The organism is Spirochaetota bacterium (genome assembly GCA_017999915.1).
Taxonomy (GTDB): Bacteria; Spirochaetota; UBA4802; order UBA4802; family UBA5550; genus RBG-16-49-21.
On record JAGNKX010000007.1, the window covers coordinates 57,672 to 272,960 of the forward strand.

General features: G+C 53.8%; 181 protein-coding genes, 1 tRNA gene and 2 pseudogenes (1 of these 184 cut by a window edge). 109 read left to right on the forward strand and 75 right to left on the reverse strand.

Going from position 1 to position 215,289, the window contains the following annotated elements:
- Window positions 1-1,212, reverse strand: the 5' portion of a protein-coding gene (locus KA369_11545; GenBank protein ID MBP7736599.1) for a hypothetical protein. Its footprint begins 24 nt before the window's first position; the window shows 1,212 of its 1,236 coding nt (coding positions 1-1,212); the start codon lies at window positions 1,210-1,212; its stop codon lies off the left edge, out of view.
- Window positions 1,213-2,257: 1,045 nt separating this feature from the next.
- Between KA369_11545 and KA369_11550 the strand changes: the two genes are divergently transcribed.
- Entirely contained in the window at window positions 2,258-3,574 is a 1,317-nt protein-coding gene (locus tag KA369_11550) for an oligosaccharide flippase family protein (protein ID MBP7736600.1), read from the forward strand.
- 139 nt (window positions 3,575-3,713) lie between these two features.
- Here the strand turns inward: KA369_11550 and KA369_11555 are convergent, their stop codons facing one another.
- From KA369_11555 to KA369_11565, 3 genes are all read right to left on the reverse strand, one after another.
- Complete coding sequence (locus tag KA369_11555; protein ID MBP7736601.1) at window positions 3,714-4,454, reverse strand: hypothetical protein; 741 nt, start codon at window positions 4,452-4,454, stop codon at window positions 3,714-3,716.
- A 24-nt stretch (window positions 4,455-4,478) separates the two neighbouring features.
- A complete protein-coding gene (locus KA369_11560) occupies window positions 4,479-5,489 on the reverse strand; it encodes an acyltransferase (protein MBP7736602.1) in 1,011 nt (336 codons plus the stop codon).
- A 206-nt stretch (window positions 5,490-5,695) separates the two neighbouring features.
- On the reverse strand, window positions 5,696-7,051 hold the full coding sequence (locus tag KA369_11565) for a hypothetical protein (GenBank protein MBP7736603.1): 1,356 nt from the start codon (window positions 7,049-7,051) through the stop codon (window positions 5,696-5,698).
- Between the two features lie 402 nt (window positions 7,052-7,453).
- Here KA369_11565 and KA369_11570 point away from each other — a divergent pair, with 402 nt between their 5' ends.
- The 3 genes from KA369_11570 to KA369_11580 are packed head-to-tail and all read left to right on the forward strand — an operon-like array spanning window position 7,454 to window position 9,991.
- Window positions 7,454-8,200 carry a WecB/TagA/CpsF family glycosyltransferase gene (locus tag KA369_11570; protein ID MBP7736604.1) on the forward strand — a complete coding sequence of 249 codons (747 nt, stop codon included), beginning with the start codon at window positions 7,454-7,456 and terminating at the stop codon, window positions 8,198-8,200.
- Complete coding sequence (locus KA369_11575; protein MBP7736605.1) at window positions 8,197-9,057, forward strand: polysaccharide deacetylase family protein; 861 nt, start codon at window positions 8,197-8,199, stop codon at window positions 9,055-9,057. Before KA369_11570 ends, KA369_11575 begins: the two co-directional genes overlap by 4 nt.
- Window positions 9,058-9,103: 46 nt before the next feature.
- A complete protein-coding gene (locus tag KA369_11580; GenBank protein ID MBP7736606.1) occupies window positions 9,104-9,991 on the forward strand; it encodes a glycosyltransferase in 888 nt (295 codons plus the stop codon).
- Window positions 9,992-9,996: 5 nt separating this feature from the next.
- Here KA369_11580 and KA369_11585 read toward each other — a convergent pair whose 3' ends face one another.
- From KA369_11585 to KA369_11610, 6 genes are all read right to left on the reverse strand, one after another.
- Window positions 9,997-11,241 carry a type III PLP-dependent enzyme gene (locus tag KA369_11585; protein MBP7736607.1) on the reverse strand — a complete coding sequence of 415 codons (1,245 nt, stop codon included), beginning with the start codon at window positions 11,239-11,241 and terminating at the stop codon, window positions 9,997-9,999.
- Window positions 11,238-12,776 carry an AMP-binding protein gene (locus tag KA369_11590; protein MBP7736608.1) on the reverse strand — a complete coding sequence of 513 codons (1,539 nt, stop codon included), beginning with the start codon at window positions 12,774-12,776 and terminating at the stop codon, window positions 11,238-11,240. Before KA369_11590 ends, KA369_11585 begins: the two co-directional genes overlap by 4 nt.
- 12 nt (window positions 12,777-12,788) lie before the next feature.
- The gene (locus KA369_11595; GenBank protein ID MBP7736609.1) at window positions 12,789-13,043 is read right to left on the reverse strand and encodes an acyl carrier protein; all 255 of its coding nucleotides are present in this window, start codon (window positions 13,041-13,043) and stop codon (window positions 12,789-12,791) included.
- 208 nt (window positions 13,044-13,251) lie between these two features.
- Window positions 13,252-13,929 carry a CatB-related O-acetyltransferase gene (locus tag KA369_11600; GenBank protein ID MBP7736610.1) on the reverse strand — a complete coding sequence of 226 codons (678 nt, stop codon included), beginning with the start codon at window positions 13,927-13,929 and terminating at the stop codon, window positions 13,252-13,254.
- 65 nt (window positions 13,930-13,994) lie between these two features.
- On the reverse strand, window positions 13,995-14,984 hold the full coding sequence (locus KA369_11605; protein MBP7736611.1) for a glycosyltransferase family 2 protein: 990 nt from the start codon (window positions 14,982-14,984) through the stop codon (window positions 13,995-13,997).
- 71 nt (window positions 14,985-15,055) lie between these two features.
- Window positions 15,056-16,222: a Coenzyme F420 hydrogenase/dehydrogenase, beta subunit C-terminal domain gene (locus KA369_11610; protein MBP7736612.1), complete on the reverse strand. Its 1,167-nt coding sequence runs from the start codon at window positions 16,220-16,222 to the stop codon at window positions 15,056-15,058.
- Between the two features lie 468 nt (window positions 16,223-16,690).
- Here KA369_11610 and KA369_11615 point away from each other — a divergent pair, with 468 nt between their 5' ends.
- Window positions 16,691-17,602: a glycosyltransferase family 2 protein gene (locus KA369_11615; protein ID MBP7736613.1), complete on the forward strand. Its 912-nt coding sequence runs from the start codon at window positions 16,691-16,693 to the stop codon at window positions 17,600-17,602.
- 59 nt (window positions 17,603-17,661) lie between these two features.
- On the opposite strand, the gene KA369_11620 is transcribed toward KA369_11615, so the two are convergent.
- The 3 genes from KA369_11620 to KA369_11630 form a co-directional block, all read right to left on the reverse strand.
- Complete coding sequence (locus KA369_11620; GenBank protein ID MBP7736614.1) at window positions 17,662-19,131, reverse strand: fibronectin type III domain-containing protein; 1,470 nt, start codon at window positions 19,129-19,131, stop codon at window positions 17,662-17,664.
- A 311-nt stretch (window positions 19,132-19,442) separates the two neighbouring features.
- On the reverse strand, window positions 19,443-20,051 hold the full coding sequence (locus KA369_11625) for a serine acetyltransferase (GenBank protein ID MBP7736615.1): 609 nt from the start codon (window positions 20,049-20,051) through the stop codon (window positions 19,443-19,445).
- A gap of 508 nt (window positions 20,052-20,559) precedes the next feature.
- Window positions 20,560-22,506 carry a fibronectin type III domain-containing protein gene (locus KA369_11630; protein MBP7736616.1) on the reverse strand — a complete coding sequence of 649 codons (1,947 nt, stop codon included), beginning with the start codon at window positions 22,504-22,506 and terminating at the stop codon, window positions 20,560-20,562.
- A 477-nt stretch (window positions 22,507-22,983) separates the two neighbouring features.
- Between KA369_11630 and asnB the strand changes: the two genes are divergently transcribed.
- Both asnB and KA369_11640 read left to right on the forward strand, forming a co-directional pair.
- Window positions 22,984-24,924: an asparagine synthase (glutamine-hydrolyzing) gene (asnB, locus tag KA369_11635; GenBank protein MBP7736617.1), complete on the forward strand. Its 1,941-nt coding sequence runs from the start codon at window positions 22,984-22,986 to the stop codon at window positions 24,922-24,924.
- Between the two features lie 131 nt (window positions 24,925-25,055).
- Window positions 25,056-25,319 (forward strand): acyl carrier protein, encoded by a 264-nt coding sequence (locus KA369_11640; protein ID MBP7736618.1) that lies wholly within the window; start codon window positions 25,056-25,058, stop codon window positions 25,317-25,319.
- A 51-nt stretch (window positions 25,320-25,370) separates the two neighbouring features.
- Here the strand turns inward: KA369_11640 and KA369_11645 are convergent, their stop codons facing one another.
- Window positions 25,371-26,135 carry a hypothetical protein gene (locus KA369_11645; protein MBP7736619.1) on the reverse strand — a complete coding sequence of 255 codons (765 nt, stop codon included), beginning with the start codon at window positions 26,133-26,135 and terminating at the stop codon, window positions 25,371-25,373.
- A gap of 394 nt (window positions 26,136-26,529) precedes the next feature.
- Between KA369_11645 and KA369_11650 the strand changes: the two genes are divergently transcribed.
- From KA369_11650 to KA369_11665, 4 genes are all read left to right on the forward strand, one after another.
- On the forward strand, window positions 26,530-27,525 hold the full coding sequence (locus KA369_11650; GenBank protein MBP7736620.1) for a hypothetical protein: 996 nt from the start codon (window positions 26,530-26,532) through the stop codon (window positions 27,523-27,525).
- Between the two features lie 17 nt (window positions 27,526-27,542).
- Window positions 27,543-29,096 (forward strand): acyl--CoA ligase, encoded by a 1,554-nt coding sequence (locus KA369_11655; protein ID MBP7736621.1) that lies wholly within the window; start codon window positions 27,543-27,545, stop codon window positions 29,094-29,096.
- A 276-nt stretch (window positions 29,097-29,372) separates the two neighbouring features.
- Window positions 29,373-32,588, forward strand: a complete 3,216-nt coding sequence (locus KA369_11660; GenBank protein MBP7736622.1) for a hypothetical protein — start codon at window positions 29,373-29,375, stop codon at window positions 32,586-32,588.
- A gap of 17 nt (window positions 32,589-32,605) precedes the next feature.
- The gene (locus tag KA369_11665) at window positions 32,606-32,791 is read left to right on the forward strand and encodes a hypothetical protein (GenBank protein ID MBP7736623.1); all 186 of its coding nucleotides are present in this window, start codon (window positions 32,606-32,608) and stop codon (window positions 32,789-32,791) included.
- A gap of 2 nt (window positions 32,792-32,793) precedes the next feature.
- Here KA369_11665 and KA369_11670 read toward each other — a convergent pair whose 3' ends face one another.
- Window positions 32,794-34,506, reverse strand: coding sequence for a hypothetical protein (locus KA369_11670; protein MBP7736624.1), 1,713 nt, complete (start codon window positions 34,504-34,506; stop codon window positions 32,794-32,796).
- A gap of 378 nt (window positions 34,507-34,884) precedes the next feature.
- On the opposite strand from KA369_11670, the gene KA369_11675 reads away from it, so the two are divergent.
- Window positions 34,885-35,100, forward strand: a complete 216-nt coding sequence (locus KA369_11675; protein ID MBP7736625.1) for a DUF1858 domain-containing protein — start codon at window positions 34,885-34,887, stop codon at window positions 35,098-35,100.
- Window positions 35,101-35,253: 153 nt separating this feature from the next.
- Entirely contained in the window at window positions 35,254-35,568 is a 315-nt protein-coding gene (locus KA369_11680; protein MBP7736626.1) for a pyrimidine/purine nucleoside phosphorylase, read from the forward strand.
- 31 nt (window positions 35,569-35,599) lie between these two features.
- Here the strand turns inward: KA369_11680 and glgX are convergent, their stop codons facing one another.
- Genes glgX through KA369_11695 form a run of 3 tightly spaced genes read right to left on the reverse strand, consistent with a single transcriptional unit; the run spans window position 35,600 to window position 38,117 of the window.
- Window positions 35,600-37,738, reverse strand: coding sequence for a glycogen debranching protein GlgX (glgX, locus tag KA369_11685; GenBank protein MBP7736627.1), 2,139 nt, complete (start codon window positions 37,736-37,738; stop codon window positions 35,600-35,602).
- Window positions 37,739-37,751: 13 nt separating this feature from the next.
- Complete coding sequence (locus KA369_11690) at window positions 37,752-37,895, reverse strand: DUF1573 domain-containing protein (protein ID MBP7736628.1); 144 nt, start codon at window positions 37,893-37,895, stop codon at window positions 37,752-37,754.
- 33 nt (window positions 37,896-37,928) lie between these two features.
- The gene (locus tag KA369_11695) at window positions 37,929-38,117 is read right to left on the reverse strand and encodes a DUF1573 domain-containing protein (GenBank protein ID MBP7736629.1); all 189 of its coding nucleotides are present in this window, start codon (window positions 38,115-38,117) and stop codon (window positions 37,929-37,931) included.
- Between the two features lie 810 nt (window positions 38,118-38,927).
- Between KA369_11695 and KA369_11700 the strand changes: the two genes are divergently transcribed.
- Window positions 38,928-39,533, forward strand: a complete 606-nt coding sequence (locus tag KA369_11700) for a threonylcarbamoyl-AMP synthase (protein ID MBP7736630.1) — start codon at window positions 38,928-38,930, stop codon at window positions 39,531-39,533.
- Between the two features lie 171 nt (window positions 39,534-39,704).
- A complete protein-coding gene (locus tag KA369_11705) occupies window positions 39,705-40,028 on the forward strand; it encodes a hypothetical protein (protein MBP7736631.1) in 324 nt (107 codons plus the stop codon).
- A gap of 101 nt (window positions 40,029-40,129) precedes the next feature.
- Here KA369_11705 and KA369_11710 read toward each other — a convergent pair.
- The 5 genes and pseudogenes from KA369_11710 to KA369_11730 form a co-directional block, all read right to left on the reverse strand.
- Window positions 40,130-40,630, reverse strand: a pseudogene (locus tag KA369_11710) (LruC domain-containing protein).
- Window positions 40,631-40,633: 3 nt separating this feature from the next.
- Window positions 40,634-41,587, reverse strand: coding sequence for an LruC domain-containing protein (locus KA369_11715; GenBank protein ID MBP7736632.1), 954 nt, complete (start codon window positions 41,585-41,587; stop codon window positions 40,634-40,636).
- Window positions 41,588-41,924: 337 nt separating this feature from the next.
- Window positions 41,925-43,562, reverse strand: coding sequence for a radical SAM protein (locus KA369_11720; GenBank protein MBP7736633.1), 1,638 nt, complete (start codon window positions 43,560-43,562; stop codon window positions 41,925-41,927).
- Window positions 43,556-44,110 carry an HDIG domain-containing protein gene (locus KA369_11725; protein ID MBP7736634.1) on the reverse strand — a complete coding sequence of 185 codons (555 nt, stop codon included), beginning with the start codon at window positions 44,108-44,110 and terminating at the stop codon, window positions 43,556-43,558. The genes KA369_11720 and KA369_11725 overlap by 7 nt, the downstream gene beginning before the upstream one ends.
- 201 nt (window positions 44,111-44,311) lie before the next feature.
- A complete protein-coding gene (locus tag KA369_11730) occupies window positions 44,312-45,103 on the reverse strand; it encodes an SAM-dependent chlorinase/fluorinase (protein MBP7736635.1) in 792 nt (263 codons plus the stop codon).
- Window positions 45,104-45,378: 275 nt separating this feature from the next.
- Between KA369_11730 and KA369_11735 the strand changes: the two genes are divergently transcribed.
- Complete coding sequence (locus KA369_11735) at window positions 45,379-45,822, forward strand: hypothetical protein (protein MBP7736636.1); 444 nt, start codon at window positions 45,379-45,381, stop codon at window positions 45,820-45,822.
- 41 nt (window positions 45,823-45,863) lie between these two features.
- On the opposite strand, the gene KA369_11740 is transcribed toward KA369_11735, so the two are convergent.
- Complete coding sequence (locus KA369_11740) at window positions 45,864-46,562, reverse strand: hypothetical protein (GenBank protein MBP7736637.1); 699 nt, start codon at window positions 46,560-46,562, stop codon at window positions 45,864-45,866.
- 236 nt (window positions 46,563-46,798) lie between these two features.
- Between KA369_11740 and KA369_11745 the strand changes: the two genes are divergently transcribed.
- The 3 genes from KA369_11745 to KA369_11755 all read left to right on the forward strand — a co-directional run bounded on the left by KA369_11745 (window position 46,799) and on the right by KA369_11755 (window position 50,492).
- Window positions 46,799-48,496, forward strand: a complete 1,698-nt coding sequence (locus KA369_11745) for a proline--tRNA ligase (protein ID MBP7736638.1) — start codon at window positions 46,799-46,801, stop codon at window positions 48,494-48,496.
- 261 nt (window positions 48,497-48,757) lie between these two features.
- Window positions 48,758-49,528 carry an electron transfer flavoprotein subunit beta/FixA family protein gene (locus KA369_11750; GenBank protein MBP7736639.1) on the forward strand — a complete coding sequence of 257 codons (771 nt, stop codon included), beginning with the start codon at window positions 48,758-48,760 and terminating at the stop codon, window positions 49,526-49,528.
- Window positions 49,529-49,541: 13 nt separating this feature from the next.
- Window positions 49,542-50,492 (forward strand): electron transfer flavoprotein subunit alpha/FixB family protein, encoded by a 951-nt coding sequence (locus KA369_11755; protein MBP7736640.1) that lies wholly within the window; start codon window positions 49,542-49,544, stop codon window positions 50,490-50,492.
- A gap of 701 nt (window positions 50,493-51,193) precedes the next feature.
- Here the strand turns inward: KA369_11755 and KA369_11760 are convergent.
- Together KA369_11760 and KA369_11765 are read right to left on the reverse strand one after the other, a co-directional pair.
- Window positions 51,194-51,940 carry a hypothetical protein gene (locus tag KA369_11760; protein MBP7736641.1) on the reverse strand — a complete coding sequence of 249 codons (747 nt, stop codon included), beginning with the start codon at window positions 51,938-51,940 and terminating at the stop codon, window positions 51,194-51,196.
- Between the two features lie 14 nt (window positions 51,941-51,954).
- Window positions 51,955-52,311 (reverse strand): polymer-forming cytoskeletal protein, encoded by a 357-nt coding sequence (locus KA369_11765; GenBank protein MBP7736642.1) that lies wholly within the window; start codon window positions 52,309-52,311, stop codon window positions 51,955-51,957.
- Between the two features lie 211 nt (window positions 52,312-52,522).
- Here KA369_11765 and KA369_11770 point away from each other — a divergent pair, with 211 nt between their 5' ends.
- The 9 genes from KA369_11770 (at window position 52,523) to KA369_11810 (ending at window position 59,845) form a co-directional block, all read left to right on the forward strand.
- Complete coding sequence (locus tag KA369_11770; protein ID MBP7736643.1) at window positions 52,523-52,870, forward strand: YlbF family regulator; 348 nt, start codon at window positions 52,523-52,525, stop codon at window positions 52,868-52,870.
- 282 nt (window positions 52,871-53,152) lie between these two features.
- Window positions 53,153-53,680: a hypothetical protein gene (locus KA369_11775; protein ID MBP7736644.1), complete on the forward strand. Its 528-nt coding sequence runs from the start codon at window positions 53,153-53,155 to the stop codon at window positions 53,678-53,680.
- Window positions 53,681-54,808, forward strand: coding sequence for an SPFH domain-containing protein (locus tag KA369_11780; GenBank protein MBP7736645.1), 1,128 nt, complete (start codon window positions 53,681-53,683; stop codon window positions 54,806-54,808).
- A gap of 11 nt (window positions 54,809-54,819) precedes the next feature.
- Window positions 54,820-55,419: a DUF4178 domain-containing protein gene (locus tag KA369_11785; protein MBP7736646.1), complete on the forward strand. Its 600-nt coding sequence runs from the start codon at window positions 54,820-54,822 to the stop codon at window positions 55,417-55,419.
- 25 nt (window positions 55,420-55,444) lie between these two features.
- The gene (locus KA369_11790) at window positions 55,445-56,845 is read left to right on the forward strand and encodes a DUF4178 domain-containing protein (protein ID MBP7736647.1); all 1,401 of its coding nucleotides are present in this window, start codon (window positions 55,445-55,447) and stop codon (window positions 56,843-56,845) included.
- An 18-nt stretch (window positions 56,846-56,863) separates the two neighbouring features.
- Window positions 56,864-57,049 (forward strand): hypothetical protein, encoded by a 186-nt coding sequence (locus tag KA369_11795; protein ID MBP7736648.1) that lies wholly within the window; start codon window positions 56,864-56,866, stop codon window positions 57,047-57,049.
- 48 nt (window positions 57,050-57,097) lie between these two features.
- Window positions 57,098-57,388 (forward strand): DUF350 domain-containing protein, encoded by a 291-nt coding sequence (locus tag KA369_11800; protein MBP7736649.1) that lies wholly within the window; start codon window positions 57,098-57,100, stop codon window positions 57,386-57,388.
- A 9-nt stretch (window positions 57,389-57,397) separates the two neighbouring features.
- Window positions 57,398-58,927, forward strand: coding sequence for a polyamine aminopropyltransferase (locus KA369_11805; protein MBP7736650.1), 1,530 nt, complete (start codon window positions 57,398-57,400; stop codon window positions 58,925-58,927).
- A gap of 6 nt (window positions 58,928-58,933) precedes the next feature.
- Window positions 58,934-59,845, forward strand: coding sequence for a LysR family transcriptional regulator (locus KA369_11810; GenBank protein MBP7736651.1), 912 nt, complete (start codon window positions 58,934-58,936; stop codon window positions 59,843-59,845).
- A 37-nt stretch (window positions 59,846-59,882) separates the two neighbouring features.
- Here KA369_11810 and KA369_11815 read toward each other — a convergent pair whose 3' ends face one another.
- From KA369_11815 to KA369_11845, 7 genes are all read right to left on the reverse strand, one after another.
- Window positions 59,883-60,071, reverse strand: a complete 189-nt coding sequence (locus tag KA369_11815) for a 50S ribosomal protein L28 (GenBank protein ID MBP7736652.1) — start codon at window positions 60,069-60,071, stop codon at window positions 59,883-59,885.
- Between the two features lie 139 nt (window positions 60,072-60,210).
- Window positions 60,211-61,317, reverse strand: coding sequence for an AraC family transcriptional regulator (locus KA369_11820; protein ID MBP7736653.1), 1,107 nt, complete (start codon window positions 61,315-61,317; stop codon window positions 60,211-60,213).
- A 222-nt stretch (window positions 61,318-61,539) separates the two neighbouring features.
- A complete protein-coding gene (locus KA369_11825; protein MBP7736654.1) occupies window positions 61,540-63,174 on the reverse strand; it encodes a long-chain fatty acid--CoA ligase in 1,635 nt (544 codons plus the stop codon).
- 80 nt (window positions 63,175-63,254) lie between these two features.
- Complete coding sequence (locus KA369_11830) at window positions 63,255-64,325, reverse strand: NAD(P)-dependent oxidoreductase (GenBank protein ID MBP7736655.1); 1,071 nt, start codon at window positions 64,323-64,325, stop codon at window positions 63,255-63,257.
- Window positions 64,326-64,402: 77 nt separating this feature from the next.
- Complete coding sequence (locus KA369_11835) at window positions 64,403-65,014, reverse strand: hypothetical protein (protein MBP7736656.1); 612 nt, start codon at window positions 65,012-65,014, stop codon at window positions 64,403-64,405.
- A 58-nt stretch (window positions 65,015-65,072) separates the two neighbouring features.
- Window positions 65,073-65,786 carry a hypothetical protein gene (locus tag KA369_11840; GenBank protein MBP7736657.1) on the reverse strand — a complete coding sequence of 238 codons (714 nt, stop codon included), beginning with the start codon at window positions 65,784-65,786 and terminating at the stop codon, window positions 65,073-65,075.
- A gap of 229 nt (window positions 65,787-66,015) precedes the next feature.
- A complete protein-coding gene (locus KA369_11845; protein MBP7736658.1) occupies window positions 66,016-70,407 on the reverse strand; it encodes a hypothetical protein in 4,392 nt (1,463 codons plus the stop codon).
- Between the two features lie 1,134 nt (window positions 70,408-71,541).
- On the opposite strand from KA369_11845, the gene KA369_11850 reads away from it, so the two are divergent.
- Entirely contained in the window at window positions 71,542-71,736 is a 195-nt protein-coding gene (locus KA369_11850; protein ID MBP7736659.1) for a hypothetical protein, read from the forward strand.
- Between the two features lies 1 nt (window position 71,737).
- Window positions 71,738-72,319, forward strand: a complete 582-nt coding sequence (locus tag KA369_11855) for an RsmD family RNA methyltransferase (protein MBP7736660.1) — start codon at window positions 71,738-71,740, stop codon at window positions 72,317-72,319.
- Here KA369_11855 and KA369_11860 read toward each other — a convergent pair whose 3' ends face one another.
- The gene (locus tag KA369_11860) at window positions 72,320-72,592 is read right to left on the reverse strand and encodes a hypothetical protein (protein ID MBP7736661.1); all 273 of its coding nucleotides are present in this window, start codon (window positions 72,590-72,592) and stop codon (window positions 72,320-72,322) included. It lies immediately after the preceding gene.
- 386 nt (window positions 72,593-72,978) lie between these two features.
- On the opposite strand from KA369_11860, the gene KA369_11865 reads away from it, so the two are divergent.
- On the forward strand, window positions 72,979-76,323 hold the full coding sequence (locus KA369_11865; GenBank protein ID MBP7736662.1) for a radical SAM protein: 3,345 nt from the start codon (window positions 72,979-72,981) through the stop codon (window positions 76,321-76,323).
- 377 nt (window positions 76,324-76,700) lie between these two features.
- Window positions 76,701-78,386: a glutamine--tRNA ligase/YqeY domain fusion protein gene (locus tag KA369_11870; protein MBP7736663.1), complete on the forward strand. Its 1,686-nt coding sequence runs from the start codon at window positions 76,701-76,703 to the stop codon at window positions 78,384-78,386.
- Window positions 78,387-78,511: 125 nt separating this feature from the next.
- Here the strand turns inward: KA369_11870 and KA369_11875 are convergent, their stop codons facing one another.
- The 4 genes from KA369_11875 to KA369_11890 are packed head-to-tail and all read right to left on the reverse strand — an operon-like array spanning window position 78,512 to window position 81,870.
- Complete coding sequence (locus KA369_11875; protein MBP7736664.1) at window positions 78,512-79,366, reverse strand: transglutaminase domain-containing protein; 855 nt, start codon at window positions 79,364-79,366, stop codon at window positions 78,512-78,514.
- Between the two features lie 41 nt (window positions 79,367-79,407).
- On the reverse strand, window positions 79,408-80,154 hold the full coding sequence (locus KA369_11880; protein MBP7736665.1) for a hypothetical protein: 747 nt from the start codon (window positions 80,152-80,154) through the stop codon (window positions 79,408-79,410).
- The gene (locus KA369_11885) at window positions 80,135-81,577 is read right to left on the reverse strand and encodes a glutamate--tRNA ligase (GenBank protein MBP7736666.1); all 1,443 of its coding nucleotides are present in this window, start codon (window positions 81,575-81,577) and stop codon (window positions 80,135-80,137) included. The genes KA369_11880 and KA369_11885 overlap by 20 nt, the downstream gene beginning before the upstream one ends.
- Window positions 81,578-81,636: 59 nt before the next feature.
- On the reverse strand, window positions 81,637-81,870 hold the full coding sequence (locus KA369_11890) for a YgiT-type zinc finger protein (GenBank protein MBP7736667.1): 234 nt from the start codon (window positions 81,868-81,870) through the stop codon (window positions 81,637-81,639).
- A gap of 215 nt (window positions 81,871-82,085) precedes the next feature.
- On the opposite strand from KA369_11890, the gene KA369_11895 reads away from it, so the two are divergent.
- The 6 genes from KA369_11895 to KA369_11920 all read left to right on the forward strand — a co-directional run bounded on the left by KA369_11895 (window position 82,086) and on the right by KA369_11920 (window position 86,998).
- Window positions 82,086-82,844 (forward strand): NAD-dependent deacylase, encoded by a 759-nt coding sequence (locus tag KA369_11895; GenBank protein MBP7736668.1) that lies wholly within the window; start codon window positions 82,086-82,088, stop codon window positions 82,842-82,844.
- Window positions 82,845-82,855: 11 nt separating this feature from the next.
- Window positions 82,856-84,640 carry a DNA mismatch repair endonuclease MutL gene (gene mutL, locus KA369_11900; GenBank protein ID MBP7736669.1) on the forward strand — a complete coding sequence of 595 codons (1,785 nt, stop codon included), beginning with the start codon at window positions 82,856-82,858 and terminating at the stop codon, window positions 84,638-84,640.
- Window positions 84,637-85,167, forward strand: coding sequence for a phosphopantothenoylcysteine decarboxylase (locus KA369_11905; GenBank protein ID MBP7736670.1), 531 nt, complete (start codon window positions 84,637-84,639; stop codon window positions 85,165-85,167). Before mutL ends, KA369_11905 begins: the two co-directional genes overlap by 4 nt.
- Entirely contained in the window at window positions 85,154-85,840 is a 687-nt protein-coding gene (locus KA369_11910) for a phosphopantothenoylcysteine decarboxylase (GenBank protein MBP7736671.1), read from the forward strand. The genes KA369_11905 and KA369_11910 overlap by 14 nt, the downstream gene beginning before the upstream one ends.
- A 13-nt stretch (window positions 85,841-85,853) precedes the next feature.
- Window positions 85,854-86,672 (forward strand): AmmeMemoRadiSam system protein B, encoded by an 819-nt coding sequence (amrB, locus tag KA369_11915; GenBank protein MBP7736672.1) that lies wholly within the window; start codon window positions 85,854-85,856, stop codon window positions 86,670-86,672.
- Window positions 86,673-86,782: 110 nt separating this feature from the next.
- The gene (locus KA369_11920; protein MBP7736673.1) at window positions 86,783-86,998 is read left to right on the forward strand and encodes a hypothetical protein; all 216 of its coding nucleotides are present in this window, start codon (window positions 86,783-86,785) and stop codon (window positions 86,996-86,998) included.
- A gap of 21 nt (window positions 86,999-87,019) precedes the next feature.
- Here the strand turns inward: KA369_11920 and KA369_11925 are convergent, their stop codons facing one another.
- Window positions 87,020-87,886, reverse strand: a complete 867-nt coding sequence (locus tag KA369_11925) for a hypothetical protein (GenBank protein MBP7736674.1) — start codon at window positions 87,884-87,886, stop codon at window positions 87,020-87,022.
- 305 nt (window positions 87,887-88,191) lie between these two features.
- Here KA369_11925 and amrA point away from each other — a divergent pair, with 305 nt between their 5' ends.
- The 6 genes from amrA to KA369_11955 all read left to right on the forward strand — a co-directional run bounded on the left by amrA (window position 88,192) and on the right by KA369_11955 (window position 93,213).
- Entirely contained in the window at window positions 88,192-88,770 is a 579-nt protein-coding gene (gene amrA, locus KA369_11930; GenBank protein MBP7736675.1) for an AmmeMemoRadiSam system protein A, read from the forward strand.
- Between the two features lie 8 nt (window positions 88,771-88,778).
- The gene (locus tag KA369_11935) at window positions 88,779-89,423 is read left to right on the forward strand and encodes a hypothetical protein (protein MBP7736676.1); all 645 of its coding nucleotides are present in this window, start codon (window positions 88,779-88,781) and stop codon (window positions 89,421-89,423) included.
- Window positions 89,424-89,495: 72 nt separating this feature from the next.
- Complete coding sequence (locus KA369_11940) at window positions 89,496-89,945, forward strand: hypothetical protein (protein ID MBP7736677.1); 450 nt, start codon at window positions 89,496-89,498, stop codon at window positions 89,943-89,945.
- A 16-nt stretch (window positions 89,946-89,961) separates the two neighbouring features.
- The gene (locus KA369_11945) at window positions 89,962-91,314 is read left to right on the forward strand and encodes an ABC transporter permease (GenBank protein ID MBP7736678.1); all 1,353 of its coding nucleotides are present in this window, start codon (window positions 89,962-89,964) and stop codon (window positions 91,312-91,314) included.
- A 58-nt stretch (window positions 91,315-91,372) separates the two neighbouring features.
- The gene (locus KA369_11950) at window positions 91,373-92,035 is read left to right on the forward strand and encodes an ABC transporter ATP-binding protein (GenBank protein MBP7736679.1); all 663 of its coding nucleotides are present in this window, start codon (window positions 91,373-91,375) and stop codon (window positions 92,033-92,035) included.
- An 89-nt stretch (window positions 92,036-92,124) separates the two neighbouring features.
- On the forward strand, window positions 92,125-93,213 hold the full coding sequence (locus KA369_11955) for a hypothetical protein (protein ID MBP7736680.1): 1,089 nt from the start codon (window positions 92,125-92,127) through the stop codon (window positions 93,211-93,213).
- Window positions 93,214-93,229: 16 nt separating this feature from the next.
- Here the strand turns inward: KA369_11955 and KA369_11960 are convergent, their stop codons facing one another.
- Window positions 93,230-93,553 (reverse strand): hypothetical protein, encoded by a 324-nt coding sequence (locus KA369_11960; protein ID MBP7736681.1) that lies wholly within the window; start codon window positions 93,551-93,553, stop codon window positions 93,230-93,232.
- A 443-nt stretch (window positions 93,554-93,996) separates the two neighbouring features.
- Here KA369_11960 and KA369_11965 point away from each other — a divergent pair, with 443 nt between their 5' ends.
- The 7 genes from KA369_11965 to KA369_11995 all read left to right on the forward strand — a co-directional run bounded on the left by KA369_11965 (window position 93,997) and on the right by KA369_11995 (window position 104,577).
- Window positions 93,997-94,497 (forward strand): flagellar protein FlgN, encoded by a 501-nt coding sequence (locus KA369_11965; GenBank protein ID MBP7736682.1) that lies wholly within the window; start codon window positions 93,997-93,999, stop codon window positions 94,495-94,497.
- An 11-nt stretch (window positions 94,498-94,508) separates the two neighbouring features.
- A complete protein-coding gene (flgK, locus tag KA369_11970; protein MBP7736683.1) occupies window positions 94,509-96,416 on the forward strand; it encodes a flagellar hook-associated protein FlgK in 1,908 nt (635 codons plus the stop codon).
- Window positions 96,417-96,419: 3 nt separating this feature from the next.
- Window positions 96,420-97,682, forward strand: coding sequence for a flagellar hook-associated protein 3 (locus tag KA369_11975; protein ID MBP7736684.1), 1,263 nt, complete (start codon window positions 96,420-96,422; stop codon window positions 97,680-97,682).
- 91 nt (window positions 97,683-97,773) lie between these two features.
- On the forward strand, window positions 97,774-98,229 hold the full coding sequence (locus KA369_11980) for a flagellar assembly protein FliW (protein ID MBP7736685.1): 456 nt from the start codon (window positions 97,774-97,776) through the stop codon (window positions 98,227-98,229).
- A 4-nt stretch (window positions 98,230-98,233) separates the two neighbouring features.
- A complete protein-coding gene (gene csrA, locus KA369_11985; GenBank protein ID MBP7736686.1) occupies window positions 98,234-98,491 on the forward strand; it encodes a carbon storage regulator CsrA in 258 nt (85 codons plus the stop codon).
- A gap of 8 nt (window positions 98,492-98,499) precedes the next feature.
- Entirely contained in the window at window positions 98,500-99,165 is a 666-nt protein-coding gene (locus tag KA369_11990) for a lysoplasmalogenase (GenBank protein ID MBP7736687.1), read from the forward strand.
- 219 nt (window positions 99,166-99,384) lie between these two features.
- Window positions 99,385-104,577 (forward strand): SpoIIE family protein phosphatase, encoded by a 5,193-nt coding sequence (locus KA369_11995; protein MBP7736688.1) that lies wholly within the window; start codon window positions 99,385-99,387, stop codon window positions 104,575-104,577.
- A 17-nt stretch (window positions 104,578-104,594) separates the two neighbouring features.
- Here the strand turns inward: KA369_11995 and KA369_12000 are convergent, their stop codons facing one another.
- Window positions 104,595-105,407: a hypothetical protein gene (locus tag KA369_12000; GenBank protein ID MBP7736689.1), complete on the reverse strand. Its 813-nt coding sequence runs from the start codon at window positions 105,405-105,407 to the stop codon at window positions 104,595-104,597.
- A gap of 191 nt (window positions 105,408-105,598) precedes the next feature.
- Between KA369_12000 and KA369_12005 the strand changes: the two genes are divergently transcribed.
- From KA369_12005 to KA369_12035, 7 genes are all read left to right on the forward strand, one after another.
- A complete protein-coding gene (locus tag KA369_12005; GenBank protein ID MBP7736690.1) occupies window positions 105,599-106,360 on the forward strand; it encodes a 2-amino-3,7-dideoxy-D-threo-hept-6-ulosonate synthase in 762 nt (253 codons plus the stop codon).
- A 3-nt stretch (window positions 106,361-106,363) separates the two neighbouring features.
- Window positions 106,364-107,371 (forward strand): 3-dehydroquinate synthase II, encoded by a 1,008-nt coding sequence (locus KA369_12010; GenBank protein ID MBP7736691.1) that lies wholly within the window; start codon window positions 106,364-106,366, stop codon window positions 107,369-107,371.
- A gap of 12 nt (window positions 107,372-107,383) precedes the next feature.
- On the forward strand, window positions 107,384-107,776 hold the full coding sequence (locus KA369_12015) for a DUF2294 domain-containing protein (protein ID MBP7736692.1): 393 nt from the start codon (window positions 107,384-107,386) through the stop codon (window positions 107,774-107,776).
- Between the two features lie 307 nt (window positions 107,777-108,083).
- A complete protein-coding gene (locus tag KA369_12020) occupies window positions 108,084-109,295 on the forward strand; it encodes a pyridoxal phosphate-dependent aminotransferase (GenBank protein MBP7736693.1) in 1,212 nt (403 codons plus the stop codon).
- Window positions 109,296-109,316: 21 nt separating this feature from the next.
- A complete protein-coding gene (locus KA369_12025; protein ID MBP7736694.1) occupies window positions 109,317-110,609 on the forward strand; it encodes a citrate synthase in 1,293 nt (430 codons plus the stop codon).
- 264 nt (window positions 110,610-110,873) lie between these two features.
- Complete coding sequence (gene nifJ / locus KA369_12030; GenBank protein ID MBP7736695.1) at window positions 110,874-114,404, forward strand: pyruvate:ferredoxin (flavodoxin) oxidoreductase; 3,531 nt, start codon at window positions 110,874-110,876, stop codon at window positions 114,402-114,404.
- A gap of 190 nt (window positions 114,405-114,594) precedes the next feature.
- Window positions 114,595-115,701: an Ldh family oxidoreductase gene (locus KA369_12035; GenBank protein MBP7736696.1), complete on the forward strand. Its 1,107-nt coding sequence runs from the start codon at window positions 114,595-114,597 to the stop codon at window positions 115,699-115,701.
- 60 nt (window positions 115,702-115,761) lie between these two features.
- Here KA369_12035 and KA369_12040 read toward each other — a convergent pair whose 3' ends face one another.
- Window positions 115,762-116,370, reverse strand: a complete 609-nt coding sequence (locus KA369_12040; GenBank protein MBP7736697.1) for a pentapeptide repeat-containing protein — start codon at window positions 116,368-116,370, stop codon at window positions 115,762-115,764.
- Window positions 116,371-116,806: 436 nt separating this feature from the next.
- On the opposite strand from KA369_12040, the gene KA369_12045 reads away from it, so the two are divergent.
- The 4 genes from KA369_12045 (at window position 116,807) to KA369_12060 (ending at window position 119,238) form a co-directional block, all read left to right on the forward strand.
- Entirely contained in the window at window positions 116,807-117,061 is a 255-nt protein-coding gene (locus KA369_12045) for a translation elongation factor-like protein (GenBank protein MBP7736698.1), read from the forward strand.
- Between the two features lie 289 nt (window positions 117,062-117,350).
- Window positions 117,351-117,554 (forward strand): dodecin domain-containing protein, encoded by a 204-nt coding sequence (locus tag KA369_12050; GenBank protein ID MBP7736699.1) that lies wholly within the window; start codon window positions 117,351-117,353, stop codon window positions 117,552-117,554.
- A gap of 131 nt (window positions 117,555-117,685) precedes the next feature.
- A complete protein-coding gene (locus KA369_12055; protein MBP7736700.1) occupies window positions 117,686-118,036 on the forward strand; it encodes a DUF937 domain-containing protein in 351 nt (116 codons plus the stop codon).
- A gap of 38 nt (window positions 118,037-118,074) precedes the next feature.
- Window positions 118,075-119,238 (forward strand): DUF1343 domain-containing protein, encoded by a 1,164-nt coding sequence (locus KA369_12060; protein ID MBP7736701.1) that lies wholly within the window; start codon window positions 118,075-118,077, stop codon window positions 119,236-119,238.
- 21 nt (window positions 119,239-119,259) lie between these two features.
- On the opposite strand, the gene KA369_12065 is transcribed toward KA369_12060, so the two are convergent.
- The gene (locus KA369_12065) at window positions 119,260-120,213 is read right to left on the reverse strand and encodes a response regulator (GenBank protein MBP7736702.1); all 954 of its coding nucleotides are present in this window, start codon (window positions 120,211-120,213) and stop codon (window positions 119,260-119,262) included.
- A 252-nt stretch (window positions 120,214-120,465) separates the two neighbouring features.
- On the opposite strand from KA369_12065, the gene KA369_12070 reads away from it, so the two are divergent.
- Window positions 120,466-121,167: a hypothetical protein gene (locus KA369_12070; protein ID MBP7736703.1), complete on the forward strand. Its 702-nt coding sequence runs from the start codon at window positions 120,466-120,468 to the stop codon at window positions 121,165-121,167.
- 262 nt (window positions 121,168-121,429) lie between these two features.
- Window positions 121,430-122,752 (forward strand): UDP-glucose/GDP-mannose dehydrogenase family protein, encoded by a 1,323-nt coding sequence (locus KA369_12075; GenBank protein MBP7736704.1) that lies wholly within the window; start codon window positions 121,430-121,432, stop codon window positions 122,750-122,752.
- A 188-nt stretch (window positions 122,753-122,940) separates the two neighbouring features.
- Here the strand turns inward: KA369_12075 and KA369_12080 are convergent, their stop codons facing one another.
- Both KA369_12080 and KA369_12085 read right to left on the reverse strand, forming a co-directional pair.
- A complete protein-coding gene (locus KA369_12080) occupies window positions 122,941-123,711 on the reverse strand; it encodes a TatD family hydrolase (GenBank protein ID MBP7736705.1) in 771 nt (256 codons plus the stop codon).
- A gap of 3 nt (window positions 123,712-123,714) precedes the next feature.
- Complete coding sequence (locus tag KA369_12085) at window positions 123,715-124,134, reverse strand: secondary thiamine-phosphate synthase enzyme YjbQ (GenBank protein MBP7736706.1); 420 nt, start codon at window positions 124,132-124,134, stop codon at window positions 123,715-123,717.
- A gap of 344 nt (window positions 124,135-124,478) precedes the next feature.
- On the opposite strand from KA369_12085, the gene glpA reads away from it, so the two are divergent.
- From glpA to KA369_12105, 4 genes are read left to right on the forward strand one after another with little or no spacing between them, the layout of a single operon-like run.
- The gene (glpA, locus tag KA369_12090; GenBank protein MBP7736707.1) at window positions 124,479-126,035 is read left to right on the forward strand and encodes an anaerobic glycerol-3-phosphate dehydrogenase subunit A; all 1,557 of its coding nucleotides are present in this window, start codon (window positions 124,479-124,481) and stop codon (window positions 126,033-126,035) included.
- Window positions 126,036-126,051: 16 nt separating this feature from the next.
- A complete protein-coding gene (gene glpB, locus KA369_12095) occupies window positions 126,052-127,380 on the forward strand; it encodes a glycerol-3-phosphate dehydrogenase subunit GlpB (GenBank protein MBP7736708.1) in 1,329 nt (442 codons plus the stop codon).
- Window positions 127,380-129,113, forward strand: coding sequence for a 4Fe-4S dicluster domain-containing protein (locus KA369_12100; protein ID MBP7736709.1), 1,734 nt, complete (start codon window positions 127,380-127,382; stop codon window positions 129,111-129,113). Before glpB ends, KA369_12100 begins: the two co-directional genes overlap by 1 nt.
- 45 nt (window positions 129,114-129,158) lie before the next feature.
- Entirely contained in the window at window positions 129,159-130,043 is an 885-nt protein-coding gene (locus KA369_12105) for a CoB--CoM heterodisulfide reductase iron-sulfur subunit B family protein (protein ID MBP7736710.1), read from the forward strand.
- 3 nt (window positions 130,044-130,046) lie between these two features.
- On the opposite strand, the gene hslO is transcribed toward KA369_12105, so the two are convergent.
- The 3 genes from hslO to KA369_12120 form a co-directional block, all read right to left on the reverse strand.
- Window positions 130,047-130,970 carry an Hsp33 family molecular chaperone HslO gene (hslO, locus tag KA369_12110; protein MBP7736711.1) on the reverse strand — a complete coding sequence of 308 codons (924 nt, stop codon included), beginning with the start codon at window positions 130,968-130,970 and terminating at the stop codon, window positions 130,047-130,049.
- A 62-nt stretch (window positions 130,971-131,032) separates the two neighbouring features.
- Window positions 131,033-132,226, reverse strand: a complete 1,194-nt coding sequence (locus tag KA369_12115; protein ID MBP7736712.1) for a hypothetical protein — start codon at window positions 132,224-132,226, stop codon at window positions 131,033-131,035.
- Complete coding sequence (locus KA369_12120) at window positions 132,210-133,283, reverse strand: radical SAM protein (GenBank protein ID MBP7736713.1); 1,074 nt, start codon at window positions 133,281-133,283, stop codon at window positions 132,210-132,212. Before KA369_12120 ends, KA369_12115 begins: the two co-directional genes overlap by 17 nt.
- A 296-nt stretch (window positions 133,284-133,579) precedes the next feature.
- On the opposite strand from KA369_12120, the gene KA369_12125 reads away from it, so the two are divergent.
- Window positions 133,580-133,867 carry an FmdB family transcriptional regulator gene (locus tag KA369_12125; protein MBP7736714.1) on the forward strand — a complete coding sequence of 96 codons (288 nt, stop codon included), beginning with the start codon at window positions 133,580-133,582 and terminating at the stop codon, window positions 133,865-133,867.
- Between the two features lie 95 nt (window positions 133,868-133,962).
- On the opposite strand, the gene KA369_12130 is transcribed toward KA369_12125, so the two are convergent.
- Both KA369_12130 and KA369_12135 read right to left on the reverse strand, forming a co-directional pair.
- The gene (locus tag KA369_12130; GenBank protein MBP7736715.1) at window positions 133,963-135,744 is read right to left on the reverse strand and encodes a hypothetical protein; all 1,782 of its coding nucleotides are present in this window, start codon (window positions 135,742-135,744) and stop codon (window positions 133,963-133,965) included.
- Between the two features lie 221 nt (window positions 135,745-135,965).
- Entirely contained in the window at window positions 135,966-136,664 is a 699-nt protein-coding gene (locus KA369_12135; protein MBP7736716.1) for a protein-L-isoaspartate(D-aspartate) O-methyltransferase, read from the reverse strand.
- 266 nt (window positions 136,665-136,930) lie between these two features.
- On the opposite strand from KA369_12135, the gene KA369_12140 reads away from it, so the two are divergent.
- Genes KA369_12140 through KA369_12150 form a run of 3 tightly spaced genes read left to right on the forward strand, consistent with a single transcriptional unit; the run spans window position 136,931 to window position 139,416 of the window.
- The gene (locus tag KA369_12140; GenBank protein ID MBP7736717.1) at window positions 136,931-137,743 is read left to right on the forward strand and encodes a GerMN domain-containing protein; all 813 of its coding nucleotides are present in this window, start codon (window positions 136,931-136,933) and stop codon (window positions 137,741-137,743) included.
- Window positions 137,744-137,745: 2 nt separating this feature from the next.
- On the forward strand, window positions 137,746-138,276 hold the full coding sequence (cyaB, locus tag KA369_12145; protein MBP7736718.1) for a class IV adenylate cyclase: 531 nt from the start codon (window positions 137,746-137,748) through the stop codon (window positions 138,274-138,276).
- A gap of 51 nt (window positions 138,277-138,327) precedes the next feature.
- Window positions 138,328-139,416, forward strand: coding sequence for a sensor domain-containing diguanylate cyclase (locus KA369_12150; GenBank protein MBP7736719.1), 1,089 nt, complete (start codon window positions 138,328-138,330; stop codon window positions 139,414-139,416).
- 3 nt (window positions 139,417-139,419) lie between these two features.
- Here KA369_12150 and KA369_12155 read toward each other — a convergent pair whose 3' ends face one another.
- From KA369_12155 to KA369_12170, 4 genes are all read right to left on the reverse strand, one after another.
- On the reverse strand, window positions 139,420-141,813 hold the full coding sequence (locus KA369_12155; protein MBP7736720.1) for a phenylalanine--tRNA ligase subunit beta: 2,394 nt from the start codon (window positions 141,811-141,813) through the stop codon (window positions 139,420-139,422).
- A gap of 12 nt (window positions 141,814-141,825) precedes the next feature.
- Window positions 141,826-142,857: a phenylalanine--tRNA ligase subunit alpha gene (gene pheS / locus KA369_12160; GenBank protein MBP7736721.1), complete on the reverse strand. Its 1,032-nt coding sequence runs from the start codon at window positions 142,855-142,857 to the stop codon at window positions 141,826-141,828.
- Between the two features lie 196 nt (window positions 142,858-143,053).
- Complete coding sequence (locus KA369_12165; protein MBP7736722.1) at window positions 143,054-144,001, reverse strand: ROK family protein; 948 nt, start codon at window positions 143,999-144,001, stop codon at window positions 143,054-143,056.
- A 21-nt stretch (window positions 144,002-144,022) separates the two neighbouring features.
- Complete coding sequence (locus KA369_12170; protein MBP7736723.1) at window positions 144,023-145,525, reverse strand: carboxypeptidase M32; 1,503 nt, start codon at window positions 145,523-145,525, stop codon at window positions 144,023-144,025.
- 673 nt (window positions 145,526-146,198) lie between these two features.
- Between KA369_12170 and KA369_12175 the strand changes: the two genes are divergently transcribed.
- Window positions 146,199-147,047, forward strand: coding sequence for a PHP domain-containing protein (locus KA369_12175; GenBank protein ID MBP7736724.1), 849 nt, complete (start codon window positions 146,199-146,201; stop codon window positions 147,045-147,047).
- Here KA369_12175 and KA369_12180 read toward each other — a convergent pair.
- Window positions 147,042-147,860, reverse strand: coding sequence for a PTS sugar transporter subunit IIA (locus tag KA369_12180; GenBank protein MBP7736725.1), 819 nt, complete (start codon window positions 147,858-147,860; stop codon window positions 147,042-147,044). The two genes, KA369_12175 and KA369_12180, sit on opposite strands and share 6 nt — an antisense overlap.
- Window positions 147,861-147,907: 47 nt before the next feature.
- Window positions 147,908-147,982, reverse strand: a tRNA-Pro gene (locus KA369_12185).
- A 189-nt stretch (window positions 147,983-148,171) separates the two neighbouring features.
- On the opposite strand from KA369_12185, the gene KA369_12190 reads away from it, so the two are divergent.
- On the forward strand, window positions 148,172-148,921 hold the full coding sequence (locus KA369_12190) for a tetratricopeptide repeat protein (protein MBP7736726.1): 750 nt from the start codon (window positions 148,172-148,174) through the stop codon (window positions 148,919-148,921).
- Here KA369_12190 and uvrC read toward each other — a convergent pair.
- Both uvrC and KA369_12200 read right to left on the reverse strand, forming a co-directional pair.
- Window positions 148,915-150,714: an excinuclease ABC subunit UvrC gene (uvrC, locus tag KA369_12195; GenBank protein MBP7736727.1), complete on the reverse strand. Its 1,800-nt coding sequence runs from the start codon at window positions 150,712-150,714 to the stop codon at window positions 148,915-148,917. The genes KA369_12190 and uvrC overlap by 7 nt on opposite strands.
- Window positions 150,701-151,963: a tetratricopeptide repeat protein gene (locus KA369_12200; protein ID MBP7736728.1), complete on the reverse strand. Its 1,263-nt coding sequence runs from the start codon at window positions 151,961-151,963 to the stop codon at window positions 150,701-150,703. Before KA369_12200 ends, uvrC begins: the two co-directional genes overlap by 14 nt.
- A 338-nt stretch (window positions 151,964-152,301) precedes the next feature.
- Here KA369_12200 and KA369_12205 point away from each other — a divergent pair, with 338 nt between their 5' ends.
- Complete coding sequence (locus KA369_12205; GenBank protein MBP7736729.1) at window positions 152,302-152,778, forward strand: MarR family transcriptional regulator; 477 nt, start codon at window positions 152,302-152,304, stop codon at window positions 152,776-152,778.
- Between the two features lie 68 nt (window positions 152,779-152,846).
- Window positions 152,847-154,817 (forward strand): aldehyde ferredoxin oxidoreductase family protein, encoded by a 1,971-nt coding sequence (locus tag KA369_12210; GenBank protein MBP7736730.1) that lies wholly within the window; start codon window positions 152,847-152,849, stop codon window positions 154,815-154,817.
- A gap of 95 nt (window positions 154,818-154,912) precedes the next feature.
- Here the strand turns inward: KA369_12210 and KA369_12215 are convergent, their stop codons facing one another.
- Window positions 154,913-155,137, reverse strand: a complete 225-nt coding sequence (locus KA369_12215; GenBank protein MBP7736731.1) for a hypothetical protein — start codon at window positions 155,135-155,137, stop codon at window positions 154,913-154,915.
- Window positions 155,138-155,381: 244 nt separating this feature from the next.
- The gene (locus tag KA369_12220) at window positions 155,382-156,110 is read right to left on the reverse strand and encodes a hypothetical protein (protein ID MBP7736732.1); all 729 of its coding nucleotides are present in this window, start codon (window positions 156,108-156,110) and stop codon (window positions 155,382-155,384) included.
- A 1,073-nt stretch (window positions 156,111-157,183) separates the two neighbouring features.
- Here KA369_12220 and KA369_12225 point away from each other — a divergent pair.
- The 12 genes from KA369_12225 to KA369_12280 all read left to right on the forward strand — a co-directional run bounded on the left by KA369_12225 (window position 157,184) and on the right by KA369_12280 (window position 168,501).
- A complete protein-coding gene (locus KA369_12225; protein ID MBP7736733.1) occupies window positions 157,184-157,591 on the forward strand; it encodes a hypothetical protein in 408 nt (135 codons plus the stop codon).
- A 37-nt stretch (window positions 157,592-157,628) separates the two neighbouring features.
- The gene (locus KA369_12230; protein ID MBP7736734.1) at window positions 157,629-158,063 is read left to right on the forward strand and encodes a hypothetical protein; all 435 of its coding nucleotides are present in this window, start codon (window positions 157,629-157,631) and stop codon (window positions 158,061-158,063) included.
- A 178-nt stretch (window positions 158,064-158,241) separates the two neighbouring features.
- Window positions 158,242-158,538, forward strand: coding sequence for a ribosome assembly RNA-binding protein YhbY (yhbY, locus tag KA369_12235; protein MBP7736735.1), 297 nt, complete (start codon window positions 158,242-158,244; stop codon window positions 158,536-158,538).
- A 117-nt stretch (window positions 158,539-158,655) separates the two neighbouring features.
- On the forward strand, window positions 158,656-159,669 hold the full coding sequence (locus KA369_12240; GenBank protein ID MBP7736736.1) for an aspartate-semialdehyde dehydrogenase: 1,014 nt from the start codon (window positions 158,656-158,658) through the stop codon (window positions 159,667-159,669).
- Between the two features lie 229 nt (window positions 159,670-159,898).
- A complete protein-coding gene (locus KA369_12245) occupies window positions 159,899-161,623 on the forward strand; it encodes a DUF342 domain-containing protein (GenBank protein ID MBP7736737.1) in 1,725 nt (574 codons plus the stop codon).
- A gap of 109 nt (window positions 161,624-161,732) precedes the next feature.
- Window positions 161,733-161,924, forward strand: coding sequence for a twin-arginine translocase TatA/TatE family subunit (gene tatA / locus KA369_12250; protein ID MBP7736738.1), 192 nt, complete (start codon window positions 161,733-161,735; stop codon window positions 161,922-161,924).
- A gap of 186 nt (window positions 161,925-162,110) precedes the next feature.
- Window positions 162,111-162,989, forward strand: coding sequence for an NAD(P)-dependent oxidoreductase (locus KA369_12255; protein ID MBP7736739.1), 879 nt, complete (start codon window positions 162,111-162,113; stop codon window positions 162,987-162,989).
- Between the two features lie 15 nt (window positions 162,990-163,004).
- Entirely contained in the window at window positions 163,005-163,508 is a 504-nt protein-coding gene (locus KA369_12260) for an Lrp/AsnC family transcriptional regulator (GenBank protein ID MBP7736740.1), read from the forward strand.
- A gap of 63 nt (window positions 163,509-163,571) precedes the next feature.
- Window positions 163,572-164,270 (forward strand): endonuclease, encoded by a 699-nt coding sequence (locus KA369_12265; protein ID MBP7736741.1) that lies wholly within the window; start codon window positions 163,572-163,574, stop codon window positions 164,268-164,270.
- Between the two features lie 252 nt (window positions 164,271-164,522).
- The gene (pgi, locus tag KA369_12270; protein MBP7736742.1) at window positions 164,523-166,160 is read left to right on the forward strand and encodes a glucose-6-phosphate isomerase; all 1,638 of its coding nucleotides are present in this window, start codon (window positions 164,523-164,525) and stop codon (window positions 166,158-166,160) included.
- Complete coding sequence (locus KA369_12275; GenBank protein MBP7736743.1) at window positions 166,150-167,088, forward strand: serine/threonine-protein phosphatase; 939 nt, start codon at window positions 166,150-166,152, stop codon at window positions 167,086-167,088. Before pgi ends, KA369_12275 begins: the two co-directional genes overlap by 11 nt.
- Window positions 167,089-167,169: 81 nt before the next feature.
- Complete coding sequence (locus tag KA369_12280; protein MBP7736744.1) at window positions 167,170-168,501, forward strand: citrate synthase; 1,332 nt, start codon at window positions 167,170-167,172, stop codon at window positions 168,499-168,501.
- Window positions 168,502-168,549: 48 nt separating this feature from the next.
- On the opposite strand, the gene KA369_12285 is transcribed toward KA369_12280, so the two are convergent.
- The 4 genes from KA369_12285 to KA369_12300 all read right to left on the reverse strand — a co-directional run bounded on the left by KA369_12285 (window position 168,550) and on the right by KA369_12300 (window position 173,515).
- On the reverse strand, window positions 168,550-170,580 hold the full coding sequence (locus KA369_12285) for a sulfatase-like hydrolase/transferase (GenBank protein MBP7736745.1): 2,031 nt from the start codon (window positions 170,578-170,580) through the stop codon (window positions 168,550-168,552).
- A 141-nt stretch (window positions 170,581-170,721) separates the two neighbouring features.
- A complete protein-coding gene (locus tag KA369_12290; GenBank protein ID MBP7736746.1) occupies window positions 170,722-171,657 on the reverse strand; it encodes a class I SAM-dependent methyltransferase in 936 nt (311 codons plus the stop codon).
- On the reverse strand, window positions 171,654-172,295 hold the full coding sequence (locus KA369_12295) for a methyltransferase domain-containing protein (protein ID MBP7736747.1): 642 nt from the start codon (window positions 172,293-172,295) through the stop codon (window positions 171,654-171,656). The genes KA369_12290 and KA369_12295 overlap by 4 nt, the downstream gene beginning before the upstream one ends.
- 2 nt (window positions 172,296-172,297) lie before the next feature.
- Window positions 172,298-173,515, reverse strand: coding sequence for an ATP-grasp domain-containing protein (locus tag KA369_12300; protein ID MBP7736748.1), 1,218 nt, complete (start codon window positions 173,513-173,515; stop codon window positions 172,298-172,300).
- An 836-nt stretch (window positions 173,516-174,351) separates the two neighbouring features.
- Here KA369_12300 and KA369_12305 point away from each other — a divergent pair.
- Genes KA369_12305 through KA369_12325 form a run of 5 tightly spaced genes read left to right on the forward strand, consistent with a single transcriptional unit; the run spans window position 174,352 to window position 180,261 of the window.
- Window positions 174,352-174,873 (forward strand): UvrB/UvrC motif-containing protein, encoded by a 522-nt coding sequence (locus tag KA369_12305; protein ID MBP7736749.1) that lies wholly within the window; start codon window positions 174,352-174,354, stop codon window positions 174,871-174,873.
- Between the two features lie 12 nt (window positions 174,874-174,885).
- On the forward strand, window positions 174,886-175,947 hold the full coding sequence (locus KA369_12310) for a hypothetical protein (GenBank protein MBP7736750.1): 1,062 nt from the start codon (window positions 174,886-174,888) through the stop codon (window positions 175,945-175,947).
- On the forward strand, window positions 175,944-178,442 hold the full coding sequence (locus KA369_12315) for an ATP-dependent Clp protease ATP-binding subunit (protein MBP7736751.1): 2,499 nt from the start codon (window positions 175,944-175,946) through the stop codon (window positions 178,440-178,442). The genes KA369_12310 and KA369_12315 overlap by 4 nt, the downstream gene beginning before the upstream one ends.
- Window positions 178,443-179,735, forward strand: a complete 1,293-nt coding sequence (locus KA369_12320; protein ID MBP7736752.1) for a 3-isopropylmalate dehydratase large subunit — start codon at window positions 178,443-178,445, stop codon at window positions 179,733-179,735.
- A gap of 1 nt (window position 179,736) precedes the next feature.
- Window positions 179,737-180,261, forward strand: coding sequence for a 3-isopropylmalate dehydratase small subunit (locus tag KA369_12325; protein ID MBP7736753.1), 525 nt, complete (start codon window positions 179,737-179,739; stop codon window positions 180,259-180,261).
- 193 nt (window positions 180,262-180,454) lie between these two features.
- Here KA369_12325 and KA369_12330 read toward each other — a convergent pair whose 3' ends face one another.
- The 3 genes from KA369_12330 to mutS form a co-directional block, all read right to left on the reverse strand.
- Window positions 180,455-182,512: a hypothetical protein gene (locus KA369_12330; GenBank protein ID MBP7736754.1), complete on the reverse strand. Its 2,058-nt coding sequence runs from the start codon at window positions 182,510-182,512 to the stop codon at window positions 180,455-180,457.
- Window positions 182,490-183,710, reverse strand: coding sequence for a Crp/Fnr family transcriptional regulator (locus KA369_12335; GenBank protein MBP7736755.1), 1,221 nt, complete (start codon window positions 183,708-183,710; stop codon window positions 182,490-182,492). The genes KA369_12330 and KA369_12335 overlap by 23 nt, the downstream gene beginning before the upstream one ends.
- Window positions 183,711-183,842: 132 nt before the next feature.
- Entirely contained in the window at window positions 183,843-186,419 is a 2,577-nt protein-coding gene (mutS, locus tag KA369_12340) for a DNA mismatch repair protein MutS (protein ID MBP7736756.1), read from the reverse strand.
- 384 nt (window positions 186,420-186,803) lie between these two features.
- Between mutS and KA369_12345 the strand changes: the two genes are divergently transcribed.
- The gene (locus KA369_12345) at window positions 186,804-189,407 is read left to right on the forward strand and encodes a PAS domain S-box protein (protein MBP7736757.1); all 2,604 of its coding nucleotides are present in this window, start codon (window positions 186,804-186,806) and stop codon (window positions 189,405-189,407) included.
- A gap of 87 nt (window positions 189,408-189,494) precedes the next feature.
- On the opposite strand, the gene KA369_12350 is transcribed toward KA369_12345, so the two are convergent.
- Entirely contained in the window at window positions 189,495-190,640 is a 1,146-nt protein-coding gene (locus KA369_12350) for a hypothetical protein (GenBank protein MBP7736758.1), read from the reverse strand.
- Entirely contained in the window at window positions 190,633-192,003 is a 1,371-nt protein-coding gene (miaB, locus tag KA369_12355; protein MBP7736759.1) for a tRNA (N6-isopentenyl adenosine(37)-C2)-methylthiotransferase MiaB, read from the reverse strand. Before miaB ends, KA369_12350 begins: the two co-directional genes overlap by 8 nt.
- A gap of 246 nt (window positions 192,004-192,249) precedes the next feature.
- Here miaB and KA369_12360 point away from each other — a divergent pair, with 246 nt between their 5' ends.
- Both KA369_12360 and KA369_12365 read left to right on the forward strand, forming a co-directional pair.
- Window positions 192,250-192,417: a hypothetical protein gene (locus tag KA369_12360; protein MBP7736760.1), complete on the forward strand. Its 168-nt coding sequence runs from the start codon at window positions 192,250-192,252 to the stop codon at window positions 192,415-192,417.
- Between the two features lie 117 nt (window positions 192,418-192,534).
- Window positions 192,535-192,891, forward strand: coding sequence for a PilZ domain-containing protein (locus KA369_12365; protein MBP7736761.1), 357 nt, complete (start codon window positions 192,535-192,537; stop codon window positions 192,889-192,891).
- Window positions 192,892-192,962: 71 nt separating this feature from the next.
- Here KA369_12365 and KA369_12370 read toward each other — a convergent pair whose 3' ends face one another.
- The 4 genes from KA369_12370 to KA369_12385 all read right to left on the reverse strand — a co-directional run bounded on the left by KA369_12370 (window position 192,963) and on the right by KA369_12385 (window position 196,372).
- Window positions 192,963-193,568 carry a hypothetical protein gene (locus tag KA369_12370; GenBank protein ID MBP7736762.1) on the reverse strand — a complete coding sequence of 202 codons (606 nt, stop codon included), beginning with the start codon at window positions 193,566-193,568 and terminating at the stop codon, window positions 192,963-192,965.
- Window positions 193,569-193,623: 55 nt separating this feature from the next.
- On the reverse strand, window positions 193,624-194,460 hold the full coding sequence (locus tag KA369_12375; protein ID MBP7736763.1) for a 4Fe-4S binding protein: 837 nt from the start codon (window positions 194,458-194,460) through the stop codon (window positions 193,624-193,626).
- Between the two features lie 152 nt (window positions 194,461-194,612).
- Window positions 194,613-195,980 (reverse strand): glutamine synthetase, encoded by a 1,368-nt coding sequence (locus tag KA369_12380; GenBank protein MBP7736764.1) that lies wholly within the window; start codon window positions 195,978-195,980, stop codon window positions 194,613-194,615.
- A gap of 59 nt (window positions 195,981-196,039) precedes the next feature.
- Window positions 196,040-196,372, reverse strand: a complete 333-nt coding sequence (locus KA369_12385; protein MBP7736765.1) for a hypothetical protein — start codon at window positions 196,370-196,372, stop codon at window positions 196,040-196,042.
- Between the two features lie 229 nt (window positions 196,373-196,601).
- Between KA369_12385 and KA369_12390 the strand changes: the two genes are divergently transcribed.
- The 8 genes from KA369_12390 to KA369_12425 all read left to right on the forward strand — a co-directional run bounded on the left by KA369_12390 (window position 196,602) and on the right by KA369_12425 (window position 204,516).
- Window positions 196,602-197,168: an ACT domain-containing protein gene (locus tag KA369_12390; GenBank protein MBP7736766.1), complete on the forward strand. Its 567-nt coding sequence runs from the start codon at window positions 196,602-196,604 to the stop codon at window positions 197,166-197,168.
- A gap of 23 nt (window positions 197,169-197,191) precedes the next feature.
- Window positions 197,192-198,286: a glycine cleavage system aminomethyltransferase GcvT gene (gene gcvT / locus KA369_12395; protein MBP7736767.1), complete on the forward strand. Its 1,095-nt coding sequence runs from the start codon at window positions 197,192-197,194 to the stop codon at window positions 198,284-198,286.
- Window positions 198,287-198,291: 5 nt separating this feature from the next.
- Window positions 198,292-198,684, forward strand: a complete 393-nt coding sequence (gene gcvH, locus KA369_12400; GenBank protein MBP7736768.1) for a glycine cleavage system protein GcvH — start codon at window positions 198,292-198,294, stop codon at window positions 198,682-198,684.
- Window positions 198,685-198,686: 2 nt separating this feature from the next.
- Entirely contained in the window at window positions 198,687-200,021 is a 1,335-nt protein-coding gene (gene gcvPA, locus KA369_12405) for an aminomethyl-transferring glycine dehydrogenase subunit GcvPA (GenBank protein ID MBP7736769.1), read from the forward strand.
- Window positions 200,018-201,463, forward strand: a complete 1,446-nt coding sequence (gene gcvPB, locus KA369_12410) for an aminomethyl-transferring glycine dehydrogenase subunit GcvPB (GenBank protein MBP7736770.1) — start codon at window positions 200,018-200,020, stop codon at window positions 201,461-201,463. The genes gcvPA and gcvPB overlap by 4 nt, the downstream gene beginning before the upstream one ends.
- Window positions 201,451-202,284, forward strand: coding sequence for a lipoate--protein ligase family protein (locus KA369_12415; protein MBP7736771.1), 834 nt, complete (start codon window positions 201,451-201,453; stop codon window positions 202,282-202,284). The genes gcvPB and KA369_12415 overlap by 13 nt, the downstream gene beginning before the upstream one ends.
- Window positions 202,253-203,137, forward strand: a complete 885-nt coding sequence (gene lipA / locus KA369_12420; protein MBP7736772.1) for a lipoyl synthase — start codon at window positions 202,253-202,255, stop codon at window positions 203,135-203,137. Before KA369_12415 ends, lipA begins: the two co-directional genes overlap by 32 nt.
- A gap of 83 nt (window positions 203,138-203,220) precedes the next feature.
- The gene (locus KA369_12425) at window positions 203,221-204,516 is read left to right on the forward strand and encodes an NAD(P)/FAD-dependent oxidoreductase (GenBank protein ID MBP7736773.1); all 1,296 of its coding nucleotides are present in this window, start codon (window positions 203,221-203,223) and stop codon (window positions 204,514-204,516) included.
- A gap of 100 nt (window positions 204,517-204,616) precedes the next feature.
- Here KA369_12425 and KA369_12430 read toward each other — a convergent pair whose 3' ends face one another.
- A complete protein-coding gene (locus KA369_12430) occupies window positions 204,617-206,233 on the reverse strand; it encodes an aldehyde dehydrogenase family protein (GenBank protein MBP7736774.1) in 1,617 nt (538 codons plus the stop codon).
- A gap of 349 nt (window positions 206,234-206,582) precedes the next feature.
- Here KA369_12430 and KA369_12435 point away from each other — a divergent pair, with 349 nt between their 5' ends.
- Together KA369_12435 and KA369_12440 are read left to right on the forward strand one after the other, a co-directional pair.
- A complete protein-coding gene (locus tag KA369_12435; GenBank protein ID MBP7736775.1) occupies window positions 206,583-207,257 on the forward strand; it encodes a GntR family transcriptional regulator in 675 nt (224 codons plus the stop codon).
- A gap of 20 nt (window positions 207,258-207,277) precedes the next feature.
- Window positions 207,278-208,903 (forward strand): NADP-dependent glyceraldehyde-3-phosphate dehydrogenase, encoded by a 1,626-nt coding sequence (locus KA369_12440; GenBank protein MBP7736776.1) that lies wholly within the window; start codon window positions 207,278-207,280, stop codon window positions 208,901-208,903.
- A gap of 218 nt (window positions 208,904-209,121) precedes the next feature.
- On the opposite strand, the pseudogene KA369_12445 reads toward KA369_12440, so the two are convergent.
- Window positions 209,122-210,498, reverse strand: a pseudogene (locus KA369_12445) (aldehyde dehydrogenase).
- Window positions 210,499-211,069: 571 nt separating this feature from the next.
- Between KA369_12445 and KA369_12450 the strand changes: the two are divergent.
- From KA369_12450 to KA369_12460, 3 genes are all read left to right on the forward strand, one after another.
- Window positions 211,070-212,458 (forward strand): aldehyde dehydrogenase family protein, encoded by a 1,389-nt coding sequence (locus KA369_12450; GenBank protein MBP7736777.1) that lies wholly within the window; start codon window positions 211,070-211,072, stop codon window positions 212,456-212,458.
- A gap of 41 nt (window positions 212,459-212,499) precedes the next feature.
- Window positions 212,500-213,789, forward strand: a complete 1,290-nt coding sequence (locus tag KA369_12455) for an MFS transporter (GenBank protein ID MBP7736778.1) — start codon at window positions 212,500-212,502, stop codon at window positions 213,787-213,789.
- Window positions 213,790-213,910: 121 nt separating this feature from the next.
- Window positions 213,911-215,062, forward strand: a complete 1,152-nt coding sequence (locus KA369_12460) for an iron-containing alcohol dehydrogenase (GenBank protein ID MBP7736779.1) — start codon at window positions 213,911-213,913, stop codon at window positions 215,060-215,062.
- The last annotated feature ends 227 nt before the right edge of the window (window positions 215,063-215,289 follow it).

Below are 215,289 nucleotides of genomic sequence, written 5' to 3' on the forward strand. Positions count from 1 at the left end.
AGGATAGGGCCCGATTTTTAAAGAGATAGATGCAGATATTGCTCTTTGAGGTCCGGTGGTGTAACCCAGCATATTATAAACAGTATAGGTGTCGCCGGCGGAGCATGGCACGGTGACAAAAAGCGGTTTTTCCACGTTCCAGGCCATTATGACCGATGTCGGAGTGGATGCGTTCGAATCAGGATCTATTGTGTAAGCATAATAGCCGTTGACGCCGTCGCTGATGGCATTGTTGATTTTGGGCCTTGGCATGAGATGTATCATCGTGGCGGTAGCTGTAGTCTGGGCCCACCATTTCGAAACATGCCAGTAACCGTCATCACCCATTGCTATATCAAAAAAACCTCCGTTGTAATTATCTGCGTCGATAATATGAAAGGCGTTATAGCTTTCCAGCCCTGACCGCAGGGCGACAGCATATGCTCTTATGACATAGGCTGCCTGCATGAATTCCGGGATCGGATATCGCGCGGCCAGGGCGGAAAATCTCCCCTGATCGCGGTGCCACCCCATGCAGATCTCGATCGGCTTGCCGGAGTTTCCGAAATCATCCATTATAGTGCGCACGCTCTTGAAGTAATTCGCCCAGGAAAACGTGTACCAGGCGAGGACGTATTCAGTGTCAGGCGGCCCGTCGAAGCTATAAGGATGCAGGGAGACGATATCGTAAAAATTCGAAGGATCATAGGTCCCGCCGCCGACAGGAGTGATGGATGCGCCGGGCTCCAGGTGGTCATTGTGGTCCCTTAATTCCTTCACATGCTGATGGACCATCCGGACCATATCCGGCTCTCTCACTGGAGATATGCCCTGCATTTTTATGCCCGCGGCTTCCCATGTCGCATTGGCGTGCAGGTGATGGTATGTGGCGCTCAACAGCTTTGCCAGTACAAGGGCCTGGTGGTCAAAGTCGCTTAGAACAGGATCGTTCCAGCTTTCGGGCTGGCGGTATAAATAGGACGGCTCGTCCCAGACTTCCACGATCAGTATCGGCTTGTTGGGCGCGGCTGGGTGTTCGGTGAAATAGGTGCCCCCGGGCCCGTACCTTCCGAGTACCGTATCAATATAATCCAGATAGCTCTGGATAAATTCTTCGTCAGTATTGAAACGCGGGGTCCCGGTGGTGGGATTGATCTCGTCCCTCGCATATCCCAGCAGGGAATAAAAAAAATCAGCGTTATTGTCGCCGGCATATTGGATCATGTTCGCCATCGCGGTCTCATCCAGCGTTTCATGATAACCGCTTGAAACGAAAAATTTATTCCATCCGACTTTTTTAATGTTTTCAATATAGGATGGGTGTATCCAGTCGGAATGCCAGACGGATAAGCCGTATTTTATTGAGTTGGTTCCGGCCAGTGGGGGGAAACTCTGCTGAATGGAAGGATCCAGATGACCGATGGCTTTTGCGCCTTCAGTGGGTTGATAAAATGGATCACTCAGGATCAGGCCGATATCGACAAGCATCTTCGACAGGCTTCTATTGCGTTTTTCAAGTTTTTTGAAATTTACATCGTGACAGCCGCAAAGCCAAATCTGGGATGCAGTTAGTATACAAGCGCAAAATGTATTGAATATTCTGGTTTTCATGGAATTGTTCTTGATAAATATAGTAAATTGCAATCTCTTTATAATAGACCATAGTAATTACACGGGTTATATATAAACCAGCCGCATACCCCCAAAGACTTCCGCTAATACAAAAATCGCCGGACAGGGCCTAAGAATATTGAGAAAATTTCTGGATATGTAAAGAGAATGTCCCTTTGTGGGATATTTGCTATTAATTGGCAAGGATATTTTTATGGATGGAAATGGAATTTTTTATTACGGTTTTTATTCATCCTGAGATTACCGCGATAGGGGAAATGGATTTCCTCGGTATTCCCTGTCATGATCGACAGAATGTATAAGAGCAGCGGGTACTGCCATCTGCTGGTATTCAAGATCATCATGATGAGTATCATTCATGTTATCATGTAGTGCATGTGGTCCATTGGGACGGCCTGGCTGACCGCGTGTTTTTATCGATTCTAATACCATTCATGGTTGACATTATCATCTGAGTTGCGCCTATTGTACACTCCAAAGCCTTGTAGTCATATAATTAAATCACGCGGAGTATATGAAAGAGTTCAGTAAAAAGGGAGTGCTGCTGTCAAGCCTGTGGGCGTATTCCCAAAAATGGCTCGTCAAGATCGTCAGTTCGGCGAGCTTTTTCATACTGGCCAAGATTCTCGATCCCCACGATTTCGGATTGGCGGCTCTCTGCCAGCTGTTCATCGCCTTCTCGGATATATTCGTCAGCCAGGGCCTCGGGTACGCGATAATTCAGCGAAAAGAAATATCGGATGATATTGTAAACATAGCTTTCTGGATTAACGCTTTTTTCGGCTTCATATTGATGGTCGTGCTCATGCTCTGCTCGAATCTTATCGCGGGTTTTTTTAACGAGCCGGGCTTGAGGCTGTTGATAGTCTTCATGAGCTCTTCATTGTTTATTTCAGGCATCTCCCGTATCCACGTGGCGCTTTTGACAAAAAACATGAATTTTAAAAGCCTCGCCATCCGGGATTCGGTGAGTATTCTCATTTCATCAATAGTCGGTATTGTTTGCGCTCTGAACGGTTTCGGAGTGTGGAGTCTTGCGATTCAAAATGTATTGAATTCCATCATATCGGTAATAATATTGTGGAACTCGATAGTATGGCGACCAAGCTTGAAAATCAATTTCAGACAGTTTGACGAATTCATGAAATTATATATATACGGTTTAAAGGTTCTTCTTGACAGCTTTTTGCTTTTCTTCTCGAGCAGGCTGGACGAGCTGGTCATCGGCAAATTATTCGACGCCGCCTCTCTGGGCTATTATTCGCTGGCAAAAAAAATCGTTCAAATCATATTCGAGCTTGGAATTTCAAGCGCCGGTACGATTATTCTCCCCCTTCTGAGCCATCTGCAGAGCGATATCGAGAAATTCAAAAAGATAATATCATCGGTATTTTACCTGATACTGCCCGTATCAACGTTTATATGCCTGTATATCGCCATGAATTCAAAATCCATAATTCACATATTCGACGCCAAGTGGGCGTCATCGTATCCTATATTGTCGATTTATTCCATAACCCTGATTTTCGGCATTATCCCGTTGCTCCTGCATTCGGCTTTTTTCGCGTTTAATAGACCGGGCTTTCCCGTTATAAGTAAAGTGATCAGATTATCCGTAACGCCGGTCCTGTTTTTTGTATTTATGAAAATTGGCGCAAAGGGCATTGCCGTTTCCATCGTTGTTAGGGAATTTGTCTGCGCGATTCTGGATATTTATTTGTTGAAAAGGATTATTCCCGATTTTGACTTGCTGGTTTTCATTAAACCTATTTTAAAATCAAGCCTCTTTGTCATATTTGTTGTTTTAATTCATTACTTTATAATTGGAGATTATATCTACAACCTCGCCGAATTTGCCGCATATTCGATGGTTTTTGGCGTATTATCTTTGCTCTATCTCGTATACTTGCTTGATTACAAAAAAATATATCAATGGTTGAGAAGCAGGGGAGAGCTTGCTTGATTATTGGAGAATCGCTGTTCGAAAATCCATTATTGCGGAAGTAGCTTTCATGGGGAATGCCCTGCCGATAACTAACGCCGTAGCGGCATAATCGGCAAAAACAGTGAACCGTTATGGGTATTTGCAGATATCCATGGTATTAATGCAGGATCAACTGTCGAAGCTTGCAGGCAATGATTTCCAGGCCGGCCCCATTGAGATGTTCGCCATCGAGCGTATAATCAACGCTTAATTCCCCCGCCGGGGAAAGGAGTTCCTTCAGGTCGATATAATGCACCTGACCGGAAGCGATTTTTTTCATGTAATTATTTAGATTATTGATATCCTCCGCTTCCGGCATATGAATGCCGGCGTGGCCGGGAATGATGTGGCGCCGGTAGAGGGCGCGGTTTACCGGCGCGAGAGACAGCAGCCATATATCGGTACTCGGGGATTCTTTCCGGATTCTATTCACTATCTCGGCATACTCCGACATTACGGTTTTGAGGGGGGCATCATTTTCCAGGTTGTTGAGGCCGATTAAAAGAACAATGTTGCGCGGTTTCCCTTTTGTGATCACATGCAGTCTTTTAAGGATATCTCTCGTATCATCGCCATTGACGGCCCTATTCTTGGCATGGTCCCCGAGCCATTCATGCCACTCGCCGTAATCAAGGATGGAATCTCCGAGAAAAACCGTATCCCTGCGTTCTATCGGGGGCAATTTTTCAAATATATTATTTTTATTCTCGGCATAACCTATTTGAGATCGGGCATGAAATAAACCGGCCGCTTTATCCATGACCCAGGTGTAGCCGCCTTTACGTTCAATGACGGCCAGGGCGATTCCCAGAAAAAAAATATTAAGTAATAGTGATGATATAATAATGGGCCGTTTCAATGCAGTGCTCCGATTTTTGATCGTTCATTTCATGCCAACGAATATTTTCCCGATCGGCAGTTTTCTTTCAATGAATCTGGCAATCAATACGGGAATAAGCGCCCCGCACGAAAGCATGAGGATGAAACAAATATATTCATTGATGATATTAATCTGGTAGAGTATTCGGAAAAAAATCTGCACGAACCATGACAGAAGATATATCTGGTATGAATAACCATCGATATATCCAAGAAATTTCCAGCCGTGATTGTCCATGAAGCATGCCAGTGAAACAGAGAAGCATATACCAATGAACGCCGCAAAAAGCATCGGTATTTTTTCGGTGAGTTGCGGCAGAAATAAATTTACAAGTATAAGCGCCGTCAATGTTATGAGGACAAGATGAATTTTTCCGCTCCGGTTGAGGCTTGCTTTGCATTGGGCAGCGGTAAGACAGCCGAGAAAAAAATAGAAGAAATAATCCATTGTTATCTGTAATCCGAAGACATTTGTGTATACAGGGTTGAAAATATTTAACAGCACCAAAGCGCCAATGACGGCCAGCGTGGCGACCAAACGGGTTTGATTTATCATTGTCCTTAGAAACGGCGCCGCGATAAAGATAGAGAAAAGAACCGGCAGAAACCACATTGCTTTAATGGGATTTTCCGTGGGATAGATAATGCCGCGAATATATGTCACGAAGCTGAAATCGATGGGCCGGTTGGCGTACTTCGACAGAATCACCTTCGGAAAGAACGCCAGGGTGGAAAGCATAATGTACGGGATGAGCAGGCGTATGGCTTTATCCTTGATAAAAGAGACGTATCGTATGCTCCTGTCCCTGTTGCTGTGGATGAAAAGGTATCCCGATATGAACATGAACAATGGCATATGGAAACTGTAAATAAAAGAGTGAAGCCAGATGATATCCGGAGGATAGGTGTCGATACTGCCTCGTGGAATACTGTGCCCCAAAACAACCAGCAGTATGCCGAACGTCTGCAGGTTGAGTATGGACCGCAATTTGTCTGGGTTTACGGAGTTTGCCATTTTGTATATGAAGTAATGGGTTTATCGGCCTTGAATGAATATATGTATCCCTATTTTTTCCGGTCGAAAAGTCAATACTTTTCTGTCATGGAATTTGTGCCCCATTGATGGGTTGATAAAAAAACGATGCTCGGTCGGGCTATTGGAAAAAAACCGAACCGGCATCGCCGATGAAGAAAGCCGCTGTTTGATGAATCCAATAGAATCTAGTTGTCTATCTTGTATATATGCAGTTCATACGGTTCAAAATGATCATTGATTTTACCGTCGTTCATTGATATGACCCGGTTATCATTGAGCACCGATACGTTTTTAATGCCCGCTTCTCCTGCAATGGTTATCTGCGCATTTACCGCCAGGCCATTCCTGTAGCTTGGGTTGCCGTCCCCCATGGCAAAAATAAATGTATCTCCCTCGTATCGCTTGGTCAGGGTGATAACATTCACCGGGCCGTCGGTAGATACTGTTGTGCCCGATATATCCGGTGATGTGAGGACTGCCTCGTAATTGCGAATGGATTCATTGGCCGCTTTGATTGCCGCTGGCATTCCCGGTTCAAGGAGAGCCGCGTAGGAACCTAATGAGTTAGGTGAAAAATCGTGGCAAAAATAAAGAATTCCCTTGGCGCCATTTATAACCATGTTCCAGGCTATTGGCATAATATACGAAGGAGGCATTCGCTGGAACATCCAATTTGTGTTTGATGCATTAGTCCAGGGAGCTGACGCTTCGACAAAACCCCATACAGGGCGCATCCTGCCATAGTTCGCATATTTCCTTGTATTTCTCACCGCTCTTCCGTAAGTCCATATCCCGTGGTTTTCCGGGTTCTCCCATGGGTCGGTTATACCATAAAAATCGCTTGAAATGACGGATGTGGGGGTGACATAAAGCTCAAAATCGCTCTCCTGTGAGCCAGTTTGACCGTAATCGGTCGTATACCAGGCGTCTTTTGCGAATGGTTTCCCGAAGTTGGCATAGACCTCCCGCGTATTATCGAGGGCCAGTAAAGAATCACCCAAAGCCTTCCATGCGAGGGGAGTATTCGCATCGGCCTGGGACTGAATGCCGCTGTTTCTATTCATGTCCGGCTCGTCTCCGAGTACATAACCCTTGAAGATGTCCCAGAATTCAGGATGGGCCTTGATCCAGTTTACCGCTGCCGCATCATTCCCGGCATATACGTTCATGCCGGAGTCTTTGAGCGCCTGCATGGATTCAATGGCATAACCGGGATACATGTCTTTTTCGCTCGGCCAATTCCACAGATCAATAAACGTATTGATGCCTATATCCTTGTAGTTTTGTGCGATAGTTTTGCCATTCAGCATATTCTCCGGGCCTTGCAGCCATACGCCGAAAACAAACGCTTTGTCAGACGTTGCGGCTGGATATGAAACTGGGTTTTGGACGGCAGTCTTGTTCTTTGCTAACAATAAAAACAGAAGATTTTTTTTAGAAAAATGGGAGTTTAACGATAAAAAGTCGATTTCATTGCAGCTGTAATTAAAAAAAATCAACAGCTGAAACACAAGAAAAACCAATACATGTTTCTTTTTCATGACAATCTCTCCATATCCTTTTTTAGGATTTTGTATATTTTTAAAATAAAGAATTACGTAAGCTTTTTTTGAATTCCTTATTTTTTGCGCAACCATCTATTATACTCAATTTGCGGATAACCGGCAAATTTATTTGCTGATTTTTTTGAAAAAAATTTCTTTTTGATTTATTGAATTCCGTCGGCAGTAGTGTTTTTGAAGCACTGTTAAAGAAGAAGATCGTTTGTAAAACAGTTACAGAAATTGCTGAAGCAACAGTTCCGGGCTTTATTTTTCCGCGTTCCCCGGAGGTAAAAAAGTATTGACTTGAGCCTGTTTTATTATTTTTCTCTCAAAATATACACAGATCCATTTCCCAATGAATAGCGGTAAAATCATCAAAGCATCAAGAAAAAGGATACCATGGAAAGATTGGACATATTCGGCATCGGTATAATCGATACGACTCTGCAAAACGCAAAGGATGCAATGGAGTCCATAATTGACTCCCGGCCAGATAAAACGTATTCTATAGTATTTGTCAATACCTCAACGATGAATCTCGCCATAGAGGATAGAAAGTACGCGGATGTGCTTAATTCGGCGGATTACGTTTTTGGCGATGGAACGGGAGTGCGCTGGGCAGTGAGGATATTATACAAGAGAAAGCTGCTGGACAATGTAAACGGAACAGACCTGATCCCGAAATTTTTACGTGAAACAACCGGCAAAAATTACCGCTACTTCCTTCTGGGCGCCGAGCCGGAAGCGATAGAGAAGGCCGCTGAAAACGCTCCGGCTTTGTTCCCGGATTGCGCGTTGGCGGGATATCACCATGGTTTCTGGAAAAAAGAAGAGAACGATGAAATCATCAGGATAATAAACGAGTCGGGAGCCCATCTGCTGCTTGTGGGGATGGGGAATCCCATACAGGAAAACTGGATTGCCGGGAATATCGGGAAACTCAAAGTGCCGCTTGTCGCCGCCGTTGGGGGCCTTTTCACCTACTGGTCAGGTGATCTTGACCGCGCTCCTCTCTGGATAAGAAAAATCGGTATGGAGTGGCTCCATATTTTGTTCCGGCAGCCCCACAAATGGCAGAGATATCTGGTCGGAAATACCAAATTTCTTGCCCGGATATTTCTTCAGGCCGCCCGGGGGAAGTCATGATTGATCGAATTTCCACTATCCGCTGGCATGTGAAAAAAAGCTCGAGAAAGATAATTGCCTACGGCACATCCCCGTTCATGCGCCTGTGCCGTTCAATTCCGGGCGTCAAACCATCGGTGCGTGTGCTGACATATCACCGGTTTGGCGATCGCGCCTATGACCCGTTTTGCGTTTCGATTCCCGTCTTTTCCATGCAAATGAAATGGCTGGCTGAAACGGGGCGCGCCGTTACGCTCGAGCAGGTGGAGGCCCACGCGTCCGGCAATGCGGCCGTTCCCGACGGCTCTGTCCTGGTAACGATAGACGACGGGTTCAGAAGCGTATATACCGACGCGCTGCCTGTTCTTCAAAAATACCGCATCCCGGCTGTCGTGTTTGTTGCGTCGGGGGCAATCGGGAAAACAGAACAGGGATCGGAATATAGCGACCAGTATCTGCTCCCGGAAGATATCAGGAAGATTTCCAGGGACGGCATTGCCATCGGGTCCCATTCGGTCAGCCATGGTTCGATGGCCCGGTTGTCTCCGCCTGATATGGAGAGAGAGGCAAGGGACTCAAGACGAATTCTGGAGAAGCTTGCCGGCAAGCCGGTGACTTCTTTCGCATATCCTTACGGCACAAGGGCCGATTATAACGATGATACGGCGCGCATATTGCGGAATTGCGGATATACTTCAGTGTATACTTCGCAGCATGGACCGGTTCATGCGGGGATGGACCCCTGGGAATTGCCGCGTGTAAAGGTCGAGGGAGGGGAATCCCTGTCCATGTTCAAATGCATCTGCGATGGCGGCATGGACGCGTGGAGGCTGGTGGACAGACTCCTGTCCGGCTTCCAGAATGTAAACCGCAAATGAGCGCAAATCAGCGCTTGTTTTGATTTCATAACTGTCAGGAAAAGGCATGGATAAACAGATCTCTGTCGTAATACCGTCCTATAATTCCCAGAAAACAATATCGTACACCCTTGATTCATTGTTGAAGCAGAAAGGCGATTACATCAAAGAAATCATTGTCGCCGATTCTTCCGACAATCCGGGGATGAAGGATATAATCGCTAAATATTCTCCGGGAGTAAAATTTATCAATACCGGGACGAGGGTCATGCCGGCGTTGGGCCGGAACCTGGGCGCCGGCCAAGCCACGGGAAAGATACTAGCTTTCCTGGATTCGGACGCGATCGCGGTAGAGGATTGGTCTGAAAAGATTGCCCTGGCATATGGGAAAGGATATAAGGCCGGAGGAGGGGGTGTCGAGCTTCCCGGGTTTCAACGGAATAATTCAATAGCTGCGGCGCAGTATTATCTCCAGCTTAATGAATTCATTCCGGCGGGCAGGGAGCGTGTGAAATCCATCCTTCCCGGGGTCAATATTTTCTGCGAGCGCGAACTGTTCAACAGGGTGGGGGGGTTCCCGGAAGTCAGGGCGTCCGAGGACACGCTATTCGGCCTGGCCGTATCCAGGCACACCCGGTACTGGTTTGTGCCGGGTATTACCGTGGCCCATATATTCAGGGAGGATCTGAAGGGGTTCCTCAATAACCAGGAATTGCTCGGAAAATATATCATCCTGTATAGACGGAAATATTATTCAAGCCCGATTTACAGGGGAATTATACCCGTGCTGCTGTTCCCGGCCATTATCACGTTCAAGACACTCCGGATGATTGTGCGAATAGCCCTTTCCCGGCGTGGGGAGATATTAAGGTTCTTCAAGGTGTCGCCGCTGTTCATGAAGGGCATGGTGTACTGGAGCAGGGGTTTTTTGAAGGGGTGTTTCGAAAAGACCTGAGCATATCAGCCTATTAATACTTCTTGCGGCAGGGCGTGGCTCAGAAAGCCTGTTGGAGAGGCGGATAATCCGTAAGCGCCGGCATTGAAGAGCACCAGCAAATCCCCCTCTTCTAGTTTCGGCATTTTAACATTGCGCCCGATGCAATCCAGCGGGGTACAGAGGGGGCCGCAAATTTCGTAGCTGATTTCTTCTGGCATGGAAATCTTATTGGCGCAGGCAAAGGGAAAGTTTCTTTTAATGATCTGCCCCAGGTTGCCGCTTGCAGCCAGGTTGTGGTTCATTCCCCCGTCGCAGATGGCGAAATGTTTGCCGCGGCTCTGCTTAACGGCCACAATGGATGTTATATACATGCCAGATTCAGCCGTGAGAAATCTTCCCGGCTCGAGGATGATTTTCAGGTTCGAAAAAGCTTTTTCCCGGTCGATTAACTTCTGGCGCTCCCGCTTCAATGCCTGCCCCAGGTCGGCCAGGTCCAGCGGTTTCTCGTCTTCATAATAGGGGATGCCGAAACCACCGCCAAGATCGAGGGTCGATAAAAGCAGCCCGTGATTTATTAAAATACTCTCGCACAGTTCCAGCGCATGGGCATAAAGTTTTGCCAGTGAAACTGAATCAAGAATCTGTGTGCCTGCGTAAATATGAAGCCCGGACAATTTCAGGTTGGCGCACTTCATGATAGCCTGTACGGCTTCGTTCAGCATCTCTTCGTCAAAACCAAAGGCGATCGGCTTGCCTCCCATCTGGATGGCGCCGGTTTGAAATTGATTGGACGGATTGATCCGAATGGAAACCGGTTGGTTCCTGTTTAGTTGTTTTGCCGCCTCGTTGCAGCGCGTAATTTCAGAAAAAGATTCGAGATGGATTTCCGCTATGCCTTTTTCTATCGTGGTGCGGAGGTCAATTGTCCTTTTACCGGGACCGGCGTATATGATCTTGGCGGGATCGCAGCCTGCCGCGATTGATTTTTCGAATTCACCCGGTGATGCGATCTCCGTCCCGCAGCCATTATTTACAAAAAAGGCGATGACATCATTGTGCGGGTTTGCTTTAACCGAATAAAATATATCGCAGAAAGGAAGATTCGTCCTTATCGTATCTAGTTTCTGCTTCAATACTCCCGCATCATAGAGGTATAAAGGGGTCGAGCGTTTATTAGCTAGGTCGATAATTGATTCCCCGCCTGCAAACAGCGTGTTGTCCCTGACCTCGAAATAGGAGTCAATAATGCTTTGCCCGACTTTGTTCATTGCTGATTTCTCGCCTTTAAAGCCGGATAGTCAATTTTACCGGACGCGGTTTTAGGAAGTTGGTCGACGAATTCATACATTTTGGGGATCATGTAATAGGGCATATTTTTGGCGTTATATTCAATTAATAATTTTTGGGCCTCATCATTTTTGCCTGGTTCGAGCGGAACCAGGTATAACTTTATTAAATGTCCCGCGTTGGGATCGCTGATCCCGATTGCTGCGACTTCTTTGATGAACCCGCTGGAAAAAACGATCTCCTCGATTTCCGAGGGGCTCATCCTGAATCCCAGTGATTTGATCATGTTATCTTTTCTGCCGACGATATACAGGAACCCGTCATTGTCCCTGTAGGCGATGTCGCCGGAGAAAACGGCCATTTCACTGCTTATCTGCCCGGCCCCGCCTCTGGGGCAATTATACTGCTTGAACCTGATATTATTTTCCTCTTCCCTGTTCCAGTATCCGAGTGAAACGGTCGGTCCGCGGTGCACAAGTTCGCCGTGTTCCAGGGGATCGCACATTGAGCCGTCTTCCCGCACCACGAAGAGTTCATTATTTGGTATTGCCTTGCCGATGGAAGTCATGTGGCTGTCAAAGTCTTTGAACTCCAGGTAGGAGGAACGGAAGGCCTCCGTAAGGCCGTACATGAGTATTATTTCAGTATTGGGTATAAGTTCTCTCAGCTTTTGCAGGACATACGTGGGCACGGCTCCGCCGGAATTGGTGATATACCTCAAACGGGGAAGGGAGGTTTTCCCGATCGAAGAGCGTATCAGGAGCGCCCAAATTGGGGGGATCCCGGCGAGACCGGTAATGTCATATTTTGCCAGAGCGGCGACAATTTCATTCGGCAGTCTGAATGAAAAAAAGCAATATGTGCCGCCGGTCATGATCATGGTTACCAGTTGATTTAATCCATAATCAAAAGACAGGGGCAAAATTCCCAGCAGGACATCCTTCTCCGTTAAAGATAAATACTGGGATACGATACGGCCACCTACCACGAGGTTTTTATGGGAAATCATGACCCCTTTTGGCCTGCCTGACGAACCGGATGTATAGAGAATGGCTGCGCAGTCGTTCTCTATCACCGGTATGTTTCTGGGGAAAACGGTCGTTGCGTCGCCAATTGTATCGAGAATGAGTATATGCTTGAGATGAGGACAATCCGGGATGATATCTTTGAGTCCATCTTTCCTGTCTCTTGATGTCAGCAGCACTGTTACCTCGACGTCGGCCAGTATATGCTGGACCTGGGCGGGTTTCAGGAGAGCGTGTATCGGGATAAAAGTAGCTCCCGTGGCGCAAATTCCCAGTATGGAAACCGCCTGCCTGTGGTCGTGGTCAAAATAAAACGCGACCCTGTCTAACGGTTTAACGCCTATTTTAAGCAATTCATCATAAACAAATGACGCTTTATGGGCCAGCTCGTCGAATGAAAGTGACCCTGAATTGTCATGTATGGCTGTCTTGGCTGGATATTTGGATAAGGATGACAAAAAACAATGATGGAGAATGTAATCGTAGATCATAGAAACCCGTCATCAAGCCTTTATTTTGGAATTAATAAAACTAGTAATGGATTTTATCGAATTGAAATTACTTTCATCAACCTCTTCATCCTTGATGATAACGCCGAATTCTTCTTCAAGAAACTGAATAATGGTGAGGATGCCCAGCGAGTCTATAATCTTGTCTTTCAAAAGACTCGATTCTTCATTAATGTTATAGGCTTTGGCATTGGGGAAATTTTCCAAAATAAAATTTAAAATATTTTTTTGGATGGCCTTCGATTCCATTGTTAAAAATCCTTTTAGTTATTTGCCGAAGAGTAAATATTATGTGTATCAGGAATAAAAAAAATGCTGCTGCGAAAAGCCGCCCGCAGACCGCGCTCCAGGTTGTTTTTTTTAATAAACTGAAATGAGGCAAATCTTGTGTCAATCCATTTTTTAGGTTTTAACGAATCGGGCGAAGAGTCTTGCCGATGTTTTATATCGAATCAATCTATACAATTGTATCAGACCCGTCAAATGGCTTTTGAAACTCCTTAATATTTTTTGACAATTCGCGAATGGATTTATCCCACCAGGATGATTCCTTGATTTTCTTTATGGTGTCCGGGTCAAATCTGTAACGCAATATCCGGGCCGGAAAACCGGAAACTACTGCAAAATCCGGCACGTCCTGGGACACGACCGAGTTTGCGCCGATCACGGCGCCGTCGCCGATCCTGGAAACGGACGGCATTATTACGGCGTTGTGCCCGATCCAAACATCGTTCCCGATGGTAAGCTGTGTCCTCGCAAGTATGTCTTCTTTTACTAATCCGAACCAGGGATTGAAAAAGAACGCGTGAGTGGAGAGCAGGTTCATCGGATGATTTGCGTTAAAGACTTTTATTGAATTGGCAAAGGAGCAGTATCTTCCGATTTTTGTTGCGGGAGGCGTGTGTGTAAAATTAAATAAAACAAAGCACCCGCCTTCCGAATACATGCCAATATCCAGATGGAAGTAATTATTAAAAATTTTCCTCAATGTAATGGTGTATAATTCGCCCTTTTCCAGTTTCAATATGAGCGACATTAATATTTTCCTGATTCTTAATGATTTAATAATTCCAAATGCAGGATATAAAAGATATTTTGCCAGGAAATGCTCGCATCCTTCTTTTTCCGTTTTCATAGCTGCCCCATTTATTCAAATGTTGATGATAGATGATAAGACAATTACGGCTTACGCGTTGCGCATTAGTCGTCGCTGCTTCTCATGACATTCGAGTCATTCCTTGCCAATTTGCGGTACGATGATCTCAGGGCGTTGTTCACTTTGTACGGCAGTATGAGCAGCGCGCCTTTTACGAGTGATTTCATCGAAAAATCGTGCCGTAGGCTTTTTTTCCAGACCCCGATCGCGTTTATGGCATTTCCATTTTCTTTTTCAATCACGGCTTTATCGTATAATAAAGCGGCTAACCTTTTCCCTAGGAATCGTTTCTCTTCCCCGTTGATCTGGCTGTTGTCGAGTAATGAATACGCATTCATTATCTGATTCGAGATGGTTATGGATTTATTTTTCTTGTTGACCGCCGACAGGTTCGCCACCGCATCATCATCCCGCCTGTACGCTATCAATAGCGGTTCGAAGCTGACGCCCCATTCGCCGCAGAGGGATACACGCGTGAAAAAATCACCGTCTTCAAATATGGCCATTTTTTCATTGAACAGTCCGGCCTGGTCCAGTACGCTTTTTTTCACCATGCATGTCGGTACCAGGAACCAGTTGGTAAAACATGCGATGAGGGGCCTCTTGATGATGGAATCCTCAAGGTTTTTTTCCAGGAACCGCCTTTCATCGAAATAGTTGAAGGAATAGTTTTTTCCGATGAAAATGGCGTTTGTAACATGCGCCACGATATGAGGGTGCGAATCAATGAAAGCCATCTGTATCTCAAGCTTGTTCGGATTCCATTCATCATCGGAATCCAAAAAGGCGATCCATTCGCCGGACGCGTTATTTATGCCGGTGTTTCTTGCTGCGGATACTCCCTTGTTTTCCTGGTATATGTATTTTACCTGGCTGCGATAGGCCTCCAACACCGCTTTCGTGTCATCCGTTGATCCGTCATCTATGACCAGTATCTCCTTGTGCACATAGGTTTGATTCAGCGCGCTTTTTATGGCCAGTTCTATTGAGTTTGAACGGTTATATGTCGGGATCACTATTGATACCAGTTTCATTCTTGGCCCTCATTATATCATGTGAACGGCGAATTGAATGTTGCGAAAACGATTGCCGCCGATCTGCTTTATTAAATGCCGAATTTTATTAATGCGAACTGTTTTATAAGGCCGAATATTTTTATCACGTCGTTCATGGAACGGTCAAACCCGACCGTTTCTTCCGGAAGCTTTTCAAACAATATTTGATTGGCCAGTCTGCACAAGTACCTGTTTCTCTTTTTCAGGAGCAGGCTCTTTTGCGATTCGATTACCGTCTCCGGACCGACATTTTCAAGATGGATATCGCCATTGCGTGTGGCGAGTTCCAAGAGGGCTTCGGCTCTCTCGTTCCTCGCAATTACCACGGAATGGCCCGGGCTTGTGCCGGTATACTTGTCAAGCCACGCGTCGCCGAATGATAAATCCGCGGATTCGCCGGTGCAGTCATGGCACAGAAGGCAGCGCTTGTTTCTGTTTTTGCTTTTGCACAATACCGTGCTCCATATTTTGATATACTCTTCACGGTACAGAATTGTATTGTCTTTTGACAATAGCGTGAAATATCCAGGCCATCCATCACCCCGGTACCGGAGCCTTGAAATATCCCCGAACTTGATCCCGCTGTTATCTATGATTTCCTTCGTGGCCGACATCTTTGGAGTATGGGCGCAAAAAAGCGCAATTTTTAAAAAGTCGTATTTCTTAATTGTCTTCTGGTATTTGGTCAGGGCTTGTATGTCGCACGGTTTTCCCACAAATACATAGGAGCCGCCGTCTTTCAGCTTAAGGTCTTTCAATCCCCTGCAGACAAAGGCGGGGGCATATCGTGACCCGCGGGCCGATAGTATGTCATGCCTGGTTTTTGCCAGAATAACTTCGTTGTCAAGAATATCGGAGCCATGTTGCCTGGTGCAGATGACGCCGTCAAATTTTTTGTCATTAAGGAGAGATGTGCAGAGTGAAGTTATAAGGCCGCCCGAAGAAGAAGTCGATCGGATTATTTCGTCGGTTGAATAGCCTACAAAATATGACTTGGCGAATCCGAGCAAATTATAATTATCCTGGTCGGCAATGGGAGTGAGTCCCGGACAAGCCTTGACGCAAAGACCGCAATTGTTGCATGATTCGTTTACGACGGGCTTTTTATCGATGTAGCCCGTTATGCTTATTGCGCCCGCAGGACAAATGCTGTAGCATATTCCACATTTTGCGCACAGGTTTTTAGCGACAACTGTAGAAATGTTTTTAATTACCAATTAAATAACCGTTATGTAGATGATTATTTAATTTAAATCAAAACACAACAGAAGATGTCAAGAATTTATATGCGCAATTTCATGAAAAACGAATAAACCATGGATACTGGTTGAGTATATGCCTGACGGAAATTCATTAAAGGCCGCGGACCAATCACTGGGAATTATATTTTTCAGCAATGAAAAAAATTGTAAATAAAATAAAACTGTCTTGACGATGTGGGCGATGTTAAATTGATGTTATAATGATTTTTTCAAGAAAGCTGTTTTTTATTTTTTCCCTACATCGACCTTGAGTGAATATATATTAATAAGATCTGTCAATCAATTTATTCGTCTAAATGCGAATCGTTGGCAAAATAAAAAAGGATCCATGTATGCTTTCAGAGTTTTTAGGGGAAATATAACAAAAAGGTCTTCGTAAAAATGGATGTGTCTGTAGTAATAGTAAATTGGAATACAGAGGAATTGCTCGGGAATTGTCTTGAGAGTATATATAGAAACACGAAAATGCCCCGTTTCGAAGTAATTGTAGTAGATAACAACTCATCGGATAATTCGGTAAAAATGGTGCGGGAGCGTTTTCCCCGGACGATAGTTATCGCGAATGAAAAGAACGAGGGTTACGCCGCCGCGAATAATATCGGAATAAACCGGGCGAGGGGAAGATATGTCCTGGTCCTGAATTCAGACACTATTTTTACCGATGATTCCCTCTCGAGGATCTGCTCTTTCGCGGATAAACACGAGGATGCCGCTGTTTTCGGATGTAAAATCGTAAACAAAGACATGACCTTGCAGCAGAATACGTATCTGTTCCCCTCCCTGCTTAATCTCGCCCTTGCCGTTTCTTATCTATATAAAATATTCCCGAGAAGCAGGTTTTTCGCCAGGGAACGGATGGGATGGTGGGACTGGACCGATACCAGGGAAGTTGAGGTCATCGTGGGCTGTTATATGCTGGTGCGGATGGAAGCCATCCGTGAAGTGGGGCTCATGGACAACGATTATTTCATGTATTTCGAGGAAACCGACTGGTGCTACCGGTTCAAGAAGGCCGGCTGGAAGAATTTATACGCCCCTGTTTCCGAAGTGATCCATCTTGGCGGGGAAAGCACGAAAAAAAACCGCGATAAAATGTTCCTCCAGTTCAACAGCAGCCGGCTCCTTTATTTTAGAAAGCACCATGGCGTATTTTCCTATGTGATCGCCTGCGCCCTCCTGTTCCTGTTCTTCGCGTTGAGGATTCCCTATTGGCTGATCCATGCGCTGCTTTCCGGAGAAACGGCGGGGCCTGATTTAAACACCGCCTATTTATATTTCACGGGGATGTTTAGATCCTTACGGGGTTGGCGCGGCTTATCAATAAGAATGAAATAATAAATACATCATTATAAGGATATAAGGAGAGGATTTTCCCAGACATGGTGATGGATACTTTAATCGGTATCAATGGTCCAGCCTTTCGATATGAGACTGTCACGTGCCGGTTGGCTTGCCGCGGTAGGCGGGTTATTATTGGTTAAATCAATCGTATAATACTTGGATGTATCACCAGCCGGTCTTTCTCTTCCAAAAGCATCCAATGTTATGAAAATTGAATCAACTGCATCCGAATCGAAATTGTTATTAGATGCGATAAGTCTTACCAGCTCGACGCAGCCATCGATATTCAGGCTTGTCAGTTCATTGTTCTGAACTTCTATATTCCCTAATCCGGTATTTTTTAGAAAGGCTCCTGAGAAATCTGCCGATGTATAGTGATTGCCCCATGCCTGTATGTCCGCGCTGGACGACGTCCCAGTGGAGGATACCCTTAATTCACCACTTTGATTATCATTCCAGATATATAATTCTACGATATATGGAAACTGGCTCATGTTCGTAAAGAGACTGGTATTTGTAATTTGGGTATTGCTCCTCGTGCAAATATGCCGCATCTTGGAGCCGATGATCCCGAAATTGATCGTCGTATAGGCATTGAACGCCCCCCTGAGGTCTTCCAGGTTGGGGCTCTGGGACAGGTCAAGGGCTTGTAAATCGCAATCCTCGAAGCACGCCCGCTTCAGGGCCGGTGTGTTTGTCAGTGTTACATTTTGAAGTGTTGTTGACAAATAGCATTCAATGGTATCAAGCATGATAAAATTACTGAAATCCAGCGAAGTAATATTGTTATAGGACGAGCACCATTGCTGCAGATAGGGGGCCACCAGGTAAAGTCCGGTTACCGAAGTTACATACTGGTTGTCTACTTTTTCAATGGTTTCAACCCCTCCATCGCCCCAGTCGTATCCTATATTGATTCTCGTCACGGCGCTCCACGGCGTAACGTGAAGATAATTTTTTCTCACGGCCGCGTTGCCATAATTTATGGTCGGCGTCGCCGAGCTACTGGTCGTTCCATCCGCCCAGATCCATTCGATCACGGGAGAGCCGGTAACCTTTATGACCGGTGAAAAGGAGGACCCCGATGTCTCAAAGGTGATCATTGTGTAGGTGGTCGCGCTGGCGTTATTGGAGTAATCCGAGTTGCCGGCATCGTTATATGCCCGTATCCGGTAATAGTACGTTGAATCGGGAACAAGCCCTGTATTATTATAAGATGTCGTGTTTGCCGAAGACGTGTCAATTTGTACATATGTGCTGTTATCCGTGCTTCGTTCAATTTTGAAGCCGGTTTCATTGTCGGAGTTATCCTTCCAGGAGAGATTAACCTGGCTACTTGTTGTGGTAGTGGCCTTAAGAGTGTTTGGTGTCCCGGGACTTTTATTGCCGCTGTTGATAAGAGCAAATAACATTACATTTATTTTCTTATCAATAATGCCGCTGATTTGTTTGTTGACGCACCCGGTAAAGCCGGTGACAAACAATATAAGCGCCAGAGGCAAGATGAGATTATTTTTTTTCAAAATTTTTTATTAATAATAACAGCGATTATTTGGACGATTATATTTGAAAGTATTTTACAAATAAAGAAACGGTATTATATCAAGGTTCCCCGGCTGATGATAACCCGGTTCAAATTCTTGATAGAAATAATAAGAAATATATTGATCAGAGCAAAATTTATGTATTTGAATGTGTTTGCAATTATAATATGGAATGGAGTGAAAAAAATCAATATATTTTTCAACGATAGATGAATGCATACAAAGAACCGGTAAAATAAAAATGCCCTTCTTAAATGCCGGCTCCGCCTGATTAGGTTGATTTATATAATTTAGTTTATCCCGGCGATTTTAAACGCCATAATATCGCTGTTATCGTAATTTTGCATTATAATTCTCCCCGGATTGCCGGATACGAGGCTTCTTTCCGGAATGTCTTTTGAAACCACTGAATTTGCGGATATGGTACTGCCGTCGCCTATGGTAATTTTACCTGTTAAGACCGCACCCGGGCCGATCCAGACGTTATTTCCAATAACGGGCGTCTCAAAATCCTGGTATCCCAGGCCCACCCCGATTATGACATTATTCGATACACTGCAATTTTCACCCACGGTAGTTGGTCCGACCAATATATTGGTGGAATGCCCCAGGTGAAAACCGGGCCCTATCTGGGCGTTCCTGTGTATCATCACATGGTGAATCAAACGCATCTGCAGGTCAAAGAACAGGTAAATCAATACCGGGAACAGGCCTATTAGTTTGCTCTTTTTGTATATTCGAAGCGCCCATTGGCCGAAACGGTAGACCGCGATACAATGCAATTCAAAATGCCATATTAAAGTTGTTATTTTCTGAGCAAGAGAGGGATGGGGCGTTTTCCAGGCAATTGTGTATATTTTTTCTTTATCAATTTTAAAATTGCTTATTTTTTTTGTCATATATGCCTTCTGGTGCGAAGAAAATCGATATGTAGATAAAAATTTACATATCAATAGATACATTGTTTTTAAAAGTGTCAATAATTATTCGGTGTGGACTGCTCCGCTATTACATAATGAGTGCGTCCCAAGTTTTGGGATGCGCTCTGATTAAAGCGGGTAAAATATAAGGCAGTGAACGGCGATAAGGTTTCGTGGAGTACAGAATCCGGATGGTTTGAGGATTTCCCGAAACCATTAAAACCCGCTGAAAACAGGTTTTCCTGGGTCTTTATCCATGCGCTCAGCATTTCCCGCACTTTTTCGGCGCCTGACACAGATGCGTGCGTAAAATGGTGATTAAATATCGACAGCCTGGTACATGTTAACTATTGTCCAACATGTACCAGGCTGAGGATGCTTTGATTGATCCATTATAGAAACAGCCGGGGCCCGGTGCGTACCAAGTCCTGGCTGAATAGGGCACATTTTCGATAATAAAGCGGATACGGTCAGTGTAATGACAGCTTCAATTGCCGTCCCATCCCGCTATTCTGGCCAGCATCCACCACATGGCCTTGGCCAAACGTTTTGCCCCATTTGTTCCGAAATGATAATCAATGGTATCCGTTCCCTCATTGTCGGGATGGATAAACGGATGCGTATGGCCGTTCCAGGTCACAGTATTCAATGAGCCCGCGTCATTATACGTCAATATATCGGCAAAATCAAACAGGACGGCGCCTTCTATACTTGCCACCTTTTCTCTTATGTATTGGTGTTTGATATAATTCTGGTATCCCGATTCTCCCTCGCAGGGCGATGAATCTATTGGCCCGGTAGTAAAGAAGACTATTGTTCCTGAATTAACCTGCATCAGGGATTGAATAACGGCGATGTAGGTGTCCATGCATATCGCTGAATCTCCTGAATCAAGTCCCCACCAGACTCCGGGCGTTGTTCCCAACTCACCGTCGGTTGCTCCGAACCAGTGCACGCCGTATACAGCATCCACCGATGGACTGTAATAGGTGTTGAACGCCATATCCCAGCACCATCCGAAGCCTATCGCTGAAATCGGATTACTTTGCGTATTGAGCTGGTATAAAATACTCTGCCGTATCATATTTGAGGCGGTGGAGATATTTGTCGAGCCGCTCCAGAAGTCATGCTCGGAGCAATTTCCCTTGTATTTTCCGCCTTCGTAATCGGCATTGTAGTAGTAATTTGAAGCCCTGAGGTAGGTAGTAACCGACGGGCCCATCCCTGCTCCGGCGGGCGAATCGCTGATAAGGCAGTTATACCGGCTGTTCTCCTGGGCCAGGAGCTGTAATCCCCTGGTATATGACCGCGAGTGCGATTCTCCCGGAATGATAAGCAGCATTTTTTTTACCAGGGCGATGTATTGATCAGGGATGCTGGTGTACCGGGAGACTATCGTATGGTCCGCGATTATTGCCGTGCCGGTTGGATTGCTTGCCAGGGTCGTGGCCGTGGCTTCGCCGTAACCGGTGGAATCACCGATACCGTTATGTGCCCAGACGCGATAATAATACTGGGTTGAGGCAGATAAACTGTTGCTATCGCTATACGCGGTCGTATTGGCGGCAACGGACGCAATATTAACGAAATCTACGTTGTTCGCGCTTCGCTGGATTATAAAGCTTGTCTCATTCGTTGAATTGTCGGCCCAGCCCAGGTTGATGCTATAACTTGACATCGCCGTCGCGGTTAATCCGCTCGGCGACGCCGGTACGACATTGCCTGTGGTTGCAGAGGATGTGTTTGAATATCCTGAATTTCCCGAGCCATTGTACGCCCTTACGCGATAATAATACGTTGTATTGGGAGCAAGTCCTGTATTATTATAAGATGTCGCGTTTGCCGAAGCAGTGGTTATTTGTCCATAATTGCTGTTGTCTGTGCTTCGCTCAATGCTGAAGCCGGTTTCATTGTCGGAGTTGTCATTCCATGATAGATTGATCTGACTGCTTGAAACGGATGTGGCCTGCAAGATGCTTGGGGAGTATGGAGTAAGAGGTTCAGTTGTGTAGGTAGTCGCGCTTGCATTATTAGAATAAGCCGAATTTCCTGCATTGTTATAGGCACGTATCCGGTAATAGTAGGTGGTGCCGGGATTTAATCCAGTCGTGTCATTATACGACGACGCGCTCCCCTTTATTGCTCCGGCAATCTCGTTGAAATTAGAGTTAGTACCGGCGCTCCTGTCGATTCTGAAGCCCGTGACGTTATTGTAATCGTTCTCCCATACAAGATCGATTTTATCGGTGCCTATGGTGGTTGCCTGCAGGTTGGCCGGAGCGTTTGGCGTTATGGCGCTGTTATTTCTAACCAACAGGTTTAAGCCTGCCAGCGTAGACACGTTAAAACCTGAGCCGGCTGTAAAATCAACATTTCCGCACGCGATGAGGAAAATTTGAACTGTCAGGAGTAAGAGGTTGTATTTGTTTTTCATAATTAATACTCCATATCCCCGCAGATAATATTGTCTATATTCTTTCGTAAATTGATCCGCTTATCCATCGGTTAATGGAATGATAAGCGATCATTGTAAATATAGACGAGATGAAAATCTATGTATTTGTTTTTTATATGGATTAACAGATCATGGATGAATAAAGTATAATTCTATTTGTTGCTGTTGCAATGTCCATGATTTTTAAGTTAAACCTTATCAATTTATTTAATTTTTTTTAAAATGTCAAGTTATGCAGGCAATTTTTAAAAAATAACTTGAATACAATATACAATAATTGTTGAAGTTTATACCCATATCTCGTATCTATTTTTCAAGGATTCTTTTCAGTAAAATTTTGTATTAATTTATAAGTATTAAAATTACTTTGACAGGAAAATCTAGGTAATTATGTATTTCTAAGATAAATGATTCATCCTGTTCTTATTATTTTATGATTAACATTTTCATGAAGCCATGTGCGGCATAGCCGGAATATACAGTGTAAAAACAAATCGCCCCGTTGATCAATCCCTGCTGATCAAGATGGCAGACTCCATGAATCACCGGGGTCCCGATGAAAATGGATTTCACGTCAAGGGGAGCGTCGGCCTGGCCCATACACGCCTCAGCATTATTGACCTGAGCGGCGGGTCGCAGCCCATCTACAATGAAGACCGGAGTCTCTGCGTTATCTTCAACGGGGAAATATATAATTATGTAGAATTGCGGGCTGTGCTGGAAAAAAAAGGTCATGTCTTTTATACCCACAGCGACACTGAAGTTATTGTGCACATGTACGAGGAGTACGGTAAGGAGTGCTTCAATCAGTTCAATGGCCAGTTCGCCATAGCCCTCTGGAATGAAAAGAAAAGGGAGCTTCTCCTTGTGCGGGACCGTGTGGGTGTGCGGCCATTATATTACTCCATACTTCCCGACGGGACCCTGGTGTTTGCCTCGGAAATGAAGACGATATTCTGCTTTCCCGGCTTTGACCCTGAAATAGATCCGGAAGGCATCAACCAGATATTTACCCTGTGGGTTAATATCCCTCCGCGGACCATTTTTAAAAATGTCAACGAGCTTGCTCCGGGCCGCTGCATGGTTGTCTCCCAGCATGGGATCACGGTGCATGCCTTCTGGCGCATGCAATTCCCCGATGAGCGCGATTATGAAGACAGGCCCCTCTCATATTATACGGAACGAACACGGGAGCTTCTCTATGATGCGGTGTCCCTGCGACTCAGGGCCGATGTTCCCGTTGCCGCCTATTTAAGCGGGGGCCTCGATTCATCGATCATCACGTCCCTGGTGAAAAAGCATCATATCAATGACCTGGTCACCTTTTCTGTGGCCTTCGGCGACAGGAATTTCGACGAGCGGCGCTATCAGAATGAAATGGTCGACCTGTTAAAGACCGACCATCGAGTTATTGAGGCGAACTACGACACCATCGGCGAAGCCTTTTCCGACGTGGTCTGGTTCTCTGAAAAGCCTATGATACGCACCGCCCCGGCGCCGTTGTTCCTCCTGTCCGGGTTGGTCAGGAGCAACGGCATCAAGGTTGTGCTGACGGGGGAGGGGGCCGATGAGTTCTTCGGCGGTTATGATATTTTCAAAGAGGACAAGATCCGGCGCTTCTGGGCGAGGGACCCCGGATCGAAGTTGCGGCCCAGGCTTTTTTCCGCTCTTTATCCATTCATCTCCAGGGACCCGCGCTTTGAACGGTTCTGGCAGATGTTCTTCAAGAAGGATTTGACCGATACCGGGAACAACTATTATTCGCAGCTGGTACGGTGGCACAACACCTCGCAGATCAAGCGCTTATTTACCAATGAATACCAGGAGCGCTTCACCGAGGAGAGTATCTATCATGACCTCGATGATTATATCGATCCGGATATAAAAAGATGGCACCCCCTCTGCCGGGCACAGTACCTGGAGGCCACGCTCTTCATGTCCGGCTACCTGTTGTCGTCCCAGGGAGACCGGATGATGATGGGTAACTCTATCGAGGGAAGGTTTCCTTTCCTTGACCACAATGTGATAGAGTTTGCCGCCACAATTCCTCCTGTGTATAAGATCTATGGATTGAACGAAAAGTTTGCCCTGAAAAAATCCTTCGAAGACTCGCTGCCCGATTCGGTCCTCCACCGGGTGAAGCAGCCATACCGGGCGCCTATCAGCCAGTGTTTCGCCGGGGACAATTTCGCGGCTTCGATGCTCAACGGGGACCTTGTTCGAAAATACGGATATTTCGACCCGGACAGCGTTGAGCTTCTCCTTAATAAGTTCAGTACCCAGAGGTGGAAGAACATCAGCGAGCGCGATGACATGACCATGGTGGGCCTGATTTCCATGCAGCTGCTGCACCACCATTTCATCGATAAGGGGATGGATGATCATCAACCGGCTTAAAATTGACTTGACGGGATACTGGGAAGCAATAGTATATTTACAATAATCAGCCCATCCGCATGGTTTTCTAGATATAATGCTGGCACAAATAACCCGGTAAGGGCACAATTTTATTATTTGCGAGAAATAGCATGCAAAGCACCCAGGAACTGATCACGAATTATATTAAGGAAAATTTTATCACGGGGAGGAGCTCAAAGGTAGAATTGACTCCGGATATATCGCTCCTGGAAAGCGGCATAATGGACTCCACAGGCATCCTCGAGCTGGTGTTGTTCCTTGAAGAACAGTTCTCCATCAAAATAGACGATGAGGAAATCGTTCCGGAGAACCTTGATTCGGTGAGCAATATCATTCTCTTCTTAAAGAAAAAACAACCGGTCATTCAAAAGTAAAGCCTCATCAATAATTATTGAATGATCGTTTTGCCCGCTTGACGCGCCCCGTTACATCCTCGCCAGGGTTGCAAGAAATTTATCCGCCACTAGGATCCTGCCGGTTTCACTTAAATGGCCCCCATCATGGGTGTACTCGGGAACAAGGGAAAAATGGTCTTTCCCGGCGTTATGGGAGATGCGGCGCGTACCGTCGGGATTGGTCGATTCGTAAAGTTCAATATCAAGAATAGATTTTGGACCATATTTTTTCCTGAGAAGGGAATTGAATTCATTTCTTTTAATATTGACCAGGGAATTGTCCGCCCTGCCGAGGATTTTTTTGATGATATGCTTCAGGTAGTATTTGACATTAATGAACTCTCCTTCAGCCGTCAAGGGCGCGGTGACATGGATGAACGTGGTCCCCGGGTACTTTTTTATCAGGCCGTCCATTGATGACGAGTAATATGCGAACAGATCGTTTATATCGGTATTTTCATCGAAATCAACATAGCAAAACTTGAAAAACGCTATGTCGGTTTTTTTCGCGACGCCGGACCCCATTGTTTTCACAAAGGCGTCCACCTTTGTCTTCGGCTTGCAGTTTTCCCCGTTTATGGAATGGGCGAATATGCCCGCATTGAATTTTTCTGGATCGATTGTCTCCTGCAGGTTTAACGTGACGGCGGGGTTGCTTTTCATAAGATTTTGAATGCCGCCGATAATATCATAACCTACCGATTGGTGGCCGAAATATACCTTTTTAGCCGACAGTTTTTTCCATTCAGCCGCGGAAACGGTCTTGGTATGCAGCTGCTGCACTGATGCTTCCATGGTTTTTCCTCCGCATGCGGATATAAGTATCAATATCGCAGTAACGCATATGGTGGAATATAAAAATGACTTAACACTGGTCATATGGTTCCCCTATGCAAGAAGTGAATTTATTTGATTATTGATTTGTATCGATACTTGTCAATACTTTTTGCAGCGGCAGCTGCCCCGTATGCAGGCCGTAGTTAAACGGCCGGTCCCGGGCCGTTATCCAATAATCTTCATTAATGCCAAAAAAGATTGACAAAACTCTCGCGGGCTCTTTATTAAGAGCGACATTCATCACATTCCATAAGGTAAAGTCGTGCTCTGAGGTTACGCCAGGGGAACGCCAATCGTCGTCAGCCCCGCTGCGCCGAAGGGTACTGTATATTTTTATTGGACGGTTAATCCTATGAAATTCTGCTCGCGCTGTGTCCTGCCGGAAACGTTCCCCGGCATTCAATTCGATGAAAAAAGCGTTTGCAACTATTGCCTGAACGCCAATCTCCCCGATGAGGAAAAGAAAGAAGAATACACAAAGAAGTTTGAAGACCTCCTCGACAGCGTCAGGGGGAAGCAGGACTATGACGTGATAATGGCCTACAGCGGCGGTAAGGATTCCACCTACACGTTATACATGCTGGCCATAAAGTATAAAATGAGGATTCTTGCCCTGTCCTTCGACAACGGCTTCATCTCGCCGCGCGCGATGGAGAATATTGCCCACATGACGGACATCTGTGGCGCCACCAGCATGGTGGTGCGGCCATCCTTCGAGATCATGAAGAAGGTCTTTGCCGTGGCGGCGAAAGAGGACTTCTACAGCCCCAAGACCCTGGACCGCGCCAGCTCCATCTGCACCACCTGCATCGGCCATGTGAAGTCGCTGGTGCTGAAGACAGCGCTCCAGATGGACATACCACTGGCGGCCTATGGATGGTCCCCCGGGCAGGCGCCCATAACCTCCGCCATCATGCAGACAAGCCCCCGCATGCAGGCCATGACCAACAAGACCGTTCGGGACCTGCTCTTCAGGCGCTTTCCCGAAGAGATCAGGCAGTACTTCATCTCAGACGAGGACCTGAAATACCCGGCGGAACGCTGGCCCATCAATATCCATCCCCTGGCTTTCATGAAGTATAATGAAAATGATATTCTCAAGCTGATCCAGTCCCTGGGCTGGGTCATGCCGCAGGATACGGATCCCAACTCGTCGAACTGCACCCTCAACGCCCTGGCGAACCATATCCACCGGGAGAAGTTCGGTTTTCACCCCTATGCCTGGGAGATCGCCGGCATTGTCCGTTCCGGCTCCATGGACCGGGAGGAGGGGATCGAAAAGACCAATAAGCCCGAGGATATGAAAATGGTAAGGTACGGCGCTGATAAGATCGGCATAAAAATATAAAAGTTAGAAAGCAGCATATGACCGCATCTCCGACCCTGATACATCATTTCCTAGAGTCCAGCGCCGGCCGTTTCCCCGACAAGACGGCCCTCATCCATGAACAGGTCCGCGCCACCTACGCGGAGATCAACATGAAAGCCAACAGGCTTGCCCGCGCCCTTGTCTCCATGGGTGTGGGGCAGGGCAACCGTGTCGCGGTCATACTCCATAACAGCCTCGAATATGTGGTGGCCTATTACGGCGTTCTCAAGACAGGCGCCGCCTTTGTGTCCCTTGGCACGGACACCAGGGCCGAAAAGCTGGCTGCCCTCCTTAACGAGATCGAGCCTGCCGCGGTCATATCTTCGACGAGGTTCGAACAGCTGCTGGAGGAAGTCCCGATCTCCGCGATTCCCCTTAAGGCCCTGCTGCTTTCGCAGCCGAAGATGCCCTGGGGCGGCGCTCCCTTTCCTGTAATTAGCCTTGAAGACGTTTTCGCCGGCGGTGACGGTTCCAATCCGGGCCTTGCTCTCGATCCGTCGAGCCTGGCCTGTCTCATCTATACATCGGGTTCCACCGGGGTGCCCAAGGGCGCCATGCTCACGCACTTCAATATCGTCAATAACACGAATTCAATCTGCACTTATCTGCATTTAACTTCAGAGGATCGCCAGATGGCGGTGCTCCCGTTTTTTTACGTTATGGGGAAGTCCCTTCTCAATACCCACGTCGCAGTGGGCGGATCGATTGTGATCAACAACAAGTTTGCTTACACCGGCGCGGTGGTGAAGCAGATGATCGACGAGAAGGTGACCGGTTTCTCCGGCGTGCCCTCGACCTATGCCTACCTCCTGCACCGGTCGCCACTGGCGGCGTCCAGGGATAAGCTTGCCACGCTTCGGTACTGCTCCCAGGCGGGAGGGCACATGGCGAAGCAGATCAAGCAGGATCTAAGAAAGGCCCTACCGGAGCATACGGATATCTTCATCATGTACGGCGCCACCGAGGCGTCGGCGCGCCTGAGCTACCTCGAGCCCTCCGAGTTCGATTCGAAGATCGATTCCATCGGCAAGGCGATCCCCGGCGTCACCCTCCGGGTCCTTGACGAGGCCGGGAATGAGGTGGCCCCGGGCCAGACGGGGGAGCTCACCGCGTCGGGCCCCAATATCATGCAGGGCTACTGGAAGGACCCTGAGACCACGGCGAAGGTGCTGGACGGGAACGGCTACCACACCGGAGATCTCGCCTCCATGGACGGGGACGGATACTTTTACCTGGTGGGCCGCAAGGACAATCTTCTCAAGGTGAGCGGACACCGGATCAATCCCCAGGAGATAGAAGACGTTATGATGGGAAGCGGCCTCCTGGTCGAGGCGGCCGTTATCGGAAAGCCGGACGATCTCAAGGGCAACAAGCTCATGGCCCTGGCGGTACCTATCGATAGCGCCTGCACGGCGGACCGGGTCATGGAATACTGTTCGTCGAAGCTCCCGAAATTCAAGCTTCCCGATGAGATCAAATTCACCCGGGCCCTGCCGAAGAAGGCGAGCGGTAAGATCGACCGGGGCAGGTGCGGGGAGATGCTGGATTGAAATGATAAATCACGATAGTTATGGTATACAATATACCGTAGAAATTATTAATACTTGACATAGATAAAGATATTCACTATATATAATCATCGGGTAACGGATTTCTTTTTCATCCATACATAAAAATAGTGTAGACGTATTCGAAGCAATTCACCAACTGTACCGTTAAGGTGCGGTTAGTTGTTATTTCATTAACTATTAATTTCTATTTATATTCTTTTTTCACAAGATTATTCTAATAACTATTAGAAACGCGAAACCTTACTATTGTAATCAATGAAACGAATATTACTTATAGCCGTTTTTTCCATTTCCCTCCTGCCCGTATCCTGCAAGGTCGACAGGGGCACCCTCATCAGCCTGCCGTTCTTCAGCGTCTTTAGCAATACGGCAGGCCCGAGCATCACCGCTTTCGCCATTAATGGCGTACAGGGCACCATTACTGGCACCGATATCACCCTGACCCTTCCCTGCGACGCCACCCTCAATGACCTGGTGGCCAGCTTTACCATTACCGGCGCCCGGGTCGCGGTGAACGGGGTTGATCAGGTAAACGGATCTACCCGCAATGATTTCACGAACCCCGTTGTGTATACTGTTTATACTTCCAGCAACACACCAAAAAGCTACACCGTATATGCCACGGTGGCTGATAATACCGGGAAAGCCATTACCCGTTTTTCAATTAATGGCGTTGAGGTAGTTCCATCAGGAACCAGCATCACCATTACTTTGCCCTATGGCACCGTTACTACAGCCCTTGTTGCGACCTTCAATACCACCGGGAAAGAGGTAAGAATTGGAAGTGTGGTGCAGGAAAGCGGCGTAACCAGTAATGATTTTACCACCCCCCAGAACGTGAAAACCTATACGGTAGAAGCCTGTAACAGAAAGATGCAGGATTATACAGTCACTGTCAACATAGCGAAGAATAGCGCTAAGGATATCACGGGTTTTAAGATACTCAGCGCTGCCGAGACCATAGGGGCCAATACGATAACCCTTACCGTTCCCTTTGGCACTGATGTAACAACTCTTACACCGACAATTAATATCACTGGCGATAGCGTGAGCCCTGCTTCAGGGGTGACGCAAGATTTTACCAATCCCGTCACTTATACGGTAACCGCCGCCGACAATACAACCAAGGAATACACGGTCACTGTGTCTGTAGCGCCCAGTGATGCCAAGGATATCACTGAAGTCGAGATACTGGGCATACACGCGACTCCCGTAGGCAATACGATCACTATGACAGTGCCTTATGGTAATGATGTTGAGCATCTAACGCCGTTGATCTCGATCACCGGCATGAGTGTGTACCCTCCTTCGGGATTGGAACAAAGTTTTAAAGATCCAGTCATTTATACAGTAACCGCCGCCGATGGCACGACCAAGGATTACACGGTAACGGTAAACGTTGCGGCGAATCCCGCGAAGGACATAACCAGCTTTACCATTCCGGGTATGAGCAACCTTGAAATTAAGACTGATACAATAACGTTGACCATGCCCTATGGTACTGATCTGACTGACCTGACCCCGACAATCGAAATCAATGGCGTGGATATAAGCCCAGACACGGGTGTATCACGTGATTTTTCTTCTACCGTATATTATACGGTAACAGCAGCCGACACTTCAACCAAACAGTACGCTGTTACAGTAAACGAAGGCCCCAGTAATGAATGCGCCATAGATAGTTTTACTATATTGGGCGAAAGTGGTATTATTGTCGATATGGGGACGTACAATACAATAACACTGACCGTGCCATATGGTTCCGGGTTAACTCTGACGCCTACAATAGTTGCATCAGCGGGTGCAACAGTTAGCCCCGCCTCAGGGGTACAGCAAAATTTTGATACTGATATTGATTATGTTGTAACGGCAGCCGATGGCATATCATCGAAGATGTATACTGTTCATGTTGAGGAAGGCCTTAATAGCGCCAACGATATATTGATATTCTCCATTGACGGTACTGGCGGTTCAATAGGAGCTAATACTGTAACACTGAATATGCCCTATGGGACGAATGCAAAAAGTCTTACACCGTCCATAACCGTCTCTTCTAGAGCCACTGTAAGTCCCGAATCAGGGGAGACTCGAAATTTTGAAAGTCCTGTTCTATACACGGTCACCGCGGAGGACGGCTCTCAGAAGATATATACGGTGACCGTCATTCTTGATCCCGGCGACGACTGTGATATAACATCGTTCTCTATAGGTGGAGTAAATGGGACCATTGGAACGAGCACCATAAGCCTTAACCTGCCCTTCGGGACAAGTAAAACAAGCCTGACACCGTCAATAACTGTATCTGATGGCGCAAGTGTTAGCCCTGTTTCGGGAGTGGCCCGGGACTTTACAGGAACGGTTCATTATATCGTAACAGCGCTGAACGGCACCACTACAAAGGATTACGCGGTAACCGTTACAGCAAACCTGAGCGGAACCTACGCGGTGGGTTACTATTATAGCGGTAATGATATCGCCTGCCTGTGGGACATCGCCAAGGCCACTCCGGTGAAAACTGACCTTGAGACAAGCGCCCATAGCTCAAGGGCCATCAGCGCTTCGGTCCTGGGCGATACCGTCTATATTGTTGGTAAATACGATGGCAATCCCTGCTATTGGAAGATAGTAGGTGAAAGCGTGACACCATATGTGTTAAGTACCGGGATCACAATACCCGTTGATGTTGTTGATTCCCTCATTATCGACTCGGCGAGTTCCGATGATTATTTATATATTTCCGGTACAAACAATAATGTTTCCGGCTCCAGTCGGGCGTGCTACTGGAAAGTTAACCTTACTGATGATAGTTATAATATGGTACTCCTGACTGTGAGCGGTACTGACTCTTCATTGGGCAACGAGATTGCCGAATCCAGCGGCACTATTTATATAGCAGGAACATCGATTAGCACCTATGAGACTCCCTGTTATTGGAGCATTGTATCCGGTGGAGGCACACCAAACTGCTTTTATAACGGTATCGCTTACGGCAGAATTATGATGCTTAATGGGACCGAAAAAATTGTAGGTGGGTGGTATGATTATAATACTATAGTCCCTTATACGCAGGCCGAGTATTGGACCTGTATTGAGTCAACGGGTACATTGGTTAAATTACTCCCTGACATGCCAGGTACCAATTATTCCTCAATTGTAAACTCTTCATTGTATCAATCCGGGACCAATGATCGTTATTTTGTCGGACAGCTCATGGGCTATGCGTCCTATTGGCTTGCTGATAATGCTGGCGTTTCCCTTCCCGGCGATGGAATTTCCAATGCCTATGAAATAATGCAGAATGATGATGATGATATTTATATATCTGGTTATTGTAAAGCCAGCGGCGACTCGGTATCCTCTTCAACCGCTCGCGTATGGAAGATGAGCGGAGGCACTGTAACAGAAACTATTACCCTTACAGAGAGCACCGCCGGCGAATCCGCCGCCCGTGACGTCTTCATAAAGAATTAATTTGTAAATACCATACGATGATTAAAACTCAAATAATCAAGGAAAATAAAAAACCGAAAGTTGTCATACTGGATTACAAGGAATATCTGCGTCTTAAAGAAAAGGCCGACGATTATGACGATTACATAAGCGCTGTAAAGGCCGTTAAAACGACAAAAAAATTGCATTCCCTTGATGATGTCGAGAAAAAACTCGGCTTATAGATCTAATCCCCCGTCAGATACTTCTCCAAATACTCCGTAAGATCATTCAGGTTCTTCCGTATCATCGACTTGAACTCGGGCGGAATGTTCTGGGCCATGACCACCTTGTAGTAGTTGATGGCGTCCCGGACCTTGCGCTTCTTGATGTACTCGTTCGCCTTTTCCAGCATCGGCTTGTACTTGTAGAATGAGTATTCTATGATGTTCTTTTCCCGGGAGAGGCCGATCTCGTCGGGGAGCTTGGTGAAATCGTAGCTCACCTTCAGGATCGGGAGCTCCTTGGTCTTGCGCTTCGTGGTGGAGAGGAGACGCCGGTAGAACGACTCGTCCTCCCGCTGCTTCATGTCGATCTCTTCGGTGGTGGTGACGTCCTCGTCACGGCGCTCCTTCTTTTCGCCGATGATCTCGAAATCGCCCTTGTCCCGCTCCTTTTTGTCTTCCCGGAGGATCTTCTCGAAAATTTCGTCGTCGGTAAGCTCCTCCCCGGACTTGTCCTTGCCGTACTCGCTCAGGAGCTCGAAATCGTCCTTTTCCTCCACGTCCTCGGCGGAGCGCTTCAGGTGCTCCGATTTCTCAATTCCCGGCTCGGTGACGGAGGAGGGCTCCGGCGCCGTCTTCTTCGGGATCCGGTCGAGCATCTCCTTGAGGGCCCGGGCCTCGTCCATCTGCCGCCCCATGTCGAATTTCGCCTCGGCCAGGGAGGGCTCCGTCGCGGATTCGGGGATGCTGGCCTCGGCCATGTCCTTCACGGCCTTGGTCAGGCTCTTGAATTCGTTTTTAAGGTCTGCCAGCTCGTCGGTCTTCGCCAGGCTTTCAACCGCGGCCCTGGCTTCGGCGGCCGCTTCGCTGACCGCGGCCGCGGCCTCGCCGGCGGCGGACGCTTCACGGGCCGATTCGAGGGAGTCCAGGCGCTCGGTCAGGCCGGACAGGGCGTCGGCGAGCTTGCTCTGCGCGGCGGCTGCCTCGCCGTCCTCCTGGGGAGCGGCCTTCAGCCTGTCCAGCTCCTCGCGCACGTCGCTCAGCTCGCTCTTGAGCTTGTCCGTCACGTTCTTGACGATGGACTCCATGTCCACGTTCTTGGACGGATCGATGATGCCTATATGGATGGTTTCGGGCAGGGAGTCGATCTTGATCGCGTTGGAGGGCAGGCCGCCCATCTTGATCTTGATCTCGCCGCCGCTGCCTTCTTCGCCGGTGGCGCCGCGCTTCGCCAGCTCGTCCTTGCGCCTGGCGTCCTCTTCCTTCTTCTTCTTGAACTGCTTGAGGTACTCAATGTCGGCGTCGATCTTGAACCTGGTGTCGATATCCTGAATGCGGGACCTCACTCCCTCGAAAAGGGATATGGCCGTGGAATAATCCCCCTTGGTGGCGTAGATCTCGGAGTTGAGGAGGGTCCTCCGGTATATCCTGAAGCGGGAGGTTTCCGGTATGATCTCGTCGGCCATGTAGGGGAGCTTGAAGGGCCCCTGCTGCTCCTCTTCGGCGGACGCCGCCGCCTCATCGGCCTCCATGTCTGATTTTCTCCGCCGGTGCGGGACCGCGCTTTCGGGGAATTCCTTCTCGATCTCCTTGTCGCTGGCCCTTCTCCGGAAAGTCTTGTCCTCCTCTGAGACGCCGCCCTCCCGCCTGTCCGCAATATCGCTCTTGCCCCCCAGGAGGGCCCATATGAGGATGAGGATAATGACCAGGAGGATGATGATCAGGATAATATTCATGGCGCCAATGTTCTATCGCTAACTATTATAGTATATAAAAAAACGCGTTTTGTAAAGGATAATACTTTTAAATCATGGGTATAAAATAGGTAGCAGTTTAATTTTAGAGGGGAGCATGGAGCCATCCCGGCGAGAAGGCGACATGGATGTCGCCGATTCCGCCGAGTCAACATGGATGTTATACGAGGCGGATGAGCGGGATGGCCCATGCCCCCCCCTAATTTACTACTTCTACCTATAAAATATGTCTGTTTATATTTTCGACATAATCCCTTTACTTTGCCCGACAAATTGATATATTTATTGAAAAAAAGATGGACATTCTGCGTGTAACTTTTGTAAGTTCACAACATCACATTTTTTAACGAGGATACTATTATGGCACAGGATAAAATAAACAAGGACATGACCTTCGGCGATCTGCTTCGCCAGTTTCCCAAGGCCGGTCCCATTCTCATGGGCTATGGCCTGCACTGCATAGGATGTCACATCGCCGTGACCGAGACCATCGAGCAGGGCGCCCGCGCCCATGGCATGGATGACAGCTCGATCCAGAAGATGATGCAGGACCTGAACCTTCAAGCTGCGAACTAGTAAAAAATATAATCCCCCGAATTATCTCCGGGGGATTTTTATGTCTTCGGATAGTTATCGATATCGCCGGTTATGTTACAGGATTATTATTGAGCGAATCACGCCCCGATGAATCGACGTGGTGTTTTTGCTAGTATCTTACAGGAGTGTATCATGTCAGAATTTAAAAACGTTTCCATAGTAAAAAAGGCGAATATCTATTTTAATGGCGGGGTCACCAGCCGGACGGTGTTATTTCCGGACGGCTCGAAGAAGACCCTGGGCGTCATGCTTCCCGGCGAATATGAATTCAACACCTCCGATAAGGAGATCATGGAGATCTTTTCAGGCGATATGGATGTAATGCTGCCAGGCGCCGGGACCTGGAAAACAGTCAAAGGCGGTGAATCCTTCGATGTGCCGGCCAATTCCAAGTTTCAGCTCAAGGTCAAATCAATCTCGGATTATTGCTGCTCCTTCGTGAAATGAAGCCTGCGCAGGGACTCGGTTTTAGGCGCCCCTACGCGTATCCGGATACCAGCACCACGGTGGACATCTTCCTCACAAGGTAGCGGTTCCCATCAAGAAACGGCTCCTTTCCCGCGTCGAAAATGTCGAAGGGCGGATCATTGGCGGTGTCTATCGCCACCTTCCACCTGCCGCCCGATGGCGCCGGCGGGACCTCGAATTTCCGGTTGACCCTTCCGCTGTGGAATATCATGTAGATGTCGCTGTCGGCCCTCCCTTCAGTCGTTTCCGCGTATTCCCCGCAGATGAGCATGGCGATGGAGCGGCTGTCGACGCCCCAGTCCGGCTCATTGACGCGGAACCCGTGCCAGCTTATGTCCGGGTGGGACCTGCCGCCGGTGGCTTCGCCGGAGAAGAAGCTCCCTTTCCTGAGGAGTGGGTGCTCCTTCCTGAACCGAATCATTTCCCTCGTGAATCGAAGGAGGTCACGGTTGAGCTCCATCAGGTCCCAGTCGACCCAGGAGATATCGTTGTCCTGGCAGTAGGCGTTGTTGTTTCCCTTCTGGGTCCTCCTGAATTCGTCGCCCCCCAGCATCATCGGGATTCCCTGCGACAGAAAAAGGGTGGACAGGTAGTTCCGGATCATGCGGGAGCGCATCCTGGTTATGAGCTTTGTCGCGTCCGGTCCCTCCACGCCCAGGTTGCAGCTCAGGTTGTGGTTCTCTCCGTCGGCGTTCTCCTCGCCGTTTTCGGCGTTATGCTTCTTCCGGTAGCTCACCAGGTCGTTCAAGGAGAAACCGTCATGGCAGGTGACGAAGTTGATGCTCTGCAGGGGGCCCTTCACCGAGGAGCCGTACAGGTCCGAGCTGCCGGTGACGCGGGTGGCGAAATAGCCGACCACGTTCCTGTCGCCGCGCCAGAACCTCCGGATGTCGTCGCGGTACTTGCCGTTCCATTCGGCCCACCGCCCGGGGAATTCCCCCACCTGGTAGGCGCCGGCGGCGTCCCAGGCCTCCGCGATGATCTTGGTGTTCCGCAGTATGGGGTCTTCGCCGATGACCTCTATCAGGGGCGGATTGCTCATGATGCTGCCGCTCTGGTCCCTCCCCAGGATCGACGCCAGGTCGAAGCGGAAGCCGTCGACGTTCATGTCGATGACCCAGTAGCGGAGGACCTCGAGGATGAATTCCCGCACCAGGGGATTGTTGCAGTTGAAGGTGTTGCCGCACCCGGAGAAGTTGGTATAGAACCGGGGGTCCTTATCGAGTATGTAATAGATCGAATTGTCTATGCCCCGGAACGAGATGGTCGGCCCGGTCTCGTCCCCCTCGGCTGTATGGTTGAAGACCACGTCGAGGATCACCTCTATCCCCGCGCCGTGAAAGGCGTGGACCAGGTCCCTGAATTCGGCCACCTGTTCGCCCATGGCGCCGGAGGAGGAGTAGGAGCCCTTGGGCGCGAAAAAGGCCATGGTGTTGTAGCCCCAGAAGTTCTTGAGCCTCTTCCCGGTGAAGGGATTGATGTTCGTGTTGTCGTCCTCGTCGAACTCCTGGACCGGCATCAGCTCCACGGCGTTGATGCCCAGCTCTTTCAGGTAGGGGATCTTTTCCATGAGGCCCCGGTAGGTGCCGGGACTGCCCACACCGGAGGATCCGTGGCAGGTAAATCCCTTCACGTGGAGCTCGTAGATGATATAGTCGCGCTCCGGTATGCGCAGCGGCATGCCGTGGAGGATCCGGGGCCTGTCCAGGGCTATGCACCGGGGCATGAAGGGTTTGCTGTCGGCGGATGAGAATGAAAGGTCCAGGTCGGGAGAGCCGGCATTGTAGCCCTGGGCCATGGTGAGGTCCCACCGGCGCGTCCCGGTTATGGCCCTGGCGCAGGGATCCAGGAGCAGCTTGTTCTTGTTGAAGCGGTGCCCCTTGTCCGGCTCGTAGGGGCCGTCGATGATGTAGCCGTAGATCTGCCGTTCCGGCAGGCCCTCTATCAGGATGTGCCATATGTCCCCGGTCCGGTGGAGATCCGGGTCAAGCGGCACCTCGATATAGGGAGAATCCGCTTTATCGGATTCAAAGAGGAGAAGGGTCACCGTCGAGCAGTGCCTGCTGAAGATCGAAAACTGTATGCCGTCTTTCGTGACATGGGCCCCCAGGGGAAGGGGGGACCCGGGCATCGTTTTCAGGTTGCCCATGGCGCCATCCTGTTTATTTCACCTCGGCCGTCAGCATCAGCTTGATCGTGTTCTGCTCCGGGTCGTTGGTGTATACCATGACTGACTTGGTCAGTTTTCCGGAATGGTTTCCGGTTTTAAGCGTTATTTCTATTTCTCCGCTGCCTCCGGCAGGGATGTCCTTCTTGGAAAGAAGGACGCCGGTGCAGCCTCATCCGGCCGAGATCTTGTCTATCACCAATGTGCCGTCACCGGCGTTCTTGAACGCGAAAACGTGTTTGACTTCGATGTTCTGCTCCTGCCTGCCGAAGTTGTGTTCGGTTTTCTCGAATTGGATCCTGGGCTTTCCGTTGCAGTACAGGACCGCCGGCAATAGCAGCAATATAAGGAATTTCTTCATTGAATAGGGCCTCCTTGATGTGCATAATTAGGATGGGCGATGATTTTAATATGGCAAGCATTTTTTTAGATGGTTCAGATATGCCCCTGGATCCCCCAGGGACCGCATCAGTGCTGTGGGATCTTTTATACCCTCATCCCCCGGCCCCTTCTCCCATTAAGAATTGAAGAAAGGAGAAGGGGAGGCAGATGTAGGCCGTTATTACAGAAACCCTCTCCTTTTTTCCGAGCTTAATGGGAGAGGCTCCCGACAGGAGGTCGCAGTGCCGAGCGTGGCCAGGAAGGCCAAAAAGCGCTCGGCGTGCGCGGAGAGCGGGTGAGGGGCCGGATTTTTTAATTTTTTTCGCAAAAACTATTAAGTATTTTCGCCTCCCTTCCGATCATAGTAATGATTATTATTGATACACTCCTATCATAAAATTTACCAGGTTGAAGGCTTTTGCAGCTCGCACTCCTGCAAAAGCCTTTTATTTTCTCTACACCTTCCGGCCTATAATACAATTTTGTTTAATAATATTTTATTACCTATATTACGATAATGTAAATGTGTGTTGATGTTTGAAACATTGATACAATTATGCGTTGATAGTAATCTTGGCCGCGTGAAGTTTACACTTGGTTCTCGCAGAGCCGCAGGGGCGCAGAGAAAAATGGGAAAACAATATTAATCTCTGCGTCTCAGCGCCTCTGCGAGAGATCATTCAAGAATTGTTGTGGCCAATACCGGATAGAAAAAAAAGTAAATTTACAATAATATTAGGAAGGAGTTTCTCCCATGTGCTCAACGGGAGTCCTTGAAAGAACAGGCAGCATGATATTCGTCATAAATGAACAAAACCCCCAGAAACGGCTCATAGACAAGGCCGTTGAGGTGTTGAGGGAGGGGGGCGTTATCGTGTACCCGACCGACACCGTGTACGCCTACGGGTGCGACATCACCGACAAGCGCGCCATCGAGAAGATCTACTGGATCAAGCACATAGGCCGCAACAAGCCACTCAGCTTCATCTTCAGCGATATTTCCGAGATCAGCGCCTATGCCCGCAATATATCGGACCGGGCCTTCAAGATAATGAAAAAGGCCTTCCCGGGCCCCTATACGCTCATATTCAACGCCACGAAGCTGGTGCCGAAGGTGGCCATTACCAACCAGAAGACCATCGGCGTGCGCATACCGGACAACAACATAGCCCTTGATCTGGTGCGCACCCTGGGGCGGCCCATAATGTCCGCCAGCGTCAGCACCTCCACCGGCGAGTATATCGTGGACCCGAAGGACCTTGAGAAGATATACCGGAACGAGGTGGACCTGGTCATCGACGCCGGTCCCAAGGTCTCCGAGCTGTCGACCGTCATTGACCTGACCGATGGAAATCCGGTCGTGCTGCGTGAAGGGAAGGGGGAATTATTTTTTTAAGTGGACAACGGGGGGTTCTGGTTTACTAAAGGTAAATTATTAGACTTGTTGCATAACTTGTTTTTATCGGGGTCAAGGGGCGAAGCCCCTTAAAAAGCCCCCGCAGGGGCCGCCTGCGAGTGCGAGACGCCAGTTTCGCAACAAGTCTATTATTATTTTTGAGGTATTATTATGGAAGGTTTACGTGATTTTTTAAAGGTTGTGATTGCCATCGCCATATTCCTGGGCCTGGGCGCCATCGTATCATTCATATACTATAACATCAGGAAAAGGGACCTCTTCGGAGGATATATCGGAGGCCTGGTGGTCGGATTCATCGGCGCCATCATCGGCGGTTATATCCTTGATTACCTCTTTTACAACATCTCGGTGATGGTCCTCGAGTTCCTTTCGCGGGGCATCGGGGTCAATGTCATCGCCGGCTTCATCGGCGCCTACGCCGCATTGTATATCATGAACCGGCTGAACCACAACCGGGAGCGGAAGAAATTTTGACTCGGACAGGGGGCCGAAATGCCCATGGTGGTGGAATATAAAAAAAAGAGGGCTGTCCTTCAGGGCAGCCCTCTCGTTTTATCGCTATCGGTTCATCCTGGCTATTTCTGGCTCAGTTTCCTTCTCCGGATGTTGATGATAACCACGGCGGCTATCATGATCCCGATCAGGCTGCTGATGGCTGCGATGCTGGTCACCTGCCTGTTCTTCAGGAGGTAGGCGGTCAGGGCCGAGCTTCCGGGAACCGGGAAGGTATAGGCGGTGTCGGGATTGCCATACCAGTTCTGGTATTCCTTTCCGCCTGACTGGTACCACTTCTCGAATTCCGGGTAGGCTTTGAAGATCGAGCCGCCCTCATAAGGCCACATCCACTCGTCCGGCACCAGGACCGCCCAGGGGAACTTGTCGGTGTCGAGAACCTTGCCGGTCCACTTGGTGGTCACGAAGGGAAGGTGTACCTGGTTCTTCTTGTCGCTGTTCGCCATGATGTACGGATCGTACGGCATCGGGGCGATGTCGGTCCGGGAGACCGGGGTTTCGAAGATTATGTCAAGGGAGTGAACCTTCGCGTTGACAAATGTTTCATTCTTCTTGCTGTTCCATTTCTAGCCCAGGTCTTTCTTCGGGTCTTCGATCAGGCAATAGTCCTTTCCCAGCACGGAGATGTAGAACTTGTTCTGGTAACCGGCGCCGGCCGCGAGGACCTTGCTCCTGATGTTGATCTTGCTGATCTTGTTCTGGGGATCGATATACTCCATGATCCCGAATTTCACGACCAGGTCGTTGAAGTCCGCGTCGCCCTTGTTCGGATACAGGTCTTCGAAGGCGATGGTGTACTCGCTGGACACGGCGGCGATGTATTTCGGATCATCGGGGAACTGGTCCTTGTCGTCGGCAACGCCGTCTTTATCGGCATCAGCCACAGTGTCGGCCGTTTTCTTCTTCTCGAGATAGATGACACGGGCTATCGTCGCGAGGTCCTGGACCTTGTCGACCGTGACGGTCTTGGTTTCATATTCCGGGTGCTCTATGACGATATCGATGGCGGCGCAGGTCTGGCTCACCGTGGATTTAAAGGCGGCCTTGCCGGCGGCGTCCGTGATCGAAGCTGAAACGGCTTCGCCGTTCGTCGAGACGTTGATATTGGCTTTGCCCACCGCCGTGGTCGCGTCAGCCATGATGGTAAGGTCGAAGTCGAGGTTCTTCACCGTGGAATACTCGAACTTTTCTTCTGAAGTCGTGTCCTTGTTTTCGTCTGCGACTTTTTCCGTCTCCGCTGCCGGCGTGGTTTCTTCCTTCGCGGTTTCAGTCTTGGTCTCAGTTTTCACTTCGGCCGTGGTTTCTGTTTTCACCTCGGTCCCGGTTTCCTGCGTCGTTTCCGCCGTCGTGACTTCGGCCGTCGTTTCATCCACGGTCGTTCCGCCTTTCTCTGTCACAGTGGTTGATTCAACATTGGCCGAATCAGTACTGAAAAGGGGAAAGGCCTTTTTCTTTGAAGTATCGCAGCCGATCATGGTCATTGCGAAAGCCACGATGGCCAGCACAAATAGTTTTTTCATTTAAGACCTCCATTGGGTGTTATTAGTTTTAACTCTTGTGTTCTCATTTATGAGTATATAGTAATTAATACCTTGAAAAATGTCAACTAAAAAACCCACCTATGCGGGCTTTTTTTGAGTATATTGTATACCAAGGCAAAAAAATTTTGATTTGAAATGCACAAAAATATATTAATGTATATATTATTGCATGATAATTGTGTACATAAATAATTATTCATTAAAATTTTTTTAATTAATTCAAGTCAGGTGTTTTTTTTAGGAAGCTTCCTGGTTCTAACCATAACCAGGACAATGCCCCTCGTGGTGAGAGGGGGTCAGAGCATAGATCAACAGGCTACACAATCATGGATCTCTTTATATCAATAGAGACATTGTTCAGATACGCGGAAGCCTGTTCAAGGGAGGCAAAGGGTCTCCTTAGAATAATATCGGTGGCACCCTTTTTACCGATGCCGGGAATCAGCTCCAGGGCTTTCTGCGGCAGGGTATTGATATTAATTGGAAACGGGAGGGCCATCAGCGATCTCTCGCGATGGGAAATGATCACGACGTCGTGAAAGCTCATCAGGGGAAGCTCCATCGGGATCTTCAATGTTATGGAATAGCTTGCGATCTGTTTTGCGTAGGAATATCCGGCCTGTGTTTCAAGGACCTGGCCCTGCCGCAGTATGGTGCCCGGCGGATAGATATTGACCAGCATGGGATGCTCTATTTCGGATCGGATCCTGTCGCGATAATAGGTGAAGCGGTTCTCGACGCTTTTGGAGGGTGCGTATTTTTTCGCATGGGCCGGCGTGCCGGGGAAGGGAATGACCTGGCGGATGTTGATCCTCTTCACCAGGAGCCCCCGCTCCAGGATCTCGGACAGAGAGCGGTAGTTTTTCTCAAAGGTTTCCACTGTCTCGCCGTCGAGGCCGTGGAGAAGGTTAACTCCCGGAAGAAGCGACGGGATGGAGTCAATCCTTGCGCCGCCGATGCCATTGATGATCTCGATGGCGCGAAGGGCCTCCCTGGGAAAGACCTTCAGGTTGTTCCTGCGAACAACCTCTTCATCGAAGGATTCGATCCCCAGCGCCATGGTGTCCCCCGGCGTGACCGTCGCCGCCAGGTCTTTCAGGATCGATGACGATTCATCGGGAAAGGCGGCGATGGTCCCCGGATTGGCGTTGTCGATATTGAGGACTGATATGAGGCCCCTCTCTTTCCTGGCCCGCAGCTCCGACAGGAGCTCCCCGATCGGCCCGGGCACCGGCCTGGGGAAACCGCCGGTGAAGCCGGCGCAGTCGGACTTGTACTGCAAGATGTCCGCCTGGCGCCCGAGCCTGAAGCGGGACACGCCGGCCCTGATGAGGGCGTCGATCTCCGCGATGACATCTTCCGGTTCGCGGAATTCCACTCTTTCGAAGAGCCCCTCGGAGCAGAAGGAGCAGTGGCCCCGGCGGGGACAGCCCCGGGATGTCTCGATCTCGCAGATGATGTCCGGAAAGCGCGGGTGCGCGCGGACCGATCCGGCTCCCAGAACGGCCCATCGGGCGATCTCCGGGGCGGTGCGCCGCTCGTCCTCTTCTCCGCCGCCGGCGAAATGGCGGGCGTATTTCTCGATGTCATTGCGAACGAGCGTGACATTGTCGCCGCCCGGCAGAACATAGCTTATGAGGCCGCCTATGGCGATCCGCTGTCCCGGGTTCCGCTCCGCTATGCGCCGGATCTCGGCGGCGGTGCCGATCCTGCTACCCAGGTAGCGGCCGGGGACCACGGCGCCGCCGACGAGAAACACCATGTCGTAGGAGCGTTCGAACCGGTAATCGCCGTTCCGGAGGGAGTCGATGGTGAGGCAGTGGATATGGCCCTCGTCGACCCCCGCCTCAGACAGGGCGCCGTAAATATAGCGCGGGTAGGGCGATACGAAGGGAGGGACGCCGAAGCATGCCGGCTCGTCCACATAGCAGTCAAGGACGCAGCAGCTCAGCATAATGCCGCCACGATCTCCTCGATGTCGCGGGTGAGAAAGCCCTGTATCTTTTTTTCGACCGCAAGGACGAAGGACTTGTTCTCGGTGATCAGGGTGATGATGTGCTGGTTGATCCCGTAGCGCTTGACCAGGTCGTCGACGCGGTCGTCTATCGACACGATGGTGTCATGCATGACACGCTTGTCCGCGTAGAAGACCAGCTCCCGCGCCTCCAGGTCTCCCTTGGGCTTGAAGCCCTCGAACACGACATGGGAATCGACGATCTCCGCGATGGCGTCGTAGCCCAGCTCGCGCATGATCTCGCCGCCGATCAGGTCATGGCGCATCTCCTTGGTCTCGATGGTCCTGGTCTTGGCGATGTCGTGGAGGAGGGCGGCCGTCATTACCAGGCTGTCCTGTATGATGTCCGGGACCCTGAGGTGGGCCACCAGGGCCATGGCGACGTTCATCACCTGCTCGGAATGGCGCATGATGTTATCCCGCATGCCGTAGCGCCTCATGATCTCGTAGCATTCCTCCAGGGTGGGGACCGGTGCGTGGTTGTTCATTGGAATAGCGACCCCCCCGTCCCCCTGAGGGGGCGTGAATTAAAAAAATTATTCATTATTACTATAATCTCAATGCTAAAATGAACTTATATTGTCGCACGTATAGTACATAAATCATTTGGTCAATACTATTATAAACACCTTCCCACATGCCCCCTACGGGGGACAGGGGGGGCATCAGGCCGGGGGGTGAGGCGGCGCTCATGGCGACGGAGCCTGCTCTGACCCCAGTGGCGCCAGGGTCAGCTCGTCCCCTATGGCCATCCCGTACTTCTCCGCGATGGATCTCTCGCGCAGGGTCAGCTCGATAAACCCGGAGCTCCCCCGTAACATGCCGCACTGCCCCTTGAAGAGGTCGCCGTAGGCGCGCACGCAGATCGATTTGATCCGGTATCGCTCTGAAGAGACCGAATACAATGAGCAGGCCTCAAAGTCAATTGTATTTACCGGGAGAGACGTTATGGCATTGCCGAATTTATCGATATGGAGGATGAGGCAGGTCAGGGCGTTCCCCGATGCAGAGAACCGCGGGAAGTCACTCTGTATTACCGATACCGCCGGGGTCCCGAATTCTTCGGGCTTCGCTCCCCGGGCGAGACCGGCCGCGACCGGGGCGAAAACGTCCCTGCCGTGAAAGGTGCGGGAGGCCTTTTTGAACAGCGACATGTCGATGTGGTACACCGCGGTGATATCGGACATCACCGCGGAGATGACGCCGTTGTCGGCCATGACGAACCGGTACCGGCCGTCCGACGCAATGATCCCTTCGCGGCCGGTGCCCACGCCGGGATCGACGATGACGCAGAAGACTGTTCCCTCCGGGAAAAACCGGTACGACGAGTGCAGGATGAACTGGGCGTTCAGGATCGAATAAGATTGAACGGAGTGGCTTATGTCGATGATGTCGACGCCGGGGGACAGGCTTTTAATCACGCCCTTGACGACGCCGACAAAGTGGTCGGTGTATCCGAAATCCGTAATAAGAGCGACCATGAAGACCTTCTTTTCAATTTATCATTACTCTGCACGCTAGTACAAGTCAATCCTTTTTGAAGTTTAATCCTGTCCAGTTTAACAAAAAAAAGTTGAAAAATATGAACGTTTTGATTATGGTAATGGATAGATGTATTTGACTTGTTCTATGGCTGCTTATAATCAGTAATATGCTGATTGTTGGGTTATGCAACAAGTCTGATAATGATAAATCTTTATCCGGTAGGTCGGCCCTGATGCCCGATAAAAGATAAAATAAATCTATGGAGAATGCAATGAAAAAACTAGCTCTTTTTTTTGTCGTTGTCTTTGCGGTATCGGCCTTCGCTCAGGATAAATCTGCTGCGAAATTCGTTAAGTCAGACAAGATCAAGATAAGCCTGTCCACTATCTCCCTGGAAAAGTACGGTCCCGCGAAAGAGGACAAGACCTTCAAGGCGGGTGAGAGCGTCTTCATCAACCTTGAGATGAAAGGGCTTGAGGCCAATGACCAGGGCCAGGTGGTAGTCCAGGCCGATCTCAGCGTTCCCCAGTTGAGCCTCGACAAAAAGAACCTCATTGACGGCTCCACGGGCGCCGAGGATGTGGTGCCGATGTATTTCGAGATCCCCATCGGCTCGGTGCAGAAAGGCGGCACCTGCTTCGTGAAGATCACCGTGCGCGACATGGTGGCCAAGACCTTCGTCGAATTCAACACGACGTTCCTGCTGGCTAAATAGCGACCCCTTGACATCCGGCGGGGCTATTCGAGACAACCCCGTCAGAGCACGAAAATCGTCCCCAGGTCAACGGCACGGGATGTGCCGAGGGGGACGATTTTTTTTCCCCGGCTCTCGATAAAATCCGCAATGGCGCCGTAATCGGGATGATGGGCCAGGGCGCCGGAGCAGAGCACCATGGCGTCACAGGGCCCGGTGGCGCCCCCGATAAACCCGTACCCGTACCCGGGCAAGTCGATGTGCCCCGGTACGATCTGGAGCGATACGAGACCCCTGGACAAAGCCGCCCTGTGTATCGACACGTCGGCTGTGATGATGGATAAATCGTCGACAATGAGGGTGGAGCACCTGGCGTAGCCCTGGTTCACGGCCGCGGCTGCGATGTTTTTTGATAGAAGATACTCTTCAACAAGGGGGTCAGAGCCTACCGGATGTTTAAAGGCCCAGGGGCCCGCGCAGGCGATGTTATAGGGAACGTCGCCCGGGTATGCCTTTAGGAGCTTCGTTGAACAGATGGTCACTTCCGCGTATTGTTCCAATGCCGATACGAATGACAGGGAAATATCGGGGTGGCAGAAGACACGCTCCCCGTGAACGAAAACCTGTATGTCCGGATGGCCGGCCAGGGGCGCATCGACCCGATCGGTTTTCGGAATCGGGATCGGCTCGATATCCATTTTCTTTAGATTGCCGATGATTTCCCCGGACGCGTCAGGATTGATAATGGCGATTCGTTTCATGGGCACTCAAAAAGTATTGACATGGATTTTCCCGTGCAATGATTATGGAATGCAAGAAGTTTTTTTATCCGTTTGCGGACGTTCCCTCACCCCGCCTCCGGCGCGCCCTCTCCCATGAAGCTTGGGAAAAAGGAGAGGGCTCCTCTACAAGCTCCCCCTCTCCTTTCTTCAATTCTTAATGGGAGAGGGGGCTGGGGGGTGAGGGGAAATATAAATGAATCAGAGCAGGTGCAGCCATGAGATTATCCCGATACATACTCCCCACGTTGAAAGAAGACCCCTCCGACGCCGTGGTCCTGAGCCACCGCCTGATGATGCGGGCCGGCCTCATCCGCAAGGAATCGGCGGGCATGTACGTGTACCTGCCCCTGGGCTGGCGGGTGCTCCGCAAGATCATCGGCATCGTGCGGGAGGAGATGGACCGGGCCGGCGCGCTGGAGTGCCTGATGCCGGAGCTCACCAACGCCGACCTCTGGAAGGAGTCGGGCCGGTGGGACACGATGGGCCCGGAGATGTTCCGCATCCGCGACCGCAACGCCATGGAATACGCCCTGGCCCCGACCCACGAGGAGGCCTTCACCGCCGCCGTGCGCAGCCTCATTTCGTCGTACCGCGACCTGCCGGTCAACGTGTACCAGATCAACACCAAGTTCCGCGACGAGATCCGCCCCCGCTTCGGCGTGATCCGCAGCAAGGAATTCATCATGAAGGACGCCTATTCCTTCGATATGGACGAGAAGGGCCTGGAGGAGTCGTACCAGGCGATGCGGGCCGCCTACCGCCGCGTGTTCGAGCGCTGCGGCCTCGAGACGATCCCGGTGGAGGCCGACACCGGCTCCATGGGCGGGAGCAACTCCGAGGAATTCATGGTGGCTTCAGAAGTGGGAGAGGAGTCGCTCCTCCTCTGCGACGCCTGCGGGTACCGGGCCAACCGCGAGAAGGCCGAGTATGGCCGCCCCGCCGCGGCCGGTTCCGAAGCGCCGAAGGACCTGGTCGAGGTGGCCACGCCGGACGTGAAGACCATCGACGACCTGGTGAAGTTCTTCAACTGCTCCGGCGATCGCTTTTTAAAAAGCATCATCTACTTGGCAGACGGCAAGCCGGTTATGGCCGTTGTGCCGGGGAGCCGCGAGATTAATGAGTTGAAGCTGGCCCGGGCCGCCGGCGCGGCCAGCCTTGAGCTGGCCCCCGATACCGTTGTTACTGAAGTCACCGGCGCGCCCGTCGGGTTCGCCGGTCCCGTGACGAAGAAGAACATCAGGATCATTTTCGACATATCCGTCAAAGGCGTCGTTAACGGCATCACCGGGGCAAACAAGAAGGATGTCCATTTCGACGGCGTCAACCCGGGCCGCGATTTTATTATAAAGGAAGAGGCCGATATCACCTGCGCGGAGGAGGGGGATTCCTGCCCCAAGTGCGGCGCGGCCATGTACGTGAAAAAGGGGATCGAGGTGGGTCATATCTTCAAGCTCGGTTATAAATATACTAAATCGATGAAGGTCAGCGTCCTCAACGAACAGGGAGCGGAGGTGACTCCCATCATGGGCTGTTACGGCATCGGCGTGAACCGCACCATGGCCGCCGTGGTTGAGCAGCATAATGACGACAAGGGGATCATCTGGCCGGTTTCCCTGGCGCCCTTTGACATCCACCTGGTGGGCCTGGGTAAGGCCGATGACTATATCAAAAAAACCGACGAAATATATGAGCTCCTCGCCGCCGGCGGGTTTGAAGTCCTCTATGACGACCGGAAGGCCAGTCCCGGCGTCAAGTTCGCCGACGCGGACCTGGTGGGCCTGCCGGTGCGCATCACAATCGGGAAAAACTACTTCCAGACCGGGGAGGCCGAAGTGAAGCTCCGCAGGGGCGGGGATGTGATGAAGGTTAAAAAAGAGGATCTGGCGGAGAAGGTAAAAGAAATTCTTCGTTAGCGTCTGCTAGCCCCGGGTTTAAACCCGGGGCTAGCAGACGAATGTATCCCCAAAATCCGTTAAAAATCAACCATTCGTTCCTATTAATATTGACAATTAAATATATGTTTTCAAGAATGTTCGACAATAGCTATACTCAGCTTTTTATCGGCAGCCAATCAAAATCCGGTATGCGCAGGCGCTAACGGGGAGCGAACTACACGCACAGGTGTTATATATAAATCAAAGGTTCGTAAAATTTTAAAAAAAGGGAGTAAGGAGATGAAGATAGCTGTCTGTCTAAAACAGGTTCCTGACATGGAATCCAAGTTCAAAATCCTTGAAGACAAAAAAATCGATGAATCACAGATCGCTTTCAAAATCAATGATTTCGATAACTACGCCGTTGAAGCAGCTCTGCAACTGAAAGAGAAGTTCGGCGGGGAAGTCGTTATCGTTACCTGCGGTCCCGAGCGCGCGGCCAAGGACATCCGCCAGGCCTTCGCGATGGGCGCGGACTGGGGCATCCATGTGAATGACCCCGCGGTTGAAGCCGGCGACAATTTTGTCGTTGCCTCGACCCTGCAGAAAGCCATTGAAAGCATCGGCGGCGTTGAGCTCGTCCTCACCGGCGTACAGGCCGAAGACGACCAGGCTGCCGTTACCGGCGTTACTCTGGCCGACCTGATGGGCTGGCCGCACTGCACCAACGTCAAGAAGCTGGAAGTGAACGGCGCCGCCCTCACGGTGAACCGTGAGCTCGAAGGCGGGCTGAACGAAGTCCTCGAAATGAACGCCCCGGCGGTCCTCACGGTGCAATCAGGCATCAACGAGCCCCGGTATCCGACCCTTCCGGGCATCATGAAAGCCAAGAAGAAACGGCTCGATGTCAAGAAAGCCGCCGACATCGGCGCTTCCGCGGCGTCAAAGACCGATTTCATAAAGATGTTCTTCCCTGTATCCGAGCACAAGGCGGAAATCATTCAGGGCGATCCGGCGACCGCAGCGGCGAAGCTCGTTGAGAAATTAAAGAATGAAGCCAAGGTGATATAAGGAGGACGGAACAATGGCAAAGATATTAGCTATAGCTGAACACAGAAATGGAAAACTGACTGACGCCACCCTTGAGCTCTGCAAGGCAGCGAAAGCGATCGCGTCCGCAATGGGCGCCGAGCCCGCGGCCGCCATCATGGCGAAAGACGACGCCCTGGCAAAGGAAGTCGCGAAATATATCCCCACCGTTTTTTGCGTGGCCAATGCCGCTGTCGAGGGCTACAACGCAGACGGTTACACCCAGGGGATCAAGGCCGTTGTGGAATCCCAGGATGTCAAAGGCGTCCTGATCGCCCACTCCTATGACGGCGTCGACTATGCCGCCAAGGTCGCCATGGCGATCGGCGCCGGCATCGTATCGAACTGCAACAAGGCCCGCGTGGACGGCGGCAAGGTCGTCTTCACCCGGAACACCTACAACGGAAAGATCCAGGAAGAAAAATCCGTCAATACCGACAAGTTCGTCGCCACCTTCGAAAAGGGCGCTTTTGACATGGAAGCGGCCGGCGGGGCCGGCGCGGTGACCGCGGTTTCCGCGAACATCGCCAATGTGCGCACCAAGTCCAAGGGCATCATCGAGACGATGGCGGGCGCCGTTGACATTTCCCAGGCCAAGATCATCGTATCCGGCGGCCGCGGATGCAAAGACGCCGACAAGTACAAGGAATTCATCGTCAGCCTCGCCCAGAAGATGGGCGGCGAATACGCCGCTTCCCGGCCGGTGGTCGACTCCGGTTGGACCGATGCGGCCCGTCAGGTCGGCCAGTCCGGCAAGACCGTTGCTCCGGACCTCTACCTGGCATGCGGCATCTCCGGCGCCATCCAGCACGTTGCCGGCATGAAAGGCTCCAAGTGCATCGTCGCCATCAACAAGGACCCGGAAGCCCCGATCTTCAACATCGCGGCGTACGGCATCGTGGGCGACCTCTTCGAGGTCATTCCCCAGATCAAAGAGAAGCTCTAAGACTCGATTGCATATCAATAAAAAAGCTGCCCCTTGGGGCAGCTTTTTTTATTGCTCCTTTTCCACGGAGCAGAGGGGAATAGCGAGGATGAAGGCCTTCGCGGCCTCCCTCCTCGCGCTCCTCCCTCCCGGTCGCTCAGGCGCCGCGACGGGCTTGGCGCTTAACTCGCCCTCATTCACTCTGCTTCGCTTCGTTCGGTGAGGGCTCAGACAACAAGCGCCTATCAGTATCCGCCCGTCGGGCGGATGTTTTTGGGGCCGGTATAGTGAATAATTATGTTTATCTGGCATCGCCGGCCAGGAGGGCCGGCGTCGCGAGGATGCCCCAGGACGGGGCTTCCGGAGCGAAAGGAGTAGTGTTGTTACCACACTCTTCAAAAACAAAAAGACAATCACTTGTTATCAAAAACAGATAAACCAAAAAGCAATAAATGACATTAACCCATAGCCCCTGTGGGAACGCGCATGGATGCGCGCCTGCATGCGCGTCCAGGATGGACAAAATGCGCATGCCATTGAGGCGGCGCGGGGGGAGGGATCGAAAGGGAGGGGGTGTCCGCGGTGACACCCCCTCCCTTTCATAAGTGCCGACCGACCCTCGGTCACCACCCTGCCTTGGTTAAAGGCAAGAAAAAACTTGATTCCTGCACCAGCAAGAAGAATAGAATCATTAAAGACGGACACCGATACTGGTGAAGTATTTAAAGAGAAGCCTGCCCCGCAGTAGCGGGAATAGGAAAAATATTAGTCCTGAACATCATCCCGGCCTGGCCTGTCAGGCCGAAGAGATGGGCCAGGTTGCTGTTCGTTCTAAGCAGCTCCGTAACGTAAAGCTCCCCCTCGGCTCCGAAGAACAGGTCTACGAAGGGCGCCGTCCTGAATCTGAAAAACAGGCCCACGGTGATGCCGAACTGAGACTGGTTAATCAGGCTCAGCATATCCATTTTTTTCTTGTATATTTTCAGCACCGGATTGTTGTGCGTCATTTCGGAGGTGACGATATGGGTGTACTTGATTCCGGTGTGTATCTGGAACGAGAAGATGGAGGCGTTCAGGGACGTCACCAGGGAAAGGGGAAGGCTTATGGTCCATCCCTTTATGTTCAGTTTTGTGTAATACAGGGACATCAGGTCGATGTTGGCGGAGGTGATGGGCGTCTTCAGCCTGTAGATGAGCTCGATATTATTGAACCAGAGTCCGGAATGTATGCCCAGAGTGTTGTTGAACATCTTCTCGAACACAAGGCCGCCGCCGTATCCGGTGGTGAAATCATACTTCATGATCATGTCGCCCCCTTTGCGCTCCCAGTTGCGGTACCAGCCGTAGGACCCGGCGAACCCGAAAGACGCGTTGGGGGGCGACTCGGCCCCGTCGTCGCCTCGCACCGGCAGGGCCAGGCCCAGCAGCAGCAGGGAGACGACAAGAAGGCGGATGGATAATTCTTTCATGACGGTGCGGTGCGTCAGTTTTTTTCCTCCATGATGCAGGTGCCGTTGAAGATAGAGCCCGACTCTATGGTGAGCTCCGGGGCGACCAGGTCGCCGCTGGTCTTGCTTTTCTTGAACAGCTCGATCTTCCGCGACGCCTTTATCTTGCCGCTGAAAACGCCGCTCACGTTGACCTCGCTGGCCCTGACATCGGCGCTGACCTTGGCCTCGCGCCCCACGATGAGCTGGCCTTCGGTCTCGATCTTTCCCTCGAAGGTTCCCTTGATCTTCAACGAATTCTTGAACTTGAGATTCCCCTTGAAGGCGATGTCGTCGGCGATGACCGTGTCTATTTTATTTTCGTCTTCCAGTATTTCCTTTGGTTCTGCCATTGATGTCTCCGTAACATGTAAATTGTTCTGATCGATGATCCCGGTTCAAGCCACCGGGATGATATGATAGTAAAAATAGAATACCGTGTATAAATTGTCAAACAGTATTATGGGGTATTCACCCATGGGTCCTCCGCGGTCATGGATGCAATTTAAATATTATCATTAAAATAATCTTGCAATATTTGCTGCCCGCCGGCAGTAGTAGAGCATGGACGATTCGACGGAAACCATACTGAAACAGGCCGTGGAGCTGGGACGGCTCATTCGCGACACGGAGATATACCGCAATTACACCAGCCTGTCCGAGTCGCTCCTTGCCGATGCCGATTCAGCCAGGCTCTTCGATGAGTACGTGAATCTCGTCCGCACCATAAAGGAGCGCCAGGAGAGGGCGGATATCATCGAAAAGTACGAGTTCGAAAACCTGGAGAGCCTGGGGCGCATTGTCTCCGGGAATGAGACCATCATGATGTTCCTGGAGGCGCAGAAAGAGTACCTGGACCTGCTCACCAGGATCCAGGAGGAGCTGCAAAACAGCGATGATATTTCGGGCTGAGTCCAATATGTCGCATTTCAAATATTTATCGACCCGGCCCCTTTATTTCTTGACTCGCTGTTTTATATGCTTTTTATTATAAATAATATTGTAACTAATTCACTTGATTCTTGACTTAAGTAACCTGATTGATTATTTTTAAGAACAAATCGGTCAAGGCTGTTGCCGGTCAAAATAGCGCGATGGGGATTCGCCCGGAACAATGGAGCCGGAACGGAGATTCCCCGGGGAATTATTTGCAAGCAACACGCCATTATTTTAAAAAGGAAAAGAGTGAGGCATATGCAACCAAATCTTGATAATCTCAAGAAGAAGATCCAGGATAACCGTGATCTGATCGACAGGATCACCGTGAAGCTGCCCGGATTCAAGGGATACGTCGAAAAGGCCGAAAGCTACGCCGCCGACAAGATCGTCAGGGAGCTGCTGGCCGACAGGATCCTCGGCTTCAAGAACGAGGTGAACGCCAAGATGGTCGAGATGGAGAAAAAGCAGGTGAGGGACTGCCTCGGCGATCTCGATTCACTGGCCATGAAGATGGAAACGGTCATCAGGAAGTGCCGGCACGCCGATTTCGGAAGGGCGGCCGCCCTGTCAAGCATGACCATATCAGAGGACGACAAGAACAGGCTCCTGGAATACGACTGGAGGCTTATCTCGGCCCTCGATGAACTGGATAAAAAGGTGAGCGAGCTGCGCGCCGCCGCGCCGGAAGCCGCTGGCGCCGCCATCGGCGGCATTGCCGATACCCTGCGCGCCTTTGAAAAGAATTTCGACGAGCGAAAAAATGTACTACTGGAGGTAATCTAAATGGCATTATTGGATGTAGTCGAATGGAAAAATAAACAGGGCGAGATAATCTACCGGTTCCCGGAGAACGCCATATCCATGGCCGCCCAGCTGATCGTCATGGAAAACCAGGAAGCGGTATTCTTCAGGGAAGGCCGCGCCCTTGACAGCCTCGGACCGGGCAGGCACACCCTGAAATCCGGAAACATTCCCATACTGGAAAAGCTCGTGAACCTTCCCTTCGGCGGCAAGTCGCCGTTCCCCGCCGAAGTCTATTTCGTAAACAAGACCGAGATCCCCAACCTGAAGTGGGGCACCAAGCAGCCCATCGACCTCCAGGACCCGGTCTACAACATCGCGGTGCCGATCCGCGCCTTCGGCAATTTTTCCATCAAGATCAAGGACACAAAGTCATTTCTCACCATGGCCATCGGCACCTGGCAGGCCTTCTCAACCGAAGCCGTTGAAACCACGCTCCGGGACCAGGTCATCCTGCCGAAGCTCTCCGACCTGATAGCGGAGTTCATGCTTAAGCAGAACGTCACCATCCTGAAGCTCGCGCAGTTCTACAACGAGATCGGCGTGTCCGGCAAGGCCAACATCCTCGACGATTTTGCGACCTACGGCCTGGAGCTGGTCCGCTTCGCAGTCGAATCGATCAACGTGCCCCAGGAGGACGAGTCGGTCAAGCGCCTCAAGAAGGCGTTGGCGGACAAGGCGGAGATCGGCATCATGGGCCAGGACGACTACAAGATGAAGCGCACCTTCGACACCATGGAGAAGGCGGCGGGAAGCGACGGCATGTCGGGCGGCATGATGGGAGCCGGCATGGGCGTGGGCATGGGCCAGCAGATGGCCGGCATGATGGGCCAGGTGATGGGCGGATCGGCGCAGGGCGCCGGCGCTAAAATTGTCTGCCCGCACTGTAACGCCCAGAACGCGGCGGGAGCGAAATTCTGCTCCTCCTGCGGCAAGGAGATGGTCGTCGCGGCCATGACCTGTCCCAAGTGCAACGCCAAGATCCCGGCCAATTCCAAGTTCTGCCCCGAGTGCGGCGCTAACACGGCCGGCGGCGCCTGCACGAAGTGCGGCGCCAAGCTGCAGCCGGGGGCGAAGTTCTGTCCCGACTGCGGGGCGCAGCAGGGATAGGCTGAAACGCCATGGCTTCAACGCAATGCCCCTCATGCGGGGCTCCGGTTGAGATAAAGAACAGGTTCAGCAAGGTCCTGGTCTGCGGCTACTGCGGTTCGCACCTCAAGGTTGCCGGCGACGGGTTCGACGCCACGGGAAAGCATCCCAGGCTGGCGGAGTTCCCGTCGATCTTCCAGGTCGGGACCAGGGGAACCATCCTCGGGAAGCCCTTCACGGCCCTGGGAAGGATGCGCTACAACTATCCCGGGGGGCACTTCGATGAGTGGTTCCTGGAATATGACGGCGGCACCGCCTGGTTCACCGAGGACGAGGGGACCTACGCCCTCTTCACTGAGAATGAGGACGCCATCGAATATCCCGATATTACAAGTGTGCGGGCCGGCCAGAACGTGATGATCGGCTCGAAAAAGGTCATGGTCAAGGAAAAGGGCACCGCCAAAGTGGCCGGCGCGGAGGGGGAGCTCTCCTTTTACGTCGAGCCGGGCACGAAGGTCACATACATGGACGGCGTATCCGAGGGGAAGAAGATCTCCATTGAAGCGACGGAGGATGAGATAGAGCTCTTCACCGGGAGGCCTCTCCTGGCCAGGGACATTGTAAAATCTTGAACGTTATAGGGGGAATGAGTATTCCATGGGAACCGATAACCAGGAATTGAAAGCCCTGAAATGCTCCAAGTGCGGCGGCGCCCTTGTGAAAAGCCGCCGCTCGGAGTATGACGACGAGGAAGAAGAAAACGTCAGCATCCCCATTGGCAAGTGCTCTTCATGCGGCCAGGAATACGACCAGAAAACCGAAGAATACTACGGTCTCTTCGCCGATGATCTTACCGCGGACAAGGATAATTCTGTATTCAAACTGGGCAAGAAGGGGACGCTGAAAGGGGTCGAATACGAGATAGTCGGCCGGATCCGTTACCAGGACGAGGATGAATGGGAAAAAGACACCTGGGACGAGTGGTTCGCCGTCGCTGCCGACGGCACCTACCATTATTTCGTCGAGGAGGAAGGGGAGGTTCATTCCTATGAGGATTACACTCCCCAGTCCATCGACCTGGAGTCCGACCCTTCAAGCATCGAGTTTGACGGCAAGAAGATATCGAAAGACGAGGCCTACGTGGGGCGCATCGTCTACGCCGAGGGAGAGCTTCCCTGGAAGCCCGAGATCGGCGAGCCCGCCGTCATGTACGACTTCAAGAAGGACGGCGCGAAGTTCACCATCGAGCAGTCCGAGGGAGAAGTGTCCATCACGAAGGGCGAAAAGCTCTCCTACAATGATGTCGTTGCGGCCTTCGGCGGCGAAGAGCACAAGAAACTATTCGATGAAACGGTCACAAAGCGCAAGAACTACAAGCTGAAAGCGGCCCTCTATGCCGCTTGCTCGGCTGCGGCCTTTGCCCTGGCCATCGTCAACTGCCTCTCCTCGGCGCCCGTGGACGGCGTCATGAAATCAAGGCTCGACCTGGCCGGCAACGTGCCGATTACCGAGAACGGCCAGACCATGTACCAGAGCGAGGTGCTCTACGGCCCCTTCGAGCTTAAGAAGGGCGACAGCCTTTACAATGCCCGGGTCTACGTCGATCCGGCGGTGCAGAAGTTCAACCTGGAATGGCAGTCGTTCCGGTTCCTGCTGGTGCCGGAAAACCGGCTCCTGAAGGCGGTCAACCACCAGATGACCCCCGCCGCGCTGAAGGACCTCTTTGACGAGGTGGACGCCATCAGGGAGCCGGTGGAATGCTACACCTTCAGCGGGGATTTCTGGGACGAGGAGGGCTCCGACGACGAAGGGTACTGGCACGAGAGCGACCTCTCCGTGGACGACGATTTCGTCCTGGAAAAGGCCGGAAGGTATTACGCGTTCCTTGAGCTAACCAGCCAGAAGCCACGGGCCACCGCTTCCATCGGGCTTTCCCTTGAGCGTGTGAAGAGTTACCGGTATTATATTATCATAATGGTCATTCTCGCGGGCCTTGCCTTTTTCAACCGGGCTAGGGCGAAGACCTATAACGCGATGCCCTTCAGTGTGGCTGAGTAGGCGGGAGGTTATAAGACGATGATACGGAGCATACTGATCATGGCGCTGCTGATGGGGGGCGGCTTTGCCGTATCCAACTTCAATATGGGATATTCGACGGCGGGCCAGAAATACATCTCCAAGCACCGCGAACAGCGGAAATCCCTTCGGCCGGGATACTATTACGGCCGGCCCGGCTACGGCGGGTTCAGGGGCGGCAAATAACAAAGTCTATCATTAATCTGCTATATCTATCAGGAGGTAAACGCTACTATGGATTGGGGAAGCTTGCTGCACGGCATACTGGACACTGCCATTTACAGCCTTGTGGGCATTATCATGATGGGCATCGGGATAGGACTGGTCATCCTGATATCGCCCTTTTCCGTCAAGAAGGAGATCGAAGACGACCAGAATATGGCCCTGGGCCTTATCATGGGAGCGATTATCATCGGCATTTCCATCATTATTGCCGGCGTGCTCATGGCGCCCGGCGGCGATTACATGAAGAAGAAGATCGGCTCAACCCCTGATGTGAAAGTCGAAGAAAAAGCCGTCAAGTAGAGCCGGCCTTTGAAAAACGAATTGAGACGGTTCGAACAGAGAATACTGTTATTCTCTGTTTTTTTTCTGTCCCTGTGCGGGATAACCTATGAGCTCGTGCTGGGCTCCCTGGCGACCTATCTCCTGGGCAACCCGGTGCAGCAGTATTCCATCACCATAGGCTTTTTCCTCAGCTCCATGGGCCTCGGCTCATACCTGTCCCGGTACCTGACGAAAAATATATTAAAGAATTTCATCATGATTGAGGTGGCCCTCGGCTTCGTGGGCGGCCTTTCGGTCCTGGTCCTCAGCTATCTCTTTTCCTTTTCCGCATCCTATTACATGCTCCATATCTTTTTCCTGGTCCTCATCGGAACCCTCGTGGGCCTGGAAATACCGATCGTGACGCGGATCCTCAGGAAATATGGGGCCTTGAAGGACATCCTGTCCAATGTCCTTTCCCTGGATTACATCGGCGGCCTGGCGGGTTCGCTCCTGTTCCCGCTCCTCCTGTTTCCCTTCCTGGGGAGGATGCTCACCAGCATCATCATCGGCGCCCTCAACATAGGTGTCGCGATGATCATCATCGTCAAGATAGACTACGAGAACAAGCGGAAAAGCGACTTCGTCATCCCGATCATTATCATGATCATCCTGGCGGCCCTGGCCGCTTCTTCGGACCAGATCAACACCATTCTGCAGAAACGGCTCTACTATGATGACATCGTTTTTTCGAAGCGGTCCCATTACCAGGAGATCGTGCTGACGCGGAACGACGAGGATTTCCGCCTCTACCTGGACGGCTCCCTCCAGTTTTCATCCGTGGACGAGTACCGCTACCACGAGATGCTGGTGTTCCCGCCCCTGTCCCTCAACAGGGCCCCGGACAAGCGGGTCCTTGTCCTCGGCGGGGGCGACGGCCTGGCCGTCAGGGAGATCATAAAATGCGGAGACGTGGCCGCCGTTACCCTGGTGGAGCTCGATCCCGCCATGATCGACCTGGCGAAAAAGAATTCCTCGCTGAAGAGACTCAACGGGAATTCCCTGCTGGACCCCCGGGTGACCGTCGTGGTGGGGGACGCCTACGCCTATTTGATTGGAAATAAAAAAAAGTATGACGTGATCATCGCCGATTTTCCCGATCCCCACGACGAGACGATCACCAAGCTCTACACGGTGGAATTCTACTCCCTCCTGCGTCGCTCCCTCGCCCGGGGCGGGGTGTTCGTGACGCAGTCGACGTCGCCGCTCTTCGCGCGGGATGCCTTCTGGTGCATCCACAATACAATGCAAAAGGTCTTTTCCTCGGTCGTCGCGTACCACGTGTACGTGCCGTCCTTCGGGGACTGGGGCTTCAACATGGCCTGCGACGGCGTCTGCGACGCCGCCATGGCGGCGGAGGTGACTCCCGGCCTCAAATATTATTCCCCCGAAACCTTCGGGCAGTCGCTTCATTTCCCCCGGGACGCCGCGGTTTCCCGGACGGAGATCAACACCTTCAACAGGCCGGTGCTCTACAGCTATTACCTGAAGGGGTGGAAATACTACATGGAGATGTGACGGGACATGAAGAAAAGGGCCGAGATGAATTTTGACCTGAAGCAGCTGCGTTCCTTCCTGGAGGTCCTGGCCGAGAACAGCTTCACCAGGGCTTCGCGAAAGCTGAAAGTAGGACAGGCCACCATCAGCCACCATATCATCCAGCTTGAAAAGGAGCTGGGCGTGAAGCTCATCAACCGCACGGCCCGCGACGTTTCCGTGACCGAGGAAGGGAAGGTGTTCCAGGCCTTCTGCGAGAAGCTCTTCAAGAACATGGAAGCGGTCTTGTCGGACCTTGACCGCGGCGCCACTGCCGTGATCACGCGTATCGCAGCGAGCACCATACCGTCCGCGTACATCCTGCCGAAAATACTGGCGGCCGTGAAAAAGGAGTTTCCCGGCGTCATCTACCGACTCCAGGTCACGGACAGCAGGGAGGCTGTGGAGATGGTGAAGGATGGAACCGCCGATGTCGGCATTGTGGGGAAGGAGTACCGCCATCCGGGACTGTCCTATACCCCGATCTGCGCCGATGAGATCGTACTGGTGGGCCCGAAGGGCTCCCCCTCGGAAATCAGCGTCGAGGATATCGTCCGGATGCCCCTGATCATCCGCGAGGCCGGGTCCGGCACCAGGAAGAGCTGCGAGGAGGCCCTGGGAAGGCGCGGCATAACGCCTTCGGCGCTCCAGGTCGTGCTGGAGACTTCGTCGACGGAAAGCATAAAGGAATCGATCGCCGCCGGGCTGGGGATGTCATTCCTGTCGCGCCTGGCCGTGGAGCAGGAAAAGAAGTCAAAATCGCTGGTTGTGGTCGGGGTGAAGGGACTCGTTATCCGGCGGTCCTTTTATTTCGTCCGTTCGGGAAGCAAACAGCTGCACCGTCCGGCGCAGCTGCTTTATGATTCACTTGTTGAATTCGGGAAAACCCTTGGTCGATAAGGCGGGATGGCCGGCCGAAGGCCGGCCGCTGACGCGGTTAAACGGCCTTCATTACCTTTCCGGACCTGATGCACCGCGTGCACACGTATTTCCTCGTGGCGCGGTTGTCTTCCAGCACTTTTATCTTCTTGACGTTGGGGCGCCAGATCTTCTTGGTCTTCTTGTTGGAATGGCTGACGTTGTTTCCGATCTGGATCGCCTTGCCGCACACTTCACATTTAGCCATGACTTTTTTTCCTTTGTCGCTTGGTGATCGGCCGCTCCGGCCGTCTCTGGGGCCTGCATGCCTCGTTAATGATATGGGATGACACTATTATTTGACCTGTCTATTTTTCAAGCACTTTTTTGTTATGGCAATCGGATGGTCAAAGGTCTTTCCTGAATTGCTGCGGTGACATGTTCGTGTTACGGGTGAATACACGGTAGAAAACCGATTTCGAATTGAAGCCGACCGCGTGCGCCACCGAGAGGACCGGCCGCGCCGGGTCCTCTCGCAGCAGGCGCCGGGCCTCCTCGACGCGGTGGCGGTTGAGATAGGCGCTGAAGCTCTCTCCGAGCTCGCGGTTGAGAAATTCTGAAAGCTGGTGGGACGTAAGATCGAGCAGCGCTGCGAGACGGGGGAGGGTCAGATCCTCGTCGCAGTAGATCTTTTCCTTTTCCATGAGCTCGTCAAGGCGGACGCGCAGGGAAGCGCGGTCGAGTCCCTTCGTGTGCGTCAGCTGGTAGCGTCCGAGGGCCACGTTCAGATTGGGGTACAGATCCGGGTAACGGTATGTGAAGATGTACCATACGATCACGAGGACGCTCACGAGGCCCAGGCCGGCGAGGGCCAGCAGGGACGAAAAGAGCAGCTGGGAGGCCAGTACGAGGCCCAGGGCGATGATCAGGTATATAATCGAGCATATGATCGGGAAGGCGTTGTGCATGCCGTTGCCCCGTGAGCGCCGCAGGAAAAACTGCGCCACCAGCGCCAGCTCGTATGAGAGTATTTGAACTAACCATGCGAGGAGCAGCGCGTACTGTACCAGGTCAATCTCCCGGGGGCCGCTCCAGGGGAGGGCCCGGCGCGCCTGGAGGATGCCAGCGGCATCGAGGGCCGAGAGTGCCGCGGCGGCAATGGCGGGGACGAAATGAACAGCGTGTCTTTTCCCCGGGGAGATATCCTCCATGATGACCTTGTAGGCGATTATGTAATGGAACGGGCTTGTCGCGTAGAGCATGAGGAAAAGCAGTGGCGCGCCAAAGAATCTATAGTCGAAGGCGGGATCAGAAAAGTACGTGTAAAAATACAGGATAAAGAAGCCGGTCCCGAGGAACACCGCGCCGAAGTAACTGTTGGCGAACTTCCGGTTAGGGCGCGCCAGGTGGGCAACGGACATCAGCACCGAGAGCGCTCCGCTGAAGAGAATGAAAAAATCGAGCAGATGAAAAGTTCCGATCCGCATCATGCCACCTGGAACTGTGGGTGGCATGTGCCATTCTGCACGAACGAATGACCGGGCATGCAATAATGCATGGAGAACCCCTGTATAAAATAATACCGCTTATATGCTAAATATTAATGCGGTTTTAATAGATTCAATACCATCAAATAGAGTCACTGTCAACCTGATTATAACTCTCGCCCCCAATAATTTCCGGTATGGTGCAATCAATGCAATCATCGGCGATCCTCATGAGTAAAGGAATTCATGTCAATTGTCGAAATCGGATACGGTGCATATCTTGCCTTCTGCGAAAAGTTGCCTGAGCTCACGCTTGTTGAATTTGCCGGCACTGGTTTTAGGGATCTGGTCCATGGTGATATAATATTCAGGTATCCACCATGAGGTGATCTTGCCTTTGAGAAAATCCTTGATCTCGCTGCAGCTCATGGTTTCCCCGGGAGCAAGGGCGATACAGGCCATGGGACGCTCCTGCCACTTGACGTCGGGGATGCCGATGACGGCCGCTTCCATGATCTTGGGGCAGGTCATGAGGGTATTTTCGATATCAACGGACGAGATCCATTCCCCGCCGCTCTTGATGAGGTCTTTCTTTCGGTCCACCAGCCGTACATAGCCCTCCTCGTCGATGGTGCCGATGTCGCCGGTATGGAGCCAGCCGTTGATATACGTAGTCCCGGAATTTTCTGGGTCCTTGAAATATTCCTTGGTTATCCAGGGCCCCCTGAGGCGGATCTCACCCCATTCCTTCCCGTCCATCCTGACTTCCTTGCCTTGGTCATTGACGATCTTCATCTCCACGCCCAGCGCGGGCATGCCCGCGCTGCCCCTGATATCGTAGATCTTGTCCATGGGCCAATCGGCCATGTAGCTTTTCGTGAGGGAGACCAGGGCCATGGGCGATGTTTCGGTCATGCCGTAGGCCTGGCGGATGGGAAATCCGTATTTTTCGTTGAGCCCCTTCATGAGGGCCAGGGGACAGGCGGCTCCGCCGGAAAATATGGTCTTGAGGCTCGAGAAGTCGTGGAGGCCCCCTTTTTCGAGATAATCATAGAGCATCATCCAGATCGTGGGAACGCCTCCCGTAAAGGTTATCTTCTCCTCCGCAATGATATGGCACAGCTTCTGCATGTTGAGGATATCCCTGCCGGGGAGAACCTGCTTGCACCCCATGGCGAGGGCCCCGAAGGGGGCGCCCCAACCGTTGACATGGAACATGGGCACTATGTGCAGGGCCGTGTCGGACTCGCTGACGCCCAGGGTGGCCACGATGCCATAGGTGTGCATGACGATCCCCCGGTGCGAGTAGACCACGCCTTTGGGCTGTCCGGTGGTCGCGGAAGTATAACAGATCACGGCCGGATCCCGTTCGCCGATGTCCTCGGGGAAATCGTAGCTTTCGGGATGTTCCCATATTAAATCATCGTAGAGGGAAACAGGGTAAAGGCTTGTCGGGGGCATTGTCCCGCTCTGTGAAAGCACCACAAAGTGCTTTACGGTTGTAAGCTTGTCCCTGATGGGCTCGATCAGGAAGAGGAGATCCTCGTCGATAAAAAGGACCTGGTCCTCGGCGTGGTTTATTATATAGATCAGGTGTTCCTGGGGCAGGCGGATGTTCACGGTGTGGAGCACGGCGCCGTAACAGGGAACGCCGAAATAGAGCTCGAGGTGGCGGTGGTTGTTGAGCGCGAAACTCGCCACGCGGTCCCCGCGTTTGACGCCCAGCGCCTTGAGGGCGTGGGCCAGCTGGCAGGTGCGTTTGAAGTAGTCGGCGTAACAATAACGAAATACCTCGTTGGGATACACAGAGACGATCTCTTTTTTAGGATAGAACCTGGCCGCCCGCAAGAGAAAATTCCGAAGCAACAATTCATTGTCCATTATTGGTATCTCCATTTTATCAGTTGTATAGAATTTATTTTTTACACGATAAACACGCCCCAGGTCTTGTCCCGGCATCAGCCCTATGGTATCCATTTTTTGTCGCGGTACCATTGCAATACTCCAGGTAATGAGGCGCTGATATTCGGATGTTCATGAACAAAACCGAGATCGCACAGGGCCTTGCTGGTATACGCGTGATGACCGATGAAGTAACAATAAAAGTCGCGGGGAAATGCCGGCTGTAGATCAGGCACAAGATTGTGCCGGGCTACTATTTTATTCCATTCCATGGACATGATCTTTGAGATGGGCTTTGCCGAAATTGCCACGGGCATGTGCCATCCCAGTTTCCCCGCTGCGGATGCGAGGGCCAGCGGAATGGTGACCCTGCCCTTGGTCTTTATTCTGAAGTTTTCTTTGAGGACTTCGAAAAAATCGCCGGCTTCGAGCATCTCCTTCTCTGCAAGATTGTATACATTGCCGATGGTCCTGTCATCGCCCAGGGCAAACTCCACCGCCTTTACAATATCTGTGACATGGACCCAGTTGAACATGGGCCCGCGTTTTATCCGGGGAAGGGGAATTTTTCTCTCGGAAAGTATGCAGGCGAAGGAATAGAATGCTCCAGCTATGTACTTGCCACCGGGCCCATACACCACCGTCGGTCTGAAAATCGTGGCATCAATGTCGCTGCCCGCTATTAACACTTCTTTTTCAGCGTCCAACTTGCTTTTTCCATAGGCGTCAATCGGCTTGGTGGGATAGGTCTCATCCACGGGCCATGTGCTAGTTGAACCGTACACTCCGCCGGTCGAAATGTGTATGAAACGGCGAATATTTGATTCCTTGCAGGCATTAATTAAATTCCGTGTGCCGTTCACATTGACTTTCGCGAGCACCTCGTAGGACAATGACAGGTCAAAGGCCGCGGCGCAGTGGACCACGGCCGTCGCGCCGGATAGTACCGGCGCAAGCGTTTCTGGCCTGGTAAGGTCAAAGGAAGCTGTTTCCACTCCTTTCCCGGCTAGATTTTCAAGATTTATAGCGGGCAGATCCACCGCTCTTACCCGGTATCCCGCTTCCGCCAATCGTTTTACCACATGCTCGCCGACATAACCGCCGGCCCCGTCTACAATGATCAAACCTTTCATGCCGTGTATCTCCAGATAATTATATTAACATTTTTCATTTCAATCAGTGAAAGCAGCAGTCCCGAGGCTTCCCCCTGTTATTTTGACAATTTGCGAAGATATAACAGCAGGGCAACTCCGCTTGATACCGCTATGCCCAGACCGATTGTAAGCTCGACCGCCAGGGGAGTTAGAGAAAATGGGCTGAAGCTGACCAGGGGTACTGTTTCGCCTTTTGCGAACTGTTCGAAGGAAGCGACCTTCCAGAGACGGGTGGTGAGATTGACAATAACAAAAATGACCTCGTAGGCAACCAGTACCGTGAGGATCCGCCAGCCCCATCCGGCCTTTTCCAGGTATGGCGCCGCGAGGTATCCGAGTAAAAAGCTGCCGGGATAAATAATTGCGAAAAGAAATACAATGTGAGAAACGGGGATGCCGTTGGGATCGATCCAATACATCCACATCCATGCCGGCTCGATAAGGTACGCGCCAACGGCGACTCCGACCCCTGATATCAGCATATATAAAAAGCTGAGGTTGAAACTCTTTCTTTTGAAAAGAGGTTTCTGCTGATCATCTTTCGGGGACATCAGCGAAAAGAGAAGGCCCAACAGGCCTGTCAGGATTATATCCAGCTGCACCGTTCCTGATTGGTCGCTAAGAATTGCCTTCAGACGTGAGATTGCAATGCGCAATGTTTTTTTCATTTTTCCTCTCATTGTTGATTATTTTAAAATTAAAATTTGTTTTGCATTAATAAATATTCTACAGTCCCAGTTTCATTCGCTGGCGGTAGTTCTGTCCGTTCATTCCCCGCGCCGCCTCGACATACCTTGGAAGCTTTACCATCTTGGTCAGGTTCACGAGCGATTTGAAGGGGAAGTCCGTAGTGGCCATGTTCGCGATGAAGGGGGTTATCAGGCCTCCTGGTTCGGACCAGCTCAGGAAGGTTACGTCGGTCTTCCCGTCGGGAAGCTCTTTCAGTATCCATTTCACGTACATGGCTTTCAGGCGCACGTACCCTTTGGGGACCGGCACCCTGCTGTCGTCGGGAATGGCTTCGCAGTTCACGCGGATGACGTTTTCGGCCGGGTACACTGTCGCATTGGCGCGCAGTATAACGTCACGGTTTGACACCGGCCAGGGGAGGTCCATGACGTAATAAAGGTCGCAGTTCAGGGCGTCCCTGCAGGTGAGGCTGCGAAGGTCCTTGCAGGAGGCCACCCATTCCGGATAGGTGGGGAAATCCAGCATGAGCATGCCCACCGTGTAAAGGCCGGCATCGACGACGCACCGCCCCATGAATTCCCGGATGGGCGAACCCTCCACGTCCCGGTTATAGACCTTGACGCCGTTCCGCTCGACCCGGAGTTTCCATGGGTGTTCCGCCGAAGAGCCGTTTTTCTCGGCGGCGAGGATCGGGTCAGAGAAGAAGATATTCAATGCTACCAATGCCAATAGTACCTTAAAACATCTCATTTGATAAAAACCTCCTGATGTTGTTCTTGGAATTTGAGTAGAAGCGACATGTGAATAATATAAATAAACCTGCCTGTTGCGTTTTATTAGTATCACACCGTTTGTTGCCCTGTCGTCCGCCTTTATAATTGGTTATTCAATCTTTATAAAATGGGACTTTATTTGGTGGAGAGGTTACCGGAAGAAATCCTCTCCGATATAGCCTCCACCCGCTGCTTGAACATGACCGCTAATTGTTCTGGAACCCGAGATTCCTGATCATTACACCGATGTCGATATGCGGATCATTCATATCAGCTATTGCGTTCAACATAACCGAAAGGTCGTCCCAGAGCGGGGAGTTGGGATCGCTTACAATGGACCAGCTCATGAAACCGTCCAGATCCTGGATTACATTTTTCATGGAATACGGCGTCGTAATATTAGTAACAATGTAATGTACGATGCTGTCCTCGTCGTTAAGAAGGATTTGAACGTTTCTGAGAAGACGCTCGTATTTCTCACCGGTCCCGCCCGTTGTTTTCATGACATCATGGATCTGCGGTATATACGTAAGGAGCTTTACCAGTTGATCAAATGAATTGGTCTTTCCCGGGCCATAGTCATATCCATGGTAGTGCCAGCCTGAAGAATCATGCCTGGCGAGAAGCTTGCCGGTCGTGTACAGGAGCCCCTGGCATTCATCCTCCGTCAGCTGCTGCGCTAAAAAAGCATTTATGATATTCACCAGGTTTTGTCTGACATCCCGGGTCCCCCCCATGAAGCTCGCCAGTAGATCGTACGATTCTTCGAAGTTCGACCAATTATCGCAAGTCGGCCAGTTATTGACGGTGCGAAACGCGCCTTCGTAACCCATATAATCCTCCAGATTAACATCTTCCGCCCGTGGGTTGAACATCCAGGCGTGCCGTGCGAAATCCACCGTGGCGAAATATCCATTTGTTATGGCTTCGCTCCTGTTGAACTTTATGGCTGTCATGAGCTGTTCGAGTCCTAAGGCGATATTTTCACGCTCGGTCGTATAGGGTTCACTCCCCAGGAGCTGCAGCAGGCCCAGCAGCCTCGTGGCCAGGCCGCTGTTGTCCGTCATCATGGGGAAAACACCGTCATAACCGTTGATGCTGTTCCCGGCGAGAACGCTCAGCAGGGTGCGCAGCGAGTCCCGCGGTATGTAATTGTTGATGGTGGGCGTATAGCCCTTGTCAGAGACATTGGGCCTGAAATAGATATAGGTATCGCCGGTTTCATCTTTTACCCGCGGGACCCACCGATCATTGGGTGAATTAAAACGCCGGAGCATGGGTTTGCCCAGTGGTATCAGAACCCCTTCAAGGATGTCGGCGAGGGGATACTTGTGAGGCGATGGTGATGTATGGTTATAATTGTATCCCGATGTTGATGGCACATACTTGGTCCAGTCACGAAGGGTGCCGGCCAGGGCGGACAGGGCCGGGGCAAGCCTGTTCCTGTTCCCCCATGCGGTGTCCCATTTCGACGATCTGTCGTCTGATAGTATGGCGCTGGCGTTATTGATCAAAAAAGCCAGACGCGCCGCAGGCTCGATATTTCTGCCGATAGCGTCAGGGAGGACATGCCCTGATCCAAGAACTTTTTCAAACAGGAATTCGGCATCTATATATACTATGCCAAGATTCAATAAATTCACCCGGTGGCAGAAGACCATGATACGGCCGTCGCCCGGTACATTTGAATCGCCGTAATCGGGTGTATTCGCGTAATTGGGGTTATTCGCGGCGGCGGGTATTCCCTCGGTCCCAAGCTTGACCCAGCGGCCGTTGGCGCTTCCTTTTTTCGCGTTGGCAAGGCCCACGGCGCCGTTGGCCTCGATAAGGATAAATGCCCCGGCTGATTGAATATTCAACAAATTCACAAACATGGGAATAATGAAGGAGAATTTTTTCTCGAACAGGAACCAGTGTATGTTTCTGAAGATCGCTTCTTCCTGGGTGGTGCATTCACGGATGGAAACGCCCGATCCGGGAGACGTTTCCTGGTTCTGTCCGATCCTTTCGTGAAATTTAAAGGTAGTGGCGTTTGTGGAAGCACCCGAGATGTCTATCAAATTGTATTTATCAGCATCGGCGGCTCCATTGACATAGGGTAATCCCGCATCATTCATCGGTGGAAGATTATAATAAGGAGTTGATCCGTGCTTGATGATGTAATGATCCGATACGACTGTATCCTTGTATCGATTGGCCCTCTGGCCATTGGCGTCATCGGGGTCAGCCATGTCATCGCCGATACCGGTCTGTGTTGAATTGGGGTACGCATATTCCCACGATGCCGGGCTAGTCGAAGGTTTATAGACATAGGCATAGACCTCGCCGTTTGGCTTGTAATAGACATTGACAGTCTTCCTTCCGCTCACCGGCAGCGTATAGCTGGCAGTGGCCGGATGATCCGTGTCATTGACATGGGTTGTCGAATAATAGGGCCCCTGGCCGTCCCATGCGACCCGGGCGATCCAGCTCATGAGGAACTGCGCGGTGTTCAGCACTCCTTTCCCATCCGCGACCCTGGGCCAATAGGTCCGGTAATCATTTCTGTAGTTATTCGCCGCAAGCGTTGCGGCATTGGTTTCTGTCTCATTGCTGTTAACGGTTACCGCGGTATCCCCGCCATTGGGAATGCCGGCATCACCGGCGCAATTGGAAGGCAGCAGCAGCAGGGGAGGTGAGTCGTAACCAATGTAAAATTTATGATATCCGCTGTCGGCATCACCGGTCGTGAATGAGGATGAGCTCCGTGAAATGTGATTTCCCTGCTCGGTCCTCTTTGCCAGGGCCAGAGCGTATGAATTCATTGTACTCGGAAGCGGGATACCAAGCAAAGCCAGTGTGTTTTTGATTGTAGTGCACATGCCCGGAGTGATGCTGTCTATAAGGGCAAAGAGGGCATCATTCGTGGACACGGAAAACATGCAGTCATTTATGGTCATCACGCCTTTGGTGGCGATGCCATGGCCATAATTGAAATTGGTGTAGTCGCCTTCTCCGGAGGCGGACCCGACCCGGGTCAGGAAGCCGAAGTGATAGGCGGATCCGATCGTATAGACGAGATGGTCCAGGTAGGACATCTGCGACCAGGCGGCATCGCTCGTCCGGTCCAGCAGCCTGCCGTTGTACTGAATGGTCCTCTTGAGGGTCGGCTCTATTGCGTTGACGCTGTCGGAATAGTCTATGCCCGCGGTTTTCAATCTGGCCAATGCAACCATCAGCCCCTCGATGAGCGACTGCCGGTGTGCATCGGTTATGGAATAATCGGCCCCGCCGGTCCCGTCATTGCGAATAAAGAGCTTCACCAGCGTCGGCAGCATATCCCTCAGCGTTTCCTTGAAGGAGGCGTTCACATACCCATTGCTTGTGGTGGGATTGTGATAATCCGCGCTGGTGTCATACCGGCTGGCGTTGCCTGTCTCGTCATGGGCGAAGTAATACGATATGTTGCTGACGGCGTTTTCAATCCTGGCCTTCGCCGAAGCGTCTCTGGTGAGAAGGGCCGGCAGGTCCGTAAGGATCATATTGTTGATGGCGGTCCTCACTGTTTCGTCCTTCGCGGCAATGGAATTGAGGCCGTACAGGAGCTTGACCAGGCCCTTCACCGAGTTGCCCAGATCCGTATTGGTGGAATAAGCGCCGTTGTTCGCGTTGTCGCGGTTCGCGGGAGGGATATTGCCGCTGTTCACCCACATAGGATAGTCACAGGCCATCGTGAGGTTTCCGAGCAGCGTCGTCAGCCTGGATATATCGTATTCCACCTTTGTCGATCTGGCCCTATCGTTCCAGTAATTTGTTGTTGCCCCCACCTGGTTGTCGGTAAGGCAGCGGTCGTCCGATGCAATTGCCAGTGAATTGCCGGTCTGGTTATCGGCGTCATATAAGGTTACTTTCAATCCAATTGGCACTTTTACTGATGAGATGGCGCCGCTATGGGCCCCCAGATCAGAAGAGGAGTAGGATCCCACCGGAAGGTCGATGTATTTTACAGTGGACGATTCGTCGTACATGGCGTTATCATAAAGGCGGACCTTCATCATGTTGCATATATCTGTTTCCAGTCCAGCGCGATCGGTATGGGAGTCCAGCTTGGTGTTGACCAGGTAATTTACCGCCTGTGCGGCAATGGCCAGGACATCGCCGCTGATCTCGGTATTTTCTGTTATCCCGTCCAGGGCGGCATAGAATTGGGCCAGCCGGTCAATGGATCTGTCAGTCGAGTCATAATAGCCGCAGTCGGCGCCGGTGGGGCTATCGGCATAATGATGCGGAGTTGTATCCAGTATGATTTTAATCATACTGTTTATGTCCTTAATCATGGGCACCAGGAACGGCGCTTCGACCAGATTGACGGTATCCCGAAGAAATAGCGGAATCTCAAAGCCCTCAAGAATCATTTCTCCCAGGCCATCGTTGAGTCTCTGGGTGTCCAGGCTGTCAACCCCGCTCTGGAGGGAGGGGAAATTTTGGAAAAGATCGAAAAGACTATATGGCGGCTTTTGTTCATTTGTTTGAAATGATTCCATCTGGCTTTTTGAGCAGCCGGTATTTATCAGTGATAAAAAAAAGAGAGTGATCATCAGGGAAAGAAACTTGTTCATTTATTACCTCCCCAAACTCAATTAAGTGACTCAAGAACATATGGAAAACCGTCCGGCCCGACTTTTAATAAAATTTTACATAACACCATGTAAACGAGTATGATCACTTGTATAAAAAATGATCCTTGATGCACATTACCCATATCCATGAAAATATCACACCGGCCATGAATCCGTCGTCCCTGTTTATAATTGATGAATCTGTTTTTATAAAATGGGACTATTCTTTGGGAAGGCCTATCCTAGGGCATCCTCGCAAGTTTACCCTGAGCCTGTCGAAGGGCCGCACTTCCTGTGCGGCGAGTCGATTATTTTTGCCCTGAACCAGGGCAGGGGATTTGACCGTGAGACGGTCGGCAATTTTGCGAGGAGGAGAGGGTGGCTTCCCTCTCCTCCTCGCGCTCCTTCTCACCCCGCGCCTGCGGCGGGCTTTCGGGTGAACTCGTCGAACCGGCTTCGCCGGATTCGACTCAGACATCCACCCTTGTTAGGTTTGTCCGCCTGTCGGCGGACGTTTTGTGGACCTGGTTGCAGGGAATGTACATGTATCTGTGTATGTGACTGGAAATGGTAAATATTGGAAAAGATGATGTTGGTAAAAGCCTTCCTGCTTTCGCTCCGGAAGCAGGCCGGCTTCTATTCGCCATCCGTGGCGAAGCCGGCATTGCGACATCCCTGTCGGGAACACCTGCGGCATCCTCGCGACGCCACACTTCCTGTGCGGCGACCCGATTATTACCCGCGGCAGGGACGCCGCGGGAGGCGCGAGTCTGCAGGAGGCTGCATACGAGCGCCGAGCAGGTATGGGAAAATCTTAGTTTCAAGCCCAGCCCGTCGAGGGAGCGAGCAGGAAGCGAGCCTGCAGGCGCGTCCAGGATGGACAAAAAGCGCCTGCCGCCTGAGCAACCGGGGTGGCGGGGAGCGCGAGGGGACCATAGCCCCGGGTTTAAACCCGGGGCTATGGTCCCCTCGCAAAATACCCCGCCCGGAAACCCCGGTCATAACCATGCCCCGGTCCGGGGCGAATGCAAACAGACTCTCGGTCAATTCATGGTGAGAATAAATAATTATCTTGACTATTATATAAGTGATAAACACTTATTATTAAAATCCGAACCATGTAATGGTAAAAAAATGAAAATCACAAAAAGCACCAAGGCCCCCGACGCAATCAAGATGTCTCCTGGCATCATGAAGATATTTAAAAAATACGACCTATACTGCCCAAAATGCAAGGGGATCGGCGAGGACACCATAGAGAAAATAGCCATCTGCAACGGCATGGATGTCCAGGCATTCCTGGACGAGCTGAACGGCGCTCTGGAATGACATGGCGGGCGTACGGGTAATAGCGGGGAAGCTGAAGGGGAGGTTGATCCCCTTTGACAACCGGAAATTCGACGACGCGGATATCACACCCCAGAGGGTGAAGGGCGCCCTTTTTTCCATGATCGGGGAGTGGCTTTACGAAAAGGGTTTCCTCGATCTCTACGCCGGCTCCGGCCAGGTGGGCCTGGAAGCCCTGAGCAGGGGCGCTGACCCGGTCGTGTTCAATGATACTGACATTAAGAGACATCAATTCATAAAGTCATACTGCGCAGGCATCGGCATCGAGCCCATGCCAATGATATTGAACCTCACCACTGAAAGGGCCCTCGCGTTTCTCAAGTTAAAAAGATATATCTTTCATTACATCTTCCTTGACCCGCCCTATGAAATGGTAAGGGCGGGTGTCCTCCTGCATCATGATCTCATACAGGGCATCGCCGATTCCGGCATCCTTGCCGGGGACGGCTCCATCATCCTTCAGCATTTCAGCCGTAACATCATGGATGAGGCCATAGGCCCCTGTCGCCTCGAAACGACGAAGATATACGGGAAAACGGCCCTGTCGGTGTATTCTATCGGTTAATCAGCGGCGGGAGAGAAAGAGCTTCCGCCCCAGCTTTTCAAGGCCGAGGCCTATGCCATACCATATGGCGGCATTGAGGGAAAGGGAAACCGTGAACATGAGGGCATTGTTGCCCCCGCCGAGGAAAATGAAAAACCAGGGGAAGGTGATAAAGAGATGAATAATGCACCCCTCGCCGCGGCAGTCCGATGACAGGACAATGATGCTTATGGAAATCGCCAGGTAGAGGACCGCCAGGACCGCGCCGGGTATGGATATTTTTGACAATCGCATTGTTGCTTTCCTCGTTACTTGTATGATCCAATGATATCGGCAGCGCCTGCCCCTGTCAAACCAAATGCTCTGATGAAAAGGTCGAATTAAAATTTAGGGGGTTGGGCTATCCCGCTCGTCCGCCTCGTATAAGCAGAGCCAAATGCGACCTCCTGTCGCGGCTCTGCACTCGGACCTCCTGTCCAGCGCACCATGTTGACTCGGCGGAATCGGCGACATCCATGTCGCCTGCTCGCTGGGATAGCCACAACCCCTTAATTCAATTGTTGACCAATAATAGTGTCAGATCATATAAAAAATCTATCCGGAATTATCATTCCAGACGACAGAGCCTTTCCCCGCGGTTATTATAATGACAATTCATATAATAAGCAGGGGAGTGAGCTATGGAAACCGTCCATTATCAGCAAACATCTGACCAGCAGGCGCAGGGCGCCATTCTGCAAAGAATTCGGGGCGTTGATCCCGACAATCTGCGGGTAATGAAAATACAGAGGACCTGCGTCCATGACGGTCCCGGCATCCGCACCACCATATTTTTCCAGGGATGCGCGTTGAGGTGCCTCTGGTGCCAGAACCCTGAAGCGCTGTCATTTAACCCCGATACGGCCCCGGATGGTTCCATGTCGATCCCCGATATAATTGAAATTGTTAAACGCGATAGGGAATATTATGACACAACCGGGGGCGGTGTTACCCTGAGTGGCGGCGATCCCCTTTTGCAGAACAGCGCCGGCCTCAAGGGGCTTCTGGCGGCGCTGAAGGATGAGCGGATCCATGTATCGGCCGAAACATCCCTCCATGTGCCCTGGGAGCATATCAGTGAGGCCGCGCCGTACATCGATCTTTTCATAGTGGACCTGAAGCTGGTCGGCGACGACGAGCGCCATAAAAAACTGACAGGTCAGAGCGGTGAATTGATACGCGAAAACATTAAAAAACTGATATCCCTCAAGGCCAATGTACGGTTCCGCATGGTTATAGTGCCGGGATTCAACGATTCCGATGGCGATATCAGGGCAGCCGCTCAGTTTTTGCGGTCCTTGGGATATGACTCCATTGAATTGCTGAAATTCCATAACATGTATGAAGATAAGGCCAAACGGCTGGGCCTTGAAATGGAGTCGTTGAACATATCGCCTGAACAGAGCCTCACCGCCGCCCGGCGCGCAGAAGAGACGTTCAGGTCAATGAATATCAACGCGGTGTGCGTTGATCTCGACGCCGTCAGGCACCGGGCCGTTTTCACCCGGCGGGTCTATGACATACAGAACGCCATCAGGGAGAGCGGCCACAGCCTCTGCTTCGAGGTCTCCAGGCTGAAAACGAAATTCTATCGCAAAAACGGTTTCAAAAAGCCTAATCCGATCCACCGGGCCGAGCGCCTGGCCTACGTATTGAAGAACAAGAGCGTCATCGTATATCCCGGCGAGCTGCTGGTGGGGAATTTCACCTCAAAGAGAAAGGGAGGCCAGGTGTGGGAGGAGCACTATGGCATTCTTTTCATGTCGATCCTTCACCAGATCAACCGCCAGACCCCTGTTTCATTCCAGTGCTCCTTCAGGGACAAGCTTTCGTTCTATTTCAACATACTTCCTTTCTGGGTGCGGCACTGCCTGCTCATGAAGGTGAACCGGAAGCTTTCGGACCTGATGCTCACCGTGGCCCGCTGCTCGGAGATGAACGCCGGGTTCAACAACAATATGGCCGCCGTGGCGCATTTTATCGTCAACTACGAGCGCATCCTCGAGCTCGGGACCGAAGGCATCATCGGGGAAATCGAATCGATGCGGAAGGAGCGGCCGGACAATAACCAGGACTTTTACAATGGAGCCATTATCGCCCTCAGGGGGCTGGAGGAGTTCGCCCTGAGATACTCCGAGGCCCTGAAATCAATGAGCGAAAAGGAGACGGACCCGGTCCGGGGGCAGGAGCTGGCGGAGATGGCCCGTATCTGCGGCCGCGTGCCTCGCCATCCTGCGCGCACCTACCATGAGGCGCTCCAGTCGATGATGTTCCTCCATATCGCCCTTTGCATCGAGTCCTATGAGAACGCCATTTCCCTCGGCCGCATCGACCAGATATTGTATCCTTACTATAAGAAGGACGTGGAGGAGGGGATCCTCACCTACGAGAAGGCGAAGGAGCTGCTGGCCCTGTATATCCTGAAGATGGACGAGGCCATCCTGGTTAACGACGGCGACACCTACCTCAGGATCGGCAGGCTCTTCGAGACCATGTCCACGGACCAGGCCCTGACGGCCGGCGGGCTGGGGAAGGACGGGAAGGACGCCACTAACGACCTCACCTACATGCTCCTGGATATTTGCGAGCTTCAGCCCTACGCCGTGAACATGACGGCCCGCATCCACAGGAACAGCCCCAGGGAATACCTGGAAAGGCTTGCCGAGGTGTACATCAACGGGGCGCCCATGCCGGCCCTGTATAACGACGAATTATATGTCGACACACTGATAAAGCATTACGACACCACCGTTGAAGACGCGAGGAATTATTCCATTGTAGGGTGCGTGGAGCCCAATGCCTCCGACGACCATTACGGCAATACGGACTGCGCAAACATGAATGTCACCCTGCCGCTCCTGCAGGCCCTGAAGGGCGAGGAACAGGACCTGTGGAATTTCGGATTCCTGGAGCAGATTGACAAGCTGGTCGCGAAATTCATCGAGTTCACCTTCAGGAGGGATAACAGGTTTTCGCGCTTTGTCTCTTCCCGCTATTCGGATTCCCGCCGCAGGAGAAAACTGAAGAAGGCGAAACCGCATTACGATCCTCCCGCAAACATGGAGGAGCTCCTCGACCGGTTCCAGGCCCGTTTGAATATACTGGCATCGTCCATACTGGCGGACCATCAGAAAATCGAGGGAGTGATACGGCAGCGTTTCGCGACTCCCCTTGCTTCGTCGCTCTCCCCCGGCTGCGTCGAAAGCGGCAGGGATGTTAACGAGGGCGGCGCCAGGTTCAACAGCAGCGGCATTCAGGGAGTGGGCATCACGGACGCGGCAGATTCGCTCCATGCCATCGACGAGGTCGTATTCAGGAAAAGGCTGTACACGATCCGCGATATCATCGACGCCATCGACGATAATTTCGAGGGAGAACGCAATCAGCAGATCAGGAATGCTTTGCTGGATGTGAAGAAGTTCGGCCATGACGAGTCCCCGAAGGCGATCGAATGGGTCAACAGGGTTCTGCAAATTTACGTAAATGCACTCAATTCCGTGGAGAACTGTCCGCGCGGCGGCATCTACACCGCCGGTTATTATGCTCTCAATGTCAGTGACGTGTACGGCGCGAAAACACCGGCCCTGCCATCGGGCAGGCTCCGGGGCGTGCCCCTGGCAAACAGCATTACTCCCCATTACGGCATGGAGGTGTCGGACCTGCTGTCGTCGCTGAACTCGGTCGCGGGCATCGATTTCGTGAGCTACGCGCCCAACGGCACCACGGTGACTTTCACCATCGACGCGGCCCTCTTCCAGGGGCCTGACGGAGTGAAGAACCTCGCCGGCATCATCGACACCTATTTCATGAAAGGTGGCATGCAGTTCCAGCCCAACGTGCTGAACCGCGAGATACTCCTTGACGCCTATAACAATCCGGAAAAGCACAGGTATCTCCTGGTCCGGGTCGCTGGCTACTGCGCGTATTTCAACGATCTGTCCGACGAATTGAAGAAGATCATCATAAACAGGACCTGCTATTCCTGATGCCGGGATGGCGGAAAGGGGCAACATATATATACGACATGTTGCTTCTCAAGATTTGTCATTTCGAACCCCGCTTGGCGGGGTTCGAAATCTTGAACGTGACGTATCATTGATAAGATTTCTCCTCATACCGGAGTACCGGTATTCGTCGAAATGACAGTTTTACAACAGGTTTATGATGAAAAACAGGTTGCTTGAATTATTAAGTACATGTAAAATCCCTGCACGCGGGCGTTATTTTCCTGTGGTTAACAGTCAATAATGCATTAAACTTCCGTATATTTCTTGACGTATATCTCCATCGGGGCTTGTTATCATACAGAGTGGCCCGCCGGACAGAGGCGCGGCCTCAATGATTGCGACCAGGAGCAGGACATATGGAAAACGTCGAGAAGACTTCGCCGACCAATTTTATCAAGGATATCATTGACGAGGATATACGCACCGGCAAGAACAAGGGCCAGGTGGTGACGCGGTTCCCCCCGGAGCCGAACGGCTACCTTCACATCGGCCACGCCAAATCCATATGCCTGAACTTCGGCCTGGCGAAGCAGTACGGCGGGCGCTGCCACCTCCGCATGGACGACACCAACCCCGAGAAAGAGGACGTGGAGTACACGGACTCCATCATCAACGACGTGAGGTGGCTCGGCTTCGACTGGGGCGAGCACCTCTACTACGCGTCGGATTACTTCGAGCAGATATACCAGTGGGCGGTCCTCCTCATCAACAAGGGCCTTGCCTACGTGAGCGACATGACGCCGGACGAGGTCTCCGCCACCCGAGGCACCCCCACGGTGCCGGGCAAGGAGGACCCGGGGCGGAAGCGCGGCGTCGAGGAGAACCTGGACCTGTTCGCCCGGATGAAGGCCGGTGAGTTCCCCGACGGCACGAAGACCCTGCGGGCCCGCATCAACATGGCGTCGCCGAACATGCACATGCGCGACCCGGTTCTCTACCGCCTCAAGCGCGACGAGCACCACCGCACCGGGAACAAGTGGTGCATTTACCCGATGTACGACTTCGCCCATGGCCAGTCGGACTACATCGAGGGTATCACCCATTCCATCTGCACCCTGGAGTTCGAGGTGCACCGTCCCCTGTACGACTGGTTCCTTGACCAGATCGCCGATGCCGGGAAGGTCCGGCCGCGCCAGATCGAGTTCGCCCGCCTGAGTCTCTCCTACACGGTGATGAGCAAGCGGAAGCTCCTGGAGCTGGTCCAGACGAAGATCGTCCGCGGCTGGGACGATCCCCGCATGCCCACCATCTCGGGCCTGCGCCGCCGCGGGTATACGCCGGAATCGATCCGCGATTTCGCCGACCGCATCGGCGTGGCCAAGGCCGATAACATCGTCGAGGCGGCCCTGCTGGAGCATTGCGTCAGGGAGGACCTGAACAGGCGCGCTCCCCGGGTCATCGCCGTGCTGGACCCCCTTAAAGTGGTCATTGAAAACTATCCCGAGGGCAAGACGGAGATGATGGAAGCGGTAAATAACCCCGAGGACGAATCGATGGGCAAGCGGGAGATCCCTTTTTCGCGGGTCCTCTACATCGAGCGGGAGGATTTCCGGGAGGAGGCCCCTCCCAAGTTCTTCAGGCTAGCCCCCGGCAAGGAGGTCCGCTTCAAGTTCGCCTATTACCTGAAATGCACCGGCGTCGTGAAGGACGACAGCGGGAAGGTCGTCGAGGTGCGCTGCGCCTACGACCCGGCGACGCGGGGCGGCTGGTCCCAGGACGGGAGGAAGGTCAAGGGAACCATCCACTGGCTCTCCGCCGACCGGGCGATCCCCGCTGAAGTGAGGCTCTACGAGTACCTCTTCACGGACCCGAACCCGGACAACCCCGCGGAGGAGGGCGCCGACTACAAAAGCCTCCTGAACCCGAATTCACTGAAGGTCCTCGATAATTGCCTTGTGGAGCCTTCGCTGAAGGGAGCGAAACCCGGCACATCCTACCAGTTCGAGCGCCTCGGCTATTTCTGCGTCGATCCGGATACGTCCGGCGACAAGCTGGTGTTCAACCGTACGGTCACGCTGAAGGATTCCAAGGGGAAGGATTGATGCAGTAATACCCTCACCCGCCCCTCCGGGGCACCCTCTCCCATTAATACCGGAAAAAAGGAGAGGGTTTCCGAAGCAAACGGCAGAATATGTGATACCATAATATCGCCCCCCTTCTCCTTTCTTCAGTTTTTAATGGGAGAAGGGGCCGGGGGATGAGGGGCGCCAATGTATGTTACCGTCAGGTCCTGTATTGCCGATACGGCCCTCAGGTAGGGAAGGGGCGCCTCGGCCTTGAGGCTGTGATAGGTGAAGGCGATGTACCGGTTGAGCTTCTCTTCTCCAGGCCTGGTGGCGTCCACCAGGCGCCAGCGCCCTTTCCAGAAAGCTTCGGCCCACATATGGTATACGAAGACGTCCCGCTTTCCCATGAACTCGCCGGCAAGGTACATGCCTGCCACGGCACGGGCCGGCACCCCGAGCTTCCTGAGCAGCGCCACGGCAAGGACGCTGTGCTCGGTGCAGTCGCCCCGCTTCATTCTATAGATCTGTGACGCCGGAATGATGGGTATGCCCAGGGTCTTGTCACTTATGCGGCGGTACACGAAATCCTCAACGGCCCTGACCGGGTCTTCCTGATCATGGAGCTGCGCCGCCGCTCCGGATATTTCCGGAGAAGAGAGGTTCAGGAACCGCGTGTCTTTTAGAAAGCCGGAAAGCTCTTCAATGGTCGTGGAGACCCGGGGAATCAGGCCTGCCTGGATGTCTATGGTTTTCTTCCGATTGCCGATCCGCTGGCGCACGATTTTTTGACAGGTTGTTTCTATAAGGGTGAATTCCGTATCGGATGATTCGATCCGGTAGCGGGACATTTTTTCGCTGTAGATCGATGGCCTGAAGTTCTTCACCTTGATGGTATAATTGAATGGGTCGGCTGCATGAAGTGTTGGTGTGAAAAGGATTATGACCAGGGTGGATAATGATAATTTTCTGAACATTATATTACGAATTTCTCCTCGTTGCACTCGTCGAAATGACATCGGTGGATGTCACGTGTCCCCTCAGGGGGACAGGGGGGCCCTCAGTCCAGCACCAGCTCCAGCCTGTTGTTGAGCATGGTGATGACCGTTTTCTGGGTGATGCCGTCATCGTCGATATAGGAGTCGATGTTTTTCAGGTTCTCGATGGAGAAGCCCAGGTGGATCAGGCTCCTGGTCTTTCCCTTGATGCGCACATCCTCCCTGCCCAGGACCTTCACCAGGACCAGGACCGGCTCCTCGGTGTCCACGGAGGGCTCGTAGATGTAATTCCTGATGACGGTCCCTTTCCTGAATTCGTTTTTAATGAGCTCCTTCATGAAGTAATTTCCCTCGAGGATGAAGGGTTTGTCGATGGTGAAGGTCGATTTTGCCTCGCCGGTGTCGAGATCAACCGCGTTGCCTTTAAAAACCGCCACGGTTTTAACTTCGCTTTCCTGTCCGTTCTGGATCGTCTTGTTGTACAGCTCCAGCTTCACCGGTTTGAAGTCCAGTGTCTCGGTGATGATCTGGCGGGAGGTGTTCTTGATGTAGCCCGCGTCCATTTCCATGTCCATGGTGGATACGTATCGGCTCCCGATAATTTTATTGGAGGTGACGGCCTTGCCGATGGGAGCGCCGTTGACCAGGAGGGTGTACTTCCAGGTCCCGGTGGGGATGCCGCTGGCCCCCCTGCCGCAGGCCCCGGCTGACACCATGAGAATTGCCGTGAAGAGCAGCAGCTTTTTCACCATGGCGTTCATCCTCCCTATCCTGTTGGTCCGCGTCTTTTTATTTGCAGTACCGTTCATAGCAGTATTCTATTCTCTTCTTGCATTTCTCGAAGCCGATCACCGGCATCGACTGGTCCAGCTCAGGGCCCTTCTGCCTTCCGGTGATGATGGCGCGGAGGGGCATGAACAGGCTCTTCCCCTTCAGGGCCGTGTTCTCCTTTACGCGGTTCGCCAGGGATGACGCGAAATTACCGGCATTGAGCTCCGACCGGAAGAGCTCCCTTGCAGCGGCGATGACGAGCTTCCCTTCCTCGGTTTTCAGCATGGCATCCGCGTCTGCATCGGGCTCGTTCACCTCGTTGAGGAAGATGCCGATAAGGCCGCCGATATCCGACAGGAGCTCGCACGATTTCCTGAGTATCGTCACGATGTCCTCGATGGTCTTCCGGTCGATTGAATCGATAGTGTATCCCGCTTCCTTAATGTGCGGAATGAACAGGTCGGTCAGAGCCGGGACCGGGTATTCCCGGATGTACATGCCGTTCATCCAGCGGAGCTTCTGGAAGTCGAAGATGGGCGCGTTCTTTGAGAGCTTGTCCAGGTCCACCTGGCTGATGATGGCGTCCAAGGGGAGTATCTCGTCGCCGCTCTCAGAAGCCCACCCGAGCATGGACATGTAGTTCATGAGAGCCTCCGGCAGGTACCCCTGCCTGCGGTACATCTCCACCGAGGTGATGCCGTGGCGCTTGGAGAGCTTGGAGCGGTCCGGACCCATGATAAGGGGCAGATGCGCGTATTCCGGCTCGGGCAGGCCCAGGGCGCGGGCCACCAGGAGCTGCTTCGGCGTGTTGGAGAGGTGGTCGTCGCCGCGGATGACCAGGCTGACCTTCATCAACGCGTCGTCTATGATGACGATGTAGTTGAAGACCGGCACGCCGTCGGACCTGATGATGATGAAGTCGCCGCCGATGTTGCTGCTGTTGAACTCGACCGGGCCCTTGATGCGGTCGTTGACCACGATGGAGGTGTTGTCCGGCACCCTGAACCGCACCGTGGGCCTGCGCCCCTCGGCCTCGAGCTTTTTCCGCTCCTCGGCGCTCAGGTTTCGGCACCGGCCGCTGTAGGCGTAGGATTCGGCCTCGCCGTCGGCGCCTTTCTTCATGGCGTCCAGCTCCTCCTTGGTGCAGTAGCAGTAGTAGGCGCTGCCGTCGGCTATGAGCTTCTCGGTGTACTTCCGGTAGATGTCGAAGCGCTCCGACTGGCGGTAGGGGCCGAAATCGCCGCCCTTATCCGGTCCTTCGTTCCAGGAGATGCCGAGCCACGCAAGATCCTGGTAGATCGACAGCTCCGACTCCTTCGTGCTCCGCTCCATGTCGGTGTCCTCGATGCGGAGGACAAAGGAGGCGTTATTTTTTTTCGCGATAAGAAAATTCATTATGGCCGTCCGGGCGTTTCCCACGTGAAGGAAGCCGGTGGGGCTCGGGGCGAATCTGACTCTCATGGGGTTCTCCTTGGTATTTCCGGGTTCGACGCCGGCGGGGCCGGCCGCGGGTACGCTTTTTAATAGTCGTACAGGTTGGTCGACGGCTTGCCGGTCACGATCTCCTTGGTGTCGCGCTCGATGCGGTTTACCAGCTGCTGGATACTGTCAACGGTTTCCTCTGAAAAGAGGACCTTGTCGCAGCGCGTACACTTGAAGGCCGGGATGTTGTCGATGATGAGCGAGAAATTCTTTTTGCTCACCCGATACGAGCTCTTGCCGTCTATGAGCGCGCCGCCGCAATCGCAGTTCATGGAATGTTCCCCTTACAGCCTGGTAGTGTCGTCCCGGTACGGGCGGATGGCGACCGCCCGGCCGCGATTTTCTGCATCAAGTCGGCCATAATATGGCCGGTATGGAATTCCGATGTCAAGATATAATTTCTTGACAAAATGTTTTTGTTCCGCGGTGAATAGCATAGTCCGTCCTGCCGGATTGCGCGGGGGAATTCAATCATAGGAACGTCGACATGAACATCAATATAGACAGGGCCGCCGAGATCATCGAGAGCGCGGGCAGCGTCATAGCCCTGACCGGGGCCGGCATTTCCACCGAGAGCGGCATTCCCGATTTCAGGAGCAGGGGAGGCCTCTGGGAGAAGTTCGATCCGGGCGAATACGCGACCATCGACGTCTTCTACGAGAACCCGGAAAAGGTGTGGCGGATGCTCTTCGAGATGATAGACCTGGTGCGGACCGCGAAGCCGAACCCGGGCCATGCGGCCCTGGCTGAGCTTGAAAAAATGAAGAAGCTCCAGTGCCTGATAACGCAGAACATCGACAACCTCCACCAGGACGCGGGGAGCGTCAACGTGGTCGAGTACCACGGCAACGTGAGCCGTCTCGAGTGCCTCCAGTGCGGCCGGACCTACGGGAAGAAGGATATCGACGTCGGGTCCGTTGTTTCCTCGAGGATATCCCCACTCTGCAAAAAGTGCGGGACAGTGCTTAAGCCAACGGTGGTTCTCTTCGGCGAATCGATACCCCACGACGCCACGGTTCGCTCCGAGAAGGCGGCCCGGAAGGCCGACGTCGTCCTGGTGATCGGCACCTCGGCCGTGGTTTACCCGGCCGCCGGCATACCCCTCATCGTCAAGCAGAACAACGGCGCCATCATAGAATTCAACACCGAAGAGACCGGGCTCACCTCCTACGCCACGGACGTTTTCGTCAAGGGCAAGACCGGGGATACCCTCCCGGAGCTGCTGCGGCGGTTAAAATCCCGCTGACGGATGACGCCGTGGACCGGATCAAGCTGCTGCCAGACAGCGTCAAGAAGAAGATCGCGGCCGGCGAGGTCGTGGAGGGGCCCTTTTCCGTCATCAAGGAGCTGATGGAGAATTCTATCGACGCCGGGGCCTCCCGCGTCGACGTGCAGGTCCTCGAGGGCGGCCTGCGGAAGATCGCGGTGCGGGACGACGGCCGCGGCATGTACCGCGACGACGTGCCCCTGGCGGTGATGGAGCACGCCACCAGCAAGATAGGCGACATCCATGACATAGAGTCTATCGGCTCCTACGGGTTCAGGGGCGAGGCGCTGTCGAGCATATCCTCGGTTTCCAGGCTGACCATCCTCTCCCGCCGCGCCGACGAGGAGAGCGGGGCCCGCCTTACCGGGACCGAGGACGGCTTCGAGACGGCCGATTACGCCGGCCCGCCGGGCACCGCTATCATAGTGGAAAACCTCTTTTACAATGTCCCGGCCCGGAAAAAATTCCTCAAATCCGTCCGCACGGAACAGCGCCTAATCAGGGATATCTTTTTGAAGATAGCCCTTCCTCATCCCGAGATCGCCTTCACACTTGACGTTGACGAAGGCCGCCAGCTCACCCTGAACAGCGCCGGCGGCATAGAGGAACGACTGGGGCAGATATACGGCAGAGGCATCATGGATGACCTGTACCCTGTCACCCTCCAGGACCTGAAAGTGACCATGAGCGGTTTCCTGTCGAGGCCGCACTACCTCAGGCCGAACCGCGCCATGCAGATCCTCTACGTTAACCGGAGGCCCGTGGAGCACCGGTACCTGGGATTTCTCCTCTCGAAAGCCTACGAGGCCGTGGCTCCCCGGGGAAAGCACCCCGCCGGCATCATCCTGATCGATATCGATCCGCGCCTGGTGGACGTCAATATCCATCCGGCCAAGAAGGAAGTGAAGCTCTTCGACAGCCATTACATCGACCGCCTTATCCTCGCCCTGGGGGAGAAGGCCGTAAGCCGGGAGCATTCAGTGGGGGAGAGGCTCTTTGCGGCGGGGACAGCGGCGCAACAACTCCCCCCTGCCATCCAGGGAAGGGCTTCTTCAGGCAACGATGATCAGGGAAACCGCCCTGTGGAAGATTTAGGGGGAGCCTCGATGTTCGGCGGAGGGCCGTCCCCTACAGGGAAGGACAGATTGTTCACCCCAACCCCGTCATCTTACATAAAAGACGCAGCGGACCTGTATCACGATATCGAAGAGAGCAAGGCGCCGCGGATCGTCGGTGTCGCCTTCGGCACCTATATCATACTGGAAAAGGACGGCCTTCTTTATTTCATCGATTTTCACGCGGCCCATGAGCGCATCATATACGACGCCATGATGGAAAAAAAAGAGGCGCCCGAAATCCAGCGCCTCGCCTTTCCTCAGATCATGGAGCTATCCCTTGACGACCACGCCCTGGTCCTTGAAAATATTGACATATTTTCAGAAAATGGGTTTGACATTGAGGATTTTTCTGATAATTCGATAAAGATATCGTCGGTGCCTGCCGCGGCCCGGGACTCTGACGCGGCCGAACTCATGACGGATTTTCTCGAGTCGGTGCGCGGGGAATACCGCGCGTCAGACATCCGGGAGAAGATGGCGGCCACCGTGGCGTGCCACGCGGCGAAGAGGGCGGGGGACCGCCTGAGCGTAAGCGACATGGAGGCCCTCGTGAAGGGCATCTTCGGCGCGGGACGCCGGCTGGTATGCCCCCACGGCAGGCCCTTCGTGTACCGGATGGAAAAGGGCGATATCGAAAGGATGTTTAAACGCCAATGAAAAAGATCATACTGGGGATATCATCGTCCATTGCGGCGTACAAGGCCTGCGACCTCATCAGGCTCTTCGTTAAAGGCGGATACTCGGTCCACGTGGTGGCCACCGAGAATGCCCTCCACCTGGTGTCGCCCCTCACCCTGGAGACCCTGTCGGGCAATCCCGTTTACAGCGAGCAGTATTCGCGGGAGCGCCGCGAGATGGGGCACATCGAGCTGAAGACCGACGCATCCCTCTTCCTGGTGGCGCCGGCCACGGCTAACGTCATCGGCAAGTTCGCCTGCGGCATAGCCGACGACCTGCTGTCCACCACCTTCCTGTCGGTGACATGCCCGGTCATGATGGCGCCGGCAATGAACCCGAACATGTACCGTCATCCGGCGGTTCAGAGGAACATCCAGACCCTGAAGCAGTGGGGCGTCGCTTTCATCGAGCCCGCGGCCGGGGAAGTGGTGTGCGGCGACGATGGAATCGGCAAGCTCGCCGATATCGAAGCGATATACGGGGCGGCGGTCAATGCAATTAAGTGAGAGAAAGGCCATCATCACCGGCGGACCCACAAGGGAGTGGATCGACCCCGTGCGGTTCATATCGAACCCCTCGACGGGAAAGATGGGCGTGGCCATTGCCGACGTCTGCTCCGGCCGGGCCCGGGAGACCGTCTTCATTCACGGTCCCATCGATTCGTCCCTGGTGAATGCCAAGAAATACCGCTGTGTGGCGGTGGAAAGCACCGTGGACATGCTCAAGGCGGTGGCCGGCGAGCTCTGCGAGAACGCGGTCCTCGTCATGGCCGCGGCGCCGGCCGATTACTCCCCGGTGTCCAGGTCCGACAGGAAGATAAAAAAATCGGATGAGAACCTCCTGCTGGAGCTCAAAAAAACTCCAGACATCCTCAGGGAAGTCGCGGCCATGAAGCGGGACGGCCGCATCAATAACGTTTTCACCGTCGGTTTCGCCGCCGAGACGAACAACCTCGATGAATACGCCCTGAAGAAGCTATCCGAAAAGAACCTGGACATGATCTGCCTCAATGACGTCTCGCGGAGCGATGCTGGGTTCGGATCCGATACCAACATCATAACCATATTCTTCCGAAACGGCGTCCGCAAGGACCTTCCCCTCATATCGAAGCACGAGGTCGCGGCGCGGATCGTCGAAGAGATCGAGTCGCGCCTTCCCCGATACCTGATATCCCAGTAGCAGGAGGTGTGCTATGTACCGAAGAAAGCCGGCCGTGGCAGGGTCATTCTATCCTTCAAATCCGCAGCGCCTCGGCGTGATGATCGATTCATTCCTGGCTGAAGCGCAGGGAGCTGCCTCCGGGGAAAACGTCGTGGGCGTCATATCGCCCCACGCGGGGTACGTGTATTCAGGGCCGGTGGCGGCCTATGCCTTCCACCGGATACCGGCCGACACGGAGCTGGTGATCGTGCTGGCGCCCTCGCACCGGGCCCGTTTCAATGGCGCGGCCATCCTTGCCGAGGGCGTTTTTGAAACTCCCCTGGGCGACGTCGCCATCGACGCCGAGATCGGATCCAGGCTCAGGGGCCGCGATTATTTCGGGACCATCAAGGAGGCCCATGAGCTCGAGCATTCCCTGGAAGTGCAGGTCCCCTTTTTGCAGAAGGTGCTGAAAAGCTTTAGCCTGGTTCCCATCATCATCGGCACCGTGGACATAACAGTCTGCCGCGGCATAGCCGAAGGGATCCACGCGGCCCTGGCGGATGAAAAGCGGAAGTACGCGGTCGTCATATCCACGGACCTTTCGCACTATCATCCCTACGACGCCGCCCGGACGCTGGACAAGCGCTTCAGCGACGCCCTGAGCTCCTTTGACGAGAAGAAGGTGGAGGATGTCATATCGAGCGGCAAGGCCGAGGCCTGCGGGGAAGGGCCGGTCCTTACCGGAATGGTGCTGTGCCGGCTCCTGGGGGCAAAAAACGTTGAAATCTTGAAGTACGCCAATTCCGGCGACACGGCCGGATCAAAGGACCAGGTGGTGGGGTACCTGGCGGCGGCCTTCGTAAAATAAATAGAGGTTGAGGGGATATGAAAGAAAAAGGTAAAAAATTGACACGGGCGGAATACCTGCGCCTCTCCGGCGCCGGCATCATCGCCGCCATGGCTGTCCTTTCGCTGGGCATGGGCTGCTCGGGGGGCACTTCGGGAGACTCAGGGGGCGATACGGGAAAGAAGGGATGCGCCGATTGCCCGGCCCGGAAAAATTATGACAAAGATCCGGCATCACTGACGGGGCGACTGTGGAAATGGCACATCCGGTTCTGCCCGGGGTGGAAGGGCTATATCTCCTCGCTGCCGGAGGATGAGAGAAGGGCGGTGCTGGAGAAGTACAAATAGCTGCGGGTTTAAACCCGCAGTTTACCGAACGATCCCCGCAACGGGCCGGTATATCCAGAATTTTCCCGATATCATGCCGTTTAGGTCGACCTCTGAGGTTATGACAAACCTTTTGCCGTCAGTGTTCTGGTGGGCGAGCTTGAATTTTTTCTTCTCTATAACGGCGAGGATGATCGCCGTGTGATCCGGGGCGCCCAGGGTGCGAAACATTTTACCGCCGTTTTCGAGCCGCTTCTCGATCCTCACCGATTTGAACTGGATGATGTCTCCGGCCCTTATCTCATCCCTGTCCGGGTCGAGGAGTCGGCCGAACTGGAAGGGCCGGTTCCAGTCGGCCCCGGCTGCGTCCAGGGCCTCCTGCGCCAGGTCCCAGCATTCGCCGGACCCCACGGTCTTTCCCATGGAGCTCTTCGCATAGGACAGGATGCTCTCGCCGATGTCGAGGCTGCTGAAGTCGTTCGGCAACGCCCTGTCGGAGCGTACATTAAAGGCGCAGAGGCCGTTAAGGTTCAGCGCGGAAACCGATTTTTTCCCAAAGATCGTCACGGAATATTCCCCCGGACCGTCCTTAAGGATGTACTTGAAATTGAATTTCTTTCCCTTCATGATATAAGTAATCTGCCTGGGATTTAACCCGGCGTTTTTCTTTGCGATCCTGACCATAAGGGCCGGAAGGGAACAGTCACCCTCCAGCGGGAGGAGATACCCTGTCGAAGCCGGCGGAGGGGTCAGTGTGAAGACTCCCCTGGCGTCGATGTAGTAGGTGACAGGGGATGATGCTTCTTTAGCCATGCCATGGTGTGACAATTGTGACGCGATTATGGTCGTGAGAGTCATGGCGATGATTAAAGACTTTTGAACTAGACTGTGGTAGTTTTCATTTTTCATTGTATTATCACCTGATATATGATGATTCACTATTAATAAAGATGTTTAATAAAATCAATATTTTTATTTAGATGTGAGTATGGATACATTGTAATGCGAGGGGACCATAGCCCCGGGTTTAAACCCGGGGCTATGGTCCCCTCGCAATAATGCCGACCGACTCTCGGTCAAACCTCGCCCCGGTCCGGGGCATTACAGCAATAATAATTGACATTCCCGCAAGGATATCAATAATGCTGATAATTGCTGTAAAGCGTGCCAGCCTTTGAATAAAAGGGGCATGGACCCCTGCCGGAGGCAATGCCATGATAGAACTTGATAAGGATCAACAGGTCAAGCTGCTGAAACTGGCGAGAAATACCATAGCCGAGGAGCTTGGGCTGGATGCAGGTGAACGACTCGAATTCAACGACGCCATCTACGCGGAAAAGTGCGGGGCCTTTGTGACCCTCCATGTAAGAGGCCGCCTCAGGGGCTGCATCGGATATATCAAGGGAGTGAAAAATATTCCGGAGACAATCACGGACATGGCGAAGGCGTCCGCCTTCAATGATCCGCGCTTCCCGCCGCTCAGGAAAGAGGAGTACGGCGGCATTGATATCGAAATATCGGTGCTGTCTCCCATTGAGCCGGTGGAAAGCGTTTCGGAGATCAAGGTTGGGAGGGACGGCCTGATCATATCGCGCGGCTACAATTCGGGGCTCCTGCTTCCCCAGGTCCCGACCGAGCAGGGATGGGACCTGGAGATGTTCCTCGTCAATACCTGCTACAAGGCGGGCCTTCCCGGCAGTGCGTGGCAGCAGAAGGGAACCAAGATCGAGAAATTTTCAGCCCAGGTCTTCGGCGAGAAGGAATTGGGATTAATCAAAGAAAAAAGCGAGTAACATCCACCATGCTTGAAGATATCATATCAGTCATACCGGATGATTTCAAGGGTGTCGAAGGCGACGTGATCCGGATCGACATGAAGAAGCTTCGCGCCGAATACGCCTACTGCGGCCTCTGGTACGGCAGGGACGGGAGCGCGGAGAGCGCGGTTACAACGTCCCTGTATTATTCCGCCGGCGGCAAGCGGCCCCCTGACGCAGGCGAAGAGATCAAGGAAAACAGCTTCCAGCAGGCAGGCCGGTTCAGGATTCCTTCCGGTCACGACAGTGTATGGATAGCGGCGCGGGTTTCCGACGATGCATACTGCAAGATGCAGCTGTCGCCCTTCAGGAAGGAGTTCGCCTACATCAATTACAAGGTGATCAAGAACAGGGCAAGCGGCGTGGAGGTGCTGGGAAGCGGGGTGCTCCGGGGCGGCGACGCATTCTTCGCGAAGATCGGCATCGAGGACATGGCGGGGACCGTGGACTACAGGGATACGGTTCTCTACCTGGTGCTCATTCCGGACCCGCCTCCCGACGACTGGGACGCCGGCTCCTGTATCGGCGTCCAGGGTCTCCCGGTCCTGGTACCGCCGTGCCGCTTCGAGGCGGACAGGAATTATTCGGAATGGAACGGGCAAAACCCTCTTGACGGAACCGGCCGATGACCCATGATGGGCATCAGCAAGCGCGGTTTCGAAGCCGCGCTTACATGCATTTGATTGTTATCGGAGCGTTTGATGAAAAAATCTATCATCCTGTTTTTGATTCCGCTTCTAACCCTTGCGGTTTTCTCCTGCAAAAAAGAAAAGAAGTTCGCGGAGCCTGAATACATTTTCGCCAAGTGGGCCCGGGCCATAGAGTCGCTGAATTACAACGATTACGCCTCCTGCGAGGCCTATCCGAAAAGCGAGGGCGTGTTCCGGGAAATGTTCCGTGACACCTATTACGCCGACCTGATGGTGACCGACGTGGAAAAGCTTCACGAGGACAATGTCCTCAAGGACCACCGCGGGAAATCATACATAAAACGGAACGTGCAGTTCGAATGCTCCGAGATGCGCCGGCGAGACCGGAAGCCGCTGCGGCTCCTGCGGGGCGACGTCGATTTCATCTTCTACGTTGGAGAAGACCGGCCGAAGAAGGGCTGGCTCATGTGGAACCGCAAGATCATCAGGATCGAGCGGTAAGGGGCGGCGCCGACCAATGAGCCTGTACGAATTATTCATCGGATTCCGGTATCTGAAATCCAAGAAGAGCCAGGGCATCGTGTCCACCAACACGCTCCTCTCGATACTGATCGTGTTCCTGGGCGTCTTCATCCTTATCGTGGTGCTCTCCGTCATGAACGGCTTCCAGGCCGCCATCAAGGACAAGATCCTCGATGTCGATTCCCATGTCACCGTGCAGAACATGTACGGGCCGTCCGAGGGGAGCGGTATCCGCAATTACGAGTCCCTGGTCGGGAAGATCAGAAGCATCGAGGATGTCCGCTCCGCCGATCCTTACATCATGTCCCAGGGAATGATCCGCCTCGGCTCCACCATCTCGCCGGTGATGGTCCGCGGCATCGGCCGGAACGGCGTCATCCCTCCGGATGTGGCCAAGTTCATCATAAAAGACGCGGGCGATTTTTCCAAGAAAGGGAAGCGCCGCCTTTCGGGAAAAACCGTGGCCGAGTTCTTCAACACGCGGTCCGTCTTCATCGGCCAGGAAATGGCGACGAACAATAACATCCTCATCGGCGACTCAATCGAGCTGATCGTGGCCAAGGGCGCCCTGGCCCTGCGGACCGGCCTTACCCCCGGCATGGAGCAGTTCAGGGTGATCGGCTTTTTCAAGACCGAGTATTACGATTATGACACCAAGCTGGTCATCCTTTCGCTCCCGCAGGCCCAGCGCCTTTTTGAGATCGGCGACGCGGTGACCGGGATCGGCATCAAGATCCGGGACGTGTACCGGGCGGCGCGGGTGTCCGAGCGGATCAACGCCCTCCTCGGGTACGAGTACCTCACCATGACCGCCGAGGAAAAGAACCGCAACCTCTTTTACGCGCTCCAGCTGGAAAAGCTCATCATGATGATAATACTCTTCCTGGTCATCATCTCGGCGGGGTTCACCATCATGGGAACCCTGGTCATGGTGGTGATGGAAAAGCGCAAGGCCGTGGGCATATTGAAATCGATGGGGGCCAAGCCGAACTCCATCATGGTTATCTTCATCCTGGAAGGCTTTTTTATAGGCATCATAGGGTCCCTCCTCGGGGTCATTTGTGGCATAGCCGCGGCCCTCAACCTCGACGCGATCATCCGGTGGGTCGAGGGCGCCATCAACGGGATCATGGGCTGGATCTACGGCATTTTCAACATGGGAATCTACACCAGGATAAACCTGGTGCCGAGCCATGTCTACTATATCGAGGGGATCCCCACGGAGGTCAACCCGGAGCTGGTGGTGTTCATCGCCATCGTCGCCGTGTTCCTCTGCACCGTCGCGGCGATTTTTCCCGCCTGGAGCGCATCGCGGCTCCAGCCGGTGGAGACCATCAGGTATGAATAGGGGCGGCGCAGCGCTAATTTCAGGCGGATCATAGGATCGGACGATGGAGAACAACGTCATAGTAAAAGCGGAGAACATCGAGAAGATATACGGCTTCGGCAGGAGCGCCCTCAGGGTCCTCAAGGGGGTTTCCCTGGAGATCGGCAAAGGGGAGATCATTTCGATCGTTGGCCCCTCGGGGGCCGGAAAATCGACCCTGCTGAACATCATCGGGTGCCTGGATTACTTTCAGAACGGCGCCATGACCGTGATGGGCAGGGACATCACCAATCTCTCCGTGGAAGACCTCTCCGGGTTCAGGAACAGGCACATCGGCTTCATCTTCCAGTCCCACAACCTTCTTCCGGAGTTCACCGCCCTGGAGAATATAATGATCCCCCTCATGATCAGGAGGGCCAAGAAGGGCGAGGCCAGGTCGAGGGCCCTGTCCCTCCTCGACCGGTTCAACCTGGCGGACCGCGCCCATCACAAGCCGTCGGAGCTCTCCGGCGGCGAGTGCCAGCGGGTCGCCATCGCCCGCGCTATCGTGGGCAAACCGGACATCCTCCTGGCCGACGAGCCGACGGGCAACCTCGACCAGGCCAATTCCCGGATGCTCACCGACATGCTCCTTGACCTGGGGAGGGAGGAGGGCACCACCATCGTGATCGTGACCCATGACCGTGACATTGCCGCCCGGACCGGGAAAACCATAACCCTGATAGACGGCAAGATAGAATGATGTTTTTCGGTGGCTTTTTTTGTGGATATTCCATATAATATGGTTATAACAGGGCGCGGTGATACGGCCGCGCCGGCGGCGGGTCATTAATGGCTGAAACAATCAAGACAATATCCGACAGCGGCCAGTTCGAGGAGATATTCAAGAAGTTTTACTCCGGCAGGGATGTCTTCATCAAGACCAAGAGCGGCGACCTGGCGATCCAGTTCCTCGGCTACAGCAGCGGCAATGTGGCCTTTCGGATACCCAGGGTCAAGAACGTACCCGAAACCATTGTCGTTCTCACCCGCATGGGAGAAAACACCATCTATGCCAGCCTGAAGTCCATCGAGCGAAACGAGGATACCTTTATCTTCCTTCCCATGAAGTTCCAGGTCATATCCGAGGCGCGCAGGGAAGAGCGGACCAGCGTCAGCGCGGCCGACGGCAAGAACATACTGTACGCGACCAACCTCATATCCGAATCGATGATACAGGGGGCCCTTGAATCAAATGAAAAAAGGATCACCCTCATAAAGGAAAAGATTGCCGATGATCTCAAGGGAAAGTTCAACAGGGCGCGCGTTTTTTTCATGAATGAATCGAGGATCGACGCCAGGATGAAGTACTTCATGGGCTCGTGGAATCCCATCTTCATGAAGGACCGGGAAAAGGAGCCGACGGAAGCCGACAAGAAGGATTTTCAGTTCTACCTGGGCGAGATTTACTCGAAGGACTACAAGCTGTCAAGCCAGAAGGAGCTCGTTTCAGAGGCGTCGGTTCCTTTCATTTATAAGAATATCATACCCTACGGCTATATCCAGGTCAACAACAAGAAGCCGATGGACGACAACCACCTCACGGTCGTCAAACGACTTGCCGCCATGATCAACGAGCACATGACGAAAGACAACCTCTTCGTTCCCGCCCAGGACAGGTTCATCGTGACCGATGTCTCCAAGAAAGGGCTTGGCATCGTTTTCAGGGACCGGCGGCAGTTGCGCTATTTCGTGAAGGATTCCCAGGCGGTCATCGAGCTTCACCTGCCGGATTCGAACAAGGCCACCATGGGGGTCATCGTGCGCAACACGATCTTCAACGAAGGCGGCACCATCAGGGTGGGTTTCGAGATCATGCACATAGACGCCATCAGCGAGGTCAATTACGACGAGTACCTGGAATTGCTGAAAAAAGATTAGACCGCCAAGAGGCAGCCTATTCTTTCTTCCGCGCCTTCGCCTCGTTTTTCAGCTTCTTCTTTTCCATCTTCAACCTGGCCTTTTCAGCCGCGGCCCGGGACGCGGCGGGGGAACGGTCCCTGTCGGCGCCGGCGGTTTCCGCGGCAATGCCGCCGGTTTCCCCGGAAACGGCGCCGGCCTCTCCCTTTTTCCTGCTGCGGGCGGCTTTCACCTTTTCAATCAGGTATGTGGCGAATTTCTTGCCGAACTGGGCGATGAATCCGGCCACCAGGATGGTGACGGCCCATTTCAGTATAGTTTCGGCCGTGGCGGAATCTATGATGTTGGTGGTGTCTGTCATTGGCGTATTACCTTTCATCAATAGTAATTAATTCTATATTTTGTGTCTATTAATATAATAGACTTGTTGCAAAACTGCGTCTCGCGCTCGCAGGGCCCCCCCTGCGGGGGGCTTATAAGGGGCTACGCCCCTTAGACCCCTTTAAAATACCTAGTTTTGCATCAACTCTAATAAAAATGTTTTATGAATCCTCGGTTGCCGAGCGAAGCCGAGTCATGGCGGGCGGGAGCCTCCAGCCCCCTGTGATCGGGAGCAACCCATGCCTCCTGTTTAAATAATATAAATTAATTATAAAGCTGCACAAAACCACCCAATGTATGCAAAAATCAAACCGAATAACAAATCCGACCGGCGACATTAATTTATTCTCATCTTAAGCCCCATTATTACCGATTATAAAAATGATTACGTATATCCAATTATGTCCTGTTCGGAGATGTGCCATGGAACATCATATATCTGAAATGCTGAGAATACTTAAGGAGGAAACCGGCCTTTTCGAGAAGCTCTGCTCCCTTGAAAAAGAGAAGACCGGGGCCATCGTTGAACATAACGGCAAGCTCATGGAGAAAATTTCTATCGAGGAGGAGGGGCTCCTGTCCATGATCGAAAACCTGGAATCGGCGCGCCTCAGGCAGGTCGGCGACTACATGAGAAAGCGGCGTATCCGGACGGACAATGTGACCCTGTCGGACGTGGCCGCCACGGCTGAACAACCCGTTTCCGAGAACATGCGGCTCCTGGGCCGCGGCCTGAAAGAGGTCATGATGAAGCTGGGGCGCCTGCAGGAAACCAACAGGGCCCTCATCAACGACAACATGGAGTATTACAATATACTGCTGACGGGGCTGCGCAGGAACGGCGCCCTGGATGCCGGGTACGGCAGCGACGGCAGGGAAGAGGAAAAGCTGAAAAATTCCATCCTGTTCAACCAGACAGCGTAAGGAGCACGGCGATGAATTCAACATTCATGGGTCTTGAAATAGGGAAGAAGGGGCTGATGACCCACCAGCAAGCCCTTCACACCACCGGTCACAACATCTCCAACGCGGAGAACAAGGAATATTCGCGCCAGCGCGTTGTGATAACCGCGGCGGACCCGCTTTACGTGCCGGCCCTGAACCGCTCCAACACGCCGGGCAACATCGGCCAGGGCTCCGTCGTCTCCTCCGTCGAGCGCATCCGCGACAGCTTCATCGACGACCGGATCATGGTCGAGAAGAACAACGCCGGATACTGGAAGGTGCGCAACGAGTTCGTGTACCAGATCGAGGCCATATACAACGAGCCTTCCGAGGAGTCGGTCCGTAACCGCCTCGACGAGCTCTGGAAGTCGTGGGAGGAGCTTTCCAAGTACCCCGAGGAGCGCTCCACGCGGGAGGTCGTGAAGGAGAAGGCCGTCAACCTGTCACACGAGGTGAACTACGCCTACAACCAGCTCTACGATCTGCGGATGAACGCGAACCGGCAGATCGAGGGCAGGGTCAACCAGCTGAACATGTACGGGAAGGACATCCGCGACCTGAACGAGCGGATACTCAAGGCCGAGGCCCTGGGCGACAATCCCAACGACCTGAGGGACCGCCGCGACGCGCTCATCGAGAAGATGTCGCAGCTGGTGAATATCAGCGTGGGCAGGAGCGACAAGGACGAGACCATCGTCTACATCAGCGGCGAGAACTTTGTCCAGGGCGAGGTGTTCCATCCCCTGGCTCTCGAGATGGACCAGACGAACGACGGACTCTTCAAGGTCGTGTGGAAAGATTCCGGCCGGGACGTCGATATCCGCCACGGCGAGATCGCGAGCCTCATCGATATCAGGGACAAGGTCATCCGCCAGAACATCAACGATATCAACTCCTTCGCGATCAATCTCGTGGACCTGACCAACGAGGTGCACCGCGACGGCTTCAGCAGGCGCAACGAGACCAATGTCGATTTTTTCAGGCACCTGGTCATCAGCGACAACGTTGACGGCAATTTCGACCTGACCAACGACGGGGTGAACGACGTGACCGCCATCTTCAAGGTCTCCGGGAACAACAGGATAGACGCGTCGGCCGCCATCGGCATCAACGGCACCCTCACCTTCGTGAACAACACGGAGCTCGAATCGAACGTTCAGATCGACTACAGCGCCTCTGACACGGCCCTCACGATCATAAAAAAGATAAACGACGCGCACATGGGCGTCGTGGCATACATGAACCACAACGGCCAGCTGGCCCTCAAGGCCACCACGGCCCAGGACATGGACAGGAAGAATTTCATGATCAGGCACCTGGAGGATTCCGGCCAGTTCCTGGTGGGGCTCACCGGGATACTGAAGCAGTCCGGGCCCCAGGGATCTTTCGATTACCGGCGGGTCAACGATATCATAAAGTTCCTCCCGAGCAGGGAGCATGTCACGATCACGCCCAAATTCAACCCGGCGGCCCACATGGCCGTTTCGGACACGATCATAGCAGACGTAGACCGGATCAGCGCGGCCCGCGGCAAGGATGTCGGCGGGACGGGCGATGTGAACACGTCGAACGGAATCGGCGATGGCAGCAACGCGCTCCGGATAGCACATATACGGCACAAGAACGCCATGGTGGACACCAATACCACGTTCAACGACTTCTACACCGCGGTCATTTCCCGGACGGGGACCCAGGGGGAGGAGGCGAAGGACCGGGTCAAGAACCAGGAGACCCTTCTCAAGAACCTGGTCAATCTCCGCGAATCGATATCGGGAGTGAACCTTGACGAGGAGATGTCGAACATGGTGGCGTTCCAGCACGGATACAATGCCGCGGCGCGCGTTATCACCACGATGGACCATATGCTGGATACCATAATTAACAGGATGGGGGTATAACGCATGAACCGCATAACCAACCAGATGATCAACAACACCATGAACTATAACCTGCAGCGGCACCAGTCGGAGATGGACCGCATACAGAACACCCTGGCCACGGGGAAAAGCGTCAATATGCCGCGGGACAACCCCATCGCCAGCACGAACCAGATGCTCTACCGCACCCGCCTTACCGAGCTCGACCAGTTCACCAGCAACCTGAACGAGAGCAAGTCCAGGCTCGACGAGGTGGACACCGCGCTCCAGTCGACGCTGCGCATCTTCCAGCGGATCAGGGTGCTCACCGTGCAGGGGGCCAACGGCATCTACACTTCCTTTGAATTGAAGGAGGCGGCGGCCACGGAGGTGAACCAGCTCCTGGACGAGCTCGTGGCGATCGCCAACACCAAGGGCGCCACCGGCAGGTCCGTCTTCGGCGGTCACCAGACCGGCACCGAGGACCAGCCGAATCCCTGGGTCCCCATCTACCAGACCCTGACCGCCGGGAACCAGGGCGACGCCATGATCGGCGTCGAGTATCGCGGCAACATCGGGAAGATGAAGCGAGAGGTGTCCAAGGGCGAGTACATGGACGTGAGCGTGCCGGGGAACGAGGTCTTCTGGGCGACGAACCAGATCCTCACGTCCAACAAGGACGTCGCGGCCTACACGGCCCCCACCAACCAGTCCGTCAAGATCGACGGCCGCGAGATCAACATATCGGCCGGCGACAACATCGATATCATCATAGACAAGCTGAATAACGCGGGGCTGAGCATCCGCGCCTCCAAGGGCGGGCGCAACAACCTGATCATGGAGTCGACCACGCCTCACCAGATATGGCTGGAGGACGTGGGGAGCGGCACGGTTTTAAAAGATCTGGGTATGCTCAATCCCAACTTCCCGGAGCCTCCCAACAACATCGACCCCACGGTCACCATCGGCGGCATGTCCGTATTCGAGATGGTCATCCAGCTCAGGGACGACCTGGTCAGGGGCGACCAGGAGCTGATCGGCGGCCGGGACCTGGGCCTCATCGACCTCGGCCTGGAGAACATCCTGAAGCACGTCTCGGCCATGGGCGCGAAGACGAACAGGGTGGAGGAGCTGGCCAGGCGGACCGAGTACGACAAGGGAAACGTCACCACGATGCTCGCCAACACGGAAGGGATCGATTACGCGGAAACCATCATGAACTTCAAGTGGCTGGAGAGCGTCCACCGGTACGCCCTGGCGATCGGGGCGAAATCGATCATGCCGACCCTGATGGATTTCCTCCGGTAGGAAAAAAATTGTTGCATGGTTGAGTCGAATTGACATAGAATGTCTTACGAAGGCGAGGTCGCGTGACCTCGCTTGCAAAAGGAGATCGTTTTTGAGCATTAAAATCAAAACCAGGCCTTTCGGCGAAATTGAGATAAGGGATGAGCAGGTGATCGATTTCCCAGACGGAATCCTCGGTTTCGACGACGTCAGGAAATTCGTCCTCCTGGACGCCCATGACGAGAATTCCCCGCTGAAATGGCTGCAGGCCTATGAAGAGCCGGGGCTGGCCTTTGTCATCATACGCCCGGTGGATTTCATGCGCGAATACGAGCTGGTGGTGTCCATGAACGATATCGAGGCGGTCGGCGCCGACACGGCGGAGCACCTGATCGTCTTCGCCATCGTCACCATACCGTCAAACCCGTCGGAAATGACCGCGAACCTCCAGGGGCCCATCATCATCAACCCCCAGAAGAGGCTCGGCAGGCAGGCGATATCCCTGAGCGACAGGTACAGCGTGCGGCACAGGATACTCGATGAGATGAAAAAGGCCGCCGAGGGTTAATGGTATGCTGGTACTGGCACGCAGATTGAACGAAAGCATCATGATCGGCGACGATATCGAGGTCGTCATCATCGACATTAAAGGCGACCAGGTCAAGCTCGGCATCCGCGCTCCCAAGAGGGTCACCGTTCACCGGAAAGAGATCTATGACGAGATCAGGAAGGAAAACATCGCCGCCATGGATTCGACGTTCAAGGCCGAGGAGCTGAAGGAAATCTCCGAGATTTTCAAAAAGGGCAAAGACGAGATGGAGAAAAAATAGCCGGCGCGATGGATCTGTTCGCCATACCCTATTTCCCGTACCTCATCATCGCCCTCGCGGCGGTTTTTACCGCCCGCGAGTATGTCACCTATCACGAAATAATAAAGCTCAAGTACGTCTTCACACCCCTGGTCACCGCCATCATCGCGGGCCTGGTGATCCTGTCGATGCATGACGGCGGCATTACGACCTACCGCGTGCTGGTGCTGTCGGCGCTGATATGCTCCATCGTCGCGGACACCATGCTCATGGTGGTCGAGGTGAGCCTGATGGAGCAGGGGATCGTCTACTTCATGATGGGCCACGTCATGTACATCGCGGCGTTCTCGCTGGATTATGATTTCAGCGGGTGGAACGTGGCCGTCGCCTCCGTGCTGCTGGTCATCCTGGCAATGTTTTACCGCGGCATCAGGGGGGCCGTGGGAAAGCTCCGGATCCCCATCCTGGTGTACGCCGTGGTGCTCTGCACCATGCTCTTCTTCGCACTCTCTCAATTCAACAAGGATTTCTCCCGGAAAGAGGTTCTACTCATCGTTGGGGCGCTCCTCTTCGTCATGTCCGATTTTTTACTTGCCTATCTTTCCTTCATTAAGCCCCACAGGCGGGAATCGGTCATCGTGTGGGCCGTGTACGCTCCGGGACAATTCCTGATCGCCCTTTCCTGTTTCAGCTGATTCGTGTGATAATGCATCCCTCCTACCGCCATTTTATCTAGAATCGAGTAATATCTCCCACGCCCCCACGGGCGGCTGTGGTAAAAAAGCCATATTATCGCTTTAAAATCCAAATATTAGTGGACGCGTTACCGAATATTCTGTACAACTATTACAGAACGCCGGCGAATGTCTGACAATATCAATCGGCGTTGTTTGGCTTTCGGGTTCGGCACTGATATGAGTATATTAAGCGGATATACACTGACAGAGAAAATAGCCGAGGGCGGGAAGTCCGTAGTATACCGGGGCATACGTGAAAGCGACAACCTGCCTGTTATACTGAAAATAATCCGCGAGGCCAATCCCTCCCTTTCGGATATCGCCCGCTTCAAGAAAGAATATGAGCTCATCAAGGCGGTGAGGATCGACGGCGTCATCAAGACCTACGGCCTTATCGAAGAGAAGGACCGCATCGCCATGGTGCTGGAGGATTTCAATGGCGTCTCGATCAAGGAAATCATCAACAAGCGAAGATTCGACATCGAGGAGTTCCTGGAGGTCGCGGTGCTCGTTGCCGAAACTCTCGGCTACATTCACGAGAACAAGATAATCCACAGGGACATCAAGCCCCACAACCTGCTGTACAACACGTCGACGGGCGAGGTCAAGATAACCGATTTCGGGATATCGTCCCTCCTGGGGCGGGAACATGAGAACATATACGACCCCTGGATCATTTCCGGGACACTCCCGTACATGTCGCCCGAGCAGACCGGGAGGATCAACCGGCCCATTGATCACCGGACCGACCTCTATTCCCTCGGCGTAAGCTTTTATGAGATGCTCACCGGGTCCGTTCCCTTCACATCCAAGGATCCCCTCGATATACTCTACTGCCACATAGCCAGGGAGCCGGTGCCGCCGGACCGGCTCAACGGCGATATACCGGATATAATCTCGGACATCATCCTGAAGCTCCTGGCAAAGAACGGGGAAGACCGGTACAACAGCAGTTACGGCCTCAAATCCGACCTTGAGGAATGCGCCCGGCAGCTGAAAAAATACCGTAAGATCAACCGGTTCGACCTGGGACATGATGATTATTCTAACAGGTTCATCCTGCCCCGGGCCCTCATCGGAAGGGAACGGGAGAAATCCCTGATGATGGACGCCTTCAACCGCGTATGCCAGGGGGCCGTGGAGATGGTGGTCGTGACCGGGCCCCAGGGTGTCGGAAAATCGTCGCTGGTCAGTGAGCTGGAAAAGATGACAGCCGGCCAGAACGGCTATTTCATCTCCAGTAAATACGAAATGACGCGGCAGAGCGTGCCCTACAGCGCCCTCATCCATTCGTTTCAGAAGCTGATGCTGCGCATCCTGGCGGAGGGTGAGGAGCGGGTGTCCCGCTGGAGGAACTGCATTATGAGGGCCCTGGGAAGCAATTGCCGGGTCATGATCGACGTGATACCGGAGCTCGAGATGATCATCGACCGCCAGCCGGACCTCCCGGAAATCGATCCTGAAAAATCCCAGTACCGGTTCAAGCTGGTCCTCGGCGAATTCATCCGGGTCTTCACAAAACGCGAGCATCCCCTGGTGATCTTCCTCGACGACCTGCAGTGGGCCGATGCGGCAAGCCTCCAGCTGATATCCCGGCTCATGAACGATTACACCACCGGGTACCTGCTTCTCATCGCGGCATTCCGCGATTCCGAAGTCGGTCCGGACCATCCCCTTACCGGAGTCCTTGCCGGTTTCAGCGACAGGATAAGCAGGATCACCCTGGACCCTCTCACTGCCGGAAACATCAGCGAATATCTTTATTACATCATCAACAGCAGGAAAAGCGATGTCTTCCCCCTTGCGGAAGTGCTGTACAATAAGACAAACGGCAATCCTTTCTTCCTGGTCAACCTGCTCAGGGCGATCTACGACAGCCGTTACCTCCGGTTCGTCTCATCGGAGGGATGGGAATGGGACATTGAAAGGATCATAGGTATGCAGGTATCCGAGAATGTGGTGGAGCTCATGACGGAGCGGTTTGCCGCCATGGATGCGGAAACGCAGAATGTCTTAAAGATCGCCGCCTGCATCGGGAACCGCTTCGATCTTGAAGATATGGCCATCCTCCTGGGAAAGAATATCGATGACGCCCTCTCTGATCTGCAGAAGGCCATCGACGAGGGCCTGGTTTATCTTTCCAACAAGTATTATTATTTTCTCCATGATAAGATACAGGAGGTGATCTATTCCCTTCTGCCCGCGGCCGAAGAGTCCATGATGCATTACCGTATCGGCCGGCTGCTCATCGGCAGGGTCAGGGATGAAGAGCTCCATGAAAAGATCTTTTACATCGTGAACCAGATGAATGCCGGTTCGTCGCAGGCTTCGACCCGGGACGAGCGCATCGAGATCGCCCGCCTCAATCTCATGGCCGGGCACAAGGCGAAATCGGCCACCGCCTACGCGGAGGCCCTGAATTATTTCAGGTCCGGCATTGCGTTGCTGGAAAGCGACTCGTGGGAGTCTGATTACCGGCTGACCTATGACCTTCATATCGAAAAGGCCGAATGCGAGTACCTGGACGGGGACTATGACGGCGCCTTCGGGCACCTGGATTACATACTCGATCGCGCCCGCGGCTCCATCGACAGGGCCCGGGTCTACGATAAAAAGGTCATCATGTATACAAGCCTGGGCTCGCACCGCCTGGCAATGGAATACGGCATTGAGGCCCTGAAGCTCTTCGGCATGAGGATACCCCCGAGGCCGGGCCGCCGTCATATCATCCTGGAAATGGCAAAGGCCAGGATCAAGCTGGGGAAGAGGCGCGTCGACGACCTGGCCAATTCCCCTGATATCGTGGATCCGGAGATCACCATGATCCAGACCCTCTGCATGAATACGGGGACCGCCGCCTATTTCGTCGACAATGACGTCGTTGCCTTCCTGGCCATGAAGCTTGTGAACCTGACCCTGGAGCACGGAAACTCGAAGATCGCCTCCTTCGCCTACCTGTCCTACGCCCTGATACTGGGGTCCGGCATGGGCAGGTACGGATCCGCCTACCGGTATGGCATGCTGGCCCTTGAGCTGAACGATAAATATAAGAATGCTGACCTGGAGCCGCGGCTCCTCTTTATTTTCGGGTTTCTGGTCAGCCACTGGAGAAAGCACTATTCCCGGACACTGGATCTCCTGAACAGGTCATACCGGGTGGGAGTCGAGACCGGCGACCTCAATTTTGCGGTATACTCGGCAATAAACAGCATCCAATACCGGATCAGGTACGGCGGAGACCTGGATGAGATATACAATGACCTGGCGGGTTACAGGGATTTCGTTTACCGGGTGAAGAACGAGGAGTTCATCTTCGAGTTCATCATGGCGCAGCGCTATATCCTGAGCCAGAAGTCGAGGACCCGGTCGATCTCGGATTACAGCGATGATGAATTCAACGAGAAGGAATTCGTGGAGAAGATCAGGCAATACCGGGTCACCCTGCACAGTTATTACATTTATAAGATGATCTCATTGTACCATGCACGCGAGTACGATGATGCCCTCGGGATAGCCGCCATCGTCAAGGACACCATGAGGGACGTCTTGTTCGGCCAGACCAATGTCGTGTTTTATTATTTCTTCCACTCCCTTTCGCTGGTCGCGTCCATTCCCGGCCTGCCGGAGGGCGCCAGGCGCAGCCGGTTGATTCAGGTTATGAAAAACCAGCGCCGCCTCGGGAAGTGGGCCCATAACTGCCCGGAAAACTACCGTTCCATGTATCTCCTGGTCAGGGCCGAAGTGGCGGCGGCCCGGGGCAGGTACTCCCGCGCAGCCGACCTGTACGGCGAGGCGATCAAGGAGGCGCGGGCCAACAATTCCCTGCTCTGCGAGTCTATCGGCAACGAGCGCGCCGCGATGTTCCACCTTTTCCGAGGCAATGAATTCATCGCCCGGGCGTACCTGGTTGAGGCCCATTACTGCTATACGAAATACGGCTCCGCGGCGGTTGCCCACAGGATAGGCCGGGAATATCCCCAATTCATCAGCGGTGAATACCTGGCGGCGTCCCGTGAATCGCACAAGGATCATTCGAGCAGTTCATCGGGCATACAGGGCATCGACTTCACCATGCTGTTGAAGACGACCCAGATCATTTCCGGAGAGATCGTGCTGGAAAAGCTCCTGAAAAAGCTTACCATCGTGATAGGCGAATGCGCGGCCGCGACGAAGGGGGCCCTCATAATGGAAAAGGACGGGGCCCTGGTCATCGAGGCGAGCGGCGACATCGCCACGGGGCGCATCGAGGTGCTGAAAAGCATACCCATCTATGCCAGCGGGGAGATATCGTCGGCCATCGTGCACTACGTGGCCCGCACCATGGAAAACCTCGTTCTCAACGACGCCGCCAACATGGGCCTGTTCGTGAACGATCCGTACATACGGAAGAATCGCTGCAAGAGCGTCCTCTGCCTGCCCATCATGTCCCAGGCAAAGCTGACCGCGATCTTTTACGCGGAGAACAGCCTGACCACCCAGGCCTTCACCGAAGAGCGGATCGAGCTCCTGAAGACACTGGCCTCGTACGTGGCCATTTCGGTAGACAACGCGAGCCTTTACGCCAAGCTCGAGGACAAGGTGAAGGAGAGGACCATGGCCCTGGAATACGCCTATGAACAGGTTAACCGCGCGTATCAGACGATCCAGGAGGACATCTCCCTGGCTCGGCGCATCCAGGAGAATATCTTGCAGAGCCGGCTGGGCCAGGATTCGCGATTTTCCCTCGATATCCGTTTTTATCCGATGAGCGAGGTGGGCGGAGATATCTATGATATCGTGGAGATAAAGCCGGGGATACTGCGCGTGCTCCTCGCGGACGCCACCGGCCACGGGATACAGGCGGCCCTGGTTACGATGCTCATTAAGAGCGAATATGAAAAGCTCAAGTATCAGCATATCGCTCCCTCGGAGCTGATGGGGATCCTGAACAAGGAGTTTTTCATCCGCTACGGGAACATGTCGGTGCTCTTTTCGTGCATCATCGTCGACATCGATATCAATACCCGCTCAGTGCGGTACGCCTCCGCCGGCCATCCCGACCAGTACATCATACAGAAAGGCGATGTCACGGTGCTGAAGCGGACCGGCAAGATCGTCGGGTTCGGCCGCGACCTCGCCTACGGGTGCGACGAGATACCCATATCCCTGGACGACAAGCTGGTCCTCTTCTCGGACGGCATCTACGAGGAGTTCGACCTGGACATGAAGGAGTATGGCGAGCTGAGGCTGAGGGAGGTCATACGGAAATGCTCCCGCGAGCCGGTGCAGATCATAGCCCGCAGCATCATACAGGACGTGCGCGATTTCACCGGCTCCGACCGGATAAACGCCAATGACGACGTGACCATCATCGGCGTCGAGATGCGGTGATAGAATACCCCGCGGGATCAGTTGAGGAGGATATGGTTTTTCCCGAAAAGCCGGAGGCGTCCCGGCGACAGGGGGTGGCACCGCACCGTCCTGAAGGGCTTCAGCATCGGCGCAACGATGTCGCGGTCCGCGTAGATCCTCCGGCCGATCATGTCCGCGGCGTAGTTCCTGCGCATGCCGTCAATCAGTATGACGCAGCGCGGGCTTTCGGGATGCTCCGCCGACCTCATGAATAGGTCCTTCACCGTGACCGTGCGGCCGTCGATGCCGAGGGCAAGGCTGTCCGGCTCCGCGGCGGATATGACGGCGGCGCGTATGTTCTTCATGATGGTAATGGTCGAGAAGGGGGCGATGAACCAGGAGCAGTTCCTCTCAAAAGTGACCCACTTGTGACGGCGCCCCGCATAGTCCCGTTCGGGCTCTTCCCCTTCCGTCACGATGGCGGGCAGCTCGTCATGGGAGAGCCTCGGGAAATCCTCGAAGCTCGTGTTCCGGTTGTCCGCGATCTTCATCAGGAGGCCGTAGACCAGGTTGAAGTCCAGGCTTTCCCTGGTATAGCGCTTCCGGTACGATTCGAGGACCGCCTTGAGGCGCATCACCGCTTCCGTTCCGTGGATGATGTTGTACCCTGAATATATGGATGAAAGAATGTCCAGCTGCCGTGTTATGTCCGCGTAGGCCGTTTCAAAATCGACGTATTTGTACTCCAGCTCATGGATCGATTTCTCGATTTCATTGTGGATATGCTCGATCTTCTGGAGATTGAAGTTCCACAGTTCCCCGTAATCACGGTAGGTCGCCTTGCTTCGTTTATCCGGTTCGGAGTTCATTGACGTAATTCTATACTATCCTTCCGGAATAGTCAATAATTTTTGCATATCGTCCCAAATTACTTGACTTTGACGCCGATTTTCCAAAAATAGTTACTTCACGTTCATCCTGTCGCATGCGGTTGTCCAACGACCGGCAGTGCCTGTTCGGGAAATAGGGGGGGGCACAGCGCCCCACGTAAAGAGGTATCATTATGATTGGAAAAAAAATTCGCCTTCAGCGGTTGATCAACCGCAACACGGGGAAGACTATCATCGTTCCCATGGACCACGGCGTCACCGTGGGACCGATCCCGGGCCTCATCGACATGGCCCAGACCGTCAACCGGGTCGCCGACGGCGGCGCCAACGCCATCCTGATGCACAAGGGGATCGTTGAGACGGGACACAGGAATTCCGGCAAGGATATCGGCCTTATCGTGCACCTGTCCGCCAGCACCGTGCTGTCGCCCGATTCCAACGCCAAGACCCTGGTATGCACCGTTGAGGAGGCCGTGCGCCTCGGGGCGGACGGGGTTTCGATCCATGTTAACATCGGGGCCAACACGGAATCCGACATGCTGAGCAAGATGGGCAACGTGTCCCGGGCGTGCCGGGACTGGGGAATGCCGCTCCTGGCCATGATGTACACGCGGGGATCCAAGATCAAGAACGAATACGACGTGAATGTTGTCAAGCACGCGGCCCGGGTCGGCGCCGAGCTCGGCGCCGACATTGTAAAGGTCAACTACACCGGTTCCCCGGAATCGTTTTCCGACGTGGTGAAGGGGTGCCCGGTGCCGGTCGTCATTGCCGGCGGCGAAAAGATGGAGACCGACGAAGAGATACTGGAAATGGTGCGGGGCTCGGTACAGGCCGGCGGCGCCGGCGTATCCATCGGCCGCAACGTGTTCCAGCACGACGACCCGACGACCATCGTGAAGAAAATTTCTGAAATCGTTCACGGAAAATAAGGAATGAAGGAAATCTGGCTCCACCTGGCATCGTGGGACAAGAAGCTCGTGACCGAGGCGCTCGAGGCGGGCGTTGACGCCATCATCACCGCCGCGGACGAATTCGTCCCCCGGATCAAGGAGCTGGGGCGGATGGCGGTCATCGCGCCGGCCCAGGGCGACCGGAAGATACCCGATGACGTGGAGATGATCGTCATAAAAAACAAGGACGACGAGAAGAGGGCCGCGGAAGCCCTGAAGAGCCGCGTGGTGGTGGCCCGCACCACGGACTGGAACATCATCCCCCTGGAGAACCTGATACCTCGGGGAGGCGAGCGCCTCTACACCTTCGTGAGGAATTCCTCGGACGCAAAGCTCGCGGCGGGGATCATGGAAAAGGGCGTGGCCGGCGTGGTTCTCGAGACCGACGATCCCTCCGAGATAGGGAAGACCGTCCGCTATATTAAGGATCTCGACAGCGAAACCTACCGGATGGCAAGCCTCGAGGTGACCGGCATCAGGAACATCGGCATCGGCGACCGCGTCTGCGTCGATACCTGCAGCAATATCAATCCGGGCGAGGGCCTTCTGGTGGGCAACGGCAGCCAGGGCATGTTCCTCGTTCACGCGGAGAACATAGAGAACCCCTACGTCGCGCCCCGTCCCTTCCGCATCAACGCGGGAGCGGTCCATTCCTACGTGAAAGTACCCGGGGGCGCAACCAGGTACCTCGGCGAGCTGAAGACCGGCGACCCGGTGCAGATCGTTACCAGCGGCGGCGGCACCTATACCTCCTACGTGGGGCGCTCCAAGATAGAGAAGCGGCCGATGCTGGTCGTCTACGCCACGGACGGCCAGGGCGGCGAATACTCGGTGGTGCTGCAGAACGCCGAGACGATCAGGCTAACGGCCCCGGATGGAAAGGCCGTCAGCGTAGCGCAGCTGAAGCCCGGCGATCATGTGCTGGGGTGTCTCGAAAAGGGCGGGCGCCATTTCGGGATGGCGGTGGATGAAACGATCAAGGAGCAGTGACGCGCGGCCGCGATGAAGAACGATAAAAGCAAGGGGATGATCGAAGCCGAGATCAGCGACGCCCTGGTCAGGTTCGAAAAGGAGTACATGGGCAGGGGGCCCGTCGAGACACGGACCTACATCGTCGAGGACATGATCATCGTGCGGCTCAAGGGCGTTCTCACCAGGGCGGAAGAGCAGCTGGCCACGAGCGACGAGGGGCTCGTGCTGATCAAACAGGTCCGCCTTAAGCTCATGGAAAAGGCGCGGTCCCTGCTGGAATCCATCATCGGCGATATCACGGGATGCACCGTTAAAAGCATGCATACCGACATCAGCACCGCGACCGGCGAGCGGGTGATCATTTTCATGTTGGACAGCGACCTGGGAGAAAAAATTTTGTCCGCCAGGACAAAAAAAGATTGAATGAAAGGGGACTTCATTTCTACTGGCTATGACAGCGAAGTGGAAGACCGCATTGAAGGCCTTATTGAGCTCATGAGCATCCTGCAGGGGAGTTTTTCGGAGCCTGGTTTACGGAGCCGATAGAAAAACCCTCATTATTAAATAATAAGGTTGTTGATAGGTAAGCCAGCATCAAATTCCTTTCAGCAGGGAGGGACAGAGGTGTTGGCTTTTTTATTATAGGGCGCTTTCCCCCGGTGCCTGCGCCGGCGAGGGGCGCCGCAACATCGATGGTCGCAACGTATAATTTATAAAAAGGTATACCGCTATGAAGCTCTCGAAAAGGATCATGAATGTCAAACCGTCGGCCACTCTGGAACTCACCGCCCTTGCCAACAGGCTGAAGGCCCAGGGAGTCGACATCATCGGCTTTGGAGCGGGCGAGCCGGACTTCGACACGCCTCAATCGATAAAGGACGCTGCGAAGAAGGCCATCGATACGGGCAAGACAAAATACACGCCCGCGGGGGGGATCGTCGAATTGAAAAACGCGGTCATCGCCAAGTTTCAGAAAGAGAACGGCCTGGAATACAGGCTTCCCGAGGTCACGATCAACTGCGGCGGAAAGCATTCATTTTACAACCTGATGCAGGTGATACTCGATCCGGGCGACGAGGTTATCGTGCCTGCGCCGTACTGGGTTTCATACCCCACCATGGTGGAGCTTGCCGAGGGGAAGGCGGTCATCCTTGACTGCCCAGAATCGACAGGCTTCAAGCTGACCCCGGAGCAGCTGAAAAACGGCATTACCGCGAAGACCAGGGCGATTGTCATCAATTCGCCGTCCAATCCGACCGGCTCAGCCTATAACAGGAAAGAGCTCGAAGCCATCGCGAAGATCGTCGAGGACAAGGATATCATACTCATTTCCGATGATATTTATGAATCAATAGTATATGACGATTTTAAATTCTGCAATATCGCCAACATATCCGATGCGTTGAAGAAAAAGACCATCGTCCTGAACGGCGTCTCCAAAACCTACTCCATGACCGGCTGGCGGATCGGCTACATGGCCGGCGATTCCGACATCATCAAGGGCGTGGAAAACCTGCAGAGCCAATCGACATCGAACCCGACTTCAATCGCCCAGTGGGCCGCTGTGGAGGCCCTGGCCGGGGACCAGTCGGTGAAGGATGAGATGCTGGCCGCCTTCCGGAGAAGAAGGAAGATAATCGTGGACGGCTTGAATTCCATTACCGGCGTTTCCTGCATGCACCCGGACGGCGCGTTCTACGCCTTTCCGCGGGTGAGCGGCATCTTCACGCTTCCCCGCTGGCCGGAGGTAAAGGCCAAGTATGGCAGCAAGGGCAATTCCTCGGTCCTCTGCTCCTATCTGATCGACGAAGCGCGGGTGGCCGTGGTGCCCGGTATCGAATTCGGCAACGATGACTATATACGTCTTTCCTTCGCGACCTCGGATGAAAACATCAAGAAAGGAGTCGAGAGGATAGGCGAAGCGGTCCGGAAGCTGGCATAAGCGGCCTTGATATGGACGACAATAATGAATGATGCAACGCTGAAATACGGCGGTAAGGAGTACACCTTCACGGTCATAGAGGGGACCGAGGGCGAGCGGGCCATCGACATCAGCGCCCTGCGGAGCAGTACGGGCTTGATCACCCTTGACGTCGGGTACCAGAACACCGGCTCCTGCCTGAGCTCCATCACTTATATCGACGGCGACAGGGCCGTGCTCCGCTACCGAGGGATTCCCATAGAAGAGCTGGCCGAGAAGGCAGCTTTCACCGAGACGGCCTACCTGCTCATCTATGGTCATCTGCTCAATGAAGATGAGCGGAAGGTGTTTTCCCAGCGCCTCACGGACAATTCCATGATCCACGAGGAGATGCTCCGTTTTTTTGAAGGGTTCCCCATCGGCGCGCACCCGATGGCGATCCTGAGCACCATGGTGAACGCCCTTTCGGTATATTATCCACAGTTCTTTACCGACGATTTCGAGAGCGGCATCTTCGACCTGATGGCGGTCATCCTGATATCCAAGATCCGCACCATCGCGGCCTACTCCTACAAACACTCGATAGGCGAACCTTTCGTTTATCCGCGCCATGACCTCCGTTATTGCGCGAATTTCCTCTACATGATGTTCAACAGTCCCGTCAGGCCCTACGAGGTCGACCCCGATATCGACAAGATACTGAACATCCTCCTCATCATCCATGCCGACCACGAACAGAACTGCAGCACCTCCACGGTCCGCCTGGTGGGAAGCAGCATGGTGAACCTCTACTCTTCGATCTGCGCGGGCATCTGCGCCCTCTGGGGGCCCCTCCACGGCGGCGCCAATCAGCGTGTGATCGAGATGCTCGAAGGCATCAATGAGCGGGGACTCACCGTCAGGCAGTGCATCGACCAGGCGAAGGACAAGAACAGCTCCTTCAAGCTGTCCGGGTTCGGACACCGCATCTACAAGAACTACGATCCCCGGGCGAAGATATTGAAAGAAAAGTGCGATCAGCTGATCAGGAAGTACAATATCCACGAGCCCCTGATCGACATAGCCATGGAGCTGGAGCATGCCGCCCTCAGGGACGACTATTTCATCGAGCGGAAGCTCTATCCTAATGTCGATTTCTACAGCGGCATCATTTACCGGATACTGGGCATACCGACTGATATGTACACGGTCATGTTCGCCATAGGCCGCCTGCCCGGCTGGATAGCCCAATGGAAGGAGATGCACGATACCAGGCCCTTCAAGATCGGAAGGCCGCGCCAGGTTTACATCGGCGAAAAAAACAACAGTTACGTCCCCCTGGATAAAAGGAAGTAGGGTCCGGGCTACGGCGAATAGGCATTGTTATTTAGTCTTGGCGGATTGTTATCTGTAATATAACAATATAGTATTCGCCGTCAGTACTTTAGCTTGACTTATTATACGTGTTTTACTAACTTGAATAGTAACAGTAAAATAGGCAAATATGCGATTTTATAGATCAATAGACTTGTTGCATAACTAGTGTGAGACTCAGTTTCGCAAGAAGTATAAACAGTAACCATTATACATTGCAGAATATTTTTCAGAAGGAGATTATCGATGTCCCCTAAAAAAAAGATGAAATCAATGGATGGCAACATGGCGGCAGCCCATGTGTCATATGCTTTTTCCGAGGTCGCGACGATTTATCCCATTACCCCCTCTTCACCAATGCCTGAATACGTGGATGAATGGGCCGCGCGGGGAATGAAGAATATCTTCGGGGATGTCGTCAAGGTAGTTGAAATGCAGTCTGAAGCGGGCGCCGCGGGAGCCATGCATGGCGCCCTTCAGTCCGGAGCGCTGACAACGACCTATACCGCTTCTCAGGGACTTCTTCTCATGATCCCCAACATGTATAAAATGGCGGGCGAGCTCCTTCCCGGCGTCATGCATGTCAGCGCCCGGTCCCTGTCCACCCATGCCCTGTCGATTTTCGGCGACCAGTCGGACATTTACTCGGTCCGCCAGGCGGGGTTCGCCATGCTTGCTACCGGCGGAGTCCAGGAGGTCATGGACCTGGGCGGCATAGCCCACCTGGCCGCCATTAAAAGCCGTGTTCCATTCATGCACCTCTTTGACGGGTTCCGGACCTCTCATGAAATACAGAAGATCGAAGTGCTCGACTTCGAGGATTTAAAACAACTCCTCGATATGGATTCCCTCGATCAGTTCCGCAAACGCGCCCTGAACCCGCAAAACCCAGTGACCCGGGGCACGGCCCAGAATCCCGATATTTATTTCCAGCTCAGGGAAGCGAGCAATTCCTACTATAATGCCGTGCCTGACATCGTTGAAGATTACATGAAGGAGATAACCAGGCTGACGGGGAGGGAATACCATCCCTTTGTCTATTACGGATCCCCCGATGCGGAGAACATCTTAATAGCCATGGGATCGGTCACCGAAACGGCCAGGGAGACCGTGGATTACCTCATCGGCAAGGGAGAAAAGGCCGGCCTCATATCGGTCCACCTCTACCGGCCGTTCTCAGAGAAGTATTTCCTGAAGGTCCTGCCGAAAACGGTGAAACGCATCGCCGTCCTTGATCGGACCAAGGAGCCCGGCGCCAACGGCGAGCCCCTGTATCTCGACGTGCGGGACATGCTGTATAACAGGAAGGAGCAGGTCCTTATCGTCGGCGGGCGCTACGGCCTCAGCTCCAAGGATACGACCCCGAACCAGGTCCTCGCGGTCTTTGACAACCTGAAGCTTCCGGAGCCGAAAAACGGGTTCACCATCGGCATTACCGATGATGTCACATTCACGTCCCTTCCCGTCAAGGATATAGTCGACACTGCGCCGGCCGGGACCTTTGCGGCAAAATTCTACGGCATCGGCGCGGACGGAACCGTGGGCGCCAACAAGAATTCCCTCAAGATCATCGGCGACCACACCGACCTTTTTGCCCAGGCCTATTTCGCCTACGACGCCAAAAAGTCGGGCGGGGTGACCGTCTCTCATCTCCGGTTCGGGAAAAAAGAGATCAAATCAACCTATCTGGTCACCAGCGCGGATTTTGTCGCCTGCCACGTGCCGGCGTATATCGAGCAGTATGACATACTCAAGGGACTCAAAAAGGGAGGGACCTTCCTTCTTAACAGCATCCAGGACGCCGAGGAAACAAAGAAGCGCCTCCCGGACCATATCAAGAAATATCTCGCGGATAACGAGATCAAGTTCTACATCATCAATGCCACGAAAATCGCCGAAGAGATCGGCCTGGGTACGCGCACCAACAGCATCATGCAGGCGGCATTTTTCAAGCTTGCCAACGTGATCCCGTACGATGACGCGGTCAAGCACATGAAGGGCGCCATTGACAAGACCTACGGCAAGAAGGGCGACGATGTCGTGAAGATGAACTACGCGGCCATAGACCGGGGAGCGGACGGGTTGGTGAAGGTCGATGTCCCCGTGGAGTGGAAGAACATCAAGTCTGAAAAGGAAAAGGCCCGGGGCGATGTGCCGGAGTTCATAAAGAAAATCGCCGACCCGATGAACCATCTTGACGGGGACAGCCTGCCGGTAAGCGCCTTCTCCAACATGCCCGATGGGACCTTCCCCCAGGGGACGTCGGAATATGAAAAACGCGGCATTGCGGTCAACGTGCCGGAATGGCAGCCTGACAGCTGTATCCAGTGCAACCAGTGCGCCTATGTCTGCCCCCATGCCGTGATCCGTCCCTTCCTGCTCAATGAGAAAGAGGCGGCGGCCGTTCCGGCGGGGACGACCCTCGTCGATGCCAAGGGCAAGGGCCTGGAAGGGCTCAAGTTCAAGATCCAGATCAGCCCTCTCGACTGCACCGGGTGCGGCAACTGCGAGCAGACCTGCCCGTCGAAGCCGAAGTCCCTTGTCATGAAGCCCCTGGGAACCCAGCTTCCCGAAAACGAACGGTGGAACTATTTCAGGAACAATGTAACGTATAAAGACGCCCTCATGGCGAAGAATACCGTGAAGGGAAGCCAGTTTGCTCAGCCCCTCTTCCAGTTCTCCGGAGCATGCGCCGGCTGCGGCGAAACGCCCTATATCAAGCTCATCACCCAGCTTTACGGAGAACGGATGATGGTAGCCAACGCGACGGGCTGTACGTCCATTTACAGCGGTTCGGCCCCCAGTACGCCATACTGCGTGAATGCCGAAGGCTGCGGTCCCTCCTGGGCGAGTTCGCTTTTTGAGGACAACGCCGAATACGGATACGGGATGCAGATCGGCGTGGAACAGCTCCGCGACCGTATCGCGGAGTGTTCCCGCCGGCTGATAGCCGGGGACGCGTCGCCCGAGCTTAAGGCCGCTCTCCAGGAATGGCTGGACGGCAGGAACAACCCGGAGGCCTCGCAGGCGGCGGCGAAAAAGATCATACCGCTCCTGGAGAAAGACGGCAGCGAGCCGGCGAAGATAATCCTGGACTTCAAGAAGTACCTGGCCAAGCGCTCCATATGGGTCTTCGGCGGCGACGGCTGGGCATATGATATAGGGTACGGCGGACTTGACCACGTTCTCGCCTCCGGTGAAGACGTCAACATACTGGTCCTCGATACGGAAGTGTATTCCAATACCGGCGGCCAGTCCTCCAAGTCGACCCCGGTTGCCGCGGTTGCGAAATTCGCCGCGGCGGGCAAGCGGGTGCGGAAGAAGGACCTCGGCATGATGGCGATATCCTACGGATATGTCTACGTCGCCCAGATCGCCATGGGCGCCAACCAGGCCCATACCCTCAAGGTCATGCAGGAGGCGGAAGCCTATCCCGGTCCGTCCCTGATCATCGCCTATGCGCCCTGCATCAACCACGGCCTCCGGGCGGGCATGGGCAAAACCCAGCTTGAAGAGAAGCTTGCTGTCGAGAGCGGCTACTGGCACCTGTATCGCTACAATCCGCTCCTCGAAAAAGAAGGGAAGAATCCCTTTATCCTCGATTCGAAAGAGCCTGACTGGTCCAAGTTCCAGGGCTTCTTGCAGGGCGAGGTGCGATATACGTCACTAAAAAAGGAGTTCCCGGCGGTGGCAGACGATCTCTTCAAATCGGCGGAGGAAAACGCGAAGTGGCGTTATAATTCCTACAAGCGTCAGGCTAGCCTGGAATATAAATAAGAGTATAATAATCGATATTTACAAAACATATCCCCGCGAAAGCGGGGATATGTTTTTTTAATGGCGCAGCCGATTCCCGCTTGCGCGGGAAAGGGCGGAGGCATAGTATTGGCCCGTTTTTTATGTTACATAATCGCCGCAATGCTGCACCGTATCGATATATGCGGGGGGAATTCATAAGGAGAATACAATGGAAGAAAAGATTTACTGGATAGATTTTAACACCATGGAGAGGTTCATGGTCGACGTCCTAAAGGCGGCAGGAGTGCCCGATGAGGACGCCAGGATCTGCGCGGACATACTCATCACGTCGGACAAGCGGGGCATAGATTCCCACGGCATAAACCGGCTCAAGCCGATATATATCGACCGCATAAAAGACGGGATCCTCAATCCCATTACCAAAATGGAAGTGGTGAGGGAGGGGCCGACCACGGCGGTCATTGACGGCCATGACGGCATGGGCCACGTGATCGCGAAGAGATCCATGGATATGGCCATAGACAAGGCCCGGAAGTTCGGCATGGGGATGGTGGCCGTGCGCAATTCATCCCATTACGGCATCGCAGGCTATTTCACCATCAAGGCGGCGGAGGCGGACATGATCGGCATCACCGGCACGAACGCCCGTCCCAGCATCGCGCCGACCTTCGGCATCGAGAACATGCTGGGCACCAATCCCCTTGTGTTCGGCATACCCACCGACGAGGAGTTCCCCTTCGTGATCGACTGCGCCACGTCCATTTCGCAGCGCGGGAAGATCGAAGTTTACGCCCGCCAGGGGAAGGTAATGCCCGAGGGGTGGGTGATCGATAACCAGGGGAACTCGACGACTGACGCGAATGAGGCCCTTAAGAAGCTCATCGACGGCACCGCGGCCCTGACGCCCCTGGGCGGTATCGGCGAGGACGGCGGCGGGTACAAGGGCTACGGATACGCCACCGTCATTGAAATATTGTGCGCCGCCCTCCAGGCCGGAAGCTTTCTGAAAATGCTCACCGGCTTCGACAAGGGCAGGAAAGTCCCCTATCACCTGGGCCATTTTTTCATGGCCATCGATATATCCCATTTCATCGATCCGGCTGATTTCAAAAAGACGGCCGGCGACATTCTCAGGGAAATCCGGTCATCGAAGAAAATGCCGGGCCAGGAGCGGATCTACACGGCAGGAGAGAAGGAATACCTGGCATGGCTGGACCGTAAAGACCGGGGCGTGCCGGTCAACAAGAGCCTCCAGGAGGACATTGTCGCCCTGCGGGACAGCCTGAACATCAAGGGATATGATTTCCCGTTTTAATCTGCCGCAATGAAAGCGCGGTTTCGAGACCGCGCTTTCATTGTTCCTTCGGCGACCGTATCACTTCACCCATATTATCTTGTCAAAATTCCTCACGCCCTGCTGCTGAATGAAGCTCTTCCATTTGCCGCTTACGGCCGCGCCGGCGAGGTCCGCGTTCCGGAAATGAGCGTACTGGACGAGGCCGTTCCGGTCCATGATTTGATTTATAACGGTCATATCGGAGCCTTCCGCGACGCCGGCCGTCATCAGCGCGTCACGCACGTCGGCGCCGCTCAGGTCGGCGTCGTATAAATAGGCGCCGACGAGGTTTGCCTTCCTTAAAACTGCGTTCCTGAGATGCGTGTTCCTGAGATTGGCCCCGCGGAGGTCCGCGCCGGTGAGATCGGCTGCGCTCAGCTCGGCCTCCCTGAGGTCGGCGTTAACGAGCCGTGAGTTTTTAAGATTGGAGAAACTGAGATTGGTCTTAACGAGCCTGGCCCTGGCGAGGTTTATGTTTTCGAGGTTTGTGTTATAGAAATCCATCCCGGAGAGGTTGATCCCTTCGAGTTTTTTGCTTATGAATATCCTCCTCACTATGAAGCGGCGGCAGTCTGTCGCGAGCAGTGCCGACAGGAGGAGCAATGTCACGCAAAGTAAAATCTTCTGTGGTATCAGGGGCGGTTTCATATGTCGCGGATCGTTTTAATCGTTCTTGAATTCCTTAAATGATACGTGAAAAACGTATTAGTCAAGTATTATTATTAGCAATTACGCAGCGGGATTTGGGTAGCAGTCGTAAATTAGGGGTGCATGGGCCATCCCGCTCGTCCGCCTCATATAAGCAGAGCCAAATGCGACCTCCTGTCGCGGCTCTGCACTCGGACATCCTGTCCAGCGCAGCTTGTTGACTCGGCGGAATCGGCGACATCCGTCGCTGCTACTGCCAGGATGGCAGTAGTGTCGCGAAGGGCATGGAGGCCCGTGAGCGACCTCGCTGGGATGGCTCCATGCCCCCCCCCCTAAAATTATACTGCTACCCGGGATTTGCCGTTTAAGTAAATTTTCTTGACATTATTGATATCAGGGGATGAAAATTAACCCAACATCTGTAAGGAGTTCCATCATGGAAGAAGAAAAAGTCGGCATCATTGTCAAGTATTTCGCCAAGCCCAATGTGGCCGCCATTGAATTGACCGACGGCTCGCTGAAAGTCGGGGATACCATCCGCATTCATGGCCATAGCACCGATTTTCAGCAGCAGATCGATTCTATGCAGATCGAACACGCCACAGTGACAGTAGCTGAAAAGGGCGCGTCGATAGGCATCAAGGTCAAAGACCGCGTCCGCGAACATGATGTCGTCTATATCGTGAAGTAGGCGGGCTTTATACTCTTATACAGAATCCAAGAATTCTGCCGGGGGGGAACTATGCGGAAAAACGCCCCGGATACCTGCAAATAGATATCGATTCCTCGCAGCTTTCCTGTTATAATCTTGAACCTTCCAACCAGTACCGGCCCTGATTTACGACTGCTACCCCTGATTTTCAGCGTTTAAATTATAAAAAAAGCTTGCTTACTTCTGCGAATGGTATTACATCAATGTTGTATTGAGCCATTGTGCGCTTGAGATGCCGACCGCCAGATATACAGGAAGGGGGTTTTGAGTGAACAGCGTTTATAAAGTCATAGAAATCATCGGGACCAGCGACACGTCCTGGGAAGACGCGGCTAAGAACGCCATAGAAACCGCATCTAAATCCTTAAAGGATATACGGGTCGCGGAAGTGAAGGAGCTTGATATCAGCGTCGACAACAACAAGCTTGTCTACCGCATCAAGCTGAGATTATCATTTAAGTTCGTGGATTAATAGTATATGCTTGTTTACGGGATCCTGTGAGGAGAGATCGTTGCCATCACGGTTTTCCCTGCAGGTATGTCCGGTGTTGCCGGTATGGGGCAGCAAGGAGATAAGCAATAATACGCGCGAGAAGGTGCGCCATGGGGTTGTTCGATCAGATTACTGAAATCGCAAAAGGCCTGGGAGGCCAGAAGGGCGCCAACCAGGGACTGCTGGAAGGGGTCGCGGACATGCTGAAGGGGGGCGGCCTCCGAAACGTCGTTGACACCTTGATGGGCAGCGGCCTTGAAGACGTCGTAAAATCCTGGGTGGGAACGGGAGGCAACAAACCGATCAGCGTCGAGCAGCTGAAGAGCGCCCTCGGTCCCGAGAAGCTCGAGGAGCTCGCCTCACGGGCCGGCATCCCGGCGGACCAGGCGTCAAAGGTGCTCAAGGACATCCTGCCGGACATCATCGACAAGCTGACGCCGAACGGAAAGGTATCGGAATAGCGTGATATCCGCAGGTGCGGGGAGGATCATCATAGGACATGATACATACCGGTCTTGACCGTCTCCTCGCCAGATCCGATACGCTGAGAAACAGAAACGTAGGGTTGATCGCGAACCATACGTCCGTCAACAACGCCCTGAGGTACAGCTGGGACCTCCTGAGCGGCGAAGGCGTCGAAATCAGAAAGATCTTTTCGCCGGAGCACGGCCTTTTCGGAACCGAACAGGACCAGGTCCCCGTTTCCGGCCGTATCGATTTCCCTTTCGACATCATCAACCTGTACGGGGAGACCGGCGATTCGCTCGCGCCGGTCCGGTCCCATCTCGCCGGGCTCGATTGCGTCCTGTTCGACATACAGGATATCGGAACGCGGTATTATACCTATGTGAACACGATGGTATTGTTCCTGAAGGAGCTTCATTCGCAGGACATCGAATTGATGGTCCTTGACCGCCCCAATCCCCTCGGCGGGAACGCCGTGGAAGGCCCTGTTTTAAAAAAAGGATTCGAATCCTTCGTGGGACTGCTGCCGGTGCCGGTGCGGCACGGGCTCACTGCCGGGGAGCTTGCCCGCCTCGCCGTTGACTATTTCAAGCTTGACGTCAATCTCAGGGTGATCGAGATGACCGGGTGGAGCCGCGACATGTTCTACGATGACACGGGTCTGCCCTGGGTCCCGCCTTCGCCGAATATGCCGACCCTTAAAACCGCCTTTGTGTATCCCGGCATGTGCCTGTTCGAGGGCACCAGCGCGTCGGAGGGGAGGGGAACCACGACGCCCTTCGAGATGATAGGCGCGCCGGGGGTCAGCCCCCGGGACCTCGCGGATCGCCTCAATGAATGGGATCTGCCGGGCGTTTATTTCAGGCCGGTATATTTTAAGCCGACGTTCAATAAATTCCGCGGCGAAACCGTCGGCGGCGTGTATATTCACGTCACTGACCGGGAGATATTCAGGCCTTTTCTTGCCGGTATCGCCCTGGTATGCGCCCTCCGCGATATGATGCCCGGGTTCCAGTTTTTATCAGGCGTATACGAATTCAACGACAGGCATCCGGCTTTCGACCTCCTCGCCGGCGGCTCGGTTATCCGGGAAATGATATGTGAGGGTAAGCCCCTTGATAGGATAGAGGCCCTGTGGGAGAAAGAGGAAAAGGTCTTCGCCGGCATTACCGGGGAATATCACATCTATCCCCAATAGCCGCTCATCCGCCTGAACGCGTTATTCCTTCGTGAGGTCCTCGATTATCTTGAGGGATGAATGCGTGCAGGTCATGTCGTCTTTATAAAGCGTGTCAATGATGATGATGATCTCGGTGCGCACGTTTTTCTGGATGATGAAATAATATTCCCCCGCCAGCTTGCGTACCAGGTCGATTCCCCGGCCCGTTTCCGAAATCAGGTCCGTGACGTCCTCCTGCGTTTCCCACGCCCTGTCCAGCAGAATGTTCTGTTCGATGACCTTGTTTATGCTGTCCAGGATCTTCATCCGCGACAGCTTCCCGTTGTAGTCGTCAATGGCTATACCGTAGGTGTGCTCGGACCGGCCGAAATAGATGTCCACGAACTCGTCATCATCGAGCTGTACGGCGATGCGCAGCTTTTTCTCGTCAGTGAGCCCGTGGGAATGATACACGGCGTTGATGACCATCTCGTTGAGGATAAGCGTCATGGTTGTCTTGTTTTCGATCGTGAATCCCCAGCGCTCTATTTCCTGGATAATCAGTGCGACGGCCTTCTTGATCTGTTTCGAGGCGGTAATGCGTATTTTTTTCGTCTCGATGATGCCGGGTATGTAATTGTGGAGGCCGAAGATGTTTTTCTTTGTTATGAGCTTATCCGCGAGATTGAGGATCTCTTCTTTCCGGAAGGGCTTGCACAGGACGTTGCCGATCCCTTCCTTGAAAATTACGTCGAAAAAGGTGTCAATGTTACGGTCGGTCGTCATAATCGTCGGGATATAAGGATAGGCCTTCTGGATATAATTGTACAGGTCGAAGGCGTTGTCTCCCGGCAGCTCGACTTCCGATACGACGAGATCGAAGTCGATGGACTTCAGCTTTTTCATGGCGTCATAGGCGGACTCGCATAATTCAACGCTATAGCCTCCGTCCCTGAACATTTTCACCAGGGAGTCCTTCATTATGGAAAAATCAACGATTAGAACATTGTACATGCCGGCAATCCACCTTTTGAATCTGCAATTAATTGGCCGCACAATTGATTATTGTGCAACAAAAATATGGAAAAAACTACAGAAAATGACTCCTTCTGTCCGAAAATAATATTGAAATAATGGATTCAGCTGATATTATATAAAGGAATGGTATTACGCATCCGCCGATTGGGCGGGAATGAATATACCTCTAATGGAATAAGGAACGAGATAATTCTACAGCAATGTAACTGACAGAGAGTGGAGGACATGATGAAGAAAGCAATGATAATGGCGGCGTGCGTGATTCTTTCGGCGGCTATCGCCGGGGCGCAGGAAAAGGAGAAGAAGGGAAGCGACCAGGAATATAAATTGACCTCTCAGACCCTTGACCAGCAGGGCTCGGAGCTCGATAAGCAGGTCACGAACTACTCGGCCAGAATGGCCGACATCATTAAAAAATATAACCTTCTCAAGACGACGGGCATCAGGATAATTCCCTACCAGACCACCTACGCCCAGGGCCAGGATTACATCGAGATGGAAAAATACAGCTTCATCAAGGACGACATATATAACAAGGATGTCGTCGGCGTGCAATCGAGGAAGATCAAGCTCTACACGAACGGCGATACGCTTTCCAAGATCGAATCGGAAATATATGACCATTTCTACTGGGCGGGTACTTCGAATATCGTTCGTATCACCGATCCCAGCCCCACCACGGATGGGACCGATGATATCGTCTTCACCCATATCGTGAACGGAAGGACCTATCTTGAAAACAAGAAGCTTTCTGAAATAAAGAACACCACCGCCTATCCGATACGCAACGACCTGAAAAGGGAGTTCCTTGTGCCGCATATGTCATACTTCATGAATTCGCTGCTGTTCATCGCAGAAGCGTATTTTAAAGGGATGAAAGACGCCGAAGAAGGCATGACCGAGTACTTGAAGAAAGCGAAAAAATTCTAGTACATTGATATACTTTAATCATGGAAGAGAAGAAGGCTGTCCAATGCGACAGTCTTCTTTGTTTTCGGAAGCCTTTTGATTGATGGCGGCTGCCAAGGTATATGACCGGTATACATAAAATTGTTGACACTATTTGATATCAAATATGTTATTCCAAACAATTGATTATACGGCAGTATCCGATTCCGGCATGGGAATCCTGTTGTTAAACCGAGTTGAAAATAATCTATTATTATCCTACTGAAATAAACCGGAGAATGTTATGAAACTTTCTGTCATCGGCACCGGCTATGTCGGTCTCGTTACCGGCACCTGCTTCGCCGACATGGGAAACGACGTGTGGTGCATCGATATAGACGAGAAGAAAATCCAGGGCCTGAAAAACGGCATTTTGCCGATTTACGAGCCCGGTCTCGATGAAATGGTGAAGAGGAATCATACTGAGGGAAGACTCAGGTTCACGACGAACCTGAAGGAGGGTATTTCAGAATCGATGTACGCCTTCATAGCCGTGGGAACGCCCTCCGATGAAGACGGGTCGGCTGACCTTCAGCACGTCCTCGAGGTGGCCCGCCAGATAGGCAGGTGCATAGAGAAATACATCGTTATCGTCGACAAGTCGACGGTTCCGGTGGGCACGGCGGAAAAGGTGCGACAGGCCGTCAGGGAAGAGCTTGAGAAGAGGGGAAGGGGTGACATCGCCTTTGACGTTGTATCCAATCCCGAGTTTCTCAAGGAAGGGAACGCAGTGGAGGACTTTATCAGGCCGGACCGCGTCATCATCGGCGCGGACAACAGCCGGTCCGCGGACCTGATGCGGGACCTCTATTCGACCTTTGTCCGCAAGGGCGACCGCGTCATGACCATGGACATACCTTCCGCTGAACTGTCGAAATACGCCGCCAACGCGATGCTGGCGACGCGGATCAGCTTCATGAACGAACTCGCTCACCTGTGCGAAGCGTCCGGCGCAAACATCGAGAGCGTGCGAAAAGGCATCGGTTCTGACAGCCGGATCGGCAACGCCTTCCTGTACGCGGGCATTGGGTACGGCGGATCCTGTTTCCCCAAGGACGTCAAGGCCCTTATCTATACGCTGAAGGATTTTGGTTTTGACGCCAAGATATTGAGCGCCGTGGAGTCGGTGAACAAGGACCAGCGTACTTTCTTTGTGAACAAGATTGTCGGCCACCTGGGAGAGAACCTCGAGGGGAAAAGTTTCGCGGTATGGGGCCTTGCCTTTAAGCCGCAGACCGATGACATGCGGGAAGCCCCGGCCATTGATATCATCACCGAGCTGAGAAAACGCGGCGCCTCTTTCAAGGCTTATGATCCCATCGCGGTGGAAAACGCGCGGAAGGTCATCGGCGATGAGAGAATCGAATACGTGAAAAACAACTACGATACGCTGAAGGGGGCCGACGCCCTCCTGCTCCTTACGGAATGGCATCACTTCAGGAAGCCCGATTTCGACAAGATTAAGTCGCTGATGAAAAAGCCGGTCATCTTCGACGGAAGGAACCAGTATGAGCCGGATAAGATGAAGGAGCTGGGGTTTACGTATTATAGTATAGGCAGGAATTAAAACCACCCAAGTTTATACATGACATCTTGACTCATCCAATTGAGGGGCGCATGTTGCTCCCGCTCACCCGCCAAAATAGTACGTCCTGTACTATGTCGGGCGGGGGCATCCTGCCCCCTGTGAGCGTGAACAACTCGCGCCCCTTATTTCATTATCATAATAAGATCCTAATATAGCATAATTATTCTTTATACCCGCAAATTAAACAACCTCATCGCGTTTGCCGTTGTATGCTCCGCCACCTGTTCGACCGTATCCCCCGTGATCTCCACCGCGGCCTCAAGGCTGTAAAGAATATAGTGAGGCCTGTTGATCTCGCCGTGCTTCTGGACCGGCGGGATATCGGGGCTGTCGGTCTCCAGGAGGAAATGCCCTGGGTAGATCCTCTTCATGACGGCTGCGCGTTTTTTACTGTTGCGGTAGGTGAGGGTGCCTCCCATGGAAAAGGAGAGGCCCAGCCTGATGAGCTCGTCGGCGAGCTCGGGGCTTCCCGAGAAGGAATGTATGATGCCGCCGGCGCGCAGCGGGCCGCCCTGCTTGAGCGACAGGATCAGCTCGTTGAAGGCGCCGCGGCAGTGTATGATCACGGGAAGGTCGATCTCCCTGGCAACGGAAAGCTGGGCCTCAAAAAAATCCAATTGCCTGTCGAAGGGCACCATCTCGCTTTTCCTGTCGAGGCCTATCTCGCCGATGGCGACCGCGCCCAGGTCCCGGGCGGCGTACAGTCCCTGGATCGCGTCCCGGTAGCTCTCCCGGATATACCAGGGGTGGATCCCCAGGGCGCATTCCACCTCGGCATAGCGGTCTGCGATGCTCCGGGATAACTCCCACTGGCCAGGCGTAATCGACGAGGTTATGAGCTTGACGATGCCGGCGCAGCGGGCCTCGTTGATGACACGGTCAAGATCATTGACGAAATGATCGCTTTCGAGATGGCAGTGGGCGTCGACCAGGTTCATGGATCATTCACCGATTATCTTAACCAGGACCTTCTTGGGCCTCATGCCGTCGAATTCGGCGTAATAGATCTGCTCCCAGGGACCGAAATCGAGCTTGCCCCCGGTAACGGCCACAACCACCTCCCGTCCCATGACCGACCTCTTGATATGGGCGTCGCCGTTATCCTCGCCGGTGCGGTTGTGACGGTATCGGGAGACAGGCTCATGGGGCGCGAGGCCCTCAAGGAAATCATCGAAGTCCTGGATGAGGCCGCTCTCGGCGTCGTTGATGTAGACCGAGGCGGTGATATGCATGGCGTTCACCAGGCAGATTCCTTCCCGGACGCCGCTTCGTATGACAAGGTCTTCGACGGTATCGGTAATGTTGATATAGTCACGGCGCTTTTTCGTATTGAAGGTAAGGTGTTCTGTCAGAGATTTCATTGCCAGCTCCTTGCCCCATTCGTTGAGGGGAGTATATCATGGACAAATTCTAACATGATGTGTTTGAATCATGCAATTAAAATTAGATCGATTACGGCATTTTTTGATTTTTTATGGGGCCTGAAAATTGTCAGCCCTGACACATGAAAAAATGCTGTTAGATAAATATTTTAATTGAATTCTGACCAATATTGTCCACCATGGTTTTTGTTTTGTCACCCGTTAAGGGCAACCGCCCTTAATAAAACTGTATCCTGTTAAGATGATCTCACCGGTATTGTTAAACTATTGACAAGAAAATGCCGGATCAAATGTAATAGTTGCTTTCAACAAGGAGCGAATAGTTGCAGACACAGGTTCTAGTTATCGGCGGCGGCGCCACCGGCACGGCTGTAGCCCGCGATCTGGCTTTGCGCGGCGTGCAGTGCATCCTGGTGGAAAAAGCCGACCTCAATGCCGGAGCGTCCGGAGGGAACCACGGCCTTCTCCACAGCGGCGGCAGGTACGTTTCCAACGACCAGGAGGCGGCGCGGGAATGCAAGCTGGAAGGCGATATCATAAAAAAGCTGATGCCCCAGTGCGTCGAGAATACGGGAGGCCTCTTTGTCGCCGTTGAAGGGGATGACGAGAAGTTCATCGCTGACTATCCCTCCTTCTGCGCCCAGTGCGGAGTCCCCTGCGAGGCCATATCGCCCGAGGAGGCGCGCGACCTGGAGCCGACCCTTTCCGAAAGCGTCATCGCCGCCTACAAGGTAGAGGACGCCTCGGTCGATCCTTTCAAGCTCACGCTCCTCAACATCAACCAGGCCATTTCCCTCGGCTCGCGGCGACTTCGCAGCACCAGGGTGATCGGTTTTGATATACAGGATAAAAAGATACGGCGCGTGCTGGTCCGAAATGTCAATACCGGCAATGAATTCCATATTGAGGTCGAGCAGGTGGTCAACTGCGCCGGCGCCTGGGCAAACCAGGTCACCGGTCTTGCCGGCATCGAGATTCCGATCCAGTATTCCAAGGGAACCCTCCTTGTCACGAACGACAGGATCAACTACCGCATCATCAACCGTCTCAGGCGCCCGTCCGACGCGGACATCCTGGTGCCGGGCGGCACCGTATCGATCATCGGCACTACCTCGACGCCGGTGGAGGACCCGGATAAAATTTACCCGACCGTGGAAGAGGTGGACCTGATAGTCCGAGAGGGCGCTGTAATGGTCCCGGTGCTTGAGCGGAGCCGTTTCGTCCGGGCCTACTGCGGCGTGCGGCCCCTCTTTGGCAGGGGAGGCGGCTCCGACGGGAGGAGCATCAGCCGCGGCTTCGCGCTCCTGGACCACTCAAAGGAGAACGTGGACAACCTGACGACCATAACCGGTGGCAAGCTCACCACCTTCAGGCTGATGGCCGAGAAGACCGTCGACCTGGTCTGCCGGAAAATGGGGGTAACCGCCCCCTGCCTGACCGGGACCGAGCCGCTTCCGACGACCACCGGCGGCCAGTGGACCGAGCCGGGCATATCCCCCAAGAGATGGATGCGCTCCCACGAAGAGGGCGATATGATGATCTGCGAATGCGAGATGGTCACCAGAAAAGCCATCGACGAGATCATCGAATCCCTGAAAAGTCACAATGAGAAAGTGACGCTTGTCGACCTCTGCCTGAGGACCCGCCTCGGCAGGGGCGCCTGCCAGGGGGCCTTCTGCGGCATGAGGGCGGCCGCCTACCTGTATGAGCGCGGCGAGTTCACCGGCCGGGAGGGGCTCATCAGTATCGGGAAGTTCTTCCAGGAGCGCTGGAAGGGAATACACTCCATTCTCTGGGGCGACCAGCTGATACAGGCGGAGCTCATGGAATCGATCCATTGCGGCCTCTTCGATGAAGAGCTGCACACACAATCCAGTTGAGGAGCGCTGACACCGCATGGCACTGCCGAAATCACATAATTACGATCCAGCCCATGTCTTTGACGTCATGGTCATAGGCTCCGGCATAGCCGGCATGGCCGCCTCGCTCTTCGCCGTCAACCGGAAGCTTTCCACCGTGCAGGCCGGGAGCGCAGGCGGAACGCTCTTCACCAGCGGGCTCTTTGACCTTCTTTCTGTGTACCCCATCGGGGAAAAAAGGCTCTGGGAAAATCCCTGGGAAGCCATTGACGCCATGCGCCGCGACGGCTCGAGACATCCCTACGGCCGCATCTCCAACGAAGACATCCAGGTCTCCTTCGATGAAATGATATCCTTTCTCGGCGCATCGGAGATGAAGCTGCGCTTCGACCAGAACCGCAACCTCAAGGTGATCACCTCCATGGGCACCATCAAGTACAGCTACTGCGTCCCGGAATCGATGTGGCACGGCGTCGAGGCCTACGAAACCAAGGCCCCGTGCCTTATCGTCGATTTTCACGGCCTCAAGGAGTTCGGCGCCCGCCAGATCGCCGTCACCCTGAAGGGGGAGTGGCCTTCGATCCGCACGCTGCGCGTCGCCTTTCCCGGCACGGCGGGACGCGACGAGATCTACGCGGTCCATCTCGCCCGTGACCTGGAGCTGTCGGAAACGCGCGAGGCCCTGGCCCGTCTCATAAAGCCTGAGCTCGGGGACGCCAGGTTTGTCGGGCTCCCGGCGGTCCTCGGCATTAAAAGGACGTCCGTCATCACGGCCCATCTTTCGAAGCTCCTCGGCGTCCCGGTCTTCGAGATACCGATGATGCCCGCTTCCGTACCCGGCTTCAGGCTGAAGGAGATCTTCGACTCGGAGCTTCCTCAGAAGGGGCTCCTACGGCTCATCGACAAGCGGGTGGAATCGGTCAACCGCTCCGAAAACGGCAATTTTCTCCTGAACATAGGGGGCAACGACCAGTCGCAGATCATCCAGGCGCGGTCGGTAATACTGGCCACCGGCAGGTTCATGGGCAAGGGGCTCCTCTCCGACCGGAAGGGCATTTTCGAGCCCCTCTTCAATCTGCCGCTTCACCAGCCCGCTGACAGAACAGCATGGCACCATGAGCGGTTCCTTCACCCGGCCGGTCACCCGATCAACAGCGCCGGCGTTGAGGTCGACGGCCTGTTCCGTCCCGTTGACGGCGAGGGGAAGCCAATCTATGAGAATCTTTTCGCGGCCGGGACGATCCTGGCCCATCAGGACTGGATGAGGATGAAGTGCGGCTCCGGTCTTGCCATAGCCACCGCCTACGCTGCGGTCAACGCCTTCATTGAGAATTTTATGAAAACATCCGCAAGGGAAAGCGCGTAATGGCAAAGACCCTGCTCGAATCGACGTTTCTTTTTGTGTGTCTCTACATAGCCCTGGCCGTATGCGCCGGTGGCATCCTGTTCCGCGTGGGGCGGTGGGCCGTCTCGGATATCGGGCCCCGGGCCGGCATCATCCCGGTATGGAAGCGCCTGGCCGCCGCGGCAAAGGGGTTTGCCGCAACGGTCTTCAGCCTCAGGTTTTTTCTTTTCTTCAAGGCCCTTCTCCTGGATGTCATTCTCCAGGCCAGGATTCTTAAAACCGACCCGCTGCGGTGGATCATGCACATCTGCCTCTTTTTCGGGTTCACGCTGCTTCTCCTCATGCACGCCCTTGACGAGCTGGTGACCAAGAAATTTTTCCCCGAATATTTCTCTACCCTTGACCCCTTCCAGTTGCTGCGAAACATCTTCGGGCTCATGGTGATCGTCGGCGTGGCCATAGCCATATACCGCCGCGTGCGCCTTCGCGCCCCGATGCTCGTCACCAGGTACGCGGACCGGTACGCGGTGGCCATCCTTGCCGTAATCATGATAAGCGGCTTCTTCGTGGAGGCGTCGAAGCTTGTTTCCGAGAGCGTATTTAACAGGATGATGAAAGAGTATTCCCCGGCCGGCGGCCCCGCGGACGAGGTCGCGGTCAAGGCCTACTGGTCCAGGGAATACGGCACGGCTTTCGCGGATTTCGCGGTCACCATAACGCCGGAATTGCTGGAGAAGGGGAGGCAGCTCAACAGCGAAAGCTGCGCGTCCTGCCATGCGCCGGCCAGATCGGCGTTCATATCGTACCCCCTTTCAATGGTCATAAGGCCGGCGGCCGTGCCGATGGACAGGATCAAGGCTGACATTATCATTTATTACATCCATGTTCTGGCCTGCTTCATAGGCCTTGCCTATCTCCCCTTCAGCAAATTTTTCCATATCATCACCGATCCCCTCACCTTGATCGTGAACGGCATGTCCGATAAAAAAAAGGTGAACCTGGCGGCCGCCATGCCCCGGAGGGCCATGGAGCTGGACGCCTGCACCGATTGCGGCGCCTGCAGCCGTCACTGCTCGGTGGCGCCGGTGTACCGCATGACCGGCAACGAGGAGATCCTGCCGTCCCGGAAGATGCGCACCGTCAGGTCCCTCTGCTCCGGGAAAGCCATTGAGGCCGGCGAACTCCGGAAGATATCGGAGGGAGCCTTCATCTGCACGTCCTGCTTCAAGTGCACCGAGGTCTGCCCCACCGGCATCAACCTGCAGGACCAGTGGGCGGCCTCCAGGGAGCTTCTCGCGGAAAAGGGCTATCCGCTGCCCCACGTGTGGGTGAAGCGGTTCAGCGCCTCGGAATGGTCCGACCGGATAAAGGTCAGGGACGCGTCGCTGGCCCGTGATGTCGATACGATCAAGGGGCGGTATTATAATCTTACGGCCGATTCCAACGTGTTCGCCCCCTGCATCCAGTGCCAGACCTGCACCAACGTGTGCCCGGTCGTGGCCGCCCGGACCGACCGGGAGGACGCGGTGGATATCACGCCACAGAAGATCATGAACCTTCTACGGCTGGGCCTTAACGACCTCGCCATGGGATCGCGGATGGTCTGGGACTGCGCCACCTGCTACCAGTGCCAGGAAAACTGCCCCCAGGGGATAAAGGTCACGGACATCATTTATGAGCTTAAGAACAAGGCATACGAGCATTTTAAGGATATTGACCGGACAGGCGATACTACTAAGGACGACGATTCCTGACCGGAGGCGTGACCGCTGGAACAGGAAAATCAGGATACGGGATATATGAAATTCGCGTTTTTTAAAGGGTGCAAGATACCATACTACCTCAGCCAGTATGAAACATCGACCAGGGCCGTGCTGAAACCCTTCGGGGTCCGCCTGGTGGACCTGGATTTCAACTGCTGCGGATATCCCAACAGGGACCTCTATTTCGAGTCCTTTGTCCTGTCAGCGGCGAGGAACCTCGCCCTGGCGGAAAAGAAAAGGCTCGATATCGTCACTCCCTGCAAGTGCTGCTACGGCAGCCTCAAGCACGCGGAGCACTATCTCCATGAAAACGAAAAGCTTCGCAGGGACATCAACGCCGAGCTGGCGAAGGAAGGCCTGTCATGGAAGGGCACCATCAGGGTGCACCACCTCCTGACGGTGCTCTGCGACGAGATCGGCCTGCCGGCGATATACGCAAGCATCGTCAGGCCCCTGGGCGGCCTCAGCGTGGCGGCCCATTACGGGTGCCACGCCCTGCGGCCCAGCAACGTGGTCCACTTCGACGATCCCCTTGCCCCGTCGATTTTCGAGGATCTCATATCGGCCACCGGGGCAAAGCCGGTGGATTGGCCCCGCCGCCTCGACTGCTGCGGCAACCCCCTCCTGGGGAAGAACAACGCCATATCCCTCGCCCTGATGAGCGCGAAAACGGCGGACGCCGCTGAATCCGGCGCCGACTGCATCTGCACGGCCTGCACTTATTGCCAGATCCAGTTTGACGCGGTGCAGAATGCCGAGACTCCCGAGGAGCGGAAATCCTCTATGGTGCCGGCCATCCTCTACACCCAGCTCCTCGGCCTGAGCATGGGCCTGCACGAGAGGTCGCTGGGCATCAGCAAAAACGTCCTTGCCATCGAGAAGCTCGGCCCGGCGTGGAAGCTTCTGCCCGGGGCGTTCTGACCATCAGTGAACATCCGGCTTGGGTTCGTCCGCTGAAGGGTGAGAGCCCTTTTTCTCCAGTATGCGAGTGAGCTCGTTCTTATCGAAGTGGTACTTTTTCATACAGAAGGTGCAGGTTATTTCCGCTCCGCCGTCCTCGTCGATCATTTCCCGCAGATCCTCCCGGTGAAGGCTCCCCAGCATGGCGCGGATCATCCTCCTGTCGCACCGGCAGGACGCCCGCACCGGGCGCGAATCGAGGACCGTCAGCACTTCGTTGTTGAACAATCCCTTTAACACGTCCCGGATATCCTCTCCCTCCCTGAGTCTTTCGCCGAGGGACCGCTTCATCGACGCGATGTTCTCCTCGACCCTGGCGATTGATTCCTCCGGCGTGCCGGGAAAGGTCTGGATGAGGATACCCCCCGAAGAGGTGATGGCTCCCTCACGGTCAAGGGTCAGGGCTATGATGACCGCCGACGGGACCTGTTCCGAGACAGTGAGATAGTAGGCCACGTCTCCCGCCACTTCGCCGGTGTGAAGGGGGATGACGCTGGTATAGGGCTCCTTCATGCCGATGTCCCTGCGCACGGTGAGGAAGCCGGCACCGATCGTCCTGGAGAAGCTGAGCGCCTCCAGCGAGCCGTTCATGTCGGGCTGCGGGTTTGCCACGTAGCCCCTGATGTTGCCCCGGGCGTCCGCCTGGGCGTGGATTTCCCTGATAGGGCCGCTTCCCTCGATCTTTATCAGCAGGCTCTGGTCGGAATCGGGCTTGAGCATTGCGCTGAGGAGAGCCGCGGCCGTCACGGTCCTGCCCAGGGCCATGGTGGCGTTGGGCGATGTGTTGTGAAGGGACGTGATCTCTCTTGCGACATTCATCGATGTCACGGTGTAGGCCCTGAGGTTCAGGCGCTCGCAGATCATTCGTGTAAGCAGGTCATTGTTCATAGGCTTGATAAATACATGGTGTCAGATAATTCATTGATTTACGCCGGTCCCGGGAATTATGCTTATTTTTCCCCCAACCGCCTGCATCCCCTCGCCGTATCGGAGCAGGATGTGCCGCACCGCTCGGTGACCGAGGGACAGCATGATTCTATGATACCATCCCATTTTTTTTCAGAAAGGGAATAGTTGAGATAACCGCTGACAACGCATTCGTATACCGCCCGGACCTTTTCGGTCCTGCGAGGGGTGTAATCATCGCCGGGGATTATTTTATTCTCGTCAATAACGAAAAGCGCCTGCACGGTATAAGGGGCTTTTGTGCCAAAATTCTCGGCCGGGTCTTTTTTTATTATTTCGAATTTTTCCACAACAACATTATTTTTCTTCAACCCGTATTCGTTTCCGAAGGCATTCCTGAGTATCCTGGCCGCTTCATCATCACTGACGGGCGGTACGGTGCTCACCGTTCCCAGTTCCCTGCACATGGTGCCGATGTGGCAGTCGTCCGTTTCCTGTTCCTTGTACATGCAGCTGATCTTTACCTGGTCCCATTTCCCGTTCTCGTGTGCGAGGGTCGAGATCATCAGGCATTCATAGGCCGTTGCCGAGTTATAGATTATCTTTTCCAGGTCGGCGTGTATCTTGACCGTCACGCGGAATTCGGGTACGCAGAGGCGCCACGATCCCTTTTTACCCAGGATCGTTATTCCCCGCACGCGGAGGTCGGGATTTGCCCTGGTCATCGCGTCGGTTATGATTTTCTTGATTTCGTCATCCTTCAGGGGGGGATGCTTCTTTTTCGTCCGGGTGACCTGCCTTGATCCGACCTGCATTATATCCAGGAAGATCCATTCGGTCTCGAGCCTGTAAAAATATACTTCCCAGACGTCGCACATGGTGATGCCGCAATCGGTAAGCTTGACGGTAAGGGCCACCTGGTGCGCCTGGGCAGGGACTTCCTGCGCCCCCCTCCGTTCAGTATAATTCCTTATATTGCCGATATAGGTCGCCTTGATTTTCCTGCTCTCCGGGGGATCCTTGTATACGGCGTTGAATTCCTTAAGGACGCGGTCTTTCGTGATTACCGCGGTTTTCGACGCCTCTTTCCTTTTGTCGCCGACGGTCTTAGCCGCGGCCGTCTTCTTCGGCGCCGCTTTATTTTTTTTCGGCGCCGCTTCACCGCTTATTGCAACTAGGGAGCAGGAAATCAGCAATACGCCGAGGACCGAGGCGGCCCGCTTATAATGTGATACCATTGATGCCTCCGCGTGGGCGCTCTGATCCGGGGCGCTCATCGATTATCTGTACATCCGATACTGGACCCGCGGAATAGCGGATCCCCGCAAGGTTGAAACGCTTCTGTAAATAATTGATATTGTCCCTGGCGCTGCCGACGAATTCCTCCGTGTTTTTATCCGGGAGGACCAAGTGAATGCGCCCGTGGGGAGGGACGGTATTTGCCACGAGATAACGGCTGATCAGCTCGGCCATGAGGTCCCTCCTGACGCGGGATTTGACAAGAAAACCGAAGGAGGGATGATAGGGGCCGGCGACAATGTTTTTCGACTGCCCCGGTCCCAGGGGATGGAGGCCTGTGCGGATGATCGGAATGTCATGATCCATGAAAATCCGGTGAAGGTCCTTGCAAAGGTCCACGGCATCCTCCATCGACAGTGGGCTGTATTCACCCGAGGCCCAGAGACGCTCGAGAAATGTTCCTTTAAGGACGACGGCGGGATATATCCTGACCGCCGAGGGGCCCGCCTGCGCGGCGCTGCGGGCGGTTCGCAGGGCGGATTCCCTTGTTTCTCCCGGCAGCCCCGCCATGAGCTGGATTACGAAGTCGAAGCCGTTACGTTTAATGCATTCCACCGCGGCAAAGACGTCATCGGCGCTGTGTCCCCGGCTCGCCGCCGACAGCACCTTGTCGTCAAGGGATTGGACGCCTATCTCGACGGTCGTCACGCCGTACTTTTCAAGAAGGGCCAGCGATTCGTTGGAGATATAATCGGGCCGCGTTGACAGGCGAATTCCGTGGATTGCGCCCGTTTCCAGGTGATGGCGTGCCCGGCGGAGAAAGGATTCCTGTATCTCCTTCTTTATCCCGGTGAAGCTGCCGCCGAAGAAGGCAAGCTCGATCCGCTTCACCGTCTTCCGTACATGGGGCAGGTATCGCAGGACCGTATCGTCGACGATATCCGCTCCGGCTTCGGCTTCGGCAGGGGTCGTGCTCCACTGGTCGCAGAAAATGCAGCGGTGCGGGCACCCGAGATGGGGGATGAATACGGGTATTGTTATCTGGTGCTTGCCCATCGTGATATGGAATAGTTATCTCTCCTGCGCCGATGGCCTCGATCCGGGCTGGATACCGGTCCGTAGCGGAAGCGTGTATTGATAATTCGGCATCGGAGGTTATTAATAATAGAAAAGTGATAATTGGATTTCAAGGATTTTTTTGGTGTAATCCTGATGAAAATAGGGAAACCAATAATGAAAGACGGCCAGGCCGCTTGTAAAGCGAAAAAAATTATTGACAGAGCCGTGCTATAAATTCTAATGCCTCAAAATCGGGAAAACCACCCGATGGCATAAAAGCAGGAGAGATGGCTATGCCGACATATGAATATGAATGCCTGGAATGCAAGAACAGATTCGAAGTATTCCAGTCTATGAGTGATGAACCTATAACGAAATGCGAAAAGTGCAGCGGTAAAGTTCGTAAGCTGTTCGGGACAGCCGGCATTATTTTTAAAGGGTCCGGGTTCTACGTCAATGATTACAAGAAGAACGGAGAAATGAAGAAACGGGCCGGGAAAGGAAACGATAGTTCGGAGGCGGCATCCTGTCCGGCCTCCGGTACCTGCGCCGCGGGTTGTTCCGGGGGATCTTCGGAATAACCGCAAAGTCATGCCGATGCCGTATAGCCTTGCACGTGTCACCCCACCCAAAAAAACGCTCCCGCGACGGAGCGTTTTTTTATATCCTCTCGATGCTATTTCTTTGCTTTTGCCTTCCTGATCATCTGCGCCTTTTTCTGCGAATATATGGACATGAGATATTTCTCGATGTTGAGGATGGCCTGGCCGGTGATTTTTTCATCTTTGACCTTCTCCCCGGCGAGGGAATCGGCGAATTCGCGGATTCCCTCGGGCGACTGGATTATATCGGGGTTCACCATTAAATATTCCATGTCGGGGATGAGGTACTGCTGGCTGCGGATGGGGTAGAGCACTTTCCGCGCGTTGTAAATGGGTATCACTATCTTGAGGTTGAGTTTCCTTATGTCGTTGATGATAATCTCGATGTCGGCTTCATTGGCCGGCAGCAGGTCTATGTAGTTGGAGAGTACGATCAGCTTCGCGTTGCTGTTCTTTATCTTGAATACGATGCTCTTTGCCTCGCCCCTGGCCAGGGGGCGGTACTGTTCCGTCTCGTTCTCGGACAGGGAATCCCGCTCAATCGCTCCGGAAATCGGTTCGTCCTTTTTAGGCGCGAAGAGGGACATGAAAAAATCGGATATGGCTTCGATCAGCGACCGGCGCTTGCGGGCGGCTCTCTCCTCTCTATCAACGGCCGTTTCCTTGAAGTAGCTGTTCTGGTAATTATCGTACTCATCGATGATCCGGTGCATCTTTTTCATGCTCTCGTCCTTGTCCAGGACGGCCCTTGCGTTGTCATCGGACAGAAGAAGGTTCCGGCCGGCGTTGCACAGGAGGTTCATCTCGTCGAAAATCTTTTCCCTCTCCGAATGGCTCATCTCCATGAGCACATCCGGTTTTTCCAGTATCAGGTCGTGGAGCTCCGTAAGCCTGGGGAGGAGAAAGGCCCCGTCTATGAGATAGATAATGGCGTCCTCGTCCCGGAACTGTATGATCTTTTGCCGGGGTCCGTTTTCCTCGACCCAGGAGAGGAGCCGTTCTTCGGCAAGCTGATTGAATACCGATGATACAGCCGATGCCGCGCAGATGCTGTTTTCCCTGATGTACGCGACGATGTCGTTGCCGGCGGTTATGATGGGATCTATCAGCGTTTCGACCTTGAGAATGCAGGACCTGAGGGAATTGAAGTTTTTCACTTCCGTCAGCTCGCTGTCCGAGAGGGACAGGTAGAGGTCTTGCAGAAGAATGTTCAGCAGGTAGTCGAGCTTGGTGTCGGTATAATCGCTGAATTCCGTGTTGAGGATCCCGAAGTTCTTCAGCCTTCGCAGGATGGGCGCCGAATGGTTGGCGATGACCTTGTTGATTTTTTCGAGCGTCATGGTCTTCCGGACGGAGTCGTAGTTGTCATGGTGAAAGCAGTAGTCTTCGGCGATTTCCATGCTCTGCTTGTTCATCGAGAAATGCTTGTAGGTGAAAACCGTTTTCCCGAGCTCCAGCTTGATCACCTGCGACAGGAGAGCGCGCTCCCTGGTTTTCTTCAGCAGCTTGGTAAGGTTGAATAGCCGGAATTGGCTTATGAGGGTCAAAAAATGATCGCATGAAACCTCGTTCCTCTCACCCTGGAGCTTGTTCATGTCGTCATTGCTGATGAGCACGGTTAGTTCGCGGGTTTCGTTGATCGATAATTTTTTAGAATCGGGATCCACCTCGAACGAAAAGGTGATGATCGGGCGAACCTCGTCGGGGTAGTTTTTCAATAGAATGTCGACGAGATTCGTGATGATCTTGTTCCTGGCGATGGTGAAGGGAATCTTGATGTTCCGCGATGTCTTCAGGTCGTCAAGTGTCATGAGGTGCCCGATCCCTGTTTTGAGGACATTGTTTTGGAACGCCATTATCTCGTTAAGGACCTCGAATATATGAGGCTCACGGGCTATATGCGCATGAAGGAAGGGGAATCGCTTGTCCTGAATGTTCTCTTTTACCATAGTATGAAATTTGGGGGTGCGCAGCACCGGGGGTCATTTCGACCGAATACTAATAATGATAATAGTTGAATTGGGCGAACAAATTTTGTCAATTCTTTTAAGGAAACCCCGAAAAATCAAAAGGGTGCTCACTGGCCGTGAATCATCGGCACAAAACGCACATAGGTTATGGTACGCTTGATAACCTTGCCGTTCTGCCTGGTTATTTTCACCAGTTCCTGCGAATATTCCCCTTCAGGCGCCACCAGGATGCCGCCTTCGCCGAGCTGATCGATGAGGCTCTGGGGAATTTTAGGGGGCGACGCGGTGAGTATTATTACATCAAAGGGAGCCTGGTCGGGCCAACCGAGATAACCGTCGCCAATACGGACCTGGACATTATCGTAGCCCAGCTCCGAAAGCTTCCGTCCTGCGCTCTGGCCGAGGGGAGCCACGACCTCAATGCTGTAGACCTGCTTCGCGAGGAGGGAGAGGACGGCCGCCTGGTACCCTGACCCGGTTCCTATTTCAAGGACCTTTTCCGTGCCGTCGAGCTCGCACAGCTCCGTCATGAGGGCGACTATATAGGGCTGGGAAATTGTCTGGCCGTGCCCGATGGGAAGGGGATGGTCCTCATAGGCGCTGGTGACATGGTGTCCGGGGATGAACCTGTGCCGCTCAACGCTTCTCATGGCGTCAAGCACCCGCTTGTCGCTGACGCCGCGGGCCTCGATCTGGTCTCGTACCATGAGCTCACGTAATTTTTCCATGGGCATGTCTCCTTTGCTTCGGCAAGCGGCCGGAATTAGCAGCATAATGACAGTCAAATAAAGTAACGTGTGAAGCATAACGGACAACTTAATTAATATTATCGCGTGACCTCTGAAAAATATCAAATAATATATTTATAAAAAATAGTATTGAAATAATATGCGATATCTTGGATTATTATATTTTTAAGGCCCTTTTATCGTTAGGCGGCCGGGTGAGCCTGTTTCCTCAACTGAATAATCCGCCTGATAATTGGACCTGCTTAATAAAGTAGCGAAGATTCTTATTTATTTCAAGAAAATTAATTGCATGTAAGGTCGTTGGCCGGTGGAGGACTTGAACGGTGGCTAAGAAAACAGTAAAAAAGACAACAAAGAAAAAGACGGTCTCCAAATCAAGGCCGAAGAAAGCCGCCGCGTCACCACCCGCCGCGGCTCCCCGCAGGGCGGAAAAAGGGAAAAATCCCCTCTATGTATTGATCATCATGGCGCTGGTGACCGCGATAGCACTCATGGTTAACCGTTATTCCATGCGCGATGAAGGCGTTAAAAACAAGCATAAGAAGAACCCGGTCCCAATCAGCGGCGAATCGAAGGATCAAAAGGACGAGGGGGAAACGCGCGAAGAAAAAAAGAAAGCCCCTGAAAAAAAGGTGAAAGCAGAGAAGACCGAGAGAATCGAGAAGGCCGAAAAAGCCGAGAAGCGCGAAGGGACGGAGAAAAAGGAGGGGGCGGAAAAGCCGCCCGCGGAAGAAGTAAAGGTGTATTTTGTAAAACTGAACGAGAAATCGGAAAAGATGTACCTTGCCCCGGTAACAAGGACCGTCAACGGGGGTTCCCTTCTTGAAAACACCATGAAGGAGCTTATCAAGGGACCCACGGCTGCTGAAAAAAAGAAGGGACATCTCACGGCGGTGCCCTCCGGCCTCAGGGTGAACAGCGTGAAGATAAAGAACCGTTCCGCCGAGATAGATTTTAACGGCGCCATCGAGCAGGGCGCCGGCGGGAGCATCCTGATCAACCGCATTGACCAGATAGTGTACACGGCAACCCAGTTCCCGAACGTGAAGAGCGTTGTCATCAAGATCAACGGAAAGCAGAGGCAAACCCTCGGGACCGACGGCCTTTCCATCGGGGGACCGTTGCACCGGAGATAGCCATGGACTTGCTGGAGATAGAAATAAAGTCGTATTGTGACGACCATGACGCTGTAATCGAAAAGGCGCGGACCCTGGGCGCCAGGCGCGGGAAGACCCTCCGCGAGAGGGACCTCTACCTGAACCACCCGGGCAGGGATTTCCGGAAGACCGATGAGGCACTGCGCCTGCGGCAGGTCGGCGACGAGGTCGTGCTGACCTACAAGGGCCCCAAGCTGGGGGCCGTCTCGAAAACGCGCCGCGAGGAAGAGGTCCCGGTGGGGAGCTTCGAGAAAACCCTCGATATTCTCACGCTTCTCGGCTTCATACCGTCGGGGACTGTCGAGAAAGATCGTGAGATATATACCCTCGGCGACATCGAGATATGCATTGACAGGGTCGATGGTCTTGGTAATTTTGTGGAGCTTGAATTGAAGGGAACGGACCGGGAGCGCGTCGAGAAGGAGCTCTTCCGTATCGCAGGGGAACTGGGCCTGGACCGGTTCGAAAGAAGATCGTACCTTGAATTGAAATACCTGGGAACGGGCGCCTGATGCGGGGTATCGCGCCCGGGCGCTTTATATCGAGATCTGTCGAGGGTAATGATGTTTAATCGCAATCAATCAAAGGAGCTTGAAGACGCACGGGAGCGGCTGGCTTCTCTTGAAGAAAAGAACAAGCAGCTGCGCACCCTTATCGAGATCAACACCTACATCGCCAACTCCCTGGAAAAGGAGGAGGTGCTGAAGCGGATATTGAACCAGACGAAGATCCTCCTCAATTGCGAATCCAGCAGCATCCTCCTCGTGGACCGGGGCCTGAAGCTGCTTAACTTTGCCGTGCTGAGCAGGGACGAGGAGGGCGACCTGTTGAAAGATGCCGGCCTTCGCATGGGCGAGGGCATCGCGGGCACGGTATGGCAGAACGGGATACCCATCCTTATAAACGACGCCCAGAACGATCCCCGGTTTTCCGACAGGGCCGACAAGTTGATCAAGAATACCACGCGGTCGATAATAGCCGTCCCCCTTACCGTCAACGGCGAGATCATCGGCGTCATCGAGGCCATTAACAAGATCTACGGCGGCTTCTCCATATTCGACATGCAGGTGCTTCAGTTCGTATCGACCCAATCCGCCATAGCCATCAACAACGCCGACCTGTACAACAAGGCGATCCGGGACGGCATGACGAAGCTCTATATCGGCAAGTATTTTCGCGAGCGTCTCCAGGAGGAATGGAACCGCACCAGGAGGAAAAACCACAACCTCTCGGTGGCCATCTTCGATATCGACAATTTCAAGGGGATCAACGATACCTACGGGCACCAGGCGGGGGACCGGGCCATCAAGGAGATTGCGACGGTGCTGCTCAATAACTGCCGAAATATCGACATCCCCTGCCGGTACGGAGGGGAGGAATACACGGTCATCCTCCCCGAGACGGGCAGCGCCGAAGCCTTCGTTTTCGCTGACCGGATACGGTCCGTCGTGGAGAGCCTGAGACTCGAATACGACGACGTGACCATACGCTTCACCATCTCCGGGGGCATCGCCGCGGTGCCCGAGCTCGAAGCCAACGACCCGAGCGAGCTTATCGAGATGGCGGATCTAGCCCTTTACCATTCCAAGAAGACGGGCAGGAACAGGGTATCATTCTATGATCCAAAGGTGGTGGAAAAGAAGGGGACCTGAGGGCTACCGGAGCTGGTAGCCTTTTTTATTGAGCGCCTCGATGGTGCCTTTCTGCAGCTTCTCGATTTCTTCCGGCGTCAGGGTCCGGTCCTTTGAAGCGAAGACCGCTTTCAGGGAAATGGATTTCCTGCCTTCAGGGATGGGTGAACCCTCGTAAATGGATACGACCTCAACGCTCTGAATAAGCTCCCTGTTGACCTTGGCAATGAGCGAGCAGAGATCCCGGGCGTAGACCTGGCGGTCAGCCAGGACGCTCACCTCAAATGGAACTTCCGGGTACTTCTGGAGCTCCACGAAGACCGTGTCCTTCCTGCGCGCGCCGTATATGATGGAGAGGTCGATGTCGAACAGGGCGGCGGCGCCGCTGATGTCGAAGGCGGCCATGGTGTCGGGATGCAGCTCGAAAATGCAGCCGGCGGTTTCCTTGCCGACCATGACGACCATGGACCTGCCCGGATGGGCGTAGGGCGGCAGGGCCTTCTCCTCCGGGACCAGCGAATAATCCGCCACCTGTAGCTTTGCCATGAGACCGGTCACCACCTCTTTCCCCCCGTAGAAGATCGGCGTGTCCGTTTTTTTCATGAACAGGGCGCCGGTGACCATCGTTTTTTCCTCCGCCAGGTCCGCGGACTTCCTGCTTTTCTTCAAATAAACGCGGCCGAGCTCGTAAATGCGGAATTCGTCGGAATACCTGCTGTTGAGCTTTATGTTGTTTACCGTGTTGGGAACGAGGCTCCTCCTGAGACGGTCCTGCTCCTTCGACAGGGGATTGCGCAGGAACAGCTCCAGGTCCTCGTTGATCTTCAGCCTGTTCAGAGGGTCCTCACCGGTGAAGGAATAGCCGCTCACTTCTATCATGTTGTGATGGGTCGACAGGATACCCTTGACCTTCCGTTCGAAGAGGCGGAATTCGTTCTTGCGCGGCGGCGCGCAGGTGACCATCGGCGCGGCCGGCGTGATGTTGTCGTAGCCGTATATCCGCCCGACTTCCTCCACGATGTCTTCCGGTATCGATATGTCCTTGGTGGCACGGTAGCTCGGTACGTCTATCGTGAGCTTCGATCCGTCGCTCTTCAGCTTGAAATCGAGGGACGTGAGGATCGAGGCGATCCTGGCGTCGTCCACCTGCTGTCCCAGGCGCTTGCGGATGAAATCGGCGGAGGTGACGATGGATATGCTTTTCTGCTTCACCGGGTAGCAGTCGATGATCTCGGAGGCAGCTTCCGCGCCGGGTATGATCTGCCTGATGAGGTCGTAGCAGCGCAGCAGCGCCGGTATCGTGTTCTCCGGCGAGAGGGATTTTTCGAACCTGATGGCCGCCTCGGTGCGGTGGGCGTACCGGTTGGCGGTCTTCCGGATGTTGACCGGGTTGAAGTTGGCCGCTTCAAGGACTATTTCCGTGGTGCCGTCCTCGATCTCGCTGTTGCCGCCGCCCATGACGCCGGCCAGGGCGATGGGGCCCGAGGCGTCGGCGATGACGACGTCTTCGGACATAAGCTCGAAGGTCTGCCCGTCAAGGGTCATCAGCGGCTCCTTGTCGCCGGCCAGGCGGACGAAGATGGTGTTGCCTTTAAGCTTTTTCCGGTCAAAGGCGTGCATTGGCTTGCCGATCTCCGCCATTACGTAGTTGGTGATGTCGACGATGTTATTGATGGGGCGCATGCCGATGGCTTCCACGGCCGCCTTGAGCCATTCCGGCGATTCGGCTATCTTTATGCCAGTCACCACCAAGCCGCTGTAACGCGGCGACGCTTCCGGGTTGAGTATCTTGACCGTGAGCTCCTCCCTGTTCTTCATCGTGTCGAGGAGCGAATAATCTATAACGCTCTTGAAGGGCCGGTTGAAGAGGGCGCCGATCTCGCGGGCGAAACCCTCGTGGCTCCAGAGGTCGGGCCGGTGCGTGATGGACTTGTTGTCGATCTCGAAGCGGACATCCATCCTGAGCGGGTAGAGCTCGCTTAAGGGTGCGCCGAGCTTCGTGTCCGGGGGCATCACCATGATGCCGGAATGGTCGTCGCTCAGTCCCAGTTCACGCTCCGAGCAGAGCATCCCTTCCGATTCCTCGCCGCGGATCTTGGTTTTCTTGATGGTGCCCTCGGCGAAGACGGTGCCCACCGTGGCAAGGGGAACGATGTCGCCCTTCCTGTGGTTCGGGGCGCCGCACACGACGCGGTATTGCCTTGTTCCGGCGTCGAGGTCGACAAGGGTGAGCTTGTCCGCGTTGGGATGCGGCTTTACATCGAGAATCTTCGCCGCGTATATGGTTTTGAAGTGGGTATTGACATGCTCGACGGAATCAATCTCGGCGCTGGACATGGTGATGCGGAGGGCCATCTCCTCCGGGGAAATGCCGCTCGTGTCCACCATCTTGTTCAGTATGTTCAGTGAAAGCCACATGGCCGCGCTCCGTTAAAACTGCTTCAGGAAGCGGATATCGCCGCTCAGGAAGTGCCGTATATCGTTAATGCCGTATTTCATCATTATGAGACGGTTCAGTCCCAGGCCGAAGGCGAAACCGGACCACTGCTCCGGATCAATACCGCCCATGCGGAGTACGTTGGGGTGCACCAGTCCGCAGGGGAGGAGCTCCACCCAGCCCGACTGCTTGCACACGCTGCAGCCCTTGCCGTCGCAGATGAGGCAGTTTATGTCAAGCTCGAAGCCGGGCTCCACGAAGGGGAAATACCCGGGGCGCAGGCGCACCTTCACCTCGCGGTGAAAGATCTCGCTGAGGAGCTTCTTCATGACGTAGATAAGGTGGGCCACGGTGATCTCCCGGTCCACCATCATCCCCTCCACCTGGTAAAAGGTGTTCTCATGGGAGGCGTCGGTGCTCTCATACCGGAAGACCCTGCCGGGCCCAACGATCTTGAAGGGGGGCTTCACCTTTTCCAGCGCCCGTATCTGGATGGCCGAGGTGTGGGTCCTGAGGAGGTTGCCATCCTCGGTCCAGAAGGTGTCCTGCATGTCCCGGGCCGGGTGGTGCTTCGGAATGTTCAGGGCTTCGAAGTTGTAATAATCGGTCTCCACCTCGGGACCGTCCTGTATCTCAAATCCCATGGAGGTGAAGATGTCTTCTATTTCATATTGAATCTGCGAGATGGGATGGAGCCGTCCGAGAGATTCCCGACCCGTGGCCGCGGGACTGTCAAGGGTGACATCGATCCACTGTTTCCTGATCTTCTCTTCGGCGCCCGATTTTGAGAGTTCCGCTGTTCTGGCATCCAGGGATGTTTCGATTTCGCTTTTATACTGGTTGGAGAGTTTGCCGATGGCGGCCCGTTCTTCGGGCTGCAGGTTGCCGACGGAGCGGAGGATCTGGGTGAGGGCCCCTTTCCTGCCGAGATACTTGATGCGCAGTTCCTCTATCGATTGGACGCTGTCCGCCGCCTTGATCGCCGCGAGGGCTTCGCCGCGTAATGTTCCCAGTTCCTGTTCCATGTGTCGCACTCAGCGGTTACAACCGCGTTATGACCAATAGGGTCAAGGTACGGTAAAAGTCAAGAACATTGTAAGGATTTTTTTGTCGGGTCAAGAGGCACAGTTGCCGTCGGTTGCCGAGCGGAGCGATGCAGTGAGCCTGCCGAACTGACGAGGCAAGCGGGATAGCCCGGCCCCCACCCAATGCTACTCCCCATCAGCCGTTCATGGCGTTGATGGCGATCTTCGCCGCGCCGAATGCGGGGACCTTCATCGGATCCTCCAGGGGGAGGATGGCGCATTTGCCCTTGAATCCCTTGAGGACACGTTCGTTCACGACCTGTTTGACGGATGGCAGAAATAGCCTGTGCGCCCGGGAAACGCCGCCGCCGATAAGGATCGCCTCGGGATTGAAGATGTTGACCAGGTTGGCGATGCCGAAGCCTACATAGGCGGCGTATCCCTCCAAAATTTTCAGGGCCGTTTCATCCTTTTTCGCCGCCTCTTCCGAGATCATTTTAGCCGATAGCTCCTCTTCGTCGAGACGTCCCTGTATAGAGGACTTCTTGTTCTTCTTTAAGAGTTCGCGGCCCAGCTCGACCATAGCCGGCGCCGACGCGTACCGCTCCCAGCAACCGCGGCTGCCGCAGGGGCATTCCCTGCCGTTGTAGTCGATGGACATGTGGCCCACCTCCATGGCGTTTCCCGCCTGGCCGGTGTAGATTTTGTTGTCGATGACCACGCCGCCGCCTATGCCGGTTCCCAGGGTGATCATGATCCAGTTCCGGTACTTGCTGACGTTTTCCTTCCACCACGCTCCGATGAGGGCCACGGTGGCGTCGTTTTCCAGGAATACCTTCGTACCGGTGGCGCTCTCGATGTTCTTCGCGATGGGATGGTTGTTGAAGGAGGGGATGTTCGGCGCCTTTATTATCAGCCCTTTCTCCTTGTCGATGGGTCCGGGCGTGCCGATGCCGATTCCCTTGATGTCGATCTTGGAGACCGAGGCGGACGTGGCCAGCACTTCAATGAGCCTGATGATGCTGTCGTCGATGTCTTTCGCGGTTTTCAGTGTCTCGATTTCCCTGAAGCTCAGCTCCCTGCCAGAGCGGTCGGTGAGGATCCCCTTTATTTTTGTTCCGCCAATATCTATACCTGCGAACATGGTCCATTGACTCCTTGATGGTTATCGATATATTTCCCGGAATTTGCCGGAAAGATAAGAAATGAAGGGCTGCACGCGCACTTCGCCGCCGGTGATCTCCTTCACAAGCTCCGTGAAGGTATAGCGCGAGCCATGGCGATGCACCTTGTCCCTGAGCCATCCTCGGAGGGTGCCCATATTCCCCTGTTCGATTTCGTACGGGATCGACGGGTGGTCCTCCAGGGCCCTGTTGAAGAGCTGGGCGGACAGTAGGTTGCCGATGGTATAGGTCGGGAAGTATCCGAAGGCGCCATGGGCCCAGTGTATGTCCTGGAGGCAGCCCCGGGCGTCATCGGGCGGCGTTATCCCCAGGTACTGGCTGTATTTTTCGTTCCAGACCTCGGGGATTTCCTTTGTCTCGAGGGTCCCGCCGATGAGCTCTTTCTCTATTTCGAACCTTATGAAAATATGGAGATTGTATGTGAGCTCGTCCGATTCGACGCGGATCAATCCCGGCCTGGCGCTGTTCACAGCGCGGTAAAACTGTTCCAGCCCGATGCCGTCAAGCTGGCCGGGAAAATGTTTTTTAAGAACAGGAAGATAGTGTTTCCAGAAGAATCTGCTCCTTCCGACGATGTTTTCCCACAGACGGGACTGGGATTCATGGACCCCCAGCGAGATGGGCTGGCACAGGGGCGTGTTGACCAGATCTAAGGGGAGACCCTGGTCGTACAGGGCATGGCCGCCTTCATGGATGGTGCTGAACAGGGCGGAGAGAAGATCGTTCTCGTCGAAGCGCGTGGTGATGCGTACGTCATAGGGGGTGAAGGACGTGGTAAAGGGATGGGCCGAACGGTCCTGGCGGCCTCTCTTGAAATCATAGGACATATCTTTAAGAACGATCAGGCCGAAGGCCTCCTGTGCAGCGGCGCTGAAATTCTGCTTTAAGAAAGAGGTATCCGGGGCCCTTTCGCTTTCGGTGATCTCCCTGGCCAGGGGGACCAGCTCCGCTTTCATCTCGGTGAAGAGCTTTTCCACGGCCGAGGTCTTCAGGTCCGGCTCGAAGAGGTCGAGAAGTGCGTCGTAGCGGTGTTCCCTGTAGCCGAGGCAGTCTGCCTCCTCGCGGTTCAGCTCTATCAGCTCCGACAGTATTGGAGCGAAGGCGTTGAAATCGGACCGTTTTCTTGCGTCAATCCAGATTGAATTCGCCTTTGTGGTGGTGCGCGCCATCCGGGTGACCAGCTCTTCCGGTATTTTGACTTTCTGATCAAAGGCCCGGCGCGCCACACGGACCATGGCCACTTCAGTGGAGAAATAGTCGCCGCCCCTGGTTTCAGCTTCGGCGTCTTCAAGGAGGCGGGCCATGGTATCGGAAACGAGCCACCGGTGAGCCAGCTCCGATAGAAGGGTGACCTGCTCCGACCGGGCCTTCACGCCTTCCTCCGGCATGAAGGTTTCCATGTCCCAGCTCAGTATCGATATGGTCTGCTCCAGGGTGCTGATGCGGGCCCACTGTTCCTTGAATTTGTCCAGAGCCGATTTCATCGGGCTGAGTTCCTCCTTTTGGGTGCGGATATGATTCGGCAGTTATTGTTTTTAATCAAGCACTTCTATATTATTGCCCTGACTCAGGGCATGGGTTTTGACCGGGATCCGGTCGGGAATTGTACGAGGGGACAAGGGCTGGCGCGCCCTTTTCCCCTCGTGCTCCCCTTTTCCCCGGTCGCTCAATCGCCGCGACGGGCTTACTTTTGATGCTTGTAATGTTTTCAAGGTTTTTCTGTTTGTGAAAGATTGTGGATATTGTTTGCTTTATAGCGATGGCAATAAAAGCCTTTCTCCTTTCGCTCCGGAAGGCCCTTCCTGGGCCATCCTCGCGACGCCGCGCGTCCTGCGCGGCGACTTGCCAATAAAGGTTACTATGAACACCCGTGGCAGGGAGGCCACGGGTGGCGCGAGTCTGCAGGAGGCTGCATAGGAGCGCCGGGCAGGTTAACTAATTTCTTAGATAACGACCAGCCCGCCGCAGGCGCGGGGGAGAAGGGGAGCGCGAAGGGGGAGAAGGGAGGCCGCCCCTCTCCCCCTCGCATAATCCCTGCCCCGGTTCAGGGTAAAGAAACATGAGTGCTTTTTAAGATATTTCGGCCACATCATATAAATCGTGCTTGCCTGATTTTCGACTTGCATGCTGGATCATACCAACAGGAAACCAATCATCATGAAAAAGATCGACTTCCATACCCATACCACCGCCTCTGACGGCATCTTTTCCCCCCGGCAGCTCATCGACCTGGCGGTCCGGAACGGCATTGTGGCCATGGCAATAACGGACCATGACACGGTTGAGGGGCTGCCGGAGGCGATGGACTACGCGGCATCCTTAGGCCTCCGCCTTTACCCTGGCATTGAGTTCAGCATCGAGTATGCTACCGGCTCCTTCCATCTCATCGGCCTCGACATCGATTATCGTCACGAGGGACTACGGAGCACGGCGAAACGACTGACGGAATTCCGCAATAACAGGATCTTCCGCATTATCGACGATCTAAAACAGCACGGTATTGACATTCCCCTGGACGAGGTCATGGCTGCGGCGGGAGGAGGGGCCATGGGCCGTCCCCATGTGGCCAGGGTCATGGTGAGCCACGGGCATGGGCCGAATATTAAGGATATATTTAAGAATTACCTTGTTCCGGGGAAGCCCGGATATGTAAAAAAAGTGCGCATCGAGTTCAACGAGGCGGTTGCCCTCATCAAGGAAAGCGGCGGCATTCCGGTCATCGCCCATCCGGTGTCGCTCGAATGCAGGGACATGGACGAGTTCGAAGGACTGTTGAAGGGATTTGTCGGGGCCGGTGTTGAGGGGGTGGAAGCCTACGCATCGATGCATACCCCTGAAATGGCCGAGATGTACCGGGCCCTTGCGGTGAAATACAATCTGGTGATAACCGGCGGGAGCGATTTCCACGGAGACAAGGACGAAACAATGGGTAATTACCAGAAGGAGAGCCCCATCCCCTTTGAGCTGTATGAGCAGCTTGAAAGCTATATCGGCAGGCGGCTATAGAAGAATCAAAAACCTTCCGCAGTGGGTGCACAGCGAGATTCCCTTCCGCTCCTTGATCTGTTCAATGTAGAAGGGGGGTATTTCCATGTGGCAGCCGGAACAGCTGTTCTTTTCCACGATGGAGAAGGGATTGTCCCTCTTTTTCCTCATCCTTTCATAGTATGTCAGGGACCTGTTGTCGATGAGCTTCCTCATGGATTCGATCTTCCTGGTGACAGATTCGCTTTTATCTCCCTCGTCAAGAAGCTTGTACAGGCTGTCGAGACGGATCAGTAGGTCAAGGTCGGAGGAGGGCACGCCGGACAGGTTTTCCGGTTTGCCGGTGGCCGGTTTGTCCTTTGTCGATATGGATTCGAAGTAGGATTTAGCCTCTTTCTTGAGAAGGGTATACAGCTTCGCCGGCGTGGGCTCGGCGTCGATCATTTTCCTTTTTTCCTTGTTCGAGAAGAGGCGCGCCATCATGCCGATCAGGTAGAGGTACTTGGTGCTCATCTCGGTGGGGAATATGCTGAGGAGGACATACTTTACCGGCTTTTCATCCGGTGCCTGGTAATCGATCGGCTTCTCGAGGATGCCGATTATTGATATGAGATCACTCACTGATTCGGTGCGGGCATGGGGAATGGCCAGGCCGTTGCCTATGCCGGTATTTTCGAGGGATTCCCGGTGTATCACCTGGGCGTAATAGCGTTCCTTGTTGGTTATACATTCCAGATCCTGGAGCTTGTCCACGAGCTCTTTAATGACGAGCTGCTTTTCCGTGGATTTTATTTTGAGAATTTTCTTTTTTTCAAATAGCTCTTCGAGATCCATAATGTACCGCCCGGTAGAAATTGGAAGATGGTTGAAAGGTAAAACTTTCGGGGCGAGAGGATTTGAACCTCCGACCCCTTGACCCCCAGTCAAGTGCGCTAACCGGACTGCGCTACGCCCCGTATAAGTTTCGTGACAATAGTTACAACATGAGGATGCGCTGTAAAGTAAATTTCTTAAAATATTCAAAATGCGGTGATTTGCGTCATGAGGGCGAGGATGCGCATCCTCGCCTCGTGACGTGTATCATAAAATTGAATTGACGTAAATTATTGAATATTTGATCTACAAGCATGATGAGGAAGAACATTATGAAATCATACATATCCATATATTTGAACATGGCTGTTATATTATTCTGGATCTTCCTAACGTCCTGTTCCACTACCTCGGACGGCAAGATGGTTGTGGCTTTTAATAATTCCCGCATGCACAGCCTGAATATCGAGGCAAAGACATATTGCAATGAGGCCCTGCGTTATTCCAAACAGAAAAAAACCCGGGATGCCATCAAGGCCTTTACCAGGTCCATTGAGATCGATCCGAGTGTAGCGGCCTATAACGGCCGAAGCCTTGAATACTACCGTGCCGGGCGCTTCGATGACGCGGTCACTGACGCCAACAGGGCCATTATGATGAACCCGAAGTTTCCGATACCCTATGTGACCAGAGGGAATTCTTTTTACCGGCTGAAGGAGTATGACAGGGCCCTGAAAAGCTACAAGAAGGCGATACAGCTTGATCCCCGCAACCCGGAATTGTATTACAATCTCGGCCTGGCCTATTATAAGAATGAACAGTACGACGACGCAATGAAATCGTACGATAAGGCAGTTGAACTGGATCCCCGTTACTACGCGGCATGGTACAACAGGGCCTGCATCTGTTCCGAAAAAAAGGACCTGGAGGGCGCCATCGAGGGGCTGGAGCGGGCCATTGCAGCCGGTTTTAACGATGCAGACCGCGTGAAGGGGGAGGCTGCATTGGCCAATGTAAGGGGCCTGCCGGAATTCAAGGAACTTCTCAACAAGATGGGGAACAGGGGCAACAAGCCTCAGTGAAAGAACCGGTGTATTTTTTCCGCAGTCTTTGCGCCGATGCCGGGAACTGACTTCAATTCATCCATTGTGGCCGCGCGGATGTCTTCCATTGATTTAAAATGCTCCAACAGCAGCTTCTTCGCCTTTGTCCCGATGTCCGCATCGTCCAGCATTGAACGGGTCGTCTTCCTGTCGCGCAGCTTCCGGTGATAGGTGATGGCGAACCGGTGCGCCTCGTCGCGGATGTTCTGCAGCATTTTAAGGGCCGGCGAAGTCAGGGGCAGCCTCACTGGCTCCGCGGCGGGGTCGGTATAGATCTCCTCGAACCGTTTCGCCAGCGATATGATGCGTATGGCGGCGGAGAAATTCGCAGCAGCTTCCCTGGCCCGGGTGAGCTGGGTGGGGCCGCCGTCGATGATCATCAGGTCCGGGAGGGAGAGCTCCTCGTTGACCAGGTACTGTATCCGCCGCGCCACGACCTCGTGGATCATGCCGGGGTCGTCGGCCGATCCGTATCCCCTGATCTTGTAGCGCCGGTATCCCTTCTTGTCGGGCAGGCCGTCCCGGAAGGACACCATGGACGCCACCGCGTCGGTCCCCTGGAGGTTGGATATGTCGAAGCACTCCATGGTGCGGGGGAGGGCTTCCATGGCCAGGGCCTCCTGGATCTCCTCCATGGCCGCGAGGGTGTTCCTGTTCTCTTTTTCTGCGAAGCGATCCGCCGCGATGAGGTCTATGTTCTTGTGTATGAGGCGCATGATGCCGTGGTCATCGGGGGTTTCGGGCGGGACGATCGCGACCTTGCGCTTCGCCCGGTCTGTCAGGTGCTTCTGCAGAATTTCCCGGTCCGCGATCTGCCGCTCCGTTATGATCCGCTGCGGAGCCTCCGTGTCCCGGTAATAGCCGAGAATGAAGGAGCTGATGATCTCCTCCGGGTCGGCGTACTCCGCGTTGTCGAAGACCGATATCTTCCTCCCCAGGAGGGCGCCGCTCCGGAACTCGAAGAGGATGACGATCCCCTCGTTCCCGAACTTGGATACGCCGATGTAATCCTGGTCAGCTCCTATGGCGGTGTGGACCTTCTGAGTCTCCGAGAGCTTCTGGATGTCGAAGATCATGTCCCGTATTTCCGACGCCTTTTCATATCTCTGCCGAGACGAGTAGTCCTTCATCATCTCCCCGAGGCTTTTCAGCACCGGCCCGGTGCTTCCCTCGAGGAACCTGACCGCGTTGTCCACTATGGTCCGGTATTCCTCGCGGGTCATTTCGCCGCGGCACACGCCGCTGCACTTGTTGATCTGGTAGTTCATGCAGGGCCGCTCGTTTTTTTTCAGGGGAAGGTCCCTGGTGCAGAGCTTCAGCTTGAATATGGCGTTGATGAGGGCCACGGTGCCGCGTGCGGCGTTGGCGTCAGTGTAGGGGCCGAAGTACCTGGTGCCGTTCTTTTTCACCGTGCGGGTGAAGATGACCCTCGGATACTCCTCGTCGAGGGTGATGGCGATGTAGGGGTACCGCTTGTCGTCCTTCTTCTGGATGTTGAACTTGGGCCGGTGCTTTTTGATCAGGCTGCTTTCGAGGATCAGGGCCTCCACTTCGGAGTCGGTGACGATGTACTCGATGTCCCTGACGATCTTCACCAGGATGCGCGTCTTGATGTCGAGGTCCCGCTTCTGGAAATAGGAGGACACCCTTTTTTTGAGGGAGGAGGCCTTGCCGATATAGATAATGGTCCCGGCGTCGTCTTTCATGATATACACGCCGGGATCCGCCGGGAGCCCGGCGACGACGGTCTTGAGGTGATCAGTTCCGGTCATCGGGGTTCTGCAGTCCCTTGATCTTCTCAATGTACTGGGCCGTCACTTCAAAGGCCGGGTTTATCCGCGCCGCTTCCTCGAACATGGCGATGGCCCTGCCGTATTCCCTCTTTTTCGCGTAGGCCACCCCGAGGTTGAAGAAGCTGCCGAAGCCGTTCGGCTTCATGATGGTGAGGGTGAGGAATATCGCGATGGCCTCGTCGAGCCTGTTTTCCTTGAGCCTGGATACGCCGGTGATGAAAATGGCGCCGAACCCGTCGCTCTCCGGGCCTTGGTCGGGCTCCCGCCCCTGTTCACGCTCCGGCTCGGGCGACTGCGCCTGGACCGGGGGCTGTTCCGGTTGCGGTTCCGCCGCGGCCGCGGGTTCCGCCGCCTGGGCGGTCATGGCCGTCTTATCCTTCAATTCCTCGATGAGGGTGTTGAACGAGAGGGCGAGCTGGTTCAGCTCGTCGTCACCGGTCTGGTGCAGGGAAACATCAAGGTCGCCGTCGGCGGCCTTTTTCATGAAATGCGACAGGTTGCTTATGAGGAGGGAATAATTCTGGAGAAAAATGATCGACAGAACGATCACGGCAATGACCAGCGCGACGGTCACGATGATGTTGACGATGCGAATGCTCCGTGTCGAGGCGGCGTAGGCGTCTATGGTGGCCTGGGTCCGCGCGGCGGAAACGAGGAGCTGGATCACCGATTTCTTGTTCTTGATTTCGTAGGGATAATACACGTTCTGCCAGGAATAGCCGTTTCGGGAATAGATGTCGGGGTCCACCGCGCTCTGGAGCAGTCCCAGCTTAAGGTAGTTGATCTCCTTCTGTTCCCTGACGACCTCGGATTTGGTGATTTCCAGGGTCAGATCGTCGTGGAACATCAGGGTGTCGGCGATGCGGAAATAATTCTCGTCCTCTGTCTTGGTGAAGATGATAACGCCGAGAATGTCCCCCGCCGAAGCGTTGTAATCGCGCATTTCAATTTTAATCAGGTCTCCCGTGGTCGCTTTTTTGGTCCTGAGCCGTTCCACAAGGGCGTCTATTTTACCGAGATACAGGTCACGGTTGTTGGAGACCAGGGCGTCCTTTAATATGCTGTCATTTCTGGCCATTGATACATGGAAACTGACCGATGTCATGATTATGAGGACCGAATAGATTATTGAGATAATAATGATGAAGTTCCTGGAAATAACGGATCGTTTTTTTGCATTCTGGTTTTTATTCGTATCTTCCTTTTGTTTACCGAACAATGATGGCATAATACGCACCCGCACCTGTTTTTGTATATTTTCACTATCGCCCGTAGTCGTCTTTTTGTAAAGAATTCTTTTTTTATTGATCGCAGCGCGCGCAAACCCCGGAGCTCTGCTCCGGGGATGAGAGCGCGCAAAACATTATGCGACAAAATACCCCGTAGCTTGCTGCGGGGTATTTTATATCATCGGCCCCCTGGTTGATTAGCGCAGAGGGAATCTCTAAAGCTGCAGTCCATCAAGGCGGGCATCGGTCATGGTGTTTGGACGGTCGTCCAATATTATTTGCATATTGCAATAAAAAAGGGTTGCAAAATCAATATATTTACAAATAGTATGCCACCATGAATAAACCGTCCAAAAAGGAATTTTCCCGCACGTATGTTGAAGAAATCCTGTATCACGCGTTGCGTTCCATCTACCTTTTTGAGCGGGCCGAGATCGAACAGTTTAATCTCAATTACCAGCAGATGTATCTATTGAAGCTTCTGAAAAAGAATATACCCTTTCGCATAAGCGATATAGCTAACGACCTGTCGATCCCGGTGTTTGCGGCAACCCGCCTGGTTAGCCAGCTGGAGGGCAGTAATCTAATCGAGAAGAAAAGGGACAAGAAAGACCGGAGAAACATCTATGTCAATATAACGCCGGAGGGTTTGGAGCAGGTCAAGAAGATCGAGTCGCACATCGTCGATCTTGCGCTCTCCAGCCTGAGCTCCTATTCCGAAGTTGAAAGCAGGCTGATATTGGATGTTGTCAAGAATCTTGATGTCATTCTCGGGCTCAGGCCCGGAGCAAAAGAGGCGGGGAATTTCCATTAGAAAAAAGGGAAGCCCGGCCAGGAGAGATGGGCAGTGCCGTGTGCAATTTATAATCGGAGGAAACTATAATGGCAAGCAAGTATAAGGGATATATGGGTAAAGTGCTCGATGTGAACCTGTCAACGGGATCGGTCGGTGAGTTCCAGTTGAGCGATACGGACCGCGAGCTTTTCCTGGGAGGCAGGTATCTGAGCACGAAGATCCTCTGGGACGTGTTGAAGCCCGGCATCGACCCTCTCTCTGAGGATAACGTCCTCGTGGTTATGACCTCGCCCATGACCGGCTCCGGAGGTCCCTGCACCAGCAGGTATGACATATCCGCCAAGAGCCCCCAAACCGGGGCCATAGGGCATTCCAACAGCGGCGGCAATTTCGGCATGAACCTGAAGCGCGCCGGGTGGGACGCGATGCTGGTAAGAGGCAAGGCCGAGAAGCCCGTCTATATCGAGATTGAGGATGACAAGGTGGAAATCAAGTCCGCCGAGCACATATGGGGCATGGATACCCAGGAATCCCAGAAGGCACTTCTGGGAAAGAATACCAAGGGTGGCACCATGGCCATCGGCCCGGCCGGTGAGCACCTGGTCAAGTTCGCGGCCGTGGTCTCGCAGGAGCGCTGTCATGGCAGGACCGGCATGGGGGCCGTCATGGGATCGAAGAACCTCAAGGGAATGGTGGTCAGGGGCACCAAGACGATACCGATCCATGACCCTGCACATTTCAAGGTCACCATCAAGAAGTGGATCAAGATGCTTCAGTCACATCCGGCGACGGGCGAAATAGCCCCCCGGCTGGGCACGGCCTTTTCCCTCATCCCGCTTTCGGTGCGCAACACCCTGCCGACCAAGAATTTTTCCGTCGGGTCCTATGACAAGGCCTATAATATCAGCGGAGAGCTGCTGGCCGAGAAACACCTTGTGAAGAATTACGGCTGCACGTCATGCCCCATCCGGTGCGGTCGGGTCGTCAACATCGACGGCCACGAGGTCAAGGGGCCGGAATACGAGATACTATGCCTGATGGGATCGAACATGCTCATCGACGATATAGAAGCCATCATACGATGGAACTATGAGATAGACCTGCTCGGCATGGACGCCATCAGCACCGGCACCATACTGGGATTTGCGGCGGAGTTGAATGAAAAGGGCCTCTGGAAGACGGGCATTGAATTCGGGAAAAAAGAGGGGATCTCTCAGGTGCTCAAGGATATGGCCTCCCGCAACGGTATCGGCAATGACCTTGCCGAGGGCGTCAGGTTCCTGTCGAAGAAATACGGCGGCGAGGATTTCGCGCCCCATGCCAAGGGGCTGGAGTTCCCGGCCTACGAGCCGCGGGGCACCGTGGGCCAGGCCCTGGGTTACGCCACGTCGTCCCGCGGGGCCTGCCACCTCGATTCCGGATATGACGTGTACATGGAAGTGACGGGCCCGGCCACCATGAACCAGCACCAGTACCGCGGGAAGCACGCCTGGTCCATACTGACACAGAACCTGATGGCGGTCATAAGCGCCGGCGGGAACTGCCTCTTTACGGGATGGACCTTCTATCCCGGACCGGCGTACAAGCTTCCGGGAATGCCTATCCTTTCAAAGATCGTCAATGGCATCATGAGCAACCTCGGAAGCGTAATAGCCCTTACCGTAAAGCTGCCGCCGTGGCTCCTCCCGATCCATGTGCCGTTCCTGCTGCCACATTCGAAAGCCCTCAAGGAGCTGACGGGAATGAAAATGCATTTCGGCAAATGGATACGCGCCGGGGACAGGGGATATAACATGGAGAAGCTCTTCAATCTCCGCGAAGGGGTCAACAAGGACCATGACAAGCTTGCCAAGCGGTTTACCGACGTGCCGCTGCTGCCGAATAATAAAAAGACCGTGGTGCGGATGGATAAGATGCTTCCCCGGTATTACAAGCTGAGGGGCTGGGACAAGGACGGGATTCCGAAAAAGGGGACCCTGAAGAAACTGAAGCTCGATTTTGTTGATATGGATATCGTCAGGAAGGGCGCCGCGGCCGGCATGCCCGGCATGAAGTAGAGTGTTACGAAGGCTCGTTTCTTACGCTGTCTTTATAGAAAAGCCCCATGAAAACGCGGTTTCTGCACCGTGCTTTCATGGGGCTTTTTTTTATATTACGCCGCATACATGTCCACGTGTTTGACTTTTTTGAGCGGGATTTTCCTTTCCCCATTGTTGACATCGAAGGTGACAATCATATCGCCTTCGATCGATCTGTTTTTATAGAGCTCGATTTCGTTCCCATCCTCGAGAACAATTATAATATCCAATCCCTTGATATCCAGGTACTTCGCCAGCATTTGCTTGAAATTCTTTTTTTTCGCCTTTCTGTGTGCCATGGTATCCCCTCAAGAAGATTATTTATGTCCCATTAATAATATCGGTTTTTCCTTGAATATATTAATTAATTTTTATATATATTATAAAAAAATTGTAAGTACAAATTAATTAATAGGGGGAACAAGAAACTGTCACCAAAGACCAATTACTTATTAATCAAGACAAGATATTAATGAAAAATCCTTAATACTCTCTCAGAGACGCAGAGATCGCCGAGGAATGTATGGATGATATTTTTTTTTGCTAGTCCTCGAAACCTAAACGCCAGAGGGCTGTTCCTGCGAGGCCATATCGAGAAGAAAGTTTTTGAAGGAGAAGCCGGGTTTGTCTATCGGAGATGTAAGCGGTGCAGGACATGCCTGCTTCTTTATATGAAAAGCGCAAGGTCCCTGATTGATCCCGGGCCGGAGAATGGTCCATGGCGAGCCTGACTCCCTGGCGCGCGGAAAGGGCAACGGCGCGGCTTCCGCACCAGCGGTATCCGTAAGCGGGAATGCCCAACCAGGTACTTGAAGGCTTCATATGTTTGAGGACGATCTGAATGTTTTTTTCGGACCACCTGGCATCGGTGACCGGCCCCGGGCCTGAATGGAGCCCATGATAATCATAGCACATAAGGACAATTTCATCCACCCGGGATGATATGATCTTCAGATCGTGAAAACGGCTCCATTTTTCCGGAAATCCTATGGGAGGAAACACGGCCATGGAAATCTTCCCGGAATAGGCCTTTCGCAATTCCGAAAGAAAATCTCCGAGCCTGGCCGCATCTTCCGGCGGCAGGTATTCAAGATCCAGATGTATTCCACCAACACCGCTGGAACGGGCAAATGCTGATATGGCTGCGGCTGTCTTATGTCGAAGCGTTTCTGAATTAAGTATTCTATGGCCCAGGGCGGCTGATTTGAAAGAGATCAGAGGGTACAAAGTTATGCCATTCTTATCGGTAATGGCTTTTATCTTGTCGAACATCCCGATTGATGCAATGGAAACAGCGCCTCCTTCGACAATGTTGAATCCTGTCAGGCATATGACTGAGTATCCCGGGATAACGGTTCGCAGATAGTTATCGGTAAGGGATGAGTTGTGAAGAATATACCCCCACCGCCCGGGTTTCTTCTCACCGGCGGATAATACTTGAGACAATAATAATATAGTAAGTACAGAATAGATTATTTGTTTCATAAGATGATAATCTGTTATTGACGTTAGGCGAAATTCACTTGTTTAGTGCGACATGGAATTGAATAAACAATAATCAATCAATACAAAAGTCAAGCAAAACAGGATGTTTTGCGTGAAGCGAGGATGGTTCACGATGAACCTTCCGCAGCAAAACAAATAGCTATAATTGCGCACCAACTAATAAAGCAATAAACAGGTGGATTTCGCCTCTATTGTTATTAATCAGGACCTCAATTTTGATTAAAAACATCTCCGTATTTACAAGCTAATTATTGCATTTTCGGGGTCAAGGGGCGAAGCCCCTCGTAAACCCAACCCCCAAGTTATTATTCATGATCATATTTTCGTTTAAAAGACAATGCCTGAATTTACAAGCTAATTATTGCATTTTCGGGGTCAAGGGGCGAAGACCCTCGTAAACCCCACCCCCAAGTTATTATTCATGATCATATTTTCGTTTAAAAGACAATGCCTGAATTTACAAGCTAATTATTGCATTTTCGGGGTCAAGGGGCGAAGCCCCTTGAAAACCCCACCCCCAAGTTATTATTCATGATCATATTTTCGTTTAAAAGACAATGCCTGAATTTACAAGCTAATTATTGCATTTTCGGGGTCAAGGGGCGAAGCCCCTTGAAAACCCCACCCCCACTTTTTTTTGACAAAAATGACTTTAAGTATTAATTTTATATATAAAGTAAAAGATAATGTATATAGTAGCAAATAAGTGGTTTTACCGTGTTTCGAAGTTGCCCTTTCAGGTGGAGAAGAGAATATAATAATAAGAGATTGTACTACGGGCATAGAGGATAATTCAGGATAGTTATATGCATTATAAAATGACAAAAATAGCAGTAATAATGATCGGTTTGTTGATGCCTCTACTCTGTTCATGTAATAAGGTAACCGGAGACATTGCCGAGCAATTGCCGGCCCTGTGGGTAACCATTCAGAATAATACCGGCACTCCCATCGATGCGACCCATCCGGTATATCTTGTTTTTTACTCCGAGAAGAATTGGACTAATCCCTGGTTGCAGATAGGGTCCACCAGCGATACGATCATAGATCCGGCCGTGGGCACCACGACCACCTATCTCATGGCTTTCCTGGACCTCAATAACAACGGTGTTGTAGATGCCGGCGAGCCGTGCACAGGCCATGAGAACAAGGACCACGCCGTTCCCGATGAATTGACCAAACTGGAGTTTCTTCCCCTGGAATGGCGAATGCTGACCATAACGCTGGAAGCGACCCGGGTTTACTGAGTCGCCATAGATCTCTGCCGAGGAGGTTGGGCTACCTTTGAAAAGAACATATATACAAAGCATCATGATTGCTCTGATAATAATGGCGGTATCGCTGGTTTCGAGCTGCGATACCAGTAAAAAGAAGCATCCCTACCTGGTAATTACTATCAACTATTCCGGAACAGTGGACAGCACGAACAAGCTTTTTATATTATTCTATATAATGCCGAACTGGAGCGGTTTTTATTACATGACATCTTCAACGGAGAAGCGGTTTATAATACCGAGGATGAATATCGGTACCACGCCGCTCTATTTCGAAATAGTGCATGATATAAATGGCGACGGTATTGTAGGATCGGGCGATCTCTATCAGGGCTGGAGCGGAGTTACAAGCATGTCGGCCCTGCTGACGCCACTGGTGCTTCCCACCACACTGGATGCGGTGATGATCAATTTCGATTTGGATAACAATGCCGCGATACCGTAGCTCCCTGGTATGCCCGGGGAGCGACACCCCGGTAAATTCAGACGATTGATCGATACATCGATTCATGGCTGTTTCATGGGGCGTCATTTTTTGATTTTCAAGGAAAAAACAGTTGCCATGGCGCCGCTTCCGATCGTCATCTGTTAACCTTGAAATGATGCTCCCACAAAGGCACGATATGAACCCACTCAATGGCGAACAAAAACGCCGGTTAAAATCCATGGCGCACCACCTGAAGCCGGTGATCATGATAGGCAAAAACGGATTAACGGCGGCTCTCCTCGACGCCGTGAACAAGGCGCTGGATGATCACGAGCTCATAAAGATCAAGTTCATTGATTTCAAGGATGAGAAGGGGGACATCATCCGTGAAATCACGCACACAACCGCCTCTGAACAGATAGCGGTCATAGGGAATATCGCCATTATTTTCAGGCAAAACAAGAATGCGGAAAAGAGACGAATTGTCGTTTAGTTTCGTTATTTATTGTTGACAACCGGCCATACTAATTAAAATTACGCAAAACTACGAGGGAACCCTATTTTGCCCCCGGGCTTCAAGGAGATGTCCCCATATTACCGGAGGTCCATAATGAAAAAGTACAATGTTGTCATACTCGGCGCAACCGGCGCAGTGGGTGTTGAATTCAGGAAGATACTGCTCGAGCGGAAATTCCCTATAGATAAAATAAAGTTCCTGGGCCTGACAACGGTGGGTAAGGAATACGACTTCGGCGGCAGGAAAGTCATCTCGGAGGCCGTTGTGGAAGGATGCTTCAAGGGATATGATATAGGCCTGTTCTCCGCCGGCGGAGATATCAGCAAGAAGGTGGCGAAGCGGGCGGTTGAAGAAGGCTGCATCGTGGTCGATAACAGCTCCGCGTGGCGGATGGATCCCGGCGTTCCCCTGGTCGTGCCTGAAGTGAATCCCCATGATGTCGATTGGCATAAGGGCATCATCGCCAACCCGAACTGCTCCACCATCCAGATGGTGGTTGCCCTCAAGCCGATTCACGACGCGGCCAGGATCAAGCGTATCGTGGTAAGCACCTACCAGGCCGTGTCCGGGACCGGTCTCAAGGCGATCGACGAGTGCCTGATCCAGACCAGGGACATCGTCGCCGGGAAAGAGATCTCCCAGCGGAAAGTCTACCCGCACCAGATCGCCTTCAATGTCCTTCCCCAGATAGACGTGTTCCTGGAGAACGGCTACACCAAGGAAGAGATGAAGATGGTCAACGAGACCAAGAAGATCATGGGAGACGATTCCATAAATGTCACGGCGACTACGGTCAGGGTCCCGGTCCTGTTCGGTCACTCCGAATCCGTTAACATCGAAACCGAGAAGAAGATCACGCCTCACGATGTGCGGGAGCTGCTGCGGAAGGCACCGGGGATCACGATAGTGGACAACCCCACTAAAAGCGATTACCCGCTGGCAATCAACGCCGCCGGCAAAGACGACGTGTTTGTCGGGCGCATTCGCGAGGATGAGTCGATCGCCAACGGTATAAACATGTGGGTCGTTTCCGATAATATCCGCAAGGGCGCGGCCCTCAACGCGATCCAGATCGCAGAATTGCTGATCCAGAAGGGGAAGCTGTAAAGAATAGGAATCCAAAACTTCGAATGAAACGAAACGCCTTCCCGGGGAATACCCCGGAAAGGCGTTTTTTATTGCACAGTATCATGCAAAAAAGCTTCATTTAATGCCTTTATCAGAATAAAGTCGGTAAAGACGGCTATTTTTAATCAAAATATTGATTCTAATTCTCAATTTTTATTACATTTGTTACGAAAATAGTAATAATAGAGAGGGTAAGGTATCTTTATTCATGAAAAAAATTTTATTCTATTTTGACCCGACAGTCAAGAAGGTATTAAGCGAAGTTGAATCCGAGGGCGGTGAGAAAAAAGGGGTCCTTTCATCGCCGCATAATTTCGTCTTCACTTCCGAGATCGTCGCCAGGATTATCAATATAGATAATGACGACCAGATCCCGACCCGACTCGATCCGGGGTATAATTACTATACTACCCAGGATTATTCCTCCATTAAAGCGGATTCCGGCATTTATTTTGATGAAGCTGCCGGCGCCTACAAGGCTTCCGAGTACGGCTTCGTGGTGCTGGATGGAGGGAAATTACGGTTGATTTCCCCCCTTGTCATCAGCAAGGACAAGCTCAGGGCGTTTTTTTATGTGTATCCGACGAAATTCGGCAGGGTGCCTTCATATGCAGACATTGAAGAAATCATGCACCAGTACCGGATCCTTGCCCGCATCGATCAGAACAGGATACTGGAGCAGCTTCAGTCGATTGATGTCAACAAACCACAATTGACAAAGATACTCATTGCCCAGGGGAAAGAACCGGTCAACGGCCATGAGGAGTATTATCTGCCCATCATTCATTTACAGAAAAAGGCCGGCGAATTGAAATCGGACGGAAGCATCGATTTCAAGGAGGTCGGATTCATCGTTGAAGTCAAGAAGGGACAGGACGTGCTCCGCCGGATACCGAAGGCAAAGGCTGTCGACGGTTACAATGTATTCGGCGACAAGGCCCTGGGCGAAAGCGAGAAAAAGGACGGTTACAACAAGGGGGCCAATCTCGAGCCGGGGAAAGGCGATGAGAATATCTTCGTTTCGTCCATAGACGGGTGCGTCGATGTGGACGGCAGAACGATATCGGTGCTGCCCATTGTTCATATCAACGGCGACATCAATTACGAGACGGGAAACATAGATTTCGACGGGTCGGTCCACATCGGGGGATCGGTGCTGCCGGGCTTTTCGGTGAAGGCCCGCGGGGACGTCATCATAGAAAAGAACGTCGATGACGCCCTGATCGAAGCGCATGGCGATATTACGGTCAAGATGGGCGTCGTGGGCAAGGAGCACGTAAAGCTTGTCGCCAATGGCAAGGTGTCGGCCAAGTATCTGTTGAACGCCAAGGTTGAGGCGGTCGGCGACATCATCGTCGATGATTCGATCATCAATTGTGACGTGTTTTCCAATTCGAAGATCACCGTCGTCGCGAAACAGGGGAAGATTATTGGGGGAAAGACCACGGCGTTGTACGAGATCATGGTGAACGTGTCCGGCTCGCCCAATGAAACGGAAACCCACCTGAGGGTCGGAAGGAACCTTTTCATTGAAAAAGAGCTGGCGGACATACACAAGGAAATAACCAAGTGGCGCGAGGCCGTCAATGAGTCGATCAGGGAGATAAAGGGAAGCTTCGGAGAAACGGTATTTGAGAATCCCAAGGAGTTCATAGCCAAGCTTCCGGCGGTTAAGCAGAAGAAATGCCTGATTCTCCTCAAGGAGTTGAGCAATAACAACAAGGAATTAAAAAGCCTGATCGAACAGAGCAAGGAAGTCCAGGATAAGCTGAAACTGGATCGCGAGCCGTACATCATTATTAAAAACAAGGCCTATCCGAACACGATCATAAGCGTAAAAAAGAGCATCAAGCGGATCGATAGTCCCATCGATAACGTAAAATACTATGAGGATCCCGAAGAGAAGATAATCCGCTTCAGCCCTGCTTTGTAATACCCTATTGCGGCAACATTTGCCCGCGGCGGCAGAATTTAATTTGACAAAAGTCTTCATTCATTTTTAATGACTTAAATTTTATGGGAGGTAATCCATGAATACGGGAATGCAGCTGGCCATTATACCCAATGTCGGTCCCTGGGAACTCGCTTTAATTCTCCTGATCGTCCTGATCATATTCGGCGCCAATAAACTGCCCAAAATCGCGAAAGACCTCGGCAGCGGTATCCGGGAGTTCAAAAAATCGATATCCGGTGAAGCGGAAAAAAAAGACGACGATACGAAGGAATCCAAGTAGAATAAGCCCTTCTCGCCACATGATTCGGCGGGATCTGACGATCGAGCATCGATCAAATCCGATCATGGCGCTGATCATTTAAGATTTGACAAAACGATTGACGTACCGACAGAATCGATAATTAACTGACATGGCGGTTGTATTATACCGCCATTTGTTTTTATGACGACAGGCGGTGCCCAATCCATGATTTTAATCCTCAATCCTACCCATAACCGCCATTCCCCGGGACCATCCATACACGCAGTTCTGCAGGAATTGTCATCGTCGTTCATGGTCTCCATGAGCGACGGGGATTTCGCCAGCCGCGATTCACTTCTCGGTCTCCTTCGGGAGTACCGGCCGAAAATAGCGATCAATTGCATCGAATACGACGATTGTGACGCGGCGGAATATGAGCGGGAACGTGCCTATGCCATAAACGGCTTCTCTCTGAAAAACCTGTCGGACCTGTGCCGGGAACAGGATGTCATGCTGATTCACCTGAGCACATCCCTTGTCTTTAACGGGTCCGGTCCAACTCCCTGCGGGGAGGACGATGATCCCTGCCCGGATACGGTGTACGGCGATTCTAAGCTCCTGGGCGAGCGGTTTATAGCGCAATCCGGTTGCCGTCACCTGATCATACGCGTCACGGACATGTTCGGAGAGCATATCCCCTTTTTCAGCGGGCGGCTGGCAGCCATGGACGGCGATAGCTCTCTCCGGGTGATCCGGGGGCAGGTTGTCGCGCCAGCCTATTCCGCCGACCTGGCCAGGGCGGTACTGGAGCTGGCAGGCAGGGGGTGCGAAGGGCTGTACCATTTTTCACAGGGAAGTCCCGTTGCTACCGCGGACTTCATGGCACGGGCGGCGGAGCTTTTTTTACGGCATGGCGTCACGGATAAAAAATATGCTGTTGAGGCTATCGAAAAAGAGGATTTTCTTGCGCCCTGCGATCGGCCCGACTATAATGTCCTCGATGCCGGTAAACTGGCCCGGGCCGCCGGGGGCCATATCCGGTCATGGGATGGGGCGCTGGAAGAGTATGTCGCGAAGAACGTGACCTCGATTGTTCTATCATGAAAAGGAGTCATACCGATGAAACCATACAAGACAGATGAAATCGGCGAAGAGATTCTCGAAATACTGTACAAGGATGCGAAAGCCGAGATCGCGGATATCGCCAAACAGGTGAATATCCCAGAAGAGAGCGTGAAAAAATATATAAAGAAATTCGAAAGCGATAAAATTATCCTCGGGTACCATACCGATATCAACTGGCAGCGGATCCGCCTCCACGATGTCAAGGCCCTTATCGAGGTTAAGGTGATCCCGGAGCGGAAAGTCGGGTTCGATTCCGTGGCTGAGGCAATTTACCGCTATCCGGAAGTTACCTCGGTCTATCTGCTCTCGGGAGGGTACGATCTCCTCGTGCAGGTGGAGGGAGACAATCTGCGGGAGGTGGCGCTTTTCGTTTCGGAGAAGCTGGCGACGATAAATGGAGTCCAATCCACAGTGTCCCACTTTTTACTGAAAAAATACAAGGAAGACGGCGTCATCCTTGTTGACCAGGGCGATTCCAAGCGCCTTCCGGTCTCGTAGGGGGACGGGACGGCGCGGCTGTTCACGCGCGGGAACCCGCATTCTTTCATCTGAAGCAGGAACATGAATAACATTCGAACCGTTTATAAACGGCTCCTCGCGTTCCATGGCCCCCAGGGATGGTGGCCCATCGTCAATGAATCGACCCTCCGGAGCGAGTACCACCTCGGCGCCCCCCGCGATGGGAGCGACTTTTTCGAGATATCCATAGGCGCGATTCTCACGCAGAACATAGCCTGGAAAAACGTTGATACCGCCCTGGCGGCATTGAAAAGCCGAGGCATGCTGGACCCGCAATCTCTGCGAAATCTGAAACTTATAACCCTTGCTAAGATCATCAGGCCTACGGGTTATTACAACCAGAAGGCGAAAAAGATCAGGAACTTTCTGGACTTCTACAAACGATATGATTATGATCACCGGGCCCTGGGCCGTTGTAACATCCATGACCTGAGAAAAGGGCTGCTTTCCGTCAACGGCATCGGGCCTGAAACGGCGGACTCGATCCTCCTGTATGCCCTGAACATGAAAATCTTCGTCGTCGACGCCTATACCAGGCGGATATTCACCCGCCTCGGAGTCTTGACCGGCAAGGAAACCTACCACGAGATCCAGGACCTGTTTCACCGGGAATTCAAGGGGAGTGTCCCTGAATATAACGAATACCATGCCCTTATCGTGGCCCACGGAAAGAATTACTGCAAAAAGAAGCCCCTCTGCGACTTATGCTGTATTGCTTCATTGTGTGAGAAGAAGTATTAAATTTTACCCCAGTCCCATGAAAGGAGGCCGCAGTATATTTTTGGGGGTATGGAGCCATGCCGGCGAGTAGGTGACAAGGACGTCGCCGATTCCGCCGAGTCAACAGGATGTTATACGAGGCGGACGAGCGGGATGGCTCCGTACCCCCCACCCATTTACTACTGTGATCCAGAAGGGGCATGTTTTACCATCCATTAAAGTTCTTGACGTTCACCGTGAAATCATGTACAATTCAAATGTTGAGAGAATCCGATGAACAGAAAAAAATTGACTGACATGAATGAATGGAAGGCCCTGGAGAGCCATTATAAGGAGATCAGGGAAATCTCCCTGAAATCGCTCTTCGACTCGGATGCCGGGAGGGCGGAAAAATTCACCATCATCGAAGATGATATCCTCTTTGATTACTCGAAACATCGCATTACCGGAAAGACTATTAACCTGCTTTTAGCCCTCGCCGAAGCCTGCGATCTGAAGGGTGAGATCGAGCGGATGTTCCGTGGCGAAGCAATTAATGCCACTGAGGACCGCGCCGTGCTCCATACGGCCCTGCGGAACCTGTCCGGAGCCCCCGTCATGGTCGACGGAAAGGACGTCATGCCTGGGATCAGGGCGGTACTGGATAAAATGAAGGATTTTTCAGAACGTGTCCGTGACGGCAGGTGGAAGGGCTTTACCGGCAAGCCGATGAGGAACATCGTCAATATCGGCATCGGAGGCTCCGACCTGGGGCCCTCCATGGCTACCGAGGCGTTGAGGTTTTATTCTCAGCGGGACCTCCGGTCGTATTTCGTATCAAATATTGACGGTACCCACATCATGGAGACCCTCCGCGCCTGTGACCCGGCCGAAACGCTCTTCATAGTCGCGTCCAAGACCTTCACCACCCAGGAGACCATGACCAACGCCGAAACCGCCAGGAAATGGATCGTGGAGCGATTATCATCCGAAAAGGCGATCCCCCGTCATTTCGTGGCGCTGTCGACCAACGCAGCTGCCGTGTCCGACTTCGGCATCGACGCAGAGAACATGTTCGAGTTCTGGGACTGGGTCGGGGGGCGTTATTCCCTGGCCTCGGCGATCGGCCTTTCCCTGATGATCGCCATCGGCCCAGAACACTTCATGTCGCTCCTGGGGGGCTTCCATACCGTGGATAATCATTTCAGGAGCGCGCCCTTCGAGCGGAACATCCCGGTCATCATGGCCCTGCTGGGAATATGGTACGGCAACTTCTTCGGAGCGGAGACCCTCGCGGTTTTGCCCTATGATCAGTACCTTCACAGGTTTCCCGCGTATCTTCAGCAGGCTGACATGGAATCGAACGGGAAGAGCGTCGACCGCGAGGGGAGAAGGGTGGATTACATGACCGGCCCGGTCATATGGGGAGAACCGGGCACCAACGGCCAGCACGCTTTTTACCAGCTGATCCACCAGGGAACCAGGCTTGCGCCGGCCGACTTCATAGGTTTCGCCCGGCCGCTCCATGAAGCCGGCGACCATCACCGGAAGCTCGTGGCCAACCTGTTCGCTCAGACCGAGGCCCTGGCCTTCGGCAAGACGGCGGGGGATCTGCGGGGAGAGGGCGTCACGGAGGCCCTTATACCGTACCGCACCTTTGAAGGAAACCGGCCGACCAGCACCATCATGGCTGAACGGCTGACCCCCTCGGCGCTCGGGAAGCTCATCGCCCTGTACGAGCACAAGATTTTCGTCCAGGGCGTCATTTGGGACATCTACTCTTTCGACCAGTGGGGCGTCGAGCTCGGCAAGGCGCTGGCGAAGAATATCCTGCCGGAGCTGGCTACGGGGTATGCGGGCGAATTGCGTCATGACGGCTCCACGAACGCTCTCATACGCTATTACAGGAACAAGCAGCCCGATGGACAGTAACGTACCCGGCGACATTGACGAGTTGCGGAACCTATCCGAGGATGATCGGGAGAAGCTGCGGCAGTTCAATTTGATCAGCGCCGAGGCCAACTTGATCCGTGAAAGGGACAAGATCCTCATACGGGGACTTTTCAGGAATTTCTACAACAAGAAGCTCAATGTCGGGATCGGGTTCCAGCGCGCCTACGGGGCGGTCCTCTCGGGCGATTATTTCGACCTCATCTACCTGCCTGACGGCAACTACCTGTTCATCTTTGCCGACATGAGCGGCCACGGGCTCCCTGCCTATACCACCCTGGTGAGATTCAGGTCGGCCATAACCATGTCGATCACCGACGCCAGGAAGATATACGAACATTCAGGGTCGGTGGACAAGGATTTCTTCGTGAAAAACGTCACCACCAAGTTCACGGACATCATGGAGGAATCCAATTCCCACGATTTTGCGTGCGTCCTCTTTACCTTCATATCCAACGAGGAAGACAAATTTCATCTCACGTTCTACAACCGGAGCATGCTTTTCCCCATCATAGTACGGAAGTTTCAGAAGGACATAGTCGACGTCTATGACCTGAACAAGGAGGAAAAAGGGTGGATTCCCCTCAAGGGGAACCTTCTCAGCAGCGATGTGCGGCTCATCCTGGGGAATTCATACCTCGACTGCCCTTCATGCACCTTCACCCTCTACGAGGGGGATTCGATACTCTATTACAGCGACGGCATCATCGAGGCATACAACAGGGAGTTGCAGTCCGAGGAGTTCGGCGAAAATAGATTAATTGATATCCTCAAGGAAAATATCAATCTTATGCCGCAGCTCGCGGTCCATGAGCTGTTCGCCGCTGTCTACCAGTTCATGGGACGCCCCGAGCTGCAGAAGGACGACATGACGGCGGTCCTGATCGGTTTTCCTCCGGTCCGCCAGTAAAAATGTTGACACTGAATTCCTTCCTCATACCGTGTGTGCAAATCGCGGAGGTGTTGCGCAATGCAAGACATTCTTAAAAAAATAGAAAAACTTACCATACTGAATGATTATCTCACACCTCAGATTATCAAGGATAAGGATGTCAAGCTCGGCCTCAGGAACCCTGACGGAACGGGTGTCGTGGTCGGCATAACCACCAAGGGGCGGGTTGACGGATACCGGAAGGTGCAGCCGGGCGGCGACAAAAAGAGCTATGAAGTCAAGGCGATCCCCGGGAAGCTTTTCTACTGCGGATATGATGTCGAGAAGATAGTCAAGACGATGGAAAAGACAAAGCGCTTCGGCTACGAGGAAGTGGCATACCTTCTCCTGGCCGGGGAATTGCCGAATGCGGCCGATCTGAAAAAATTCACCGAGGAGCTGGGCAGGCGCAGGACCCTTTCAAAGGTGGAGCGGCAGATCATCATGGGAGAGGTGCAGAACGACAACCAGATGTACGCCCTGCACAGCGTTCTCTCGCACCTGGGCCGCTGCGACGAGGAGGCGGATTCCACCGATATCCCCAACGTGTGCCGGCAGAGCATCAACCTGATAGCAAAGTTCCCCACCATAGTCGCGTCAAATTATAATGTGCTGCGGTACAGCAAGGGCTTTGACCTGAAGATCCTGCGTCCCAAGCCGGAGTATTCCATAGCCCAGAACTTTCTTTATCTTCTCCTCGGCGAAAAACCCGATGACGAGGACGCCCATATCTTCGATATCGCCCTGATCCTCCACGCCGAGCATGGAGGCGGTAATAATTCCACCTTCACGGTGCGGTCCGTATCGTCCAGCGGCGCCAATACCTACATGGCTATCGCCGCCGGTATCGCGTCCCTGTCGGGCCACCTCCACGGGGGCGCCAACGAATCGGTCAAGCTGATGATGAAAGACCTGAAAAAATCCATAAGAGACTGGCAAAGCGAGAGGGAGATCAAGGCCTATCTGACGAAGATCCTGGATAAGAAGGCCGGGGACCGGTCCGGAAAGATATACGGGTTCGGGCACGCGGTGTATACCATTTCCGATCCGCGGGCCCTCATCCTCAAGGAATACGCCAGGGAGATGGCGATGAAGCGGGACTACCATGACGAGTATCTCCTGTATGAAAGCGTGGAGAGAATCGCGTCGTCGCTGCTGAACAGCAGGGGCAAGAAAGTCGTCAGCGCCAATGTCGATTATTATTCAGGATTCGTATACGAGATGCTGGGAATCCCCATGGAGCTCTACACGCCGATATTCGCCATGGCCAGGGTCGTCGGGTGGTGCGCCCACCGCATAGAGCAGATCATGCAGGGTAAAATCCTCCGGCCCGCATATATGCAGGTCTACACTGACGAGAAGAAATACAGGGACCTTAAGGCCCGGAAGTAGGGATTCCCGGCTCCGGGCGGTCTGTTATTTCGCGGGGACATCCCTAATCTATTTCTTCAGTATCCGCCGGAAGTATTCTTCTTTATAACTTCTCGCCTTAAGCACGAAGGCGCGGTACCGTTTCGTGATATCGTCATGCCGCGCGGCGATGTTGTTTAATTCTTCTGGATCCTTTCGTATATCGTACAGCTCCTCGATGCCGTCCACGGTTCTCCGTATATATTTCCAATGCTGGTCGACGACTCCCATGAAATCATCCTTCCATGAGGTGTGAAGAAGGGCCAGCTGCTCCCTGTGCCCCGAGAGTATGGATATGCCCTCCTGCTCCGGCGACCGGGCCATGCCGAGGATGTCAAGGATGGTCGGGAGTATGTCGATGTGCCTGGTGATGCCGTCGAAATATTCCGGCGACGGGAATATCTTTTTATTGTAAATCAGGAAAGGCACGTGCACGTTCTCGTTATAGATGAACAGCGGGTGGTTGTAATTCATGCGGTGCTGGTAAAAGGCCTCACCGTGATCGGCAAAGAGGAAGAGGAGGGTGTTGTCCATCAGGTTGTGCCGCTCCATCTCGTCGACGAGCATTCCCAGTGAAACGTCCGAGTAGTAGAGCGAATTGAGGTAATTACACCAGTTCCGCTTCCGGTAATCCTGTTCACCGCCGCCGTTCGCGGCTATCCTGAATTCCTCGCCGGGGATCGCGTAGGGATGATGGGGGTTAACCGGCAGCAGCACCAGCAGGCCGGGACGGCCGGTGTCGCGGCTCAGATATTCGATCGCCGGTTTGACCATCGCCCGTTCGTCGATTCCCCATCCCACCTGCCTGTTGTAGGGCGGGATCCGGGCCAGGTCATTGTATTCCAGGATCGTGTCGAATTTCCTGTTCTGCAAAAATCGCTTCTGGCCGGCGTACCCGAGGCCGCCGGTGTGTATGAGACAGGTGCGGTAATTGCGCCTCTTTAGGAGCTCGGGAAGCGTCTGGAGCCCGATATCGGGGTATTTCTGTATCACCATGTCCTTGGAATTAAGGTCATAGGCTGATGTGAGAACGGACATCAGGGCATTGGCTGACAGGGGATAGTTCGCGTAATGGTTGCGGAGGTTGAGGCTGTTCTTTTCCAGGCGGCGCCAGGTGCCGAGGACCGGGCGGCCGTTAATCTCGATGTCATAATACCTGCGCGGCGTGGATTCAAAAAAGTAGAGTATGATGTTGTATTTCCTGCCCCTGGGGATTATGCTTTGCCTGTCGTAATACCTGTCCGTGACAAGGGAATCCGTATTGAGTCCGAAGGCGAAGGTCGCATTGTTCTTTCCCGGCGTCGCTTCCCGCCCGCCGGCCGTGTCAGGGGCTTCCGTGATCAGGTTGTACACCGGGTTCATTGATAATTCTCTGAGCAGCGAGAGGCGCCGCGCGCTCTCCTGGCCGTTCCGTGAACCCTCTGAACCTCCCGGCGCGTCGGTGAAGAGGGCGATGACAAGGCATGAAAGCGCTATGGCCGGGACGGCCAGTCGCAGTGCCCTGAAGAGGAACAGGTCGGAATTGAACTGGATGAAGTCCTGCAGGTCGGTCTTTTCCTCCCACCGGTAAAGGGCGATATTCATGGCGATCATGCCTGCCGACAGGAGAAGGAAGAGGATGTAGAATTCCGCGGAGAATTCCGCCAGGGCTGAATCCAGCATGTTGCCGAGGCCGGTGAAATGCTCTTTCCCGGCGAAGTTCTTCTGGAATGTCGTTTCATAGACCCTGAAGAATTCCATGCTGAAAAGCAGGAAAAAGATGAAAATGACCGAATAAACGGTCAGCAGGCAGTATCGCAGCTTCCTGAAATATGCCGTAATGTATAAAAGGAAAGCGAGGAAAGACAGGGAAAAGCAGAGGGCGGCGCTGTCATAATGCAATGACGATGATAGATAAGCGCCAAACCCGCCGAGTTTTATATCCGGGTGGATTGACAGGATGTACCGGTAGATCCTGGACCGGTAGAACAGGTACAGCACCATGGCAATGATGCCATGGGCAAGTATCAGGTGCGAAACGGCATTGTAGCGGATCTCAATTGTTTTCCAGAGGTTTTTCATAATCAATCATCGGCATAGAAAATCATGCGCAGCGGCGCAAGGCGCGCATCCATGTATAAAAAGATTAGATGTAGTGCCGGGTCAAGCATTTTGCAAATTGAAAAAGTAGATGGTTGTTTTATATTTTTTTTCCGGCGTTTTTTACTTGAACGCGTACACTACCATGGAGCTGGTGGCTGCACAATCGCGGAAGTGAATTTTGCTGATGAAATGGTACGCCGCTATCCGGACCCAGCAGCGGTAATCCCAGGGCGACGTGAAGGTATACCGGGATTTCTTAAGCTTTGGCAGAAGGCCGAATTCAACGGGATAAAATACTTTTATGCGGCTGAAGCCGGCCCTGGTCAGGGCGCCGGCCAGGTTGCTTTTGCTGAAATAGGAGAGGTGACCCGGCATGAAATAGGCATAATCGCTCCCCTGCATTTTCGCCTGGAGGCCGGCCATGTTGGCGGTTTGAATAAGGAGGACTCCGTCTTTCCGAAGAAGGCGGTGGCACTCCCGGATGGCAAAGAGGGGGTCCGGCAGGTGCTCGATGAGCTCTATCATGGTTATTGCCGAGAAAAAATCATACTTGAAGGGGTGGTCAGCCAGTGTGCCGATATGGATGGCGTCGCCCAGCAGTGACCGGGAATGCCCCCCCGCGTAGGGGGAAAGTTCGATCCCGTGAGGGGCAAAGTGGGGGGCGGCGGCCTTGAGGAGCCCTCCAAATGAGGAACCCACATCGAGAAGGTTCCCCCCGGGTACATGGCGGCGAAGCACCTTGATCCGCTTGTTCCAGACATAGGCAGAGAATCGTTCAGCCTCGCGCTCGTCGTAATAGGAGTATTCCGCCTTTCCGGTGTAATAATCCTCGCCATATAAAGCGCGCACAGCACTGTCGTTGAGGCGCGGATTCATGAACATGAATCCGCATGATCCGCAACGGTCCACGGTAAAGGCGGGCCTGTAACGCTCGATCCGGAAGCGCCGTTCTATGGCGCCGCTTTCGCAGAGGGGGCATTGCGTCACGGCCCCGTTGAACATGGCGTTTTCCTCAATGACTTCCGCTGGGGGCGGGTCGGGGTGTTCCTGCCTCACTTGCGGGCCTCTATGACCCAGTGCGATATGAGGGACGTGATATCGCCCATGAGCGTCCGCTCCATGAGTCCGTAGGTATGGGCGCTGAATATGGAAAAGGCCACCTGAAGCTCTCCCTCGCCGTAAAACGAGGCGGTGGATCCGCTTATGTCGCTCAGGTCGGTGATCCACACGTTGTTGCCCAGGTGCTTGCCGCGCTTCAGGTATGTATCGCGCTCCGACCGGAGGGTGGCGAAGAGATACCCTCCGGATTTCAGGATCCGCAGTATCTCCTCCAGCATTCCCATGAAATGGTACTTGTTGTTGTAATGAAGGGAGCCCCAGGCGATGACGATGTCGGCGCATTCATTTTTCAGTGGAAGGCGTTGATTGTCCCCCTGGATGAGGGCGCCGGGGGCCTGTTTCCCGGACAGCACAAGGGCATTGTAGCTCGTATCGATGCCGATGGCCTCGGGGATGCCCAGGTCGGCCAGGAGCCGGAGGTGCCTGCCGCTCCCGCATCCGAGATCGACCGCCGTAAGCCCGGCCGGTGATTCAAGGAGGGGGTTTTTCCTGAGGAGACGTACCAGGTTCTCATCCGGGTAGAGAAGCGCGGATTTACCGGCGGTGTAATGGCTTTCCCACGATGACGCTTCCACGGTTACTTGATCCGGATGTTGAAATTCGATGACGCCTGTTCCGACAGGGCCAGGGCTTCTTCCCTGGTGGGCGCCGATACCACCACCACGCCTATGCGGTCAAGGTTGGTGACCGGGTCGTCGATGGGCGACCCAATTTCCTTGAAGATGCGGGAGAAAATGGTCCCGGACACGTTCCGCGGCCCCTCGGGGTTGCATGACGCCAGAATTCCCTTCTGGCCGGTTATATATCTGACGACAACGGCGTTTTTTCTTTTCTGGGCCTGAGGCGGCTTGAACCCGCGGCCTGTCATCGATTTTATGGCCTCGCCGATGAGGTTGTAATTGACGCTGGCCGGCACCAGCACGTCGGGAATGAATTCACCCCCGAATTCCGGGACCGCCTCGATGAGAAAGGGCTCTTCGTCCTTGTCGATGACTATCTCCATGATAAGGGGAGACCGCGATATGGAGAACGCCTCGGCGACCTGCTGACCGATGGCCTCGATTTTTTTCCACAGGTGCAGGTGCTTCGATGGCGCGATGTGGAGCAGGTCGATGAAATAGGGCGGATATGACGTCTTCTTGTCGGTGATTTCCACAAGGTGATATCTGCCGTCGTGGATGATGCCTGCCACGATTATTTCATCGCCGGTTATGAATTTTTCAAGGAGGTATTCTTCATCGCTGCGATAATGGGCCGCGCAGATCCTCTTCAGCTCCGCGCTGTCGGACGCCATCCGCACGTTCTTTTTCGCGTGACCGACGTTGGGCTTAATGATCACCGGGAAGCCGCCGGTATTGTTTTTATCCTGCTTGTGCCTGGCATTCTGCTGAATTGTGTACGGTGTCAGTATGTTATGCTCGACGAAATGGGACTTCATCTTCTTTTTATCGATGAAGCTGCCGCTGGCGGCGAAGGGAATGAAGGGTATCTTGAATTTTTCCGTGAGAAAGCTCGTCGTTATGATCGCGGGACCGTATGATTTGGTCATGATGCCGTGGATATCGCCGTCCACCAGGAGCTCGATCAGCTTTTCGTAGATACTATCGTAGTTTTCGACGGATTCCTGGATTTTCAGGTCGCATTGATAAAAGCCAGGCGCATACACGCTGGCATCGACGCCGATAACATGAAATCCCTGTTTTTTCGCCTCATTGATAAGGGGTATCTGGTTTAAGCCGGAACCGATGGAGACAAAGTAGCTTACTTGCTGTGATTTTCTTTTGCCGAAAAGCATGGAATATTTTTGAATGCTTTTAAGATACCGTCAACAAGATTATCTTTTAACAGCTGCAATAATATTCAAATCCGGAACACGGGGACCGCCTGACCAGGTGGTTTGGTATGTACAGGGGCGCCGGTCTTCTTTTTTCTATTCGTATTTTTTCTCCAATGTGAGGTAATGTTATACCATGGCTGTCACGGCTGCGGTGACCTGGCGATTCAACCGGCGGTGATCCCTGAGTTGATGAATGATGTCGTAACTTTTTCTTCTTTATAATCCTAATAGTATTGTAATATTTTAGTAAATTAAAAAATATGGCAAAGAAATATTGGAGTTGTTGCATAACTTGTATAAAATTATTCAATTTGAGACAGTAGACGATGTCGGCGGTGGTGAATTTTATTGATTATTAAGTGCTGTAAAATGCACATTAATTTCATTGGTATTGAAAAAAATATACACTATTTAACATTTGCTAAATTATGGCTTGCATCAAGGTTTGTATAATGATATATTAGACATGACGCAAAATTATGTTTTGGTTCGAAGGAAGACCTCCGAGGGGGGCATTTAAGGGCTCTGTCCCATAGCCTCGGCAAAATGGTTTAGAATCGAAAAAAATCAATTTAGGAATAATATGCCGGGAATTGGTAAAAAAATCATTTTGGTTAACTGTATTACCAGATAATTTAGTATATTAAAATTGTGCTGAACGTAAAGATTTTATAAAGGAGCTTTTCATACCGGTAATCGCTTATAATGATGATGCCTTGTAATATGCCGGGAATCATGCAAGGACGGCGATCAGAACGACCGGTGTTAAGCGTGCAGGTGAGAAATAGTATAATATGTTCTGTGAACGGTGCAAAAATACGGAGGCTACCATCCACCTGACAGAGATTATAAAAGATGTCAAGTCGGAGCTGCATCTGTGCGAGAGTTGCGCGCGTGAGATCGGATTGAATTCGAAGCTTTCGAATTTTTCCCTATCCATCCCTGAAATGCTGTCATTTCTTGATGTGAACGAGGTCGATGAGTACGTCACCGGCGGCGTGTGCAAGAGCTGCGGCCTATCCTTCGTGGATTACAGCAGGGAGAGCAAGCTCGGCTGTCCCGATTGTTATCGATATCTCGGGGAGTCGCTGAAATCGGTCATCGCGGGATATCATGGAGGGGGTAAGCATTCCGGCAAGCATCCGGCCAATCCCGAAGGCATCCAGATCATGACCTACGAGAAGCCGGCTGATTTTATCTACGCGAAAAAATCGATCGAAGAGCTGAAGAGCATGCTGGGACAGGCCGTCAATGACGAGCGCTATGAAGAGGCGGCCCGCCTGCGCGATAAAATACGGGAGCTTGAAGCATCATGATCATGCGGGGGAATGACATTGTTTGAGGAAGTGCTACAACAGTCCGGCTTCTGGACGTCAACGGGCCCCTTCAGCCATATCGTGCTATCCAGCAGGCTCCGGCTGGCCCGCAACATGCTGTCGGTGCCGTTTCCTGGAAGGATGGCCGATGATGAGACGTTCCCCATACGGGGAGCGATTGAGCGGTTCGCCCGCGAATCCGCGTACCGCGGCCATGTGAGTATCATCGATCTGAAGGATGTCGACGCAAACGAGAAGCGGTTTTTACGCGAGAGAAACATAATTACCTACGAGATGGAAGTGGCCGACAACAGCATGGTGGCCCTTGATGGTATCGATGATTTCAGCATCCTCGTGAACGAGGAAGACCATTTCAGGATACAGGTGATCCGTCCCGGCCTTCAGCTCATGGAGACCTATAAAACGGCGGACCGGGTGGACACCGAGCTGAACCGCTTCGTGCCCTACGCCTTTTCCGACGAGCTGGGATACCTGACGGCATGCACGTCGAACCTGGGCACGGCCCTCCGGGTGTCGGTTCTCCTTCACCTGCCGGTGATAACGATCAAGAACGCGGTCCAGGAGCTTATCCCCGAGGACAAGAAGAACTCCATGGAGATTAAGGGCACCATCGGTAAGTCGAGCAAGACCCTCGGCGGCCTTTACCAGCTGTCAAACCGGATTTCCCTCGGGCCCTCTGAGGTGGACATTATCGAGTCCGTCGATGAAGTGGTGGGCCGGATCCTCGAGAACGAAGACAACCGCCGCGACGAATACTTTTCGGAGTCCCGCACCGAGATCGAGGACATGGTATGGCGCTCCTACGGGACCCTGCTCTATTCGAGGCGGATCAGCTACATCGAGGCCATGGACCACTGTTCCAACGTCCGACTCGGGATCGTGCTGGCTGTCATCAAGAATATAGATGTCAAATCGATCAATGACATCATGGTCAATATCCAGTGGGCCCATCTCCAGCGCCATTATGCCCTGCTGTTCAAGAGCACCGCCGAATGCGACGAGTACCGGGCCGATTATATCCGCAAAATAATGCAGACATTCGAGGTTAAATGATGTTCGAGTTCACCAAGCGTTCCAAAAAAGTGTTGGAAATAATGGCCCAGAGCGAAGGGAAGCGCCTCAACTCGGACATGATCGATCCGGATCACATCATGATATCGCTGCTGAAAGACGAGGAATCGGTGGCCGCCCGCATCATGAAAAACCTCGGCATCAATTTCGAAAAATTCATCCAGGACATCGAGCAGTCGGTCCGCAGGGACCGGGCCACCATAATTCTCGGCAAGGTCCCCCTCAGCTCCAAGTACAAGCGCATCATCGAGATGTCGAAGGAGGAGGCCCGGAAGCTCCGAAACTCCTATATCGGCACGGAGCACCTGCTCCTGGCCATTTTCCGCGAGGGAACCTGCTCGGGCCTTGACAATCTCATCCGCTCCGGCATCGATTACAACGTCATCAGGAACGAGATATTGCGCGTCCTCGGCGTGAAGGTAAACAACGAGAAGCAGGCCAAGGTCAAGACGGTGAAGCCCCCCGCGCTTGATGAATTCGCCCGCGACCTCACCAAGATGGCCACCGAGGGGGCCCTTGACCCGGTTATCGGCCGGGATGACGAGATAAACCGCGTCATTCGCATCCTGTCGCGGAAGCGCAAGAACAATCCGATCCTGATCGGCGAGGCCGGCGTGGGCAAGACCGCCATCGTGGAGGGCCTGGCGCAGCGCATCGTCCGCAAGGAGATCCCGGAGCCGCTGTACGACAAGAGGGTCCTTTCCCTCGATATGGCGGCCATCGTGGCTGGCACAAAGTACCGCGGCGAGTTCGAGGAGCGCCTCAAGCGCGTCGTTAAGGAGATCACCGATGACGGCAACATCATCATTTTCATAGACGAGGTCCACACACTGATCGGCGCCGGCGCCGCCGAGGGCGCCATAGACGCGGCCAATATCCTGAAGCCGGCCCTGGCGCGGGGCGAGCTGCAGTGCATCGGAGCCACCACCATCAACGAGTACAAGATGTACGTGGAAAAGGACACGGCCCTGGTGCGGCGCTTCCAGTCGATCCTGGTGGAGGAGCCCGACGTGGACGAGACCATACGCATCCTGAAGGGCCTGAAGGAGCGCTTCGAGAGCCACCACAAGGTGCGGTTCATCCAGGAGTCGCTGGTGAAGGCGGCGGTACTGGCCGACCGCTACATCAACGACCGCTGCCTGCCGGACAAGGCCATCGACATCATCGACGAGGCCGGCGCCATGGCCCGGCTGGAGAATTTCGACATCCCCGAGGACATCATCGCCCTGGAGGCGGAGATTGACGGCCTCATCACGAAGAAGAACGAGCTCGTGCTGTCCCAGGAGTACGAACAGGCGGCCGCGATCCGCGACCTGATCCATGACAAGCGAGAGATCCTCGCCGTGAAGATGGAAAACTGGCACGACAAGAAGAACGAATATGAAATAATGGTAACCCCGGACCAGATCGCGGTGATCGTTTCAGAGAGCACCGGGATCCCGGTCAAGAGCATCGAGGAATCGGAAACCGAAAAGCTGATGCGCATGGAGGAGGAGATCCACAAACGTATCATAGGGCAGGACGACGCCATACGCGCCGTGAGCCGCGCCATCAGGCGTTCCCGGGCCGGCCTCGGCAGCTCGAGCCGGCCCATGGGGGCCTTCATATTCCTGGGCCCGACGGGCGTGGGAAAGACCGAGCTGGCGAAGGCCCTCGCCGAGTTCCTCTTCGACGACGAGCGGAACCTTGTCAGGGTGGATATGTCGGAATACATGGAAAAGCATTCCGTGTCGCGCCTTATCGGGGCGCCCCCGGGCTATATCGGCTACGAGGAGGGCGGGCAGCTCACGGAAAAGATCAGGCGGAGGCCCTATTCGGTCATTCTTCTCGACGAGATCGAGAAGGCCCATCCGGACGTCTTCAACATCCTCCTCCAGGTCTTCGAGGAGGGCGAGCTGACCGACGGGTCCGGCTCCACGATCAGCTTCCGGGACACCATCATCATCATGACCTCGAATATCGGCAACAGGGAGTACCAGAAGATCGGGAAAATGGGATTCGGCGACGATGAATCGCGAGACAGCGGCGCCCGGGACAAGGTGAGCGACGAGTTGAGGCGCCTGTTCAGCCCCGAGTTCCTGAACCGGGTCGACGAGGTGGTCTATTTCCACAAGCTCGACAGGAACCATATCAAGCGGATCGTCGACCTGATGCTCTCCCGCATCAATGAGAAGCTGTGGGACCGGAAGATCGAGCTGGTATTTTCCACGGGGGTCAGGAAGTACCTGATAGAAAAAGGATTTGACGAAAATTTCGGGGCCAGGAACCTTCGCAGGGTAATCCAGAGCGACATAGAGGATTCCCTGGCCAATGAGCTGCTGAAGGGCAAGGTCCAGGAATCTTCCCGCCTGAAGGTCGTCCTCAAGGGAAAGTTCATCGCGTTCAAAGATATAGGGAAGGTCATTCCAGGCGACGATGACGACGGCGAGGGCGAATTCCTGGAGAGCGGCGCATTAGAGATCAAAGGTATTCAGTGAATGGGATATACAATAGCGGAAAAAATATTCAACGCACATCGCATCGACAATCCGACTCCAGCCATACATGTTCTCACCCTTGACGCGGTCTTCTGCCACGAGATCACGACGCCCATCGCGATCAACGACCTGGTGGCGAAGGGGAAGGACCGGGTCTTCGATCCGGACAGGATCAAGGCCGTGATCGACCATGTAACGCCGGCCAAGGATTCGAAAACGGCGGAGCAGGGGAAGATCCTGCGCGACTGGGCGCGGCGCCACGGCATAAAGGACTATTTTGACATCGGCAGGAACGGCGTGTGCCACGCCCTGTTCCCGGAGAACGGCTTCGTGCGGCCCGGCTATACCGTCATCATGGGCGATTCCCACACCTGTACCCACGGGGCCTTCGGCGCCTTCGCGGCCGGGGTCGGCTCGACCGATCTCGAGGTGGCCATCCTCAAGGGTGTGTGCGCCTTCAATTCGCCCCGCACCATGAGGATAAATGTCACCGGCGATCTTCAGGAAGGCGTCTTCGCGAAGGACGTCATACTATCCATCATCGGGAATATCGGCGTCAACGGCGCCACCAACATGGTCATAGAATTCACCGGCCCGGTCATCGCGGCCCTGTCCATGGAGTCCAGGATGACCCTCTGCAACATGGCAGTCGAGGCCGGCGCCACCAGCGGGATATGCCATCCGGACATGACCACGGTGGAGTATCTCTGGGAATTCATCGGCGGCGATTATGCCTCGAAGGAAGAGGCGCTCAAAGACTATTTAAAATGGATCTCCGATCCTGGCGCCTCCTATGAAAAAACAATCGACCTTGACGTCTCCGGCCTGGAGCCGGTGGTCACCTTCGGCTACAAGCCTGACCAGGTGAAGCCGGTGCGCCTCATGGAAGGAACGCCCGTGGACCAGATCTATATCGGGTCATGCACCAACGGCCGCATCGAGGACCTCCGCGTGGCTGCCCGGGTGCTCAAGGGAAAGAGGATCAGCGACCGCGTCAGGGCCATCGTGTCGCCGGCCACCCCGAAGATATACCGGATGGCCCTCGAAGAGGGGATCATAAAGATATTTATGGACGCGGGCTTCTGCGTCACCAATCCGACCTGCGGGGCCTGTCTCGGCATGAGCAACGGCGTCCTCGCCTCCGGCGAGGTGTGCGCCTCCACGACCAACCGGAACTTCCAGGGCAGGATGGGGGCGGGCGGCATGGTCCACCTCATGAGCCCTGCCACGGCCGCCGCCTCGGCGATCGCCGGCGCCATAGCAAACTCTGAACTCTACCGGGGGCGGAAATAGCATGAAGAATTTCAACGGGAAGGCCCTCTTCCTCGACAGGGCAGACATCAATACAGACGAGATCATCCCCGCCCATTACCTCACCGAGATCACGAAGGAGGCGCTGAAGCCCCATCTCCTCGAGGGCCTGAAAATGGAAGGCTTTGACCATCGCCGCGACATCCCCGGCAAGAGCGTCATCATCACCCGCTCCAATTTCGGGTGCGGCTCCTCGAGGGAGCACGCGCCGTGGGCCCTCGAAATGAACGGCATCAACCTGGTGATCGCCGAAAGCTTCGCGAGAATATTCAGGCAGAACATGTACAACTGCGGCATGATGGCGGTGGAGCTCCCCCATGAGGCCATCGACATGCTCTTCACGTCAGCGGCGGACAAGGACGCCGAGATCGAGACCGATTTCACCCAGGGGCAGTTCATCATCCGGGTAAACGGGGAGGAGGAGCGGATCAGGTTCGCCATCTCGGAATTCGACCGGGACCTCGTCCAGGCCGGGGGCTGGCTGGAGTACGCCGATAAAAAATATTAAAAAGGTTCTCGCAGAGGCGCTGAGGCGCAGAGTTCGTTTGAGCTGTTTTTAAAATAATATTTTCGGATTTTGTTGTGCGGTTATTTTTTATTTAGATGATGAATGCAGGATATGATGCAGTTGTATCATATTTCTGTAAAGGCCAAACCTATAAAACCTCTGCGTCTCCGCGACTCCGCGAGAGATCTTCTTCTCAGTTTACCCGTTTCACGTTGCTGCCGTTCATCATGTCGCCGTTAAGGACGAAGGGCATGATGTACCATTCCCCCCTCAGGTAGTTGTTCAGGCCCATGGTGATGAGCCCCGGGAGGTCCTGTATGAATTCCCTGGTGAATTCCAGCGTGATGTTCAGCGGGCTCGCGACCAGCTTGTCGTTGAAAGTGCCGGTGATCTTCAGGCGCACCTTGTTGGAGCTGAATATGAAGGAGCGGACGAGATAGTTCGTGCCCCTGATGTCCATGTTGCCGTAGATCTTGTTGAACTCCAGGTCCCGCAGCTTGTATTTCAGCTCCGACAGGAGGAGTCCGAGGCCGTTCTGGACCCCGGTATCGACAAGCTTCCCCCGGTCGACGGTGAACTCGACGTTGCCCCGCGCCGTCTGGAGGATCCTTCCGCTCAGCTCGAAGTCGACCTTCGCCTTGCCGCTCGCCGTCCCGAAGATCCTGTTGCGTATCTTTTCATTGGGAGATACCGCGTCCTGCATCAGGAGGCCCGCGAAATTCAGCGCCAGCGACGCCTGCGGCGGGCCCTGACCCATGGAGATGGCGCCGCTGCCGTTGATTTTCCCCTCGGAAAAAATGAACTGGAACCCTTTTATGGAGACGGTGCTCCCGGAGAGGAGGTACTGGAGCTGAATGCCGCTGACCTGGTGGGCGCCGTACTGGAGACGGTTCACATTAATAATGCCGCTGATCTCCTTCGGGATGTTGATGGGCGCGTCGCCCTGGGAGAACCTGTTCTTTTCGGGATCGATGACGATTTTTTCGGCCCCGACGTTGATGAAGAGTTTCGAGAAGTCCGCTTCCGTGGAGGCGATGGAGAGTACGCACGGATTGCCGTAGAACCTGAAGGGGATTCCGGTCTGCTTGAATCGGCTTTCGGCTATGGTTACGGAGGCGTTCAGGTCGCTGATCAGCTTGATCTCCGGGTCATAGCCGCAATTGACCAGCTTGAGGTTCCCGTTATAGAGTCCGCCGCCGTAGCGAAGGTCTCCCTCCACCTTACCGTACAGCTTGGCCGGGAGGAATTTCAGGACAGCCGCTGCGTCCGATACCTGGGCATCGATGTTCCTGATGTTGAAGCCTATCAGTCCGCCGCCAAAGGTGAAATGGAGGCTGTCAATGTAGAATGAGGATTTATCGATTCCTCCGCTGACGCGCCCGATGAAGACCGTCCGTCCGCTGATATCAACCTTGCAGAATCCGTTGGCGCTTATGACCTTCGGGGTATTGAGGAGCGTCGATGCGGCGATGACGTCCCCCCTGACGAATGATTTTGTTATCACCAGGTTTTTAACGGTTCCATTGACAACATTGTAAGGGAGGTTCACGTTTTTTCCCCACTGGTATACCCAGAGAAGGGACGCGTTTTCCAGCCTGACATCGCCGGTTATTTCAAAGTTGTCCTTCGATGTTTTTATGGTCAATTCCGGATGCACGATCCCCCGCGGACGCGGCAGTTGAACCGTGCAATCCTTTACCATGATATTCGTGCCGATCTTTACCGTGACGTCGATGTTGTAGGTGCCGGCCAGTGGCGCCAGTACGGGGGGCGGATTTGAGAGGGTAACGGTAGCGTCCGTAACCTTGATCCTGGATATTTTCGCCGTTACGCCGGATCCCTTGCCTTTCGTGAGGCTCGAGAGGAGCTTCCCGATGTTCGATTCCCTGTTCTCGTCGAACACGATATTGCAGCGCGCCTTTTTCAGGGATATGGAGCTGAAATCCAGCTCCATCTTGAACAGGGAAAGAAGGGAGATGCGGAGGTCGGCCCTGTCGACGCCGGCCAGGACCGGTGATTCTTTGTCTGATTCGTAAACGGTGACGTCCTCAAGGGTAATCCCGCCGATGCCGTACCCGATGTGCCGGATGATGACTTTTCTTCCCAGGGCGCTCTCGGCCTTCTCCGTGACCAGGGATAATATCCTTTCAGCGGGGTAAAAGGCGACCAGCAGCGCAATGGAGGCGGACAGAAGGAGGATTACGGAAACAAGGACAAAGGCGGCGGCTTTAAGCGTTTTTACTGGCTTCACGTTTTCTTTCCATGGCGGCTTTTTTTCTGTAGAACTGCACGGTCTTTTCCAGTTCAAGGATATCGGTGCAAACGATCTTACCTTCAGAGAGGACGAAATGCTTGTCCTCCAGGAGCTGGACGACGTACATGTCTCCCTTTTCGGGAGTGAGGCCCACCATGTTGATCAATTCCTTTGTGCCGAATTCAAAGTTATGGGGCTGCTTCGCTTCGATCCGTATTTTTTGCTTTTCAAGCTGTATGAGAAGGGTATCGTAAATGCGCCCCAGGGGATCCTGGATCATGAGGTTTTCCAGCTGACGGTAGGCGGTCCAGATACGCTCGCTCAGGATCTGGATCAGGCGCGTCGCCAGCTGGGGCTGGGCCTGGACCATGCTCTCGAAGTTCGACTTGTTGATGGCCAGCACTTCGACGTCGCCGAAGGTAATGGCGGAGGCGCTGCGCGGCTTGTTGTCGAGGATGGCCATTTCGCCGAAAATGTCGCCCTGCTTGAGCACCGCCAGGAGCACTTCCTCGTTGACGATCTTGGTGATCTTGACCTTGCCTGATTGGATGATGAAGAGCTCTTCGCCCGGCTCGTATTCGCAGAATATCATGGTATTGTCCCTGTATTTGCGGTTCATGCCCGCCTTTTGGCCCGTGTCGGGGGATTTCAGGGGGGCTTTCAGGGATTGGAGACGCTGTATGGCCATATCACGGTTCTCACTGGTCGGCCTGTATTGCAAAAACTTCTGGTAGGCGTATATGGCATGGTTCAGGACCCTCTTCTTGATATAATATTCGCCGATATTATAGAGGTGCGAAGGGTCTTCGGTTGCTACATTTTTGAAGGTCAGGTTGGTGATGGCCTGGTCAAAATCGCGGAGCTGGCGGCTGAAAAACCGTATGATTTTCATGGCCACGGTCGGGTTTTTCTGGATAAGGAGGCCGAATTTCTCCCTATCGACGGAGATGAGTGAAACGTTTTCAAGGGCAACGGCTGATTCGATCCGGGCATGGGCGCTCATGCATGACACAACACCGAAAAAATCGCCCGGTCCCAGGACGGAATACGGCTCGGTAGCTATTACCGGGTTATCCTTGGCGACCTTGACCTTTCCCTTGAGAATAATATAAAAGTTATTGGCGTTTTTTTTGCCTTCAACAATAACAAAGGAATTGGCGAGGTAATTTTCGACCTTAAACTGTATGTCAGACATTTTGCCTCTTGATTAAACACATAATATATTATCACTAATAATAAAATCGGCAAAAAATCAAGTAATTTCTATTATTTTTATAACTCATTGATTTTTTACGATGATTATCAAATTCCTATAGGATCATCTTCATTATTCGATCAGTTTTTTCAACCGGTGCAGCTCATTTAAAGCCTCTATCGGGGTGATGGTATCGGTATCGATGTTTTTTATAGCCTGGACAACCAGATGGTTTGAGGCGTTAAAAATCTCGAGCTGCTCGGCGTCCTCTTCCTCTTCAGGGTTCAGGGGCTTGATGTTCTTCCGGCCCTTCTCAAGGCGCTGGAGAATCTGCTCCGCCTTGGCGATGATCGGTTTCGGTATCCCGGCCAGGTTCGCCACATGGATGCCGTAGGATTTGTCAGCGGCCCCCCTCACCACCTTGTGGAGAAAATCGACCCCGTTCAGGCGCTCCTTGACCATGACCGTATAATTGACGATGCCCCTGCGGTTTCCGAGCTGGGTGAGCTCATGGTAGTGCGTCGCGAAGAGGGTCCGCGCTTTCAGGTAGCGCTGGATGTACTCCACCACGGCCCAGGCGATCGACAGGCCGTCGTAGGTGCTGGTGCCCCTGCCGATCTCGTCCATGATTATCAGGCTCCGGGGCGTCGCGTTGTTGAGTATGCCGGCGGTTTCGTTCATTTCGACAAGGAACGTCGATTCACCCCGGGATATGTTGTCCGACGCGCCGATCCTGGTGAATATGCGGTCGGCGATGGAAAGGACGGCCTCCCGCGCCGGCACGAAAGACCCTATCTGCGCCATGAGCTGTATTACCGCCGACATCCGGATGTAGGTCGACTTCCCCGACATGTTGGGGCCGGTGATTATCTTTATGATGTTTTCGTCCGCGTCCAGGTTGATGTCATTGGGGATGAACACCTCCCTGGTGTAGTATTTTTCCACCACGGGATGGCGACCCTCCCTGATGCGGGTGATGCCGTCGGCGTTGATGCCGGGGCGCACGAAGCGGTTCTCTTTCGCGGCCATGGCGAGGGAGCACCAGCAGTCGAGGCCGCCGATGGCTTCCGCCATGGCCTGGAACCCGGCCCTGGCCTCGAGGACCGCCTTCGTGAGCCTGGCGATCTCCTCGTTTTCGATCTGAACGATCTTTTCCGACGCGGAGAGGATCTCCGACTCGAAGGCCTGGAGTTTCTCGGTGGTGAAGCGCTCCGATCCTACCAGTGTCTGTTTTCGGAAATACGTTTCCGGCATGGCCGAGGCCTGACCCTTGCTCACCTCGATATAGTAGCCCAGGATCTTGTTGTAGCGTATCTTAAGGGACGACATGCCCAGGTTTTTCTTCTCCTCCTCCTGGTACTCCACGATCCAGTTCTTCGCGTTGGTCTTCAGCTCGTAGATGCGGTCCAGGTCGGCGTTGAATCCCTTCCGGATGACCCTGCCGTGCTCGGGGGACAGGGAGGGATCGTCGTCGATGGCGGCGTGAATGATGGACGCAAGCTCGGTCAGGTCGGGTATGGTTTCGGCGATCTCCCGCACCAGGTCATGGGGCTGCTCGGCGAGGATGGACCGGATTTCCGCGGCCGCCCTGGTCGAGTTCATAAGGGCGATGAAATTCCTCGGGAAGGTCCTGCCGATGACGAAGCGCGAGATGAGGCGCTCGATATCATGGATGCCTCCCATGATTCCCGAGAGCTGCGCCGTGAGCTGGTGGAACTCGTGCAGGTACTGGACCATGTCAAGGCGCTTTTCAATCGCGGCCGTGTCCAGGAGCGGCTGGAGGATGTTTCGCTCCAGGGCGCGCCTTCCCATGGCGGTCCCGGTGTAGTCGAGGACGGAAAAGAGGGTGCGGTTCTTCGTCCCGTCCTGGAGGTTCCTGACCAGCTCGAGGTTGGATATCGTGGCGTCGTCCAGGGTCATGATGTCGCCGGAGAGTATTTTCCGGGGGTATTTCAGGTGGTCGAAGCTCTTCTTGTGGGCCTCCTTCAGGTACTGGAGAATGGATCCCGCGGTCATGATGTCGAGATCGGCGGTGATGCCAAGGCCCTTGGTCCCGGCGATCCTGAAGGTCTCGCAGATGATGTTCGCCATGTAATCCGCGTCGTAGAGCCACTCGTTGATGCGGTAGACCGGGATGTCCCGCAGGGCGATGAAATCGGCGAAGGCGCCGTTGTCGGGGGAATCGCCCTCGTAGAGTACAGCCTCGCGGGGATTAAACTTGATGATCTCGCTGCGGAAGAGGTCCATCGACTTGCCGATGGACGACAGGAAAAAATCGCCCGTCGATATGTCGACGAAGGCCAGGCCGATGGCGGCAGTGTCGATGATAATCGAGGCGAGGAAATTGTTCTCGTCCGACTGGAGCAGGTTGGCCTCCACCACCGTGCCGGGCGTGACGACCCTCACCACCTCCCGTTTCACGACAGGGCCGCTCGAGGGGACCGCCTCCATCTGCTCGCAGATGGCCACGCGCTTTCCGGCCTTGATGAGGCGGGCGATATAGCTTTCGGCGGCGTGGTACGGGATGCCGCACATGGGTATGTCGTTCTGCCGCGAGGTGAGGGCGATGTCCAGGATCTTCGACGCTATCCGGGCGTCCTCGAAGAACATCTCGTAGAAATCGCCCATGCGGAAGAAGAGTATCTCTTCCTGGTACTTTTTTTTCATGTCCAGGTACTGCTTCATTGCCGGCGTTATTTTGGAATCCATCTATGCTCCCCGTGAATATAACGATCCGCGCCAACTTTACGGTGAATCCGTGAATCTGATCCAATTCATGCCGGTGGTGACCTTATAGAGAATGAATATGCCCGTCAAGTGGTTATTTCACGGCAGGACCGCCAATGGAGCAATTCCCGTGAGTTTATAACATGGCGCCTCCCGGTTCCCGGGCATTGCATTAATCGAATATATGCAGTTCTATCCATATCAATGGATTGACACCGGGACAATAATGTGATATCTATATAATAGTGGGGATACAGGGGTCGCTTTCCAGAAATAGAGCCGGTGCTGTTGTATCGCGGGCCCTGCAATCTATCCGGTCCACTATCAGGGTATCAATATTTGGCTGTAATATTGAGGGAGGTGGAGATGTCTGGCAGCACGGACACCGGGCGAAAATGCATTCTCCTGGTAGAAGATGAGGCCTTCGTCGCGATGGAGGAAACGGCGGCCCTGTCTGAAATGGGTTACCGGGTCGTTCCCGCGTACAGCGGCGACGAGGCGGTAGAGAAGGTCCGAGCTTCGGCGGATGATTTCGACCTCATCCTCATGGATATAAACCTCGGCCAGGGAATCGACGGGGTCGAGGCCGCCCGGCAGATCCTCACGACCCATGACATACCCGTTGTTTTTCTCTCATCCCATTCGGAAAAGGAGATCGTGGAACGGATCGAGAGCGTCACATCCTACGGATATGTGATAAAGAAAACCGGCATGACGGTGCTGGCCGCTTCGATCGCCATGGCGTTCAAGCTCCACGATGCATATCGCGCGCTCAAGGAGAAGGAAACCCAGGTCAGCGAGAGCGAAAAGAAATACCGGGCCATTTTTGAAAATACCGGGACGGCCGTCGTCATTTACAATGAGGATGCCGTCATCGTTCACGCCAATGCCCAATTCGTGTCTCTGTGCGGCTATACAAAGGAAGACATAGAAGGCAGGAAGAAGTGGTCTGATTTTGTGGTTCCGGAAGACCTGAATATCATGCTCGAATGGCATCGTTCACGAAGCAATCCGAACAAAGGCGTTCCGCGGCAGTATGAGTTCAGGTTTGTAACAAAGAAAGGCGAGATACGGGATATTCTCGTCACCGTGGATATAATCCCCGGCACCATGAATAGGGTCGCCTCCCTCATGGATATTACGGACCGGAAGCGGTCCGAGACGGTTTTATTTGAGAGCGAAGCGCGGTATCGGCGAATGTTCGAAAATTCGATCATGGGCATATTCCAGACCAGCCCCGAAGGCGAGCTCTTGTCCGTCAATCCGGCGCTGGCAGCCATGCTTGACTATGATTCCCCGGAGGAATTACTGGCGGCCATTGAAAGGAAAGTCTCCAGGCTTTATGCCCACCCGGAGCAGCGGGAGAGAAATGTCAGGATGATCGTCGGAAGCGATTCGTTGCGCAAATTCGAGGGCGAATTTTTCAAGAAGAACGGCACCATCGCGGTCGGGTACCTGTACGCGTGGCCCCGCTACGATGCGCAGGGCGCCTTCCAGGGAATAGAGGGATTCGTGGATGATATTACCGAGCGCAAGAGGGCCGAGGAGAGGCTGAACGCGACCTTGCGGCAGCTGGACGACATCATCGAGTTCCTCCCTGACGCGACCTTTGTCATAGACCGGGACCGGAAGGTGATCTACTGGAACAAGGCCATTGAGCACATGAGCGGCGTGAACAAGGAGGAGATGCTGGGGAAGGGCGGATACGAATACGCGGTCCCCTTTTACCGTGAGCGGAGGCCGATCCTGATCGATCTTGTCGATCTTACGACGGCCGAACTGGAGGCGAAGTACACCAATGTACGGCGTGTGGAAAACAATATCTATGCCGAGGTTTACATCCCCCATATGAACCAGGGTGCCGGGGCCTATCTCTGGGGGTCGGCTGCGCCGCTGTTCGATTCTGACGGAGAGCGGATCGGAGCCATCGAGATCATCCGCGATATCACCGAGCACAAGACGGCGGAAAAGGCCCTTGGCGAGAGCGAAGCGAAGTACCGGCAGCTGTTCACCCATGCGCCGGCCGGGATCTGGGAAATTGATTTCACCAGGGGACGCTTCGTCAAGGCAAACTCCCTCATCTGCGAGTATACGGGGTATTCCGAAGAAGAGCTTCTTACCATGAACACCTTTGATATTTTGACTGACGATAGCAAGGAGCTCCTCATGGAACGGCTGAAAAAAATTCACGCGGGAGAGAACGTTCCTGAGAGCCTGGAATACCGCATCAAGGAAAAAAACGGCAATACCCGGTGGGTGGAGCTCCACAATGATTTTATCCGCCATGACGGGAAGATCGTGGGCTCGACCGTCGTAGCCCATGACATCAGCGAGCGGAAACAGGCGGAAGAAAAAATAAAGAACCTCCTCGCAGAAAAGGAGCTGCTCCTGAAGGAAGTCCATCATCGTATCAAAAACAACATGAACACCATCATGAGCCTGCTCTCCCTGCAGTCAAACGCAGCGAAGGAACCTGCCGTGGCGGTGGCCCTGAAAGACGCCGTACGGCGCATGCAGGGCATGGCAGTGCTCTATGACAAACTCTACCGTTCAGAGAATCTCAGGGAGCTTTCGATCAGGAGCTACCTCTCGACGCTGGTGGACGAGATCATAGCGATGTTTCCCGGCAATACGATCGTGATGGTCGAAAAGCATATTGAGGATATCCCCCTCGGCGTCACCACCCTGTCGTCGCTGGGCATCATCGTCAACGAGCTTATAACCAACGCGATGAAATACGCCTTCGCCGGCATGGCTGAAGGCCTTCTATCCATATCCGTCACCTCGCGGGATAACCGTGCGACCCTCCGGGTCAGGGACAACGGCAAGGGCATCCCAGTATCCGTTGATATTGACAGGTCCGGCGGATTCGGGTTTACCCTTGTGCGCATACTGGTAAAACAGCTGAAGGGAAGCCTCTCGATCGAGCAGGAGAAGGGGACCGCGATCGTGATCGATTTTGGCCTGTAGCCCGTTCACCCGGGATTGGAGGGGGGTGTCGGCGGCGCGGTGTATCGGACCGCGCAGGATGTCGGCTGAGGAGGGAACCGGCGGCCGTCATTCCCCGTAAATATAGGAGCGCTCGCCGTCTGTGGAAATGCGGACAATGCGGCCGTTGATGCCGTATTCCTCCGCGAGCCTCACCTTGAGCTTCAGGGCGGCTCCCTCGTCGAAGCCCTTGCCGACATACAGTGCGTATCCCTTCGTAAGCCGTACCGTTTTAACGAAATCGAACCCTTTCAGAAGGCCCTTCAGCTCCGCCGCCTCCCGGGCGGAGGCGAGGGGCCCGACGGAAATCGAATAGAAGGCGGATGAATGATCTTCTTCCGAAATGTCCGTTTCCGGATGTATATCTATCTTTTCAGTGGCATCAAGTACCATTTTTCCCGGGAGGTAGGGGACCCGGCGAGGGCCGTGTTTCATCAGCCCCTTGACGCGGCGGGCAGCCTCCGCGGCTTCGGGCGATCCGGGATATTTTGAAAGGAGATCGTAATAGGCGGAATACGATTCGTCATACATGCGCCTGTTTTCATAGAATTCGCCGAGCAGGTACAACACCGCCTGCATGGCGTCGGAATCTCCGTAGCCGAGGGCGATGTCCCTGAGGGTGCCAATGTATTCCCGGGAAAATCCCGATGTCAGGCGGAGGATGTGCGAGAGTATGAGCAGGGACCGGGCCATGGTGCGGTAGTCATGGTTCTCCTCTATGAGAAACCGGCATTCCCTCTCGGCTCCGGCGTAATCGCCGGTATGTATCAGGGCGATGATCAGGTAAAAGCTGAATTTTCCCGCATAGGGGCTTTTACCCAGATGGCGCCCTTCACGGGCCTCCCTCACAAGGATCTCCCATTGTGACTGGAGGTAGGCTATTTCACAGAGGCGATGCTGGGTATAGGCACGCCTGTTATAGCGGCGGTATTTTGTTACGATGGCCCGTAATTGTGCGACGGCTTCGTCGGGGGATGTTTCAATTTCCGCACGGAGGAGGCGTACGTCCGGAGCAAGGTGGCTGTCCGGGTGCTTTTTCAGGAATTCGGCCGACTTTTTTGCCACGGCCCAGTAATTTTTCTCCGCTGCCAGCTTACGAATGGCCGCGAAGTCCTTCCGGTCGGCATGGCCCGATTGACCGGCGAAGGAGAGGGGCGGATCCATGACGCCGCCGATGAACAGCGCGGCCAGCACTATGGCGGACGCTTTACGCAATGCGCGTTCCCTGCAGCGTGGAGCCGAGAACGCCGTCTATCCTGATCTTGATCTTTTTCCCGATATCCTCCGGCGCCCCGGGGGTTATGACCACGTGGTTGAGAAAGGTCTTTCCCCTGACACGGTCCGGCGATTTTTTGCTGAGCCCCTCGATGATGGCGTCTTCAACGCTGTCGATGCGCTCCGCCAGTTTCTGTTTCGTAATGCCTCTCTGGACGTCGATGAGCTTCGCCAGGCGGCCGCTCTTCTCTTCACGGCTGATTGATTCGGTCAATGAGAACGCCGGTGTGCCCCGGCGAGGGGAATAGGCGTAGGTGAAGGCCTCGTCAAAGCGGATGGACTCGAGCGCCCCGATGGTCTGGAGGAATTCCTCCGCGCTTTCGCCGGGAAAGCCGACGATCAGGTCCGTGGAAATCGAGCTGCTGTAGAGGAGGCTCCGGATATTCTCCACTATTCTCATGTAATCGGCCATGGTGTAGCCGCGGTTCATGAGCCCCAGGATACGGTCCGAGCCGCTCTGGAGCGGAAGGTGTATCGAGCGCGAAATGGAAGGTGTGTCCCGGATGACGCGGATGATGTCGTCGGAAAAATCCCGTGGATGGGACGTTATGAAGTTTATCCTTTCAATGCCGGGGATGCCGGCTGACGCCTCGAGGAGCCTGTGGAAGGGCACGTCGCCGCTGTCCGAGCCGTACTGGTTTACGTTCTGGCCGAGAAGTGTGATCTCCCGTATGCCGCCGCCCGCCAGGGTGCGTATGTAGTCAAGGATCTGCTTCGAGGGAAACGATATGAGCCTGCCGCGCACGGAGGGCACAATGCAGTAGGAACAGAAGTTTTCGCACCCATGGGTGATGGTCACCCACTTGTGCCAGGGCGGCGTATCGCTGAGGCGGCGGAGGTCGTGGTTTATCCTTCCGGTAAAGTCGGACATGTCCTGCGAAATGAAGGCATTGGCCTTGCCGTCCTCCATGCGCCGCAGCAGCAGCTCCCCGATGGCGGGTGACTGGTAGGGGCCGATGATCATGTCGGCGATCCCGTTTTCGATGAGCTCTTTTCCCATGCGCTGGGCCATGCAGCCGGCCACGACGATGATGCCGCCGCTCCCGCGGATCTGCTTGCGCCGGGAGCGGATCCGCGAAAGGACCCTGTTCTCGGCGTGTTCCCGCACGGAGCAGGTGTTGTATATGGTTATATCCGCGATCCGTCCTTCTTCGGCGGCCGTAAAGCCGTTATCGGCAAGGGAGAGCGACATCAGCTCTGAATCGTTTTTGTTCATCTGGCACCCGAAGGTTTCTATGGAATAGGTCTTTTTCACGTAGCTGTCCATTACGGCGAAGCGATCGCCCGGGCCCCTGTAAGGCATGGCCAATTCTGCCATGGCGCCGGTGAGTAATCAAACAATTTTTATGCCGAAATTAATCAACACTATTTTACATTTGTTTCAAAATAGGCCCACAGGGCGGTTTTTTCAAGGAATGGATTTTTTTTCTTGAATAATTGGGGCTTATCGGTTATTTTAATTCTATCAGAATGGATTCACGATCGCGGTGATGAAAAATCTTTTGGTAAATGTCGATTGTCATTCCGCGTCATGTAAAGGGAGGTTTATATGGCAATACAGAAAGTTAACGAAAATCTCATGACCCGCGGGCCCATTGATGCAATGAAACGGCAGGGAAATGAAATCGCCAAGCCCGAGGCGGAAAAAAAGACTCAATCACAATTACAGGGATTCAAGGAAGCCAACAAGGGATTTAGCATCGACACCAAGGCTTAAAACATCATCAGAGTAACGGGAAACGGATGCGCTGAGCATCCGTTTTTTTTGACGCAGCTCGAGGGAAGCGCTTGATTTTACGATGAACGCATAAGAAAAACCAAGGAGTTTTGCCCCATGTCCCGGGTCGAATGCAAGAGAGAATATGTGCGCATCAATGACCAGTTCAACGTGCGTATCGTCGCGAGGGACAAGGCGGCGCAGTTCGGGACGAGGGAAATCAACACGTCCAAATCCGTCAATATCAGCGCCGGCGGGCTGCTGATAAACGTAGCCGAGCGGCTTGCGGTGGGAACCCTCGTGAATATTACCTTCATGAAGCCGAATACTTTCGAGATCTTCAAGGGATCGGGCAGCGTCGTGCGCGTGGACGACGACGCGGACGGGACCTGCAAGGTAGCCATCAATTTCATCAACCTTTCCGATCATGACAAGCAAAAGCTCGATTATTATATTCACCTGGGCGCGTTATGATGAATGGTCCCATGGGGATCGATGAACGACGGCCGGATGAATGCTCTGTCGGATTCCAACTGACCCGCTATTTAAAATTGCACGGTACATTCGATGAGAGGAATGGGAAGCAGTATCCTGTTCCCCTTTTTTTTCCTCATTGAAATCGTGGTCACCACCGAGTAGTCATAGTTAATCCATAAATTGATACCGGTCTTGAACCGGTTAGCGAACTTGAAGTTAAACCCCATGCCCGTGCCGAAGGTCACATCGTGGAGATTGCCCCTGCGCACGGTGCGGTCAATGCCGATATTTAGATACGAAAGTTTTGATTCCCAGTGGTGATAGGAATACACGAGCCCGATCATGAGAACCGGGTCAAGGATCTTGAACTCCGGGGCAAGATGAATGACGGGGGCGATGATGGCGGCAATGATGTATTCATTCCTGTTCATGCTGTTGAAATCGGCGCCCAGTATGCATAGTCCGACGGTCCTGACGCCGAATTCGGGTATGAAGTCGTATTCTCCCTGCAGTCCCGCCATGGTAATGCCGCCAAGGACGCTGATGGAGCCCCGGTAAGGATGCCGCTCCGAATGCTCCGGAAGCTCGGGTTTCGGCTCCTTTTCCGGGGCGGCAGCGCGGATTCCCTCTGACATGATAAGCGCGATCACGATGGCGAAGCACATTTTTTTCATGAAAGGATTGCCACCCGCTCAGTTATGTGAACCGGATATCATCGGACTTTACCGGTTATTTCGCGTCCGGGCCGATATTGATCCGCTCGTTGAGCCTTCCCATGACTTCCCTGACGGCTTCCTCCACGTCGTCAACGGCGATGGTGATGATCTTCTGGGGGCATACGGTTGCGCAGTGCCCGCAGCCCTTGCACAGGCTCTCGTCCCATGCGACGCCGCCGTCTCCGAGGGTCAGGGCCCGGGTGAAGCACCCCTCGACGCAGAGGCCGCACCTGGTGCAGGCGCTGTTGTCGATGAGGACCTTGAGCCCCTTCAGGCGCACCAGTGAGCCCTTGACGTCATCGGGAAAGTAGCGGGTCGATTCAAATATCGTGCAGCAGCAGGGACAGCAGAAGCAGACGGTGAGGGACCTGCCGGTGTTGGGCGTGCCGTAGAAGAAGTCGTCCATGCGCACCCTGCCGATCATCGGGATGAGGCCCATCCCGATCATTTTACGCATGTGGGCGAGGGCGCTCTCGACGGTCCGCGGCGTGGCCAGGTGCGGGTCGAGATAGCTGGTCCCTTCACCGAGATGCAGGCACGCGTCCTCGACGGGGTAGTGCTTGCACTGCTTGGACTCGCGGCAGGTGCAGCGATTGATGGTCACCCGGTGCGCCGAGCGCTTTATGAGCTCCTCCAGGATGCGCTCCGGGAGGTACGTGCTGCCGGCTCCCCTTACGTCAAGGTTGACCGGAACATGGGTGACATGAAAATTTTTGCCGGTGAAGATGGGACGGACCAGCACCGCTAAGAACTTGCCCACGATGGGCCATTGCGTCATCTTTGCGCTTAGGGTGGTCAGGGGCCATGCGATTCGCAGGAAATCGAGCCACCAGGATGGGCGTTTTTTCATTTTTAGCTCCTACATTTCAGATCTGTACGGAAGGAATACACCGGCACTGCCGGAAGGACCGGTGTTTCCTTCGCCGGGATTAATATTTGCAAAATGGAAGAATTTGTCAATCGGGATGTTGCCGCTCCGGTAATTTATTAACGCCTGCTTGATCAAATCTGCTCAAAATAACGGGCCCGCTCCCAGTCGGTAACGGCCCGGTCGAAGCTCTGCTGCTCGGTTTTATAGAAGTGGAGGTAATGCTCGATCACATCGTTGCCGAAGGCTTCCCTTGCGAAGGCGCTCTCCTCCAGGGCCGCGATGGCGTCCCGCAGCGTGGCGGGGACGCGGGGAAGCGACGTGGCTGAATACATGTCGCCCTCGTAGAGGGGCGGCGGCTCGATCCTGTTCCTGATGCCGTCGAGTCCCGAGGCGAGGGCCGCGGCAAAGCCGAGGTACGGATTGATGTCCGCGCCGGGGATCCGCGATTCGATGCGCAGGGATTCTCCGCCGCCGACTATTCTGAATCCGGCGGTGCGGTTGTCGTAGCTCCAGGCCAGGGCGGTGGGGGCCCAGGAGCCGGCCTGGTATCTCTTGTAGGAATTCACCGTGGGTGCGTAGAAGGGCATCATCTCCGCCGCGTGGCCGATCCATCCTCCCAGGAACCAGCGGAACAGATCGGACCCGGCGACGGGACCGATTTTCTCCCTGCCCGCGAAAAGACTTTTCTTTCCTGCCGGGTCCCAGAGGCTCAGATGCATGTGGCAGCTCGAGCCGGCCAGGTTCTCGTCGAACTTGGCCATGAAGGTCACTGATATGCCCAGTGCGTCCGCCACCTCCTTGAAGCACTGCTTGTACACCATCTGGTTGTCGGCCATGGTCAGGACATCGGCATAGCGCGTGTTGAGCTCGTGCTGGCCGGGGCCCCATTCGCCCTTGCTGAACTCGACGGGGACGCCGCTGTTGGCCAGGTGGCGGCGCACCGCCGCGTTGAGGGGCTCTTCCCGCGTGCCCTGAAGGATATGGTAGTCCTCGATGTATGATCCGAAGGGCTCGAGACCATGATGCTTCTTCGATCCCGCCTCTTCGTAGCTCTCCTTGAAGATATAATATTCCAGTTCGGCTGCGCCCATCGGAAGAAATCCGAGGGACGAGGCTGCGGCCACCTGCTTCTTGAGAATGGACCGGGGCGCAACGGCGGTGAGGGAATCCCCGTGCTCGTCGTAAATATCGCAGATGACCAGGGCGGTCTTGTCGAGCCACGACGCGTGCCGCAGGGTCGCCATGTCGGGAACGCAGTGAAAATCGCCGTACCCCGTGTTCCAGTTGGCGTAGCGGTAGCCGGGCACCGGGTTCATCGGCATGTCGACGGTGAAGAGGTAGTTGCAGGCGTGCATCCCCGTTTTCGCCACATGGCCGAGAAAGAAATCCGGCGCGATGCGCTTGCCGAAAAGCCTACCGTATAGGTCGGGGAAGGCGGCGATGACCGTTTCGATCTCGCCGGAGCGGATTTTTTCATCGAGCTGTGTGAGGGTGAGCATTCCCCTGGTCTGATTCTGTTCCATGGTCACCGCCTGTGTGATAAGGTTATTGTGGTGAGTCAATCAAGCTCTCGGATCCTGAGGAGGTCGGCCTTGCGTCCGAGGAATAGGAGCGCCGCATGATCCGGGATGATGTCGTTGGCCGTGGGAGCTATCTTCATGTTTTTCCATTCCGGCGAGCCTGCGGTCCATTGGGCATGTCCTTCCAGATAGATGATGCAGAGTATCTGGCACTGGAACCGGGCGCCGATCTGAAGGTCCCTGATGGTGCTGCCGATGAAGCTCTTCGGCGGCCCGATGGTCATGATCATGTAGTCTCCGTCGTAATCTTTCAGCGATGCGGCCATGTGGGATCCGAACGTATCGAGACTGATGACATCATTTTTCGTCATGATGGTCCCTCCTGGGCTAGAGCGTTAATATGGTGAAGATGCGGGTCCGGGGGAGGCTGTTCTGAACGAGGAAACGGATATGATCTGTATGGTCTTCACTATCATGCAAAAAAGAGTACCCTATGGAGATGCAATGTCAAGCGGAAAAAGAAAATCAGCGCGCGGGAGCTGCACAACAGGTGTTGGATAAAAAATCATACGACATAAAAATTTTAACTTGTATTTTTATATGAAGCGTTTCAATATATTCATCATGGGTTCATACATCGTTCTTACAGCTGTAGGTTCCGACCGGCCGGGGCTGGTGGATGAGATAAGCTCCTTCCTGGCGGCGCGGAAGATCAACATTGAGGACAGCAGGATGGCGGTTCTCGGGGGCGAATTCGCCGTGGTCCTTCTCGCGTCGGGCGCGAAGGATATGGTGGAGAAGCTGGGGGGGCAGCTGGCGGCCCTGGAAAAGAACACCGGCCTGAGCGTCCAGGTGAAAAGCACGGTGGCGCCGCAGGAGAGGAAAATAACGCCGTCGATGCCCCATCGGCTGGTCGCCACCAGCATGGACCACCCGGGAATCGTCCATGAGATCACCCGCATTCTGCACAAGCGAAACATCAATATCGAGTCGATGGAAACGCGCGTCACCAACGCTCCCCTGAGCGGAGCTCCCATATTCAACATGAGATGCGTCATCAATATTCCCGTTGAAGAGAAAGCGTCTTCAATCCGGAGGGAACTGGAAAAGCTGGGCGATAGAATGGATATTGATATTGAAATTGAAGCGGTTGATACGTTTCAGTAATTGCCTGGGAGCCGGCGGCAGACATGGATAAAAACACACCTCTTTATGACGAGCACATGAGCCTGAAGGCCCTTATGGCCCCCTTCGCGGGATGGAACATGCCGATCCATTACGGCAGCATCCTGGATGAAGCGAAGCATACCAGGACCTCCGTGTCCATATTCGACATCTCCCATATGGGAGAATTCATCATCAAGGAAAATCCTTCCCGGTCCTCGCTGGATTCTATCGTCACCATTCCGGTCGTCAAAATGAAGACGCAGCGCTGCCGCTACGGGTTCTTGCTTGACGATGAGGGAAAAATCCTGGATGACCTCATCGCGTACCGCATCGCCGCCGATGAGTGGATGCTGGTGGTCAACGCCGCCAACGAGCAGAAGGACCTGACGGCGATCCAGCGCCGGCTTTCGCCGGAGGCCTCCTTTGAGAATATCTCGTCGCGCATAGTAAAGATAGATGTCCAGGGGCCCCGGTCCCTGGAGGTGATGAAGGCCATCGTGGGCGAGGAGGTGAAAAGGCTCGCCTATTACGGATTCCAGTTTTTCAGCCTGCTCGGGGGGAATTTCATCATCAGCCGTACCGGCTACACCGGCGAGCTCGGGTTCGAGATCTACATCGACGCCGGCAGGGGCGTGGAACTCTGGCAGGCGCTGATGAAGCACCCCGCCGTGAGGCCAGCCGGCCTCGGAGCGCGCGATATCCTGCGTCTGGAAGTGGGCCTGCCGCTCTATGGCAACGAGTTTACCGAGGAGACGACCCCCATCGACGGCGGCATGGAGCGGTTCCTCGACATGGAAAAGGAATTCACCGGGAAGAAGGCCCTTGTTGAGCAGAAAAAGCGCGGCGTCCGGCGCAGCCTCGTCGGCTTCATCGTGGACGGACGGAGGACCCCGCGCCATGAAAACAGGATCCTTTGCGGGGGCAAGGACGCGGGCCATGTGACGAGCGGCGTTTTCTCGCCCCATTTGAATAAAGGGATCGGCATGGGCTATGTGGACACGCAGCTGAGCGGCGAAGGGTCCGCAATCGCCATCGATTCCGGCAAGGGGGAAATCAGCGCGGTCGTCGCCAGGGTCCCCTTCCTCAAAGAAACATCAATCAAATACTCGGAGGTTTAACAGGCATGGATATCACTGTCCTTGAGGGATACTTTTATACAAAAGAGCATGAATGGGTCAGGATTGAAGGGAACAGGGCGAAGATCGGCATCAGCGATTACGCCCAGCAGAAGCTGGGTGACATCACTTTCATCGATCCTCCCCAGGCCGGAAAGAAGGTCAAGCAGTTCGATTTCCTCACCGGCATCGAATCGGTTAAGGCCGCCAGCGACATCTACTCCCCCCTTTCGGGGACGATAACGGCTTGCAACGAGGCCCTGGACGACGCGCCGGAGCTGGTGAACAAATCATGCTACACCGAGGGATGGATCGCGGAGATCGAGGTTGCCGATCCGTCGGAAACGAAGAACCTCATGGACGCGGCGGCCTATAAACAATACGCGGCCGGACTGGAATAGCCATGGCGCGGTTCACTCCCCATACCGACCGGGACGTACGGCAGATGCTTGATGCCATCGGCGTTGAATCGGTCGGTCAGCTTTTCACGGATATACCGGAATCCCTCCGGCCGAAATCCTTTGACCTGCCAGCCGGCATGTCCGAGAACGAGGTCGCCAGGGTCTTCAATGACCTGGCGCGGCGAAACAGGACAGACCTGGTGTCGTTCCTGGGGGGAGGGTACTATGACCACTTTATCCCTGCCGCGGTGGATACCGTATCGTCCCGCTCGGAATTTTTCACGGCCTATACCCCCTACCAGCCGGAAGCGTCCCAGGGGACCCTGCGGGCTATTTTTGAATACCAGACCATGATAGCGGGAATTGCCGGGCTGGATTACGCCAATGCGTCTCTCTACGATGGCGGTACGGCGCTGTACGAGGCGATCGCCATGGCGGTGAGGGCCAATAATAGAAAGAAAATTCTCGTAGATGCGGGGGTCAATCCCCTTTTCAGAAAGATCATCGGCACCTACGTGATAAATATCGATGTCGACATCGTGGAAGTGGACCTGAAGGACATCCACGCCGACACGGCGAAGCTGGAATCCCTCCTTGACGATGATACCTCCGCGCTGGTGGTGCAGAACCCGAATTTTTTCGGCATCGTCGATGACTTCGAGCCTCTTTTCGAAAAGGCCCGGGCCAGGGGTATCGTGAACATCCTCGTCTTCTATCCCCTGTCACTGGGAATTATAAAAACGCCCGGGGAAATGAAGGCCGATATAGCAGTCGGCGAAGGCCAGTCCCTGGGGCTGCCATTGTCCTTCGGCGGTCCCTATCTCGGCGTTATGGCGGTGGAAAAGAAATTCGTCCGCAAGATGCCGGGGCGCATCGTGGGCGAGACCGTCGACCGGAGCGGGAAACCCGCCTTCGTGCTTACCCTCCAGGCGCGGGAGCAGCATATCCGTAGGGAAAAAGCCACGTCGAACATCTGCTCCAACCAGGCGCTGTGCGCTCTCCGCGCCGTGGTCTACCTGTCCCTGCTGGGGAAGGAGGGCTTTCGGAAAACCGCCCTCATCTGCATGGAGCGGGCCGAATACCTGAAAGAGCAATTGCGCTCAATAAAGAGGATCAAGGTCTTAAAAGGACAGACCTTCAACGAGTTCGCGGTCGATCTCTCAATTCCCGCGGCTGATTTCGCCAAGGGGATGCTCGCCCAGGGCTTTGTCGCGGGCCTACCGGCGTCGTTGTTCTATAAAGACATGGAAAAGCGTCTCATCATAGCAGTCACTGAAAAAAGGTCCTTCAAGGAAACCGAGGAATTCGCGGCAGCCGCGCAGAAGGTGTTGTCATGAAGCATATATTCGAAAAAAGCGTGCCCGGAAGGATCGGCATCGATCCGGGGGTTGTATCCGAGGGAACGATCAAGCTTCTGGACGAACGGTTCCGGAGACAATCGGACAGCCACCTCCCGGAGGTCTCTGAGCTTGACGTGATGCGCCATTACATACTGCTCTCCCAGCTCAATTATTCGGTGGACACGCATTTCTATCCACTCGGCTCCTGCACCATGAAATACAACCCGAAGGCGAACGAGGCCCTGTCATCGCTCCCCGGCTTCGCCGGTGCCCATCCCTTCATGGCCTATCTGGGAGAAGAGCATGTCCAGGGGTGCCTCGAGCTGATCTATAACCTTTCTTCGCTGCTGGCCGAGATAACCGGGATGAAGGGCGTGACCACGCAACCCTATGCCGGGGCCCACGGCGAGCTCACCGGGATCCTCCTCATGGCGGCCTATCACAAGAGCAAGGGGAACAAAAAGAAGTATGTCATCGTGCCCGACGAGGCCCACGGCACCAATCCCGCAAGCGCGGCCATGGGGGGCTACACGGTCATATCCATCCCCGTCGACAAAGAAGGCGGCATGGACGTCGATATCTTCCGCGAGAAGATGAGCGACGAAGTGGCCGGCGTCATGCTGACGCTCCCCAACACCCTGGGCCTGTTCCACCGGAGGATCTGCGACATTGTGGAGATAGCGCGGAAGCACGACGCCATTCTCTACAATGACGGCGCAAATCTCAACGCCATCCTCGGCAAGGCGAGGCCCGGCGATATCGGCTTCGACATCGTCCACATGAACCTGCACAAGACTTTCTCTACGCCCCATGGCGGCGGGGGACCCGGTGCGGGAGTCGTAGCGGTCTCGGAAAAGCTGGTTGATTTTCTTCCGATGCCCGCTGTCGTCAGGACGAAGCAGGGCTCGTACGCCCTTGATCCGGGCGGGGGAAAAAGCATCGGCCTCATGGCGTCATTCTTCGGGAATTTCTCAATACTGGTGCGGGCCTGCGTGTATATCATGATGCTGGGCCGGGAAGGGCTCATCGACGTATCGGAAATGGCCGTCCTGAACGCCAACTATATCAGGGTGAAGCTGAAAGAATATTATGACCTGCCCATCGATCGGACCTGCATGCACGAGTGCGTGTTCTCGGCGAAGCGGCAGGTGCAGAAGAACGGCGTCCACGCCATCGACATCGCCAAGGCGCTCATTGAGAGAGGCTTCCATCCCCCGACGATATATTTTCCCCTGGTGGTGGACGAGGCCCTTATGATAGAACCCACCGAAACGGAATCGAAGGAGACCATCGACGGCTTCATCGAGGCGATGATAGAGATCGCGAAGCTCGCTGAATCGGACCCGGAGAGGATCAAGAACGCCCCGAATAACACGCCGGTTTCGCGGCCCGACGAGACTAAGGCCGCCAGAGAGCTCAAGCTGACATGCAATCTCTGAATGCGCGTTTCATCCCGTACGCGTCCCGCGGCGGAGCGGAAAACATGGCCATCGATGAATACCTTGTGTCATTGCACGGGCGGACCGGCATGGCCGCGTTCAGGGTCTACGGGTGGAGTCCCCCGGCCATATCCCTGGGAAGGTACCAGGGGATAGACTGCCTCGACCTTGACGCCTGCCGTGCCGACAGCGTGGCTGTGGTCCGCCGGATCACCGGCGGCGGCGCCATTTACCATGGCAGGGAGCTCACCTATTCCCTGGTCCTGGGCAATGATGACCTGGACGGCAAGCCGAGGGACGTTCCTGACTCATTCAATAAAATGAACCGGTTTCTCATACTTTTTTACCGCTGGCTGGGCTTCCAGGCGTCTTACTCCTGTGACAGCGGAGGGAATGATCGGGCCGCGGCCCGCCCGGATTTTTGCTATTCCGGCAACGAGCGGTTTGATATCCTGATCGGCGGGAAAAAGATCGGAGGCAACGCACAGCGGCGTCTTGGAAAGACGGTGCTTCAGCACGGTTCGATACCCTTCGTGATAAACAGGGACCGCGTCGCCCGCTATTTTAAAGGCGGGATGGCCGGTGGAGGCTTCACTACATTGACCGAGCTTGCCGGAAGGGACCTTGATGCGGGCGCAAAGGCCCGGCTCCTCGCGGAGAGTTTCGCGGAGGTTACGGGTCTGCGGCTCAAACAGGAAGATATAGGCCCGGGAGAAAAAGCGGAAATAGAATCGATCATGAATACAAGATACCTGGACCGGCAGTGGACCCGGGAGGGACGGATGGATGATAATGAGGGCGAAAAGACCGCCATGGCTTGACAGGAAGATCGACTTCCGGGCCATGCATGAGACGGAACAGCGCCTTCGGGACCTGGATCTTCACACGGTGTGCCACCAGGCCCGGTGTCCCAATATATCCGAATGCTTTTCCCGCGGCACGGCCACGTTCCTCATCCTGGGAGATATCTGCACCAGGAACTGTTCCTTCTGCGGCGTGAAGCACGGAAAACCGCTTCAGACGGTAACTGACGAAGCGGTCCCTGTGGCCGAAGCGGTCAGGCGGTTGCAGTTCCGCCATGCAGTCATCACGTCCGTGACGCGGGACGACCTGCCGGACGGCGGCGCCGGGGCCTTCGCGGCGGTCATTGCCGAGCTGAAAAGGGCGGAAAGCCCGCCTGTAATCGAGGTCCTTGTGCCTGACTTCAATGGGGACGAAAACTCTATCCGCGCGGTCGTGGATGCAGGGCCGAACATTTTCGGTCACAACCTGGAAACCGTGCCTTCTCTTTATGGCGTGCGCTGTTCCTGCGATTACGGCCGCAGCCTCAAGGTCCTTGAAATTGCAAAGAAACTCTCACCGGCGGCCAAGACCAAGTCCGGTCTCATGGTCGGCCTGGGCGAAACGGAGGAGGAAATTATCGATGTCATGGGTGACCTGCGCGGCGTGGGCTGCGACTACCTGAGCATCGGGCAATACCTTCAACCGGGCCGGGAAAACATTCCCGTGAAGGAGTATGTGCGGCCGGAGCGGTTTGAGCGCTACAGGGACATCGCCCTTGGGCTGGGCTTTCTCCACGTGGAGAGCGGGGTGTACGTGAGGAGCTCATATATGGCCGACCGGTATGGGGAAAGAAATCCCCCTCCCTTGATGGGAGGGGTTAGGGGAGGGTGAATGGAATCAAGCACGATAGTTGGTTCCACCCCCACCCAGCCCTCCCCCATCAAGGGGGAGGGTATCCGTATCAGGGTATTATCATGAAAGAATACGACATCGTCATCATCGGCTCCGGGCCTGCCGGGTACACCGCGGCCTTTGAAGCCGTTAAACATAAAATGAAGGCGGCCATCATAGAACGGGACACGGCGCGCCTCGGTGGGGTATGCCTGAGCGAGGGATGCATCCCCCTTAAAGGTCTCCTCTCGTTTTCTGAATCGTCGAAGGATTACACCTCCATCCGCGATACCGTGATGAAGCGTGTTGAGCAGATCCGGGCCGGACTCGCGTCGAGGCTCCGGACTCAGGGCATCGATGTGATCCAGGGGACGGCGCGGTTTGTTTCAGACAGGGAGATAACGGTGAGCGGCTCAAGAATCGGCGCAGAACATTTTTTAATAGCCGCCGGCTCGTCGCCGAGAAAGCTCTTTGATCATCCCAATGTTCACACCTCCGAGAAAATATTCTCCCTTGATAAGACCCCGGGGACGGCCCTGATCATCGGCGGCGGTGTGGTGGGATGCGAATACGCGTCTTTCCTGTGCAATATAGGGGTGAAGGTTGACATTGTCGAAGTGATGGATTCACTCCTGTTCGGCGAAGACGAGGAGGCGGTGCGGCTCCTTGGGCGGGAATTCAAGAAAAAGGGGACACAGGTTTATGTTAAGACCAAAGTTACCGACATCGGTCCTGACGGCGTCGTGTCAATGGACGGAGAGCAACAGCTCCGGAAGAGTTACGACCTCATCATCGAGGCCACGGGACGCAGGCCCAATGTCGGGGATCTCGGCCTGGAAACGGCCGGCGTTTCCCTCACGGACAGGGGCTTCATAGCGGTCAATGAATCGATGCAGACATCGGCCGGCGACATATACGCCGCCGGAGACTGCATTGAGACGCCGATGCTGGCCTATACCGCCTATAAGGAAGCTGAAACCGCGGTACGCCATTGCGCCGCCGGTGAGGTGGGGAGCATCGATTATGACGCGATGCCGCGCCTGGTCTTCTCAATGCCCCAGATTGGTGGCGTCGGAATGAGCGAAAATCAGGCGAAGGAAAAAGGAATGAACTACCGGGTGTACAGGTATTTCTTCAAGGCCCTGGGAAAGGCCGTCATGGAAGGGCATGACGCCGGTTTCGTGAAGATGGTTTCCAATGAGGAAACAGGTACCATTGTCGGCGCCGCGGCCGTGGGCGACAATATCGCCGATATCATGAATCAACTGGCCCTCATTGTCGGAAGCGGCATTGCAATTACCTCGATCAGGGACTGCATGTTCGTGCATCCCTCTTATTCCGAGATCATCCTTGAGGCGCTCCAGTACGGGAAGCAGTAAAAAAACAGGGCTGTCTTATAGTACCACCCGTTTACCCCCCCGCCCCCGTAAGGGGGCTTCTAAGACAGCCCTGTTCCGATATGATGATTTATGCCAGTGTCTAGTTTGGGATAAAGGTCCTGAAAAAGACCTTCATCAGATTTATCATGCCCACAAGGCGCTCACTGATTTTTTTCGCGTACAGCACCTGCGCCACGCCCTTGATTCCATCGTAGATCTTCTTGTTGACCGGGTGCCACCAGAAGTTCTTCCTCGCGAAGGGGAGGATCTCGTTGACCAGCACCTGGGGCTGGGTCATTTCGTCAAAGCCGATGCCGCCGTGGGTCCTGCCGATGCTCGATTCCTTGAAGCCTCCCCAGGGCGTTTCGGCCAGGCCGTGGCTCATCAGGTGGTCGTTGACGGTAATCGCCCCCGCCTGGATGCGCCGCGCAATCTTAAGCGCCCTGGAGCGGTTCTTCGACCAGACGGAGCCGGTAAGGCCGAGATACGAGTCGTTGGCAAGCTCCACCGCTTCGTCGATGGTATCGAAGGGCATGACGCCTATCACCGGCCCGAAGGTCTCATCCTTCATGACCAGCATGTCGTGATTGACATTCACCAGGACCGTGCAGGGGAGGAACTGTCCCTTGCCGCCCTTCGGCGCTTTCGACTGGGCGTATATCTTTGCGCCTTTTTTCAGCGAGTCGGCGATATGGAGGTTCACGGTATCCATCTGCCGTTTTGTGGTCATGGCCCCGATATCCATGTTGTGATCAGTATCATAGCCGACCCGGAGCGCTTCAGTATATTTTTTCAGGACATCCAGGAAGTCGTTATATGCCTTTCTTTCGACGTATATCCGCTCAACGCCTCCGCAGGACTGGCCCGCGTTCTGGCAGCCGGCCCACACGGCGCCGGCTGCGGCGCGCTTCAGGTCCGCGTCGGCGCATACGATCATCGGGTCATTGCCGCCCAATTCCAGGGAAACCGGGGTCAGGGTCTCGGACGCCTTTTTCATAAGGTACTTGCCGATTTTTACCGACCCGGTGAAGAAGAGCTTGTCAATGCGCGCTTCAAGGAAGGCGTCCCCGGCGACGCTGCCCGGCATGTTGATATATTTAAAGATTCCCCGGGGCAGGTCGGCTGCTGCAATACACTGTTGTAACGCATGGCCGACAACCTGCGTTTCAGAGGCGGCCTTGAAGATGACCGCGTTGCCCGCCAGCAGGGCCATGACGATTTCCGAGAAGGGTATGGCGAAGGGATAGTTCCACGGCGATATGATGCCAACGACACCCCAGGGCGCCCGGGCTATTTTACTCCTCTTGTTGATGAACATGATGTTGCCGTTGGGAAGGCTCCTGTCTTTCAGGAATCTCTTGGCGTTTTTACAGTAATAGGTCACGGACATGGTTGAGGTCAATACTTCAGTGGCCAGTGCGTCAATGCGCGTTTTTCCGTTATCGCGGGATATTGTCTCTGAGATATCATCGAGATTATCCATGATATAGTCCCGGATTCTAATAATATATTGCGCACGTTTCTTGACCGGCAGGGCGGCCCATGCAGGCTGGGCAAGTCTTGCGCTTAAAACGGCATTATGAAGATCCTCTTTTGTGTTTACGAGATAATCGCCGATTGTTTCACCATTTCCCGGGTTGATGCAGATTGTTTTATCGACAGTCTGGACCGATTTTTTTTTAGAGGTTTTTGCCTTATTAACTGTTTGAAGATACATCATAATCCTCCCTTCAATATATTTTTTGCATATGTGTTTGATATACAAAATTAACTAAAAAATAATTTTATATAGTATATTTTAAGTATTTTGTAGTAATCACTGAATAAGGAATTTAAAATTTTTTTATGTATTAATTGATATAAAATGTCATTAAAAATTACATAAAGTCATAAATAATTACAAATAATCATAAATTATCATAATCGATTATCGATAGTGATAAAATGTCAAGGCTTTATTGCCGTCCAACTGATAAAAAGTGATTTAATTAATTACACTATAATTTATAAATGTATATAAATAATATGTTGTAATTGTGAATAATAAATGAGGTTAATACCGTAGAATGACTACCCTGAAATCAAAGAATCTTGCCTATGAAATAGCCGATATACTCAGCGAAAGAATAATTCGGATGGAATTAAAGCAGGGCGAGCGGATACTTGAAGCCAAAATAGCCAAAGAGTTCAATGTCAGCCAGAGTTCGGTCCGTGAAGCCCTCAGGGTAATGGAGCAGAGCGGCCTTGTGGAGATCAACCAGCGGCGGGGCACCTATGTGACCCGGTTGACAGGGAATGATATTGAAATTCTATATGACCTTATTACTGATCTGTACGCGCTATTGATCACCAAGGCAATGGAGAACAAGTCAGCGGCGAACGTGCAGAAGATACTTGCCATAGTCAAGAATATTGAAAACGCCGCCGAAAAGAACGACTTTGATAATTACTTCGAAAGCATATTCGAGCTGGCCATAGTCGCAATTGAAGCGGTTAACAGCCTGCTATTAAAGAAAGTGATAACCGATTCATGGCCCAACAAGCGACGGATCGAATACATGACACTCAAAATGAGGAAATATGAATTGAAAAATAACTTGAAATATTTCAAGCAGCTTGAAAAATACATGATGGAGTCCAATCTGGAAAAAATGATAAAGACGATCAGGGAATACGCGCAGAACGAAAAGAAAATAGCCATCAGCAATCTGGAAAAGATCATCGATTCGAAACAGCTCTGACCTAACGAGGGGGTGCCCACATGAATCTGCAAGAAGCGGTCCGGAATATTTTTCCCGATCAGAAGGACGTGCCCGCGGAGTTGTTGCTGCCATTCCCCATCATACAGAAAGAGTACCTTGTCAACGGGGAGATCAGGACCTGGAACGGCGAGATGCAGGATGTGTATTCGCCGGTTTGCCTCAAAACGGAAAAAGGCGTCGAACAGAAGCTCATCGGTCGATACCCCACGCTAACCGAAAAGGAGTCGCTGGAAGCCCTGGAGGCGGCGAAGGCCGCCTTCAATAACGGCAAGGGGGAGTGGCCCTCGATGCCCGTGGCGGAGAGGATAAGGCGCATCGAGAAGCTCGCCTTCCTCATGAAGGAAAAGCGGACCGAGATCATCAGCCTCCTGATGTGGGAGATCGGCAAATCCCACGGCGACAGCGCCAAGGAATTCGACCGCACCATTGAATACATGGCCGACACCATCAACGCCCTGAAAGACCTCGACCGGGCCGGCTCCCGTTTCGAGATCAGGGAGGGTATCATCGGCCAGATCAGGCGGGCACCCCTGGGCGTGGTCCTCTGCATGGGGCCCTTCAACTATCCATTGAACGAAACCTTCACGACACTGATCCCGGCGCTGATCATGGGGAACACGGTCATTTTCAAGCCGCCCAAGATCGGTGTGCTCCTGCACCGACCCCTCCTGCAGGCATTCAAGGAGGCCTTTCCGAAGGGAGTGGTGAACACGGTCTACGGCGACGGCGCCAAGATCATCACCCCCATGATGACTACCGGTAAGATCGATGTCCTGGCTTTCATCGGCTCGAGCAGGGTCGCCGACATCATCAAGAAGCAGCACCCCAAGCCGCACCGGCTCAGGTCGGTCCTGGGCCTGGACGCCAAGAACGCGGGCATCATTTTAAAGGACGCCGACATTGCCCAGACCGTCAAGGAATGCGTTCTCGGGTCATTGTCCTACAACGGCCAGCGCTGCACGGCACTGAAGATCATCTACGTGCACAGGGACATCGCCGACGAGTTCCTGAAGCAGTTCGGCGCGGCCATCGCGGCCCTGAAGCCGGGAATGCCATGGGACAAGGACGTGAACCTGACCCCGCTGGCCGAAACGAACAAGACCCAATACATGACCGATTACATCGAGGACGCGAAAAAGAACGGAGCAAAAGTGGTAAATGACGGTGGCGGTGTCGTAAACAACACCTTCATGTTCCCGGCGGTGTTGTATCCGGTGAACGAAAAAATGAAGGTGTATCATGAGGAGCAGTTTGGCCCGGTGATCCCCGTCGTTCCTTTCTCGGGAATAGAGGAGCCGATGGCCTACGTGGTCAATTCAAATTACGGCCAGCAGGTTTCGATATTCGGCAGGGACTGCGGCGCCATCGCCACCCTGATCGACACCCTGGTCAACCAGGTCTGTCGGGTGAACATCAACAGCCAGTGCCAGCGGGGGCCCGATTCATTCCCGTTTACCGGCAGGAAGGACAGCGCCGAGGGTACCCTTTCGGTAACGGACGCCCTCAGGGTGTTCACCATCCGCACCCTGGTGGCCGTGAAGGGTACCGACACGAACAAGCAGATTATAACGGAAATTCTGCAGGATAAAAAGTCGAATTTCCTGTCGACGGATTTTATATTCTGAGAGAGACCGGACCTTAACACACTCACTTTTTGAACTCTATCCTTGGTTCACCTCACCCTCGCTCCGCGCATGCCGATCATTTGCAATCTCACCCCCGACCCCTTCTCCTTGAAAAGGAGGAGGGGGGATAGATATTCGTTAATATTCTCCCTTCCATTTTATTGAGAGGGAGTTAGAGGGTGAGGACAAACTGGCAAGTGTGAACAGGTAACCTGTTCCTACTTAAACACCATCTTCGCCAATTTTAACTTGATCCCTTTCCCGTAGGGCGGGTAGCGCAGCGGGACATCGAGCCACGTGGATTTCGCCAGAATTGACCGATGGTGACTGAAGGCATCGAAGCTGAATTTGCCGTGATAGGCGCCCATGCCGCTGTTGCCGACGCCGCCGAAGGGCATGCGGGGATTGGTCAGGTGCACCATGGTGTCATTGACGCAGCCGCCCCCCGATGATGTTCTCGAAAGGAGCCAGCGCTCCTTGCGCCTGCTGGAAGTGAAGAAGTAGAAGGCCAGGGGCTTTTCCCTGCTGTTAATGAATGAAGCCACTTCTTCGAGATTATTGTATTCCATGATCGGAATTATAGGCCCGAAGATCTCTTCCTCCATGATCGGGTCCCCCGGCCTCACATTGTCCAGTATGGTCGGTGCTATGTAGCGCTCCTTTTCGTCGGAAGCGCCGCCGAAAATGACAGTGCCGGTCTTGATGAGCCCGCAGAGCTTCTCAAATTGGGCCTTGTTGACGATCCTCCCGTAATCGGGGCTTTACCGCGGGTCTTCACCGTAGGAAAGGACGATGCATTGCTTGATTTCATCTATGAACTGTTTTTTGATTTTTGAATGTACGAAAAAATAATCAGGGGCTATGCAGGTCTGGCCGGAATTGAGGAGCTTGCCGAACATCGCCCTCCTGGCGGAAACGGCAAGGTTTGCGTCCTCATCAATGATGCAGGGGCTCTTTCCGCCCAGCTCGAGGGACACCGGTGTCAGGTGCTTTGACGCCTTTTCCATGACGATCTTTCCGAGAAAGGGACTGCCGGTGAAGAAAATGTAGTCGTACCTGACATCGAGCATTTTCTGTATGACGTCCCTGCCGCCGCTAAAGACGCTGATATAGCTCTGATCGAAGGTTTCAGATATCATGTCGGTGATGGTCGCCGATACATGCTCGGAGTAATGGGCGGGTTTCAAAACCACACAGTTGCCGGCGGATATGGCGCCCACCAGTGGATCGAAGAGGAGCTGGAAGGGGTAGTTCCAGGGCGCCATGATCAGGACGACCCCGAAGGGCTCGTGGAGAACATAGCTGCGGGAGTAAAAATTGACAAGATCAGTCCTTATCTTCGTCGGCTTGGCCCATTTTTTTAAGTTATGGATATGATGGGAAATTTCCTCAAGGGTAAACCCGATTTCCGTAGCATAGGCCTCAAAGGGCGCTTTGTTGAGATCTTTTTTTAACGCTTCATTGAGCCTTTCCTCGTATTTTAATAGGGCCTTCTTGAGTTTAATAAGGTTTTCAAGCCTGAAGTTAACATCCCGTGTCGCGTGGGTCAGAAAAAAATCCCTCTGCGCATTGACGATTGTTTGAATATTATTGATGGCAGCCTGATTCATATCATTACCCCTGAATATCTTTATCATGAATTATCGTAAAACGATTATCGATAATCGATAATAATAAGAATTATGTCAAGCTTTTTTCAGGGCGAGTCAGTCACATTACCTGCGGTAGCAGCATAATTTTAGGGGGACATGGAGTCATTCCATCGAGGTTGCTCACGGGTATCCGTGTTCTTAGCGGCATTCCTGCCATCCTGGCAGTAAAATGCGACCGGGATATTGGATGATGTCGCCGATTATGCCGAGTCAACATGGTGCGCTGGCCAGGAGGGCCGAGTGCAGAGCCGGACAGGATGTCGCATTGGCTCTGCTTATACGAGGCGGACGAGCGGGATGGCCCATGTCCCCAATTTACGACTGCTACCATTACCGGCATCGGTTTTATTTCCTAGCCGCCGACAGCGAAAGAATTGATAAAATACGATTATAAGCAGGGGATAATCGTTGACATGGCGTTCGTTCACGGTATCCTGTTCATTCAATAATTAACTGGATTCTCATTGCCATTAAATATTCATAAAGAGTCTTATCCCTATTAAGGAGAAAACCAATGATAAAAATGATATCACCCATAGATGGAAAAGTCTACGTGGAGCGAAAGCTCGTCACCAATGACGATTTAAATAAAGCCCTTTCAGCATCAGTCAAGGCCCAGAAACAATGGCGGGCTTTGACCCTCGACAAACGCCAGGAACACGTAAGCAAGATGGTCGATGCCTTTGTAAAAAAAAGGCTGGAGATAGCCGAGGAGCTGACCTGGCAGATGGGACGGCCCCTCCGGTATACGCCCTTTGAGGTGGACCGCTTCGAAGAGCGCGCGAGGATGATGATACGCCTGGCGCCCGAGGGACTGGCCGATGTGAAGGTTGAGCCTCGGGATGGATTCACCCGATTCATTCGCCGTGATCCGCTCGGCGTAGTCCTTGTCCTGGCGCCGTGGAACTATCCCTACCTGACGGCGGTCAATGCCGTGGTACCGGCCCTTCTCGCGGGCAATAGCGTGGTTTTGAAGCATTCGGCTCAAACGCCCCTCTGCTCGGAGCGGATCGTCAAGGCCGCCGAAGAAGCGGCGCTGCCGGAAGGCGTTATCCAATACCTTCACATGTCCCATGGTCTTGTCGCGGATGCAATTAAAGACGACCGGGTCAACCATGTGGCCTTTACCGGCTCCGTGGAAGGTGGACGGGACATGCAGCATGCCATGTCCGACCGCTTCATAACCATGGGCCTGGAGTTGGGAGGAAAGGACCCGGCCTATGTGCGGAAGGATGCCGATATGTCCTTTGCCATAGACAATGTCGTGGACGGCGCCTATTTCAATTCAGGACAATCGTGCTGCGGCATCGAGCGGGTCTATGTGGACGAGGCGGTGTACGACGTCTTCGTGGAAGGGGCGGCGGAGCTTGTGAAAAAATATGTCCTCGGGAATCCCCTCAAGGAGGAGGTGACACTGGGGCCAGTCGTGAACGTGTCAAGCGCCCGGGCCATCCAGGAGCAGATAGACCAGGCCGTGGCGGCCGGCGCCAAGGCGCTCATAGACCCCAGGGTATTCCCCGCCGCTTCGCCGGGAACGACCTATCTGGCGCCGCAGCTCCTTGTCAATGTGAACCACAAAATGGACGTCATGTACGAGGAAACCTTCGGCCCGGTCGTGGGGATAATGAAAGTAAAGAGCGATGAAGAAGCAATCAAATTGATGAACGACAGTCCCTATGGCCTGACCGCGTCCATCTGGACTTCCGACGAGGAAGCGGCCCTGAGGATCGGCGGCCAGATAGAGACCGGCACGGTGTTCATGAACCGCTGCGATTACCTCGATCCGGAGCTTGCCTGGGTGGGAGTAAAGAACTCGGGCCGGGGATGCACCCTGTCGCGGGTGGGCTATGAATACCTGACCAGGCCGAAATCCTTTCATTACCGGACAAAGATACCCAAGTAAAATAATGGTATTGACCGATTTTCAGCAATCAGGACACGGCATTGACGTCCGCTGACGATTCCAGGCAGAAGGACTCCCTGTACCGTCCCTGGCAGGTTAAGATCCTGCTGGCCACATGGCTCGCCTATGCGGGATACTATTTCTGCCGCAAGCCCTTCTATGTCACCAAGGTAAGCCTCTCCGGCGCGCTCCATCTCGATTCCTTTGACCTGGCCCAGCTCGGCACCGCTTACCTGGTGGCCTACATGGTGGGGCAGTTTTCCAGCGCCTTCTTCGGCAGGAAGCTGGGGCCGAAGCTCCTTCTTCTTGTCGGTATAATGATATCGATCACCAGCACATTCCTCTTCGGCATTTCCAACGGTTTCTGGACCATCATGCTCTTCATGAGCCTCAATGGCCTGGCCCAGGGCACGGGCTGGCCCGGCTGCATCGGGAGCCTCGCCTTCTGGTTCAGGCGCAGCCAACGCGGCAGCGTCCTCGGCCTCTGGTCGACCTGTTACCAGTTCGGGCCCGTGGCCGCAACGCTCCTGGCTTCGTATCTGCTGGGCCTGGCGGGGTGGCGCTGGTCCTTTTTCGGCGGATCGATGGTGCTCCTTGCTGTATGGTTCATCGTGCTCCTGGCGCACCCGAACCGTCCCGAGGACGCGGGCCTCGAACCGCTCCATGACGAGGATGAATTGTCGCAAAAACCTGAACCGGAGACCGGCGGCGTGAAAAAGCTCGGCTGGGACCGGCGGGTGGTCCTGACGATCGCCCTGATGGGAATGATCTATTTCTGCATCAAGTTCCTGCGATACGCCCTCTGGAGCTGGCTTCCCTGGTTCCTGAACAAGAATTTTTTCATTTCCGAGGTTGAAGCGGGTTACCTTTCCACGGTCTTTGACATCTGCGGTTTCGCCGGCGTCATCGCAGCCGGGTTCCTATCGGACCGCGTCTTCAGGGCGAGGAGGGCCATGCTTTCGTTTATCATGCTGGCATTGATGACGCTGTCGTTTTTCATCCTCTATTTCGCGGGCTCAACCAACCTGGCGGTTTTCACCATCGCCATCGGATTTGCCGGGTTCATGCTTTTCGGGCCGGACTCGCTCCTTTCGGGGGTCGGCGCCATAGACGTGGGTTCGAAGGAGGGGGCCCTGTCGGCCGCAGGCATCATCAACGGCATGGGTTCCATCGGACCCATATTCCAGGAACAGCTGGTGGGATGGATGTACCGGCGCTATGACCATGACCTCCTTCCGATCCTTGTCATGCTGGTAATCATCGCAGGGATCAGCGCGGCGCTGACACTGCTGCTCTGGATCAGGTCGAGGCGTGGATTGGCGAACGTGTGACGTATTTCTGTTAGGGTGGGGTTTAAACCCCACCCTAACAGAAATACGAATATATAAAAAATTATTGAATAATTATATATACGAATATAATGTAAGATAAATTTCATTACAGAGGAACGGCATGGTACAGTACAATTATCCGACAACAATCCTCCTCGGCCAGGGGGCGCTGGCCGAATTCGGGAAACGCCTTAAGGCAAAAAAGCACGCGAAGATACTGGTCGTGGCTGACAAGACCCTGGAGCAGATGGGCATCGTTAAGAAGCTTACCGATGTGCTCTCGGCACAGGCCATAACCTATGATATATACACCGATATCCATCCCAACCCGATCGAGGAGGACGTGGAAAAAGGCGTCATCGCCTACAAGGCCGGGAACTGCGACAGCATCATCGGTCTCGGCGGCGGGAGCCCCATCGACGTGGCCAAGGTCATCAAGGTGATGGTGTCCAACCCTCCGCCCATGGCGCAGTATGACGACGCCAAGGGCGGCGACGCCCTGATCAAGGGGCCGATGCCGGCCCTCTACGCCATACCGACGACCTCCGGCACCGGCAGCGAGGTGGGCCGCTCCGGGGTCATCATAATCCGGGATACCGGGAGGAAGACCATCATCTTTCATCCCGAGCTGCTTCCCTCCATCGCGGTCCTTGAGCCGGAATTGACCGCCGGGATGCCGCCTTTCCTGACCGCGGCCACAGGCATGGACGCCTTCGTCCACTGTCTCGAAGCCTACTTTGTTAACATGTTCCATCCCATGGCGGACGGAATCGCACTCCAGGGCATGGAGTTGATCCTCACATGGCTTCCCGTGGCGTGCAAAAACGGAGCAAACCTTGAGGCGCGGGAGAAGATGCAGATCGCCTCATCCATGGGGGCGGTGGCGTTCCAGAAGGGCCTCGGAATGATCCATTCCATGGCGCACCCGCTGTCAAGTCTCTACGGCCTTCACCATGGCCTGGCCAACGCCCTGGTGCTGCCCGATTCAATTCTTCACCTGGAACAGGCCCACCTGAGCCCGGAACAGATGGCGAAGATACAGAAAGTGCGCTCCATTTTCGCCGAATGCGGCCTCGGCAGGGCCAGCCTGTCGGAAAGCTGCAGGGCCTTCTGCGAGCAGGTGGGAATTCCGATGGGACTGTCGAAAAACAAGGTCCCGGCGGATGGGCTGGCCAGGCTAAGCGCCGAGGCATTAAAGGATGGGTGCCATGGCAGCAACATGATACCCGTCGTCGAGGGTGATTTCCTGAAGGTGCTTAAGGCCTCGATGTGATGCGATGTAGGTAGATAAAGATTGTAATTGATGCGGTAGTCACCCCCCTCCCTTGATGGGAGGGGCTGGGGTAGGGTGATGTATAACTGCATAACGCATTCGGTGATCTGTTCACCCCCCCCCCCCCCCCCCTCCCCCCCCCCCGAGGGGGGGGGGGGATGTCTGGGGAGAATTAAATTGCAACAGGGGGGTGTGCCTTGGGAGCCACCGTTCTCCCTAAAACCAAA

What these genes read in the sequence shown, in the direction of transcription:
- KA369_12060 (MBP7736701.1), top strand. Translation starts at nt 118,075, where the DNA reads ATGATACATACCGGTCTTGACCGTCTCCTCGCCAGATCCGATACGCTG.
- KA369_11920 (MBP7736673.1), top strand. Translation starts at nt 86,783, where the DNA reads ATGGGCTGCTCGGGGGGCACTTCGGGAGACTCAGGGGGCGATACGGGA.
- KA369_11800 (MBP7736649.1), top strand. Translation starts at nt 57,098, where the DNA reads ATGGATTGGGGAAGCTTGCTGCACGGCATACTGGACACTGCCATTTAC.
- glpB (MBP7736708.1), top strand. Translation starts at nt 126,052, where the DNA reads ATGGCACTGCCGAAATCACATAATTACGATCCAGCCCATGTCTTTGAC.
- KA369_11700 (MBP7736630.1), top strand. Translation starts at nt 38,928, where the DNA reads ATGATATTCGTCATAAATGAACAAAACCCCCAGAAACGGCTCATAGAC.
- KA369_12430 (MBP7736774.1), bottom strand. Translation starts at nt 206,233, where the DNA reads ATGTATCTTCAAACAGTTAATAAGGCAAAAACCTCTAAAAAAAAATCG.
- KA369_11775 (MBP7736644.1), top strand. Translation starts at nt 53,153, where the DNA reads ATGCAACCAAATCTTGATAATCTCAAGAAGAAGATCCAGGATAACCGT.
- KA369_11945 (MBP7736678.1), top strand. Translation starts at nt 89,962, where the DNA reads ATGAGCCTGTACGAATTATTCATCGGATTCCGGTATCTGAAATCCAAG.
- yhbY (MBP7736735.1), top strand. Translation starts at nt 158,242, where the DNA reads ATGAACCCACTCAATGGCGAACAAAAACGCCGGTTAAAATCCATGGCG.
- KA369_12190 (MBP7736726.1), top strand. Translation starts at nt 148,172, where the DNA reads ATGAAATCATACATATCCATATATTTGAACATGGCTGTTATATTATTC.
- KA369_11575 (MBP7736605.1), top strand. Translation starts at nt 8,197, where the DNA reads ATGATTGATCGAATTTCCACTATCCGCTGGCATGTGAAAAAAAGCTCG.
- KA369_12310 (MBP7736750.1), top strand. Translation starts at nt 174,886, where the DNA reads ATGACATTGTTTGAGGAAGTGCTACAACAGTCCGGCTTCTGGACGTCA.
- KA369_11955 (MBP7736680.1), top strand. Translation starts at nt 92,125, where the DNA reads ATGGCTGAAACAATCAAGACAATATCCGACAGCGGCCAGTTCGAGGAG.
- miaB (MBP7736759.1), bottom strand. Translation starts at nt 192,003, where the DNA reads ATGCCTTACAGGGGCCCGGGCGATCGCTTCGCCGTAATGGACAGCTAC.
- uvrC (MBP7736727.1), bottom strand. Translation starts at nt 150,714, where the DNA reads ATGACCGGAACTGATCACCTCAAGACCGTCGTCGCCGGGCTCCCGGCG.
- KA369_11665 (MBP7736623.1), top strand. Translation starts at nt 32,606, where the DNA reads ATGATTAAAACTCAAATAATCAAGGAAAATAAAAAACCGAAAGTTGTC.
- KA369_11965 (MBP7736682.1), top strand. Translation starts at nt 93,997, where the DNA reads ATGGAACATCATATATCTGAAATGCTGAGAATACTTAAGGAGGAAACC.
- KA369_11605 (MBP7736611.1), bottom strand. Translation starts at nt 14,984, where the DNA reads ATGAAACTGGTATCAATAGTGATCCCGACATATAACCGTTCAAACTCA.
- KA369_11835 (MBP7736656.1), bottom strand. Translation starts at nt 65,014, where the DNA reads ATGAAAAAAACATTGCGCATTGCAATCTCACGTCTGAAGGCAATTCTT.
- KA369_11810 (MBP7736651.1), top strand. Translation starts at nt 58,934, where the DNA reads ATGAAGAAAAGGGCCGAGATGAATTTTGACCTGAAGCAGCTGCGTTCC.
- KA369_12425 (MBP7736773.1), top strand. Translation starts at nt 203,221, where the DNA reads ATGAAAGAATACGACATCGTCATCATCGGCTCCGGGCCTGCCGGGTAC.
- KA369_12210 (MBP7736730.1), top strand. Translation starts at nt 152,847, where the DNA reads ATGGCAAGCAAGTATAAGGGATATATGGGTAAAGTGCTCGATGTGAAC.
- KA369_12440 (MBP7736776.1), top strand. Translation starts at nt 207,278, where the DNA reads ATGAATCTGCAAGAAGCGGTCCGGAATATTTTTCCCGATCAGAAGGAC.
- KA369_12150 (MBP7736719.1), top strand. Translation starts at nt 138,328, where the DNA reads ATGTTTAATCGCAATCAATCAAAGGAGCTTGAAGACGCACGGGAGCGG.
- KA369_11675 (MBP7736625.1), top strand. Translation starts at nt 34,885, where the DNA reads ATGGCACAGGATAAAATAAACAAGGACATGACCTTCGGCGATCTGCTT.
- KA369_12345 (MBP7736757.1), top strand. Translation starts at nt 186,804, where the DNA reads ATGTCTGGCAGCACGGACACCGGGCGAAAATGCATTCTCCTGGTAGAA.
- KA369_11735 (MBP7736636.1), top strand. Translation starts at nt 45,379, where the DNA reads ATGAAAAAACTAGCTCTTTTTTTTGTCGTTGTCTTTGCGGTATCGGCC.
- gcvT (MBP7736767.1), top strand. Translation starts at nt 197,192, where the DNA reads ATGGATAAAAACACACCTCTTTATGACGAGCACATGAGCCTGAAGGCC.
- KA369_11730 (MBP7736635.1), bottom strand. Translation starts at nt 45,103, where the DNA reads ATGGTCGCTCTTATTACGGATTTCGGATACACCGACCACTTTGTCGGC.
- KA369_12450 (MBP7736777.1), top strand. Translation starts at nt 211,070, where the DNA reads ATGATAAAAATGATATCACCCATAGATGGAAAAGTCTACGTGGAGCGA.
- nifJ (MBP7736695.1), top strand. Translation starts at nt 110,874, where the DNA reads ATGTCCCCTAAAAAAAAGATGAAATCAATGGATGGCAACATGGCGGCA.
- KA369_12285 (MBP7736745.1), bottom strand. Translation starts at nt 170,580, where the DNA reads ATGAAAAACCTCTGGAAAACAATTGAGATCCGCTACAATGCCGTTTCG.
- flgK (MBP7736683.1), top strand. Translation starts at nt 94,509, where the DNA reads ATGAATTCAACATTCATGGGTCTTGAAATAGGGAAGAAGGGGCTGATG.
- KA369_11935 (MBP7736676.1), top strand. Translation starts at nt 88,779, where the DNA reads ATGCTTGAAGATATCATATCAGTCATACCGGATGATTTCAAGGGTGTC.
- KA369_11885 (MBP7736666.1), bottom strand. Translation starts at nt 81,577, where the DNA reads ATGAGAGTCAGATTCGCCCCGAGCCCCACCGGCTTCCTTCACGTGGGA.
- amrA (MBP7736675.1), top strand. Translation starts at nt 88,192, where the DNA reads ATGATAGAACTTGATAAGGATCAACAGGTCAAGCTGCTGAAACTGGCG.
- KA369_11880 (MBP7736665.1), bottom strand. Translation starts at nt 80,154, where the DNA reads ATGAACGGTACTGCAAATAAAAAGACGCGGACCAACAGGATAGGGAGG.
- KA369_11940 (MBP7736677.1), top strand. Translation starts at nt 89,496, where the DNA reads ATGAAAAAATCTATCATCCTGTTTTTGATTCCGCTTCTAACCCTTGCG.
- csrA (MBP7736686.1), top strand. Translation starts at nt 98,234, where the DNA reads ATGCTGGTACTGGCACGCAGATTGAACGAAAGCATCATGATCGGCGAC.
- KA369_11670 (MBP7736624.1), bottom strand. Translation starts at nt 34,506, where the DNA reads ATGAATATTATCCTGATCATCATCCTCCTGGTCATTATCCTCATCCTC.
- KA369_12415 (MBP7736771.1), top strand. Translation starts at nt 201,451, where the DNA reads ATGCAATCTCTGAATGCGCGTTTCATCCCGTACGCGTCCCGCGGCGGA.
- KA369_11565 (MBP7736603.1), bottom strand. Translation starts at nt 7,051, where the DNA reads ATGAAAAAGAAACATGTATTGGTTTTTCTTGTGTTTCAGCTGTTGATT.
- KA369_11840 (MBP7736657.1), bottom strand. Translation starts at nt 65,786, where the DNA reads ATGAGATGTTTTAAGGTACTATTGGCATTGGTAGCATTGAATATCTTC.
- KA369_11815 (MBP7736652.1), bottom strand. Translation starts at nt 60,071, where the DNA reads ATGGCTAAATGTGAAGTGTGCGGCAAGGCGATCCAGATCGGAAACAAC.
- cyaB (MBP7736718.1), top strand. Translation starts at nt 137,746, where the DNA reads ATGGACTTGCTGGAGATAGAAATAAAGTCGTATTGTGACGACCATGAC.
- KA369_11580 (MBP7736606.1), top strand. Translation starts at nt 9,104, where the DNA reads ATGGATAAACAGATCTCTGTCGTAATACCGTCCTATAATTCCCAGAAA.
- KA369_12055 (MBP7736700.1), top strand. Translation starts at nt 117,686, where the DNA reads ATGGGGTTGTTCGATCAGATTACTGAAATCGCAAAAGGCCTGGGAGGC.
- KA369_11765 (MBP7736642.1), bottom strand. Translation starts at nt 52,311, where the DNA reads ATGGCAGAACCAAAGGAAATACTGGAAGACGAAAATAAAATAGACACG.
- KA369_12000 (MBP7736689.1), bottom strand. Translation starts at nt 105,407, where the DNA reads ATGAACTCCGAACCGGATAAACGAAGCAAGGCGACCTACCGTGATTAC.
- KA369_12435 (MBP7736775.1), top strand. Translation starts at nt 206,583, where the DNA reads ATGACTACCCTGAAATCAAAGAATCTTGCCTATGAAATAGCCGATATA.
- gcvPB (MBP7736770.1), top strand. Translation starts at nt 200,018, where the DNA reads ATGAAGCATATATTCGAAAAAAGCGTGCCCGGAAGGATCGGCATCGAT.
- KA369_11865 (MBP7736662.1), top strand. Translation starts at nt 72,979, where the DNA reads ATGGAAACCGTCCATTATCAGCAAACATCTGACCAGCAGGCGCAGGGC.
- glgX (MBP7736627.1), bottom strand. Translation starts at nt 37,738, where the DNA reads ATGGGCAACCTGAAAACGATGCCCGGGTCCCCCCTTCCCCTGGGGGCC.
- KA369_11655 (MBP7736621.1), top strand. Translation starts at nt 27,543, where the DNA reads ATGACCGCATCTCCGACCCTGATACATCATTTCCTAGAGTCCAGCGCC.
- KA369_12045 (MBP7736698.1), top strand. Translation starts at nt 116,807, where the DNA reads ATGGAAGAAGAAAAAGTCGGCATCATTGTCAAGTATTTCGCCAAGCCC.
- KA369_12180 (MBP7736725.1), bottom strand. Translation starts at nt 147,860, where the DNA reads ATGGATCTCGAAGAGCTATTTGAAAAAAAGAAAATTCTCAAAATAAAA.
- KA369_12115 (MBP7736712.1), bottom strand. Translation starts at nt 132,226, where the DNA reads ATGGTATCACATTATAAGCGGGCCGCCTCGGTCCTCGGCGTATTGCTG.
- KA369_11595 (MBP7736609.1), bottom strand. Translation starts at nt 13,043, where the DNA reads ATGGAATCGAAGGCCATCCAAAAAAATATTTTAAATTTTATTTTGGAA.
- KA369_12155 (MBP7736720.1), bottom strand. Translation starts at nt 141,813, where the DNA reads ATGTGGCTTTCACTGAACATACTGAACAAGATGGTGGACACGAGCGGC.
- KA369_11760 (MBP7736641.1), bottom strand. Translation starts at nt 51,940, where the DNA reads ATGAAAGAATTATCCATCCGCCTTCTTGTCGTCTCCCTGCTGCTGCTG.
- KA369_12215 (MBP7736731.1), bottom strand. Translation starts at nt 155,137, where the DNA reads ATGGCACACAGAAAGGCGAAAAAAAAGAATTTCAAGCAAATGCTGGCG.
- KA369_11895 (MBP7736668.1), top strand. Translation starts at nt 82,086, where the DNA reads ATGAACATCAATATAGACAGGGCCGCCGAGATCATCGAGAGCGCGGGC.
- KA369_11740 (MBP7736637.1), bottom strand. Translation starts at nt 46,562, where the DNA reads ATGAAACGAATCGCCATTATCAATCCTGACGCGTCCGGGGAAATCATC.
- KA369_12220 (MBP7736732.1), bottom strand. Translation starts at nt 156,110, where the DNA reads ATGTTCGACAAGATAAAAGCCATTACCGATAAGAATGGCATAACTTTG.
- KA369_11910 (MBP7736671.1), top strand. Translation starts at nt 85,154, where the DNA reads ATGCAATTAAGTGAGAGAAAGGCCATCATCACCGGCGGACCCACAAGG.
- KA369_11960 (MBP7736681.1), bottom strand. Translation starts at nt 93,553, where the DNA reads ATGACAGACACCACCAACATCATAGATTCCGCCACGGCCGAAACTATA.
- KA369_12205 (MBP7736729.1), top strand. Translation starts at nt 152,302, where the DNA reads ATGAATAAACCGTCCAAAAAGGAATTTTCCCGCACGTATGTTGAAGAA.
- KA369_11790 (MBP7736647.1), top strand. Translation starts at nt 55,445, where the DNA reads ATGGGAACCGATAACCAGGAATTGAAAGCCCTGAAATGCTCCAAGTGC.
- KA369_12245 (MBP7736737.1), top strand. Translation starts at nt 159,899, where the DNA reads ATGAAAAAAATTTTATTCTATTTTGACCCGACAGTCAAGAAGGTATTA.
- KA369_12460 (MBP7736779.1), top strand. Translation starts at nt 213,911, where the DNA reads ATGGTACAGTACAATTATCCGACAACAATCCTCCTCGGCCAGGGGGCG.
- KA369_12070 (MBP7736703.1), top strand. Translation starts at nt 120,466, where the DNA reads ATGAAGAAAGCAATGATAATGGCGGCGTGCGTGATTCTTTCGGCGGCT.
- KA369_12335 (MBP7736755.1), bottom strand. Translation starts at nt 183,710, where the DNA reads ATGTCTGACATACAGTTTAAGGTCGAAAATTACCTCGCCAATTCCTTT.
- KA369_12380 (MBP7736764.1), bottom strand. Translation starts at nt 195,980, where the DNA reads ATGCTCACCCTCACACAGCTCGATGAAAAAATCCGCTCCGGCGAGATC.
- KA369_11570 (MBP7736604.1), top strand. Translation starts at nt 7,454, where the DNA reads ATGGAAAGATTGGACATATTCGGCATCGGTATAATCGATACGACTCTG.
- KA369_12065 (MBP7736702.1), bottom strand. Translation starts at nt 120,213, where the DNA reads ATGTACAATGTTCTAATCGTTGATTTTTCCATAATGAAGGACTCCCTG.
- KA369_11705 (MBP7736631.1), top strand. Translation starts at nt 39,705, where the DNA reads ATGGAAGGTTTACGTGATTTTTTAAAGGTTGTGATTGCCATCGCCATA.
- hslO (MBP7736711.1), bottom strand. Translation starts at nt 130,970, where the DNA reads ATGAACAATGACCTGCTTACACGAATGATCTGCGAGCGCCTGAACCTC.
- KA369_12035 (MBP7736696.1), top strand. Translation starts at nt 114,595, where the DNA reads ATGGAAGAAAAGATTTACTGGATAGATTTTAACACCATGGAGAGGTTC.
- KA369_11855 (MBP7736660.1), top strand. Translation starts at nt 71,738, where the DNA reads ATGGCGGGCGTACGGGTAATAGCGGGGAAGCTGAAGGGGAGGTTGATC.
- KA369_11630 (MBP7736616.1), bottom strand. Translation starts at nt 22,506, where the DNA reads ATGAAAAACAAATACAACCTCTTACTCCTGACAGTTCAAATTTTCCTC.
- KA369_11695 (MBP7736629.1), bottom strand. Translation starts at nt 38,117, where the DNA reads ATGAAGAAATTCCTTATATTGCTGCTATTGCCGGCGGTCCTGTACTGC.
- KA369_12320 (MBP7736752.1), top strand. Translation starts at nt 178,443, where the DNA reads ATGGGATATACAATAGCGGAAAAAATATTCAACGCACATCGCATCGAC.
- KA369_11820 (MBP7736653.1), bottom strand. Translation starts at nt 61,317, where the DNA reads ATGCCACCCACAGTTCCAGGTGGCATGATGCGGATCGGAACTTTTCAT.
- KA369_12390 (MBP7736766.1), top strand. Translation starts at nt 196,602, where the DNA reads ATGAAGCGTTTCAATATATTCATCATGGGTTCATACATCGTTCTTACA.
- KA369_12020 (MBP7736693.1), top strand. Translation starts at nt 108,084, where the DNA reads ATGAAGCTCTCGAAAAGGATCATGAATGTCAAACCGTCGGCCACTCTG.
- KA369_11845 (MBP7736658.1), bottom strand. Translation starts at nt 70,407, where the DNA reads ATGAACAAGTTTCTTTCCCTGATGATCACTCTCTTTTTTTTATCACTG.
- KA369_11890 (MBP7736667.1), bottom strand. Translation starts at nt 81,870, where the DNA reads ATGAACTGCGATTGCGGCGGCGCGCTCATAGACGGCAAGAGCTCGTAT.
- KA369_11725 (MBP7736634.1), bottom strand. Translation starts at nt 44,110, where the DNA reads ATGAACAACCACGCACCGGTCCCCACCCTGGAGGAATGCTACGAGATC.
- KA369_11645 (MBP7736619.1), bottom strand. Translation starts at nt 26,135, where the DNA reads ATGGAAGCATCAGTGCAGCAGCTGCATACCAAGACCGTTTCCGCGGCT.
- KA369_11780 (MBP7736645.1), top strand. Translation starts at nt 53,681, where the DNA reads ATGGCATTATTGGATGTAGTCGAATGGAAAAATAAACAGGGCGAGATA.
- KA369_11850 (MBP7736659.1), top strand. Translation starts at nt 71,542, where the DNA reads ATGAAAATCACAAAAAGCACCAAGGCCCCCGACGCAATCAAGATGTCT.
- KA369_11755 (MBP7736640.1), top strand. Translation starts at nt 49,542, where the DNA reads ATGGCAAAGATATTAGCTATAGCTGAACACAGAAATGGAAAACTGACT.
- KA369_12010 (MBP7736691.1), top strand. Translation starts at nt 106,364, where the DNA reads ATGAAGGAAATCTGGCTCCACCTGGCATCGTGGGACAAGAAGCTCGTG.
- KA369_11870 (MBP7736663.1), top strand. Translation starts at nt 76,701, where the DNA reads ATGGAAAACGTCGAGAAGACTTCGCCGACCAATTTTATCAAGGATATC.
- KA369_12075 (MBP7736704.1), top strand. Translation starts at nt 121,430, where the DNA reads ATGAAACTTTCTGTCATCGGCACCGGCTATGTCGGTCTCGTTACCGGC.
- KA369_11905 (MBP7736670.1), top strand. Translation starts at nt 84,637, where the DNA reads ATGAAAAAGATCATACTGGGGATATCATCGTCCATTGCGGCGTACAAG.
- KA369_12255 (MBP7736739.1), top strand. Translation starts at nt 162,111, where the DNA reads ATGATTTTAATCCTCAATCCTACCCATAACCGCCATTCCCCGGGACCA.
- KA369_11715 (MBP7736632.1), bottom strand. Translation starts at nt 41,587, where the DNA reads ATGAAAAAACTATTTGTGCTGGCCATCGTGGCTTTCGCAATGACCATG.
- KA369_11770 (MBP7736643.1), top strand. Translation starts at nt 52,523, where the DNA reads ATGGACGATTCGACGGAAACCATACTGAAACAGGCCGTGGAGCTGGGA.
- KA369_12225 (MBP7736733.1), top strand. Translation starts at nt 157,184, where the DNA reads ATGATCGGTTTGTTGATGCCTCTACTCTGTTCATGTAATAAGGTAACC.
- KA369_11925 (MBP7736674.1), bottom strand. Translation starts at nt 87,886, where the DNA reads ATGAAAAATGAAAACTACCACAGTCTAGTTCAAAAGTCTTTAATCATC.
- pheS (MBP7736721.1), bottom strand. Translation starts at nt 142,857, where the DNA reads ATGGAACAGGAACTGGGAACATTACGCGGCGAAGCCCTCGCGGCGATC.
- KA369_12365 (MBP7736761.1), top strand. Translation starts at nt 192,535, where the DNA reads ATGTCCCGGGTCGAATGCAAGAGAGAATATGTGCGCATCAATGACCAG.
- KA369_12130 (MBP7736715.1), bottom strand. Translation starts at nt 135,744, where the DNA reads ATGGCGTTCCAAAACAATGTCCTCAAAACAGGGATCGGGCACCTCATG.
- KA369_11720 (MBP7736633.1), bottom strand. Translation starts at nt 43,562, where the DNA reads ATGCTGAGCTGCTGCGTCCTTGACTGCTATGTGGACGAGCCGGCATGC.
- KA369_12125 (MBP7736714.1), top strand. Translation starts at nt 133,580, where the DNA reads ATGCCGACATATGAATATGAATGCCTGGAATGCAAGAACAGATTCGAA.
- KA369_12260 (MBP7736740.1), top strand. Translation starts at nt 163,005, where the DNA reads ATGAAACCATACAAGACAGATGAAATCGGCGAAGAGATTCTCGAAATA.
- KA369_11975 (MBP7736684.1), top strand. Translation starts at nt 96,420, where the DNA reads ATGAACCGCATAACCAACCAGATGATCAACAACACCATGAACTATAAC.
- KA369_12325 (MBP7736753.1), top strand. Translation starts at nt 179,737, where the DNA reads ATGAAGAATTTCAACGGGAAGGCCCTCTTCCTCGACAGGGCAGACATC.
- KA369_12275 (MBP7736743.1), top strand. Translation starts at nt 166,150, where the DNA reads ATGGACAGTAACGTACCCGGCGACATTGACGAGTTGCGGAACCTATCC.
- KA369_12135 (MBP7736716.1), bottom strand. Translation starts at nt 136,664, where the DNA reads ATGCTTCACACGTTACTTTATTTGACTGTCATTATGCTGCTAATTCCG.
- KA369_11660 (MBP7736622.1), top strand. Translation starts at nt 29,373, where the DNA reads ATGAAACGAATATTACTTATAGCCGTTTTTTCCATTTCCCTCCTGCCC.
- KA369_12085 (MBP7736706.1), bottom strand. Translation starts at nt 124,134, where the DNA reads ATGAAATCTCTGACAGAACACCTTACCTTCAATACGAAAAAGCGCCGT.
- amrB (MBP7736672.1), top strand. Translation starts at nt 85,854, where the DNA reads ATGTACCGAAGAAAGCCGGCCGTGGCAGGGTCATTCTATCCTTCAAAT.
- KA369_11585 (MBP7736607.1), bottom strand. Translation starts at nt 11,241, where the DNA reads ATGAACAAAGTCGGGCAAAGCATTATTGACTCCTATTTCGAGGTCAGG.
- pgi (MBP7736742.1), top strand. Translation starts at nt 164,523, where the DNA reads ATGAACAGAAAAAAATTGACTGACATGAATGAATGGAAGGCCCTGGAG.
- KA369_12305 (MBP7736749.1), top strand. Translation starts at nt 174,352, where the DNA reads ATGTTCTGTGAACGGTGCAAAAATACGGAGGCTACCATCCACCTGACA.
- KA369_11625 (MBP7736615.1), bottom strand. Translation starts at nt 20,051, where the DNA reads ATGACAAAAAAAATAAGCAATTTTAAAATTGATAAAGAAAAAATATAC.
- KA369_12375 (MBP7736763.1), bottom strand. Translation starts at nt 194,460, where the DNA reads ATGAAAAAACGCCCATCCTGGTGGCTCGATTTCCTGCGAATCGCATGG.
- KA369_12370 (MBP7736762.1), bottom strand. Translation starts at nt 193,568, where the DNA reads ATGAAAAAAATGTGCTTCGCCATCGTGATCGCGCTTATCATGTCAGAG.
- KA369_11750 (MBP7736639.1), top strand. Translation starts at nt 48,758, where the DNA reads ATGAAGATAGCTGTCTGTCTAAAACAGGTTCCTGACATGGAATCCAAG.
- tatA (MBP7736738.1), top strand. Translation starts at nt 161,733, where the DNA reads ATGCAGCTGGCCATTATACCCAATGTCGGTCCCTGGGAACTCGCTTTA.
- KA369_12105 (MBP7736710.1), top strand. Translation starts at nt 129,159, where the DNA reads ATGAAATTCGCGTTTTTTAAAGGGTGCAAGATACCATACTACCTCAGC.
- KA369_11795 (MBP7736648.1), top strand. Translation starts at nt 56,864, where the DNA reads ATGATACGGAGCATACTGATCATGGCGCTGCTGATGGGGGGCGGCTTT.
- KA369_11650 (MBP7736620.1), top strand. Translation starts at nt 26,530, where the DNA reads ATGAAATTCTGCTCGCGCTGTGTCCTGCCGGAAACGTTCCCCGGCATT.
- KA369_12100 (MBP7736709.1), top strand. Translation starts at nt 127,380, where the DNA reads ATGGCAAAGACCCTGCTCGAATCGACGTTTCTTTTTGTGTGTCTCTAC.
- KA369_11590 (MBP7736608.1), bottom strand. Translation starts at nt 12,776, where the DNA reads ATGATCTACGATTACATTCTCCATCATTGTTTTTTGTCATCCTTATCC.
- KA369_12170 (MBP7736723.1), bottom strand. Translation starts at nt 145,525, where the DNA reads ATGAAATCGGCTCTGGACAAATTCAAGGAACAGTGGGCCCGCATCAGC.
- KA369_12360 (MBP7736760.1), top strand. Translation starts at nt 192,250, where the DNA reads ATGGCAATACAGAAAGTTAACGAAAATCTCATGACCCGCGGGCCCATT.
- KA369_11990 (MBP7736687.1), top strand. Translation starts at nt 98,500, where the DNA reads ATGGATCTGTTCGCCATACCCTATTTCCCGTACCTCATCATCGCCCTC.
- KA369_11785 (MBP7736646.1), top strand. Translation starts at nt 54,820, where the DNA reads ATGGCTTCAACGCAATGCCCCTCATGCGGGGCTCCGGTTGAGATAAAG.
- mutS (MBP7736756.1), bottom strand. Translation starts at nt 186,419, where the DNA reads ATGGATTCCAAAATAACGCCGGCAATGAAGCAGTACCTGGACATGAAA.
- KA369_12300 (MBP7736748.1), bottom strand. Translation starts at nt 173,515, where the DNA reads ATGCTTTTCGGCAAAAGAAAATCACAGCAAGTAAGCTACTTTGTCTCC.
- KA369_11995 (MBP7736688.1), top strand. Translation starts at nt 99,385, where the DNA reads ATGAGTATATTAAGCGGATATACACTGACAGAGAAAATAGCCGAGGGC.
- KA369_12240 (MBP7736736.1), top strand. Translation starts at nt 158,656, where the DNA reads ATGAAAAAGTACAATGTTGTCATACTCGGCGCAACCGGCGCAGTGGGT.
- KA369_12385 (MBP7736765.1), bottom strand. Translation starts at nt 196,372, where the DNA reads ATGACGAAAAATGATGTCATCAGTCTCGATACGTTCGGATCCCACATG.
- KA369_11860 (MBP7736661.1), bottom strand. Translation starts at nt 72,592, where the DNA reads ATGCGATTGTCAAAAATATCCATACCCGGCGCGGTCCTGGCGGTCCTC.
- KA369_12120 (MBP7736713.1), bottom strand. Translation starts at nt 133,283, where the DNA reads ATGGGCAAGCACCAGATAACAATACCCGTATTCATCCCCCATCTCGGG.
- KA369_12165 (MBP7736722.1), bottom strand. Translation starts at nt 144,001, where the DNA reads ATGTTCGCAGGTATAGATATTGGCGGAACAAAAATAAAGGGGATCCTC.
- asnB (MBP7736617.1), top strand. Translation starts at nt 22,984, where the DNA reads ATGTGCGGCATAGCCGGAATATACAGTGTAAAAACAAATCGCCCCGTT.
- KA369_11560 (MBP7736602.1), bottom strand. Translation starts at nt 5,489, where the DNA reads ATGGCAAACTCCGTAAACCCAGACAAATTGCGGTCCATACTCAACCTG.
- KA369_11680 (MBP7736626.1), top strand. Translation starts at nt 35,254, where the DNA reads ATGTCAGAATTTAAAAACGTTTCCATAGTAAAAAAGGCGAATATCTAT.
- gcvH (MBP7736768.1), top strand. Translation starts at nt 198,292, where the DNA reads ATGGATATCACTGTCCTTGAGGGATACTTTTATACAAAAGAGCATGAA.
- KA369_11830 (MBP7736655.1), bottom strand. Translation starts at nt 64,325, where the DNA reads ATGAAAGGTTTGATCATTGTAGACGGGGCCGGCGGTTATGTCGGCGAG.
- KA369_12200 (MBP7736728.1), bottom strand. Translation starts at nt 151,963, where the DNA reads ATGCCATCATTGTTCGGTAAACAAAAGGAAGATACGAATAAAAACCAG.
- KA369_12080 (MBP7736705.1), bottom strand. Translation starts at nt 123,711, where the DNA reads ATGAACCTGGTCGACGCCCACTGCCATCTCGAAAGCGATCATTTCGTC.
- KA369_11600 (MBP7736610.1), bottom strand. Translation starts at nt 13,929, where the DNA reads ATGAAAACGGAAAAAGAAGGATGCGAGCATTTCCTGGCAAAATATCTT.
- KA369_12315 (MBP7736751.1), top strand. Translation starts at nt 175,944, where the DNA reads ATGATGTTCGAGTTCACCAAGCGTTCCAAAAAAGTGTTGGAAATAATG.
- KA369_12015 (MBP7736692.1), top strand. Translation starts at nt 107,384, where the DNA reads ATGAAGAACGATAAAAGCAAGGGGATGATCGAAGCCGAGATCAGCGAC.
- KA369_11875 (MBP7736664.1), bottom strand. Translation starts at nt 79,366, where the DNA reads ATGTCATTTCGACGAGTGCAACGAGGAGAAATTCGTAATATAATGTTC.
- KA369_12175 (MBP7736724.1), top strand. Translation starts at nt 146,199, where the DNA reads ATGAAAAAGATCGACTTCCATACCCATACCACCGCCTCTGACGGCATC.
- gcvPA (MBP7736769.1), top strand. Translation starts at nt 198,687, where the DNA reads ATGGCGCGGTTCACTCCCCATACCGACCGGGACGTACGGCAGATGCTT.
- KA369_11640 (MBP7736618.1), top strand. Translation starts at nt 25,056, where the DNA reads ATGCAAAGCACCCAGGAACTGATCACGAATTATATTAAGGAAAATTTT.
- KA369_11745 (MBP7736638.1), top strand. Translation starts at nt 46,799, where the DNA reads ATGAGATTATCCCGATACATACTCCCCACGTTGAAAGAAGACCCCTCC.
- KA369_12265 (MBP7736741.1), top strand. Translation starts at nt 163,572, where the DNA reads ATGAATAACATTCGAACCGTTTATAAACGGCTCCTCGCGTTCCATGGC.
- KA369_12040 (MBP7736697.1), bottom strand. Translation starts at nt 116,370, where the DNA reads ATGAAACCGCCCCTGATACCACAGAAGATTTTACTTTGCGTGACATTG.